The following is a 193,549-nucleotide window of genomic DNA, read 5'->3' as shown; positions in this document are numbered from 1 at the left end:
TTTCATCGTCCCTTCCGGCCCGACATCGGGCCACAGGACTCTAAAACTGGTTGGACTCAATCACCGGGAACACGCCACTTCGAGTACGACTTTCGGATCGGCGCTCAGGCCGACACGAACTGCGTAATGGCGTCGGCTTCTCGGCGCGATGATTGCTTGTGGGCACTCGCCGACTGGTTGGCACGCTGACCGGTAAGGGCGGCAAGGCGCTCGCAAGGGCCCGAGCGCCGCTCGATTGTCCGGCTGAAGTAGGTCACGGCGTAATTGCGCAAAATGCGCTGAGACGCGCTCGGCTTGAGCCAGTGGTCGGCCACGTCGTCGAACGTCTTGTGACCATACTTTCGACGGGCTTCCGCCACCTGCCCTTCCCAGGGGCGGTGCCATTGATCGTCCGCGATGGTTGATGGTGTTTAATTTGTTGAGGTGTGGGGCTCGCTCGCAGTTATAAATTCCCCATTGTTGAGAATGACCAGGCTAGGATCCAAAGCTCTGAGGGTTGCGACGATCTTCTGAGTGAGCGGGCTGCCGGCCGGGAATCGATTGTGCAAAACTTTTAGCGCCCGCACAAAATGGGGCTTTGCCTCTAATGCGTGGCCTTGCTCAAGAAGCGTAGTGGCCAAGTTATCCAACTCGATGGCTAACGCCGGATCGTTCTCGCTCAGGTACTTCTCCGCAAGCCTCAGCGACAGCTCGAAATGCGACCGAGCTTGAGCCAACCTTCCCGACCGTGCGTAGGCCACACCTATGTTACTTATAACAATTCGTAACTTAGGATGATCGGCGCCGAACCGCCTCTCGAAAATCCGAAGCGCCTGATGGAAGATTTCGAGCGCTTTATTGTAGTCACCAAGGGCGCTATAGGCCCCAGCGAGGTTCGATAGTGCGTCTGCCACTAGGGTGGACTCCTCTCCGAGCCGCCTCCGGATTCGCAACGCACGCTGCAAATGTTCCAGCGCGAGATCAGGCCTACCCTTCCGCTTCCATACGGCACCCAGACCGAGCAGTGAGTTAGTCACGTCGACGTGGTCGGGCCCCAGAACTGCCTCCATGCCGGTCAGCGCGTGTTCATATAAGAGCTGAGCTTCATCGATGCTGCCGAGTTCAAGATGTATGTTCGCCAGATTGCATCGAACGGCAGCAACCTCATAAGAATCGGGTCCATGAGCACTTTCAAGCATTTGAAGCGCCGCCTCGCAGCACTTGCGAGCATTCTGGGCATCACCCAACGCAGCGTGGAGGTTGCCTAGGTCCACGAGAACAGTCGCGGCCGCAACCCCGGATCCCTCCACTGCCTCCACGATCGCAAGCGCTCTCCCCAGCAAGGCAGCAGCAGGCACATGCTGGCCCAATCCGAGATACGCTGCCCCCAGACTGTCGAGGACAGGAACTAGGGCTGGGTCATCTGAAGCAAGCCTGGATTCCCGAATTGCCAAGGCGTCCTCGAGGAACGAAATCGATTCTTCCAACCTATCCATATCTCGTAGCACGATTCCCAGAGCCAAAAAGCGAGCAGATGCCTCCAGCGATGTGGACCCATAATCCGCCTTTGCAAGCTCCAGTAGTCGCATCGCTGGACTTAAGGTGCCGGCTAGGTCGCGATGGTTCAAGCTGAATTCATACGCCAGCTCCAACCATCTTGCGGCAGGCTCGTCGAGGTTTCCGATCGCTGACCACACTCTCGTCGCAATCTCGCTTCTGCCGCTTGTGTGCGCCCGAAAACCTATTTGGCCGAGCGCATCCGAGTCGTTGGCCCTCAGGGCAGCATCCAATGCAGCCGACCACACCAGGGTGGACGGTCCCTCGGACTCCGGCGCAATGACGTCGGCGACCTCCTGATTCGCGACAACTGCTTGCTCGCCTTCATGCGGAGTGACGATCAGGAGCGCGGCGCCCTCATTCAACGGGGTGGCGGCCCAATCAATAGCGTCGGATATATGGGCCCGGTCGGGCGAGGAGGTTTGGTTTAATCGTTGCTGGACGAGTTCTGACAATGTTGTGATCGACAATGATCGCGTTATGCCCGTTCGACGCCACTCCATTGCGATATCGACGACGGCGCGGGCTACCGCACAGTCGTCCGGGCACGATGAATGGGGACACTCAAAATTACCGGTCGTCTTTCGTTCTAGTAGCGCCGCAACAACAGTGAACGCAGCGGCAATCCCTTCGCTGAAATCGATGCCATGGTAAATTTCAGCGGCCCGGTCGCGCTCCGAGATCGACGGAATGCGCTCCAATAGCACTGGTTGACCAAATTCGGTGGCCACGTCCGCACAAACAGCGGTCCACGCCGCGTATCGCGGCCCTGACCGTATCGTCGCGATGATGCGAATGCCCGCAGATTTCGACCGGCATTCCCTGAGCATTGCTGTAGTCACACCCTCGCCGCCGAACCGGTCAATCTGATCAAGCCACAAGACCGCCTGCGTAGAGGCTGGGATATCCGCGAACACGTCGCTGTCTAGGCCAATTCTAAGACCATGCGGTGTCGAGGGCGCCAGGACGCGGGCTTTCGGGGCAGCGGCACGTGCCAGTTCGTAAGCAGTCCTCGTAACACCGCTGGCCGGAACACCTACGAGCAAAAGGAGTCCTGAAGCTCGCAGGCGTGCGGCGGCACGTCGATCGACATCGCGCATGACGTAGGGGGCGATGATGCCGCCTGGTTCTCGATATGTGTCCGCTAGTGAGGATCGCTTCACCCCGAGGTCGTGCGGGTCAACCTCTGCAATAGTCGGCGCCGGCCACAGCCGCAGATTCTGACGAATAATGCGCTCCCGGGTGGCGGCGATCTTCGCCTGCTCCTCTTGAAGCCTTCTTAGCGCCTCAGCCTTCTCTTGGTTCCGAGTGTGCAAGTCGTACAACGCTTGTCCTGTCGCAACCACCGAGATGGCGAGTGCAACGGATAGTCGCGCCCACATGGGCGCCTCCAGCATGGCCATCGCGCCCTGGGCGAGCGCCAGAACTGAGGCATAGATTGCAAGCTTTGTCTTGGTCGGGACCGCTCGATATGCGGCGGGCAGACTCGATGTCAAAGGGTTACGCAAGAGTTCGACCTCCCCGCTTTGTGGTCCGGAACTAAAGGGCCACTACCCGATGTGAGGAGTCGCTGAAAGCTCGGTTCTATATCAACAAGCTGGCCAACTTGACGAGCAGGTGACGATTTCCGATGCGCAGTCCAGCGGGTTGACGTGTTCATGGTTGTGGCGTTCACCCCATGATTGAGTCGCCACCCGATGGCAGTCCACTAGTTCCTTCAAACCCCTCGCACAGGAAGTCCCGCGACATTTCGATTGCGTCAAGGACTGCAGGCTTCACCTGTTCAAAGGTATCGGCACGGTGACGACACGTCTCCGAAACCAACTCAAGTGACTCGCGGGGGCTCCTAAAGAACTTGGCCTACGCCGTTTCAGTGAACGCCATCGCTACTGCCAACCATACTTGCTAGGAGAGCGGAGCGGACCAATGGGGACTTGCCAACAGCCTTGCCGAACGCTCAGCGGCATCGGCGCAATCGTCGGCGGTGTCCTCAACAGCGCCATCCAGGTTGGGTCATCAACCGCCAATTTTTCTCCCCTGCCTCTGCCGCTCGGAACATACCCGCCGGTCCGCGTCGAGTTAGCGCGGCGGTAAGCGCCTTTCTAGATGCTTGTTATTCCTAGGTCGGGAAGATGCCCAAAATGTCCCACTGCTCGTTCCACTGCTCGACGCGCTTGACCGGGATCGCGTGGTGCTTGCTCTGGTCGTTCTGTGCCCGATGGCCAGCGTGCTCATCTAGGTATCGCTGGTGATTGGTGTAGATGTCGTTTTCCATCCACCACGCAGGCACGATATAGAACTCAGCCTCACTGGGGCCAAGGTCTACAAGCACCCAGAACTGATCTAGGTTCTCCGGTCCTTTCATTGGCCGTCCGTCGTCGATGCTCGTCTGCCATGTGCCTCTCGTCTTCGTCTTGACCCGAATCTCGATCGTGTGGCCGTGCTCGGCATCGCTGGCGCGCAGATAGTTGCCTTTGGTTGGGGTCGCGTGGCCACCTCGGCGTTCGATCTCTGCAGCGACGCTTTGCACACCGGCTTTGGCGACTTGATACGTGGTCCGCTTTTGCTTTGTCGTTTCAGTCACACATCCACCGTAAGTGGTCCCGTCGATACCCACCTTGGTGGCGGCGCCGATAACCGGCTGGACAGACTGCCTGCTGCGGCCGACCAACTCTTCTGTGCAATACACGACGTGTAGTGATTTCCTCTCAGGCGCGCCAGTCACCGATCGGCTGCTCTGGCTCACTCAGCGCCGCCTACGAGCACTGTTCGTTGTGCATGCAACGAACCATGCAACCGCCGACGTTGCCCAAGGTTTCTTCGACCCTTCGTTAGGGTGTGTCCGTCAGGTTGCACGCCCACATCAACTTCGGGGGACCGGCGTGTTCCGACTGCGTGGACTCGCATCTTGGCTACCGTCAAGGGGCGCATAGACCGTGCTGGGCGACGGGAGACCGAGATGGCGGGCAAGTTCGAAATCCTGAAAGACAAGGCCGGCAAGTACCGGTTCCATCTCAAGGCCGGTAACGGCGAAATCATCGCGGTGAGCCAGGCGTATGACACCAAGGCCAGCGCCAAGAACGGCATCGCCTCGGTGCAGAAGAACGCGCCCGACGCGACGGTCGCTGACCTGACCGAGTAGCGACTGGGTAGCGGAGGCATCTTGATCCCCGAGATCGACTTCACCCCGGCCAATCCAGGGGATGTACCCACCGACGCCAACTGACTTCACCGCGAGGGGTGGCGTCGGGTCTATCCCCGTCCGACCCGGCGACTCATCTGACGCGGGTTCGTTCGCCGAAACGTTGGCGCCGAACCTGCCACAGATCGGTATTCGGGCAGCTCAAAACGAATATTTTCGCTAGTTAGCCAAGGGTTTCTGGTCTTATGGACGCGGGGCCATCAGATGGACTGGGCCTCGACTGCCGGAATTCCGGCCGATTCTGATGAGGACAAGAATGACCGTGGATGAATCTGTCGCCGACGATGTCGGTGGCACCATCGGCATTGCGCTCGAAGCGGTCCGGTTGGGCGGCAATTGCGAAGTGGAACTGATCTCGGCGGCTGCCGACATAGCCAACACGTTCCTGGATGCCATGCCCAGCTTCGATGTGCGCCGGTTTCTTTACGAGCTGTGCCAGCTACGTGCGCACGAGGTCGAGGCGGCCATGAAGTACATCGACTGGGTACGCGACGACGGGCCGAAGGACCCGGTATGGGACTGGTCTGACGCGCTGGCCGGGTAAGCGATCCCTGCGCGTGCCGCGTGCGCCGGTGTGATGAGACGGCGGCGTATGGCGGAAAGCGGCGACCTGGCGAACAGGCGTTCGGCGTGACTACATGGTGACTACATTCTCGATTCATCGCCGCTAACCGGGATTGAACTCGGTTGAGGCCAAACCCGCAGGCATACCACCTATACGGGACATTGACCGCGGTCGTGGCGACACGGGTTTAGAGTTCGAGTCTCACCGAGGGCACCGAGAATCAGCAGGTCGAGCCCGTTCGGCGTTACGCTCTAGTCGTGGAGATGAGGCTGCGGCCGGTCTGCGTGCCCGACGTGGCGCTGGAGAACCGGACGCCCGCCCGGGTTCGGCACCACGCGGAAAGGTCCGTGCGACGCCGCCGGGTCCTCGATGTCACCGCAATGATCAGCGCGGCGATCAGCGCCTTCTTCGGTTTTCAGGGTCTGCTCGTCGGTGTCGAGGTGTGGTGGATCCCGGTCCTCAGCCTCGTCAGCGCCGTGGCGTTCGCGACGATTCCACTGCTGTGCCGGTTCGGCGAACTTGTCGCACCCCTGGTGTTCTTCGCCGTCGCGTACGTGACCATCGCGATCCAGTGCATACAGTTGGGCACCGGGTCGGGGCTGCAGTTCTACTTCGTCGCCGCGGCCGCGATCGTGGTGGTCATTCTCGGCATCGACCACATCGTGCTGGCTTGCGTGCTGGCGGCGTTGGGCGCGGCGACGGTGGTGGCGCTGGAGTACCTCGTCCCCGAAGACACCGGCATTCAACCGGATTGGGCCCGCACCACCTCGTTCATCCTCACCGTGGCCACCGCGTGGATCCTCGTCGTTGCCACGCTGTGGTTCGCGCTCCGGGAGCTGCGCCGGGCGCGGTTGGCGATGGAAGCCGAATACGAACGCTCCGAACGTCTGCTGGCGAACATCCTGCCCTCGACCATCGCCGAGCGGCTCAAGGACCCGACCCGCACGGTCATCGCCGACAGGTACGACGACGCATCGATCCTGTTCGCCGACATCGCCGGGTACACCGAGCGGGCCAGCGACACCAATCCCTGCGATCTGGTGCGCTTCCTCGACCGGCTATACACGGATCTGGACGCGCTCGTCGACCGTCACGGGTTGGAGAAGGTCAAGACCAGCGGCGACTCGTACATGGTCGTCAGCGGTGTGCCGCATCCCCGGCCGGATCACCTCGAAGCGCTGGCGTGCCTGGCGCTCGACATGGCCGACGCCGTCGCCGACCTGCGTGACCCGCGCGGACGCAAGGTGCCGTTGCGGATCGGTCTGGCCACGGGACCGGTCGTAGCCGGGGTCGTCGGGGCCCGCAAGTTCTTCTACGACGTATGGGGCGATGCGGTCAACGTGGCATCCCGAATGGAGACCACCGACGTCGAGGGACGCATTCAGGTGCCCCAGGACGTGTACGAACGCCTGCGCAGCACCTTCGTGCTGGAGCCTCGTGGCGAAGTCGAAGTCAAAGGCAAGGGCGTCATGACGACGTGGTACCTCGTCGGACGCCGCGACGACGCAGCCGTGCGCGACGCGGTGGAACTCGAACCGCTCAGTCGTCGACCTCAGTCGGTTTGAGCCGCTCGGCCAGCGAGGCCAGCCGCCACAAGGTCTCCCGGTTGCGGGGGTAGACGGCGATGTCGGACAGCTTGCTGGGCATAACCGCCGCCGGACCGCTCACCGGGACTTCCGTCATCTCCACCCGGCATCCGTCGGGAATGTCGTACAGCCGCAGAGTGATTCGCGCGCCCCCGAAAGGCCGGCCCTTGGCGTGCAGGACCAACTCCTCGGGCGGCACGCTCTTCTCCACTACGGTGACGTCATTGAGCAACAACGGCCAGACGCCTATCGAATGGCGGATCTCGGACCCGGGCGCCGGCCAGTTCGGGTCGACTGCACGCATCCGGCTGTTGCCGACCACCCATTGTGAGTACGTCCACCCGTCGGCCATGACGTCCCAGACCTGTTGACGGGAAGCGTGAATATCGCGTGTCACAGTCACGGCGGAAGATATACCCCGATCGCGGAAAACGACTCACCTTCGCGACTGTGCCGTTGCATACGCAAAACGCCGCGACCGGCGTCGTGAAACGCACAGTCGCGGCGTCGGCAGTCCCTTAGACCTTGCGGTTCTCGGACTTGATCAGCCAGGCCAGCTTCTCGAGACCCTCGATCAGCTGGTGGAGGATGTCGGCGGTGGTCGGGTCCTCGGCGTCCACCGCGTCGTGAACCTGACGCATGGTGTCGACCGCGGCGTATACCCGACCCGTGATCAGGTCGACCGCGTCCTGCGTGCTCACCGCGTAGGCGGGGAACTGCGGCAGTGTGGTGCCGGCGGTGACCGTATCCGACCGGCCATCGGGCCAGGCCTCCATCGCACGCATCCGCTCGGCGACGGTGTCGCTGCCCTCACGGGCGAAGTCGACGAGTTCGTCGAGTTGTAGATGAAGGTCGCGGAAGTTGGTGCCGACGATGTTCCAGTGCGCCTGCTTACCCTGAAGCTGCAGCTCGATCAGATCGACCAGAACCCGCTGCAGGCTGTCGCTGAGTTCCGGCGAGGCCTCGAAGGCCTGGATGTCTGCTTCTGAACGACGTGTTGTTGTGGTCATGATCGCTACAACGCCTCCTTTTCTGGACTGATTCCAGTTTAGCACATTTCCTGGTCAGAGGCCATTTTGTTGGTCTTGCCTGTCCAGGAGGCGGGCATATCCGGCGCCCATGCCCAACAGCACCAGGCCGACGACGATGAACACCACCACCCGGAAGATGCCGTCGAGCGTGCCCAGGTCGAACAGGAACAGCTTCGCCACCGCCGCGGCCACCAGCGCCAGGCCCCCGGCGATCGGAACCGAGCGGTCGGCTCGGGGCGACCGCGCCGCGTAGCCGAACAACGCCGCGGCCAGACCGATCCAGCAGATGGTCGCAGCCATGTGACCGGCGTAGAAGCCGCTGTCGGTACCGCCGACCAGCACGCCGGTCGTGACGGCCAACGTGGTGACCGCGTATCCGGCCACCGCGGCCGCGACCGCCCACCAGGCCGAGTTCCTGCGGTCGAACGCCCACACGATCGTCACCGACCACGCGATCAGCAGGACACTGGCTATCAGCGTCGACGCCGCGACCCCGCCGCTGGTCGCCGTCCCCCACATCAGCGTGTCCGGCGGCGCCCAGTTCAGGTAGTAGACGGCACCTACGACCGCGAAGCCGATCGAGATCGCCTTGGCCATGACGAGCTGCCGTCCTGCCGTCGCGACCACCAGCGCCATCGCCAACAGGACGGGCCCCGCGATAGGGCCGTCGAACGCCACCACCACCGCGATCATCGCCGACAGTGCGGAGAGCACCGTCCAGATGCGCCGCACCGCGCCGTCCACACCCGGCAATCGGTCGCTGATGAGCACGATGGCAAGCAGTGCTGCCGCCAGTGTGGCCGCCATCAGCGCCGCGACGATGCGGTCGACGGCCAGCGCGACCGACAGCACCGGCAGCAGACCTGCCCCCGTCAGCACGGCCATCGCCGACTTGTTGGCCGTCCCCGGCAGCAGGATCAGCGCGCCGGCGATCGCGAGCAGCGCCGCGATGGCGCACGCGCCGACCAGCCGCGGATCGCGGCCGTCGTCGAAATACACGCCGATGAGCGCCACCAGCAGCGGCAGCGTGCCGGCCGCGATGCGGGCGGCGTGCAGCCAGAGCCAGTCCTTACCGATCTGCACGGGCAGCGAGGCCGCGGACAGCGCGAGCATGAACGCCACGAGCAGCAACGTCACACCACCGACCACGATCGGCGCCAGCACCAACAACGGCACCAGGACGAGCAGCCCCAGCTGCTCGCAGTTCCAGCGCCGGGCCAGCGTGAGCCCGCCACCGCCGATCAACGCGGCGAGTACCAGCCCGGCGGGCGCGGCCACCCAGTCGTAGATCGTGGTCAATGCGATGACGTCCATGTACGCCGCGGCGATACCGGTCGCCGCCAAGGCGACGGCCCCGGTGCGGCCGCCGGGCCTGCGATGCAGCCACCAGCCTGCGCCCACAAGTCCACCGGCCAGTACCGCCCCGGCCGCGACGCGGATCTCGGGCCTCAACAGGCCCGCCTGCGCGGCCAGCACGAGGAGGAACACCACCCCGATCAACGTCACCGCGACACCGGCGACCGCCAGCAGCTTGCCGATCCAGCCTTCGTCCCGGGATGGAGGCGGAGCCGGTGGAGGTGAAGCCGCAACGGGTGCACCGTGATGCGGCGGATGCTGCGGCGGCGCTGGGTAGGCATGCGGCTGGTATATCGGCTCGTGTTGCGGTGATGACGTCAGCTGCCGGTCGAGTTCGGTCAGGTCCGACGACACCCGCGCCAGGTACGCGGAGATCGCGGCGACATCAGCGGACAGGCGGGCGACGACGGCACGCTGCGGTTCGGTCATGCAGCCATCGTCACAGCGCGACGGGCCTCACGGGATGAGTAGGACTACTCGTCCAACCCGTGTTCGATCGCATATCGCGCCAGCTCGACGCGATTAGCGACCTGCAGCTTGCGGAACGTGGCCTGCACGTGGTTCTCGACGGTGCGGTGGCTCAGCGACAACCGCGCCGCGATCTGTTTGGCGGTCAGCCCTTTGGCGACGTAGCGAAGGATCTCGGTTTCCCGCTCGGTCAGGCTCGGCGTCTCGGGCCCGCCGCGATTCTGGGCGATCCGCCGGTACTCGCCGAGCACCAGGCCCGCCAGGCCGGGGGTGAACACGGCCCTGCCCTCGGCGGTGGCGCGCACCGCATCGCCGAGTTCCTGCTTCGACGCGCTCTTCACCAGGTATCCGGTCGCCCCGGCCTTCACCGCCTCGAGCACGTCCTCCCGTTCGTCAGATGCCGACAGCACAAGGATTTTCGAGGACGGCGACACGGCGAGCACTTCCGCGGTCGCCTGCGCGCCGTCGCCGTCGGCGAGCCGCATGTCCATCACCACCACATCGGGCTGAACCGCCGCGGCGCGGCGGCGCGCAGCGCCGACGCCGTCGGCCGTGGCGACCACGGTGAAACCGTCCTCTTCGAGGTCGCGGGCCACCGCGTCGCGCCAGATGGGATGGTCGTCAACGACCATCACCGTCGGGGTAGCGTCAGTTCCCATTCCGTCCCGCTCTCCGGCGCGGTGGTCAGCTTGGCGCTGCCACCGAGCCAGTCCATCCGTCCGACAATCGATTTCGAGACACCGATGCGGCCCTCGCGCACCGCCTCCTCGAGCCGCCCTTCGGGAATCCCGGTGCCGTCGTCACGGATGCTCACCGTGATCGTGTCGCCGAGGTCTTCGAGCAGCACATAGGCATGGGCGTCCGGCCCGGCGTGCGCGACCACATTGTCGAGCGCGTTGACGACCGCGGCGGACAACTCGGTGGCCACGACGGCGTCGAGCAGTACGGGTTCGGCGGGCAGGCTGACCGATACGCGGTCGGACGCTCGCTGCCGCAACAATGCGCCGACGTCTCTCATCGCTCCGACGCGCGGTTCGGCGTCACCGGAGCTGACCAACCGCCTCAGCGCACGCTCCTGCTCGCCCGCGAGTTCAGCGAGTTCGGCTGTGGCTCCCCCGATTTCGCGGCCGCGACGCGAGACCAGCGCGAGCACCTGGATGGCGCCGTCGTGCACCTCCCGAGACAACCTCTCCCGCTCCTGGTGCGCCGCGGCCAGCCGGGTCGCCTGCTCCAGCTCGGAATGGGCCCGTCGGGCAGTCTGCGCGGCCATGCCCACCGCCAGGCCGACCGCGAGCTCGATGACAATCGTCGCGTTGCGGCCGAGGTCGTAGTTGATGAAGCCCTTGACGACGGTGCTGGCCACCATCACGAGCACGCCGGTGAACATGCCCGCGATCGGCCCAGCCACGATCGCCGCCGAGATGGTCGCGTTGGTCGCCCACAACGTCGTCGGCCACGACTGGTTGTCGAACGCCCACTGTGACGAGGCGACCACCTCCGTCGACAGGATCAACGCCACGACCACCGCGATCTCGACCAGCACGAACGCCGGACGTCGGCCGAACCCCTGCAGATAGGCGACGGCGCACAGCGCACTGGACCCCAGCAACACCGCGAACAGCGCCCACGCCATACCCGGGCGGTCCAGGTCCGGATTCACCGAAACCTGGAATCCGAGCGCATAGAGACAACTCAGCAATCGGAACACCTGGGCCGCCCGCCACAGCGGGGTGGCCGGATCCGGGGCGTTGGCCGACATCTGTCTACAACACCTTGGACAGAAACGCCTTCGTGCGTTCGTGCTTCGGGTTGGCCAGCACGTCGCGCGGCGGTCCGCTCTCCACGACCACGCCGCCGTCCATGAAGACCAGATGGTTGGCCACCTCGCGGGCGAACCCCATTTCGTGTGTCACCACCACCATCGTCATCCCCTCGGCGGCAAGTTTTTTCATCACTTCGAGCACCTCACCCACGAGCTCGGGGTCCAGCGCCGACGTGGGCTCGTCGAACAGCATCAGTTTGGGGCTCATCGCCAGAGCGCGGGCGATCGCGACGCGCTGCTGCTGCCCTCCGGACAGCTGGGCGGGATAGGCGTCGGCCTTGGCGGTCAGCCCCACCTGGTCGAGCAGGTCTCGCGCACGCGCCACCGCCTCGTCCTTCTTGACGCGCTTGACGTGAATGGGCGCCTCGATGATGTTCTCTAACACGGTGCGGTGCGGAAACAGGTTGAAGTGCTGGAACACCATGCCGATGTCGCGGCGCTGCCGGGCCGCTTCGCGCGGAGGCATCTCGTGAATCTTGTTGCCCCGCTGCCGGTATCCGATCAGCTCTCCGTCCACGTACAGGCGCCCGGCGTTGACCTGTTCGAGGTGGTTGATGCACCGCAGGAACGTGGACTTGCCCGAACCGGACGGCCCCACCATGCACAGCACTTCGCCGCGCCCGATCTCGAGTGTGACCCCTTTGAGAACCTGCAACGCACCGAAGTTCTTACAAACGGCCTCGGCTTTGACCATCGGTGTCACGGGTGCGCCTCCCCCAAGGTCTGCGCCTTGGCCAGCGCCTCGAGTTGTTTGGTGGTCAGCTTGCGCGACGCACCACGCGAGTAGTAACGCTCCAGGTAGTACTGGCCGACCATCAGCACGCTGGTGATCGCCAGGTACCACGTCGCGGCGACCAGCAGAAGCGGAACGGGTTCGAAGATGCGCGCGGCGATCTCCCGCGACGTGATGCCGTACAGGTCCAGCGTGAACGGCACCGCGGTCACCAGCGACGTGGTCTTCAGCATGCTGATCACCTCGTTGCCGGTCGGTGGGATGATCACCCGCATCGCCTGCGGAAGCACGGTGCGCCGCATCGTCATCCCCCACGACATGCCCAGCGCCGTCGAGGCTTCGGTCTGCCCTTCGGGCACGGAACTGATTCCGGCGCGGATGATCTCGGCCATGTACGCGGCCTCATTCAGTGCCAGCCCGAGGATCGCCAGCAGGAAGGGGATCGACAGCGACTGCAGGTCGACCTCAAGCAGCGAAGGCCCGAACGGCACCCCGAGCCGAAGGTTCTGGTAGATCGTGGGTAGCAACCCCCAGAACACCAGCTGCACATACACCGGGGTGCCGCGGAAGATCCACAGATACACCCAGGCAACGGCTTTCAGCACCGGGTTGGGCGACAGCCGCATCACCGCGAGCAGCACACCCAACACGATCGCGAGCACCATCGAATAGACAGTGAGCTGCAACGTGTTGAGCACCCCGACCGTCAGCACCCGTTCGTTGAACAGGTACTTCCAGTACGTCGACCAGCGGTAGGAGTCGTTGGTCGCCGCGCCGTAGAGGAACAGGGCGACGAGTACGGCGATGACGACCGCCGCCACCCAGCGCCACGGATGGCGCAGCGGCACCGCATCGATGGCGGCAGGGGCCTCGGGTGACGACGTGTCGACATCGCTCATGGAAACGTCCTTTACGAGACGGCGCCGTTGATGACCGGCTTGTCGATCATCCCGCTCTCGACGCCCCAGTTGGCGGCGATCTCTTTGTAGGTGCCGGTTTCGATCAGATGCTCGAGTGCCTTCTGCAGCGACTGCGCGAGGGCCGATCCCTTCTGCACGGGCCAGCCGTACGGCGCCGAATCAAAGATCTCACCGGCGGCTTCGAGCTTGCCGTTGGTCTCCTTGATCGCGTACGAGGTCACCGGTGAGTCGGCCGACATCGCGTCGGCCTGGCCGAGCACCACCGCGTTGGTGGCGGCGTCCTGCCCGTCGAATCTGACGATCTCGATCGGTGGCTTGCCCGCATCGGTGCACGCCCTGCTCTTCGCAGGCAGCTCGTCGGTGTCTTGATAGGTGGTGGCCTGAACCGCCACCTTCTTGCCGCATGCATTGTTGGGGTCGATCGGCGCCTCCGGTCGCTGAGCCCACAGAGTCCCGGCGTTGAAGTAGGTCACGAAGTCGACTGACTTCTCGCGTTCCTTGGTGTCGGTGAACGACGACATCCCCACATCGAAGGTGCCTCCCTGGATCGACGGGATGATCCTGGCGAAGTCCGCCTCGCGGTATTCGGGCGTCAATCCGAGCGTGGCCGCGATCGCGTTCATCAGGTCGACGTCGAAGCCCACGATCTTGCCGCTGGGATCCTTGAACTCGTTGGGTTTGTAGGGGATGTTGACCCCGACGATCAGCTCTCCGCTCGACTTGATGTCCTCTGGAACGGTATTGGCGATCTCGTTGACCTTCGCCGCCGGCGCCGTCGGGGATGCACTGGTGGCATCCCCACCGCCGCCTCCCCCGCCGCTGGCGCAACCGGACATCGCCAGGGCGCCGGCCGCGGCGAATACGACTGCGAAACGCCAGAATCCACTTCGACGGTTGTGACACTCACCTAACACGGATGCCTACTTTCTGCGTCGTGGGATCGGTGCGCAGCACCGGTAACGGAACAGTAGTGGAGACGCCACGCTGCGGCAGGGGAACCCAACGGCACATACGCCCGCGACCTCACCACTGATAGTCGAACCGATATCGAAATGCGACGATCATTGACGTTTCGCTATGCCACACTGCGGCCATGACTAGCACCGCGCCGCCCGACCTGCTGCGGCACCTGTGGAAAACGACCCTGGTCTCCGGACTTCTCGCGCTGATCCTCGGCGTGCTCATCTGGGTGTGGCCGGGCAAGACGATCGTGGTCGCTGCGATCTTCTTCGGGGCATACCTACTGATCGCCGGCATCGCCCAAGTGATCTTCGCTTTCAGCCTGCACGTCTCCGCCGGCAGCAGGGTGTTGCTGTTCATCTCCGGCGCCGCGGCGCTGATCCTTGCGGTGTTGTGCTTCCGTAGCCTGCAGGAGTCGATTCTGCTGCTGGCGATCTGGATCGGCATCGGCTTCATCTTCCGCGGCGTGGCGACCGCGGTCTCGGCGATCAGCGACCCGACGCTTCCCGGGCGGGCGTGGGAGATCTTCGTCGGCGTGATCAGCCTGATCGCGGGCGTGGTGATGCTCGCTCTGCCGTTCGAGTCGCTCGCGATTCTGACGGTTGTCGCCGGCATCTCGCTGGTCGTGATCGGCATCTTCGAGATCGTGGCGGCGTTCGGGATCCGCAAGGCGTTCAAGCACCGTGACAACGCCGGATCGGCCGCCCCACCTGCGTCGGAAGAGCCGGTGAGCTAACCCACACTGACGTCTACTACGCCCTGTCGTAGGCTGGTGCCACAGCCACGGAAGAGGGTGAGATGGACGCGCTCGATGTGTCGCGGTGGCAGTTCGGTATCACGACTGTCTACCACTTCATCTTCGTCCCGCTGACCATCGGGCTGGCGCCGTTGATCGCTGCCATGCAGACCGCGTGGCTGATCACCGGGAACGCATCGTGGTACCGCCTCACCCGCTTCTTCGGCAAGCTGTTCCTGATCAACTTCGCCCTGGGCGTGGCCACCGGCATCGTTCAGGAATTCCAGTTCGGCATGAACTGGAGCGAGTACTCGCGGTTCGTCGGCGACGTTTTCGGCGCACCGCTGGCGATGGAGGGGCTGGCCGCCTTCTTCTTCGAGTCGACGTTCCTGGGCCTGTGGATCTTCGGGCGGACCCGGCTTCCCCGCCTCGTGCACCTGGCCTGCATCTGGGTGGTGGCCATCGCGGTGAACCTGTCGGCGTTCTTCATCATCGCCGCGAACTCATGGATGCAACATCCCGTCGGCGCTCGACTGAACCCGGACACCGGTCGCGCGGAGTTGACCAGCATCGTCGCGCTGTTCACCAACAACACCGCGATCGCCGCGTTCGCGCATGCGGTGTTCGGGGCGTTCCTGACCGCCGGGATGTTCGTCGCAGGCGTGTGCGTGTGGTGGATGATCCGCGCGCGAGACGACAAGTGTTCCGAGGCGCAGACGATGTACCGGCCGGCGGCGCTCATGGGCTGCCTGGTCGTCCTCGCGTCGACGCTCGGCCTCGTCGTCACCGGCGATGTCCAGGGCAAGTTGATGTTCGAACAACAGCCGATGAAGATGGCGTCGGCAGAATCGTTGTGCCACACCGCAACCGATCCCGACTTCTCCATTCTGACCGTCGGCACCCACAACAACTGTGACAGCGTCACGCACCTCATCGAGGTGCCGTACGTGCTGTCGTTTCTGGCCAAAGGCGAATTCGAGGGCGTCCACCTCGAAGGCGTCAAGGACCTTCAGGACCAGTACGTCGAGAAGTTCGGACCGGGCGACTACCGGCCCAACCTGTTCGTCACGTACTGGTCGTTCCGCGCCATGATCGGATTCCTCGCCGTCCCAGTGCTGTTCGCTTTGACCGTGCTGTGGCTGACACGTCGTCGCCGGATTCCGCAGTCGCGCCGGCTGTCCCGCTTCGCCCTGGTGGCGCTACCCGCGCCGTTTCTGGCCAACAGCGCCGGATGGATCTTCACCGAGATGGGCCGTCAACCGTGGGTGGTCGTGCCCAATCCGACCGGGGATCCGATGATTCGGCTGACCGTCGCCGACGGGGTCTCCGGGCATCCGGTCGGCATGGTGGTGCTCTCGCTCGTGGCCTTCACGCTGGTGTACGCGGCGCTGGCGGTCATCTGGTTCTGGCTCATCCGCCGCTACGCGATCGAAGGTCCGCAGGAACACGACTCCGAGCCCGCCGCGCCGCTGCCACCCGGTAGCGACGAGGTCGCGCCGTTGTCGTTTGCGTACTAGGAGGAGTGGTGGCAATGGCGCTTGGCGAACTGTGGTTCGTGGTGATGGGCGGTCTGTTCCTCGGTTTCTTCGTCCTGGAGGGCTTCGATTTCGGCGTCGGCATGCTGATGGGCATGTTCGGCCGCAAGGGCGACGATGACCCCGAACGGTCACGTCGCGCGGTGCTCAACACCATCGGACCCGTCTGGGACGGCAACGAGGTCTGGCTGATCACCGCCGGCGGCGCAATGTTCGCCGCCTTCCCCGACTGGTACGCGACGATGTTCTCAGGTCTGTACCTACCGCTGCTGGCGATCCTGCTGTCGATGATCCTGCGCGTCGTGGCGATCGAATGGCGCGGCAAGATCGACGATCCCGGCTGGCGGCGGTGGGCCGACATCGGGATCGCCGTCGGATCGTGGGTGCCCGCCGTGCTGTGGGGTGTCGCGTTCGCGGCACTGGTGCGCGGGCTTCCCGTCGACGCCGACAAGCAGCTGCGCACCTCGATCGGCGACCTCGTGAACGGCTACACGCTGCTCGGCGGCCTGACCACCGCCGGACTGTTCCTGTTCCACGGCGCGGTGTTCGTGGCGTTGAAAACCGATGGCGCCGTGCGCGAAAACGCACTGCGATTCGCCGGCCGGCTGGCACTGCCGGTGACGGCGGTACTGGCGTCGTTCGGGCTGTGGACGCAGCTGGAGTACGGCAAGAACTGGACATGGCTCGTGCTGGTCGTCGCGGGTATGGCACAGCTGGCGGCGACCCTTCGGGTGTGGCGCGGTACCGAAGAAGGCTGGGCTTTCGCGTACACCACTCTGACTGTCGCAGCGGTCGTGGTCTTGCTGTTCGGCGTGCTCTACCCGAACCTGATGCCGTCGACGATCGATCCCGCCTACAGCCTGACGATCGACAACGCGGCCTCCAGCCCGTACACGTTGACGATCATGAGCTGGGCGGCGCTGATCTTCGCACCGCTTGTCCTGGTGTATCAGGGATGGACGTATTGGGTCTTCCGGCAACGCATCTCGGCCGAGCGGATTCCCGATCCCGCGGGTTTGACGCGGCGGCGGACATGAACCTGTGGCGGACCTCGCCTGCGATGCGTCGCTACCTGGTCGCATCGGTGCTGTGCGGGGTGCTCATCACCGGCGCGACCATTGGTGCGGCCGTCGTGCTCGCCGATGTCGTGGCAGGCGTGATCACCGACCCCACCACGCGCCACCTCCGCCACTGGGCCGGCCCCCTCGCACTTCTGGTGGCGCTGTGGGTGATCCGCACCGTCGCACACTGGCTTCAGAGCAGGCTGGCCTCGGCGGGCGCGACGCAGGTGATCGCCGATCTGTCCGCTCAGGTGCTCCGCGCGGTCACCGCGCTGCCACCGCGACTTCTCGCCGCCGAACGCGACACCGCAGCCGCATTGATCACTCGCGGCCTCGACGGTCTACGACCGTTTCTCACGGCGTACCTGCCGGCGGTGTTCCTCGCTGGGATCCTCACCCCGGCCACGGTGCTGGTGATCGCCGTGGTCGACTGGCGCTCGGCACTCATCGTCCTGATTGCGCTGCCGCTCATTCCGATATTCATGGTGTTGATCGGGCTGCTGACCAAGGAACGCTCGGTGGCCGCATTGTCGGCGATGAGCACCCTGCAGTCGCGGATGCTCGACCTGGTGGCGGGCATACCGACGTTGCGGGCGTTGGGGCGACTCGAAGGCTCTGTCGGGCGCATCACCGAACTGGCTGCAGCGCATCGCCGTTCGACGATGTCCACCCTGCGGATGGCGTTTCTGTCGGCGTTGGTCCTCGAACTGCTGGCCACTTTGGGCGTCGCGCTCGTCGCCGTCGGCATCGGGTTGCGGCTGGTGTTCGGCGAGATGACACTGACCGCGGGCCTCACCGCGCTGCTACTTGCACCGGAGGTGTTCTGGCCGCTTCGGCGCGTCGGCGTGGAGTTTCACGCCGCCCAGGACGGCAAGACAGCGGCCGACGCCGCACTCCGGCTCCTCGACAAGCTGCCGCGCCGATCGGCGGGGACCCGCACCGTCCCGGCGGCCGGGGCCACCATCCACCTCGGAGCCCTGGACGAGGATGTGGAGCCGGGCCGGGTGACGGTGCTGACCGGTCCCAACGGTGTCGGTAAGTCGACGCTGCTTCACACGATCCTCGGCCTGCATCCTGGCGAGGTTTCGATCAGCGGTATCGATGTCGGCGACCTCGACCTGCCGTCATGGTGGCACCAGGTCTCCTGGTTACCGCATCGTCCGGTGCTGGTGCCGGGCAGCGTCCGCGACAACCTCGAGCTGTTCGGGCCCATCGCGAGACTCGAAGAAGCTTGCCGCTCAGCGGGTTTCGACGAAGTTCTCGCAACGCTCCCCCAGGGCCTGGAGACCGTGCTCGGTCGCGACGGTACGGGCCTGTCACTCGGTCAGCGCCAGCGGCTGGGGCTGGCCCGGGCGCTGGGCTCGACCGCGCCGGTGCTGTTGCTCGACGAGCCGACGTCGCATCTCGATGCGGCGATGGAGGCCCGTGCGCTCGACGCGATCGTCGCGCGGGCCCGCGCCGGCGCCACGGTGCTGGTCGTCGGTCACCGGGATGCGGTGCGCGCGATCGGCGACCGGGTGCTCGTCATGAGGGAGTTCGTCGATGCGTGAACTGTTGAGGGCTCGGCTGGGGCGACTGTCGCTCGCGGTGGTGCTCGGTGTCCTGTCGCTCGGCAGCGCGCTGGCGCTGGCCGCAATTTCGGCCTGGTTGATCACGAGGGCGTGGCAGATGCCGCCGGTGCTGCACCTGACGGTCGCCGTCGTCGCGGTGCGCGCGCTCGGCATCTCCCGCGGTGTGCTGGGGTACTGCCAGCGGCTGGCGTCGCACGACACCGCGCTGCGCTGTGCGGCGGACACCCGCGAGGCCCTGTACCGCTGCCTGGCCGAAGCGCCTGCCGACACCGCGATGCGAATGCCCAGCGGTGAACTGGTGGCCCGGATCGGCGCGTCGGTCGACGACCTCGCCGACGTCGTGGTGCGGGCGGTGCTGCCGATCGCGGTGGCCGCCGTACTCGGGCTGGCCGCCGTCGTCGGTATCGGCCTCATCTCCCTCGAGGCGGCCGTCGTCCTGGCGCTGTGTCTCCTGATCGCGGGCGTCGTCGCACCCGCGATGGCCGCCCGCGCCGCCGAGGCGACGGAAGATGCGGCCACGCAGCATCATTCGAGACGTGATGTGGCGGTGATGCACGCCCTCGACCATGCTCTGGAGCTTCGGGTCTGCGGACGCCTCGAGGCGGTCCTCGCCGAAGCCGAGCGTCGCCACCGTAACTGGGGACGAGCCACGGACATGGCGGCGGCACCCGCCGCGGTGGCGGCCGCGGCCTCGACCGCGGCGATCGGCGCCAGCGTATTCGGCGCCGTGATCGCCGCGATCGCGATCGCCGACTCGGTCGCACCGACGACGCTCGCGATCCTGATGCTGTTACCGCTGTCGGCGTTCGAGGCGAGCGCCGCATTGCCCGCGGCCGCCGTGCAGTTGACCAGATCGCGTATCGCGGCGCGCCGCCTCGCCGAGATCACCGAACCGATCGACTCGGCGCGCGAGCGGCCGACCGTTCCCGAGGTCTCTGTGGGGCCCGGCGACCGCCTCGCGATCGTGGGCCCGAGCGGATCGGGCAAGACCACGCTGTTGCTGTCCATGGCCGAGCGCGACCCGGCCGCAGTCTTTCTCGCCGAAGACGCCCACCTGTTCGCCACCACAGTGCGGGACAACATGTTGGTGGCGCGCGGTGATGCCAGCGACGACGAGATTCGAGCCGCGTTGCAGCGGGTGGGTCTGCGCGACTGGCTCGACGCGTTGCCGGACGGGCTGTCCACGGTGCTGATCGGCGGGGCGGCCGCCGTATCCGCCGGGCAGCGTCGGCGGCTGTTGTTGGCGCGCGCTCTTCTCACCACGGCCCCGACGGTGTTGCTCGACGAACCCACCGAGCATCTCGACGCCGCCGCTGCCCACCGGATTCTGGTCGACCTGCTGACTCCGGGTGCGCTGTTTGCTGCCGACCGCGCGGTCGTCGTGGCCACACATCATCTACCCGAGCACCTCGAGTGTCCTACCGTCATCCTCGCTGGTCGCGGAGTAACCTCCTCGGCATGAGCGAGCCGGAAAACCCCGAGACGCCACCGCAAACGCCGCCCCAAACACCACCGCCGCCGTCGCAGTCGCCGCCACCGCCGCCTCCGTCGCAGCCACCTCCGTCACAGCCGCAGTACGGCGCCTATCCGGGCGGTTATCCCCCGCCTCCGCCGCAGGGTTACGGCTATCCACCACCGGCGAGCGCCCCCAAGAACGGCATCGGCATCGCGGCCCTGGTCGTCGCGATCATCGCGCTGCTGTCGGTCTTCGGCGGGATCGTCCTCGGCGTCGTCGCCGTGATTCTCGGCTTCATCGGCTGGGGCCGGGCCAAGCGCGGTGAGGCCACCAACGGCGGTATCGCCATCGCCGGCATCGTGCTCGGGTTCTTGAGCATCATCGAAGCCATCGTCGTCATCTGGCTGGCCGTCTGGGGTTTCAACGAGGTGGGCGGCAGCGACTACATCGACTGCATATCGCGCGCGGGCAACGACCAGGATGCGGTGCAGCAGTGTGCCGAGGAGTTCCAACACCGGGTTGAGGACCAGTTCGACGTGACGATCACGCCGACGCCGTAGTCAGCGGGGCGGGAAATACTTGACGATCCCCTCCTGCACCACGGTGGCGACCGGCTGACCGGACCGATCGAAGAAGTGGCCGGTTCCCAGGCCTCGGGAATCGGCGGCCACGGGTGAGGCCGTCGAGTACAGCAACCATTGGTCGAAGTGCACGGGCCGGTGAAACCACACCGAGTGGTTGGTGGTGACCGCGAAGATCCGGTCGTAACCCCATGACAAGCCGTGCGTGGTGATGATCGAGTCCAGCACGGTGGTGTCCGACGAGTAGACGAGCGCGGCGGCGTGCAGCACCGGATCGTCGGGCATCTGGCCGAGAGCCCTCATCCACACCCGGTTGTGCGCCAGCTTCTCGCCCTTGTCGCGCATCACCCAACTCGGATCGTTGGTGTAGCGCCAGTCGATGGGCCGCAACGCGTTGACGAAATGCGGGACGATCTCCTCGTAGCCGCGCAGCAGGTCGTCCACCGGCGGCACCGACTCCGGGTCGGGCAGGTCAGGAGGCGTGATCGCGTGCTCCAGGCTGCGACCGCCGGCAAGGAAGGACACCATCGCCGTCGTCAGTAGTTGGCCGTCCTGCATGACGTCGACGCGGCGGTTGGCGAAGCGGCGTTCGTCACGGAGCCGCACGACGTGGAACTCGAGATCCTTCTCCGGGTCCCCGCCCGCGATGAAGTGGGCCGACAACGCGCTGGGCGGCGTCGGGTGCGTCAAGCTGCGGCCGGCCGCCACGAACGACTGGGCCATCATCTGCCCGCCGAAGGTCCGCACTGGGTTCTTGCTGGGATGCGAGCCGATGTAGATGTCGTCGGCGATCTGGCGGAGGTCGAGTACCTCGAGCAGTTCGTCGAAATCCGCTGTCACACGTCATCCTCGCCGATTCTGTGCACATGGATCAGGTTGGTGGAGCCTACTGTGCCGGGTGGGATGCCGGCGATGACGACCACCAGGTCCCCTCGCTTGTAGCGACCGAGTTCGAGCAGCGACTTGTCGACCTGGCGGATCATTCCATCGGTGGTCTGGATGTGCGGCACGATGAACGTCTCGGTGCCCCAACTCAGCGCGAGCTGGCTGCGCACCTCCGGCAGCGACGTGAATGCCAGCAGCGGCAACGGCGTGTGCAGCCGTGCGAGCCTGCGCACCGTGTCACCCGACTGCGTGTAGGCGACCAGCGCCTTCGCGTCGAGGCGCTCGCCGATATCGCGAGCGGCATACGAGATGACGCCGCGCTTTGTCCGGGGCACGTGCGTAAGCGGCGGTGCGGCCACGGAGTTCTCCTCGACCGCCTTGATGATGCGCGCCATCGTCTTGACCGTTTCGAGCGGGTACTTACCCACGGAGGTCTCACCGGAAAGCATCACCGCGTCGGTGCCGTCGAGGATCGCGTTCGCGACATCGGACGCCTCGGCTCGGGTGGGCCGCGAGTTCTCGATCATCGACTCCAGCATCTGAGTCGCGACGATGACGGGTTTCGCGTTCTCCCTTGCCATTTGGATTGCGCGCTTCTGCACCAGCGGCACTTCCTCGAGCGGCAACTCCACGCCGAGGTCACCGCGGGCGACCATGATCGCGTCGAATGCCAGTACCACGGCCTCGAGATTGTCGATGGCTTCTGGCTTCTCGAGCTTGGCGATGACGGGCACTCGGCGACCGACCCGGTCCATCACCTCGTGCACGAGTTCGATGTCGGCAGGCGAACGGACGAAGGACAACGCGACGAAGTCGACGCCGAGGCGCAGGGCGAACTCGAGGTCGTCGATGTCCTTTTCCGACAGCGCCGGCGCCGAGACGTTCATCCCGGGTAGCGACATGCCCTTGTTGTTGCTGACCGGACCGCCCTCGGTGACGGTGCAGACGAGGTCGTTGCCCTCGATGCTCTCGACGACGAGGCCGACGTTGCCGTCGTCGACCAGGACCCGGTCACCCGGTGTGGCGTCCTCGGCCAGGCGCTTGTAGGTGGTCGACACGCGGTCGGACGTTCCCTCGACGTCGTCGACGGTGATGCGCACCGTCTCGCCGGCGGCCCAGAAGGTGGGGCCGTCCTTGAATCGGCCGAGCCGGATCTTGGGGCCCTGCAGGTCGGCGAGAATGCCGACCGCGCGGCCGGTGGCGTCGGATGCGGACCGGACCCGCTTGTAGTTGGCTTCGTGGTCGGGATAGTCGCCGTGGCTGAAGTTGAGCCGCGCGACGTCCATTCCCGCTGTGACCAGGGCACGGACGGCGTCATCGGTCGCGGTGGCCGGACCGAGGGTGCAGACGATCTTTCCGCGTCTATTCACGACACTCGAGCATAGTCGTTATCGATTCAGACGACGGCCAGCGGAAGAGAGCCTGGGATCACCGGGGCAGGCAGATCCGACTCCCCCATCAGGAACGTGTCGACCGCGTGCGCGGCGCTGCGGCCCTCGGCGATCGCCCAGACGATCAGCGAGGCGCCGCGGTGGGCGTCGCCGCAGACGAACACGCCGGCTGCGTCGGTCTGCCAGTCCGATCCGCACGGCAGCGCGCCGCGCCGATTCGGTGTCAGGCCCAGTTCGTCGAGGAGCGGCATGTGTTCGACGCCGTCGAAACCGATCGCCAACAACGCCAGCTCGCAGGGGATTTCCATCGGTTCGCCGACCGGGGTGATGACGCGACGGCCGTCTGGGTCACGTTCGACCTTGACCTCGGCGATCTCCAGTGCGCGGAGGTTCCCGCTGTCGTCGCCGACGAATCGCTGGACGGCGACCTCGTAGCGCCGGTGGCCACCCTCGGCGTGGGCCGGTGAGAGCCGGGTCCGCAATACGAGCGGCCAGGTGGGCCATGGTGTGCGCGAGTCGTCGCGGGTTTCGGGCGGTTCGGGGTTGTAGTCGAGCTGGGTCACCGACAGCGCGCCCTGCCGATGCGCGGTGCCGAGGCAGTCGGCGCCGGTATCACCGCCTCCGATGATCACGACGTGCTTGCCGTTGGCGCTGATCGTGCTGGGCCCGTCGCCCTCGCATTCTTTGTTCGCGGGCACGAGGTGCTCCATCGCCAGGTGGACACCTTTGAGATCGCGCCCCTCGACCACGTAGTCACGCGCACGCAGTGCACCGACGGCGAGCACGACGGCGTCGTACTGCGCGCGGAGCTGCTCGACGGAGACGTCCACGCCGACCTCGGTCTCGGTGACGAATCGCGTTCCCTCCGCCCGCATCTGAGCCAGTCGCTGATCCAGCGTCGCCTTTTGGAGCTTGTATTCGGGGATGCCGTAGCGCATCAGCCCACCGATGCGGTCGTCCCGTTCGTAGACCGTCACCTCGTGGCCGGCACGGGTGAGCTGTTGTGCCGCAGCCAGTCCCGCCGGACCGGAGCCGACGATCGCGACGCGCTTACCGGAGGCGATCGCGGCCGGTTGCGGTTGCACCGCGCCCGAGTGCCATGCGCGGTCGGCGATGGTCTGCTCGATGCGCTTGATCGTGACGCTGCCGCCGGTCTGCTCCTCAGAGATCGACAGCACGCACGCCGCCTCGCACGGTGCCGGGCACAACCGGCCGGTGAACTCAGGGAAGTTGTTGGTGGCGTGCAGGCGGTCACTGGCCGCGTCCCATCTGCCGCGGCGCACAAGATCGTTCCACTCCGGGATCAGGTTGCCCAGTGGACATCCCGCGGTTCCGGAGTGGCAGAACGGAATTCCGCAGTCCATACACCGTCGGGCCTGCTGGGACACCTCGGCGGCGCGCCGGTTCGGGTCCTGCTGCTCGTAGACCTCGCGCCAGTCCCCGACGCGTTCATCGACAGGGCGTTTGGCCGCCTCGACCTTCGGAATCTTGAGAAATCCGGTGGGATCAGCCACGGCTGGCCTCCATGATCGCGGTGTCGACGTCGCGCCCCTCGCGTTTGGCGGTGAGAGTGGCCTGCAGGACGCGCTGGTAGTCGCGGGGCATGATTTTGGTGAACTGGCTACTGCGCCTTGGCCAGTCCGACAGCAGCGAGGCCGCCAGGCTGCTGCCCGTGTACTGGGCGTGCCGGGAGATCACCTCCCGCAGCCAGGCGAGATCTTCCGGGTCGAGGCACTGCAGCTCCACCATCTCCGTGTTGACCCGCCTCGGGTCCAGGCCGAGGACGAAGGCGATGCCACCGGACATGCCCGCGGCCATGTTCCGGCCGGTCTTGCCGAGCACCACGACCCGGCCGCCGGTCATGTACTCGCACGCGTGGTCGCCGACGCCTTCGACGACCGTCAGCGCACCCGAGTTTCGGGCCGCGAAGCGTTCGCCGGCGCGGCCGCGCAGGTACACCTCTCCCGACGTCGCGCCGAACAGCAGCGTGTTGCCGGCGATCACGTTGTCCTCGGCCAGGAACAGCACGTCCTCGGGCGGCCGCACCACGATCCGGCCGCCGGACAGGCCTTTTCCGACGTAGTCGTTGGCGTCGCCGACGAGTTCCAGGGTGATGCCGGGCGGCAGGAACGCACCGAGCGACTGGCCCGCCGAGCCGGTCAGGGTGATGTGAATGGTGCCGTCGGGCAGGCCCTGCGCGCCAAAGCGCCGGGTCACCTCGGAGCCCAGCAGCGTGCCGACGGTGCGGTTGACGTTGCGGATGGGCAGTTCGAGCCGGACGGTATGGGCGTCCTCGAGCGCGCCCTCGGCGAGCTGGATCAGCGTCTGATCGAGCGCCTGGTCCAGTGCGTGGTATTGGTCGCGGACCTTGCGGCGAGGCGCGGGTTGGCCCGTGTGCCCGTCGGCGGGCGCGGCGAAGATCGGTGACAGGTCCAGGCCCTGGGTCTTCCAATGCTGGACGCCCTCGTCGGTGTCGAGCAGCTCCGCGTGTCCGATCGCCTCGTCGAGGGTCCGGAAACCCAGCTCCGCCAGATACTTACGGATGTCTTCGGCGATGAAGCGGAAGAAGTTCTCGACGAACTCGGGCTTGCCGGTGAACCGGGCGCGCAGTTCGGGATTCTGTGTGGCGACGCCGACCGGGCAGGTGTCGAGGTGGCAGACCCGCATCATGATGCAACCCGACACGATGAGCGGGGCGGTGGCGAAGCCGTACTCCTCGGCGCCGAGCAGCGCGGCGACGATGACATCGCGCGCAGTGCGCATTCCCCCGTCGCACTGAACGGTGATCCGGTCGCGTAACCCGTTGAGCATCAACGTCTGCTGAGTCTCGGCGAGCCCGATCTCCCACGGCACGCCGGCGTGCTTGAGGCTCGTCAGGGGCGCGGCTCCGGTGCCGCCGTCGTAACCCGAGATCAGCACGACGTCGGCGTGGGCCTTGGACACGCCTGCGGCGACGGTTCCGACGCCGACGCTGCTGACGAGCTTGACGTGGATGCGCGCCTGGTCGTTCGCGTTCTTGAGGTCGTGGATCAGCTGCGCGAGATCCTCGATGGAGTAGATGTCGTGATGCGGCGGCGGCGAGATGAGGCCGACCCCTGGGGTGGAGTGTCGCGTCTTGGCGATGTTGGGATAGACCTTGAAGCCCGGGAGTTGACCCCCTTCACCGGGTTTCGCCCCTTGGGCCATCTTGATCTGGATGTCCGTCGCGTTCACCAGGTAGTCGCTGGTGACGCCGAAGCGGCCGGAGGCGACCTGCTTGACGGCGCTGCGGCGCTGGGGGTCGTAGAGCCGATCGGTGTCCTCGCCGCCCTCACCGGAGTTCGAACGGCCGCCGAGGTTGTTCATCGCGATCGCCATCGTTTCGTGGGCCTCGGCCGAGATGGACCCGTAGCTCATGGCGCCGGTGTTGAACCGCTTGACGATCTCCTCGACGGGTTCCACCTCGTCGAGCGGCACCGGCGGCCTGACCCTCTTGAACTCGAAAAGGCCCCGCAGTGTTCCGCCTTCGCGGCTGAGGCGGTTCACCTCGTCGGAATACTGCTGGAAGATGTCGTGGCGCCCGGTGCGCGTCGAATGCTGCAGCAGGAAAACGACTTCGGGGGTGAACAGGTGCAGTTCGCCTTCTCGGCGGAACGCGTAGTCGCCGCCGACCTCGAGGCGTCGGTGGACACGCTCGGTCGGGTTCTCCGGGTAGGCCCGGCGGTGGCGTTGTTTGACTTCTTCGGCGATCACGTCGAGGCCGACACCGCCGAGCTGGCTTGGGGTGCCGGTGAAGTACTCGTCGATGACGTCCTTGTCGATGCCGACCGCCTCGAAGGCCTGCGCGGCCGTGTAGGAGGCGACGGTCGAGATGCCCATCTTGCTCATCACCTTCATGACACCTTTGCCGAGGGCCTTGCAGTAGTTGCGTACTGCGGCGGCGGGTTCGATGCCGGTCAGTTCCCCTTCGCGGACGAGGTCTTCGATCGACTCGAAGGCAAGGTACGGGTTGACCGCTGCGGCACCGAAGCCGATGAGCATCGCGATGTGGTGCACCTCGCGGGCGTCACCGCTCTCGACCACCAGCGCGACGGTGGTGCGCTCCTTGGTACGCACGAGGTGGTGGTGCACGGCCGAGACGGCCAGCAGCGACGGAATCGGCGCGCGGGTGTGGTCGGAGTCCCGATCGGAGATAACAAGCGTCCGTGCACCTTTGGCGATCGCCTCGCAGGCCTTCGCGCGGAGGTCTTCGAGAGCGTCGGCAAGCCCTTCCCCGCCGCGCTCGACGTCGTAGAGGGCCTTCAGCACGGTGGTGCGCAGGCCGGGGTGTTCACCGTCGTCGTTGATGTGCACGATCTTGTTGAGCTCGTCGTTGTCGAGAACCGGCCAGCGCAGCACGATCTGGCGACATGAGGCGGCGGACGGTTCGAGCAGGTTCTGCTCGGGACCCATGATGCGGGCCATTGATGTGACGATCTCTTCGCGGATGGCGTCCAGCGGCGGGTTGGTGACCTGTGCGAAGAGTTCGACGAAATAGTCGTAGAGCAGTCGGGATCGTTGTGAGAGCACTGCGGTTGGAGTGTCGGTGCCCATGGAGCCGAGCGGCTCCGCCCCGGAGGCGGCCATGGGTGTGAGCAGGACGCGCAGGTCCTCTTCTGTGTAGCCGAAGGCGATCTGGCGCTTGACGACGTTGTCGTGGTTGGGCTGAACGCGGGTGCGGTCGGGCAGGGTGGCGATGTCGAGAAGGCCGGCGTGCAACCACTCGCCGTAAGACTCCTGCGCCGACAGGTCCGCCTTGATCTCGTCGTCGGTGACGATGCGCCCAGCGGCGGTGTCGATCAGGAACATCTTGCCCGGTTGCAGGCGACCCTTGGCGACGATCTGCGCTGACGGCACGTCGAGCACGCCGCTCTCGCTGGCGAGGATGACGCGGTCATCGATCGTGCGCCACCACCGGCCGGGGCGTAATCCGTTGCGGTCCAGCACCGCACCGACGAGTGTGCCGTCGGTGAAGGTGACACAGGCGGGACCGTCCCAGGGCTCCATCAAGGATGCGTGGAACTGCCAGAAGGCGCGTTCGGCGTCGTCCATGGTGGTGCTGTTCTCCCAGGCCTCCGGGATCATCATCAGCACGGCGTGGTGCAGGTTGCGGCCACCGAGGTGCAGCAGTTCGAGCACTTCGTCGAAGGAAGCCGAGTCGGAAGCCTCCGGCGTGCAGATCGGGAACAGGCGGGACAGATCGCCGGGGATGTTGGCGCTGGCGAGCATCGCTTCCCGTGCGCGCATGCGGTTGCGGTTGCCGCGGACGGTGTTGATCTCACCGTTGTGGGCGACGTAGCGGAAGGGGTGAGCCAAGGGCCACGACGGGAACGTGTTCGTCGAGAACCGGCTGTGCACGATCGCGATGGCACTGCGGCAACGCTCGTCGTGCAGATCCGAGAAATATTGTGGCAGCTGCTTTGTGGTGAGCATACCCTTGTACGCCATGGTGCGGCTGGACAGCGACGGGAAGTAAACGCCTTCGCGCTCGGCCCGTTTGCGGAGCGGATAGACGCGTCGGTCGAGTTCGACGCCGCCGACCTCGGTGGTCGAGGCGACGAACAGTTGCTCCATGTGCGGCATGCAACCTAGCGCGGTGGCGCCGAGGTTCGCACCGAGGGGGTCAATCGGCAAGAGGCGCCAGCCGAGCACCTTCAGCCCTTCGTCGTCGGCGATGGCTTCGACGCTTTCGCGGGCGGCGGCGCGGGCCGCGGGTTCTTGTGGCATGAAACAGATGCCTGCGGCGAAGGTGTTGCTCCCGTCGAGCGCGGGGGCCGGAAGGTCGAAGTCGACGACCTCGCGCAGCAGCTCGACGGGCAGTTGGATCAGGATGCCCGCACCGTCACCGCTGTTGGACTCGGCGCCGGCGGCGCCGCGGTGGTCGAGATGCTCTAGGGCGGTCAGCCCGTCGGCGACGATGGAGTGCGAGCGTCGGCCCTGGATGTCGACGACCATGGCGACACCGCAGGAATCCGCTTCATTGGCCGGGTCGTAGAGACCTTGAGGTTCGGGAAATGCCGAAAAGAGCATCGAGGGGGCACCTTCGCGGTCCGGAAGTATTCATGTCCGGGACTGCACCGGCCCGCAGCCAATTGTAACAGCGCGGCTATGAGCTCACCCGTCGAGAACCGTGGGGACCAGCGGGAATCCGGAAAGATTGCGTACCACTGTCCAGGTCAGGGCTGAGACGACAATCACGACGATCATCGGGGTGTTCATCAACGGTTTGCTCTGACGCCATCGGACCAGCAGCCACGTCAGCAAAAGGGGAAGGCCGACGAGCAGATAGAGGTTGTCCACCACGGCCGCAGCGAGATCGCCGTGCAGCAGATCGTGCGTCATGCGCAGACCACCACAGGCGGGACAGTCCAGACCGGTGAGTGTCTTGAACGGGCAGGCCGGAAAGATGAAACCCGGGCGATGCGGATCGGCGATGCCGATGTAGGCCAGGGCGCCGGTCAGGACGGCGCCTGCACCGAGTGCGCCGTACAGCCGCTTGCGGCTCGTGCCGACGCTAGGTGCCATCGCGCAGCGGGCGCCCCTGAGGATCGCGGACTTTGTCGGTGAGCAGCATGATGGCGTCGATGATGCCCCAGATAATGGCGCCGATACCGCATGTGATCAGGCCGACGACCAACTGCGCTACACCCAGCCCGGTGTAGCCGAGGTAGATGCGGCCGATGCCGACCAGGCCGAAGAGGCCAAGCAGCTGAAGCAGACCCGCGATGAGTTTGGACTTGTCGGAATAGGGTTCGCCCGTAATAGGGTGACGGCCGTAGGGCGCCAATGGATCGCCGTATGCCGCTGGGTAACCCCCCGGCGGCGGCCCGTACTCGCTGCCTGGCGGGGGCGGATATTGCGGCTGGTAATTCGGCTCTTGCGGGGGCGTGCTGCCATGCTCACTACCACCGAACTGCGGCTCCGTCATGGCACCCAGCATGCCAGACAGGGGTGGTGCCAGTCAGCAAGAATTCCGTGCGCACTGGCCTCACGGCATTGCCCCGACGTTTGCGGACGCTCGACGAAGCCCGCGGTCGTAGCTGACAAGGGTCAAGAGATTGTCGCTCAATCTGATTCGCTGGAGCGACCGCGTAAGGACTTCGCGGGTGCCGATGCCGCGCGTGTCAGAACGGTGGCGGTTGGTAGTTGGCGGCCAGCCAGGCTTGCCGCTGCCGTTCTTCTTCGGCAATCAGCTCGGCGCGCTGGCGACGTTCGGCTTTTATGCGATCGCGACGGTCGTCTTCGCGTGCCTGTTTGCGTCGGGGCATCATCAAGGTTCGAACGGCCGTGTCGGGCGCGGCATCGGCGGGAATCTCAAGCTCGCCCGTCGACTGCCCGAGCGCCGGAAACATGCTTGCGCCATGGGGTTCGCTGCGCCACACGTGTCCCGTGGGCCCGATCAATTCGATTGTGCCGTCGGGGAGTTGTCGATCGGTCCAGCCACCTGGCCCACAGAAGAACGTCTTGATCAGATGGTGAGTTCGGCAGTAGTGCTTGGTGTTCGACGGATGCGTCGGACCCTGGGGCCAAGGAGTGGTGTGGTCGGCGTCGGACTGGTGCACCGGTTTGTCGCAGCCCGGCCATCGGCAGGTCAGATCTCGCCACTGCAGGAAGTCGCGCAGCGCCACGTTGGGCCGGTACCCGCTATCGGCATTGGTGGGCACGGTCAACGGCTTCAATTGCGCGGTCTTGGCCGTCTTACGAATCGACTCGGCGGGCAGCACCCCGAAGCCCTTCAGGTAACCGGGCTTGTCACTGCCTCCCTCGAGGGTGGCCTGCTCGGCAAGCAAGTGGATGATGGCCGTCGTTGCGGCCGCGCGTTCTGTGGCCGCGGGGCAGTCGTCGAGCCCACATTCACAGGGCAGTGTGGATTCCCCGCGAGCCAGCGGTCCACATGCATCGGCGCGGCGCTGCTGCTGGGTTCGGGGATCGTTTTCGCACACCGTGGCGGCCAGGGCATTCAGTCGGTTGTCCAGTGCCGCACCATCGGTCGCCCGCAGATTGCCCCCGATCCAAGCCATCCCCGGACATCCCGGCTCGACGTTGATGTGGCGATTGTCCTCGGCTCGGCGCGGGACCCGCACTGCTTCCGGATCGAAGCGTGCTACGAACATATCCACGCGGTCAATCAGTTTGGGACCAGACAGTTTCATCCACTTCTCGGCCCTGGCAGCCAACGCCTCATCGAGTGCGGGCATGATGTCGGGCTCGACGTTCTCGGTGCGAGACATGATGGTGGCCACCACCCGGTAATCGATCCACCCGCGTCGAAACACTTCTGCTACCCGGGGAAGCCGTTCGCGCAACGTGTTCGCCGCATGTACTTGGCTGAGCGCGCGGGCATGACTGATGTTCTGAACCGGCGATATCTCTGCCGCTACGACGACAGCGACATCGGTTAAGAACATCTTGGCTTCGATATGCTCGGTTACGCGCCGCGCGTAGAGTTCGGCGACGAGTGCCAGTCGGCGCCCCATCGCCGCAGCCTCCTCGCGAGCCTCCTCACCCATAAGGGTGATTAGATCGCCGCTGGAAGCGTCCTCGAACATGAGTTCGACACTACTCGGACCCACCGACAGGACAACACATTCGACGGTCGGGCTGGGAAAACCCTGGGAAAGGTCTAACTTCTCCGGCGGCGGCGCAGCCACTTACGCACTCGTCCGCCGTCCGAGTCCTCGGATTTGCTTGCGAGCTCTTCGGCTGCGGTTTTACCCTCGACGGCGGCCTCGTGCGCCTCAGGAGCGTCGACGAGCGCGTCGCTGGCCTCCTCGCCTTCGACCGCGCCCACACTACTGACGTCATCAGCATTGTTGTCGGGTGATTCTTCGTTTACCGCAACATCTTCCGTCGCTTCCGTGTCGGCCGACTCTTTGGCGTCGGGTTCACCGGTTGCGTCGGTCTCGTCAGCTTCAGCCTCGGCCGCGTCTGCCAACTCGCCCAAAACAGTCTCGGCCTCGACGGCCGACTCGTGTGCCTCAGGAGCGTCTGCGAGTGCGTCGCCGGCTTCCTCACCTTCGACCGCACCGACGCCACTGGTGTCAGCGGGTTCACCGGCATCAGTCGCAGACTCGGCTTCGGCCTCGTCCGCCCCTTCGTCGACTTCGTCGGCGTCAGCCCGGTTTGATGCCTGGTCTTCGGTCTCGTCGACCTCAGCTGCGTCCTCGTCGGCTTCAGCCTTAGCCTCAGCCTCGTCCGCCAGCTCTTCGGCGACTGCCTCACCCTCGACCGCGGACTCCTGCGCCTCGGCGGCGTCTGCGAGCGCGTCGCTTGCCTCCTCGCCCTCAACCGCACCGACACCACCGGCATCGGCGGGTTCACCAGCAACGACGGCTGCGTCGGCGTCAGCCTCGTCGGTCTCGGCTTCGGCCTCGTCCGTCCCTTCGTCGGCTTCGTCAGCTTCAACCTTGTCAGCCGCTTCAGCCTCGGCCTCGTCCGCCAACTCTTCGGCGGCTACCTCACCCTCGACCGCCGACTCGTGGACCTCCGCGGCGTCGACCAGCGCGTCGCTGGCCTCCTCACCCTCGACCGCGCCCACGCCACCGGCGTCACCGGCTTCACCGGCCTCGGCGAACTCCTCCGCCTCGAGAATCTCCTCCGCCGGCGCCTGGTCCACATCCTCAGCCAGCGCCTCGGCCTCAGCGACGGATTCCGCATCGGCGGGCGCATCCGCTACCGCCGCACTGCTTACGTCGGCAGGTCGACTGGACTCCTCCGCGACGTCCTTCCGCCCGCGCTTCGACCAGAACCGCAGCCTGCGCCGCGTTTTCGCCGGTGGCACCACAGTCGTCTGTGCCGCCGCCTCGTCTGCCAGTTCCTCGGCCGCTGCCTCGCCCTCGACCGCAGATTCGTGGACCTCGGCGGCGTCGACCAGCGCGTCGCTGGCCTCCTCACCCTCGACCGCACCGACACCGCCGGTGTCGGTCGCTTCACCGGCCTCGGCGAACTCCTCCGCAGGCGTCTCGTCCACTTCTTCAGCGAGAGCTTCGGCTTCTGCGACCGCCTCGATCTCAGTCTCGGGCTCTTCTGCCGATTCCTCGTCGCCCTCTGCTGCGAACTCCTCGGCCTCTTCCACGTCGTCCGCCGGCACACCTGCCACGTCCGCGCCGAGCTCCTCGGCCGACACGTCCTCGGCCGGGATCTCCTCGCCCTCCGGAACATCTGCAGTGAGCGATTCGGCCTTCACCGCTTCCGAGGTTGCTTTCGATGTCTCGTCTTCGTCGGCGGCCGCAGCCTTGGCAGCTGCCACCACCCCGGTCCGCGAGGCCACAGCGGCCAGTTCCTCGGTCAGCTCCTCGACGGTCGTGCGTTCCGGCTGTGGCTCGCCCCGCAGGCTTGCGGGATCTTCGCGGCCCTTCGGCGCGGCCATGATGTAGACGACTGCACCGATGAACACGAAAGTCGCCGTGAAGGAGTTGATCCGGACGCCCTCGATCAGCGTCGCATCGTCGACCCTCAACAGCTCGATCCAGAAGCGGCCCACGCAATAGCAAGCGACATACAACGCGAACAGGCGGCCGTGCCCGAACTTGAAACGGCGGTCGACGTATATGAGAACCGCGAAAACCAGCAGATTCCAAAGCAGTTCGTAGAGAAAAGTGGGGTGGACGAGGTGGACCACTTCACCGGTCGACACGCCGTTGAGATTGTCGATCATGCCGGATGAATCTCGGCGCTCGTAGATCTTCAACGCCCAGGGCAGCGTCGTTTCGGCGCCCCAGAGCTCCTGGTTGAAGTAGTTGCCGAGGCGGCCGATCCCTTGCGCCAGGATGACTCCCGGCGCAACCGCATCGGCGAACGCCGGCAGCGGAATGCCTCTGCGCCGGCAGGCGATCCACGCGCCGACGGCGCCGAACGCGACAGCTCCCCAGATTCCGAGACCGCCGTCCCAGATTCGGAATACGCCGGCCAGCCCGGCACCGTTGTCCCCGAAGTAGCGCCACCAGTCGGTCGCCACGTGGTAGAGCCGACCGCCGATCAGCCCGAACGGTACGGCCCACAAAGCGATGTCGTAGATGACACCACGCTCCCCGCCGCGTGCTTCCCAGCGCCGGTCACCGATGATCAGCGCCGCCACGATGCCGACGATGATGCAGACCGCGTACGCCCGGATCGGCACGGGGCCGAGCTGCCAGACGCCCTGAGCCGGGCTGGGGATGGCGGCCAAGACAGTCGTCGTCACGCAGTAACCCTTCGCCTGACGCCGTCGGCGAGTTCGGCTGTCAGCGTTCCCACCGCCTCGACGCCGTTCTGCAACGCCGACACCAACGCCGATCCCACGATCACTCCGTCGGCGTAGGCGCCGATCTCGGCTGCCTGGGCCCCCGACCGGACCCCGAGGCCCACGCCCACAGGGATATCCGAGACGGCCTTCACTCGGCGAACCAGTTCGGGCGCGGCCGTCGACACTGCGTCACGCGCACCGGTCACTCCCATCGTCGATGCGGCGTAGACGAATCCGCGTGATGCCTGCACCGTCATCGTCAGCCGTTCTGGTGTGGACGACGGCGCCACCAAGAAGATCCGGTCCAAATCGTAGGTCTCCGAGGCCGCGAGCCATTCGTCGGCTTCGTCGGGAATCAGGTCGGGGGTGATCATTCCGAGTCCGCCTGCCGACGCGAGATCTCGAGCGAATGCATCGATGCCCCACCGCAGCACGAGGTTCCAGTACGTCATCACCACGGCCCTGCCGCCGGCATTGGTGATCGCCTCGACCGCGGCCAGCGAGTCTCGCACCCGCACTCCCCCGCGCAGCGCTGCCTCGGTGGCGGCCGCGATCGTCGGGCCATCCATACCGGGATCGGAGTACGCGATGCCGACCTCCACGAGGTCGCACCCGTTTTCGACCAGTGCCGTCATCGCCGAGATCGAGCCGGGCACATCGGGAAATCCGGTCGGCAGGTAACCGATCAGCGCGCTGCGCGCCTCATTTCGGCACGTGTCGAACAACGGTGCCAGCCGACTCACGGCGCACCGTCCAGCAAGCCGAACCACTTCGCCGCAGTCTCGACGTCCTTGTCGCCACGTCCGGACAGATTCACCAGCACGATTGTTCCGGGCCCGAGCTCTTGCCCCAACTGCAAAGCACCCGCGAGTCCGTGCGCCGACTCGATCGCAGGAATGATCCCCTCCGTGCGGCACAGCAACGAGAACGCGTCCATTGCCTCGGTGTCGGTGATCGGCCGATACTCTGCGCGGCCGATGTCCTTGAGGAAGGCGTGCTCCGGCCCAACCCCTGGATAGTCCAAACCCGCTGAAATGGAATGTGATTCGATGGTCTGACCGTCCTCGTCCTGCAGCAGGTACGAGAACGAGCCTTGGAACGCGCCCGGTGATCCCCCGGTGAAAGTCGCTGCGTGCCGTCCGGTTTCGACGCCGTCACCGGCGGCTTCATAACCCACCAGCCGCACGTTGGGGTCGTCGATGAACGCGTGGAAGATCCCGATCGCGTTCGATCCGCCGCCGACACACGCCGTCACCGCATCGGGCAGCCGGCCCGCCTGAGCCTGGATCTGGGCGCGCGCCTCGAGCCCGATCACCCGCTGAAAGTCGCGCACCATCGTAGGGAACGGATGCGGTCCGGCGGCTGTGCCGAAGCAGTAATAGGTGTTGTCGGCGTTGGTCACCCAGTCGCGGAACGCTTCGTTGATCGCGTCCTTCAGCGTCTTCGAGCCCGCCTCGACCGACACCACCGTCGCACCCAGAAGACGCATCCGCGCGACGTTCAACGCCTGGCGCGCAGTGTCGACGGCACCCATGTAGATGACGCACTCCAGACCGAGCAGCGCGCACGCCGTCGCCGTCGCCACGCCGTGCTGCCCAGCGCCGGTTTCGGCGATCACCCGGTTCTTGCCCATCTGCCTGGCCAACAGGGCCTGGCCGAGGACATTGTTGATTTTGTGGGATCCGGTGTGGTTGAGGTCTTCTCGCTTCAGAAAGATCCGCGCACCGCCGGCGTGCTCGGACAACCGTTCGGCTTCGTACAACGGCGAGGGACGTCCGCTGTAGTGCCGCTGCAGCCGATCCAACTCGTCGAGGAAGGTCTGGTCTCCACGCGCCTTCTCGTAAGCCGTGGTGACCTCTTCGATGACGGCCATCAGCGCCTCGGCGACGAATCTTCCGCCGTAGACGCCGAAGTGGCCACGCTCGTCGGGGTCGTGAGCGGTTGGCTCGGCTACGGCCGCGCTGGAACGGGGCAGCTCAGGCCCGGCGAGATCGGCCACTTCTCAACGCGCTGGTTTCGGGCACGACGGATGGGTGCCTGCGGTGACCAGATCGGCGACGGCGCTGCGGGGGTCACCACTGGTGACCAGGCCCTCGCCGACGAGCACAGCGTCAGCGCCCGCACCGGCGTACGCCAGCAGATCAGCGGTGCCGCGGACCCCGGACTCCGCGACGCGGATGACGTCGGTCGGCAATCCCGGAGCGATCCGCGCGAAGCAATCCCGGTCGACCTTCAACGTCTTGAGATCGCGTGCGTTGACGCCGATTACCGCGGCGCCGGCCGACAGCGCGCGGTCGGCCTCCTCCTCGGTGTGCACCTCGACCAGAGCGGTCATGCCCAGCGATTCCGTGCGCTCCAGCAACGACTCCAGCACCGGCTGCTCCAACGCCGCGACGATGAGCAACAGCATGTCCGCGCCGTGGGCGCGCGCCTCGTGGATCTGGTAGGGCCGAACGATGAAATCCTTGCGCAACACCGGGATTGATACCGCGGCGCGCACCGCGTCCAGGTCCTCGAGCGATCCGTTGAAGCGACGCTGTTCGGTGAGCACGCTGATGATGCGCGCACCACCGCTTTCGTAGGCACTCGCGAGTTCGGCCGGATCCCCGATGGGGGCCAGCTCGCCGCGCGAGGGGCTCGCGCGCTTCACCTCGGCGATCACCGCGATCCCCGGGGCGCGCAGCGCGGCCATCACGTCCAGCGGGGGCGGCGCGTCCTTGGCCTTGGCTTTGATGTCGGCGAGCGGGATGAGCGCCTCGCGGGCGGCGACGTCGGCTCGGACTCCCTCGATGATCGAGTCGAGTACCGTCGCCGAACTCATGAGTGCCGCTTCCCTTCCCCCGGAAACACCGAACGATCTTCAACCACGAAGGGTAGCCGCCACCACAACACCGCCGATCACCGGCCCTTGTTGTCCGGATTCGTCGCATCCCGCGTCGGATCGGAACCCGCATCGAGGGCGTCCCAGATCGCGCGCTCGGACATCTCGCCTGCGGGTTCATCGGGTTGCGGGGCGCGTCGCGAGTACCGGGCCGCGCCGGAGCGCTCACTTGCCGCAGACCGCATCAGCAGCACCGCGCAGGCCAGCGCAACCACCGCGGCGACCACAGTGATCACTGCTCCCGCGTAGTGCCGCTGGGTACCGACCAGGTCCGCAACCGGAGCCTCCGCGATGTGCGAGGCGCGTACCGCTACATCCCGAATGACCCACAGGCTGATGGCCAGATACGCGGTCCCGGCGCTGGCCGCGGCAACGAGCAGAGCCAGCAGCCGCAGCGGCCATCCCCGCACCGCCAAGGCGGCGACCGCGGCGGCCAGCAGGAGCACCGCCAGCGGGATCAGGGCGGTCGACCAGGTGCTGCCGGACAGGGCGACCGTCTTCGGCTCGCCGAGGCCGTCGAACGAGGTCACCTCGACCCAGGTCATCCGCGACGCCACCCACAGCCCTGCCGCCGCGAGCACGAGACCGAGTTGGGCGACCCTGATCATGGCTCGGTCAGCGTCTCAGCGGCGGCGATGGCATTGAGCACAGCGCGGGCCTTGTTCGCCGCCTCGGTGTACTCGTAGGGACCGTTGGAATCCGCGACGACTCCACCGCCCGCCTGCACGTACGCGGTGCCGTCGCGCATCAGGGCGGTGCGGATGGCGATCGCGAAGTCGGCGTTGCCCGCGAAGTCGAGATATCCCAGCACCCCGCCGTACAGGCCACGACGCGTCTTCTCGACCTCCTCGATCAGCTCCATCGCCCGGACCTTCGGAGCGCCCGAAAGCGTGCCTGCCGGGAAACAGGCGGTCACCGCGTCCAGTGCGGTCTTGCCGTCGGCCAGCAAGCCCGTCACCGTCGACACCAGGTGCATGACGTGGCTGTAGCGCTCGATGTGGCTGTAGTCCTCGACGCGTACGGTGCCGGGCCGGCAGACCCGGCCCAGATCGTTGCGGCCCAGATCGACGAGCATCAGATGCTCGGCGCGTTCCTTCTCGTCGGCCTGCAGCTCTTTCTCGAGCAACAGGTCCTCCTCTTCGGTCGCGCCGCGCCAGCGCGTACCAGCGATCGGATGTGTGGTCGCCCGCCCGTCCTTGACCGTCACCAACGCCTCCGGGCTGGAGCCGACGACCGAGAAGTCCGGTCCACCAGTGGCATTCGGCACGTTGAGCAGATACATGTACGGGCTGGGGTTGGTCACCCGCAGCATCCGGTACACGTCAAGCGGATCGGCCTCGGTTTCCATCTCGAACCGTTGCGACGGCACGACCTGAAACGCCTCGCCGGCCTCGATGTCGCGCACCAGCTTCTCGACGATGGCCTCGTACTCCTCGAGCGTGCGCTGAGCGCGGTGCAACGGCTCGGGGCGGCTGAACGTCGCGACCGCCGACGGCAGGTGCTCACCGAGCGCGGCGGTCATCACGTCGAGGCGGGCCACCGCGTCGTCGTAGGCCCAGTCCACCCGCTCGTCTGTGCCGTTCCAGTTGACCGCGTTGGCGATCAGCGTGATCGTGCCCTCGTGGTGGTCGACCGCCGCGATGTCGGTGGCCAACAGCAGCAGCATGTCCGGAAGGCCGAGATCGTCGACGGCCAGCGAGGGAAGCTTCTCCAGGCGCCGGACCATGTCGTAGGCGAAGAAGCCGACGAGCCCGCTCGACAGCGGCGGCAAGCCCGGCACCGGCTCGGTCTTGAGGAGCTCCAGCGTCGCGCGCAGCGCCTGCAGCGGGTCACCGCCCTGCGGCGCGTCCTGTGGCGTCGCGCCCAACCACACGGCCTCACCGTCACGAACGGTGAGCGCCGACGGCGCACCGGCCCCGATGAACGACCAGCGCGACCACGAACGGCCGTTCTCCGCCGATTCCAGCAGGAACGTTCCCGGCCGGTTGGCGGCCAGTTTGCGGTACGCCGACAGCGGGGTCTCGCTGTCGGCGAGGACCTTGCGGGTCACCGGCACCACGCGATGCTCAGCGGCCAGCGCGCGGAAGTCCTCCCGCGAGGTGGTGATCGCGAGGTCGGCCGTGGTCTGCACGGGTCAAGTGTCCCAGACGCACCCCAGTACCGACGACGACGCGGGCGTGAGCGGGCGGGTCAGCATGATCGGCGACTGCGCCATGAACCGCGGTGTCTTGCCGCGATGCTCGTCGGCGGCGTGCACGGTGAACGGGTGCAGCACGTACATGTCGCCGGGCTCACCTGTGGCGTACGCCACGGGACGGGCTGTGCTCGCGTCGTCGACGAGCCGGCCCATCTCGGCGAGTGCGACGGGTTCGGCACCGAGCACCTGGGCCACGTCGCGGTGCGAGCCCGCCCTGATCCGCGTCGGAGCGTCATCCGGGCCCACATCAGACAGCACGGTGAGCAACAGCACGGTATGCGGTCGTCCCGTGACCACCCATGCCCCGTCGGCCTGCGGCGTGTTCGCGTCGATGTGCCATCCGCGGTCGTCGTCGGCCGGAGATACCGGGAAACGCACGGGGATGTTGCCCAGCGCGCCGCGCGGCGACCAACCCCCGGGACCGCAGATGCGGTCCAACGCCGCAGCCAGTTTCGGGCTTCGCACCAGTTCGCCGAACGGACCCGCGCCCGTCATGTCGCTGGCCCAGTAGACGGGCTTGAGCCATTTCTCGGGCTCGTCCGGCGACAAACCGAGTTGCTGCCACAGCGCCGTTCGCGCCGCATCGGCGACGCCGCGCGGAGCGGCCCTGTCGATCTTCAGATAGCCGTCGGTACAGAAGGCGTCGAGATCCACCATCGAGGTGAGGTTCTCACGGTTTCCGCGCCCCGCACCAACGATTTTCGGTGGCCGAAACAGACGCAATGGTCGATCCGACTGCCCGAAACCAGCCAAAACGTCGGTCTGGTGGTCGCGCGGCGCGGTCGCGCGATCACTCGCGGCGTAGCGTGACCACCATGAAAAAGGGTGACCGAGTTGCCGAGTTCGAATTGCCGGACCAGACGGGCACAGTGCGAAGCCTCAGCGAGTTGCTCGCCGACGGCCCGATCGTGTTGTTCTTCTATCCCGCCGCGATGACTCCGGGATGCACCAAGGAGGCCTGCCACTTCCGCGATCTGGCCGCGGAGTTCGCCGCCGTCGGTGCCAAGCGCGTCGGAATCAGCACCGACGCGGTCGACAAGCAGGCGAGGTTCGCCGACAAGGAGCGGTTCGACTACCCGCTGCTGTCGGATGCCGACGGCGCCGTCGCAACGCAATTCGGCGTGAAGCGGGGTCTGCTCGGCAAGTTCATGCCTGTCAAGCGGACCACCTTCGTGATCGACACCGACCGCACGACCCTGGCCGTGATCGCATCGGAGATCAGCATGGACAGCCACGCCGACAAGGCTCTCGAGGTGCTGCGCCAGCGCCAGTCGGCATGACACCGGTGGTCGAACTCGTCAGCCGTTCTCCGGTGTGAGCAACACATCCGCGTCGAAGCAGGTGTGATCGCCCGTGTGACAGGCGCCGCCGACCTGATCGACCTCCAGCAGCACCGTGTCGCCGTCGCAGTCGAGCCGCACCGAGTGGACGTATTGGGTGTGGCCCGACGTCTCGCCCTTGACCCAGTGCTGTTGCCGAGAGCGCGAATAGTAAGTCCCGCGGCGGGTTTCCAGTGTGCGGGCCAGCGCGAGATCGTCCATCCAGGCCACCATCAGCACCTGCCCGGTACCGCGCTCCTGGACGACGGCGGTGATCAATCCGTTGGCGTCGCGCTTGAGTCGCGACGCGATGTCTGCATCGAGCGTCATCGCACGGTTATCCCTTCGGCCGCCATCGCCGCTTTCACCTGCGCGATGGTGAGCTCTCGGAAGTGGAACACGCTGGCGGCCAGCACCGCATCCGCCCCCGAGGCGATGGCGGGTGCGAAATGTTCGGGTGCCCCCGCGCCGCCGCTGGCGATCACCGGCACGTTGACGGCTCCGCGAACCGCCTCGATCATCGGCAGATCGAAACCGGCCTTGGTGCCGTCGAAGTCCATCGAGTTCAGCAGGATCTCGCCGACGCCGAGTTCGGCCCCCCGCGTTGCCCATTCGACAGCGTCGAAGCCGGTCCCCCGGCGCCCGCCGTGGGTGGTGACCTCCCACCCCGACGGCGTCGGCTCTTGATTTTGCGGCACCGTGCGGGCGTCGACCGACAGCACGATGCACTGCGACCCGAACTGCCGCGACAGTTCGGCAAGGAGCTCGGGGCGGGCGATCGCCGCGGTGTTGACCGCGACCTTGTCCGCCCCCGCGCGCAGCAGCACATCCACATCGGCCACCGAGCGCACCCCGCCGCCGACCGTCAACGGGATGAACACCTGCTCGGCGGTGCGTTTGACCACCTCGAGCATCGTCGCCCGCCCTGAGGAAGACGCCGTCACGTCGAGGAAGGTCAGTTCGTCGGCGCCCTCGACGTCGTAGGCCGCCGCCAACTCGACGGGATCGCCTGCGTCACGCAGGTTTGCGAAGTTGACACCTTTCACCACACGGCCGTCGTCGACATCCAGGCACGGGATGACCCGCACGGCCAGCTCCTTGCCGTCCATCAGAAGTCCTTGGGATCGCCGACCGAACGAAGCAGATCGAGCAGTTCTTCGTGCACACCGGGGCCGCCGGCGAGCGCCGACGGGCAGTCCACCGTCCACTCGTTGCCCGCGAGGTCGGTCACGACACCACCCACCGCGCGGATCAACGCCACTCCCGCAGCGTGGTCCCACACGTGGCCACCGAAACTGATTGCGCCGCCGAGGATTGCGGCTGCCGTATAAGCCAGGTCGATGCCGGTGGCCCCGTGCATGCGCATGCGTGAGCACTTGCGGCTGAGGCTCTGGATGACGGCGAGTCGGTAGCGTCCCGGCACCTTGCCGCGGGAGTCGACGCTGAACGTGCTCACCCCGACCATCGAGTCGGACAGCGCTGCCCGGTTCAGCGTCGGCAACTCGACGCCGTTGCTGCGCAAAGGCCCTCCGACCACGGCGGTGAACCGCTCCTTGGTGAAGGGCACCCACGTGAGTCCGGCCACCGGCTCGCCGTCACGCACCAGACCCAACAGGATCGCCGCCATCGGCGAACCGGCGGCGTAGTTGAAGGTGCCGTCGATCGGATCGAGCACCCACACCAGCGGCGACTTGAGATCTGCCCCGCCGAATTCCTCGCCGTGCACCTCGATCCCGGTTCTGGCGGTCAACGCCTCGACGACCTGTCGTTCGATGGCCAGGTCCACCTCGGTGGCGAAGTCGTCGCCCTTCTTCTGCACCGCGGAATCTGCGCGGTGGCCGTCGATGAACGGGACGGCTGCATCGTCAAGGATCTGCGCGGCCTCGGCGACCAGAGCGTCGAGGTCGGCCGCATCCAGGGCCATTACCGCTCCACCGCGGCCAGGGCCTCAGGCAGGGTGAATCGACGGGCGTACAACGCTTTTCCGACGATCGCCCCTTCGACTCCTCGGTCGGTCAGCGTGGCGATCGCCTGCAGGTCGTCGAGGCTCGACACGCCCCCGGACGCGATCACCGGCGCGTCGGTGCGGTCGGTAACCTGCGACAGCAGTTCGAGGTTGGGCCCCTTGAGCGTGCCGTCCTTGGTGACGTCGGTGACGACGAAGCGCGAACACCCTTCTCGGTCAAGCCGTTCCAGGACCTCCCAGAGGTCTCCGCCGTCGGTCTCCCATCCGCGCCCGCGGAGGCGGTGGTCTCCGTTGACGATCTTCACGTCCAGACCGACCGCGACCTTCTCGCCGTGTTCGGCGACGACCTTCGCGCACCACTGCGGGTTCTCCAGCGCCGCGGTGCCGAGGTTCACCCGCGCACAGCCGGTGGCGAGCGCCGCCGACAGTGACTCGTCGTCGCGGATGCCACCGGACAACTCGACCGCCACGTCGAGCTTGCCGACCACCTCGGCCAACAGTTCTCGGTTGCTGCCCCGGCCGAACGCGGCGTCGAGATCGACGAGGTGAATCCACTCCGCGCCGTCACGCTGCCACGTCAGCGCGGCCTCCAGCGCGGAGCCGTATTCGGTCTCACTGCCGGCCTGGCCCTGCACCAGACGCACAGCGCGGCCCGCGACCACATCGACGGCGGGCAGAAGAATCAAACGTTTCGGCACCGTGGTGGTCTCCTCTTCGCGCGAGCGCTCATCGGTGGTCAACCTAATGCCTTCACCCAGTTGGCGAGTAACGCGGCACCGGCGTCGCCGCTCTTCTCCGGGTGGAACTGCGTGGCCGACAGTGGCCCGTCCTCGACGGCGGCCAGGAACGGCACGTGGTGCGTGGCCCATGTCAGTTTCGCGGCCGGGTCGCCCTCCCACTGCTGGGCGGCGTACGAGTGCACGAAATAGAAGCGGGTGTCCGCCTCCATTCCGGCGAACAATGTGCTGGCTGCGGGCGCGTCGACCACGTTCCAGCCCATGTGCGGGATCACCGGCGCGTCGAGCCGCACCACCGCACCGGGCCATTGGCCGCAGCCGGTGGTCTCGACCCCGAACTCCACGCCGCGGGAGAACAAAATCTGCATACCGACACAGACGCCGAGCACGGGGCGCCCGGCCGCCACCCGGTCGGCGATCAGCTTCGGACCGTCGATCTTGCGCAGGCCGGCCATGCACGCCTCGAAGGCGCCGACGCCGGGCACCACGAGGCCGTCGGCGTTCATCGCGGCGTCGGCGTCGGATGTCACCGTGACGTCAGCACCGACGCGCTCCAAAGCGCGTTGAGCGGACCGAAGGTTGCCCGAACCGTAGTCCAGGATGGCGACTTTGATTGTCACAGAGTGCCTTTCGTTGACGGCACACCGGTCACCCGCGGGTCGTACTCGACAGCCTGGCGCAGCGCGCGTGCGACGGCCTTATACTGCGCCTCGGTGATGTGGTGGGGGTCGCGTCCGTAGATCGTGCGTACGTGCAGCGCGATGCGGGCGTTCATCGCCAACGACTCGAACACGTGCCGGTTGACCACTGTGTGGTACGGCGCCGATGAACCGGCGATCGTGAAGTGCAGCATGTGATCCGGTTCGCCGGTGTGCACGCAGTACGCGCGACCCGACACATCGACGGCGGCGTGCGCGAGCGTCTCGTCCATCGGGATCCACGCGTCACCAAAGCGGCGGATGCCCTTCTTGTCGCCGAGCGCCTGACCGAGTGCCTGCCCCAACACGATCGCGGTGTCCTCAATGGTGTGGTGGCCTTCGATCTCGACGTCGCCCTTGGCCCGCACGGTCAGGTCGAAACTCGCGTGACTGCCGAGCGCGGTCAGCATGTGGTCGAAGAACGGCACACCGGTGTCGACGTGCACCTGCCCGGTGCCGTCCAGGTTCAGTTCGACGACGATGTCGGACTCTTTGGTCTTACGCTCGATCGTCGCGCGGCGGGGTTCGTTCACGGTGCTCCTACTGGGGGGGATAGTTCGGTCTCGGCCAGGCGCGCGCTGGCGGCCAGCAGAGCGTCGTTCTCCTCGGCCAGACCGGTGGTGGCGCGCAGATAGCCGGGGATGCCGACATCGCGGACGAGAATGCCCGCGTCCAGGTAGCGCTGCCAGGTGGCGGGGGCGTCGGCGAACTCGCCGAACAGCACGAAGTTGGCATCGCTGTCGATCACTCGGAAACCCATCTCCGACAGGGCTTCTGTGACGCGGTTGCGTTCGGCGATGAGAGTGGCGACGCTGCCGAGGGTGTCGTCGGCGTGGCGCAGCGCGGCGCGGGCGGCGGCCTGCGTCACCGACGACAGGTGGTATGGCAGGCGGACGAGCAGCATCGCGTCGATCACCGCGGGTGCGGCGATCAGATACCCGAGTCGACCGCCGGCGAACGCGAACGCCTTGCTCATCGTGCGGGTGACCACGAGCCGGGCGGGATACTCGTCGATCAGACGCACCGCGCTGGGCTGTGACGAGAACTCGCCGTACGCTTCGTCGACGATCATCATGCCGGTGCTCATCGCGTCGAGCAGCCGGCGGAGATCGTCAAGCGGAACGCTTTGTCCCGAAGGATTATTCGGGCTCGCAATGAACACGATGTCGGGGGTGTGCCGCTTGATCGCGTGCACCGCCACGTCGATGTCGAGGCTGAAGTCATCGGCCCGGTTGGCCACCAGCCACTGGGTCTGCGTGCCGTCGGAGATGATCGGGTGCATCGAGTAGGAGGGCACGAATCCGATCGCGCTGCGGCCCGGCCCGCCGAAGGCCTGCAAGAGTTGCTGCAGGATTTCGTTGGAACCGTTTGCTGCCCAGAGGTTTTCAACGGTCAGCGGAGTTCGCGTCTGCGCCGAGAGGTAAGCAGCCAGATCGGTGCGCAGCGCCACCGCATCGCGGTCCGGGTACCGATGCAGCTCCCCCGCGACCGCGGCGACGGACGCCGTCACATCGTCGATCAGGGCCTGGGTCGGCGGATGCGGGTTCTCATTGGTGTTCAACCGCACCGGAACGTCCAATTGGGGTGCGCCGTACGGCGATTTACCGCGCAGATCGGCCCGCAGCGGCAGATCGTCGAGCGTCGACTTCTCTCCGAGCGTCACCTTTCAAACCTCCGCCGCACCGCTTCGCCGTGCGCGGGCAGGTTCTCGGCTTGGGCGAGCGTGATCACGTAGCCGGAAACGTCTTTCAGCGCGGCCTCGTCGTAATCGACGACGTGGATGCCGCGCAGGAACGTCTGCACGGACAGCCCGCTGGAGTGACGAGCACAGCCCGCGGTGGGCAGCACGTGGTTGGACCCCGCGCAATAGTCACCTAAGCTCACCGGCGCATACGGACCGACGAAAATCGCGCCCGCGGAACGGATTCGGCCGGCCACCTCGCGCGCGTCGAGGGTCTGGATCTCGAGGTGTTCGGCAGCGTATGCGTTCACGGTTCGGATGCCGGCCTCGAGATCGTCGACGAGCACGGTGGCGGACTGCCTGCCGCCCAGCGCGGCGGTCACGCGCTCGCGGTGCACCGTCGTCTGTAGCTGGTTGGCCAACTCGCGGTCGGTCGCGTCGGCCAACTCGATGCTCGGGGTGACCAGCACGCTGGCCGCCATCTCGTCGTGTTCGGCCTGGCTGATCAAGTCCGCGGCAACGTGGACGGGGTCGGCGGTGTGGTCGGCCAGGATCGCGATCTCGGTGGGTCCGGCTTCGGCGTCGATGCCGACCTGTGAGCGGCAGATGCGCTTGGCGGCGGTGACGTAGATGTTGCCCGGGCCGGTGATCATGTCGACGGGCGCAAGTTCGGCGCCGTCGGTGTCGGCGCCGCCGTAGGCCAGCAGCGCGATCGACTGCGCTCCGCCGACCGCCCATACTTCGTCGACGCCGAGTAGCGCGGCGGCGGCCAGGATGGTCGGGTGCGGCAGACCGCCGGACTGCGCCTGCGGCGGACTGGCGATAACCAGGGAGTCGACTCCGGCGGTCTGCGCGGGCACGACATTCATCACGACGCTGGAGGGGTAGACGGCGTTGCCGCCGGGGACGTACAGCCCGACGCGCTCAACCGGTACCCAACGCTCGGTGACCGTGGCGCCCGGGGCGAGCGTCGTCGTCGTATCGGTACGGCGCTGGTCGGCGTGGACCGCGCGGGCGCGTTCGATGGCGACCTCGAGCGCGGCGCGGACATCTGCGGGGAGTTCAGCCAGGGCGCTCTGTAACTGCGCCGTCGGAACCCGGACCTGCGCGGGTCGCACCCGGTCGAACGATTCGCCATACTCGAGCGCCGCCTCGGCGCCGCGTGCCGCGACCGCGTCGACGATCGGCCGGACCTTCGGCACCACCGTGTCGACGTCCACGCCGCCGCGCGGCAGAGCGGACCGCAGCTGCGCAGCGGACAGCTGCGCGCCCCGCAGATCAATGCGGGCGATGAGGGATGACGGTGGGGTCACACAGCCATTGTCCCAGAACAGGCCAAATCGATATCACCGCGGCGAGCGGCCGCGCTTCGGGTTAGGTGAGGCGGCCGCTCACTTGCACAGATTGGCGATCTCGCCGTTGGAGGTGTCAGCCGCTTTCAGCCGCTCGGCCTGGTCGGGATCGGAGTTCGGGATCCCCGCGATCGAATGCGCGCCGATATCCATGAGCTGGTTGGCGAACTTGCGCACGGCGTCGGCCAACTCCGGTGGCGTATCGGGCTGGAGACGGGCCAGCAGGTAGTGGCCGCCCTCCGAGAGGGACAAACGAGCATTCGCCGCCACCGCGAGTGTGCCGGTGATGTCACTCGGCCCACCAGGCGCCTGCAGGTTGGTGTTGCCTTGGATGCCTCGCCGAACGAGATTGAACGCCCCGCAGATACTGCCTTTGGGGTCGTCGGTGGTCGTGCCGGTGAAGACCGAAGCCGGCTGGGCCGATTCGGACTCCGATGACGGGCTCTTCATCAGCGCCCAGGCGGCGACACCCAGTGCGACGAGCGCGACGACCAGCGCCAGGACGGAAACTATGGACCCCCGTGAAGACTGCGATGTCTCAGACATGCGGCCGATCGTAACGGCGAGCGTAGCGATCTAGACAGCAAACTTCGAAATCAGTCGCCAACCGGCATGTCAAAAACAAGATCAATTTACTGGTGGTTGCCGATAAAACTGTTGCTCACGCAAGTAGCTGATCATAGACGTTAGCTAGAGGCCTCCAAGATCGATCTTGAATTCGCACGGCCCGACGCCGCGAGAAATAATATAACCCGCCTAATAGACGGGCGGTTTGCACGATCATCAAGGATGCCGGTCCGGTACTCAAAGTGTTAGCTAACCGTACCAGATCGGACCTGCTCAGCTGCGCTTTTAGTGTAGAAACACTACCGCAGAATCAACACATACGTCAGTTTTAAGATTGCTGGTCGGCTCATGCATCAGGTGGGTGTCGTTGCAGTCACAAATACCTGCCAGGCCCGAATTTGATCGCGTCCCCGAATTAACGATCGGGTCGATTCGAATGATTTTCGACGATTTTGAGAAGTTGCTAGGCAAACTCGGATCGAGGTGTCACTATGTCTGTGATCGACATCATCGATTAGCTGACGACGAGAGCGAACACGTGGTCTAGCCACTCGGCCACCTGCTTCGCGAACGGATGTCAGAGGCGTTGGGGTAACTGGGTCGCCGATCCAGGTTCGACAGAAGGGGTACGTATGTCCAGGAAATCAGCTGCCGGTAAGCACCGCGCAGCCTCAACACGAGGTACGGTCGCGCATCGCGCTGTCGGCGGCGCAATGCTCGGAGGGGCCATGACCGCGGCGTTCATAGGCTTCGGCTCGGTCGGTACGGCACAGGCGCAGACGGGTCCCGAATGCGTGATTGGCGGCGGCTGCCTCGGGATATCGCCGCTCGCTCTCCTCGACGGGAGCGATAGCCAGGATGTCACTGGACTGCTCTCGCAGTCCGCCTTCTTCAACCCCGGCTCTGCAGTTACCGCATTCGATCCTATCCTCGACAACCCGCTCACGATGCTCTTCACCTTCGGGGCTATCGGCAATGGCGCCGATGGCACCGCGCTTTCGCCTAACGGCCAAAACGGGGGGTGGCTGTTCGGTAGCGGTGGTGACGGCTACAGCCCGATTGTGGTAGCGGGTGTCCCCCTCGGAACGCCCGGCAACGGCGGCAACGCCGGGTTATTCGGCGGCAACGGCGGCAACGGCGGCAACGGAGCCGATGAAGGCGTCGGCGGGCTCCTCGAGGCACAGCGCGGCGGCAACGGCGGCAACGCCGGCTGGTTCGGCAACGGCGGCCGGGGCGGCAACGGTGGCGACGATCCAAGCGGTGCGGATCCGGGACAGGGTGCTGACGGCGGCGACGGAGGCACGGGTGGATTCGTCGGCGTCGGTGGCGCCGGCGGTGACGGCGGCGACGCAGCGACTACTGGCGACGACGTCAATGCGACCGCCGGCAACGGTGGCGCTGGCGCCAACGGTGGCACCGGTGGCGGGGCCGGCGGTAACGGTGGCGTTGCCAACGCAACGACGGGTGACGCCGAGGGTGGCGATGGCGGCGACGCCGGAGACGCCGACTATGTCGGCGACGGTGGAGCCGGCGGCAACGCAGGTAACGGCACCACCACTACCGGGACAGCCACCGGCGGTGACGGCGGCGACGCCGGAAGCGGCGGCGTCGTCTTCGGCAACGGGCGCAACGGTGGCACCGGCGGCAATGGCACAACCGACACGGGCGAAGCCGTCGGCGGCAGCGGCGGCGCAGGCGGGGACGGCGGACCCGTCTTCGGCAACGGACGCAACGGCGGCGCCGGCGGCCACGGGATTGGCGACGACGGCAGCACTACCTCCGGCGGAAACGGCGGTAATGGCGGCAACGGCGGGGCGATCGTCTCCAACGGCGGCGACGGCGGCGACGGCGGCAACGCCGTCGGCGGCACCGGCAGCGGCGGCGACGGCGGCGACGGCGGCGCCGGTGGGTTCGGCGGCGACGACGGCAGCGACGGCGACGACGGCGACGACAGCCCGTAGTCACCGAAACGGCTGATACCGCATCACAAATGGCGATGCCCGTCCCCTATCTGGGGGCGGGCATCGTCACGTAATGTCCGGAAACATGTCCGCCAAGGATCATCATCCCAACAACGCGCCGGGCGTGCCCATGGTGTATCCGCCCGCGGTCGAGCGCCTGCAGATCAAGTACATGAACCCGATGGTCAAGCGGGTCTCGCGGTTCATTCCCGGTCTCGCGAAGATCCGGCACCGCGGTCGGAAATCCGGCAAGACCTACGAAACCGTCATCACCCCGTTCCGCAAGGGCAATAGGCTCGCGGTCGCGCTGGGCCACGGCAAGACCGACTGGGTGAAGAACGTGCTCGCCGCCGGCGAGGCCGACGTCGCCTTCGGCTCGCGCACGGTCCACATCGTCAATCCGCGGATCGTGCCGGTCGGCGGTGACGCGGAAGGACTTCCGTTTATGGCGCGCGTCCAAGCCAGGAAAATGGGCGTCTTCGTCGCCGACATCGCCTGAGTTACAACCGGCTGAACACCGTCTTGCCCGTCATCTTCGGCCACGCCTCCGGCGCCTCCTCCCACGGCACCACACGTTCGACGGTAGGCGAAAGGTCCTGTCCGGCAAGCAGATCCAACACCTCCGGCAGTACCGCGCGGGCATTGACCCGCCCGGTGACGAAGCGCACGCCGCGGGTGTACATCGACAGCAGCGGCATCTCCACCGCGCCCTGGTAGTAGATGCCCGTGTCCGTGCACACTCCGCCCGGCCAGGTCGCCCGCAGAGTCGCCGCCAACAGCGCCGGGTCCGCTGACGTATGCACCGTCACTGGATACGGTTCAGCGGTCTTGTCGGGCTTCTCGCGGTCGTGCACGGTCGCGCCCAGCTTCTCGGCCACCGCGAGCCTTTGCGGGTCGGTGTCGACGTAGTCGACGTGCACACCCGCCGCGGCTGCCGTCGCCGCCGCGTACAAGCCGATCGACAGCTGCCCGACGACCAGCACCCTGCGGTCGGCCGGTGTAAGCAGAGCAAGCTCCTCGCGATACGGCCCCACGCCGCGCCAACCATCGGGGATGTTGTCCGACATCGAAGCGACGGCCACGGGATCGGCGCCATCGGGCAACGGCACCAGCATCGCGTCGGCATAGGGCACCAGCACCAGGTCCGCCATGAAACCCCCGCCGTCGAGACCCGACAGCGGCGCCATCCCATATGTCGCCATCAGCGGCAAGGATGCACACGATCCGGTCGCGCCGCGCCGACACGCGCTGCATTCACCGCAACTGATCTGGAACGGCACGATCACCCGAGCACCGACCGCGACGCTGCGAACGTCGTCCCCGATCGCGACCACCTCGGCCACCCCCTCGTGGCCGACCGCATGGCCGGGCGGCATCGGCAGCCGACCCTGCACCACCGCCACGTCGAGGTCGCAGCACGCCACGGCAATGGGTCTGACGAGTGCCTGCCCCGGGCCGGCGAGTTGGGGATCGGGCGTCTCCCGCCACGCGTACTTACCCGCGTCTTCAAGCATCAGCTGCTGCATGGTCAGCCCCTTCTTTAGTGATCGCTCAACTATTCTTGAGCGATCTTTCTAGTAAAGTCAAGGCATGCCTCGCCCGGACCGCAGCCGCACCGCCCTGATCGACACCGCGGCACTGCTGTTCCGCAGGCAGGGCTACGCCGCCACCGGCGTCAACCAGATCCTCGAGCTCGCCGATGTCAAAGCGGGCTCGCTATACCACCACTTCCCCGAGGGCAAACAGCAGTTGGCGGCCGCCGTGGTTGAGCGCGTCGGCGCGGACATCGAGCGGCGACTACGAGATCTGCTGGCCGCCGGCTCCCCCGTACCCGACCTCATCGACGGCTGGATCGACTTGATGGCCTTGGGGCTGACCTCCGATCCACGTGACGGCTGCCCGATCGAACCGATCGCCACCGAGTCGGTCGACGCCAGCGCACTGGTTCGGCAGGCATCGGCAACAACATTCGCCGGCTGGCGCCGGGTCATCGCGGACCGGCTGCACGCCGACGGGTGGGCACAGGACGACGCCGAGCAGACCGCGCTGGCGTTGATAGCACTCATCGAGGGTGCCCTGATACTCGCCCGGATCGCGGGCGACACCGCCGCGCTCGACTCCGCAAAAGTCGCCGCCAGGACGCTGTTGAGCCGGTGAACTACTTGCAGAGCTCGGTGATGCTCTTGTTCTGCGCGTCGGCGTCGGACAGCCGCTTCGCTTGCGCTGGATCATCATTGGGCACTCCTGCCGTAGCATTGGCACCGATGTCCATCAGACTGTTCGCGAACTGTTCGACCTTCTCCGCGAGCACCACCGGGGTCGCCGGATCGAGCCGGTCCATCAGGTACTGACCCCCGTCGTACAACGAGATCCGCGCATTGGCAGCCACCGCCTGCGCCCCGGTGACGTCCTGCGGACCACCTTCGGGCTGCATGTTCGTGTTGAGCGTGATCCCTTTGCGCACGACGTCGGCGGCGCTGCAGATCTTGGTCTTGGCGTCGGCGACCTGAGTCGAATCGTATTCAGGCTCAGACGGGCTGGTCTTGTACAGCGTCCATCCGGCGAGTGCCAAAGCGGCGACGGCTACAACCAAGCTGACGACGACCAGCAACGTGAGACGCCGCGACGAATCCTCATCCACGCGACCGATGCTATCGGCCGGATCAGATATCGAGCCCGATATCGAGCACCCGCACCGAGTGCGTCAGCGCGCCGACCGCGAGATAGTCGACGCCCGTTCCCGCGTAATCCGCGGCGGTCTCCAGCGACAGTCCACCCGACGATTCCAGTTTGGTCGCAGGCGAGCGAGAGTCGCGGCGCTGCACCGCGATCTGCGTCTGCCACACCGGGAAGTTGTCCAACAGCACGAGTTCGACGTTCTCGGCCAGCACTTCGTCGAGTTGCTCGAGGGAGTCGACCTCGACCTCACATTCGAGCTCCGGCGCGGACGCGCGCACGGCCCGCAGCGCCGCCACCACCGACCCCGCCGCCGCAACGTGGTTGTCCTTGATCAGCGCCGCATCCCCGAGCCCCATGCGGTGGTTGACCCCTCCGCCGACGCGCACCGCGTACTTCTGCAGTGCGCGCAAGCCCGGCAACGTCTTACGGGTGTCGCGGATCTTCGCCGCACTCCCGGAGACGGCCTCGACCCACGCCGCGGTCGCGGTCGCGATGCCCGACAGGTGACAAACCAGGTTCAGCGTGGTGCGCTCAGCGGTCAACAATCCCCGGGTGGGGGCTTCGACGGTGAGCACGACGCCGCCCGGTTCGAGCCGGGCACCGTCTGCGACGCGATGTTTGACCAGGTAGTTGTCAGGACCGATCACCTCGTCGAACGCGAGAAGTGCGATGTCCACACCCGCGATCACACCGGCCTCGCGGACCACCATGGACGCCGTGGTCCTGGCGTCGGCGGGCACCGTTGCCAACGTGGTGACATCGGGCCCGTACCGCAGATCCTCTTCGAGCGCACGAGCGATGACGCTGCGAGCCTCGGTGAGCTCGTCGGCGGTCAGCTCCATCAGCAGCACGCTCCTGCTGGAACCAGCGTGCGTGCCTGGACGGGGTCGGTGCCGGGGTGGTCGCGGCGATGATGGCAGCCCCGAGATTCAGTCCGGGCCAACGCACCCGCGGCGACCGCCACCGCAGCAGTAGTCAGCGCGGCGTCCTCGAAGTCGGCGCGCGAGCCGATCACCCGGGGTGGCGCGGTATCGAGTTCCTTGGCCAGGATGCGCAGGCCATCGGCGTCGCGGACCACCCCGGCATTCTTGGTCATCGCCCGCTGCAGATCGGCACGGGGCAGCGCACGCCGCACGACCGCCTCCGGAGGCCTCGCCGTCACAGGCCCGGCGGCCAACGCATATGCGGCGGCAGACTTTCCGGCCCGACCACCGATGACCAGCCCCTCGAGCAGGCTGTTCGACGCCAGCCTGTTGGCACCGTGCATCCCCGTGCGCGCCACCTCGCCGGCTGCGAACAACCCCGCAAGCTCGGTGCGTCCGTGCACATCGGTGGCCACACCACCACAGCTGTAGTGGGCGCCGGGCAGCACGGGAATCGCCTCGAGCGTCGGATCGATGCCCGCCGCGCGGCACGCCGCGGTCACCGTCGGGAATCGTTTCTCGAAGTTGTCGATCCGTCGGGCATCCAGGAATACGCACGGTGCGCCCGTCTGTTCCATGCGGGCGTTGATCGCCGCGGCCACCACGTCTCGTGGCGCCAGGTCGCCCATCGGGTGCACCCCTTCGGTCACCGAACAACCTTGTGAGTCAACGAGTATCGCGCCCTCACCGCGAACGGCCTCGGTGATCAGCGGACGCCTGCCCGCGTTGTGGCCGTCGAACAGCATGGTGGGGTGGAACTGGATGAACTCGATGTCGCTGACCGGAACTCCTGCCCATATGGCCAGCGCGACACCGTCTGCCGTCGACCCATCGGGATTGGTTGTCGCCGAGTACAGGTGGCCCAGTCCCCCGGTCGCGAGGATCACCGACGGTGCGTGCACCACGCCAAACCCGTCGTCGTTGAGCACCAGCACACCGGTGACGGCACCGGCGTCGTGCAGGATTTCCACCGCGACGTGGTTGGGTCGGACGTCCAGTGTCGCCGCGGCAACGTTGAGGGTTCGCTGCACCTCGGCGCCGGTCGCGTCGCCGCCGGCGTGGATGATCCGGCGTCGGGAATGCCCACCCTCACGGGTCAGTGACCATGTCCCCGGCGTCGACTCATCGAATTGTGCACCGTGTTCGACCAATTCGGCGACCGCGCGGTACCCGTCGGCCACGATCGAGCGCACGGCGTCGGGATCACACAGTCCCGCGCCCGCAGCAAGCGTGTCGGCGATGTGCGCCTCGATCGAGTCGCCGTCCTCGCGCAGAGCGTCGGGCAGCACAACGGCGATCCCGCCCTGGGCGTAGAACGTCGCGGTGTCCCCGGTCTTGCTGAGCACCACGACTTTTCGGCCAGCGCGCTGTGCGGCGAGGGCAGCCACCAGGCCGGCCACACCGGTCCCGATGACCACGACGTCGGCGCGCTGCTGCCAATGGCCGGCCCACCTGCCGGCGCCGCAAGCCGCCGGGCGCGTCATTCTCCGCCGCCGGGCTGGCCGATCGCGATCATGCGTTGCACGCTGGCCCGGGCCAGCCGTGCGGTCTCGGGATCGACGTGCACCTCGTCCTTGCCCTCCACCAGGCAGCGCAGCAGCGCCGCGGGGGTGATCATCTTCATGAACCGGCAGGACGCTCGGTCGTTAACGGCCATGAAGTCCACACCCGGTGCGGCGCGGCGCAACTGGTGCAGCATCCCCACCTCCGTGGCGACCAGCACCTGCTGTGCGCCGGTCTCGCGCGCGGCGTCCAGCATGCCGCCCGTCGACAGGATCTTGACGCGGTCCTCCGGAAAGGCGCCCTCGCCGGCGAGGTACAGAGCCGATGTCGCGCAACCGCATTCGGGATGCACGAACAGCTCGGCGTCCGGGTGAGAGCGGGCCTGGTCGGCGAGGTCGTCGCCGTTGATCCCGGCGTGCACATGACACTCGCCCGCCCACACGTGCAGGTTCTTACGCCCCGTGACGCGACGGACATGCGCACCGAGGAACTGGTCCGGGCAGAACAGCACCTCGCGGTCTTCGGGAATCGACGCCACCACCTCGACGGCATTCGACGACGTGCAGCAGATGTCGGTCTCGGCCTTCACCGCCGCGGTGGTGTTGACGTAGGACACCACGACCGCGCCGGGATGCTCGGCCTTCCACGCGCGCAGTTCGTCGGCGGTGATGGAATCGGCGAGCGAACAGCCGGCTCGCTGGTCCGGGATGAGCACCGTTTTGTCCGGCGACAGGATCTTGGCCGTCTCGGCCATGAAGTGCACGCCGCAGAACACGATGGTGTCCTCGGGCACCTCGGCGGCGATCCGAGACAGCGCCAGCGAGTCACCGACGTGATCGGCGACGTCCTGGATGGCGGGCAACTGATAGTTGTGCGCCAACAACGTCGCGCCCCGCAGATCGGCAAGGCGACGAACCTCGGCGGCCCATTCCTCGTCGCCGTCGACCCCGGAGAAACCGGTGGGACCGTCGACGATGCGGCTCGAGAGGTTGTCTGCGGGCATCCGGTCCAGCACCGTCATGGCCGCCTCCTTCGTCCAAATCGAGTTTTCGACTTATAATCGAAAACATGGCACATAGTAGCACCGCCCACGAGGTGCTCGCCGCCGTGTTCCAGGTTCGGGAACTCACTCACGGGGACACCGACCGGAAACCAGCACTTCACGTGCTGTTATGGCAGCGCGCACTCGATCCGCAACGCGGAAAATGGTCCCTTCCCGGCGGGCGTCTCGGCGACGACGAGGACCTGACCAGCTCGGTGCGCCGTCAATTGGCCGAGAAAGTTGACCTACGTGAGCTTGCCCACCTCGAGCAGCTCGCGGTGTTCTCCGACCCCCGTCGAGTCCCCGGCGATCGGACGATCGCGTCGACCTTCCTCGGGCTGGTGCCCTCCCCCGCCGTTCCGGAATTGCCGCCGGACACGCGCTGGCATCCGGTCAACGATCTGCCGCCGATGGCGTTCGACCACGGCACCATGGTCGAACACGCGCGCACCAGGCTCGTCGCCAAACTCTCCTACACCAACATCGGATTCGCCCTGGCACCAACGGAATTCGCGATATCGGCATTGAGGGATATCTACAGCGCCGCTCTCGGCCACCACGTCGACGCCACCAATCTGCAACGCGTGCTCGAACGCCGCAAAGTCATCACCCGCACAGGCACGACGGCGCGGTCCGGTCGCAGCGGTGGCCGCCCGGCGGCGCTGTACCGGTTCACTGAGTCGCGCTACCGCGTGACCGACGAGTTCGCCGCACTGCGCCCGCCCGGGTGAGTCGACTGGATTCTTAACGGTTCCTTAAGTAAGAATGGCCGAATGTCTCTGGGCAATGCCGCGCCAGCATCAGGTGCCGAGTGGATCGGGCACGTACCCCACGAGGACCTGGCGCGCGGCTCCCGGCCGCTGCGTCCCGACGAGGACCCGTTCTATGAACCGCCGAGCGGCTTTCAGCACGCCGAACCGGGCACGGTGCTGCGCAGCCGTGATGTCGAGCTGGCCTTTTTCGGCCTGATTCCGCAGAAGTTCACCGCGACGCAGCTGCTGTACCGCACCACCGACATGAATGGTGCGGCGGAAGCCACCGTGACCACGGTGATCGTGCCCGCCGAGCGGACGAACCGCGACGTCATACCCGTGATCTCCTACCAGTGCGCGATCGACGCGGTGTCCTCGCGCTGCTTCCCGTCCTACGCGCTGCGCCGCAAGGCGCTGGCTCCCGGGGCGCTCGCGCAGCTGGAGTTCCTGCTGATCGCCGCCGCGCTCGCCGAAGGGTGGGCCGTTTCGGTGCCCGACCACGAGGGCGCGCACGGACTGTGGGGAACGCCGTACGAGCCGGGATACCGCATTCTCGACGGCCTACGTGCGGCTGTGAGCTGCGAACGGCTCGGGCTCGACGAATCGGCGCCGATCGGGCTGTGGGGTTACTCAGGCGGCGGGCTGGCGTCGGCATGGGCGGCCGAAATGCACAGCCAGTACGCCCCTGAGCTCAATATCGTCGGCGCCGTGCTCGGCTCGCCCGTCGGGGACCTCGGACACGCCTACCGGCGGCTCAACGGCAGCCTGTACTCGGGGCTGCCCGCGATGGTGGTGGCCGCGCTGAGCCACGTCTATCCGGACTTGGACCGGGTCATCCAGGAGCACGCCACCGACGCCGGCAAGGCGATGTTGATGCGCATCCAGGACATGACCACCGCCCAGGCTGTGCTGCGGTTCGCGGGCATGGACATGGGCAAGCTGGTCGACCGGCCGCTGAACGAGATCCTCGATATGCCCGAGGTCAAGCACGTCTTCGACAGCATCAAGCTGGGCACCGCGGTGCCCACCCCGCCCGTGCTGATCGTGCAGGCCGTCCACGACAAGATCGTCTCGGTCGACGACATCGACGAGCTCACCGAGATCTACCGCAGTGGCGGTGCATCGGTGACCTATCACCGCGACATGTTCAGCGAACACATGTTGCTGCACCCGATGTCGTCGCCGATGGCGCTGCGCTGGCTGATCGACCGGTTCGACGGTAAGCCGTTGTCGGAGCATCTGGTCCGCACGACGTGGCCGACGCTGCTGAACCCGATGACCTATGTCGGAATGACGCGGCTGGTCCGCATCGCGGTCAAGGTGATGACGGGCCGGAAGGTGGAGCGCTCTCCGCTGTGACGTCCGCCGCGGTCGGCGGAGGCACGAACGCAGGCACCTCGACAGGCGGCCAGGCACCCAGATCGTCGCGCGCGGTGGACACCGCGGCCAGCGAGTAGACGAGCGCGGCCACCGCGGCGGGAAAAAGTATGGTTAGCACCGCCTGTATCGGGGAGGGCCCGAAGAAGACCGGCGGCGCCTCCACGACGTAGTGCACGCGGTTCTCGGGTGTCACCGGTGCGGCGGCCATGTCGATAGTCCCGTAGCGCAGGCGCACCAGGAGCGCCCCCACACCGGCGGCCACAACCGCGGCCAGCATGCATCCCGCCGCCAGTGCCGCGGTCATCACCGGTCCCCGGTGCGCGCGCCACTGCCACACGGCCGCCGCGGCGACGGCCCCCACGACGCAGAGCAAGCCGACCAGCAGGAAGGCCGCGACGAAGAAGTGGTCGCTTTCGTTGCCCAGGTGTGCGCGGACGCGATCACCGTCGCGTGTCAGCGCTACGACACCGTGGACAGGCGGCGCCAGAAACGCCCACAGCGCGCCGACCAGGGCACCGGCCGCCGCCAGTGCCACGACGACCATCAGCGCCGCACGGGTACGTGAGAACCGCGGCGGGGCACCGTCGTTCATCGCTGCTCCAGATCTTTGGAATCGGTCAGCCCGTGTCGTGAGCACTTAGCCGACCAGCCGTCGGGGCGCACCTGGACGATCATCCGCCTGCCGCATTCGGCGCAGAACCGGGGCGGCTCCAGACCCAACTGGGCCGCGGTCGGCACAGCGGTGCCGTCGGGCTCGCCGGTATAGACGTTGAACGCCATACTTCTACGTTCTACCGGCCGGCCTCAGAGGCTGGCATTTAGCGCCTTGATCGGCATCTGCAGATCGTCGAGCAGTTCGAGGTCGGACTCGGCGGGCCGGCCCAGCGTGGTCAGGTAGTTGCCCACGATGACGGCGTTGATCCCGCCGAGGATGCCCTTCTTGGCGCCGAGGTCGCCGAGGGTGATCTCCCGGCCGCCTGCGAAGCGCAGCATGGTGCGGGGCAGCGCAAGGCGGAAGGCCGCCACGGCCCGCAGCGCATCGGCGGCAGGTAGCACGTCGAGGTCGCCAAACGGGGTGCCCGGCCGGGGGTTGAGGAAGTTCAGCGGCACCTCGTGCGGATCGAGTTCGGCCAGGTTGGCGGCGAATTCGGCGCGCTGTTCGAGGGTTTCGCCCATGCCGAGAATTCCACCACAGCACACCTCCATGCCGGCCTCGCGAACCATCTGCAGCGTGTCCCAGCGCTCTTCCCAGGTGTGCGTGGTGACGACGTTGGTGAAGAACGACCGCGCGGTCTCCAGGTTGTGGTTGTAGCGGTGCACGCCCATCTCGGAGAGCCGCTCGACCTGCTCCTTGGTCAACATGCCCAGCGAGCAGGCGATCTGGATGTCGACCTCGTTGCGGATCGCCTCGATACCCGCGGCGACCTGTGCCAGCAGCCGCTCGTCGGGCCCGCGCACCGCGGCCACGATGCAGAACTCCGTCGCCCCGGTCTTCGCGGTCTGCTTGGCCGCCTCCACGAGGCTCGGCACATCCAGCCATGCGCTGCGGACCGGTGAGGCGAAAAGCCCTGACTGCGAACAGAAGTGGCAGTCCTCGGGGCAGCCGCCAGTCTTGAGGCTGATGATGCCCTCGACCTCCACATCGGGGCCGCACCAGGCCATGCGCACCTCGTGTGCCAACGCGAGCAGGTCGTCGAGGCGATCATCGGGCAACTGCAGCACTTGCAGCGTCTGATCCTGGTTCAGGCCTTCACCGCGCTCGAGCACCTGCTCACGTGCCACTGCCAGAATGTCGCTCACCAATCCACCTCTCGCCACTTGAACGGTGTTCAGGTTAGGGTACGGCCGTGCAGCTTCACAAACGCGACGTGGTGGCCGCGGCGGCGGCGCTGTTGGACAGCTACGGTCTGGCCGACCTGACCATGCGGCGGCTCGCGCGCGAGCTCGAGGTCTCCCCCGGCGCGCTGTACTGGCACTTCACCAGCAAGCAGGAGCTGCTGGGTGCGGTTGCCGACCGAATCCTCGAGCCCGTCAACGACGCCGCGGGAGGCTGGCGCGACCGGGTGTCGAGTATCTGCGTGGTGCTGCGCGATGCCCTGTTGTCGCATACCGACGGCGCCGAGTTGGTGTCGGCCAGCTTCTCGGCCGGGCAGTCGACCGCGATGGCGCGGATCGTCGACCGGCTCACCGAGGCCGCCTGCGACGCCGGGGTGCCTGTCGGCCATGCGGAGTTGGCCGCCCGCACCGTCGTGTACTACGTGCTGGGTTTCACCGTCGACGAGCAGTCGCGGCTGCAGTGGGACGCCGCCGGCGCCGACCTGCCCGGCGACCAGTCGGTGCTCACCGAGGATGCGTCCGCCCGGTTCCGCTTCGGGGTGGGTCTGCTCATCAGCGGTATCCGCGGCAGACAAGAGCAACCGGCCTAGAAGCCGCGGTAATTCTCGATGTCGTTCATCCACCGAGGATCTCCGGCGTCGATGGATGCGGTGAGGGCCCACATTTGCACCCCCTGGTCGTGCCCACTGACCATCGCGAAGCCGAGCTGGCGGTGTGTCTCGCTGGGCCCGGGCCGAATGATCACCTCGACGATCTTGTTCGGGCGACCCTCGGCCGTCACACCGGCGAATTCACCTTGTTCGTAGAGCGGGCTCTCATGTACGACGACGTTGTCGGCTTTGGGTGCTTCATTACCGCTTCCGACAAGGGATTCCACATCCGGATAAGTGTTGGCCGGATCCATTTTGAGAACCGGGGCGTACACGCACGAGAGCAGATTTTCGCCTTCGTCGGTCGGCGCCGACTTCTCGGCGTGGTCGACCACGGTCAGATAGGTGTTGACGATCGCCTGACCCGTGGCGTTCGCGTCGTCGAGAACCGCAAACGGTACGGGCGCTTTCTGACGGGAGGTGCCGGAGTCGTCGAGCGCGGCGCGCCACTTGTCGCGCCAGGCGTCGGCATGCTCGGAGATGTAGGGCACGCACCGATCGATCCGGTCGGAGTAACTCAACTTCATGAACTCCGAATGGGCCGACTCGATCGTGGTCGGAGGCGGACTGGGCTGGTAGAAGAAATTCATGATCAGCGAGGTGCCACCGACGATGGCGCCGATGATCGCGATCGCCGTCGTCGTCCACCAATGCTGCCGTCCCGGACTCCAGCCCGACATCCCGGCATCCTGCTCCGATTGCTTGGCCACCGAGGCGTAAGTTACCGGACCGATCGTCGCGAAATGGCAGATCAGCAGCGATCTCATAGCACTCGACTAGCGTTGCGTACGTGATCACCGTCGACGCTGTGCGACGTATCACCGCGACCTTGCCGCGGTCGTACGAGGCCGTGGTCCGCGACAGCATCAGGTTCCGGGTGGGGCGCCTCGTCTACGTCGCGTTTTCGCGCGACGAGACGGTGATGGGCGTCGCCTTTCTTAAGGAGGAGCGGGCCGCGATGGTGGCCGCCGAGCCCGAGAAGTTCGGGCTGCCGCGCAAGTCGGAGATGCGGTTCAACTGGATACTGGTCAAGCTCGACGCGATCGACCACGGTGAACTACGCGAACTGGTGATCGACGGTTGGCGGATGTGTGTGCCGAAAAGCGTTGGCGCAACGGTCAGTTGATCGGATACTCGATCCGCTTGTCACCGTCCCAGTGACGCAGCCCGGTCAGCGTGCCCCGCAGGTCGCGCCCCACCGACTTGATCGTCAGCGCGGCGGGCACCTTGTCGGGTGCGACGCGACGCGCCAACGTCACATGCGGTGTCCACTGCCCCGGATCCGCATGGCCCAGTACGCCGTTGGGCATGTGCGGCAGGCACAGCGCATGCACTCGGCGATGCAACGCCAGCAGTTCTTCGGAGGGCACCACCAGCCGCACCAGCGTGAAGACACGACCGCCGAACAGCATCGGCGCCCCGATGGTGCAGTCCAGCGGCAGTCGCTCCAGCACCGGACGGAGCGCGGTGTTGGCCACCTCGTCGAGGCTCTCGGCGACGGTCACCGTGACATGTGGCCGATTGCTCGGCGACATGTTGTTCGCCTGACTGCGGATCCCGGCGCGTGTCAGGTCATCCCAGACACCGCGGATCTTCGCGTCCGTGTCCGGGTCGAAGACCAGCTCGACCGAATGCACCATGTCTAGACCAAACTCTTGACCCACGCGGAGTCGAAGGTATCGGCGCTCATGCGCTCGAACTGCGACGCGGTCAGCGCGCCGGAACCCGCAGGCAGGATCCCCCGCACGGGAGCCAGTTCTGCCAGCGCGGCGCGGTTGCCCTGCTCGGCGACTCCCGGCGACGACGGCCACGCGCCGATCACCAGGCCGGCACACGGAACACCCTCGTGTGCAAGCGCTTCCAGTGTCAGCGCGGTGTGGTTGAGCGTGCCGAGCCCGGCCCCGACGACCACCAATACCGGTGCACCCAGGTCGGCCGCGAGGTCGCGCAGCGTGGTCCCCGCTCCGATCTCGACAAGCAGCCCGCCGGCCCCCTCCACCAGCGTCAGCGACGCGGCCGCGGCCCGCACCGACTCGACCAGTTCGGGGCGGGTCGGCAGCGTCATACCCGCTCGGCGCGCGGCAGCGGCGGGCGCGAGCGGTTCCGGGTATCGCCATCCGCCATGCAGCCGGGTCACACCCGAGAGCCGCCCGACGTCGGCGAGGTCGTCGTCGTGGGGGCTGCCGGTCTGTACGGGTTTGCACACCGCGACGTCGATGCCCGCGAACCGGGCGTGGCATGCCAGAGCTGCGGTGGCGATCGTCTTTCCGACGCCGGTGTCGGTGCCCGTGACGAGGAGCGTGCTCACCGGCGCGCGGTCCCCAGCACGTCGGCGAGCACCTCGGCCGCCAACCGCATCTCGTCGTCGGTCAGCGACGCCCGCGCGGTCAGTCGCAGCCGCGACGTGCCTGCCGGCACCGTCGGCGGCCGGAAGCACCCCACGCGCACACCGTGGTCCAGGCATGCCACCGCGGCGCCGAAGGCTACGTCTGCGTCGCCGAGAACCACTGATACGACAGCCGATTCGGGAAGGTCCGACACCGAGCAGATCGACGCGAGCTCCGCGGCGCGGTCGATCACGGCCCGTGCGCGCCACGGCTCGGCGACCAGGATGTCGAGCGCAGCCCAGGCCGTACCGACGGCGGCCGGCGCCAGCCCGGTGTCGAAGATGAAGGGCCGCGCCGCGTCGATCAGGTGGTCACGCACAGCCGTCGGACCCAGCACCACACCGCCTTGGCTGCCCAGCGCCTTGGACAGCGTCGTCGTCATCACGATGTCGGGCGCACCGGCCAGGCCGACTTCGTGCAACAGGCCGCGTCCGCCCGTGCCGCGGACGCCGAGACCGTGCGCCTCGTCAACGATCAGCAGTGCGCCGTGGCGACGGCAGACGTCGTGCAGGGCGCGCAACGGTGCGAGGTCCCCGTCGGCGGAGAAGACGGAATCCGTCAGTACCACCGCGCGCTCCTCGCGGCGCGCCGCCACCGCCGCCTCCACCGCGGCGACGTCGCGGTGTGGCGTGACGACGACCCGCGCCCGCGACAACCGGCACGCGTCGACCAACGAGGCGTGTGTCAACGCGTCGGACACCAGCAGCGACCCCGCACCCGACAATGCGACGACCGCGCCGAGGTTGGCGGTGTAGCCCGACGAGAACACCAGCGCAGCCTCGGCACCGACGAATCCGGCCAGCGCCTTTTCGAAACCTTCGTGCAGTTCGGTGTTTCCGGTGACAAGGCGCGATCCGGTGGAACCCGCGCCCCAGGTCCGCAATGCGGCCACCCCGCCGTCGATCACCGCGGGATGCTGCGACAGGCCCAGATAGTCGTTGGAGGCGAGGTCGAGCTCGGTGCTGACGGGTGGTCGCGCACGCAGGGATCGCCGCAGCCCCGCGGCGCGCCGCTGCCTTTCGACATCGTCGAGCCACGCCAGCGGTGAGAGACCTGCGCGCGTCACCGTGCTCCTCGCATAGGACTTGAACAGCGTTCAGGTTAGGGCACCCGCGTGTGGCTCCACAAATGCGGGTCCTGCGCTGATGCCTTTAACGGGTTACCTGCACTCACCGGGTGCGTGCGATCAACCGCTTAGCGCCCGGGCAACCGCAGCCATCCCCGCGGTGATCTGCCCGATCTCCTCGGACGTGCAGATGTAGGGCGGCATCGCATAGATGAGGTTGCGGAACGGGCGCAGCCACAGGCCGTGCTCCAGCGCCGCGGGCGTCGCCACCGTCAGGTCGACGGGACGGTCCATCTCGATGACGCCGATCGCGCCGAGCACCCGCACATCGGCCACAGCGGGCAGCGATGACGCGGGCGCCAGCCCCGAGCGCAGTCCCGCCTCGATGTCGCTGACCCGTGTGCGCCAGTCCTGGTCGAGTAGCAGCTCGACCGCGGCGACCGCGACCGCGCATGCCAGCGCGTTGGCCATGAACGTGGGCCCGTGCATCAGGGCGCCCGGCTCGTTGGAGCTGATCGTGTGGGCGACCTCCCGTGTGCAGAGCGTCGCCGCCAGTGTGATGTAGCCGCCGGTGAGGGCCTTGCCGACGCACATGATGTCGGGGCTCACGCCCGCATGGTCGGCCGCGAACAGTTCACCGGTGCGGCCGAAGCCGGTCGCGATCTCGTCGAAGATCAGCAGCACCTCGTGCCGGGAGCAGATGTCGCGCAGCTCGGCGAGGTAGCGGGGGTCGTGGAATCGCATCCCGCCCGCGCCCTGCACGACGGGTTCGACGATCACCGCGGCCAATTCGTCGGCGTGTTCGACCAACTGCTTCTCGAACGCCTGGACGTAGCCGGCGTCGTAATCGCGCGGCACCGCCGGTGCGAACTCCTGGGCGACCAACACGTCCGTCCACAGCTGGTGCATCCCGCCGTCCGGGTCGCACACGCTCATCGGGGTGAAGGTGTCGCCGTGGTACCCGCCGCGCCACGTCATCAGGCGATGCTTGGCACCTCTACCCCGGCTGCGCCAGTACTGCAGCGCCATCTTCACGGCCACCTCGACCGACACCGACCCCGAGTCGCTGAAGAACACGGTGTCCAGGCCGTCGGGAGTGATTTCCACCAGTAACTGCGCGAGCCGTGCGGCCGGTTCGTGCGTGAGCCCGCCGAACATGACGTGATTCATGGTGGCGAGTTGCTCGGTGATCGCCGCGTCGAGCACCGGATGACCATGGCCGTGGATCGCGGTCCACCACGACGCCATCGCGTCGAGAACCCGCACCTCGCGCCCGTCGTGATGGAGGCTGAGCCAAGCGCCGCGCGCACCGACCGCGACGACGGGAGCCAAGGCTTCCGCGCCGATCGTGCTGTAGGGATGCCAGACGTGGGCGGCGTCGATCGCACCGATCTCGGCGGGCGTCATGGCTGGCACCTTCGGTAGATTATCGGTCGACCATGATGACCCTCGCCCCTCCCCGGTCGGCGCCCGTCAGCTATCCGGGACGTCCGTTGCGCGCCGCGAAAGCCTCGACCGGCAGCCGCTCCTCAGCGGCCTACCGGCATGACCTCGACGGTTTGCGCGGTATCGCGATCGCGCTCGTCGCGGTGTTCCACGTGTGGTTCGGCCGGGTGTCCGGCGGTGTGGACGTGTTTCTGGCGCTGTCCGGCTTCTTCTTCGGCGGCCGGTTGCTGCGTTCGGCGATGACGCCGGGCGTGTCGCTGCGGCCGCGTCCGGAGGTGACACGGCTGATCCGGCGGCTGCTGCCCGCCCTGGTCGTCGTGCTCGCGGCGTCGGCCGTGCTGACCGTCCTGATCCAGCCGCAGACGCGATGGGAGACCTTCGCCGACCAGAGCCTGGCGAGCCTCGGCTACTTCCAGAACTGGGAACTGGCCAACTCCGCGTCGAACTACCTGCGCGCGGGCGAGGCGGTCAGCCCGCTGCAGCACATCTGGTCGATGTCGGTGCAGGGCCAGTTCTACATCGCGTTCCTGGCCATAATCTTCCTGTCCGCCTTGCTGTTTCGCCGGGTCTTCGGCCGATACACCCGGGTGGCGTTCGTCGTGCTGCTCAGCGCGCTGACCATCGCGTCGTTCATCTACGCCGTCCACGCCCACAACGCCGACCAAGCCACCGCGTACTACAACAGCTTCGCCAGGGCGTGGGAGCTGCTGCTCGGTGCGCTGGTCGGTGCGCTCGTAACGCATCTGCGGATGCCGATGTGGCTGCGGACGACGGCCGCGGTGGTGGCGCTGGCGGCGATCCTGTCGTGCGGCGCACTGATCGACGGCGTCAAGGAGTTCCCCGGGCCGTGGGCGCTGGTCCCCGTCGGCGCCACCGTCCTGTTCATCCTGTCCGCGGCGAACCGGGTGGCCGACCCGCACACCGCAGGACGGATGCCGCTGCCCAACCGGCTGCTGGCCACGGCGCCCTTCGTATCGCTGGGCGCGATGGCCTACTCGCTGTATCTCTGGCACTGGCCGCTGCTGATCTTCTGGCTGTCCTACACCGGGCACAGTCGCGCCACCTTCCTCGAAGGGGCGGTGGTCCTGCTGTTGTCCGGGGTGCTGGCGTGGCTGACCACCAAGTACGTCGAGAACCCGCTGCGCTACCGAAGTTCCTCGGCCCAGCGCACCGCCGCGCCGAAGAAGGCCCGCCGGCGCAGGCCGCCGGTGGTGCTGGGGTCCGTGGTCGCCCTGCTCGGTGTGGCGTTGACCGTCACCTCGTTCACGTGGCGTGAGCATGTGCTCGTCCAACGCACCAACGGCGCGGAGCTCGTGTCGCTTTCGACACAGGACTACCCCGGCGCCGCTGCTCTGCTGAGCAATGCCAGGGTGCCCAAGCTGCCGATGCGCCCGAGCGTGCTGGAGGCCAAGAACGACTTGCCGGAGACCACTGAGGACGGGTGCATCAGCGACTTCGAGACCGTCGACGTGATCAATTGCGCGTACGGTGACAAGAACGCCAAACGCACCATCGCGCTTGCCGGCGGATCCCATGCCGAACACTGGATCACCGCGCTCGACCTGCTCGGCAAACGGCACCACTTCAAGGTGGTCACCTACCTGAAGATGGGCTGCCCGTTGACCACCGAGGAGGTGCCGCTGGTGATGGGCGACAACCGCCCGTACCCGAAGTGCCACGAGTGGAACAAGCGGGTGATGGCCCAGATCGTGGCCGACCGGCCCGACTACGTCTTCACCACCTCCACGCGGCCATGGAACATCAGGGCCGGCGATGTGATGCCCTCGACGTATGTCGGCATCTGGCAGGAACTGTCCGCCAACAAGATCCCGATCTTGGCCATGCGGGACACGCCGTGGTTGGTCCGGAACGGTGAACCGTTCTTCGCCGCTGACTGCCTCGCCGACGGCGGTGACGCTATCTCCTGTGGAACACGGCGATCCGACGTACTCTCGGAGCGCAACCCGACACTCGATTTCGTCAAGCGGTTCCCGCTGATGAAGCCGCTCGACATGAGTGATGCGGTGTGCCGCAAGGACATTTGCCGAGCTGTGGAGGGGAACGTGTTGCTCTACCACGACGCTCATCACATCTCGAAGACGTATATGCGCACGATGGCGCCCGAACTCGGGCGTCAGATCGCCGCCGCCACCGGTTGGTGGGTTGGCTGATGCCTTCCGGCGAACCGGCGGCGGTACCCACCGTCTGGCCGGGGGTGGCCTATCCCCTCGGGGCAACCTACGACGGCGCGGGCACCAACTTCTCGGTGTTCTCCGAGGTGGCCGATCGAGTCGAACTCTGCCTGATCGGCAAGGACGGCGGCGAGGAGCGCATCAACCTCGAGGAGGTCGACGGCTACGTCTGGCACTGCTACCTGCCGACGGTCACCCCGGGACAGCGCTACGGCTTTCGCGTGCACGGCCCGTGGGACCCCGCGGCCGGCCACCGGTGCGACCCGAGCAAGCTGCTGCTCGACCCGTACGGCAAGTCGTTCCACGGTGACTTCGAGTTCTCCCAGGCGCTGTTCTCCTACGACTTGAACGCCGAGGATCTCGCCTCCGGCGGTACCCCACCCCGCATCGACTCCCTCGGGCACACCATGACCAGCGTCGTGATCAACCCGTACTTCGACTGGGTTTCCGACCGCGCACCGCGCACGCCCTACCACGAGACGGTGATCTACGAGGCCCACGTCAAGGGCATGACGCAGCGACATCCTGGCATCCCCGACGGGCTCCGGGGCACCTACGCCGGCCTGCACCATCCGGTGATCATCGACCACCTGAAGTCGCTGAACGTGACCGCCATCGAGTTGATGCCGGTGCACCAGTTCCTCCACGACCACCGGCTCATCGACCTCGGGCTGCGAAACTACTGGGGCTACAACACTTTCGGGTTCTTCGCACCACATCACGAGTACGCGGCCAACAAACACGCCGGCGGCGCGGTCGCCGAGTTCAAGACCATGGTGCGCGCGTTCCACGAGGCCGGGATCGAGGTCATCCTCGACGTGGTCTACAACCACACCGCCGAGGGCAACCACCTCGGTCCGACACTGAACTTCCGGGGCATCGACAACGCCGCCTACTACCGGCTACTCGACGGCGATCTGCGCCTGTACAAGGACTTCACCGGCACCGGCAACAGCCTCAACGCCCGCCATCCCCACACCCTCCAGCTGATCATGGACTCGCTGCGCTACTGGGTGATGGAGATGCACGTCGACGGGTTCCGCTTCGACCTGGCCGCCACCCTGGCCCGGGAGTTCTACGACGTCGACCGGTTGAGCGCGTTTTTCGACCTGGTGCAACAGGATCCGGTGGTCAGTCAGGTCAAGCTGATCGCCGAACCGTGGGACGTCGGCGAAGGCGGCTATCAGGTCGGCAACTTCCCAGGTTTGTGGACCGAGTGGAACGGGAAGTATCGCGACACTGTGCGTGATTACTGGCGGGGCGAGCCCGCAACCCTCGGCGAGTTCGCATCGCGGCTGACCGGTTCGTCCGACCTCTACGAGGCGACCGGCCGGCGCCCTAGTGCGAGCATCAACTTCGTCACCTGCCACGACGGCTTCACGTTGAACGACCTGGTGTCCTACAACGAGAAACACAACGAGGCCAACGGCGAGGACAACCGCGACGGCGAGAGCCACAACCGGTCGTGGAACTGCGGTGTCGAGGGTCTGACCGACGATCCGGACATTCTGGCGCTACGCGGTAAGCAGATGCGCAACATCATGGGCACGTTGATGGTTTCGCAGGGCACGCCGATGATCTCGCACGGCGACGAGATCGGCCGCACCCAGCGGGGCAACAACAACGTCTACTGCCAGGACTCCGAGCTCTCCTGGATGGACTGGTCGTTGTGCGAGAAGAACGCCGACCTGCTCGAGTTCACCCGTAAGGTCACCCAGCTGCGCAAGGACCACCCGGTGTTCCGCAGGCGCAGGTTCTTTGAGGGCAAGCCGATCCGCAGCGGCGATCAGGTGCGCGACATCGCGTGGTTGACCCCCGCCGGTGAGGAGATGACCCTCGAGGACTGGGGCACCGGGTTGGGCAAATGTGTTGCGGTGTTCCTCAACGGTGACGCCATCTCGGCGCCGAACGAACGCGGAGAGCGGGTCGTCGACGACTCGTTCCTGTTGTGTTTCAACGCCCATGACCGTCCACAGCACTTCGTCACCCCCTCGGGTTACTACGCGAAGGAGTGGACCGCGGCGCTCGACACCGCAGACGCCACCGGGTCCACCGAGCTGGTGGCCAAGGCCGGGGAGAAGATCTTGCTGCCTGCGCGCTCCCTGCTGGTGATGCGTAAGACGGCCTGATGGCGCGACACATGCCCGTCCGATCCACGTACCGTCTCCAAATGCGCGGCGACGCTTTCACTTTCGCCGACGCCGAGAACCTGCTCGACTATTACGCGGCGCTCGGCGTTTCCCACCTGTACCTGTCGCCGATCCTGACCGCGGCCGAAGGCTCCACCCACGGTTACGACGTCACCGATCCCACGACGGTGTCCGCCGAACTCGGTGGACCCGAGGGGTTCGCGCGCCTGTCGCGCGCGGCCCGCGACAAGGGCATCGGCTTGATCGTTGATATCGTGCCCAATCACGTCGGTGTGGAGAAACCGCGGCATAACGCGTGGTGGTGGGACGTGCTCAAGCACGGGCGCGAGTCGGCCTACGCGTCCTATTTCGACATCGACTGGGACCTCGACGGCGGGCGCGTCGTAGTGCCGGTGCTCGGATCCAACGACGACGCCGACAATCTCGAGGTCGACGCCAGCGGCGCTGAGCCCGTGCTACGCCTCGGCGACCTCGTGTACCCGATCGCACCCGGCACCGAGGACGGGACCGGTCCGCAGGTGCACGATCGGCAGCACTATCACCTGATCGGCTGGAAGGCCGGGGCGAGCGAAGCGACGGGCGAAATGTCCGGTATCTGCGGCTATCGCCGGTTCTTCTCGATCACCTCGCTGGCCGGATTGCGCCAAGAGGACCGCGCCGTTTTCGATGCCACCCACGCCGAGGTGAAACGGTGGTTCGACGAGGAATTGGTCGACGGCATCCGCATCGACCACCCGGACGGGCTGTCGGATCCGGCTGGCTATCTGACCTGGCTGCGCGAACTCACCGGACCCGATGCCTGGATCGTGATCGAGAAGATCCTGGCCGCCGACGAGCCGCTGGAACCGACGCTGCCGGTCGCCGGCACCACCGGTTATGACGCGATGCGAGAAATCGGCGGCGTATTCATCGACCCGTCGGGCGAGGAACCGCTGACCGACCTGTTCGACTCCACCGGGTTGGCCTACAGCTCGATGCCGGATCTGGCGCGCACGCTCAAGGCGAATGCCGTCACGGTCACCCTGGGCAGCGAGCTGGCCCGGTTGCGCCGCACCATCGTCGGCGCCATCGGTACCGACCATGACGACCTGCCCGCGGCGATCGCGGCTCTGCTCAGCCACATCGACGTCTACCGCTGCGACTACCGCTCGCTGTCGGGTGTCCTGCCCAGCGCGCTGGCCGAAACAGCCAGTGCAGAGCCTGAATTGGCCGAGCCCCTGGCCTTGATCACGACCGCGCTGGCGGTCAACAACGAGGCCGAGGTCCGGTTGCAGCAACTGTGCGGTGCGGCGACGGCGAAGTCAATGGAGGACTGCCTGTTCTATCGCGACGCGCGGCTGGTCTCCCTCAACGAGGTCGGTTCCGAACCGCACCATTTCGGGGTCAGCGTCGCCGAATTCCACCAGCGGGCTGCGGTGCGCGCGCGGATGTGGCCTGATGCGATGGTCGCGACGACCACCCACGACACCAAACGCGGTGAGGACGTGCGCGCGCGCATCGGGGTGCTGTCGCAGGTTCCGTCGCTGTGGGCGCAGTACGTCACCGCGTGGGAGGAACGCACTCCATCTCCCGACCGCGCCACCGTATTCTTTCTGTTGCAGAACGTGTTCGGGGTCTGGCCTGCGGACGGAACGGTCACCGAGGAGCTGCGCGAGCGACTGCACGCCTACGCGGAGAAGGCCATCCGCGAAGCCGCGGTGCACACCACCTGGAACGATCCGGACGAAGGTTTCGAAACCCGGCTTCACACCTGGATCGACGCCGTGATCGACGGCCCGGTGGCCACCGAGTTGACCGGTTTGGTCGCACGGCTCGACCTGCATGCCCGCAGCGACGCGCTGGGCCAGAAACTGTTGGCGCTCACCGTGCCCGGGGTCCCCGACGTCTACCAGGGCACCGAACTGTGGGAGGACAGCCTGGTCGACCCGGACAACCGCAGACCCGTCGACTACGCGGCTCGCCGCAAGGCGTTGGAGGCGATGCGCCATCCGAAGCTGCGGGTGGTCACCTCCGCGCTGGCGGTCCGGCGGGAGCGGCCCACGACGTTTTCGACGGGCGGTTACACCCCCGTGCTGGCCGACGGGCCGGCGGCGCAACACCTCGTGGCGTTCCAGCGCGGTGACGACGTGCTGACCGCCGTCACCCGGCACTCCGTACGGCTCTCCGAAACCGGCTGGGGAGAAACAGGTCTCACTCTGCCCGCAGGCACCTGGGCGGACCGCATCGGCGGGCGCCGGCACACCGGGCGGGTGCTGGCCGCCGAACTCTTCACCGAACTGCCGGTCGTACTGTTGGAGCGGGTCGATGGCTGAATTCAGCGTGTGGGCGCCGCGACCGCACCGGGTCAAGCTCGACGTCGACGGTGAACTGTACGACATGACCCGCTCCGACGACGGGTGGTGGCGCGCCGACGTCGAGGCCCGTCCCGACGCGCGCTACGGTTTCGTCCTCGACGACGACCCCAAGGTGCTCCCCGACCCCCGCTCCCCCCGTCAGCCCGACGGTGTGCACGAGAGGTCGCAGCTGTGGCAACCGGATCCGTCGGCATGGACGGACGGCGACTGGTCCGGGCGCTCGATCGAGGGTGCGGTGATCTACGAATTGCACGTCGGAACCTTCACTTTCGAAGGCACTTTCGACGCGGTGATCGAGAAGCTGGACTACCTCGTCGACCTCGGCGTCGACCTCATTGAGCTGATGCCGGTCAACGCCTTCGGTGGCACCCACGGGTGGGGTTACGACGGTGTGCTGTGGTACGCCGTCCACGAACCCTACGGCGGGCCCGACGCGCTCGTGCGCCTGATCAACGCCTGCCACGAACGTGGACTCGGGGTGCTGATCGACGCCGTGTTCAACCACCTGGGCCCCTCGGGTAACTACCTGCCCATGTTCGGTCCGTACCTGTCGACGGGCAGCAATCCGTGGGGCGAGTCGATCAACATCGCCGACGCCGACGCCGACGAGGTGCGGCGCTACATCATCGACTGCGCCCTGCGTTGGATGCGCGACTTCCACGCCGACGGGCTGCGTCTGGATGCGGTGCACGCCCTCGTCGACACGACGGCGATCCACATCCTCGAAGAGCTATCAGCCGAAACCGATGCGCTGGCAGCAGAGTTGGGCCGGCCACTGTCGTTGATCGCCGAGAGCGACCTCAACGATCCGCGGCTCATCACCCCCCGCGACCAGGGCGGCTTGGGGATGACCGCGCAGTGGGACGACGACATCCACCACGCGATCCACTCCGCAGTGTCCGGCGAACAGCAGGGCTACTACAACGATTTCGGAACCGTCGAGGCGCTGGCCACCACGTTGAAGAACGGTTACTACCACGCCGGCACGTACTCGTCGTTTCGGCACCGCAGGCACGGGCGACCGTTGGACACCGCCACGATTCCGGGCACCCGCCTACTGGCGTATACATTGACCCACGATCAGGTGGGCAACCGCGCCGTCGGAGACCGGCCGTCGCAGAACCTGACGTTCGGTCAACTCGCCGTCAAAGCCGCCTTAGCGCTCGGAAGCCCTTATACGGCCATGCTTTTCATGGGCGAGGAATGGGGGTCGTCGTCGCCGTTCCAGTTTTTCAGCTCGCATCCGGAGCCCGAACTGGCGCGGGCCACGGCGGAGGGCCGCAAGCGCGAGTTCGCCGAACATGGCTGGGACGCCGACGAGATCCCCGATCCGCAAGACCCCGAGACATTCGAGCGCTCGAAGCTGAACTGGGATGAGATCGACGAGGGCGACCACGGCCGACTGCGGCGGGTATACCGCGAGCTGATCGCGTTGCGGCACAACGAGCCCGATATGGCCGACCCGTGGCTGGACAACCTCGGGATCGACTACGACGAAGACCGGCGCTGGATCGTGATGCACCGCGGGTCGCTGTCGATCGCATGCAATCTGGGCACCGACGCGGTCGACGTCCCGGTCACCGGCGAGGTGGTGCTGGCTTGGGGCGAGCCCGAGGTCGCCGAGGACACCACCCGCATCGAGGGGCATTCCTTTACCGTCATCCGCCGAACGTGAAGTCGTGCGCCGATTGCCTCAGAGCAGGTAGCGGTACGCCGGTGAGTCCGGTTCGAGCGCCTCGACGTGGATGTCCGAGGCGCGCATGCGCTCGAGCAGGCCCTCGAAGTCGGTCGCCGAACCCAACTCGATCCCGACCAGCGCCTCACCGGTCTCGCGGTTGTTGCGCTTGACGTACTCGAACAAGGTGATGTCGTCGTTGGGGCCGAGGATCTGGTCGAGGAACCGGCGCAGCGCGCCCGGTTCCTGCGGGAAGTCGACCAGGAAGTAGTGCTTGAGGCCGAGATGCACCAGCGAACGCTCCAGCACCTCGCCGTAGCGCGACACGTCGTTGTTGCCGCCCGAGATCACGCACACCACAGTCGATCCCGGCTCAATGTCGGCCTCCATCAACGCGGCCACCGACAGCGCTCCCGCCGGCTCGGCGATGATGCCCTCGTTCTGGTATAGGTCGAGCATCGCGGTGCATACGGCGCCCTCGTCGACGGTCGTCATCGATACCATGTCGCCGGCCGCCGCCAGCACCTCGTACGGCAGCGTTCCCGCACGCTTCACCGCCGCACCGTCGACGAACTGGTCCACGTCGTCGATCGTCACCGGCTCACCGGCCGCCAGCGCCGCGATCATCGCGGGCGCCCCCGCCGGCTCGACGCCCAACACGGAGGTGCCGCTGGTTCGTTCGACCAGATAGGTGGTGATGCCGGCGATGCATCCGCCGCCCCCGACCGGGACGACGACCAGGTCGGGTTCGGTGTCGAGCTGATCGATGACCTCGGCGGCGATCGTGCCCTGTCCGGCCATCGTGCGCAGATCGTCGTAAGGCGGCACCAACGTCGCACCCGTGCGGGCGATGTCTTCGGCCGCGGCGGCCGCGGCGTCGTCGTAGGTCCGGCCGCCGACGATCAACTCGATGAACTCGCGGCCGTGGTATCGGATCCGGTCGCGCTTCTGCTTCGGCGTCTTGCCCGGCACGTAGACCCGGCCGCGCACGCCCATCGAGCGGCATGCCATCGCGAAGCCCTGCGCGTGATTGCCCGCCGACGAGCACACCACGCCTGCGGCCAACTCGTCGGGGGACAACTGCATCAGCAGGTTGTGCGCGCCGCGCAACTTGTAGGACCGCACCGGCTGCAGATCCTCGCGCTTCAGATACACCGCAGCGCCGGTGGCATCCGAGAGCCTCTCGCTGAGTTCCAGCGGGCTGCGCAGGACGACGTCCGCAATGCGCTGAGCGGCCTCATCGATATCCGCCGCACGAAGTGGCGACGTCCTCGGGCTTTGCCTCAGTTCAGCGGACACCGGTCAATGGTGCCACCAACCAGCGGTTTTCAAGAAATCGGGGTCAGCACGAACACCGGGATCTGGCGGTCGGTCTTCCTCTGATACTCGGCGTAGTCGGGCCACGCGGACACGGCGCGCTCCCACCAGACGGCCTTCTCCTCGCCGGTGACCTCCCGAGCCTCATATTCCCTGGTCACCGCGCCGTCCTGCAGTTCCACCCGCGGATGGGCCTTGATGTTGTGGTACCAGACCGGATGCTTGGGGGCGCCGCCCAACGAGGCCACCACCGCATACTGGCCGTCGTGTTCCACCCGCATCAGCGGGGTCTTGCGGATCTTGCCCGTCTTCGCGCCGACGGTCGTCAGCAGGATGAGCGGCTTGCCCTTCATCTCCACACCCGCGGTGGTGCCGGATTCGGTGATTCGGTCGGCGTGCTCCCTCACCCAGTCCCACGGGCTGGGCTCATACTCTCCGGAAAGTGGCATCCCATCAGCGTAGACGCACTGAAGATCCGCCGGCCTGATCCGGTGTTCGGGTGGCCGAAAAATAGGTTACGAGCTATCGTGGGTGTTATGACCACCGCAGGTAACTTCCGCACCGCAGCCGCACGCGTGACGTGCGACGTGTCGGTGGCGGGGGTGCCGTGGCCGGCATACAAGCTGATCGCTCTGGTGCTCGGCGCGCTGGTGGCGCTGGTCGTCGGGATCGCCACCGCGACGACGGCCACCGCGGTGCTGACCGGTGCCGCGGTCGGAACCGTCACATGGCTGGCGTTCAGCGCGCTCTGCTCGCCGCGCACTTAGTCCTCGATCAGCCTCTTGAGCGTCGCCAGGTCGGCCGCCACCGCTTCGGTGTCGGCATCGAACTCCTCGTCGGTCATCGCCGGCCGTCGGCGCACGCTGAACACCACCTCGCACCGCGGCTCGCCAGCGTCGGTCGGCACACTCCAGGGCTGCACCCGCATCGGGTTGTAGACCGCTTCCCCGGTAGGCAGACGCACGACGTGGTCGAGCACGCCGAGATCGTTGCGCGGCGAGAACTCGACGGTCACCTCGCCCATCGGTGAATCGGCCACCCAACCGCTCGGAGTCTGGCGGAGGCCGCCCTGTGCGAGACCCGCCGCCCACCGAGGCCACGTCTGCGGGTCCGCGGCGAACTCGTAGACGGCCTCGGGCGGCGCGGCGATCCAGGTGCTGACGTGTCGTGACTCCATCCAACCATCCTGGCGCATCACAATGACGGAATGGAGTCACCGCCGGAACAGCACCGCGCGCCGGCCTGGTTGCGGCGCGGCGATCCGGAGAGCACGATGCCCGTGCTGATCGCGGTGGTGGCGGTCATGGCGTTGCAGCTCGCGATCCCGAAGGACTACACGCTGGTCCCCCGTTGGCCGCTGGTGGTGTTGGAGGGGCTTCTGCTGCTGGCGCTGCTGGCCATCAACCCGCGTGTCATGACCCGGCGCACGCGGTTCGGCCGGTACACCACATGGGTTCTGCTGGCGGCGATCACCCTCGACAACACGCTTTCGGCGGTCGTGCTGGCCTTCGGCATCCTCAGCGGCGACGAAAGCAACGACGCGGCGGTGCTGCTGGGCAGCGGCGCCTCGATCATCGTGACGAATGTGATCGTGTTCGGTATCTGGTACTGGGAGTTGGACCGGGGCGGGCCGTTCGCGCGGCGTGCAGGAGAACGACCCTATCCCGATTTCCTGTTCCCGCAGATGACGACTCCGCATGTGGCCGAACCGGATTGGCGACCCACGTTCATCGACTACCTCTACGTCAGCGTGACCAACGTGATGGCGTTCTCTCCGACCGACACCATGCCGCTGGCCCGGTGGGCCAAGATGATGATGACGGTGCAGGCGATCGTCGCGCTGGGCACCGCCGGGCTCGTCATCGCGCGGGCGGTCAATGTTCTGAACTGACCGTCAGCCGCCCAGGCAGCCCGGCCCGAGCAGAGCCTTGAGGTCGCCCATCAGGGCCGACGACGGTGTGACGCGCAGCGACGTGTCCAGTTCCAGCGTGGTGATCCGCTCCCCGCTGATCAATCGCAGATGCACCTGCGACGTACCGGGGTGGCGGGCCAGCACCTGCTTGAGCGCGGTCACCTTGTCGACGGTGCACTGCCGCGTCGGCAGACTCACCGCAAGCGGGCGATCCAGCTGCGCATTCGAGAAGTCGGGCACCACAAGGTCATTGGCGATCAACGAGATCCGATCGTCGCGGATGGCCACCTTCGCGCCGACCAGCACGACGGCGTCGTCGGCGATCTCGGCACCGAACGTCGAGTAGGTCTGTGGGAAGAACAGCACCTCGATGCCGCCGGTCAGATCCTCCAATTGCGCCGAGGCCCACGGCAACCCGTTCTTGTTGACCCTGCGGTTGACCGAGGCAAGAATGCCGCCGACGCGCACCTGGGTGTCGTTGGGGAGGTCGCCGTCGAGGATGGCCGGAATCGCGGTGTCAACCTGGGCGGCCAGCAGGTGGGCGATGCCGTTGAGCGGATGACCCGACACGTAGAGGCCGAGCATCTCGCGTTCCAACGCGAGTTTGTGCTTGTCCTCCCACTCCTCGTCGGGCACCTTGATGGTGAACACCGCGTCGGTGGCCGTGTCGGCGCCGCCGAACAGGTCGAACTGACCCATCGCCTCGGCCTTTTTCGTGCCGAGCACGGAATCGACGGCGTCGGTGTGGATCAGGAACAACCCCTTGCGCGGATGCCCCAGCGAGTCGAACGCGCCGGCCTTGATCAGCGACTCGGTGACCTTCTTGTTGCAGGCATTGATCTCGATCTTGTTCAGGTAATCGGAGAAGTCGATGTACTTCCCCTTCTCGGTGCGCGTGTTGATCAGCGAGGCAACGACATTGGCGCCGACGTTGCGCACCGCCCCCAGGCCGTAGCGGATGTCCTCGCCCACCGAGGCGAAGTTCAGCCCCGACTCGTTGACATCGGGCGGGAGCACCGTGATGCCCAGTTTCCGGCAGTCGGCCAGGTACACCGCGGCCTTGTCCTTGTCGTCGCCGACCGACGTGAGCAGCCCGGCCATGTATTCGGCCGGATAGTTGGCCTTCAGGTAGGCCGTCCAGTACGAGACGAGGCCATACCCGGCGGCGTGCGACTTGTTGAACGCATAGTCGGCGAACGGCAGCACGGTGTCCCACAGCGCCTTGATGGCGGCCGCGGAGAAGCCGTTGGACTTCATACCCTCGGAGAAGCCCTCGAACTCCTTTTCCAGGACCTCGCGCTTCTTCTTGCCCATGGCCTTTCGGAGAATGTCGGCTCGGGCCAGCGAGTACCCGGCCACCTTCTGCGCGATCCGCATGATCTGCTCTTGGTAGACGATCAGGCCGTAGGTCTCGGCAAGAATCTCGCGCAGCGGCTCTTCGAGTTCGGGGTGGATCGGCTTGATCGCCTGGCGGCCGTTCTTGCGGTCGGCGTAGTCGTTGTGGGCGTTCATGCCCATCGGGCCGGGGCGGTACAGCGCGATCACCGCGACAACGTCCTCGAAGCCGGTCGGCTGCATGCGCCGCAGCAGGTCGCGCATCGGCCCGCCGTCGAGCTGGAACACGCCGAGCGTGTCGCCGCGGCCCAACAGCTCGTAGGTCGCCTTGTCGTCGAGCGAGACGGCTTCGAGGTCGAGCTCGATCCCTCGGTTGGCCCGGATGTTGTCCAGCGCGTCACCGATGATCGTCAGGTTGCGCAGCCCGAGGAAGTCCATCTTCAGCAGGCCGATGGCCTCGCACGACGGGTAGTCCCAGCCCGTGATCACAGCACCGTCTTGCGGGCGTCTCCACAGCGGGATCGCATCGATCAGCGGCTCGGAGCTCATGATCACCGCGCAGGCGTGCACACCGGCATTGCGCACCAGACCCTCGAGTCCGCGCGCGGTCTCGTAGATGGTGCGGACGTCGGGGTCGGTGTCGATCAGGCCTCGGACCTCGGCGGCCTCCTTGTACCGCTCATGGTTGGGGTCGATGATCCCCGACAGCGGGATGTCTTTGGCCATGATCGGCGGAGGCAGCGCCTTGGTGATCCGGTCGGCGATCGCGAAGCCGGGCTGGCCGTAGTGCACACGCGCCGAATCCTTCAGCGCAGCTTTGGTTTTGATGGTGCCGAAGGTGATTACCTGGGCCACGCGGTCGCTGCCCCACTTGTTGGCGGCGTAGCGCAGCATCTCGCCGCGTCGGCGGTCGTCGAAGTCGATGTCGATGTCGGGCATCGACACCCGCTCGGGGTTGAGGAACCGCTCGAACAGCAGCCCGTACGGGATCGGGTCGATGTTGGTGATGCCCAGCGCGTAGGCGACCAGCGACCCGGCGGCCGACCCGCGGCCGGGCCCGACCCGGATATCGACCGACCGCGCGTAGTTGATGAGGTCGGCCACGATCAGGAAGTAGGACGGGTAACCCTTGTCGCAGATGACCTTGATCTCGTAGTCGGCGCGATCGGTGTACTCCTGCGGTACCTCACTGGAGGGGAAGCGACGTTCGAGCCCCGCGCGGACCTCGTGGCGCAGCCACGACTCCTGGGTGTGGCCCTCGGGCACGGGAAAGACCGGCATCCGGTCCCGCACGGTCCACACGTCCTCGTAGGAGGACACCCGCTCGGCGATCAGCAGCGTGGAGTCGCACGCCCCGGGCACCTGGTCGTCCCACAGCGCGCGCATCTCGGCGGCCGTCTTGAGGAAGTAGCCGTCACCGTCGAACTTGAACCGGTTCGGATCCGACAGCGTCTTGCCGGTCTGGATGCAGAGCAGCGCCTCGTGATTCTGGGCGGCGTCGCGGGTGACGTAGTGGCAGTCGTTGGTGGCCAACGGCGGGATGTCGAGCTTGCGCCCGATGTCGAGCAACCCCTCGCGCACCCGGCGTTCGATGTCGAGGCCGTGGTCCATCAACTCGAGGAAGAAGTTGTCGGGTCCGAAGATGTCCCGCCACTTGGCCGCCGCTGCCACGGCCTCGTCATAGTGGCCGAGCCGCAGCCGGGTCTGCACCTCGCCCGACGGACAGCCGGTGGTGGCGATGATGCCCTCGGCGTGTTCGGCGATCAGCTCGGCGTCCATGCGTGACCACTTGCCGAGTTGACCCTCGAACGAGGCGAGCGAGGACAATTTGAACAGGTTGCGCAACCCGGTGGCGTTCTCGGCCACCATCGTCATGTGGGTGTAGGACCCGCTGCCGGATACGTCGTCACCCTTCTGGCCGGGATCGCCCCACAGGATGCGCTTGGTTTCGAAGCGCGAACCCGGGGCGATGTAGGCCTCGACACCGATGATCGGCTTGATCCCGGCGTCGGTGGCGGCGTTGTAGAACTCGCTGGCGCCGAACATGTTTCCGTGATCGGTCATCCCGATCGCGGGCATCTCCAGGCGCTGAGCCTCGGCGAGCATCGGCTTGACCTTCGCGGCACCGTCCAGCATCGAGTACTCGGTGTGGTTATGCAGGTGCACGAACGACCGCGAATCCGAAGGGCTCATAGGAGGGCCAGTCTATGACCGCCTTCCGACAGTTCTCGGCGTGTCGGAAATGCGTGTCTTCGCGCCGCGCGCAGAATTCCGGCTTCTCGCTAAACCGCGAGGCTCGTCGGCGACGGGAGCAATCCCCGGCGCAACATCCGGTTCAGTTGCTTGGCAACTGCAATCGCCGGTTCGGATCCGTGGACGAACCGTCCGAAGAAGCCCATTCCCCAGAACATCGCCGAGAGCATGTTGACCACCGCTCCGGTGTCCACGTCCTCGGGGATCTCGCCGCGGCGGATCGCCTCGTCGACCATCCAGATGTAGAAGTCCGCCACCGCCTCGGCAACTGGTGTGACGCTGCCGCGCAGCCCGGGATGGCGGTGCTGCTCGAGTCGAGACGCGATCACGAACCGCATCATCGAACCATCCGAGAGATCTCGCTCACCGGCCGCGCTGATGAATGCGGTCAGCTGTTCCAACAGCGTATTCTTCTGTTTCGCGGCCGCGATGGATGCCGAGACCGCCGCGTACGCCTCCCGCTGGAGACAGTCGTAGAGGTCTTCCTTGGTGGCGAAGTAATAGTGCATGGTGGGCCGGCTGATCCCCGCGCGCACCGCGATGGCTTTGAACGTCGCCGCCTCGTATCCGCGTTCGTTGATCACCGCCCGCGCGGCCCGCAGAATGTTGGCCCGTGTCTCGGCCGAGTCGGAGCCCACGGGACGCCCCCGCCCCCGCGGGCCGAGAGCCGGCGCGGTCTCGTCAGCCACGAGCAAACGCTATGACATTGCTAGTGTTAGGTCAACCGGCAGTTTCGCAAAGTTCCCGATCGGCCCGCGACCGTCCCATGGCGTCGGCACTGAAGACCAGCAGCGCCAACCAGATCAACGCGAAACCCAACCAGCGGGCCGGCGGCATCGGCTCCTGGCCGACGAACACGCCCCACGTCAGCTGCATCACCGGCGTCAGGTAGAACAGCAGGCCCATCGTCACCAGCGGCAACCGCTGCGCGGCCGCGGCGAACAGCAGCAGCGGCACCGCCGTCAGGACGCCGGACAGCACCATCAGCGCGATATGGTCACCGCCGTACTCGGTGAACGTTGCGTGCCCGGTGCTCTGCAGCACGACGATGTACGCGGCCGCGAACGGCGTGGCGATGCCGGCCTCCACCCCGACGCTCACCCGCGGGTCGGTCGTCACGACCTTCTTCACCGCGCCGTAAAGGCCGAACGAAAGCGCCAGGCCCAGACCGATGTAGGGCGGCGCGCCGACTTCGACCGTCAACACCAGCACGCCGGCCACCGCGACCGCCAACGCCACGAACTGCGCGCGGTTGAGCCGCTCCCGGAAGACGATCAGCCCCAGCGCCACAACCACCAGCGGGTTGATGAAGTAGCCGAGAGCCGCGTCCACCACGTGCCCGTTGTTGACGGCGTAGACGTAGATCCCCCAGTTGATCGAGATCAACGCCGACGCGGCGGCCAGCAGCAGCCAGGTGCGGCCGCTGATCCGCTTCAGGTCGCCGAGCCTGCGCACGACCGCGACCACGACAACCATCAGCAGGAAGTTCCACACGATGCGGTGCGCGAGCACCTCGAGGGCTGAGGCGGGTTTCAACAGCGGAAAGAACGCGGGAAACGTTCCCCAGCACACGTAGGCGCCGACGCCGAACAGCAAGCCGGGTCTTCGGGTCTCGCTCACAGTTCGTGATTGCGCAGTGCGTCGAGGGCGTCCTGCAGGTCGGCCGGATACGGGCTGGTGATCTCGACGCGGCGCCCGTCGGCGGGATGCGCGAAAGCCAGCGATCGAGCGTGCAGCCACTGCCGGTCCAGCTTGAGCCGCTTGGCCAGGGTGGGATCGGCGCCGTAGGTGAGATCACCCACGCATGGATGGTGCAGCGCGGCGAAATGCACCCGGATCTGGTGTGTGCGACCGGTTTCCAGTTCGATGTCGAGCAGGCTCGCGGCGCGGTGCGCCTCGAGGGTGTCGTAGTGGGTGACGCTGTGCCTGCCGTTCTCGGTGACCGCGAACTTCCAGTCGTGTCCGCGGTGACGGCCGATCGGCGCGTCGATCGTGCCGCTCGACGGGTCGGGATGCCCCTGCACCAGCGCGTGATAGCGCTTTTCGACGGTGCGCTGTTTGAATGCCCGCTTGAGCACCGTGTACGCGCGTTCGGAAAGCGCGACGACCATGACCCCCGAGGTCCCGACGTCGAGGCGGTGCACGATGCCTTGGCGCTCGTGGATCCCCGATGTGCTGATCCGGAAGCCCGCCGCGGCCAGGCCGCCCAGCACGGTCGGACCCGACCAGCCCACGGTCGCGTGCGCGGCGACCCCCGGCGGCTTGTCCACCGCAACGATGTCCTCGTCGGAGTACAGGATCGCCATCCCGTCGATCTCGACCGGCGTGTTCTCCACCGGCGCAGGTGCTTCGGGCAACCGCACGTCCAGCCAGGCGCCGGCGGTCAGCTTGTCCGATTTGCCCGCAGGCGCGCCGTCGATCTCGACACCGCCGCCTTCGGCCAGCGCCGCGGCGGCCGTGCGTGACAGGCCGAGCAGCCGGGCGAGGCCCGCGTCGACCCGCATGCCCGCCAGGCCCTCCGGGACTGGAAGCGACCGATCGGCCATCTATTCGTCCTCGGCGGCTTTCCGCCGCCCGACGGTATCGAAGTCGAACCCGAACAGCGACAGCCCCACCAGCAGGATCGCCCCGCCGACCACGCACGGGTCGGCCACGTTGAAGACCGGCCACCACCCGATGGACAGGAAGTCCACGACGTGTCCCTGCAGCGGGCCGGGTGAACGGAAGAACCGGTCGATGAGGTTGCCGAGGGCCCCGCCGAGAATCATGCCCAGCCCGACCGCCCACCACGGATTGACCAGCCGTCGGCCCATCCAGATGATCCCGATCACCACGCCGGTGGCGATCAGCGTGAGCACCCACGTGTAGCCGGTGGCCATCGAGAACGCCGCACCCGAATTGCGCACCAGCGTCCAGGTCACCGTGTCGCCGATGATCGACACGGGCTGGCCCGGGGTGAGGAGCTTGACCGCGAGCACCTTGGTGACGACGTCGGTGACCAGCACCACGCCGGCGATGCCGAGCAGCAGGCCCAGCCGTCGCTTCGGCGGCGCCGCCTCTTGGGACGTCTCGTCGGCCACTTCTGGGTCGTCAGTCACGACAACCATCATCCCAAAACGTCGATGCGGAAGAATCCCGCACCATGGGTCGCGTCGTCGTCATCACCACCGGCGGCACAATCGCCAGCGCCACGGGTGAGGACGGCGTCAAGCGTCCGGCTCGAACCGGGGCCGAACTGACGTCGGGACTCGGCGGCGTTCTCGACGTCGAGGTGGTCGACGTGATGGCGGTCGACAGCTCGCAGCTGACTCCTGCCGACTGGGATCGCATCGGGACGGCGGTCGCCGCGGCGGCGGACGCCGACGGCATCGTCGTCACCCATGGCACCGACACCATCGAGGAGACGGCGCTGTGGCTCGAACTGACCTATCGCGGCACCGCGCCGGTGGTGCTGACCGGGGCGCAACGCAGCGCCGACGCCCCCGACGCCGACGGCCCGGCCAATCTTCGTGACGCGCTGACCATTACCGGCAGCCCGCACGCGCGAGACCTCGGTGTCGTCGTCACCTTCTCCGGTTCGGTGTGGCAGCCGTTGGGGTTGCACAAGGCGGCGACGGGCGACCTGCGTGGTTTCCTCGGCGCGGTGGTAGGCGTTGTGTCGCGGAGCGGCTTCGAGCGGCATACGAACAAGGAGCGACCGTATCTCGGTGCGCTGTCGGCGGCCGGGGCGCCGAGGGTGGACATCGTCGCCGCCTATCCGGGTGCGGATGCCGTGGCGATGGACGCCTGCGCGGCCGCGGGTGCGCGCGGGATCGTCCTGGAGACGCTGGGGGCAGGCAATGCCGGCGCGGCGGTGATCGACGGGGTGCGGCGACTCCGCGACGGGGGCGTCGCGGTCGCGGTCACCACGCGTGTGCCGGGAGCGCGGGTGAGGCCCGCATATGGACCGGGGCACGACCTGCTCGCCGCAGGCGCGGTGCCGGCGCGTCGGCTGCGCTCCCCGCAGGCGCGGGTGCTGCTGATGGCGGCGCTGGCGAGCGGTGTTCCCGTCGACGAAGCCGTCGGTCGTTGGGGTTGACGCGCATGACACCGTGGATGCGTGCCCTTCGAGAACATGATTCGCCGAGGCGCCACGCTGATTGCCGTCCTGGCGCTGGCCCTGGCCGCGGGCGCGGTGGCGCGTGCCGAAGCGCCCCCGGGGGCCGACGCGATCGACGACTACCCCGTCGCGCAAGGCTTCTACCGACCCGGTCCGCCGCCCAACTACCACGTGTTCTTCAAGACACCCGACGGCCTGTCGTGTGGCATCGGCCCCAACGGCGGCCCCATCGGCTGTGACGGGGTCCCGCTGGGCGCCCCGCCCGGAACCAACCAGACGTTCTTGATCAGCGGCGGCCCCGCGGAGTACCGGCACTCCCCCACGCCGACGTTCACCCGCGAGGGTGTCGACGTCCTGCCGGCGGGGTACCGACTCGAAAACTGGGGCGCCAGTTGCGGTGTCGGATATCAGGGCACCGTGACCTGTAAGACGTACGGCGATCACGGCTTCACGATCTCGAGCGTTTACGGGGTGCTCTGGTAGCGCGCCAGTTCGGCGAGATAATCGGGCCAGTCGAGGGAATCGACGGGGTTGGCGCGCTCGATTCCGGGCGTGTCGATCGGAAACGTGCGGGCCTGGCCCGGTCCGCTGGTCCTGGTCTCGAACCGGACCGTCATCACGCCGTGCCCGGCCCCCTGGATCCAACCGTGCCCGAAGTCGGGATGAGTGACGTCGTCGCCGATGCGCCAGGCGGGTGCGGTCGCGGCGAGGTCTGAGACGGTGGGTGGCACCCCGGTGTGCGTGACGTCGTCGTCGGAGGCCATCAGCTCCAAGTCCGGGAACAACGATTCCTGGCGAACGTCGGTAAGACCCGAAAAGCCAACGCCCAGAAGGCGAATCGGCCCGACGTCGACGGGGTCGAGCAGCAGCCGGCGCGCGGTGGCGATCAACGTGGCCGCGTCGGTGGTGGCGTACGGAAGGGTCGCCGAGCGGGTGAGCGTGCTCATATCGGACTTCTTCAGCTTCACGGTGACCGTGCGCGCGCCGCGGCCGTCCTTTTCCAGGCGGCGGTGGGCGTGCTCACCGATCGGGCCCATCGCTTCACGGAGCTGATCGAGGGTGGTCAGGTCTTCGGGAAACGTGGACTCCGCGCTGATCTGCTTGGCGGGCGCGTTTTCGGCGACCGGCCGGTCGTCGATGCCGCGGGCGAGCCGGTGCAGCGCCGGGCCCACGGTGCCGCCGAGGATGTCTGCGGCCTCGGCCTCGCTGAGCGCGGCGAACGCGCCGATCGTCTCGATGCCGAGCCGGTGCAGCTTCTCCCCGGCGACGGGTCCGATCCCCCACAACCGTCGCACCGGCAGGCCGTCGAGCAGCGCACGCTCCTCATCGCGGCGGACCACCCGCATACCGTCGGGTTTGGCCAGCCCGGATGCGATCTTCGCGAGTTGTTTGCCCGAGCCCGCCCCGATGGACGCGACGAGCCCGGTGACCTCGAGCACCCGCGCGCGCAGGGTCCGGCAGAAGTCCTCGACCTCATGTGCCGACGCGCCCGCGAGCTCGACGGGCTCACCGAAAGCCTCGTCGTACGACAGCTGTTCGAGAACCGGCACCGTTGTGCGAACGGTCTCGAACACCCGGCGGCTGGCCACGCCGTAGACGACGCCGCGCGGCGGAAGGACGACCGCAGCGGCGCCGACCAGCCGCCGCGCCTGGTGCATCGGCATCGCCGACTTGGCGCCGTACACCCGGGACTCGTAGCTCGCCCCGGCGACCACACCGCGCCCACCGAGCCCGCCGACCAGCACCGGACGCCCCCGCAGCGTGGGACGGGTCAGCTGCTCGACGGACGCGAAGAACGCGTCCATGTCGAGGTGCAGCACCCAGCGACCGTCCACACCTGCAGATGCTAAGGCGCTAGCCTGACGGCATGACGCAGCCGCTCGACGTCGCGATCCGCGACGGCGCGATCCGGTTGGGTCAGTTCCTCAAGCTCGCCGGGCTCATCGACTCGGGCGCCGACGCCAAGACCGTGATCGCCGACGGGCAGGTCAGCGTCAACGGCGCTGTCGAACACCGGCGTGGCAGACAACTGCACAACGGCGACGTCGTCGACTTCGCCGGGCGCAGCGCCCGCGTCGTCGTCGACTAGCGGTTGGGCGTTGCCGAGTGTGGGGTTGTGTCACGCTGACTCGCGAAATGCGTTCATCGACCACACACTCGCGGGCGGGCGCGATCGCTAGATTCTTATTCTCTTGAGCCTGAACGGGTACCCGCCACCGACAGTCCCCGTCTTCCATTCGCCATCCTCGAGATTCAGGGCACCGCCCACCATGTCGAGTCCCGAATCGTCGCGCGCAGAAAGCTTCAGGTTCGGGTCAGGCCTAATCGTGAAGCTGGGCGCCAACAACTCCTTGGCGATGAGATCGGCCAGCTCATCGCGCCAACCGGCGGGGAACTCTCGGATGGTCAACTCCAGTTCGATTCGGTCGCCGATGTCGAGACCGAAGCGCCGTCGGGCTTCCTGGAACTCACGCACCATGTCGCGGGCCCACCCCTCGGCCTCCAGTTCCTCGGTGACCGTGCCGTCGAGCACCACCAACCCGGCCCCGTCGGAGAGCGCCGCGGTGTACTCCGGATCGGCGGCCACCAGCCGCGAGCTGTACTCGTCGGGGTGCAACACCGCCGGTCCGGCGGTCAGCGTGCCGTCGGCATTGACCACAGCATCGCCCGCCTTAACGGCCTTGATCGCGGCCTGCACGTCCTTGCCAAGGCGCGGACCAGCGACGCGCGCGTTGACCGTCAGTTCGAAGCGGCCGTAGGTGTCGATGTCGTCGGTGAGCTCGACGGCCTTGACGTTGAGCTCGTCGGCGATCAGGTCGGCAAACGGCTCGAGCCGCTGCGGGTTATCCACGGCGACAGTGAGTTTCGGCAGCGGTAGGCGCACCCGCAGCTTCTTGGCCTTGCGCAGCGACGACGCCGCCGATGCCACTTCGCGCACCAGGTCCATGGTCTCGACCAACTCGGGGTCGGCGGGCAGCAGATTCTCCTCGGGCCAGTCGGTCAGGTGCACCGACCGCTCGCCGGTCAGGTCGCGCCAGATGCGCTCGGTGATCAACGGCAGCAACGGGGCGGCCAGCCGGGCGGTCACCTCCAGCACGGTGTGCAGGGTGTCGATCGCGTCGGGATCCTCCTCCCAGAACCGCGAACGAGACCGTCGTACATACCAATTCGTCAGCGCCTCGGTGAACTGCCGCAACTCGTCGCATGCTCCGGAGATGTCACAGACATCCAGCGACGCGGTGAGGTCGTCGCGCAGCACCGCGAGCTTGGCCAGGATGTAGCGGTCAAGCACGTGCTTCGAGTCGGTGCGCCAAGAGCCCGTCTTCGGTGCGTACAACGCGAGGAAGGTGTAGGCGTTCCACAGCGGCAGCAGAACCTGCCGGACGCCTTCGCGGATGCCCTGTTCGGTGACGATCAGGTTGCCGCCGCGCAGGATCGGCGAGGCCATCAGGAACCACCGCATGGCGTCGGAGCCGTCGCGGTCGAACACCTCCGTCACATCCGGATAGTTGCGTAGCGACTTGCTCATCTTCTGGCCGTCGTTGCCGAGCACGATCCCGTGCGCCACACAGGTTTTGAATGCCGGCTTGTCGAAGAGCGCGGTGGCCAGGATGTGCAGCGTGTAGAACCACCCCCGGGTCTGCCCGATGTACTCGACGATGAAGTCGCCCGGGAAGTGCCCGTCGACCTGCTTGTCAGGGTCGGCGGAATCAACCCCAGCGAACCAGTCCTGGTTCTCGAACGGGTAATGGACCTGCGCATACGGCATGGAGCCCGAGTCGAACCAGACGTCGAAGACGTCCTCGATGCGCCGCATCGTCGAGCGGCCCGTCGGATCGTCGGGATTGGGCCGGGTGAGCTCGTCGATGTAGGGCCGGTGCAGATCGGTGGGCCGCACCCCGAAGTCACGTTCGAGCTCGTCGAGGCTGCCGTAGACGTCGATGCGCGGATACGCCGGATCGTCGGACCTCCACACCGGGATCGGGGTGCCCCAGTAGCGATTTCGCGAAATCGACCAGTCGCGGGCACCGGCCAGCCACTTGCCGAACTGCCCGTCCTTGACATGTTCGGGATACCAGGTGATCTCCTGGTTGAGCTCCACCATGCGGTCGCGGAACTCGGTGACCTTGATGAACCAGGACGACACCGCCCGGTAGATCAGCGGATTGCGGCACCGCCAGCAGTGTGGATAGGAGTGCTCGTAGGTCTCGTGACGCAACAGCACCGCACCGTGCGCAGCCGCGGGCCCGCTCTGGTTCTTCAGGTCGCGGATGATCTGCGGGTTGGCGTCGAAGACGTGCTGTCCGGCGTAGTCGGGGACGGTGGCGTCGAACCGTCCCTTGGAATCGACCGGTGTGACGGCCTCGATGCCCGCGGCCTGCGCGGTGAGCATGTCGTCTTCGCCATAGGCGGGCGACATGTGCACGATGCCGGTGCCGTCCTCGGTGCTGACGAAGTCCGCGGGCAGCACGCGGAACGAGCGGGGCGCATCGGCGAAGTACGCAAACGGCGGCAGGTAGCGGGTCTCGAGCAGCTCGCGACCCGAGTACGCGCCGAGAATCTCCGGCTCTTCGCCCAACTCGCGCGCATAGGCGCCGACCCGCGCCTCGGCCAACACGAGACGCCGCCCGTCGGGCCCCTGCACCTGCACGTAGGTGACGTCGGGGTGAACCGCGACCGCCTGGTTGGACGGCAGCGTCCACGGCGTCGTGGTCCAGACCAACAGGTAGGCGCCGGCCAGATCCCCCTCGGCGATCCGGAAGCCCACGGTGATCGCGGGGTCCTGGCGACTCTGGTAGACGTCGTCGTCCATGCGCAGTTCGTGGCTGGACAACGGTGTCTCGTCGTTCCAGCAATACGGCAGCACACGGTTGCCCTCATAGGCAAGGCCCTTGTCCCACAACTGTTTGAAGGCCCAGATCACCGACTCCATGAACTCGGGTTCGAGGGTCTTGTAGTCGTTGTCGAAGTCCACCCAGCGGGCCTGCCGGGTGACGTAGGCGCGCCATTCGTTGGTGTACTTGAGGACCGAGGCTCGGCAGGCGTCGTTGAACTTCTCGATGCCCATCTCTTCGATCTGCGTCTTGTCGGTGATGCCGAGTTGGCGCTGCACCTCGAGTTCGGCGGGCAGGCCGTGGGTGTCCCAGCCGAAGCGACGCTCCACCTTGTAGCCGCGCATGGTGCGGTACCGCGGCACGATGTCCTTGACGTACCCGGTGAGCAGGTGCCCGTAGTGCGGCAACCCGTTGGCGAACGGCGGGCCGTCGTAGAAGACGTACTCGGGGGCGTCGTCGCGGCGAGCGATGCTGGCGCGGAAGGTGTCGTCGCGGTCCCAGTACTCGAGGACCTCGGTCTCCAGCGCGGGGAATTTCGGCGCCCCAGCCGCCGGCTTCGGGTAGGCGGTCATAGCTCCTGTGCCTCGTTCGGCTTCCGGAGGAAACCTCACATGTTCGTTCAAGGCACGGGGACGACGTCGCGCCGGTGCGCGAGCGCCGCGGTACCACCCCGCTTGCGCACACTAAGAGGTGCGCGCCGCTCAGTTAGGGCGTTGACGGGCCCACCCGTTCGGTTCTACTGGGCTCGAACGCCCCAGAGGGTGGTGACGCCGAACTGTTCTTCCGAAGGCTCCCCGGTGATGGCCGGATCCAAGCCGATGGCGTCGATCTTACCGCCGAACCGCGTGTGCTCAGTTCGGGGGCAACGCGTCCGACGTGATCTCGACGAGCGCGAGCGGGAACTGTTCGGACAGTTCCTCGACCGTGTACTGCTCGAAGCGGCTGGTGTCGTACCACCAGTCGACACGCACGTCGCCACCGGCGCGATAGACACGCACCTCCAGTGCGTGGCCGAGGCCAGGCGGAGTCTCCTGCACCGGCACAGTGTCCGATGGCGTTTCGCCGATGTAGTTGAAGTACACCTCCGGTGAAGCGGCCACCTCGCGCTCCGAAGCGGCGGCCAGGGTCTGGTGCACGGAGGCCAGCACCTCGGTCGGGCTCGCGTGCTGCCCCGCCACACACACCAGGGGAACGGCGTCGAGCAGAGAACCGCGCTCGCTGGCGATGTCGACTCGGACCAGGCCTTCACCGAGTGTGCGGGCGATGGTTCTGCTCAGTGCGGCGACCAGGATCTCGTCGGCCGGCAGACCGAGCCATTCGGTGGCCCCGTCGAGTTCAGCCGTCAGCTCGTCGCTTGCGGGGGTCGAAACTTTGACCATGCTGGCGGAAACACCGGCGTCCGCAGCGTCGTAGTCCGTGGCGCGGACCGTTGCCGTAGCAAACTCGCCGAGCGGGCGCAGAACCTCTGTCGGCGAAGCCAGGTAGGGAGCAACCATGCGACCAAAGATAGCTCACGTGTCCCAAAAATGGGAGACACCTCCCAAAACTGTGACGCCAGTGTCAATATAGGCAAACTCCTCCAGTTTGCGGACCGCACTGCCCAAACGCGGGACGTTGGTTTAGAGTGGACAAGTGCCTCGGACAGACGAGAACGGCCGACAACTCAAAGCGCTGCTCGACTACCTGCTCGACGGTGACATCGAGGCCAAAGACATCTACGACGCACTGGGCACATCCAGCAGCACGTACTACCGCCGAATCAAAGAGCCGGACTATCCAGACGCCGAGGAGCTGCGGCGGGTCGCGGACCGGTTCGGCCTGAACTATCCCGACCTGCAGATCAGGTTCGGCCTGATGACCAGGCAAGAAGTGCTCAGTTACGTCGAATACCTCGAACGCACAGGCGGTTCCGGCCAGACGGCCGTGCGGGAGACAACGAAGTCGCGAACCCGTATTCCTCGACTCTCCGAGCTGCGACCGCGGAGTGACGCCCCGCCCCTTTAGCCGTACACTTTGCTGAGTACTACGGCAGCTCCGAAGGCAACCCTATGGCTTTGGCGACACTGATCGCGATCACGCTTTGCTGTATCGCGTGGAGCCTGTGGATTCGCCGGGTCACCTGGTCCTCCCGTTGGGAGGTGGCCGCCACCCTCAACATCGCCCTGCAGGGCATGGCGGTGTTGTTGATGTCCCCGTGGGCCTCGGAAACGCTGGGGGTCGCGCTGCACGCGCTGACCGGCAAATGGAACCTCGAAGACTTCATCGGCCACGACTGCTACATCGTCGCCGCGTCGGCCGTCGTCTACAACGCCCTCGGTCGCCTGCAGGACGACCACCTGCTGCAGAGGTCGTTCAAGCAGTACGTCGAAATCCCGGCCACGCTGTGCATCCCGCTGCTGCTGGTCACCTTCTCCCTCGGCAACGGTGCGCGCATCTACAAGCCGGACTTCTTCCAGGTGCCCACCGACTTCTGGCTGAACACCTACTGGCTGATCCTGTGCGGCATCCTGATCTACCTGCTGGGGTACGGCAGCCGGGCCCTGCTGGTGCTGCGCAGGGATCCGCGGTCGCGCAAGATCGCCAACGTCTATCTGATCTCGTCCGCCGCGGGCATCGCCGCGTGCATCGTGCGCCTGCTGACGGCCTACATCCCCGCGCTGCAACAGCACGACGGCGGCGCGACCCTGGTGTGGGTCTTCGCCTGTATGTGCGGTGCCGGCTTCGCGCTGACCTCGGCTGAGTCCTGGCGGCAGAAGACGAAGTGGTTCAGCAGCGCTTCTCAATGACTGCGCGCTACCCCGCAACCTCGCGCGACACGCTGTAGAACGGCGCACCCAGATCGGGCACCGTCTGATAGCCACGCCGGCGCGCCCGCGCCGCGTCGCGCCGGATCAACACGCCCAGCCCGGCGAACGTCGCCTGGTCGAGCACCATCCGCGTGAGCAGCCGGTTGTGCACGAAGCCGAACGCCAGCCCGGTGCTCGGATCGGCCCACCCGACCGAGCCGGCCAGCCCGGCATGACCGAACCCGGGCATCACACCCGGGGGCACCGGAAGCGAGTGGTAGCCCAGGTTGAAGCTCAACGGCACGAAGATGTTGCGGTCAGGCCAGTAGCTCGCCCGGCCGGTCAGCGCCGCGACCCGCTCCGCGGACAGGAACTGTTTGCCCTCGATGCGGCCACCGTTGGCGATCGCGCCGTACATCTTGGCCAGGCTCCTGGCGGTGGCCACACCGTTGGCGGCCGGGATTTCGGCGTCCAGGAACGGCGTGTCGCCCTGGACCACCGACTTCATGCCGGGGAAGTACATCGAACCGAACATCCCCGACACCCCGAGCGCCGCGACGCGCGGGGCGACGAAGTTGAAGACCGGGTTGGCGAGGGCGCCCTGCGGGGCGAGGATCTGCGCGGCGCGGGTCGGCGCGCCGGCAGGCGGGCGTCCCAGGTGCAACCCGTCTGTGTCCAGCGGCTCGGCCAGCTCATCGCGGATCAGATCGCGCATGCCCTCGCCGGTGACGGCTCGGCCCAGGCCGGACATCAGCCAGCCGTAGGTCAGCGCGTGATAGGCCTGATGGCCGAACAGCAGCTTGTTGACCGGCGCGGCCGCCACCCGCTCTTCCATCACCTGATGGTCGAGCAGCTGGGCCTTGGTGCACCCGTTGAGGTGCGACAGCCCGGCCCGGTGCTGCATCAGCTCGCGTACCGTGATCGCGGCCTTGCCCTTGACGCCGAACTCGGGCCAGTACTCGGCCACCGGGGTGTCGTAATCGATCAGGCCGCGGTCGGCGAGTCGGTGGATGACCGTGGACGCCATGCCCTTGGTGACCGAGAAGACCATCGCGCCGGTGTCAGCGCTCCAGTACTGCGTACCGCTGCGGTCCGAGTAACCGGTCCACACGTCGACGACGGGCTCACCGTGCAAGTAGATCGACAGGGCGCCGCCGCCGTAGCGACGACCAGGGAACAGTCGCGAGAAACCACGCAGGGTGCAGGCGAAGTTGGAATCCGCAGCGCCCTGGACACCGTGCGGAAGCGCGACGCTGCGCTCCCGTTTGTTGACACCCGTCACAATTTATTTAATTTACTCGCAGCCCCGGCAAATAAACCTACCGTTACCTATTTGTTAGGTTCGCGCATGTCAGAGGCGTCGAGCAGGTGCTGCGCAGCAAGCGCGGGGGTCAGCTCCCCGTCGCGGACCTGACGTTCGATCTCGGCGCGCATCCGCTTCACGTTCGGGTTCGACAGCACCCGGTCAAGGACCGAATCCCGCACCATCGACCAGGTCCACTCGACTTGCTGAGCGCGCCTGCGGCTTTCGAACTCCCCCGCCTGGGTGAGCACGTCGCGGTGCTTGAGCACCGTCGCCCACAGCTCCTCGAGGCCCGCCCCCTCTAGTGCGCTCATCGTCAGAACCGGTGGGCGCCACAGTGTTTCGCGGGGATAAATGAGCCGAATGGCACCGGTGAGCTCACGGGCGGCCCGTTTGGCCTCGATCGCGTGCTCGCCGTCGGCCTTGTTCACCACGACGATGTCGGCGAGTTCGAGCACGCCCTTCTTGATGCCCTGCAGCTGATCGCCGGTGCGCGCGAGCGTGAGGAACACGAAGGTGTCGACCATGTTGGCGACGGTCACCTCGGACTGCCCAACGCCGACGGTCTCGACCAGGACCACGTCGAAACCGGCCGCCTCCAACAGCACGATCGTCTCGCGGGTCGCCTTGGCGACGCCGCCGAGTGTGCCCGAGGTGGGCGATGGGCGGATGTAGGCGTCGGGATGCACGGCCAACTGCGCCATGCGGGTCTTGTCGCCGAGGATCGAGCCCCTGGTCCTGGTCGACGAGGGATCGACGGCCAGCACAGCGACGCGGTGCCCCTGGTTGATCAGGTACATGCCGAGCGCCTCGATCGTCGTCGACTTGCCGACGCCGGGCACCCCGGTGATCCCGACGTGCAGCGAGTTGCCCGCGTGCTCGGTCAGCTTCAGCAGCAGTTCCTGAGCTTGCTCGCGGTGGTCGACGCGCGTCGATTCCACCAGCGTGATGGCTCTTGCCAGGGCGGCACGGTCGCCGTCCGCCACGGCGGCCGCAAGGTCGTCGGTCGGATCGGCCATCTAGTCGAGGCGGTAGCCCAGCCGATCGGCCAGCTTGTGCAGGAGGCCGACCGCCGCGTCTGCGATCACGGTGCCGGGCGGGAAGATCGCGGTGGCTCCGGCGGCGTAGAGCTCATCGAAGTCGCCGGGCGGGATGACGCCGCCGACCACGATCATGATGTCGGGCCGACCCACCTCGGCCAGCGCTTCGCGCAGCGCGGGCACCAGGGTCAGGTGCCCGGCCGCGAGCGACGAGACGCCGACGACGTGCACGTCGTTGTCGGCGGCCTGCCGTGCGACCTCCTCGGGGGTGGAGAACAGCGAGCCGACGTCGACGTCGAAGCCGATGTCGGCGAACGCGGTCGCGATCACCTTCTGCCCGCGATCGTGCCCGTCCTGGCCCATCTTCGCGATCAGGATGCGCGGCTGGCGACCGTCGGCCTCGGCGAACTTCTGCACGAGGTCGGTGGCTTTAGTGATGTTGCTGACCCCTGCACCCCCCATCTCATCGCGGTAGACGCCGGCGATCGTACGGATCTCGGCGACGTGGCGCCCGTAGACCCGCTCGAGCGCATCGGAGATCTCGCCGACGGTGGCCTTGGCCCGCGCGGCGTTGATGGCCAGGGCGAGCAGGTTGTTGCCCAGCCCGTCCTCACCCGCCGGTCCGCGGGCACCGGCCGCCCGGCTCAGCTCGGCCAGCGCGGCGTCCACCTCGGCCTGATCGCGTTCGGCGCGCAGCCGCTCGAGTTTGGCGAGCTGCTCGGCCCGTACCCGGCTGTTCTCGACCTTGAGGACCTCGACCTCGTGGTCCTCGTCGACCTGGTACTTGTTGACGCCGATCACCGTCTGCTGGCCGGAGTCGATGCGCGCCTGGGTGCGCGCGGCGGCCTCCTCGATGCGCAGTTTCGGGATGCCGTCGGAGATCGCCTGCGCCATTCCGCCGTGCTCGACGACCTCGCCGATGTGCATCCGCGCCGCGGTGGCCAGCTGGTGGGTCAGCCACTCGACGTAGTACGAGCCGCCCCACGGATCGATCGGCCGCGTGGTGCCCGACTCCTGCTGCAGCACCAACTGGGTGTTGCGCGCGATGCGGGCCGAGAAGTCAGTCGGCAATGCCAGCGCCTCGTCGAGCGCGTTGGTGTGCAACGACTGGGTGTGCCCCTGCGTCGCGGCCATCGCCTCGATGCAGGTGCGCGCAACGTTGTTGAACGGGTCCTGAGCGGTCAACGACCATCCCGACGTCTGCGAATGGGTGCGCAATGACCTGGATTTGGGGCTTTCGGGTCCAAATTCCGCGACCAGCTCGCTCCAGAGCAGCCGGCCGGCCCGCAGCTTGGCGACCTCCATGAAGAAGTTCATCCCGATGCCCCAGAAGAACGAAAGGCGCGGCGCGAACTTGTCCACGTCGAGGCCGGCATCGAGGCCGGCCTTGATGTACTCGACACCGTCGGCCAGCGTGTAGGCCAGCTCGAGATCGGCTGTGGCACCGGCTTCCTGGATGTGGTAGCCCGAGATCGAGATCGAGTTGAACTTCGGCATCTTCGTGCTGGTGTAGCCGAAGATGTCGGAGATGATCCGCATCGACTCCTTCGGCGGATAGATGTAGGTGTTGCGGACCATGAACTCTTTGAGGATGTCGTTCTGAATGGTCCCGGCCAACTTCTCCGGCGGCACGCCCTGCTCCTCCGCGGCGACGACGTACAGCGCGAGGATCGGCAGCACCGCGCCGTTCATCGTCATCGACACCGACACGGTCGACAGGTCGATGCCGTCGAACAGCTGGCGCATGTCGAGGATGGAATCGATTGCCACGCCTGCCATTCCGACGTCACCCTGCACCCGCGGATGGTCCGAGTCGTAACCGCGATGGGTGGCCAGGTCGAACGCCACCGAGAGGCCCTTCTGCCCCGCGGCCAGGTTGCGCCGGTAGAACGCGTTGGACTCCGCGGCGGTGGAGAAACCCGCGTACTGCCGGATGGTCCACGGCTGGTTGACGTACATGGTGGGGTACGGGCCCCGCACGAAGGGCGGTTGGCCCGGGAAGGTGTCGAGCGGATATCCGGCGGCGACGGCGGCGTCGCGGTCGGCCCCGATGTAGACGGGCTTGACGTCGATACCCTCCGGCGTCACCCAGTCCACTTGGTCGGCGCTGTATCCGTGCGTCGTGGCGGCCGCCTCGACATGGGCGGTGACGGCGGCCTCGGTCGGCGCTTCGGCACGCTTGTCGCCGCGCAGCGGGACGCCGACGAAACTCCCGATGGTCTTTCCGATCCCGGCTGTGGCAGTCACCTCAGGCCCCCAATCTGGTGAGCAGGTCCGACAGGGTGGCGACCGCGTCGATCTTCGCGGTCAGGTAGCCGTCCGGTTTGGAATCGGCTTCGGCGACGGCCTTTTCCGGCCCGGCGAGCAGCACATGCGATACGCCCGTCTTGCGTGCCGAGTCGACCGCGGCCGAGGCTTCCTCGCCGTAGCGGGCGTCGGTGCCGCAGATCACGGCGATCGGCGGTGTCTGCTCCGCCTCGGTCACCGCTTCGATACCGCCCGACGCGAGCAGGTTCGTGGCGAAGGTGGTGCGCACGTTGTGTTCGGCGAGCGGACCGAGCGGCAGCAGCAACACCTTCGGTCTGGCCCCGGTCTTCTCGAGGAAAGCGTCGGAGCGGTCCCGCAGCTCCTCGAAGCCCGCCGCATAACGGGCCACCCCGGGCAGCGAATCACCTTGCGGCAGAGCCGGATCGACGATATTGGGAAACTCATTGACACCGGTCAGCGCGGTTCGCCGGTGTGCGATGTCCTCGGCGCGCTGCTGGGCGACCTCGGCGATCTGGGCCGAAATGTGATCGCGGGCCTGTTCGAAGCCGCCGCGGGATTCGATGTCCTGGAAGTGCTTCCACGCCTGCTCGGCGAGCTCCTCGGTGAGGTCCTCCACATGCCAGGAACCCGCCGCCGGGTCGAGCACACGGCCCAGATGTGACTCCTCGAGCAACAGGAGCTGGGTGTTGCGGGCCATCCGGCGCGCGAAGCTCGGCGCCGTGCCCGGGAAGCCGCCGGGGATCGCGACGTCGAACGGGTGGACCTGGATGGTGTCGGCCCCGCCGACACCCGCCGAGAAGGCGGCCACCGTGGTGCGCAACATATTCACCCACGGATCGCGCTTGGACATCATCGGCAGCGACGTCATGGTGTGCAGGGTGACCGCTCCGTGCTCCGGCGCTCCGACGACCTCGGCGATCCTGGCCCACAACAGGCGCGCGGCCCGCAGTTTGGCGATCGTCATGAACTGGTCGTCGTCGGCGGCGATGCGGAAACTGATCTGCCGCAACCCATCCGGGACACCGATACCGCCCTCTTCCAGCTGCCGCAGGTAGCTCACGCCCGCCGACACCAGGCCGGCCAGCTCCCACGATGCGTTGGCGCCGAGGTTGTGGAACGCGGGTCCGTCGACGGCAACGGCGCGAACGCCGCCGCTGTAGTCGCCGAGCTTGGCCGCGGTGGCCACGACGTCGGCGATCTCGGGAGCCGCGCGCCCGCTCAACGGTGCGGTCAACGGGTCCGCGCCGAGGTCCACCGACAGCCGGGAGCGTTGGTCGGCGTCGAGGTCGCTCAGCAGTCCGAGCATCGCGTCGGCGGCCGAAACGTAATCGGGCCCGGCGATCTCGAACAGCACCGGGACGAGGTCGAGGAAAACGCCGTCGAACAGCCGGTCCAACTCCGAAGCCGCGACGCCTGCAGGCGCGCCGACGCGGATGACGAGCGCGCTGACCCCCTCGGTGAGGCTGACCAAAACGGCGCCGTTGGATTCGGCCACGTTGCCGGACCCGTTCGTCGGGAACGCCTCGGCGACTTTCCAGCCGGCCTTCACGTCACGGAGCGCGTCACCGCCGCGCACGAACGGCCACTGCCCGGGCAGCGGAGGTTCGGGAAGCGCATCGGCGCTGGTGTACAGCGGGCGGATCGCGAAGCCGTCGTAGGTGGGCGAATCCAGCAGTCGCTCGGGCTCGGCGGGCAGATCGGCGGGATCGCGCCGGGTGCTCTTTGCCAGTACCGCGGCAACCGCTGAGCGCCAGCGCTCGCGATCGGCCTCGACCACAGTGGGTTTCTGCACGATCATCAGGCTAAATGATCGCAGTCACAGCGGTGTCTGCCGGTCGGTCGACTCGCGGGCCCGCGAACAGGTGACTTCGGCCGCGGTTCCGTAGTCTTGGTAGGCGTGAACTCCGTCGTCAGCACCCTGCGCGCGGTCCGAGGGGCGGTGATCGCGACGTTTTCGAGCGTCTCGCGGGTGCGTCTGGTCGGGTCGCTGGCGGCGATTGTGATTCTCGTCGCAGTTGCGTTGCTGGTCCCGGTGCCGACCGCGGTGCAGTTGCGCGATTGGGCCACCTCGGTCGGGCCGTGGTTTCCGCTGGCGTTTCTGGCCGCCCACATCGTGGTGACAGTGTTCCCGTTCCCCCGCACGGCATTCACGCTCGGCGCAGGCCTGCTCTTCGGCCCGGTGCTGGGGATCCCCCTGGCGGTGACGGCGGCGACGATCAGCGCGGTCATCGCGGTGCTGCTCGTGCGCGCCGTGGGCCTTCGACTGGACCGAACGGTGCGCCATCCGCGGATCGAGTCCCTCAACGCGCGGTTGCGCGAACGCGGTTGGCCGACGGTGTTGTCGATGCGGCTCATTCCCGCCGTGCCGTTCGCGGTGCTCAACTACGCCGCGGGCGTGTCGTCGGTGCGCGTGCTCCCCTACGCGCTGGCCACCTTGGCGGGACTGGTGCCGGGCACTGCGGCGGTGGTGATCCTCGGCGACGCGCTGACCGGCAATGTCAGCCCCCTGCTCGTGTTGATCTCGTTCTGCACCGCCAGCCTGGGCGTGGCGGGCCTGGTCTACGAGGTCCGCGTGCACCGGCGCCACCATCGCGAGCGCACGGTCGAAGCCGAGATCGATGAACCGCTGCGCCTGACGCGATGAAGTCGGCCGTCGTCTGCCCTTGATGGGAAGGGTTGGAGCTTTCTACGCTGGTTCGCACACATGAGTGTCGACGTACGGACGAGGGTCGACGGCGACCCCGCAGTTGTTGAGCCCGCCGAGTTCTTCGAGGCCGCGCTCCCGCACTTGTTCGCCGACTCGAACGAGCGGCTCACGCCATCGCTTCAGCAGCGCCCGCCGCGACCGCTGACCGTTTCGGTGGACGATCAGCGCTGGACCCTCGGCGTCGACGGCGACCGCATGACATGCGGGAGAGGGCCGGCGACCGGCACCGTACTGCGAATCGACGCAGAGCAGCTGGCGGCGCTGATCGCCGACCAGGTCACCCCGATGGGGTGGCTGGCCACCGGCGCGCTGGAGGTGCACGGGGAACTGTCTGACGTTTTGGACTGGTGGCTCCTCCTGCGAGCCGCGATCGACGGCACGACCCCTCATGTCAACGGGGCTGTCGTCTTCCTGGATCGCCACGGCGAGCCACTGAACCTGCAAAGCTCTTTCGCCCCAGACGATCCAGCCGAGGAGATGGCCTGGTTCCTCGAACAAGCCGGCTACCTGCACATCAAGGGCGTGTTCAGCCAAGCGGAGATGTCGGCCGTCTCGACGGAAATGGACCTCGCCGCGCCGCGCTACTTCGAGGGCGACGGGCGCTCATGGTGGGCCACCCTGAAAGACGGGACCCACGCGCTGGTGCGGATGCAGGAATTCGATGCAGAGTCTCGGACAGCCGCTGAGCTCGTCGCTGACGAACGTCTTGCCAGAATCGGCAGGTTGACGGGCGACGCACACGTCCCAAGCGGATGGGATGGGAAACGCGTTGAGGCTCTTTTCAAGCCGCTCGGCGTCACAAGGGGCATCTCAGATGTCCCCTGGCACAAAGACTGTGCCCTCGGTCGACACAGTTACGACTGCTGTGGCCTCACGGTCGGCATCTCAGTAACCGCCGGCGGTGCCACGTCGGGTCAGCTGCGAGTGGTCGCCGGTTCGCATCGAGCCCTCGTGTGGCCCGCACCAAGCCTGCAACCCGGTCTCGACCTTCCAGTCGTCGATCTCGCCACCGAGACCGGTGACGTCACCGTCCACCTCTCGTGCACGTTGCACATGGCTCAGCCGCCGGTGGATCGCGACCGACGGGTGATGTACACCAGTTTCAGCCTTCCGACGATCGACGACGGCGCCCAGACCGGCCGTCAGCAGTTGAGGCGCATGGCCGACGCGGCGCCGCTGAACACGAGCCAGTGACCGCCCGGCTGCCACGTCTCAACGGGAGTGCGCCCCGCCGCCGGGCTCGCGTTCCTGCCCCGCAGGGTTGGTCTGCTGGCCGATCCCCGGGAACGACGGCGGCGCGTTGATGGGCGCGGGGCCGTCCACCGACGTGCGCGCCTCGGCTTCGGCCTTGGCCACGGCGCGGGCGATCTCGGGATCGGTCTCGGTGTTGAACCAGTCGGCGACCTCATCGTCGTCGTCGGTCTTGACCGGCGTGTCGTCGACCGGCGACGGGGTGTAGCGAAACACGCCGTCCTCCCCCGGCGCGCCGAGCAGCTTGGTGAAACCCTGTAGCGCCGAACCGAAGTCGCTGGGCACCAGCCACACCTTGTTCGCCTCGCCCTTGGCCATCTGGGGCAGGGTCTGCAGGTACTGATACGCCAGCATCTCCGGCGTTGGCCGGCCCGCCTTGATGGCCGCGAACGTCTTCTCGATGGCCTTCGCCTGGCCCTGGGCCTGCAGGTAGGCCGCCGCGCGCTCGCCTTGGGCGCGCAACATGCGCGACTGGCGATCTGCCTCCGCGGCCAGGATCGCGGCCTGTTTGGCACCCTCGGCGGCCAGGATCTGTGCCTGCTTCTGGCCCTCGGCCTGTTTGATGGCCGATTCCCGGTTGCCTTCCGCGGTCAGGATCATCGCGCGCTTCTCGCGGTCGGCGCGCATCTGCTTTTCCATCGAATCCTGGATCGACGGTGGCGGGTCGATGCTGCGCAACTCGACACGGGCGACCCGCAGCCCCCAGCGGTTGGTGGCCTCGTCGAGCACGCCGCGCAACGCCGTGTTGATCTGGTCGCGTGAGGTAAGCGTCTGCTCCAGCGTCATACCGCCGACGAGGTTGCGCAGCGTGGTCGTGGTCAGCTGCTCGACACCGACGATGTAGTTGCTGATCTGGTAGACCGCGGCCTGCGGGTTGGTCACCTGAAAGTAGACCACCGTGTCGATCTGCACGGTCAGGTTGTCCTCGGTGATCACCGGCTGCGGCGGGAAGGACACCACCCGCTCGCGCAGGTCGACGCGGGCACGGATCCGGTCGACGAACGGCAGCAGCAGTGTCAGCTGACCGGACACGGTCTTGCTGTAGCGGCCGAGCCGTTCGATGACCGCGGCCTCGGCCTGCGGTATCAGCGCGATCGACTTCGCGACGATGATGGCGGCGAACACCACCAGCACGCCGACGAGCACCAGGCCGGCGACGGCTCCATCCATGACGATTCCTTCCCTCGTACCCAGCCTGTTCTAGGCGAGCTTCTGGACGACGGCGGTGGCACCGTCGATCTGCACGACGGTCACCTGGTCCCCTGGTTCGTACACGTCGTTCTCGTTGAGCGGCCGCGCCGTCCAGACTTCACCGTCGAGCTTCACCTGTCCCTCATGCTGGGCCACCCGGTCGAGCACCAGCGCGCTTTTGCCTTCGAGCGCCTTGGCCGGGTCGGGCAGACCGGTACCGGCCTGGAAGTGCCTGCGCAGCGCGGGCCGCACCAGCACAAGCAACAGGATCGACGCGACGGCGAACACCGCGCCGTGGACCCACAGGTCGTCGAAGATCAGGCTGGAACCGGCCGCGGCCAGCGCCCCGCCGCCGAGCATGAGGAGGAACAGGTCGCCGGTCAGTGCTTCGGCACCGGCGAGCGCCAGCGCGGCAATTAACCAGATCAGCGCAGCGGGCATGACACCACCCTATCGTCGCGCCCGAACACCTGCGGGCGTAACAACTACACTTCGAACATCATGTGGTGTCCCAGTGTTTCGCTGTCGGTGTGGGCCAATGCCTGGTTAGCGGGCGTTGCCGCGCCCGACGATGTCCTCGATGCGCTATCACATTGGGCGCCAAAGCATTCCGTAACCGCCTACGATTCCGTGGCGGCCGGCGCGACTGGTTTGCCCTGGCCCGATCTGGTGGATACGGGTGCGGTGTCTCTGCTGCAGACGCTGCGCACGGCCGCCGGCCCCGGCGTGACGGAACCGCCGATCGGCCTGGCCCTTCCGGTGCCCGGCGACGTCCGGGGGCTGCCAGCAGGCACCCAGTTCCAGCGCGACGCGGTGACCGCGGGCGAGGCCCTCGTCGTCTCCGGTGCGGGATCGATCGGCCTGGTGCCGGATTTCGAGTACGACGAATTCGAGGATTCCGACGAGTTCGACCGTGACCCGTGCGGGCTGTCGTGGACGGTGTACTCGATACCCGAAGGATCCCCGCCCGTGGGATACGTAAATCTCGCCGAGGCCGAGTACGCGCTGCGGTCGGCGGTCCGCTCGGCGGCGGACGCGCTCGGGGCACTGCGCGCAGGCGCGGCCGAGATCGACGTGGAGGATCCCCGCGGGCTCGTCGAGCAGGTGCTGGAATCCACCCGCATGCATCGCCTTCCCGACCACGCGCCAGACCGGGCGGCGCGCGTGCTGGAGAACGCCGCGCACGTCGACGCGATCATCTCGGTCAGCGCCGGGCTGATACCGATCGGGCTGCACAGCTCCGCTGAGGTGCAGATCGCCAACGACGCGCTGCGTCCGCTGTCGACCGTGGTGCGCTCGGCGCGACTGGCCGCGGTCGACGCGGTCCTGCACTCAGCCTGGCGAGGCTAGCCGCAGGCCGGCGTGCACAGCACGCCGTCGACCGAATACCCCTGCAGCGGCGGCGGATTCGGTCCTGGCACCCGTTCAGGGTCCCGGCCGTCGCGCAACTCGGCGAGCAGGTCGGCGGCGACACGTGCGAGATCGGCGTTCGGCGTCGCCGCCCTGGTGAACGCCATTCCGGCTTCTTCGGCCTGTTCGCGCAGTTCGGTGTCGAGGTCCCACACCACCTCGATGTGGTCGGCGACGAAACCGATCGGACACACGATCACGGCCGTGGTGCCGTTCTCGACCAGCGACGAAAGATGGTCGCCCACATCGGGTTCCAGCCACGGAACCTGCGGCGGGCCGGATCGGGACTGCCACACCTGGTCGTAGTCGTCATACCCGGCCGCGGCCGCCACCAGCCCGGAGGTATACGCTACCTGGCGCTCGTAAAGCTCTGCGCCACAGCGCGACCGCGCGGCCAGCGGAATCGAGTGAGCGGTGAACACCAGGCGCGCGTCGTGCGGCACCGCCCTCGCTGCGTCGGTGATCGCGTCGGCGAACATCTGCACGAACAGCGGATGGTCGAAGTACTGGCGCAGTTTGATCAGTTGCGGGGCCGCGTCGCCCGCCGCCTGCCGCCCCCTGGCGATGTCCTCGACGTACTGCGTGCAGCTCGAGTAGCCGCCCCACGCGGACGTGGTGAACACCGCCGCACGGCGCACCCCGTCGTCGCGCATGGCGGTCACGGCCTCCTCGACGTAGGGCTCCCAGTTGCGGTTGCCGAAATACACCGGAACGTCGACGTAGGTGCGCAGCCGCTCGATCACCGCCCGGTTGATGCCGTTGATCGGCGAGACGCCGCCGAAATGCAGGTAGTGCTCGGCGACCGACGCCAACCGCTCCCGCGGAATGCCCCGCCCGCGAGTCACGTTCTCCAGGAACGGCATCACGTCTTCGGGGCGCTCCGGCCCGCCGAACGAGAGCAGCAGGACGGCGTCGAAGTCAATGCTCTTCGCGCAAGCGCTCATCGATGTCCATTTACCTGCGGTCCGTCACAGCAACTGCGTACTTGCGCCGCCGTCGGCGTAGATCACGGTGCCGGTGGTGGCAGGCAGCCAGTCCGACAGCAGTGCGCACACCGTCTTGGCCACCGGGGTCGGGTCCTTCATGTCCCAGCCGACCGGCGCGCGCTGATCCCAGCCCTCCTCGAGCAACCGCATCTGCTCACCGGCCTCGGCGCCCAGTGCGCCGCCGACGATCGCGCTCATCGCGAGCGTGCGGATCGGGCCCGCCGCGACGAGGTTGGAACGCACACCGTACGGCCCGGCCTCGCGGGCGACGAAGCGGTTCACCGACTCGAGCGCACTCTTGGCCACGGTCATCCAGTTGTAGGCGGGCATCGCGCGGGTCGGATCGAAGTCCATGCCGACGATGCTGCCGCCGCGGTTCATGATCGGCAGCGTCGCCTTCGCCAACGAGGCATACGAAAAGGCCGAGATGTGAATGCCTTTGGAGACGTCCTCGTAGGGCGCGTCGAAGAACGGGTTGATGCCCATGCCGGACTGCGGCATGAACCCGATCGAGTGCACCACGCCGTCGATCTTGTTGCCTTCGCCGATCACCTCGGTGATGCGCTCGGACAGCGTGTCGAGGTGCTTCTCGTTCTGCACGTCGAGCTCCAACAGCGGCGCCGGATTGGGCAGCCGGTCGGCGATCCGCTGGATCAGCTTCAGCCGGTCGAACCCGGTCAACACCAACTCCGCACCCGACTCCTGGGCGACCTTGGCGATGTGGAACGCGATCGACGAGTCGGTGATGATCCCCGTGACGAGGATGCGCTTGCCGTCGAGCAAACCGGTCATGTGAAAGTCCCTCTCTCTTGCGAAAAGATCTAGTGGCCCATACCCATGCCGCCGTCGACGGGGATCACCGCGCCGGCGATATAGCTGGCATCCTCGGACGCCAGGAAGCTGACCGCGCCGGCCACCTCCTCTGCGGTGCCCACCCGCTTGGCGGGTATGAAATCCAGTGCGCCGGCCTGGATCCGCTCGTCGAGGGCCCGGGTCATCTCGGTGTCGATGTAGCCGGGCGCGACGACGTTGGCGGTGACGTTGGCCTTGGACAGCTCACGCGAGATCGAGCGGGCCATGCCGATCAGCCCCGCCTTGGCGGCCGCGTAGTTGGCCTGGTTGCCGATGCCCCACATGCCCGACACCGAGCCGATGAAGATGATCCGGCCGAACCGCTTGCGCTGCATCGTGCGTGAGGCCCGCTGCGCCACCCGGAACGCGCCGGTGAGGTTGGCGTTGATGACCTCTTCGAAGCGCTCCTCGGTCATCCGCATCAGGAACGCGTCCTTGGAGATGCCGGCGTTGGACACCAGGACCTCCACCGGTCCCTGATGCTCCTCGACCTCTTTGAACGCGCGGTCGACGGCGGCGTTGTCGGTGACGTCGCAGACCACGCCGAACAGCCCCTCGGGGGCCCCCGAACCGCGGTGGGTGACGGCGACCTTGTGACCGTCGGCGGCGAGGCGCTTCGCGATGGCAAGGCCGATGCCACGGTTACCGCCGGTCACCAGCACCGAGCGGGAGACGAAAGGCGGACGACCACCGGCCGATTCGGATTCGGCGGTCGCTCCGGTGTCATTGCTCGTCGCGTGCGCAGTCATGCCCGCCAACCTATCGCCTGCCCGCCATTCTTAAGAAATCGCCTTAGTGAAGTGCCGCGCTCACAGCGGTAGCCGTCGGTTGATCAGCAGGCTGGCCACCGCCGCCACGGCCGCGAACAGGGCGCCGAGCCGGAGCCAGCCGGTGGTCGCCTCACCGCGCACGGTCTCGTACCCGATCTGGTCCTGCAGGGTGTCGTAGACCTTGTTGAGTTCGTCGAGGTTGGACGCGGTGTAGGCCTCGCCGCCGGCGAGCTCTGCGATCTTCTCCATGCCCTCGTCGTCGACGGGCACCGGGACCCGCTCGTTGTTCACCTCGACCGACCCGTTCGGCGTGCCGAACGAGATCGTCGAGATCGGCACGCCCTGATCCTTGGCGGCCCGTGCCGCGGTGAACGCACCCTTGGGGTTGTCGGGGTTGTTCGGCACCGTCTCCTTGCCGTCGGAGAACAGCACGATGTGCGCGGGCGGTGGCGTATCGCCGCCACCGATGACGGCGCCGACGGTGGAGATCGACGACAGTGCGGTGAAGATGGCCTCGCCGGTCGCGGTCTTGTCGGCCACCTGAAGATTCTCGATCGCGCGCCGGCTCGCGTCGCGGTTGGTGGTCGGCGAGACCAGGACGTTGGCGGTCCCGGCATAGGCGATGACGCCGAGGTTGATGCCCGGCGTGAGCTCGTCGACGAACTTCTTCGAGGCCTCCTGGGCCGCGGCCAGGCGGCTCGGGTCGACGTCGGTGGCGCGCATCGACTGGGAGACGTCGATGGCCAGCACCACCACCGCGCGGTTGCGGGGAAGGCGTTGATCATGGGTGGGCCCGGCCAGCGCGATGGTGCACAACAGCAGCGAAATCGCCAGCAGCGCCGCGGGAACGTGACGCATCGGGCTGGGCCGCTTTGGCGCCACGCTGTCGAGCAGCTCGGTGTTGGCGAAGCGCTGCAACCGCCGTCGCCGGGCGATCTGGGCCGCGGCGTACAACCCGGCCAGTGCCACCAGAACCACCACGAACAGGAGGAACCACCAGATGTGCTGAAATCCCGTGAGCGATAGCGGTCCCAGCAGTGGAACTGTCATCTCAGATCGTCATCCCTTGCAAATCAATTCGGCAGACGACGGTTGATGAAAAGGGCCGCAAGCGTCGCCATCGCCAGGGCCAGCGTTCCCAGCCGCAGCCACCCCACGCTCGCATCGCCGCGGATCGTCTCGTAGCCGATCTGCTGCTGCAGGTTGGCGTAGACCTCTCGCAGCTGTTGAAGGCTCGACGCGGTGAACGCCTCGCCGCCGGACAGATCGGCGATCTTCTTGAGCATCTCGTCGTCGACCGGTACGGGTTGGCGCTGGTCGTTGATCTCGACGTAGCCGTACGGCGTGCCGAACGAGATCGTCGAGATCGGCACCCCCTGGTCCTTTGCGGTGCGGGCCGCGGTGTAGGCGCCCTTGGGGTTGTCCGGGTTAGACGGCACCGTCTCCTTGCCGTCGGAGAACAACACGATGCGCGCAGGCGGGGGTTCGTCGCCGCCGCCGATCACCGCCCCCACGGTGGCGATCGCCTGCAGAGCCGTGAAGATGCCCTCACCGGTCGCCGTGCGGTCTGCAAACTCCAGTTTGTCGATTGCGGCCTTGGTGGCCTCCCGTCCCGTGGTCGGCGACACCAGCACCGTCGCCGTGCCGGCGTAGGAGATCAAGCCCAGGTTGATTCCCGGGGTGAGTTCGTCGGCGAACTGTTTGGACGCCTCCTGGGCGGCGGCCATCCGGTTGGGGGCGACGTCGGTGGCGCGCATGGACTGCGAGACGTCCATCACGAGCATCACCACCGCGCGGTTGCGCGGAATGCGGACGTCGTGCGTGGGCGCGGCCATCGCGACCGTCAGAAACACCAGACCGATGACGAGCAGGATCGCGGGAAGATGCCGCCAGCGCGAAGGTCGTTGGGGTGCAACGCTTTCCAACAACTCCATGTTGGCGAACCGCAGCATCCGCCGATGCCGGGCCAGCTGGACGGCCATGTAGAGCCCGACGATTCCGAGCACCGCGAGCAGAAACAGGAAGAACCAGGCGTTTTCGAAACCCGACAGCGTCATGGGTCCGAGCAACGGCAATGTCATGTGCGCCTAATCATCTCGATATCAGGCGTGGCCCGCCAGCGCGCCACGCCTGCGGTTGGCGACGAACCGGACGACGTCGGCGATCCAGTCGCGATCGGTGCGCAGCGTCAGCAGCGGCGCATCACATCGCCGCAACGTCCTGGCCACGTCCGCGCGGTGTGCCGCGGCCGCCCGCTCGAAGTCGTCGCGCAACTGCTCGTCGATGGTGAACTCACGGGTCACTCCGGTCTCGGCGTCCTGCAGCACCACCTCGCCGACCGCGGGCAGTTCGACGTCGCGCGGGTCGAGCACTTCGATTCCGAGCACCTCGTGGCGCCCCGCGATCGCCCGCAGCGGGCGCATCCAGTTGATCGGGCCGAGGAAGTCGCTGATGATCACCGCCATGCCGCGGCGCCGCTCGGGCCTGCGCAGCGCGTCGATCGCGGCGGCCAGATCCCCGCGGACGCCGGCAGGCGCCTTGGGCATCGTCGCGATCGCGCGCAGCATCTCCTGCTCGTGCATCCGGCCCGACAGCGCGGGCACCCGCCGCACGGTGTCGCCGTTGGCGATGATCGCGCCGATCCGGTTGCCGCCCCCGCTGTTGAGGAATGTGATCGCCGCCGCGGCGGCCACCGCGAGATCGCGCTTCTCGCAACCGGTTGTGCCGAAGTCGAGGCTGGCCGACATGTCGATCACGAGCCAGGTCTCGAGTTCGCGGTCGGCGATCATCTGCCGCACGTGCGGATGCGTGGTGCGCGCCGTGACCGACCAGTCCATCCGGCGCACGTCGTCGCCGGGCTGGTAGAGCCGTGACTCCCCCGGTTCCGAACCCGGGCCGGGCAGCAGGCCGAGGTGGTCGCCGTGCAGCACGCCGTCGAGCTTGCGCCGCACCGTCAACTCGAGCTTGCGCAGCGCCGCGCTCAGCGCGGGGTCACGGATCTCGCCGCGCTTCAGCGACGGCAGATCGACTTGGCGCGTCGGGCGGCCTGGTGTTTGAGTCACCGATTGCTGGCCGCACCAGCGGCGGCGGGCACGACGGGCGGCACCGAATGACCTTGCTGCGGAATGGCGTTCACCTGCGGCAGGGCCACGGTCTGCAAGATGCGGTTGATCACCGTCTCGGCCGAGATCTCGTCGGCCAACGCGTCGTAGGTCAACACCAACCGATGCCGCAGCACATCGGGGATGACCTCGACGACGTCCTGCGGGATCACGTAGTCGCGTCCGCGCACGAGCGCCAGCGCGCGCGACGCCGCGATGATGCCCAGCGATGCGCGCGGTGAGGCGCCGTAGGCGATCCACGCCTTCGCGTCGGGCATCCCGAACTTCTCGGGCTGACGCGTCGCGGTCACCACGCGGACGACGTAGTCGACCAGCGCGTGGTGCACGAAGTTGTTGGCCGCCACGTCCTGCAGACGCAGCAGGTCGCCGGGCGCGAGGATCTGCTTGGGCTCCGGCGGCTTGACGCCCATCCGGTAGATGATCTCCCGCTCTTCCTCGGGCGACGGGTAGTCGATGTTCAGCTTGAACAGGAAGCGGTCCCGCTGAGCCTCGGGCAGGGCATACACGCCCTCCTGCTCGATCGGGTTCTGGGTGGCCATCACCAGGAACGGCTGGGGCAACGGGAACGTCTTACCGCCGATGGAGATCTTGCGCTCGGCCATGACCTCGAGCAGCGCGGACTGCACCTTGGCAGGGGCGCGGTTGATCTCGTCGGCGAGCAGGAAGTTGACCACGACGGGCCCGAGCTCGATGTCGAACTCCTCCTTGCCCACCCGGTAGATGCGGGTACCGACGATGTCGGTCGGCACCAGGTCAGGGGTGAACTGGATGCGGGCGAAGGTGCCGCCCACCACCTTGGCGAAGGTCTCGACGGCCAGCGTCTTGGCCACGCCGGGCACACCCTCGAGCAGTACGTGGCCCTTGGCGAGCAGACCGACCAGCATGCGCTCGACCAGCTGGTCCTGGCCGACGATGATGCGCTTCACCTCGAAGACGGCCCGCTCGAGCGTGTGGACCTCCTGCTGCAGACCGCCGTTCTGGGAAGCCGGGCTCGACGGTGCGGCGTGTGAGCCCTGGTATCCCTGTGCCGGTGCCTGGCCGGGGTAGCCTCCAGGCCCCTGCGACGGCCCACTCGGTGAGGTCATCAACGTTCCTTCCACAAAACTCGCTGGTCAGTGCCGCACAGCCCGGTCGCGGCCGCACGCTCGCCGTCAACTATTCCAGGCACGGCAGAATCCGTCGACGCCGCCCGAAACGTTCAGCTTCGGCTCAGGCTCCGCTCAGGATTCGATGATGCGCGCCACATACGGCTGAAGGCCGGAGTGACGCACCGGGCCCACCGTCACCTTGCCCGCGCTGCCCGAGGACTCGAGCATCTGTCCGCCGCCCAGGTAGATGGCGACGTGCTGGCTGCCGCCGGGACCCCAGAACAGCAGGTCGCCGCGCTTGGCCTGCGACGTCGGCACCTTGCGGCCGGTGTCGTACTGGTCGCCGGAGTACTTCGGGATCAGGACCCCGACCCCGGCGAACGAGAACTGGGTGAAACCCGAGCAGTCGAACCCGACGGTGTTGGCCCCCGAGTCGATGCCCCGGCTCGGGCCGTTCGGCTTGCCGCCGCCCCACGAGTACGGCACGCCCATCTGCGAGGCGCCGCGACGGATGACGTACTCGATCGCCTGCGGTCCGCGCACCCGGCCCGGCGCGACGCTGGCCGCCGCGGCCTCCGGTGGCGCAAGACCCAGGGTGGACAGGAACTTGCGGCCCAGGCTCATCGTGACTTCGGTGGCCTGGGCGGTCGCCGCGAGCGACGCGTTGGCGATCGCGAGGGGATCGCCAGGGGCACCGGCGCTGATCAGTTTGGGCAGCGTCGGATCCCACTGGCCGTCCTCGGGTGCGGACGTCGCCGGCGTCGCCAGCCCGACGGTGAGCGCGACGGTCGCCACCAGCAGCGCACAACCGCCCAAGAACCGAATCAGCTTGAAACGCAAAGTCTTCCTAACGTCTTTCGCTTCTGACCGCTCACCATTCGATGAGACGCGTCGCGTACGGGGTCATGCCGCTGGTACGCACGGGCGAGATCTTCACCACCGAACCCGTATAGGGCGCTTCGATCATTTGTCCGTCGCCGAGGTACAGCGCCACGTGCTGGCTGGCGTTGGGGCCCCAGAACAACATGTCGCCACGGCGCATCTGCGACGTCGGGACCTTGCGCCCGGCGTTGTACTGGGAACCCGAATAGTGGTCGAGCTTGATGCCGACGCCTGCGAACGCGTAGAGCATCAGGCCCGAGCAGTCGAAACCGACTGTGCCGGCGCCGGAGTCGATGCCGCGGCTCGGTCCGGCAGCGTTGCCACCGCCCCACGAGTACGGCACGCCCATCTGCGACATGGCGCGCTTGATCACGAACTCGGTCGCCTGCCTGCCGTAGACGCGCGGAATCGCGCCGTTGTTGAAGGCCGGCGCGGCGGCCGGTTGCGGAAGGATTCCCAGCGACTGCAGGAACTTGCGACCGAGGTCCTGGGTCACCTGCGCCGAGGTCGACGCGATGCCGAGAACCGCGTTGATGATCGCGATCGGATCGCCGCTGACGAAGGCGCTGGGGATCGCTGGCAACGTCGGGTCCCAGGGCGTGGCCCAGTTACCGGTGCCGGGGTCGACACCCTCCGGGGCGCGGTCCCAGTCGGGGCTTTTCGGCGTCGCGGCGGCCGCCGGTTGCGCGGCGGCGCCCGCCGGTTGCGCCGGAGCGGCCTGGGTACGCGCCTCGGCGAGCTTGGTCTGCGCGGCCTTGCGTTCGGCGGCCAGCTTGTCGAGCTGGGCCTGCTGGGACTTGAACGTCTCCTGCGCGTTGGTCAGGGCCGAAACCGCGGACTGCTGGCTGGCTTCGGCGTCGGCGACCGCCTTGTCCGCGTTCTGCTTGGCCAGCCGCGCCGCGGACTCGCGGTTGACCTGCTCGGTGCGGGCCCGCTGTAGATCGGCGATCACCTGCTGCGAGCTGATCGCCAGCGTCTGGCCCGCCGCGGCCGTCTTGATGACCTCGGCGGGATCGCCCGCGGTCAGGTACGAATCCGAGGGGCCGTTGACGTACGTCGCGGCGGCGAAGGAGTTGAACCGCTTCTGCGCCTGCTCGATCGCGATGTTGGCGTGCTCGACGCGCTGCCGGCTCGCGTCGACCTCACGCTGCGCGGCGTCGGCGTTGTCCCGGGCGGTCTGCACGTCGAGGATCGCCTTGTTGACGCTTTCCTGCTGCTGCTGAATCTCGGCGCCGAGATCCTGCAGCTTCTGATCGGCATCGGCGACGGCGGCGACCAGCGCGGCAAGGCTGTCGGGGCTGTCGGGTTGCGCGAGGGCCAGGCCGGGGGTGGTGGACAACATGGCTGCCACGATCAGGGCCGCGCAGAACCGTCCACACGGCCGCGTAGCGGATGCGCCAGGTGTGCGTCTCATCCGACTCAGTTCTCCTATGGCTTCAGGCGAACGTGCGGACACATTCGTCACGGTGACTGTGCTCATTTGTCACAGGATGCACATCTACAACACAGTTACCGATTGCACCGTACGTCACATCTGACGCCAAAGAAACTTAAGTCGCGAATTACAAGTTTGTAATTGAAAGAAGTGTTATCGGGTCGTGACTTCGCGAATACCGGGGCATTCTGCAGTCACTCCAAAACCGTTGGCGCAGTGGGGATTCAGGCGTTTCTATGCGACGCGAGACGCCTGGCGCGAACCTGCAAAAGTCGCGTACCGATAACGGCGGCAACCACTCCCAGAACCACCACAATCGTCAATGCAGTCCACGGAAAGTGTGTTGCCGTCAGCTCACTGAGGAAATTCTTCGAACCCTGCACCGGACCGCGCCCTTCGGCCACGTCCTGACCCGCCTCAAGCGTCATGCGGTCGAACGTCGTACTGAAGGTGCCCGAATCCGTCGGGCTGAGCACGAGCACCGTCGACCCCGGAAACGCCTCGCCCACCTCGGTCGCGATATCGCGCAGCGGCGTGTCGATCGGCGGGTTCTGGTCCACGACGACGATCTTCAGGTCGACGCCCTTCTGCTGGGCCTCGGTGACCACCTCGGGCAGGCCCTCGTTCTCGGGTGTGGGCGACGCGCTCACCCCGTCGTCACGGACGTCCTCGATGACCAGGTTCAAGCACGTGTCGACCGGCGTGGTCGCGGGGTCCATGCCCACGGGCCCGCAGACGTCGGGCGGGATGTAGGCCGGCAGAAAGGGAATCACATGCGGTCCGAACACAGAAGAACCGTACGTGATGGGTACTCAGCTGAGTGACAGCACGCGCTGTGGGTACGAGACTGAGAACCGACCCTGACCGTCTTGCAGGACAAGCGTACTGTTAGGGTTGTAACGCGGCCGTCACAGCCCGTCGGCTGCGAGAACTAGCCGGGAGTTGATGTGAGCAAAGGTAATACGGAAAATTCTTCCCCCAATTCTTTTGACGCCCGCGACACCCTGAAGGTCGGAGACAAGAGCTACGAGATCTACCGCCTCGACGCGGTGCCGGGTACCGACAAGCTGCCCTACAGCCTGAAGGTCCTTGCCGAGAACCTGCTGCGCAACGAGGACGGCGCCAACATCACCAAGGACCACATCGAGGCCATCGCCAACTGGGATCCCGACGCCGATCCCAGCGTGGAGATCCAGTTCACCCCCGCGCGCGTGGTGATGCAGGACTTCACCGGTGTGCCGTGCATCGTCGACCTGGCCACCATGCGCGAAGCGATCGCCGACCTCGGCGGTGACCCCGAGAAGGTCAACCCGCTGGCCCCCGCCGACCTGGTGATCGACCACTCGGTGATCGCTGACCTGTTCGGCCGCGAAGACGCGTTCGAACGCAACGTCGAGATCGAGTACGAACGCAACGGCGAGCGTTATCAGTTCCTGCGTTGGGGCCAGGGCGCCTTCGACGACTTCAAGGTGGTTCCGCCGGGCACCGGCATCGTCCACCAGGTCAACATCGAATACCTGGCCAGCGTCGTAATGGACCGCGACGGGGTGGCGTACCCGGACACCTGTGTGGGCACCGACAGCCACACCACCATGGTCAACGGTCTCGGCGTGCTGGGCTGGGGCGTCGGCGGTATCGAGGCTGAGGCCGCGATGTTGGGCCAGCCCGTGTCGATGCTCATCCCCCGGGTCGTCGGGTTCAAGCTGACCGGTGAGCGGCAGCCGGGCGTGACGGCCACCGACGTCGTGCTCACGGTCACCGAGATGCTGCGCGAGCACGGCGTGGTCGGCAAGTTCGTCGAGTTCTACGGCGACGGTGTGGCCGAGGTGCCGCTGGCCAACCGGGCCACGCTGGGCAACATGAGCCCCGAGTTCGGTTCCACCGCGGCGATCTTCCCCATCGACGAGGAGACCATCAGCTATCTGCGCTTCACCGGGCGCAGCGAGGAGCAGTTGGCGCTCGTCGAGGCGTACGCCAAGGAACAGGGCATCTGGCACGACCCCAAGCGGGAGCCCAAGTTCTCCGAATACATCGAGTTGGACCTGTCTGACGTGGTGCCGTCGATCGCCGGACCGAAGCGTCCACAGGACCGCATCGCGCTCAACGAGGCCAAGGGGGCCTTCCGTCAGGACATCACCGACTACGTCGAAGACGGCGAATTCAACGGCGAGTACTCCCAACTCGACGAGGCGATCGACGAGACGTTCCCGGCCAGCGATCCGGTGCGCAACACGTCGTTCCTCAACAACAAGAAGCCGCCCGCCCATGTCGAGAGCGCGGCGGTCGAACCCAATGGCCGGCCGAGTAAGCCGGTAACCGTGAGTTCGGACGAACTGGGTGAGTTCGTGCTCGACCACGGCGCGGTCGTCATCGCAGCGATCACGTCGTGCACCAACACCTCCAATCCCGAGGTCATGCTCGGCGCGGCGCTGCTGGCCAAGAACGCGGTCGAGAAGGGTCTGGCCACCAAGCCGTGGGTGAAGACGACGATGGCTCCGGGCTCGCAGGTGGTCACCGACTACTACGAGAAGGCCGGGCTGTGGCCGTATCTGGAGAAGTTGGGCTTCTTCCTCGTCGGCTACGGCTGCACGACCTGCATCGGCAACAGCGGGCCGCTGCCCGAGGAGATCAGCGAGGCCGTCAACGACAACGATCTCGCCGTGGCGGCGGTGCTGTCGGGCAACCGCAACTTCGAGGGCCGGATCAACCCCGACACCAAGATGAACTACCTGGCGTCCCCTCCGCTGGTGATCGCCTATGCACTCGCCGGTACGATGGACTTCGACTTCGACAAGATGCCGTTAGGCCAGGACAAGGACGGTAACGACGTCTACCTGCGCGACATCTGGCCGTCGCAGTCCGACATCAACGACACGATCGCCGAGGCGATCAGCCAGGAGATGTTCACCAAGAACTACGCCGACGTCTTCAAGGGTGACGAGCGCTGGCGCAACCTGCCCACGCCGGAGGGCAACACCTTCGAATGGGCCGAGGATTCGACCTACGTGCGCAAACCCCCGTACTTCGACGGGATGTCGGCCGAGCCGGAACCGGTGACCGACATCAAGGGTGCGAGAGTGCTGGCGCTGCTGGGTGATTCGGTGACCACCGACCACATCTCCCCGGCCGGTGCCATCAAGCCGGGCACGCCCGCTGCGCAGTATCTCGACGAGCACGGCGTCGAGCGTGCGGACTACAACTCGTTCGGTTCCCGGCGAGGCAACCACGAGGTGATGATCCGTGGCACGTTCGCCAACATCCGGCTGCGCAACCAGTTGCTCGACGACGTCTCGGGTGGCTACACCCGCGACTTCACCAAGGACGGCGAGCAGGCGTTCATCTACGATGCCGCGCAAAACTATGCGGCGCAGGATATCCCGCTCGTCGTGCTCGGCGGCAAGGAGTACGGCTCGGGTTCGTCGCGTGACTGGGCGGCCAAGGGCACGCGGCTGCTTGGTGTGCGCGCGGTGATCACCGAGTCGTTTGAGCGGATCCACCGGTCGAACCTGATCGGCATGGGCGTGATTCCACTGCAGTTCCCCGAGGGTGAGACCGCGGAGTCGCTGGGCCTCGACGGCACAGAGACATTCGACATCACCGGCATCGAGGAGCTCAACGAGGACAAGACGCCGAAGACGGTGCACGTCACCGCCGCGAAAAACGATGGAGCGGACGGCTCCAACGTCGAGTTCGATGCGGTGGTGCGTATCGACACCCCGGGTGAGGCGGACTACTACCGCAACGGCGGCATCCTGCAGTACGTGCTGCGCAACATGCTCGAGTCGCAGTAACGCGGAAGGGACAACCGCGTTGCCCCGGGTCACCGACGACCACCTGGCGGCGCGTCGTCGGCAGATTCTCGACGGCGCCCGCCGGTGTTTCGCGGAGTACGGCTACGACAAGGCGACCGTGCGACGGCTCGAGCAGACGATCGGGCTGTCGCGCGGCGCCATCTTCCACCACTTCCGGGACAAGGACACGCTGTTCTTCGAACTGGCCCGCGAGGACGCCGAGCGCATGGCCGATGTCGCTGCGCGCGAGGGACTGGTCCAGGTCATGCGCGACATGCTGGCCGCGCCCGATCAGTTCGACTGGCTGGCCACCAGGCTCGAGATCGCGCGAAAGCTGCGCAACGATCCGGAGTTCCACCGCGGTTGGGCAGAACGGTCCGCCGAACTGTCGGTGGCCACGACCCAGCGGCTACGCATGCAGAAGCAGGCAGGCCGGCTGCGCGACGACGTTCCCAGCACCGTGCTGCAGACCTATCTCGATCTCGTCCTCGACGGCCTGGTCGCACGTTTGGCGTCTGGGGACGATCCCGAAAAGCTCAGTGCCGTACTGGACCTGGTCGAGGCGTCACTGCGGCAGCGACGCGACCAAGAGACCGTGCGGCAGGCCGACTAGCGGCGCCTGCTGCGGTGGTTCGGACCCCCACGGCTGCGCATCGTCGTACCCGACTCACGCAGCATGCTGTGGATCGAACCATACGAGCGTCCCGTGGACGCGACCAGAGTACGGATACTTGCCCCACCCTCGTAAGCACTCCGTAGCTCGTTCAGCAACTGGTCTCTCGACTTGTCCAGCTTTTTCATCAGCACCTCCCCGCTTCGATGCCCCGACGGATACCCAGCGTAGGAAGCGGTTACACACAGCGTTTGAAAATGACCAAACGCTTCGCGTAATGGCCAGAGCTGTTCAAGCCAACTCGATCAGGTCGCGATAATCCTCGGACCAGTAGTCCTCGGTGCCATCAGGGAGCAGGACCACGCGTTGCGGTTCGAGCGCCTCGGCGGCGCCGGGATCGTGGGTCACCAACACCACCGCGCCGAGGTAGCTGCGCAGCGCATCGAGCACCTGCTCGCGCGACGCGGGATCGAGGTTGTTCGTCGGCTCGTCGAGCAGCAGCACGTTCGCGGTCGATGCGACAAGACCGGCCAACGCCAGCCTGGTTTTCTCGCCGCCGGACAGTGTGCCCGCCGGCTGATCCAGCTGCGGTCCGCTGAACATGAAGGCGCCCAACAGCCCGCGCAGGTCCTGCTCGCCGGTGTCGGGTGCCGCGTGGCGGATGTTCTCCCACACCGTCGCGTTGTTGTCGAGGGTGTCGTGTTCCTGGGCGAAGTAGCCGAGCTTGAGGCCGTGACCGGGTTCGAGTCGACCGGCGTCGGGCGTCTCGGCCCCCGCCAGCAGGCGCAACAGGGTGGTCTTGCCTGCGCCGTTGAGCCCCAGCACCACCACCCGCGAACCCCGGTCGATCGCCAGGTCGACGCCGGTGAAGACCTCGAGTGAGCCGTAGTTCTTGGTCAGCCCCTTGGCGACGAGCGGGGTCCGCCCACACGGCGCGGGGGTCGGGAACTTGATGCGCGCCACCTTGTCGGCGACGCGTTCCTCGTCGAGTGCGGCCATCATCCGGTCGGCGCGACGCAGCATATTCTGCGCGGCAACGGCTTTGGTGGCCTTGGCCCCCATCTTGGCCGCCTGGGTGCGTAGCGCGGACGCCTTGCGTTCGGCGTTGGCGCGTTCGCGGCGGCGCCGGGCTTCGTCGGTTGCGCGGGCGTCGAGGTATTTCTGCCAGCCCATGTTGTAGACGTCGACCTCGCTGCGGACGGCGTCGAGGAACCACACCCGGTTCACCACATCGGCGAGCAGATCGACGTTGTGGCTGATGACCACCAGGCCACCGGGATGGTTCTGCAGAAAGTCGCGCAGCCAGCCGATGGAGTCGGCGTCGAGGTGGTTGGTCGGTTCGTCGAGCAGCAGCGTCGTGCTCGAGCCCGCGCCGCTGTCGGAGGCGGCGAACAGGATCCGGGCCAGCTCGACGCGTCGGCGCTGCCCGCCGGAGAGTGTGCGCAGCGGTTGGGTGAGGACCCGCTCCGGTAGCCCGAGGCTCGCGCAGATCCGGCCCGCCTCGCTCTCGGCGGCGTAACCACCCAGCGCCGCGAACCGTTCCTCGAGCTGGCCGTACTTTCGCACGGCCTTGTCGCGGGCGGCATCGTCGGCGACTTCGGCCATCAGCAGCTGCTGCTTCTCGAGGTCGGCAAGCAGGGTGTCCAGGCCGCGCGCCGACAGAACCCGGTCCCTGGCGAGCACGTCCAGGTCGCCTTCCCTGGGATCCTGTGGCAGATAACCGATCTCGCCGTTGCGGATGATGTCGCCCGCATACGGCTCGCCCTCGCCGGCGAGGATGCGCATCGTGGTGGTCTTACCCGCGCCGTTGCGGCCGACCAGTCCGATCCGGTCGCCAGGCTGTACGCGAAGCGCGGTCCCGTCGGTGGACAGCAATGTGCGCGCCCCAGCGCGGACCTCGAGGTCCGTTGCGGTGATCACGCTGTGCCGTCCTTACTTGTCGTCGGTGAATGCGGGGGCCCGCTTTTCGGCGCGCGCCGCCACCGCTTCTTCGAAGTTGGCGGTGAGCAAACGGACGAACAGTTGTCCGAGACCCTCGGCTTGCATATGCCCTTCCAGGCTACCGGCGTCCAGTCCACTCCAAAGTGTGCGCTTGGTCAACTCGATTCCGGGCCGGGAGAACGCCGCGATGCGCTCCCCCATCTGGTAGCAAACCTCGAGCAGGTCCTCGCCGGGCACCGCGCGCGACACCAGGCCGATGCGTTCGGCCTCCGCGGCGTCGACGTCACGTCCGGTCAGCATCAGCTCGAACGCCCGCGACGTACCGATGGCGCGCGGAAGTAGATAGGACAGCCCAAGCTCGCTGGCGGTCAGGCCGTTGTTGATCCCGGCCGCGCGGAAGTAGGCGCCGTCGGCCGCCACGCGGATGTCGCAGGCCAGCGCCAGGCACAAGCCCCCGCCGATCGCGGCGCCGTTGACGGCCGCGATGACCGGTTGGTGCATCTTGCGCAAGGACAGGATGACGTCGTCGAGCACCTCCATCGAGCGCAGCGCGAACGTCGGCCGGGTCAGCCCGTCGATGTGTGGCACGGAACCGGCCGACTTGTGATCCGCCCCCGAGGAAAACCCGCGGCCGGCGCCGGTGAGCACGACCGCCCGCACGGAGTTGTCGTAGGTCAGCTCGTCGAGCACCTTCTTGAGCGGAACCATGACGTCGAACGCCATGGAGTTCATCCGCTCGGGACGGTTCAGCGTGACCAGCGCGACGCCGGGGCGCGGTCTGTCGACCAGGACGAAGTCGCCGTCGTGATCGTCGGTGTTGTTGTCTGCGTGCTCGCTCACGCATGCACGCTATCGCGTGCAGACGTTCACTCCGGCTGACCGTTGTCCTGCGCGGCGATCGCCGCGTCGATGTCGAACTCCTTGACGCGCTGAACCAGTTCCTCGAGCGCGGCCGGCGGCAACGCGCCTGCCTGGTTGAACACCAGCTTGCCCTTCTTGAACGCCATCAGCGTGGGGATGGACCGGATGTCGGCCGCGGCGGCCAGCTCCTGCTCGGCCTCGGTGTCGACTTTGGCGTACACCACGTCGGGGTGTTGTTCGGAGGACGCCGCGAACGTGGGCGCGAACGCCTTGCACGGGCCACACCACGACGCCCAGAAGTCCACCAGCACGATCTCGTTGTCGTTGATGGTGTTGTTGAATTGTTCGGCAGTGATGTCTTGGGTAGCCACGTTGATTCCTAACGCTGATGGTCAGCTGTCTGTTCCCAGCCTACGGACGGATACCCAGTTCAGTGCGGCCACGCTCGAAGAACTCGGTGATCCGGGCGGCCAACGTGTCGACGTCATGTGTGGCGTCGAGTGGGTAGAGGGCCCCGAACGGCGCGTTCCAGAACGGACCCGTCCGCTGTTGCCACGGGCCGACGTATGCGTACGGCGTCGGATGGGTTTCGTCACCGGCCGAGACCCCGTAGTTCACCTCGTCTTCGACGGCGGCGACGTCGAAGTGTTCCGGCCACAGCGTCGGATGTTGCTCGGGCAGAACATGTTTCAACGCATATCCGCCGGCGTAGTGCGAACGCTGAAGCCACGCCGCGGCATCGGGATCGAGCTCGAGATCGGCGTCGGTGGGCAACGGGTCGACGATCTGGTAGACGCCGTCGGGAGGACCGGGCATCACACCGGCCGCCTCCGCGATGGCTTGGACGCGGCCGGCCAGCGGAACACTGCCGTCCGGAAACACCAGGTCGGTGCCGTGCACCGACAGGGGTAGGGCGACCGCGGCAAACCCGTCGGGTCGCACAGCGAGCCTGATCGTGCCCGCGGACCGGTACTGCGGGCCGGCGATCAGGCTTTCGGCCACCCCGCGCAGTTGACGGCGAGTGGCGACGTAAGGCTGGCTCATGTCGCATCGAGCGTACGGACGCAGCGCGCCGAACCCGACGCCGCCTGTGCTAGACCGTGAAACCGAGCGCGCGCAGCTGCTCGCGGCCGTCCTCGGTGATCTTGTCCGGGCCCCACGGCGGGTTCCAGACCCAGTTGATCTTCAACTCGTTGACCAGCCCCGCCCCGACCAGCGCTGTGCGCGACTGGTCCTCGATCACATCGGTGAGCGGACAGGCGGCCGAGGTCAGCGTCATGTCGATCAACGCGACCTTGCCCTGCTCCCCCTGCTCGACGTTGATTCCGTAGACCAGGCCCAGATCGACGACGTTGATACCGAGCTCGGGGTCGACGACGTCGCGCATCGCCTCCTCGAGGTCGAACAACAGTTCCTCGTTGGGTACTGCGGTGTCACTCATCCTGCCTCCTGAAATCCTTCCGATGCCTGTGACAGTGCATCTTTGAAAGCCATCCACCCCAGCAACGCGCACTTGACCCGCGCCGGATACTTCGCGACACCGGCGAACGCGATGCCGTCCCCGATAACGTCCTCGTCGCCCTCGACGGTCCCGCGCGAGGAGATCATCTCGCTGAACGCGGCGACGGTCTTGAGTGCGTCGCCGACGCTCTGGCCGATCACCTGATCGGTCAGCACCGACGTCGAGGCCTGGCTGATCGAACAGCCCTGTCCGTCATAGGAGATGTCGACCACCTGCTCACCGTCGTCGGACAACGCCACCCGCAGGGTCACCTCGTCACCACACGTCGGGTTGACGTGGTGAACCTGCGCGCCGTAGGGCTCGCGCAATCCGCGGTTGTGCGGGTGTTTGTAGTGATCGAGGATCACTTCCTGATAGATCTGATCCAGCCGCACGTCAGTCCCTGCTGAAGAATTCGACGGCGCGGCGCACACCGGCTACCAACCGATCGACCTCGTCGAAGGTGTTGTACACCGCGAACGACGCCCGTGCGGTCGCGGCGATCCCGAACCGCCGATGCAGCGGCCACGCGCAATGATGACCGACACGCACCGCCACGCCCTCGTCGTCGAGCACCTGCCCCACGTCGTGCGCATGCACTCCGTCGACGACGAAACTGACCGGCGAGCCCCGATTCTCCAGCGACGTCGGCCCGATGATGCGCACGCCGTCGATCGCGGTCAGTCCCTCCAACGCGGCCGCCACGAGCTCGGATTCGTGCGCCTCGACGGCGCCCATCCCGATCTCGCGCAAGTAGCGCGCGGCGGCAGCCAACCCGACCACTTGCGACGTCACCGGCGTTCCGGCCTCGAAGCGCTGCGGCGCAGGCGCGTACGTCGTCTCTTCCATCGTCACGGTCTCGATCATCGAACCGCCCGTCAGAAACGGTGGCATCGCGTTCATCAGCGCAGACCGCCCGTACAGCACGCCGATCCCGGTCGGTCCCAGCATCTTGTGCCCGGAGAAAGCCGCGTAGTCCACGTCGAGCGCATGCAGGTCGACGGGCTGGTGCGGCACCGACTGGCAGGCGTCGAGCAGGGTCAGCGCGCCGACGGCCTTGGCACGCGCAACCAGCTCGCCGACCGGCGCCAGGGCGCCGGTGACATTCGAATGATGGCTGAATGCAACGAGTTTCACGCGCTCATCGAGCCGCAGCGAATCCAGGTCGATGCGTCCGTCATCGGTGACTCCGTACCACTTGAGCGTGGCGCCCGTCCGGCGCGCCAACTCCTGCCACGGAACCAGGTTGGCGTGGTGTTCGAGTTCGGTCGTCACGATCACATCGCCGGGCCCGACGGCGTGATCGAACCGCGAGTCCCCCACCGCATACGAGACCAGGTTGATCGCCTCGGTCGCGTTCTTGGTGAACACCAACTCGTCGGGATCGGCACCGACGAACGCCGCGATGTCGGCGCGGCCGTCCTCGTAGGCGTCGGTCGCCTCCTCCATCAACTGGTGCGCGCCGCGGTGCACTGCGCCGTTGGAGGTCACCAAGAACTCGCGTTCGGCGTCGAGGACCTGCACCGGCCGTTGCGAAGTAGCTCCGGAATCCAGATACGCCAACGTGTTTCCGCCGCGCATCTGCTTCTTCAGGATCGGGAAGTCCGCGCGGATGGCGGTCAGATCCAGCGGGCGAACGGTGGCGGTCATGGCTAGGCCTCCGCGGCCGCCGTCTGCGTGAAGCGGACGTAGCCCTTCTCCTCGAGCTCGTCGGCGAGCTCGGGACCACCGGAGGTCACGATGCGTCCGTCGACGAACACGTGTACGAACTGCGGCTGGATGTAGCGCAGGATGCGGGTGTAGTGGGTGATCAACAGCACGCCACCGTTCTCGGTCTCGGCGTAGCGGTTGACGCCCTCGCTGACCACCCGCAGCGCGTCGACGTCCAAGCCGGAGTCGGTCTCGTCGAGGATCGCGATCTTCGGCTTGAGCAGGGCCAGCTGCAGGATCTCGTGGCGCTTCTTCTCACCACCGGAGAACCCCTCGTTGACACTGCGTTCGGAGAACGACTGGTCGATGTCGAGGTCGCTCATCGCCGACTTGACCTCTTTGACCCAGTGCCGCAACTTCGGCGCCTCACCGCGTACGGCTGTGGCGGCCGTGCGCAGGAAGTTCGACATCGACACCCCCGGCACCTCGACCGGGTACTGCATCGCCAGGAACAGGCCGGCGCGGGCGCGCTCGTCGATGCTCATCTCCAACACGTCCTGGCCGTCCAGCGTGATCGAACCGGACGTCACCGTGTACTTGGGATGACCGGCGATCGCGTAGGAGAGCGTAGACTTGCCTGAGCCGTTCGGCCCCATCACGGCGTGGGTCTCCCCCGACTTCACGGTCAGGTCGACGCCCTTGAGGATCGGGATCTCGGTCTGCTCAGGGGTGTGCACCGAGACGTGCAGGTCTTTGATTTCGAGTGTGGTCATTGGGCTGTTCTCGATTCCGTGATCGCTAGTTCTCGTTCGATTGCTTCGGTGAGGCGTTCGCGCACCGCGGGCACGGCGATCTTCGCGATGATCTCGTTGAAGAAGCCGCGCACCACCAAACGTCGCGCCTGATCCTCCGGGATGCCGCGGGCCCGCAGATAGAACAACTGCTCGTCGTCGAAACGTCCGGTGGCACTGGCGTGGCCGGCGCCGATGATCTCGCCCGTCTCGATCTCGAGGTTGGGCACCGAGTCGGCGCGAGCGCCGTCGGTGAGCAGCAGGTTGCGGTTCACCTCGAAGGTGTCGGTGCCGGTGGCCTCCGCGCGGATCAACACGTCACCGACCCACACGGTGTGCGCATCGGGCAGGTTGGATGTCGGATCACCCTGCAGCGCACCCTTGTACAGCACATCGGACTTGCAGTTCGGGTAGGCATGGTCGACAAGCAGCCGCGACTCGAAGTGCTGGCCGTCGTCGGCGAAGTACGTGCCGAGCATCTTGGCGTCGCCGCCGGGCGCGGTGAAACGCACGTTCGCCGTCGTCCGCACCACGTCCCCGCCGAGCGTCACGTTGACGTGGCCGAGCACGGCGTCCTTGCCGAGGCGCGCGTGATGTGCGCTGACGTGGACGGTGTCGTCGGCCCAGTCGGCGATCCAGATCACCCCGAGGCGTGCCGAATCGCCGACGATGATCTCGACGTTGTCGGCGTAGGTCCCGCTGCCGCGCAGGTCCACCACGACGATCGCGCGGGAGAGTTCTTCGACGCGGATCTGCAGATGCCCGTAGGCGACCGCACCCTCGCCGGGCCCGTGGATGTCGATCTCGATCGGTTCGGCGACCTCGGTGTCACGGCCCACCGTGACGATCGTCGCGCTGTCGAACGACGAGTACGCCTGTGCCGCAACGCGGTCGGCGGGCACGCCGCCCTGGCCGAGCCGCTCGTCGTCGCGACCGACCGTCTCGATGGCGATGCCGGGGCGCTCGCTCACGGTGATGCCGGCGCTACCGGAAGCGACCGCGGATCCGTCGTGCAGACCGCGCAGGCGCTTCAACGGCGTGAACCGCCAGATCTCGTCGCGGCCGCCGGGCACTTCGAAGGCGTTCACGTCGAACGACGTGAAGATCTCGCCCTTGTTGAGTGCCGAGCCCGCCGATGTCCCCTCCGCCGCCGCAGTCAGATTCTGTGCCGTCACTATCCGACCGCGCCTTCCATCTGCAGCTCGATCAGCCGGTTGAGCTCCAACGCGTACTCCATCGGAAGCTCCTTGGCGATCGGCTCGACGAAGCCGCGCACCACCATCGCCATCGCCTCGTCCTCGGTCAGGCCGCGGCTCATCAGGTAGAACAGCTGATCCTCGCTGACCTTCGACACCGTGGCCTCGTGGCCCATCGTGACATCGTCCTCGCGGATGTCGACGTACGGGTAGGTGTCGGAGCGGCTGATCGTGTCGACAAGCAGCGCATCGCATTTCACGCTCGACCGCGATCCGTGGGCGCCCTTGTTGACTTGGACCAGGCCGCGGTAAGAGGCCCGGCCACCGGCGCGCGCGACGGACTTGGACACGATGTTGCTCGACGTGTTGGGCGCCAGGTGCAGCATCTTGGCACCGGTGTCCTGGTGCTGCCCCTCGCCGGCGAACGCCACCGAGAGCACCTCACCGCGGGCGTGCTCACCGGTCATCCACACCGCGGGGTACTTCATGGTGACCTTCGAGCCGATGTTGCCGTCGACCCACTCCATCGTCGCGCCCGCCTCCGCCCTGGCCCGCTTGGTGACCAGGTTGTAGACGTTGTTCGACCAGTTCTGGATGGTCGTGTAGCGGCAGCGGCCGCCGGACTTGACGATGATCTCGACGACCGCGGAATGCAACGAGTCGCTCTTGTAGATGGGCGCGGTGCACCCCTCGACGTAATGCACGTAGGCACCCTCGTCGACGATGATCAGCGTGCGCTCGAACTGGCCCATGTTCTCGGTGTTGATCCGGAAGTAGGCCTGCAGCGGGATGTCGACGTGCACACCGGGCGGGACGTAGATGAACGAACCACCCGACCACACCGCGGTGTTCAGCGCGGAGAACTTGTTGTCGCCGGCCGGGATCACCGTGCCGAAGTACTGCTTGAAGATCTCCGGGTGTTCACGCAGCGCGGTGTCCGTGTCGAGGAAGATGACGCCCTGCGCCTCCAGGTCCTCGCGGATCTGGTGGTAGACCACCTCGGACTCGTACTGGGCCGCGACACCGGAGACCAGGCGCTGCTTCTCCGCCTCCGGGATGCCGAGCTTGTCGTAGGTGTTGCGGATGTCCTCGGGCAGGTCATCCCACGTGGCGGCCTGCTTCTCCGTGGACCGCACGAAGTACTTGATGTTGTCGAAGTCGATGCCCTCGAGATTGGAACCCCAGGTCGGCATCGGCTTCTTCTCGAAGGTGCGCAGCGCCTTCAGCCGGATGTCGAGCATCCACTGCGGCTCGTCCTTCTTGCCGGAGATGTCGCGAACCACCGCCTCGGACAACCCGCGCTGCGCGCTGGCGCCCGCGACGTCGGAGTCCACCCAGCCGTAGCCGTACCGGCTCAGCGAGGCGATCGCCTCGTCCTGGCTGAGCGGTTCGCCTACCTTGTGGACCTCAGGTGTCGTCGTCATCTCGACGCTCCTTGCTTGTTAGTGGGGGCTGTTGGGGCTGAAGCACTGGTCTTTTCGACCAGGGGTACGTGCGTGGTGCACGCAAAGTCGCCGTTGACGATGGTGGCGAGCCTCTGCACGTGGGTTCCCAGAATCTCCGCGAACGCCTCGCGCTCGGTTTCGCACAGCTCGGGGAACTCCTCTGCGACGTGTGAGACCGGACAGTGATGCTGACACAGCTGGATTCCGTGGATCGATCCAGGCGCCGGTGTCACCGAAGTCACACTGGTCGCGTAGCCGGCCTTGGTCAGCGCGTCGGCCACCCGGTCGGCTTTGGATACAACGTCATCGGGCCCCTCGGTTACTCCCGCGAGGATCCCGTCGATACGGCGCCGCGCGAAGGTCCGCACGGCGTCGTCGCCGCCGATCTCGCGCAGCTGACGAATGGCCGCTGCGGCCAGGTCGTCGTAGGCGTGGCCGAGCTTGGCGCGACCCGCCGCAGTGAGCCGATACCGCTTCGCGGGCCTGCCGCGTCCGGAGTGCTGCCAGGTCGCTGCGGCGCTGGCCTGCGCGTCGCCGGCCTCGATCAAGGCGTCGAGGTGGCGACGCACACCTGCGGCCGAGATTCCGAGCTGTTCGCCGATCTCACCGGCGGTGATCGGCCCGGATTCAAGCAGCAATTGCACGATCGCCCCACGCGTGTGGCGATCGGCTCCTGCCTCCGGACCGAATTTCACAACACTATTGTGACGGAATTCGGAAACCCCTGTAAAGCAAGGGCACCCTTAGCGTGACTTGAGCCGTAACGCCGACGGTTACGCTGCTGAGGTGGCAGCCCGCCTCCCGTCGTTCAGCTCGTCGATCGCCCGTTGGCACGCCGACGAACCCCCGGTGGGATCGCCCCTCAACGACGCCGAGGTCATCGCGCTGCGCCGGACCCGGCTGTTCGGAGCGGCCGGCACCGTCCTGATGGCGATCGGCGCGCTGGGCGTCGGGGCCAGACCGGTGGTGCAGGACCCGACGTTCGGCGTGCGACTGCTCAACCTACCCTCGCGCCTCCAGACCGTGAGCTTGACCATGACCACCACCGGGGCGGTCATGATGGCGCTGGGCTGGCTGATGCTCGGGCGTTTCACCCTGGGTGACCGGCGGATGTCGCGCAGCCAGCTCGACCGGCTGTTGTGGCTGTGGGTGCTGCCTCTGCTGATCGCGCCGCCGATGTACAGCCGCGACGTCTACTCCTATCTGGCGCAGAGCGAGATCGGCGTCAAAGGCCTCGACCCATACCGGGTCGGCCCGGCCACCGGCCTGGGTTTGGACCACGTGTTCACGCTCTCGGTGCCGAACATGTGGCGCGAGACACCCGCGCCGTACGGGCCGCTGTTCCTGTGGATCGGTCAGGGTATCTCGGCGTTGACCGGCGAGAACATCGTCGCCGCGGTGCTGTGCCACCGGTTGGTCGTGCTGTTCGGCGTGGGCCTGATCGTCTGGGCGACCCCGCGCCTCGCGCGGCGCTGCGGCGTCGCCGAGGTGAGCGCGCTGTGGCTCGGCGCCGCCAATCCGCTGCTGATCATGCATCTGGTCGGGGGCATCCACAACGAAGCGCTGATGCTCGGCCTGATGCTCGCAGGTACCGAGTTCGCGCTGCGCGGGGTCGACGCCGCCGCGCCGCTGCTTCCCAGGCCGTGGTCCTGGCCGGACCGCCGCGAGCAGTGGGCACGATGGTGGCCGCTGACGATGCTGTTGGTCGGCGTGGTGCTGATCACGCTGTCGTCACAGGTCAAACTGCCGTCGCTGCTGGCGCTCGGCTTCGTGGCGATGGCGCTGGCCTGCCGCTGGGGCGGGACGGTCAAGGCGTTCTTCCTGGCCGGCGGGTCGTTGACGGCGGTGTCGGTGGTGGTGATGGCGCTGATCGGGTGGGCGAGTGGCCTCGGGTTCGGCTGGCTCAACACGCTGGGCACGGCGAACGTCGTGCGTAGTTGGATGTCGCTGCCCACCCTGTTGGCCCTGGGCACCGGTCAGGTCGGCATCCTGCTGGGCCTCGGCGATCACACCACGGCGGTGCTGGGCCTCACCCGTGCGATCGGCGTGTTCATCATCGCGATCCTGGTGACCTGGCTGTTGCTGCTGGTGCTGCGGGGACGCCTGCATCCGGTGGGCGGGCTCGGCGTCGCGTTGGGTGTGACGGTGCTGCTGTTCCCGGTCGTCCAGCCCTGGTACGTGCTGTGGGCGGTCCTGCCCCTCGCGGCCTGGGCGACCCGGCCGGCGTTCCGCAGCACGACGATCGTGGTGACGCTGGCCGTAGGCATCTTCGGCCCGACCGCCAACGGCGACCGCTTCACGGTGTTCCAGATCCTGCTCGCGACCGCGGCGAGCACGGTGATCGTCGTCGCGCTGTTTCTGCTCACCTACAATCGGTTGCCCTGGCGCAGCGTGGCGAGCCCGCCGCATGAACGACCGCCGCCACCGCAGCCACAGCCCGCGCGGCCCGACGCATACGCTGAGTCCCCGTGACCCACTCTGGATCCGGGGCGTCGTCCCCCGCCCCCGTACGCCTGCGCGGGGTCACCAAGCGCTACGGGTCGACGGTCGCGGTGTCCGAACTCGACCTGGAGGTGGGGGCCGCCGAGGTGTTCGCGCTGCTCGGGCCGAACGGCGCAGGCAAGACCACGACCGTGGAGATGTGCGAGGGCTTCATCAGGCCCGACTCCGGCACGATCGAGATCCTCGGCCTGGATCCGTTCGGCGACAACGCCCGGTTGCGCGAGCGCATCGGTGTGATGCTGCAGGGCGGCGGCGGCTACCCGGCGGCCCGCGCAGGCGAGATGCTCAACCTGGTGGCGTCCTACGCGGCCAACCCGCTCGATCCGGCATGGCTGATGAATACCCTCGGTCTGACCGAGGCGGCACGCACGACCTACCGGCGGCTGTCCGGTGGTCAGCAGCAGCGGTTGGCGCTCGCCTGTGCGGTGGTCGGCCGCCCGGAGCTGGTGTTCCTCGACGAGCCGACCGCAGGTATGGACGCGCATGCCCGAATCGTGGTGTGGGACTTGATCGATGCGCTGCGTCGCGACGGCGTGACCGTGGTGCTGACGACCCATCAGCTCACCGAGGCCGAGGAGCTGGCCGATCGCATCATGATCATCGACCACGGCGTTCCGGTGGCCACCGGTTCGCCCGAGGAGCTGATGCGCAGCGGCGCCGAGAACCAGTTGCGATTCCGCGCGCCGCGCATGCTCGACCTGTCCCTGCTGGTTTCCGCACTGCCCGAGACTTACAAGGCAACCGAGACCGCCCCTGGCGAATACCTGGTGGAGGGCGCGATCAACCCGCAGGTGCTGGCGACGGTGACGGCGTGGTGCGCACGTCTTGACGTACTGGCCACCGATATGCGCGTCGAACAGCGAAGCCTCGAGGATGTGTTCCTCGACCTGACCGGGCGGGAGTTGCGGCCGTGATGACGAATCGCTTTGCGCCGGGCACCTTCACACCCGATCCGGGACCGGCGACCGTGCAGAAGATGCTCGCCGCGCAGTTCGGCCTGGAGCTGCGGCTGCTGCTGCGCAACGGCGAACAGCTGCTGTTGACGATGTTCATCCCCATCACCTTGTTGGTGGGCTTGACGCTGCTGCCGCTGGGGTCGTTCGGGCCGAACCGAGCGGCGACGTTCGTGCCCGCGATCATGGCGCTGGCCGTGATCTCCACCGCGTTCACCGGGCAGGCGATCGCCGTGGCATTCGATCGCCGCTACGGGGCCCTCAAACGCCTTGGCGCCACGGCGCTTCCGGTGTGGGGCATCATCGCGGGCAAGTCGCTGGCGGTGGTGGCGGTCGTGTTCCTGCAGGCGATCGTGTTGGGCACCATCGGGGTGGCGCTCGGCTGGCGACCGCACCTGGCGGGGCTTGCGCTCGGCGCAGCGGTGATCGCTTTGGGCACAGCGGTTTTCGCAGCGCTGGGCCTGTTGCTCGGCGGCACTCTGCGCGCCGAGATCGTGCTGGCCTTGGCGAACCTGCTGTGGTTCGTCTTCGCTGGGCTCGGCGCGCTGACGCTCGAGGGCGGCATGGTGCCGTCCGCCGCGCAGTGGGTGGCCCGGTTGACGCCGTCCGGCGCCCTCACCGAAGCGCTGACCCAGGCGATGACGTTGTCAGTGGACTGGTTCGGCCTTCTGGTGCTCGCGGTCTGGGGCGCCGTCGCCGCGCTGTGCGCGCTGCGCTGGTTCCGCTTCACCTGAAGCCAACAGCGGCAGCAGGTATTCGAGCTGTCCGACCTCTTCGATGTTGTGCTTCACCCACGCGTGCATCTTGTCCGCCGGGAACCGTCGGCGTACGACCCTGTTGACGACAGAGAGCAGCGGCGAGCGCGCGCCGAGATCCATCACCGTCACGTAATGGGCACCGTCGGCGCCCGCGGACCAGGTGTGCTCGAGCTGGAAGATCGCAATCCCCGCGAGGCGTTTGACCAGTCGGATACCGGTCTCGTCGAGCTTCTCGACCCGCGCGATTTCGTCGATCCTGTACTCGGGCCGTCCGCCGAACGCCTCGACCATGCGGAAACGCGCACCGTCGGCCGCTCCCCCTCCCGGCGCCGGACGCGCCAGCGCCCAGTGGATGTGATCGATCGGATGCCAGGCGAGATAGCGGTCGATGACCTGTCCCCCGTACACCATCGTTTCGCCCAGTTGCGTGAACCAGTCCAGCAGCATCGCCGGGGTGACGCCCGCCAGCGGCCGGTGGTCGATCGTGATACGGCGCCTGCCGTGGCGATGGTCGAGATACTGCACCGTCGCGGTGTCGACGGAGCGCAATGGATAGAGCAGGGGACGCGCCATGCGATCCTCCTAAGATACGGAAGCGTTTCTTAAGACATGACGCTAAGCTCTCGCGATAAGATACGCAAGCGTTTCTTCTAAGGAGTGTCGGATGCCGCGTCGCCGCGGACAAGAACTCGACGCCGCGATCCGTGACGCCGTGCTCGATCTGCTCGCCCGGCACGGTCCGGTCGGCGTCACGATGGAGGCCGTCGCCGCGGCAGCCGCGACGAGCAAAACCGTGCTGTACCGGCGCTGGCCGGACGCCACCGTACTGCTCCGCGACACCCTGCTCGGCATCGCCACCGACGCGATTCCGCACGAGGACACGGGCAGTTACCGCGGCGACATGCTCGCCGTGTTGCGTGGGTGGGCCGCGTTGTTCACCGGTCCTCGGGCACCGGTGATTCGGGCCGCGATTGCGGCCGGCGCCCGCGACCCGGACCTCACCGAGGCCTTCCGCAACGGCGTCATCGGCTGGCGAAAGCAGGAAATGGCCGCACTGCTGGCGCGCGGTATCACCCGCGGCGACGTTCGCGCCGATGTTCCCGTCGAGCTCGCCCGCGAATTGGGGCAGAGCGTGCTGTGGCATCGGCTGCTGATCACCGGCGACCGCATCGACGACGACCTGGTCGTGCAACTGGTCGATGAGGTGCTGGTGCCGTTCGTGGCGCCGCGGTAGCCGCTCACCCGCTACTACGGCTTGTAGTTGCGCTGCTCTACCATCGAATCGTGCGACGCGCCTTTTTGCGGCTGGTCGATCTGCTGCCGCTGCCCAGCCTGCGGGCCCAGCGCGTCATCGCCTTCCTCGTCATCCTGACCCAGGGCGGGATCTCGGTGACGGGTGCCATCGTCCGCGTCACCGCGTCGGGGCTGGGCTGCCCTACCTGGCCGCAGTGCTTCCCGGGCAGTTTCACACCGGTGCCGGTCGCCGAGGTGCCGGTGGTGCATCAGGCGGTCGAGTTCGGCAATCGGATGGTCACCTTCCTCGTCGTGCTCACCGCGGCGGCGGCTGTGCTGGCCGTGACGCGGGCCCGTCGCCGCCGCGAGGTGCTCGTCTACGCGTGGCTGATGCCGGTGTCGACCGTGGTCCAGGCGGTGATCGGCGGCATCACGGTGTTGACCGGACTGCTGTGGTGGACGGTCGCGATTCACCTGCTGGCGTCGATGACCATGGTCTGGTTGTCGGTGCTGCTGTTCGTCAAGATCGGCGAGCCCGACGACGGTGTCCTCGTCCGGCGGGCACCCAAGGCGTTGCGACAGCTGGCTCTGCTCAGCGCCGCGGCCCTGGCCGCCGTGCTGGTGACGGGCACCCTGGTGACCGGCGCGGGGCCCCACGCCGGAGACAAGAGTGTTGACCGCACGATTCCCCGGCTGGAGGTCGAGATCACCACGCTGGTGCACGCGCACTCAGCGCTGATGGTGGCCTACCTGTCGCTGCTGATCGGCCTCGGCTTCGGCCTGTTGGCGGTGCGCGCACCCCGTCCGGTCCTGCTGCGGCTGGTTGTCCTTCTCGTGCTGGTGGTGTGTCAGGGTCTGGTCGGCACGGTGCAGTTCTTCACCGGCGTACCCGCCGCGTTGGTGGCGGTGCACGTCGCGGGTGCCGCGCTCTGCACCGCGGCGACCGCCGCGCTATGGGCGTCGATGCGAGAGCGGGCCAAGCCCGAACCGGTCGAGCGCTGATTCGACGGCGACGACGAACTCGCGGTGCTGCCGGCCCCTTGTCGTTTCGTCCAGCTGCATCCAGCCCAGCGACGGTTCGATGAGTTCGACTTCGAGCACGCGCGGGTCCGCGTGCCCGCCGATGACGTCGACGCGCGCGTAGAGCAACTCCTCCGGGGACAGGTCCAGGTGTGCGGCCGCCGCCGCAAGTGCCTGGTGCCCGACGTCCCAGACCTCGAAATCGGGATCGGCGGGGCACTTCGCGAAGGCATGCGACTGCGCACCGCCGATGAACACCAGAGCGGTCTCGCCGTCTTCGATGCGCTCATCGTAGGGCTGGATCAATACGGTCCGACCGGCGGCCAGCAGCCGATCGGCGTGTCGTCGCGCCTCGTCGCGATCCGAAAAGCGAAGGCCCTCAACCGATCCCACGCCGACCGCAGGCTTGACCACGACTTCGTCGCTGTTCGGCAGCCGTACTGCGTCGCCAGGGTCGACGAATCGGGTGGGGACCGTCGGCACACCTGCTGCCGCCAGGTCGGCCAGGTAGCGCTTGTCGCTGTTCCAGGGCACCACCCTGGCCGGGTTGAGCAGATGGCGAACCCGTCGCGTCCAGGACAGGAACTCATCGAGCCGGTCGATGTAGTCCCACGTCGCCCGCAGGATCACCAAATCCGCCTCCAAGGTCGCCGGGTCATCCCAGGACATCCAGCGCGCGTGGAGTCCGTGCTTTCCCAGGGCCGCGACCAGGCCGGCGTCGTCGCCGTCCCCCTCCGGCAGGGCGGGGCATCCGGCCAACACGATCCGCGGATGGAACACGTCAGGCCGCGCGAGCTTCATAGTTGGCACGATAGAACCATGCATGCCATCGAAGTCGCCCAGACCGGCGGACCCGAAGTCCTCACCTACGTCGAGAAGCCACAGCCCACGCCGGGCCCCGGGGAGGTGCTCATCAAGGCCGAGTCCATCGGCGTGAACTTCCTCGACACCTACTTCCGGTCCGGCCAGTACCCGCGGGAGACGCCGTTCATCGTCGGCAACGAGGTGTGCGGCACCGTGGCGGCGATCGGCGAAGACGTCGCCGCGCTGAAGGTCGGCGATCGCGTCGTCACCGCTCAAGCCAACGGGGCCTATGCCGAATACAGTGTCGCCCCAGCCGATTTCGTGGCCTACGTGCCCGAAGGCGTGGCTCCCGACGCGGCCTCCGCATCCCTGCTCAAGGGTATGACGGCGCACTACTTGATCAAGTCGCTGTATCCGGTACAGCAGGGCGACTCGGTTCTGGTGCACGCGGGCGCCGGCGGCGTCGGGCTCATTCTCACCCAATGGGCGACCAGCATGGCGGTACGCGTGATCACCACCGTCTCGACGCCGGAGAAGGCGGAGCTGTCGCGTCAGGCGGGTGCGGTGCAAGTGCTCGACTATCCCGACGATCCGGCCGCGTTCGGCGCCGAGATCAAGGACATGACCGACGGTGGCGTCGCGGCCGTGTACGACGGGGTGGGGGCGGCCACGTTCGAAGCCAGCCTGGCCAGTCTCAGGGTGCGGGGCACGTTGGCGTTGTTCGGCGCTTCGAGCGGGCCGGTGCCGCCGTTCGACCCGCAGCTGCTCAACGCCGCGGGCTCGCTGTTCCTGACCCGTCCGACACTCGTGCACTACACCCGCACGGCCGACGAATTCGCCTGGCGTGCGGGCGAACTTCTCGATGCGATCGCCTCGGGCACGCTGACGATCACGGTCAGCGAGCGCTACCGGCTCGCCGATGCCGAGCAAGCGCACCGCGACCTGCAGGGTCGCAAGACGGTCGGTTCGGTGGTGCTGGTGCCGTAGGGGCTAGAACACGGTGGGCAGCGCCAGGACGGAGTCGACCGCGAGCGCCAGGAACACCACGGCGAGGTAGTTGTTCGACTGCAGGAACAGCCGCAGCGGCTTGACCGCCTCGCCGCGACGCACGCCGTTGTAGAGCTGGTGCGCCATCACCAGGAACCACCCGCCCGCCAGCAGCGCCACCGCCCCGTACAGCCAGCCGGTGACGGGCGTCAGCGCGAGCGTCGCGGCCACCGTCAAATACGTGTAGATCAGGATCTGCTTGGTGACCTGACGTTCGGTGGCGACCGCGGGAAGCATCGGGACGCCCGCGGCGCGGTAGTCCTCCTTATAGCGCATCGCCAGCGCCCAGGTGTGCGGCGGAGTCCAGAAGAAGATGATCGCGAACATGACCAGCGCGGGCCAGGCGATCGTCCCGGTGACCGCAGACCAGCCGATCATCACCGGCATGCAGCCGGCCGCGCCGCCCCACACCACGTTCTGCGAGGTGCGGCGCTTGAGCAACAGCGTGTAGACGAGCACGTAGAACGCGATTGTCGCGCCGGCGAGATGGGCCGACAGCATGTTCGTCGTCCACCACAGCCAGAAGAAGGACGCGACGGACAGGGCCAGCCCGAAGATCAGCGCGTGACTGCGCGGAACCGTGGCACGCGCCAGCGGCCTGCGCTCGGTGCGCTTCATGACCTTGTCGATGTCGGCGTCGGCAACGCAGTTCAATGCGTTGGCGCCCGCCGCGGCCAGCAGCCCGCCGAACAGGGTGTTCAGGATCAGCAGCGGATCGACCGTGCCCCGGCTCGCCAGCAGCATGGCCGGGATCGTGGTGACCAGAAGCAGTTCGATGACCCGCGGCTTGGTCAGCGAGACGTAGCCGAGGAATTTGTCGCGAATCCGAATCTGCGCCCCGTCGACGAGGTGAACGTCGCGAACTCTCACGCAGTTACTCCTGTCGAAATGGTCCCAGCGCGCGGGCATCTACTACAGACGATGGTAGACCGCACGACAACACCGTCCTAATCCTGCCCGGCGTCTCGCCCCAGCAGCCTGCATTGGACGACCATCCCGCACTAGGGTGGTTGGACGTGCAGCTGAGAAATGCTCTATGCCGACCAGGAGTGCGCCTGTGACCACACTCGAAGAAATCTCCGCGCTGACCCGCCCGAATCACCCCGAGGACTGGACCGAGGTGGACTCGGCGGCGGTTGACACCGTCCGGGTGCTGGCGGCCGACGCGGTGCAGAAGGTCGGCAACGGCCACCCCGGAACCGCGATGAGCCTGGCGCCGCTGGCCTACACGCTCTTCCAGCGCCAGATGCGCCACGACCCCAGCGACGTGCACTGGCTCGGCCGCGACCGGTTCGTGCTGTCGGCAGGCCATTCCAGCCTGACCCTCTACATCCAGCTCTATCTCGGCGGATTCGGGCTCGAGCTGGACGACATCGAAGCCTTGCGGACGTTCAAGTCCAAGACCCCCGGCCATCCGGAGTTCCGCCACACCGACGGCGTGGAGATCACCACCGGCCCGCTCGGGCAGGGTCTGGCATCAGCGGTCGGCATGGCGATGGCTTCGCGCTACGAGCGCGGGCTGTTCGATCCCGACGTGCCGTGGGGTGAGAGCCCGTTCGACCACTACATCTATGTGATCGCCTCCGACGGCGACATCGAAGAGGGCATCACCAGCGAGGCGTCGTCGCTGGCGGGCACCCAGCAGCTCGGCAACCTGATCGTGTTCTACGACAAGAACCAGATCTCGATCGAACACGACACCAACATCGCGCTGTCCGAAGACGTCGCGGCCCGCTACCGCGCCTACGGCTGGCACGTCCAGGAGGTGGAGGGCGGCGAGAACGTCGTCGGCATCGAACAGGCCATCGCCGAGGCCAAGAAGGTCACCGACAAACCGTCGTTCATCGCGCTGCGCACGATCATCGGCTACCCGGCGCCCAACAAGATGAACACCGGCGACGCGCACGGTTCGGCGCTCGGCGAGGACGAGGTCGCGGCCACCAAGAAGATTCTCGGCTTCGACCCCGACAAGACCTTCGAGGTGCGGCCCGAGGTCATCGAGCACACCCGCAAGCTCGTGAATCGCGGCAAAGAGGCACACGCCAAGTGGGAGACCGACTTCGACGCATGGGCCGAGCGTGAGCCCGAGCGCAAGGACCTCCTGGACCGGCTGCTGGCTCAGAAACTGCCCGACGGCTGGGATTCGGACCTGACCTACTGGGAGCCGGGCTCCAAGCCGTTGGCCACCCGCGCCGCGTTCGGCCAGGTGCTCAATGACGTCGCGCCGAAGCTGCCCGAGTTGTGGGGCGGTTCGGCGGACCTCGCGGGCAGCAACAACACCACGATCAAGGGCGTGAACTCGTTTGGCCCGCCGTCCATCTCGACCGACGACTTCACGGCGGACTGGTACGGCCGCGTGCTGCACTTCGGCGTCCGCGAACACGCTATGGGCGCGATCCTGTCCGGCATCGTGCTGCACGGCCCCACTCGCGCGTTCGGTGGCACGTTCCTGCAGTTCTCCGACTACATGCGGCCCGCCGTGCGACTCGCATCGCTGATGGACATCGATACCATCTACATCTGGACCCACGACTCGATCGGTCTAGGCGAGGACGGCCCGACGCACCAGCCGATCGAACACCTGGCGGCGCTGCGCGCGATCCCGAACCTGTCCGTAGTCCGACCGGGTGACCCCAACGAAACGGCATACGCCTGGCGCAGCATCATCGCCCGCGGCAACGGCAGCGGTCCGGTCGGTTTCATCCTGACCCGTCAGGGCATCCCAGTGCTGGAGGGCACCGACGCCGACGGGGTGGCCCGCGGCGGCTACGTCCTCGGCGGCGGAAATCCCGCCGACGACGCGGACGTGATCATCATCGCGACGGGCTCGGAATTGCAGCTGGCGGTGGAGGCGCAAAAGCAGTTGGCGGAAAAGGACATCACGGCCTACGTGGTGTCGATGCCATGTGTGGAATGGTTCGAGTCGCAACCGCGGGAATACCGCGATTCGGTTCTGCCGCCCAGTGTTTCGGCGCGCGTGGCGGTCGAGGCGGCCGTCGCGCAGAGCTGGTACAAGCTCGTCGGCGACACCGGGGAGATCATCTCGATCGAGCACTACGGCGAGTCCGCCGACTACAAGACGTTGTTCCGCGAGTTCGGGTTCACTCCCGAGGCTGTGGTGGCCGCCGCGGAGCGATCGATAGACAACTGAGGTCTAGGAAAGGCACAGCTATGGCTCAGAATCCGAATCTTGCGGCATTATCCGAGGCAGGCGTGTCGGTGTGGCTCGACGATCTGTCGCGCGACCGACTGCAGACGGGAAACCTGCAGGAACTCATCGACACCAAGAGCGTTGTCGGAGTGACCACCAACCCGTCGATCTTCCAGGCTGCGCTGTCCAAAGGACACGCCTACGACGATCAGGTCAACGAACTGGCCGAGCGGGGCGCGGACGTGGACGCCACGATTCGCACCGTCACCACCGACGATGTCCGCAACGCCTGTGATGTATTGGCCAAGCAGTACGAGCTTTCCGACGGCGTCGACGGCCGGGTGTCGATCGAGGTGGACCCGCGGGTCGCGCACGACACCGACAAGACCATCCTGCAGGCGATCGATCTGTGGAAGACCGTCGACCGGCCGAATCTGCTGATCAAGATCCCCGCCACCATGGCGGGCCTTCCCGCGATCACCGCCGTGATCGCCGAAGGCATCTCGGTCAACGTCACGCTGATCTTCTCCGTGGAACGCCACCGGCTCGTGATGGACGCCTACCTCGAAGGCCTGGAGAAGGCCAAGGAGGCCGGCCACGACCTGTCCAAGATCCATTCGGTCGCTTCGTTCTTCGTGTCGCGGGTCGACACCGAAATCGACAAGCGCCTTGAGAAGATCGGATCGCAGGAGGCGCTGGATCTGCGGGGTAAGGCCGGCGTCGCCAACGCGCGCCTCGCCTACGCCGCATACGAAGAAGTGTTCGTCGGCGGCAAACGATACGAAGCGCTCAAGGGTGATGGTGCCCGTGTGCAGCGTCCGCTGTGGGCCTCCACGGGCGTGAAGAACCCCGAGTACTCGGACACCTTGTACGTCACGGAGTTGGTCGCCCCGAACACGGTCAACACGATGCCGGAGAAGACGATCGACGCGGTCGCCGAGCACGGCGTGATCACCGGCGACACCGTGACTGGCACGGCCGACGAATCACAGGCGCTGTTCGACAAGCTGGCCGCCGTCGGTATCGACCTGCCCGACGTCTTCCGACTCCTCGAGGACGAGGGTGTGGAGAAATTCGAGAAGTCGTGGCTCGAATTGCTCGAGGCGACGCAGGAACAGCTCAACATGAGCAAGCCCCCAGCCAAAAAATGACGGACTGGGTGAATCCGCTTCGCGACAAGCGCGACAAGCGGATGCCCCGGATCGCGGGGCCCTGCGGGATCGTCATCTTCGGCGTCACCGGTGACCTGTCGCGCAAGAAGTTGATGCCGGCGATCTACGACTTGGCCAACCGCGGCCTGCTGCCTCCGTCCTTTTCGCTGATCGGATTCGCCCGAAGAGACTGGGCCGACGAGGATTTCGGTCAAGTGGTCTACGAGGCGGTCAAAAAGCACGCCCGCACGCCGTTCCGTCAGGAGGTGTGGGACCGCCTGTCCGAAGGATTCCGGTTCGTCCAGGGCACCTTTGACGACGATGCGGCATTCGGCCGGCTTGCCGAGACGCTCGAAAAACTCGATGCGGAACGGGGAACGGGTGGCAATCACGTTTTCTACCTGTCCATTCCGCCGAATGCGTTCCAGCAGGTGTGTGAGCAGCTGCAGAAGTCCGGGCTGGCCAACCCGCAGGAGGGTCGCTGGAGCCGGGTGGTGATCGAGAAGCCGTTCGGTCACGACCTGCAGAGTGCGCAGGAACTCAACGAGGTCGTCAACAGCGTGTTCCCCGAGGAGTCGGTGTTCCGCATCGACCACTACCTCGGCAAGGAGACGGTGCAGAACATCCTCGCACTGCGGTTCGCCAACGAACTGTACGAGCCGATCTGGAACAACAACTACGTCGACAGCGTGCAGATCACGATGGCCGAAGACATCGGGCTGGGCGGACGCGGAGGGTACTACGACGGAGTCGGCGCCGCGCGCGACGTCATCCAGAACCACCTTCTGCAACTGCTGGCCCTGACCGCGATGGAGGAGCCGGTCAGCTTCGGTCCGAAGGAACTGCAGATCGAGAAGATCAAGGTGTTCTCGGCCACGCGGCCGATGCAGCCGCTGAACGAGACCACCGCGCGCGGGCAGTACGCGTCGGGTTGGCAGGGTAGCGAGAAAGTGGTGGGCCTGCTCGAAGAGGAAGGCTTCTCGAAGGATTCGAAAACCGAGACCTACGCGGCCATCGCGCTCGAGGTCGACACCCGGCGGTGGGCCGGTGTGCCGTTCTTCCTGCGCACCGGAAAACGATTGGGGCGCAGGGTCACCGAGATCGCGCTGATCTTCAAGCGGGCGCCGCACCTGCCCTTCGACAAGACCATGACCGAGGAACTCGGCCAGAACGCCTTGGTGATCAGGGTGCAGCCCGACGAGGGCATCACGACCCGCTTCGGCTCCAAGGTGCCCGGCAGCGCCATGGAGGTCCGCGACGTCAATATGGACTTCTCCTACGGGTCGGCGTTCGCCGAGGACTCCCCCGAAGCCTATGAGCGGCTGATCCTCGACGTGCTGCTCGGTGAACCGTCGCTGTTCCCGGTGAACCGGGAGGTCGAATTGTCCTGGGAGATCCTCGATCCGGTGCTGGACTACTGGGCCGCGCACGGTAAGCCCGAGGCCTACGAATCGGGAACCTGGGGCCCAGCCTCGGCCGACGAGATGTTGCATCGCATGGGCCGGGAATGGAGGCGACCGTGACGAGCTCTAGCGCGAGGAGCCGACAGCAATGATTGTCGACCTTCCGAACACAACCACGAACGACATCAACAAGAAGATCACCGGGCTGCGCGAGGAGGGCGGCGCGATCACGCTGAGCCGCGTGCTCACCCTGGTGATCTCGCTCGACTCCGACGAGCTGCTGGAAGAATCCATCGAAGCCGCCAACTTCGCCAGCCGTGAACACCCCTGCCGGGTGATCCTCGTGGTGCCCGGGGACCGCAACGCCGGCGACGCGCGGTTGGACGCGCAACTACGCGTCGGCGGGGACGCCGGCGCCGGGGAGATCGTCGGGTTGCGCCTGCACGGCGAACTCGCCGACCACGCGAGCGCCGTGGTGCTGCCCTTCCTGTTGCCGGATACGCCGGTGGTGGCGTGGTGGCCGGCTGGCGGGCCTGCGGTACCCGCCAAGGATCCGTTGGGGCGATTGGCGATTCGGCGGATCACCAACGCGACGCAGTGCTCCGATCCGTTGTCCGCGATCAAAGGCCGACTGGCCGGCTATACCGCCGGGGATACCGACCTCTGCTGGGCGCGGATCACGTACTGGCGGGCCCTGCTGGCCGCGGCCGTCGACCAGGAACCGCACGCGCCGATCGCTTCTGCGGTGGTGTCGGGTCTACGGGACGAGCCGTCGCTCGATGTGCTCGCGGGTTGGCTCGCCGCTCGAATCGACGGTCCGGTGCACCGCGAGGTGGGCGAGCTGAAAGTAGAGCTGCTGCGCGACGGTGAGACGATCACTCTGCGTCGGCCGCAGACCGGCGTCACCGCGACACTGAGCCGAACCAGCCGGCCCGAGGCGCGAATCCCGTTAGCGCGCAGGGAAACCAGAGAGTGCCTGGCCGAGGATTTGCGCAGGCTCGACCCCGATGAGATCTACCACGAAGCCCTGCAGGGAATCGACAAGGTGCAATACGCATGACCGCGACCATCGAGCGTTATCCCGACACCGCGACACTGGTGGCGGCCGCAGGTGATCGGCTTGTCGCAGCCATCATCGCGGCCCTCGACAAGCGGGGCTCAGCGCACATTGTGCTGACGGGCGGGGGCACCGGTACCAAGCTGCTCAAGCGCGTGGCGGAGAAGGGCACCGAGATCGACTGGGCGGAGGTGCATCTCTACTGGGGTGACGATCGCTTCGTGCCGGTAGACGATGACGAGCGCAACTACAAGCAGGCCCGTGAGGCGCTGTTGGATCGTGTGAGCATCCCGGCCGGCAACGTGCACCCGATGGCCGCCAGCGGTGCGGAGTTCGGCGACGACCTCGACGCTGCCGCGGCCGCATACGAGCAGGTGCTGGCCGCCAACGCCCAGAACGGCGAGCCCGCCCCGGACTTCGACGTACATCTTCTCGGAATGGGCGGCGAGGGCCATATCAACTCGCTGTTCCCCCGTACCCTCGCGGTGCGTGAGACCGAGCGCCTGGTGGTCGGTGTCGAGGACTCCCCCAAGCCGCCGCCGCGGCGAATCACGTTGACGCTGCCCGCGGTTCGCCGGTCGCGGGAGGTGTGGCTGGTGGTCTCCGGTGACGGAAAGGCCGACGCGGTCGCGGCGGCGATCGGCGGCGCTGACGCCGACGACGTGCCCGCGGCGGGCGCGGTGGGCCGTGAGGCGACCGTGTGGTTGCTCGACGAGGCCGCGGCGAGCAAGCTTGGCTGATTGAGGCGATAGAGCTGTATCTACCTCCGCTGATCCTGTTGACCAACTGATCGAGGCGGTGTGCCGTCGGACGAAAGCTCTCACGGCCCGCCTTCGTTCCGGTAACGAGGTGCATTACCCCCGATGGAACGGACGTGCGTCATCGAAGGAGCGGACGCGCGACCTGTCGGTGGCGGCGAGTAGTATCGCACACATGTTCGAAGCACTCGACGACGCGGCGGTGGTTGAGTCCATCACCGCGTCTTCGCGCGAGCAGAGCGCGGCCAGCGGCCGTGAACTCATGGCGATCGGTGAGCTCTACGCCCGCCGCGCCCCCGAGGACGACGACGAACGAGCGAATTGGGCGATCGACGGCCACGCCAATGTGGTCGCCGAGGTCGCGGCGGCGCTCAACATCAGCCGCGGGCGAGCCGCCAGTCGCCTGCACTACGCCATCGACCTGCACGAGCGCTTGCCCAAGGTCGCCGAGGTCTTCGCGCGTGGGCAGATCGACTTTCGGATGATGACCGCTCTGGTCAACCGCAGCTCCAACGTCAAGGACGACGATCGCCTCGCCCGGCTCGATGCGGCCTTCGCGAAATGGTCGCCGAAATGGATGAAGCTGTCCGGGCCGAAACTGCACGAACGCATCGATATGTGGGTGGAGAAGTTCGACCCGGACGGGGTTCGGGAACCGAAACCGCCCAACGACGACCGCTACGTCGAGGTCGGTCCGATCGGTCCTGGCATGGTCGGGGTCTGGGCCAAACTCGCCTTCGCCGACGGCGTGGCGTTCGACACGCGACTCGATGAGATCGCCGCAACCGTATGCCGCGACGATCCGCGCACCGTTTCGCAGCGCCGCGCGGACGCGATGACGGGGATGAGCGCGGGGCAGATGCGGCTCGAGTGCGGCTGCGGGGCCGAGGATTGCCAGAACAGGTCCCCCGGCGGGCCTACGAGTCAGGTCGTAATCAATGTCATCGCCGAGCAGGCCACGATCGAGGGCCGGTCGGACAATCCGGGGTACCTGCCAGGCTTCGGCGCGGTGCCCGCCTCGATGTTGCGCGAGATGATCGCGACCGCGCAGGTGCGCCCGGTTCCGCTACCCGAACCCTGCGCCGAGGAGGGCTACCGGCCGTCTGCGGCGTTGGCTCGTTTCATCCGATGGCGCGACCTGGCCTGCCGCTTTCCGGGCTGCGGTGTGCCCGCATCCGCGTGCCAGATCGACCATACGGTCCCGTACCCAATGGGGCCCACTCATCCGTCGAACTTGAAGCTGCTCTGCGGCTTTCACCATCTGCTGAAGACTTTCTGGTGCGGCTCCGACGGGTGGTCAGACCGACAATTCGCGGACGGCACTGTCATATGGACGGCGCCCAACGGGCAGACGTACACCACCACCCCCGGCGGTGCCGAGTTCTTCGAACAGCTGGGTCGGCCCACGGGCGACATCACGGTGGCATCGCACCCGAGCGGACCAGACGACCTTCATCGCGGCGCGAAGATGCCAACCCGCAGGCGGACCCGCGCAGAGGACAAGGCGTATCGGATCGCGCTGGAACGTCAGCACAACGCCGCGCGCAAGCGCCGCATTCAGTTCTTGCTAGCCGAACGGCTCGCCAGGGACGACGAACCACCGCCGTTCTGACCAGCCTTCAGCCCGAGAGGGCCGAGAGATCATCGTCGTGTCCGTCGCGAAAGCCTGCGTCGTAGTCGGCCCTTGCGGTCCTGGTATCCGATCCGGCCATGACCATTCGCGGATCCACGGGGCACTGCCGGGACGCGGTTTCGTCTTGGTTCACATCTGTTCAGACGCCGGGTTACGGCCAGCGGTTCCCCGGCTGCGGTCATAATGACGGTCATGGCAGACAAGGGCGGTAAGCCGGTGCGCACCGGACCCGAACGCATCAGGAAGCTCGCCCAGGCGGCGCTGAACGCCGACGTCACCGTCGAGCAGGTCGACACCATCCTGGAGGGGCTGAGCGAGACGCTCGAGGACCTCAACAGCTCCACCGCCAACCTCGACGCTACCTTGGAGCGGTTCAACGAGACGATCAACCAGATCAATCAGCTCGCGCCGCGTCTGAACGCCGTCGTGGACCGCATGGAGGGCATCGTCGGGCGGGTGGAACGCATCGTCGGCCTCGGTGAGTCGGTGATCTCGCCGCTCGCCGCGACGGAGCAGGTGGTGCGGGGCGCCGTTAACAAGGTGCGCCGCTCCGCCGGCCTCTAGTGGCGGCGAGGCTCAGACGAAATCGGAGCCGCCGTCCACATTGACGGTGGCTCCGGTGACGTAGCCGTTGCGCCTCGACGCCAGATAGACGGTGATCGACGCGATCTCCTCGGGCAGGCCGGCCCGGCCGAGATCGCATGGCTGATGGAAGTTGTTGTCGATCCAGGTCATCACGTCAGTGGGATCGGTGGCGTCGAGCCCGTCGGCGGCCAGAATATCCTTGAGTACCTCGGTGAAGCTTGCCGTCACGATCGTGCCGGGACAGATGCAGTTGACCAGGATTCCGTCCTTGGCAAGGCTTTTCGACAGATTCTTGGTGACGCTGCTGAGCGCCGCCTTCGACGCGGTGTACGCGACGATCCGCGGGTTCTGGCGCTGGATCGAGTGGGCCGAGAGCGTCACGATCCTGCCCCACTCCGCGGCCCGCAGCATCGGCAACGCGGCCCGGATCGCCCCGACACCCGCCATCGTGCCCAGCGTGAAAGCCTGTTCCCAGTGTGCATCGTCGAGATCTTCGAAGTATCCGTCTCCCGGCCCGACCGTATGAATCAGGCTGTTGATCTCCCCCCATCGCTGGGCGACGGTGTCGAAGCCGGCGGTAATGGACTCGGGGTCGGCCATGTCGACGCTGATTCCGACGGCGTCGGGCGCACCCGCCTCGCGGAGCGTCACCGTGGCCGCGTCGAGGGCTTCGACGCCCCGGGCCATCACCGCGACCCGGGCCCCCTCCTGCGCTAGCGTGGTCGCTATCGCCAGGCCCATACCCTTGCTGCCGCCCGTCACGACGGCAGCCGATCCTGCTAGACCCAAGTCCATAGATTCACCTTCGCGTGGGTTCTGCTACGCCGAGTCCGCGCATGCAGAAGCGGATGACGTGTTCGCGCACCGCGTGTTGATCGCCAAAGCCGGTCGTCCATTGGCGTTCGACGCTCGCCCAGATCGCGCCGTGGATCGACAATGCGTCGGCCACCGGATCGATACCCGGGAAAAGCCCGGCGGCCCTTCCCTTCTCGAGCTGCTCGACGAGGGGCTTGAGGATCTCACCGTAGGCATCGCCGACCAACTCTGGCGCCGAGGACATCTGCGTCTGCGCCTCGAGCGACATTCGCCGCAAGTCTGATCGGATCTCCTTATTGAAGGCCAGATCCAGGCGCCCGTCGATCCATGCCGCTACCGCTTCGACCGGGTCGGCCGCCGCGGCCATTTTCCGCGTGAGCCTGCGCATCTCGGTGCGCGCCAATTGCAGGAACACCGCAGACACCAGTTCGTCTTTGGAACCGAAATGCCGGTAGAAGGCACGTGTGCTCAACGCGGCCCGCTCGAGTACCCGGGCCACGTTGACCGACGCGATCCCCTCCTCGCGAAGAATCTCGGTGGCCGCGTGGACCAGAGCGTTGCGCACGCCCGGATCGGGGTCCATCTTCTTGCGTCTCCGCCGGGCTACCGTTTCCATCACGCGGTGGCGTCGTAACTCGCGAGGTAGTCGGCGAAGGCTTCGTGCACCTGCTCGGGAGTCAAGCCGTAGTCGGTGAGCTCGTATGTGTGCTCGCCGCGCGCACCGGGACGGTGGCCGTCCGCCCACTCCTGCACAAGCCTGCGCGCTTCGTCGGTGAATGTCAGATCCAGCCGGTCGTAACTGTTCTCGAGGGCGCCGATCGGGTCGGTGTTCAAGTCGGCGAACGACACGTCGGTGAACCGGTCATCTCCGAAGCGCTTCCGGAAGTTCATTGCGCGCCTTACGGCTTCCACCCAGCACTGGAGTTGCTCGGCGCCCAGTTCATGCGGGTCGTCGCGATCGCTGCTCCAACTGCGGACGTACCGGATCAAGCTGCACACCGAGCCCAGCACCTTCGCCGGATCGCGGTGGCACCACAAGAACTTCGCCTCCGGATAGGCCTCGACAAGAGCACCGAGCGAGAACATGTGCACCGGCGTCTTCAGGTGCCATAACGTCGGCGGGCAATGCCACTGCAGGAGTTTGAGCACCTGGCGGTGGAAAGCGTATGTCTCGCGCATATCGCACTGCATCAGCCAGGCGAGGTACCCGGGCGCCCGCACCACCCCGTCGAAGTGGAAGGTGCGAAAGCTCATGCCCATCAGGTCCTGGCATTCGGTGGGAGCCTCCGGCTCCGAATTCATCATGGTCCGCATGCGCGGAAACATGCTGTCCATCATGGCGATCGACTCGGCCGCCTGGGCGATCCGCGGATCGTCGTGCTGAGACGACGCTTCCGGTGGCGGAGTGCACGCCTGGGACTCCCACATCCGCAGCGAGCGGAACTGCGGATCACTGGCGACCAGTTGGCTCAGCGCCGTCGTTCCGGTTCGCGGTAACCCGATGACGAACACCGGGCCACCGACGACCTCGTCGTCGATCTCGGGATGCTGCCGATAGGTTTCGACAATCCGCAACCGTTGTATGAGTGCGTTGCTGATGGTCGCGTGCTGAATGACGGTTCCCATCTCGCTGAGGTCCGCTTCATTGTTCAGGGCGTCGACGGTGCGCTCCAAACCCTCGCGATAGTAGGGCGAACCGAAGTCGTCGAGGCCCGTGGCCACCCGTGCGCCTTCCTCTAGTTCATCCACGATGAAGGTCATGCGGAGAACCTTTCGTGGACCGCACGCCGCCGCGCCGCGATGACGGCCGCACGCTGCTCGGGACTGACGGTCGCGGTGTCGGCAGGCAGTTCGGAGCTGACATCGGCGAACTTGACCACTCGTACATCCGGGGTCGGTGCGGTCTCCGTGCGCACACACCGCAAGATCATCGCCCCGTTGCTGTGCCCCGCCGTGTCAAGCCAATTGGCGACGCCGGGATCGCGCGGGCTGACGACCACTCGCAGAATCCCGTCGGCGTCGATCGTCGCCTGGTGGGCGTTGAGGCTGGACTGATGCCGACCGTAATGGATGGTCTCCCACCACGGGTTGCCCAGCGAGTAACTCCAGTACACGCCGCGCGGTGGTTCGACCTCCATGATCAATGCCTCGTCGGGATCGAGTTCGTAGCGACCGATGACGGGGCGGTTCTCCGCTGCCGCACCGATATCGGAGCGGTCGATCGGCGGCATGAAACCGTTGGCCGGCGGGCCCGCGTTGAAGTCGAGAAAGAATTTGAGGTTGTCGTGGACGAAGTCCCCCAGCGCGTGGATCTGGCGTGCGACGGCCACGCCGGTCGCTTCGTGCCGGTCCCTCGGTTCGACCTCATCGCCGATGCGCTCGATCTGCAGCGATGAGGGCTTCTCCGTTTCCCAGTCGTAGAAGAAGTGCCGCACCACCAGAGTGGGATGGTCGCCGTCCAGTCGGATCCAATTGCCCGGTTGTTCATCGGCCGAGAGCACCACTTCGAAATTTCCGTCGGCGTCCGGTTCGAGCTCATCGACCAGGCAATTGGAAGTGGACGCGATCCCGTCCATGGTCTGCAGGCCGACATACCGTGCCGTGCCCCGATTTCCGAACAGTCGGTATGTCTCGCCGTTGCGCAGCGTGGCTCGCAGGTAGAGACAGTCCGGGCACTCCATTCCCCACGTCAGCACGTCATCGGTGCTTGTGCGGGTCACCGCCAACACCGGATCACGATCGGCCCGCAGCGCCTCGTCGATGCCGACGGCCAACAGCACCAACAAGTGGCGCATTCCGGATGCGTAGTCGACGTTGTTTCGGTTGACGTCGGTGGACGAGACGATCGAGCCGGCGGTCCTCAAGCGATCCAACAGATGCCCCCACGCCGGGGCCAGCTCACCCACGTCGCTACCCGGGCCGGTCAGCCCAGACTGGGCAACGGAGAACGGCAGCCACGCCATCGGGTTCGCGTCGCCCACGAGTCTCTCCAACCGTCGCGCATGCTTAAACGAAAACCATGTTTTCACTTAAGACGCTTCGACTGTGACACCTCACGGCAGGAGTGTCAACGCTTGACCCGTGTCAGCCGCTGTTGCGCAGGGCGCTTGCCAACCCGCTCATCGTCAGCAGGATCCCGCGCTGGACCAGTTCGTCGTCGTCCCCGGACCGGTAGCGCCGCAGCAACTCGACCTGGAGATGGTTCAGCGGTTCCAGGTACGGGAAGCGGTTGAACACCGAACGGGCCAGCGCCGGATTGTCGGCCAACAGATCGTCCTGATCGGTGATGAGCTTGTGCATCCGGATGGTGCGCTCGTGCTCGGCGGCGATCTTGTCGAACACCCGCCGCCGCAACTCCTCGTCGTCGACCAGCTCGGAGTAGCGGGCCGCCAACCCCAGGTCCGATTTGGCCATGACCTGCGCCATGTTCGACAGCACGGTACGGAAGAACGGCCACCGCCGGTACAGGTCCCGCAACACCTCGACGCGGTCCTCCTCCGACTGCGGCCCCTCGGCGATCCACTCCTCGAAAGCCGTGCCCGTGCCATACCAGCCGGGCAGCATCACCCGCGACTGGCTCCACGCCAGCACCCACGGGATCGCCCGCAAGTCCGCTATCGACGTCGTCGGCTTGCGCGACGACGGCCGGCTACCGATGTTGAGCGCGCCGATCTCGCTCACCGGCGTCGACGCCTTGAAGTAGTCCACGAATCCCGGTGTCTCGTGCACCAATTCGGCGTAAGCGCGCTGAGCGCGTGCGGCCAGGTCGTCGAGCACTTCGTAGGCTGGGCCGGCCTCATCACCGAGACCTTCCACATCGAGCAGCGTGGCCTCCAACGTGGCGGCCAGAAGGGTCTCGAGATTGCGGTACGCGGCCTGCGGTTCGGCATACTTCGCCGCGATCACCTCACCCTGCTCCGTGAGGCGCAGCGATCCGTTCACTGCGCCAGGAGGCTGGGCCAAGATGGCGTCATAGCTCGGCCCACCGCCTCGACCCACGGTGCCACCGCGACCGTGAAAGAGGCGCAACCGAATTCCGGTCTTGCGCGCCGACTCCACCAGGTCGAGCTCCGCTCGGTACAGCGCCCAGTTGGCCGCGAGATAACCGCCGTCCTTGTTGGAGTCCGAGTAGCCGAGCATCACCTCCTGGCTCTCGTTGCGCGCCGACACGATCGACCGGTACACCGGAAGATCCAGCGCCGCTTCGAGAATCGACGAGCCACGCTGCAGGTCGTCGATGGTCTCGAACAACGGCACCACGCCGACGGGGGCATACGGCCTCTCCCCCGAGACGTCGAGCAGCCCGACCTCTTTGAGCAGGATCGCCGCCTCCAACATGTCCGACACGGACTCGCACATCGAGATGATGTAGTTCGGAATCGCCCGAGACCCGAAGACCCGCACCGCCCGCGCGGCCGCCGCGACGATGTCGAGTTCTTTGCGGGCCAGTTCGGACAGTTCCGCGCCGGCTTTGACCAGCGGCCGACGGGTCGACAGCTCACCCGCGAGCAGCTCTACCCGGTCCTCCTCGCTCAGCGAGCCGTAGTCCTGGTGCACACCCGCCCACGCCAACAGCTCGGCGACGACCTCCTCGTGCACATCGGAGTTCTGCCGCATGTCGAGGCCGCAGAGGTGAAACCCGAACGTGCGCACCGCCTCCCGCAATCTGGCTAGTCGGTCGTCGGCCAAGACCGCGCTACCGTTGCTCCGCAGCGAGTTATCGACCACATCCAAGTCCGCGAGCAACTCGGCGGGCGACTCGTAGCGCTCGAGCCCCAGATCGAGTTCGTGCTCGGGCTGCTCGTCGAGAATCTCCTTCGCCGTCGACGTCAGCCGGGAGTGGATCACGCGCAACGCTCGCCGGTAAGGCTCGTCGGCCCGCGCGGGTTCCTCGCATCGGGCGGCCAGCGCTTCGAGCCCGTCGCTGATTCGCACCAGCCGCGCGGACATCGACAGCTCCTCTTCCAGCGCGGTGATCTCGGTGAAGTAGTGGTCCAGTGCCGTGTAGGCGGCTCTGCCGGTCGCGCGCCGGACGACGTCGGCGGTGACGTTCGGGTTGCCGTCCCGGTCCCCGCCGATCCACGACCCGGGCCGCACGATCGGCTCGTCGAGCAGCCCGGTATCGGGCCAACGGGCCTGCAGTTCAGTGCGGACGTCGGCGTTCACCTGCGGTATGACTTCGAAGAATGCGGCCGGGTAGTACCGCAGACCTGTCTCGATCTCGTCCTGAATCTTCAAGCGCGACAACCGAACCAGCGCGGTCTGCCACAAAGTCAGGATGTGGCGACGCAGTTCGACCTCGATGTCGCGACCGTCGGCATCGCTGCGCCCGTGCAGGCGTGAGCGCATCAGCTCGGTGATGCGATGTTGGGTGTCGAAGACCGTGCGGCGCCTCGTCTCGGTCGGATGCGCAGTGATCACTGGCGAAACCATCGCGCCCGCGAGGGCTTCGGCGACGGTGCCAGAATCGAGGTCGACGGCGTCGAGTTTGGCGTAGGTGGCGGCAAGGCTGCTGTTCTGCGGCGGCTCGCCCGCCTCGACGTGGATCGCCCGACGACGTTCTCGGTGAATGTCCTCGGCGACGTTGGCCAATAGGGCGAAGTGGGTGAAAGCACGTATCACCGGGATCGCCTGACGGATGTCGATGCCGTCGAACATCCCCGCCAGTTCCGCACGGTCGATCTCGGAGCGGCGCACCCGGAACGACTCGACGCGGGCGCGCTCGACGAGGTCGAAAACCTCGTCGCCGTTCTGCTCGCGCACGGTGTCGCCGAGTATCGCGCCGAGAAGGCGGATGTCCTCGCGCATCGGCTCGGTGGCGTCACGCCCCACCTTGGTCCGCCTGACCGCGCCTATCGGTTCGAGCCCGGCGATCTCAGACATGACTCAAGTATCGACGGGCCGCAGTCGGCCCGCACGGCGAGGTGCTGGGAATCAGCTGTACTTGATCAGCAGCCCGACGCCGACGATCGAGACAAGCCAGATGCCGGTGACGAACAACGTCAGCCGGTCCAGGTTCTTCTCGACCACCGTCGACCCCGACAGGCTGGACTGGACGCCGCCGCCGAAGAGCGTGGACAGACCGCCGCCCTTGGCGCGATGCAGCAGCACCAGGAGCACGACCAGGAGGCTGGTCACGACCAGGGTGATCTGCAGGGCCAATTCCATGGGCGCAAGACTACCTAATCGACGGCGATGCTCACCAATCGGACGGTCAGGGCAATGGACCGCCGGCCGCGATGGCCGACAGCGTCGCGAACTGCTCGCCGTCGAGCGAGGCGCCACCGACCAGAGCGCCGTCGATGTCCTCCTGCGCGACGATGTCGCCGACGTTCTTGGCGTTGACCGACCCGCCGTAGAGCACGCGAACACCGGCGGCCACCTGCGGCGTCGCCAGCTTGCCCAGCTCGTCGCGGATCGCCTTGCAGACCTCCTGGGCATCGGCGGCGCTGGCCACCCGTCCGGTGCCGATGGCCCACACCGGCTCGTAGGCGATCACGGCCTGGCCGATCTGTTCGTTCGAAAGGCCCGCCAGCGACCCGCGCAGCGACTCGACGTTGTGCTCGACGTGGTTGCCCACCTCGCGCACTTCGAGTTGCTCGCCGATGCAGATGATGGGCACCAGCCCGTGCCGGAAGGCGGCCGCCGCCTTGGCCGCCACCACGGCGTCGTCCTCGTGGTGGTAGGTGCGCCGCTCGGAGTGTCCGACGACGACGAAGGTGCATCCCAGCTTGGCCAGGAACGCGCCGCTGATGTCGCCGGTGTAGGCGCCGGAATCGTGCTCGGAGAGATCCTGCGCGCCGTAGGTGAGCAGTAGCTTGTCGCCGTCGACCAGGGTCTGCACGCTGCGCAGGTCGGTGAATGGTGGGATCACCGTCACGTCGACCTTGTCGAAGTACTTCGCAGGCAATGCGAACGCGATCTTCTGCACCAGCGCGATCGCTTCGAAGTGGTTGAGGTTCATCTTCCAGTTGCCGGCGATCAGCGGCTTGCGGCTCACGATTCCAGGACCTCTCACTCTTCTTCTAAAACAGCGATGCCGGGCAGTTTCTTGCCTTCAAGGTATTCCAGCGAGGCCCCGCCCCCGGTGGAAATGTGCGAGAAGCCCTCTTCGTCCAGGCCGAGCTGACGGACCGCGGCAGCCGAATCGCCGCCGCCGACCACGCTGAAGCCGCCCTTCCCGGTCGCCGCGATGATCGCTTCGGCGACACCCTTGGTGCCCGCCGCGAAGGCCGGGAACTCGAATACGCCCATCGGCCCATTCCAGAACACGGTCTTGGCGTTCGACAGCAGCGTGGTGAACCGTTCGACCGAGCCGGGACCGATGTCCAGGCCCATCTTGTCGGCCGGAATCTTGTCCGCGGCGACGATCTCGGCCGTCGCATCGGCTGCGAACTTGTCGGCCACCACGATGTCGACCGGCACGTGGATCACGTCGGCGTAGGTGTCGAGCAGCTTGCGGCACGTGTCGATCATGCCTTCCTCCAGCAGCGAGGTGCCTACCGAAACACCTTGTGAGGCAAGGAAGGTGAAACACATACCGCCGCCGATGATCAGGCTGTCGGCCTTCTCCGCGAGCGACTCGATGACCGCCAGTTTGTCCGACACCTTGGACCCGCCGAGCACGACGGCGTAGGGCCGGTCGGTGGAGGTGGTGAGCTGCTCGAGCACCTTGACCTCCGCGGCCACCAGGGTGCCCGCATAGTGCGGCAGCAGGGTCGCGACGTCGTACACCGACGCCTGCTTGCGGTGCACCACCCCGAAACCGTCGGAGACGAAAGCCCCCGGCGAACCGTCTGCGCCGCTGACGAGTTCGGCGAGTTGCCGGGCCAACGCCATCCGTTCGCCATCGTCCTTGCTGGTCTCGCGGGGGTCGAAGCGGATGTTCTCCAGCAGCAGGATGTCGCCGTCGGTCAACCCTTCGGCACGGGCCAGTGCGTCGGTACCCACGACGTCACCGGCCAGTTGCACGTGGCGGCCGAGTTGCTCGCCCAACGCCTTGGCGACCGGAGCCAGTGACAGCTTCGGGTCGGGTCCGCCCTTGGGTCGACCGAGATGCGCGGTGACGATCACCTTGGCGCCGGCATCGGAGAGCGCCTTCAGCGTGGGCACCGACGCGGTGATGCGACCCGGGTCGGTGATGTTGCCGTCATCGTCGAGCGGAACGTTGAGGTCCGAGCGGACGAGCACTCCCCGATCCGAAACACCTTCACCGAGAAGGTCTTCCAGAGTCTTGATGGAAGACGAGGCCACGGCGTTACAGCGACTTGCCGACAAGTGCGACGAGGTCCACGCACCGGTTGGCGTAGCCCCACTCGTTGTCGTACCAGGACACCACCTTGGCCTGGTTGTCGATCACCTTGGTCAGCCCGGAGTCGAACAGCGAGCTGTGCGGGTCGGTGACGATGTCGCTGGACACAATCGGGGCGTCGTAGTACTTGAGGATGCCCTTGAGCGGTCCGTCGGCGGCGGCCTTGAACGCGGCGTTGATCTCGTCGACGGTGGCCGACTTGCTCAGCTCCGCGGTCAGGTCGGTGACCGAACCGGTAGGGATCGGCACCCGCAGCGCGTACCCGTCGAGCTTGCCCTTCAGTTCCGGCAGCACCAGACCGATGGCCTTGGCGGCGCCGGTGGAGGTCGGCACGATGTTGACCGCGGCGGCGCGGGCACGACGCAGATCCTTGTGCGGACCGTCCTGCAGGTTCTGGTCCTGGGTGTAGGCGTGAATGGTCGTCATCAGGCCCTTGACGATGCCGAATTCGTCGTTGAGGACCTTGGCCAGCGGGCCCAGGCAGTTCGTGGTGCACGAGGCGTTGGAGATGATGTTCTGGCTGCCGTCGTACTTGTCGTCGTTGACGCCGAGCACGACCGTCAGGTCCTCGCCCTTGGCCGGTGCGGAGATGATGACCTTCTTGGCGCCGGCGTCCAGGTGGCCCTTGGCCTTTGCAGCGTCGGTGAAGATACCGGTGGACTCGACCACCACGTCGACCCCGAGATCGCCCCACGGGAGGGCCGACGGGCCCTCCTTGATCGACAGTCCCTTCAGCTTGTGCCCGCCGATGATGATGTCCTCGCCGTCGACCTCTACGTCTTCGGGCAGCCGGCCCAGGATCGAATCGAACTTCAGCAGGTGCGCGAGGGTCTCGTTGTCGGTGAGGTCGTTGACAGCGACGATCTCGATGTCGGAGTTCCTGCCTTCGTGCTTCTGCGCGTCCAGCGCGCGGAAGAAGTTGCGTCCGATGCGGCCGAAGCCGTTCACGCCTACCCGGATGGTCACTGTTTCTCCCTTGATCGCCTCAACGTGTAGTGCTCGGCCGCCAGCCTAGTCGTGTGATAGCGGCCACGCGTCACCTGGTCAGTGCGCGGTCAGGCGCTGGTCGGCATAGGGGTTGCCGAGCCATTTACGGCGGATCCGTTGCAGCGTGCCGTCGGCCTCCAACTCGGCTTGCGCGACTGTTAGCCGACCGAGAAGCACCTGGTCACTGCGCGGAACGGCAATCGCAATGTCCTCGACCGTGATGCCGCGCTGGACGACCTCGACGCCAGGGACCGGCTTGACCAGTTCGGTCAGCACCGGCGCAAGCTTCATCACGGCATCACAGCCACCCGTCGAGAGGTCGCTCAACGCGTCGCGAATCGCGGTGTACTCATAGACGCGGACGGCACCGGCCTTGCCATCGGCGACGAGTCGCTCGGCGATCGGCCGGCTGGTGTTGCCCCGCTGGACGCCGATGGTCAGGCCTTCGAGATCGTCGACGGACGTGACACGCGGCAGCCGGCGAGTGTCGACGGCCAGCGCCTGACCGGAGATCACGTAGGGCGGGAGGAACGTCGCCTTCTTCTCGCGCTGGGGCGTGACGGTCGTTCCGGCAGCGACGCAGTCGTAGCTCGGGCCGAGGCCGTCGAAGATGCCGTCGAAGTCAGCGCCGTCGTAGGGTACGAATTCGACTGTCGCGCCGATCTTCTCGCTGAGCGCGCACATCAGGTCGATGTCGAGTCCACCGTCGTCGGGCATCCCGTTGAAGGGTGGGTCGGGCATCGCCACGCCGACCCTCAGTGTCTCCATGGGTTCACCGTAGTTGTTGCGGTTGCACCGCGTACGGAATGCGCGCAGTCGGCAGTCAGGATCCAACTACCGCACAGGCGCTTTCAGATCGAAGCCGTCGGCTGGCTAAGCGTCTTCGAGCAAGTCCGGGGTGACGGCCGACTCGGTGTCGGGAATACCGTCCTGCTTTGCCTTACGATCGGCCATGGACAGCAACCGCCGAATGCGGCCTGCCACAGCGTCTTTCGTCATCGGAGGATCGGCGAGCCGGCCCAACTCCTCCAGCGACGCCTGCCGATGTTCCACCCGAAGCTTGCCCGCCGCGGCGAGATGGTCGGGCACCGTATCGCCGAGGATCTCCAGCGCCCGTTCCACGCGGGCGGCCGCGGCGACCGCCGCCCGTGCCGAGCGCCGCAGGTTGGCGTCGTCGAAGTTGGCCAACCGGTTGGCCGTCGCCCGCACCTCGCGCCGCATCCTGCGCTCTTCCCATGTCAGCCGGGTGTCCTGCGCACCCATGCGCGTCAACAGCGCGCCGATCGCCTCGCCGTCGCGCACCACCACCCGGTCGGTGCCGCGAACCTCGCGTGCTTTCGCGCTCACCCCCAACCTGCGGGCGGCGCCGACAAGTGCCAGCGCCGCCTCAGGACCCGGGCAGCTGACTTCCAACGCCGACGAGCGTCCCGGTTCGGTGAGCGATCCGTGTGCCAAAAATGCTCCGCGCCAGGCTGCTTCGGCATCGGCCACGCTGCCGCCGACCACTTGGGCCGGCAGACCGCGCACGGGGCGGCCCCGCAGGTCGAGCAGACCGGTCTGCCTGGCCAACGCCTCGCCGTCCTTGGCCACCCGGACCACGTACCGGGTGCTCTTGCGGATGCCGCTGGCCGATACGACGTGCACCGTGGCGTTGTAGCCGTACAGGTCGTAAATGTCCTTGCGCAGCCGCCGGGCGATGATGCCGAGATCGACCTCCGCCTCGACGACCACGCGCCCCGAAACGATGTGCAATCCGCCGGCGAACCGCAGCAGGGAGGCCACCTCGGCGCGCCGAGCACTGACCGAATTGACGATCAGCCGACTCAACTCATCCTTGACCTCGGCTGTCATCGCCACGGGTCGTCACCTCTCGGTCCATTCGCTGTCGACGTGGGCACTGCCGGCGCCGGAGCGGCGGCGCCGCGCAGACGCACACTCTCCAATGCCGCGGCCAAGCGCGCCGGGTCATGTAAAGGTGTACCAGGTCTGGACACCTCAGCAAACTGAACTTGAGCACGAAGAATGTTCGCGGTCCGACGCAGTTGCTCGCGCTCGCGTTCACTGGGCACCCTGCTGGCGTCGACGATGATGTCGTGCACGGTGAAATCGGGCGCATGCTGCGACAGCACGTGGATATGTCGCTCGACCGAGAAGCCGGCCGTCTCCCCCGGTTCGGCCACCAGGTTGAGTACCAGCGCCCTGCGAGCCGCGGTCGCTTGCAGCGCGGCCGCGAGCTCCGGAACCAGCACATGCGGGATGACGCTGGTGAACCAGGAGCCGGGGCCCAGCACCACCAGGTCCGCCGCCATGATCGCGTCCACGGCCTGTCGGGTGGCGGGCGGATCCCCGGGCAGCAGCCGTACGCGACGGACTTTGCCGACAGTGGTGGCGATCGCCACCTGTCCGCGAATGACCCGGCTCATCCGCGGGTCGGATTCCAGACCGGCCACGTCGGCCTCGATGCCGAGTCCCATCGGGCACATCGGAAGCACGCGCCCCTTCACGCCGAGGATGCGGCCCAGTTCGTCGAGTGCGGCGATCGGGTCGGCCAACACCTCGCTGAGCCCCGCGAGCAGCAGGTTGCCGATCGGATGTCCGGCCAGCGCCCCGCTGCCACCGAACCGGTGCTGAATGATCGTCGCCCACAGTCGGCCGTGCGGGCTGTCAGATGCCAAAGCGGCCAAGGCCATTCGAAGATCACCCGGCGGCACGACATCCAGCTCGTTGCGCAGTCGCCCCGACGAGCCGCCGTCGTCGGCGACCGTGACGATGGCCGTCACGTGCGGCGTCAGCCTGCGCGCCGCCGACAGGGTCGCATAGAGCCCGTGCCCACCACCGAGCGCAACGATCCGCGCCGCGGCGAGCCGCGAATCAGATGAAGTCATTCGCGCCCCAGATCCCGGTGCAACACCCGCACCGTCAGGTCATCACCGCCCTGCAGCCGCGCCGCCAGTGCCTCGGCGATCGCCACGCTCCGATGTTTGCCGCCGGTGCATCCGATGGCGACGGTCATATATCGCTTCCCCTCGCGACGGTATCCGTCGATGACTACGTCGAGCAGCCGATGATAGGTCTCCAGGAAGTCGCCTGCACCCGGTTGCCCGAGAACATAGTCGCGGACCGCGGGATGCTGGCCGCTGTGCGGGCGCAGGTCGTCCACCCAGTGCGGGTTCGGCAGGAACCGGACGTCCATCACGGTGTCGGCATCCATCGGCAACCCGTACTTGTAGCCGAAGGACTCGACCGTGACGTTCGTGTGGGCGATGGTTTCGCCGCCGAAGGCGCGCTCGATGCTCTCGCGCAGCGCGGGCACCGAAAGCGTCGAGGTGTCGATCACCAGATCGGCCGACGCGCGGACGGGGGCCAACAGCGCGCGCTCGGCCGCAATGCCTTCTGCCAGAGTCTGATTGCCCTGCAATGGGTGACTTCGGCGGTTCTGTTCGTAGCGGCGCACCAGGCTCTCGTCCGAAGCGTCCAGGAACAACACCCGCGGCGCGATGTTGCGGGTCGCGAGCTCGTTGCGCACCCAGTCCAGGTCTCCGGTGAACCCGCGTGAGCGCACGTCCATCACCACCGCCAGCTGGGTGATGCGTGAGCCGGCCGCCAGCCCCAACTCGACCATCTGCGCGATCAGCTCCGGCGGAAGGTTGTCGGCGACGTACCACCCCAGGTCCTCGAGCACCTTGGCCGCGGTACCCCTACCCGCACCCGAGAGGCCGGTGACCAGAACCACGTCGATGCCGGAGTCGGCGCTGGCCTCGTCGCGAAGATCCTCGTGCATTCCCTGGTCCGTCATCCCGATACCTTGCTCTGATCATCGTCGACCGCCGACTCGGGCGCGTCGCTTTCGGGCGGTACGCCAAGCGCGTCGAGCACGGCACGGGCGGTGGCGACGCCGATGCCGGGTACCGCGGTGATCTCCTCGATCGACGCCTCCTTCAGTCGGGCCACCGATCCGAAGTGGGTGACCAGTGCTTTCCGGCGATGCTCACCGAGTCCTCGAACCGAGTCAAGCGCCGACGCGGTCATCCGCTTGGAACGCTTGCTGCGGTGATAGGCGATCGCGAACCGGTGCGCCTCGTCGCGTACACGCTGCAGCAGGTACAGTCCTTCACTGTTGCGCGGCATGATCAGCGGATCGGGCTCCGACGGAACCCACACCTCCTCCAGACGCTTGGCCAAGCCGATCACCGCGACGTCGGTGATACCCAGCTCGTCGAGCACCGCTTGTGCGGCGTTGACCTGTGGCGCACCGCCATCGACGACGAACAGGTTGGGTGGGTAGGCGAACCTGCGTGACTTTCCTTCCGGCGCAAGCTCTGTCGGATGCTGGGTGTCGTGCAGGTGACGGTAGAACCGGCGCCTTGTCACCTCGGCGATGGAGGCGACATCGTCGGCACGGCCGTCGCCCGCGGCCTCTCGGATTGCATAGTGCCGGTAATCGGACTTGCGCGGTAAGCCGTCCTCGAAGACCACCAGCGAGGCCACCACATCGGTGCCCTGCACGTGGCTGATGTCGACGCACTCGATGCGCAACGGCGCCTCGGCCAGCCCCAACGCGTCCTGAATACTCTGCAGCGCAGCGGTTCTCGCGGTGAAGTCACCGGCACGCCTGAGCTTGTGCTGGGCGAGCGCATCCTGCGCATTGCGGCGGACCGTCTCGGCGAGGGCGCGCTTGTCGCCCCGCTGCGGCACGCGCAACGACACCCGAGAGCCCCGCAACTGGCTGAGCCAAGCGGCCAATTCGTCGGAGTTGCTCGGCAGGCACGGAACCAGCACCTGACGCGGCACGGGATTGGTCGCCTCGTCCCCGCCGCTGTCACTGGCGCCGCCCAATTCGGCCTGATCGCCGTAGAACTGGGTCAGGAACTGCTCCACCAAACGTTCCTGGCTCGATTCTCCCGGCTCACCGGACTTTTCCACGATCCAACCGCGCTGGCCGCGCACCCGGCCCCCGCGGACGTGGAAAACCTGCACGGCCGCTTCGAGTTCGTCGTCGGCGAATGCCACCACGTCGGCATCGGTGCCGTCGCCGAACACCACCGCCTGTTTCTCCAGCGCCCGTTTCAAAGCGCCGATGTCGTCGCGCAGGCGTGCGGCCCTCTCGAAATCCAGTTCCTCGGCGGCCTCGTTCATCTGGTGTTCGAGCTCGCGGACCAACCGATCGGTCTTACCGGCGAGGAAGTCGCAGAAATCGAGAACGATCTGGCGGTGCTCTTCGGCGCTCACCCGACCGATGCAGGGGGCCGAACACTTGTCGATATAGCCGAGCAGGCAGGGCCGATCGATTTGCCTGTGGCGCTTGAACACTCCGTTAGAGCATGTGCGCGCCGGAAACACCCGCGTCAGCAGGTCGAGGGTTTCGCGGATCGCCCACGCATGCGAATAGGGTCCGAAGTACCGGACGCCCTTGCGCCGGGCCCCGCGGTACACCATCAGCCGCGGATACTCCTCGTTGAGTGTGACCGCGAGCACCGGGTACGACTTGTCGTCTCGATACCTGATGTTGAACCGCGGATCGAACTCCTTGATCCAGTTGTATTCGAGCTGCAGCGCCTCGACTTCGGTGTTGACCACCGTCCACTCGACGCTGCCCGCAGCCATCACCATCTGACGTGTGCGTGGCGCCAGGCTCGCGACGTCGGCGAAGTAGGAGTTCAGTCGGCTGCGCAGGCTCTTCGCCTTGCCGACGTAGATCACCCTGCCGTGTGGGTCGCGGAATCGGTAGACGCCCGGTTCGACGGGAATCGACCCTGGGGCGGGTCGGTACGTCGAAGGATCAGGCACGCAATCCAGGTTACTGCCGCGTTCCGACCGCCCCGATCCACTACCGTCGGGTGATGCGGATCTCCTCGCTGACCAAGGTGATGGCCCCGCTGACCGGGTTGGTGCTGGTGCTCGCCGGCTGCTCGAGCGACGACAGCAGCACCGAGTCTGAGGCCGCCGGACCGTGCGCGATCGTCGAGAACGGCACCCCGGTGGTCAAGACCACCGCCGGACCCTCTCCCGGGCCGCCGACGTCCCGCGACATCTCCACCAATCCCGAGGTGGCCACGGGTTACCGCACCGACATGACGCCGGTGCGAACCAGCAGCTTCTCGGTGGTCACCGCTAATCCGCTGGCCACGCAGGCCGCGTGCGAGGTGCTCCGCGACGGCGGCACCGCGGCGGACGCACTCGTCACCGCGCAGGCCGTGCTCGGCCTCGTCGAGCCGCAGGCGTCGGGCCTCGGCGGCGGCGGCTTCCTGCTCTATTTCGATGCGGCCGCCGGTGAGGTCCAGGCCTACGACGGCCGCGAAACCGCGCCCGCTGCGGCCACGGAGAACTATCTGCGCTGGGTTTCCGAAACCGACCGGACGGAGCCCAAACCGGACGCCAGGGCCTCGGGGCGTTCGATCGGTGTGCCCGGCATCGTGCGGATGCTCACCGAGGTGCACGCCGATCACGGCAAGACGGGCTGGCGCGACCTGTTCGCTCCCGCAGTCCGGATGGCCGACGACGGCTTCGACATCAGCCCGAGGCTGGCCGCGGCCATCGATGACGCGGCCCCCGAGCTCAAGCTCGACCGCCAAGCGGCCGAATACTTCCTCAACGGCGACGGCAGCCCCAAGACGGAGGGCACCCGGCTGACCAACCCGGCGTACTCGAAGACGTTGGGCGTCATCGCCACCGACCCTCAGGCGTTCTACACCGGCGCCATCGCCCGCGACATCGTCGCCGCAGCGGCCGACGCCTCCGGGGGCCGGACGCCGAGCCTGATGACCGTCGAAGACCTCGCCAACTACTCGGTCAAGGAACGCGAACCGCTGTGCAGGCCGTACCGCGGACGGGAGATCTGCGGGATGCCACCGCCGTCGTCAGGCGGCATCGCCGTGCTGGCGACTCTCGGCATTCTCGAACACTTCCCGATGGCCGATCACAAGCCCAGCGACGTCGACCTCAACGGCGGCCGACCGTCGGTCATGGGCGTACACCTGATATCCGAGGCGGAACGACTGGCGTACGCCGACCGCGACAAGTACGTCGCCGACACCGATTTCGTGCCGCTGCCGGGCGGCTCACCCGACACGCTGCTCGGCAGTGACTACCTCGCCGGTCGGGCCGCGCTGATCTCCGAGCAGCACAGCATGGGCACCGCGAAACCCGGCGAGTTCGGACCGCCTACCAGCCCCGGCCCGCCCGTCCCCGAGCACGGCACCAGCCAGGTCAGCATCGTCGACCCGCAGGGCAACGCCGCGTCGTTGACCACCACGGTCGAGTCGGCGTTCGGCTCGTTCCACATGGTCGACGGGTTCCTCCTCAACAACCAGCTCACGGACTTCTCGGCCGAGCCGGCCGGCCCCGACGGGGCGCCCGTGGCGAACCGGGTCCAGCCCGGCAAGCGACCGCGCAGCACGATGGCGCCGACCCTGATCTTCGACCAGGCACAGGGCCGGGCCGGCGAGCGCGGACGCCTCTATGCGGTCCTGGGTTCGCCCGGCGGTGCGGTGATCATCCAGTTTGTGGCGAAAACCATTGTGGGAATGTTGGATTGGGGGCTCGACCCGCAGCAGGCGGTGTCGATGGTCGACTTCGGCGCGGCGAACACCCCGAAGACCAATGTCGGCGGTGAGCATCCGATCATCGACACCTCCGATAACGGCGGTCACGACCCGCTCGTGCAGGGGTTGCGGGCACTCGGCCATCAGGTGGATCTGGCCGACCAGTCGAGCGGCCTGTCGGCGATCACCCGAGACAGCACAGGCCTCATCGGCGGGGCGGATCCGCGCCGGGAAGGGTTGGTCATGGGCGACACCCGATGACCGAATGTGTGGCCCGGATCGGCGAAATCGACTGGCAGACATTCGCTGCCATCCGGTTGAGGGCGCTGGCCGACTCGCTGGGTGAGAAGGATCCAAGCTACCGGGACGAGGCGGCCTTCACCGCAGCGCAGTGGTGGCGGCGGCTGCGCGACCATGCGCAGTTCGTCGCGCTCGACGGTGACCGTCCCGTCGGAATGATCGGGGCGCAGCAGGAGAACAACGAGACCGTGTATCTGTACTCGCTGTGGCTGGAACCCGCGGCACGGGGTCGGGGCCTGGCGCGGCAACTGGTCGCCGCGGCTCTCGACTGGGCGCGCACCAGCAACGTGCACACGGTCCGCTTACGGGTGGCGATCGACAACGCGGCGGCGCGTCAGGTGTACGAGAGCATCGGGTTCACCGTCGCCGAGGACCAAACCACCTCCGAGCGCGACGAACTCGCGATGTCGCTCAGCGTGAGTTGAGGCCCTTGTAACGCTCGAGGACGTCGCGGACGCGGTCCATCGCGTCGATGGCGCGTCCCTTGTCGACGGCCTGGATCGCCATGATCGGAATGTACTCGTCGTCGGGCAGGTCCACGCGCGCCCACCGCGCGCCCCTCGGGAAAGAGATGTCGACCACGTCGGACCACGGAATCGTCTTGTCGTTGACGAGGTTCCGCACGCTCACACCGGCTGCGCCGACTCGAAGCCGGGGCCGGGCGAACATCAAGACCACCCCGGCAATGACGACGCCGAGCAGCGCGATCGCCACCTGGTCGGCGGTCCGAAAGATCACCCCGGTCGAGCTGATCTTCAACAATGCGCCGACCGTCACATGCGCGGCGAGGATCAGCGCTGCGGCTCCGTAAGCGAAATACGGTGCCAGGTGCGGGCGTATCTCGACATCCCAGCCGGTCATGAGCGCGAACGAATGTCGCGCAACGTCAGCGCGGTCGACAACGCGGCCGCCGCCGCCTGCGCGCCTTTGTCCTCAGACGACGACGGGAGCCCGGCCCGGTCGAGGGCCTGCTGCTCGCTGTTGGTCGTCAGCACGCCGTTGGCCACCGGTGTCGACGCATCCAGCGACACCCGGGTCAGGCCCTGCGTCACCGCGTCACACACATAGTCGAAATGCGGTGTCTCCCCGCGGATCACCACGCCCAGCGCCACGACCGCGTCATGGTCGGCCGCCAGCGCCTGTGCCACAACGGGAATCTCAATGGCGCCCAGTACCCGCACCACCGTGGGATTGTCGATCCCCGCGCCGGCAGCCACTTTGAGTGCCCCGTCGAGCAGTGCGTCGCAGATGGTCTCGTGCCAGGTGCTCGCCACGACGGCTAGCTTGAGCCCCGATCCGTCGATGTCTGGAAGATCGGGTACGCCTGTACCACTCACAGGGCTCCACCGAGATCGGTCGGCCGGCGGTCACCGAGCAGGTATACGCCCTCGTCGTAGTCGGCCATGGTGGTGGCCTCGTGATAGGCGTCCAGACCGCTCAGGTCGTGGCCCATCCGGTCCCGCTTGGTCATCAGGTAGCGAATGTTCTCCTTGTTCGCCCGCACCGGCAGCGGCACGCGTTCGATGATGTGCAGCCCGTAACCGTCGAGCCCGACCCGCTTGGCCGGGTTGTTGGTGAGCAGCCGCATCGATCGCACGCCCAGGTCGACGAGGATCTGCGCTCCGATGCCGTAGTCGCGGGCGTCGGCGGGCAGGCCGAGCTTGAGATTGGCGTCGACCGTGTCGTCACCGGCGTCTTGCAGTTGGTAGGCCTGCAACTTGTGCATCAGGCCGATACCGCGGCCTTCGTGGCCGCGCATGTACAGCACGATGCCGCGGCCTTCGCGGGCGACCATCGCCATGGCCGCGTCGAGTTGGGGTCCGCAGTCGCAGCGTCGAGAGCCGAACACGTCACCGGTGAGGCATTCGGAGTGCACCCGCACCAACACGTCGTGGCCGTCGCTGGTCGGGCCTGCGATATCACCCTTGACCAGCGCGACATGCTCGACGTCGTCGTAGATGCTGGTGTAACCGACGGCGCGGAATTCGCCGTGGCGGGTTGGTATCCGGGCCTCGGCGATGCGCTCGATGTGCTTCTCGTGCTTGCGCCGCCACTCGATCAGGTCGGCGATCGAGATCAGCGCGAGGTCATGTTCGTCGGCGAAGATGCGCAGCTCGTCGGTCTGCGCCATCGAGCCTTCGTCCTTCTGGCTGACGATCTCGCAGATCGCGCCGGCCGGCTGCAACCCGGCGAGGCGGGCCAGGTCGACGGCGGCCTCGGTGTGGCCGGGGCGGCGCAGCACGCCTCCGTCCTTCGCCCGCAGTGGCACGACGTGGCCCGGCTTCGTGAAATCGTCTGCGATGCTTGACGGATCCGCGAGCAACCGCATCGTCGTTGCCCGGTCGGCAGCCGAGATACCCGTTCCCACACCGTTCTTCGCATCCACCGTGACGGTGTAGGCGGTGCCGTGCTTGTCCTGGTTCACCGCATACATCGGCAGCAGACCCAGCTTGTCGCAGATCGCGCCGTCCAGCGGGACGCAGAGGTAGCCCGAGGTGTAGCGAACCATGAACGCAACAAGCTCCGGCGTCGCCTTTTCGGCGGCGAAGATGAGATCGCCCTCGTTCTCGCGATCCTCATCGTCGATCACGACGACGGCCTTGCCCGCGGCGATATCTGCCACCGCGCGCTCAACAGTGTCAAGCCTCGTCACCACATCAGTATGAACCACCGGGGTTCAAAACTTATTGCCAGGCCGCTGAGCTGGGCATTTACTCCTGCTTTCGCCGTCGGCGGCGCTCTGTGGAACCTCTGTGTATTTTCGGGATTGCTCCTTGGCCGAGTCGCCGGATGTCTACGCTACGTTTCCTGGTCACGCTCAAAGGGACTCATATGAATGCGTCACGTTTCACCGCTGGAAGGCTGCTCTTCGCCGCGTGCGCTGTGGCCGCCTCCGGTCTGTTCCTTGCCGTCGCACCGTCGGCGGCCGCCCAGCCGAGCGACATTGCTCCTCCGGGACCCGGCCCCACCGCGTCCGACGTCATCCCGGCAGTGGGAGTGCTCGAAGGAATGTGGCAGCAGTACGTGCCCCGAAACGTGGCCCCGCCCGACCAGATGGGCGCGGTCGACCGGTTCTTCAACGATTTCGTTCCGACCGCGACTCAGGTTAGCGACTTCTTCACCATCATCCAGCAGTTCCGTGGGCCACTCGGCTACTAGACGTTGACCACCGCTGCTCCAAAGTGGCGGCGGCTCAATCGCTTTGGGGAGCGAGTAGCCGCTCGACATACTTGGCGATCACGTCCACCTCGAGATTGACCAGCGTACCGACCTCGGCGCGGCCGAGCGTCGTGAGATCGAGCGTCGTGGGAATCAGCGACACCTCGAACCAGTCGTGTCCGAGCCCGGACACCGTCAGCGAGACACCGTCGACGGTGATGGAGCCCTTCTCCACCACATACCGCGACAGCGCGGTCGGAAGCGCGATGCGCACCACGACCCAGCGTTCCGACGGGGTGCGCGCGATCACGTGGCCGGTGCCGTCGACGTGGCCCTGCACGATGTGCCCGCCGAGGCGGCTGTTCACCGCCGCCGCACGCTCGAGGTTGACCCGGCCGCCCACCGCGAGGCGGCCCAGGCTCGACCGGTTCAGCGTCTCCCCGATCACGTCGGTGGTGAACGTCGCATCCGGGCGCACCTCGACCACGGTGAGGCAGACGCCGTTCACCGCGATCGAGTCCCCGTGGCGGGCGTCCGATGTGACGAGGGGCCCGCGGATGGCGAGCCGCGCGAAATCGCCGAGATCCTCCTTGGCGACGACCTCGCCGACCTCTTCGACGATTCCGGTGAACACCTCGCCAGACTATCGAGATCGCCGCCTCCTCCGGCGTGGACCTGTTCGCCCTGGCAGCGCCCGCGCGCCGAGTCGGTGCGCTCGGACCCTTTACGATGCACTCATGCCCACGCGCCTCCTGACGATCTTTGCCGCCCTCGTTGCCGTCATCGCCCTTCTGGCCGGTTGCTCCTCCACATCGGAGGAGTCCACGAAAGACCTCCCCGACGGCGCGACCCTGCTGCAGCAGTCCAGCGAAACGACCGAGAAGCAGACCAGCGTGCACCTGAAGCTGCAGGTGCAGGGCACGATCGAGAAGTTGCCGATCGAGCAGCTCGAGGCCGACCTCACCAACGCTCCCGCGGTCGCCGCGCAGGGCAAGGCCAACCTCATGTTCATGGGCCAGCGCCTCGAGGGTGTGGAGTTCGTGGTCGCCGACGGCAACCTGTATGCCGCGATGAGCGCAGGCAGCGGGTTCCAGGACTTCGGCCCGGCCGCTGAAATCTTCGACGCCTCGGCCGTGCTCAACCCCGAAACCGGCCTGGCCAACGCGTTGCGCAATTACGCCGACCCCAAGGCCGAGAGCCGCGAGACGATCAACGGAGTCGAGTCGGTCCGCGTCAACGGAAACGTCAGCGCCGACGCGGTGAACAAGATCGCTCCGCAGATCGAGGCCACCGGCCCGGTGCCCGGTTCGGCTTGGATCGAGGAGGGCGGCGATCACAAGCTCCAGCAGGTCAGCCTGCAGATCGACGCCGACACCAGCCTCACGATGACCCTGTCGGAATGGGGTAAGCCGGTGACGGTCACCAAGCCGGCGGCCTGATGGCGGTTCCAGCGCAGGCCACCAGCCACGAAGCGGCTCTGGCGGCGACGACGCCGAACCGCCGCCGGATCGCGATCAGCGCGGGCAGCCTCGCGGTACTGCTCGGTGCGCTCGACACCTATGTCGTGGTCGCGATCATCACCGACATCATCATCGATCTCGGCATCCCGATAAACCAGCTGCAGCGGGTGACCCCGATCATCACCTGCTACCTGCTCGGTTACATCGCCGCGATGCCGCTGCTGGGCCGCGCCTCGGACCGGTTCGGCCGCAAATTCATCCTTCAGGTGAGCCTGGCCGGCTTCGCGGTCGGATCAGTCGTCACCGCTATGTCGAACGACCTGGTTCCCATGGTGATCGGTCGCACGATCCAGGGTGTCGCCAGCGGTGCGCTTCTGCCGGTCACGCTGGCGCTGGCCGCCGACCTGTGGGCCAGCCGCAACCGCGCCACGGTGCTCGGCGGGATCGGCGCCGCGCAGGAGTTGGGCAGTGTGCTGGGGCCGCTGTACGGCATCGCCGTGGTGGCGGTGCTGAACACCTGGCGCGACGTCTTCTGGATCAACCTGCCGCTGGCCGCCGTCGCCATGGTGCTGATTCACTTCAGCCTGCCCTCGCGCCTCAAACCCGAGAACCCTGAACGGGTGGACGTCGTCGGCGGAGTCCTGCTGGCCGTCGCGCTCGGCCTGGCGGTGATCGGGCTCTACAACCCGGCACCGGACGGCCGCAAGATCCTGCCCAGTTACGGGCTTCCGGTGCTTTTGGCCGCACTGGTGGCCGTCGTGGCCTTCTTCGTCTGGGAGAGGTACTCCCGCACACGCCTGATCGAACCCGCCGGCGTGCATTTCCGGCCGTTCCTCGCTGCGCTGGGCGCGTCCCTGTGCGCGGGCGCGGCGCTGATGGTGACGCTGGTCAACGTGGAACTGTTCGGGCAGGGCGTGCTCGGCAAGAACCAGACCGACGCCGTCCTTCTGCTGCTGCGCTTCCTGATTGCGCTACCCATCGGCGCCGTGATCGGCGGGTGGGTCGCGACCCGCATCGGCGACCGACTGGTGGCCTTCGTCGGCCTGATGATCGCCGGAGGCGGTTATTACCTGATCTCGATGTGGGGCACCGACGTGCTGAGCACCCACCACGACCTCGGGTTCATCACCCTGCCGGTGCTCGACACTGACCTCGCGATCGCCGGTCTCGGCCTTGGCTTGGTGATCGGGCCGTTGACGTCGGCGACGCTACGCGTGGTTCCCGCCGCCCAGCACGGCATCGCGTCGGCGGCCGTGGTGGTGGCCCGGATGATCGGCATGCTGATCGGCCTGGCCGCGCTAACCGCGTGGGGCCTCTACCGGCTCAACCAGCACCTGCAGACGCTGCCGTTCCCGGCCGGGGCCGACACCCTCGCCGAACGACTGGCCGCCGAAGCGACCCGCTACCGCGAGGCCTACGTGCTGCAGTACGGCGACATCTTCCTCGTCACGGTCGTGGTCTGCGTCGTCGGCGCCCTTTTGGGCCTGCTCATCGGCGGCAAGCAGGAGCACGCCGACGAACCGGCGGAATTGGTCGGGGAAACGCCCGTCGATCGCGGCGACGGCGCCTAGCAGCGCTCGAGGCCGGGGCGCAGCAGCATCGGCTCGGCCGGCTTGACCGGTGCGGCCTCCTCTGCGACAGCCTGGTCGGGCTGAGCCCGGAAGGTGCCGCAGATCAACGCCTTGAGGGTTCGGGGGTGCATCGGGCGATAGCTGAGCCAGTCCTGCAGTGCAGTCATGGGTCGTCGTCCTTTGTTCGTGCTCACCAGCGCGCAAATCGTCGGTGAAAGCGCGATTACGGCGGGCCGTACGCGGCCCACTCTGGTACGAGTGTACCGACGTGAACGTGCTGATTGACTCCTCGACGCGCGGGGTATGCGGGGCATCACACCTAACGTCAACGGAGAAAGCTCATGGCAAGTTCACTGAATGGCAAGAAGATTGCGTTCCTGGTTGCGACCGAAGGTGTCGAGCAGGTCGAGCTGACCGAGCCGTGGAAGGCCGTCGAGCAGGCCGGGGGCACCCCTGAACTGGTGTCGACGGAGGTCGGCAAGATCCAGGCGTTCAACCACCTGACCCCCGCCGACACGTTCGACGCCGAGAAGTCCGCCGATTCGGTGTCGGCGTCCGACTACGCGGCGTTGGTGCTGCCCGGCGGCGTGGCCAACCCGGACAACCTGCGCATGAACGCCGACGCGGTCGCGCTCACAAAGAGTTTCTTCGATGAGGGAAAACCGGTCGCGGTCATCTGCCACGGACCGTGGACCCTCGTCGAGGCGGACGTCGTGCGCGGACGCACCATGACGTCGTGGCCCAGCGTGAAGACCGACCTGGTCAATGCCGGGGCCAACTGGGTGGATGACGAGGTCGTCGAATGCTCGCGTGGGCCAAACACTTTGGTGTCCAGCCGCAAACCCGATGACCTGCCGGCCTTCTGCAACACGTTGGTCAGCGCTTTCGCGAAGTAGCCGAAACCCCACGCGCCGAGGACCACAGCCGGGGTAACGTCGCCGACATGCTCATCGCCGCGCTGCGCGACATGCAGTGGCGAAGGCGACGTTTCGCCATCGCGGTGTTGTCCACCGCGATCATTTTCGGGATGACGCTGGTGCTCACAGGTTTGGCCAACGGTTTCCAGACCGAGGCCGAAAGAACCGTCGACAGCCTCGGTGTCGACCAGTTCATCGTGAAGGCCGGCGCGTCGGGTCCGTTCGTGGGTGCCACACCGTTCGCCCCCGTGGAATTACGCCGTATCGCTGCCGCTCCCGGCGTCGATGCCGCCGCTCCCCTGGCCTATGCCGGCGGCACGGCCACTCTCGACGGGGCGACGCGCAACGTCGACATCTTCGGCGCGCCCGAACGCGGACCGGGTATGCCGGCCGTCATCGAAGGGCGCGCGGCCACGACCCCCGACGAAGTCGCGGTGTCCACCACATTGGGTCGTGGCGTCGGCGATGAGGTCGAGATCGCCTCGCAGACGCTGCGTATCGTCGGCCTGGTGGAGAACTCGACCGCATTGGCGAACCTGCCCAATGTGTTTCTCACCACAGAGGGCGCACAGCAGTTGGTGTACGGCGGCGAGCGACTGGTTGCCTCCATCGGCGTCCGCGGTTCCCTTGAGCAGGTGCCCAACGGCTATCGAGCGGTCGACCGCGCCGGAGCGATCGAGGATCTGCTGCGGCCGTTGAAGGTGGCCGTCAACTCCATCACCATCGTCGCGGTCCTGCTGTGGATCGTCGCCGCGCTGATCGTGGGTTCGGTCGTCTACCTGTCCGCGCTGGAACGGCTGCGGGACTTCGCCGTCTTCAAAGCGATTGGGGTGCCTACCCGTTCGGTGATGGCCGGACTCGCCCTGCAGGCGGTGATCGTGGCGCTGTTGGCCGCGTTGGTCGGCGCCGGGCTGTCGCTGTTGCTTGGACCGCTGTTCCCCATGCAGGTGATCGTGCCCACAGAGGCCTTCGTCGCGCTGCCGGTGGTCGCGGTGGTGATCGGCCTCATCGCCAGCGCGGCGGGGTTACGTCGTGCGGTGTCAGTCGATCCCGCCCTGGCGTTCGGGGGGCCGTGAGCCCATGGGCGATCTGTCGATCCAGAATCTCGTCGTCGAGTACAGCAGCGGCGGGCACGCCGTACGCCCGATCGACGGCTTGAACCTCGACGTCGCGGCCGGCTCGCTGGTGATCCTGATGGGCCCCAGCGGATGTGGGAAGACAACGCTGTTGTCGTGCCTCGGCGGGATCCTGCAACCCACTTCGGGTGCGATCAAATTCGGCGACGTCGAGGTGACCTCGCTCGACGCCAACGAGCTCGCGACATACCGCCGCGAGACGGTGGGATTCGTGTTCCAGGCCTTCAACCTGGTGCCCAGCCTGACCGCGGTCGAGAACGTGATGGTGCCGCTTCGCGCAAACGGCATGTCGCGCCGGGCTTCCCGGAAGCGGGCCGAACAGCTGCTGGCACGGGTGGGGCTGCAGGACCGTCTCGACCACCGGCCAGGTGACCTCAGCGGCGGACAGCAGCAGCGGGTGGCGGTGGCCCGGGCGATCGCGCTCGATCCCCCGCTGATTTTGGCCGACGAGCCCACGGCGCATCTGGATTTCATCCAGGTCGAAGAGGTGCTGAAGCTGATCCGCGAGCTGGCGTCCGATAATCGGATGGTGGTCGTGGCGACACATGACAGCCGGATCCTGCCGCTGGCCGATCGGGTCGTCGAGATGGTGCCGAACTTCGCCTCCACCGACCGCCCACCGGAGACCGTAAAGCTGGAAGCCGGTCAGGTGCTGTTCGAGCAGGGCACCATGGGCGACCAGATCTATATCGTCGATGACGGCGAGATCGAAATCATGCGTGAACTGGCCGGCGGCGGTGAGGAATCGCTGAAGGTGGCGACCGAAGGCGACTACTTCGGCGAGATCGGGCCGCTGTTCCATCTGCCTCGGTCCGCGACGGCCAAGGCGCGAACCGAGGCGACCGTGGTGGGCTACACCGTGCAGGCTTTCCGAAAACGGTTGGGGATGACCGGAGTTCGCGACCTCATCGAGCACCGACCGCTGAGCGGCGAATTAGACGGGAGCCCGCTGAGCGGCGAATTGGACGGGAGCCCGCTGAGCGGCGAATTCGACGAGGGCCCGCTGAGCGAGAAGGACGATAGCGCGCCGGACGCCGAGGACGCGGCTACCCCGGAATGAGGCTCAGCAGCACGTCGGGGCCGATGGGGTCGATCTGATCGAAGCGCCACCGCTGGGCGTGCGCGATGCTCAGCACACCGACATCGTCGACCGCGGTAATCGGGCCACCGAGAAGGATCGGTGCGACGTAGGCCAGGATCCGGTTGATGACGCCGGCGCGTAGGAATGCGCCTGCCAACGTCGGACCGCCTTCGAGCAGCACATCGGTGCGATCGGACAGCGCCTTGATCACTTCGTGGGGATCGCGGGTGCGGATCACCATGGTGCGTGAGTCGTCGTTGAGAACCCTTGCCTCTTGCGAGATCTCACGCTCTCCGACGACGACCCGCAGCGGTTGACGATCGGCGAGGGCGCCGTCGGGGAGTCGCGCCGTCAGTGCCGGATCGTCGACGAACACGGTGCCGGTTCCGACCACGATCGCATCGGCGACGGCGCGCCTGCGGTGCACATCCGCGCGGGCGGCTTCGCTGGTGATCCATTGGCTGCTGCCGTCGGCCGCCGCGCTGCGACCGTCAACGCTGGTCGCGAATTTCCATGTCACATGCGGCGACCCGGTGCGTTGTTTGTGCAGCCACTCGCGCAGCGGGCCGCCCGCCACCGCGTCGGAGAGCACACCCGCGGTCACGGCCACCCCCTCCTCGGCGAGCCGCGCTGCCCCACCCGCCGCGATCGGGTTCGGGTCGGCGACCGCATACGCGACCGCCGAAACTCCGGCGGCGACAAGCGCATCCACGCAGGGCGGGGTGCGGCCGTAGTGATTGCACGGTTCGAGCGCCACGACGGCGGTGCCTCCGGCGGCGCGCTCACCCGCCCTACGCAAGGCGACCACCTCGGCGTGCGACCCACCGGGAGGCTCCGTGGCCCCCACACCGGCCACCTCGCCGTCGCGGTCCAGAATGACCGCTCCGACCGGCGGATTGGGATAGGTCGTGCCCTTGACCTTCTCCGCCTGTTGGACCGCCAGCCGCATCGCGGCTTCGAGATTCATGCCCGCAGATGCTTGGAGGCGGCGGCGGCCTGCCTGCGCAACGACTCCACCGCCGCGGCGGGGTCCTCTGCGCTGTATACGGCCGAGCCCGCGACAAAGCAGTCCACCCCCGCCTCGGCCGCCTGCTCGATGGTGTCGGCGTTGATGCCGCCGTCGATCTCGACGACGATCGTCAACTCGCCCGCGTCCACGAGGCGCCGGGCCGTACCCACTTTCACCAGCACTTCCGGGATGAACTTCTGCCCGCCGAATCCCGGCTCCACCGACATGATCAGCAGCGTGTCGAACTCGGGCAGGATCTCCAGGTACGGCTCCAGCGGGGTGCCCGGCTTGACCGACAGCCCCGCCTTGGCGCCCGCGGCGCGGATGTCGCGGGCGACGCCGACCGGGTTGTCGGTGGCCTCGGCGTGGAACGTGACGTTGTAGGCGCCCGCTTCGGCGTAGGGCGGCGCCCACCGCTCGGGGTTCTCGATCATCAGGTGGCAGTCCATCGGGATGTCGGTCACCTTCAGCAGCGATTCGACGACGGGCTGACCGATGGTCAGGTTCGGCACGAAGTGGTTGTCCATCACGTCGACGTGCAGCCAGTCCGCACCGCGCACGGCCTCGGCTTCGTCGGCGAGCCTGGCGAAGTCGGCCGCCAGGATCGACGGCGCGATCAGGGGTCCTGCCATGGGCCTACCCTACTTTGAGCGCGGCGGCGAACATCGCATCGGTGCCGTGGCGGTGCGGCCACAACTGGACATAGGGCCCAGCTCCGAGATTGTCCGCGGGCGCGAACAGCGGCCGGGTGTCCAGCGCTGTCACGGGGTGTCGGCGCAGCGCGTCAGCGACGACGCCCACGGTCTCGGCCAGGTGCGGCGAACATGTGGCGTAGAGCACCACGCCGCCCGGCCGCGTCAGCCGGATCGCCGACGCCAAGAGTTCACGTTGCAGTTTCGCGAGCGGCGGCACATCCCCGGGCCTGCGCCGCCACCGTGCCTCGGGCCTGCGCCGCAGCGCACCGAGGCCCGTGCAGGGGGCGTCCACGAGCACCCGGTCGAAGCCGGGTTCCACGCCGGGCTCGCGACCGTCGACGCGAAGCACGTCGACGGGGAGGCCGCGGGTGTTCTGTTCGACGAGATCGGCGCGCGCGGGCGCGGGTTCCACCGCGGTGACCCGTGCGCCGTCGGGCGCCAACGCGGCCAGCATGGCCGTCTTCCCGCCGGGGCCCGAGCACAGATCCAGCCAGCGTCCGCCGTCGGCGCCGTCGATTCCGGCCAGGGTCAGCGCCTGCGCGACGAGTTGGCTGCCCTCGTCTTGCACCAGCGCATTGCCGTCGCGCACCGCCTGCAACCGGCCCGGGTCACCGCCGGTGAGGTACACCGCGTAGGGCGAATACCGGCCGACCGTGCCGTCGACCTGCGTGGCCAGTTCCTGCGCGGTCAACGCCCCTGGGCGCACGGCGAGGTGCACGGCGGGCCGAGCGTCGTCGGCGGCGAGCAGCGCATCGAGTTCACCGGCGTCGACGCCCAGCGCATCGGCGAACGATTGCGCGACCCACCGGGGGTGCGCATGCACGAACGCCGAATGACCGATGGGGTCGGTCGCCGCGTCGGGCGCCAGTTCCGCGACCCAGGACTGTTCGTCGCGCGAGGCGATGGTGCGCAACACGCCGTTGACGAAACCGGCACGGGCCGAATCGAACTCGATACCGGCCTGCTCCACGGTGGTGGACACCGCGGCGTGTTGCTCGACCCGCGTGCGCAGCAGCTGATAGGCACCGAGGCGCAGGAGGTCCAGGAGAACGGGGTCGATCCTGTCGGTGGCGCGGCCCGCGGCGTGACTGATGACCGCGTCCAACAGTCCTTTGGTTCGGCAGGCGCCGTACGCGAGTTCGGTGGCGAAGGCCGCGTCACGGCCGCTGATGCCGCGTTCCCGCAACAACGCCGGCAGGGCGAGGTTGGCGTAGGCGTCCTTTTCCGAGACGGCGCGCAACACGTCAAACGCGACCCGGCGGGCCGGGTCCAGAGGCTTGCGCCGTTGCGGACGGTTGCTGCGCGGCTTGATCATTCGGCGGTCATTCGGCTCGTGCCGAATCATCGAGGCGGGCGCCGCGGGCCCAGTCGGCCGCGTCCATGAGCTTCTTGCCCGGTGGTTGAATCTGTCCGAGCAGCGCAGGCTGCGACGCGGTGCCGACGCGCACGCCGTCGCGGCTGACGCGGATCGCGCCGGGCGCCATGGCCTGCGAGTCCTCGTCGACGGTGACGGGACCGACTTTGACGCGGAGGTCGCCGATCATCGTCCAGGCACCGGGATTCGGTGTGACGGCGCGGATCCGCCGCTCGACGACATGGGCGGGCAGATCCCACCGCACGCGCGCCTCGTCGACGGTGATCTTGGGAGCGATCGTCACTCCCTCCGAGGGCTGCGGTACCGCCGTCAGCGTGCCGTCGGCAATTCCGTCGAGCGTGCGATCGAGCAGCTCCGCACCTGAAATCGACAGTCGCTCAAGGAGATCACCTGCCGTGTCCGTCGGTCGGATGGTTTCGGTGACGACACCGTAGACGGGACCGGAGTCGAGGGCGGGTTCGATGAGGAACGTGGTCGCGCCGGTCACGGTGTCCCCCGCCGCGATCGCCGCTTGCACCGGCGCGGCTCCGCGCCACGCCGGCAGCACCGAGAAGTGCAGGTTCACCCAGCCGTGTTCGGGCACGGCGAGCAGTCGCTCGCTGAGCAAAGCGCCGTAGGCGACCACCGCGCAGCATTCCGGCGCCAGTTCGGTCAGTTCGGCGATGAACTCGTCGGAGTTCGGCTTCGACGGCCGCAGCAGCGGGATGTCGTGCTCGAGCGCCAGCCTCGCGACCGGCGACGGTGAAGGCTTGCCGCGCCGACCCGATGCCGCATCGGGGCGGGTCAGCACCGCGACAACATCGTGACGTGGCGATTCGATCAGACGGCGCAGCGCAGGCAGGGCGGGTTCCGGGGTGCCGGCGAAGACGATGCGCACCGCGCCAGTCTAGAGACGGCGGCGGTGACGACGTCCGGGTGCTCAGCGCGGGGTCTGGTAGTACTCGCGTTCGGACACGCCGGTCATGGGTGCGACGAACATCCACGGGATCGTGGTGATCAATCGGTTCAGTGTGGCGACCGAGTCGTTGTAGTACTGGCGCGCGAACGCCAGTTTGTTCTCGCTGTCGGTGAGATTTTCCTGCAGGTTGAGAAAATTGTTCGACGAGTTCAGCTGCGGGTAGTCCTGGCCGAGCGCCAACAGCGGGGCCAGCGCGGTGTCGAGTTGCTTCTCGGCGGCGCTTCGTTGGGCCACCGATGTGCCGGTGGTGGCCGAGGTCAGGGCGGCGCGCGCGTTGGTGACGTGGTCGAGGATGCCCTTCTCGTGCGCGGCGAAGGTCTGCACGGTGTGCACGAGGCTCGGGATCAGCGACGCGCGACGCGTGAGCTCGACGTCGATTCCGCTCAGCGCCTCGGCGACACGTACGTCGGCCGAGCGCAGTTTGTTGTAGCCGAGGACGAAGACGATGAACGCCAGCACCGCCAGCACCAGTGCGATCGTCAGTAGCAGCGTCACCATGAGCCGCCGCCCCCGCTGGACGACTGTGATGCGGTGTACGCGCCGATCGACGACGACAACGCGGACTCGAAGCTGTCGAAGTTCGCTCCGCCGGAGCCGCCGACAAATCCCGTACCGCCGTGTGTGGTCGAGTTGTACCAATCCGGCTGTGGCGCAGCCGCTCCCATCGTCGTTTCGTACTTCTTTGCCCACAGTGCCGCGGCGCCCGCAGCGACCGCGAACGGAACGTAGGCCGAGTAGAGGTCTTTGCGCGCCCCGAAGTCGAATCGCGCCTCGGCCGAATCGGTGGTCAACATGCGGTGGAAACCACCTGCGCGCGACCAGAGATCGCGGCCGGCCTCGGTGCGCCTGGTCCCTACGCCCGCGGCCCACGAACCGATCGACAGCAGGAAGAACGCCGCGAACGGCAACGCCCACATCGTGGTCGGAAAGAGCCAGCGGAAGACGGCGCACAGCATGAGCACGAACGCGATGGCGTTCGCGGTGCGGAGCCAGAGTTCGTTGCGCCGTTTGACGAGAAGCTTGTTGTCGAAGGCCCAGTTCTGGACGGCCTTGGCCAGATCGGTCTTGGCCTTGTTGAGCTTCTGGCCCGACTTGACGGTCTTCTTCGCTTCAAACTCGCCGCCCGGATGCAGAACCTTCAACACCGACCCGACGGTCACACTGACCGGGTCCACGTCGACCCAGGCGCCGTGCTCGGCGATGCCGCGGATCCGCCAATGCTTCTCGCTGACCTGGCGCAGTTCGATCAAGCCCCGCTCGGCGAGGTAGAACAGCGTCGCGGTCAGGGCTTGTTTGGGAACTGTCTCGGTCCGGATGTACTCCGTCTGCACCGGGCCGAGGCCCTCCGGTGGCGCGTACTGCAGTGGGAAACCCGGCGACGGTTCGACGGTGGTGCGGTACCACAGCAGACCGGCCAAGCCGGCCGCCACAGTCAGCGCCGCCACCCATAGCGCTCCGGCCAGCGACTGGCCCAGCACGCGGTCCCATTCATAGGTCCAGGGCAGCTCGGTCCGCGGCGGCGTCGGCACGTCCACACTTGCCCGCACTGTCACCGGCGTGCGCGGCGGGAGGTTTCGGGCCGAGAATTCCACCCTGTTCCCCGTGGTCGTCAGGTCCAGGCACTGCCCGCCGACGCCGTATCCGACCGAACACTGCACGCGGGGAACGTCTGCGGGCAGCCCGATCGAGATGTCGGCGCGCTGGATCCGGTTGTTCCAGGCCGGCGCGATCACGTTCCAGAAGAACACCGATTCGGTCGCGGCGGGCTCACCCGACGATGTCGCGAATCTCCGGTCCGCACCGGTGGTTCCGGGATCGAGGACACCGTCGATGGAGTAGCGGATCTCGTATACGTGCTCGCCGTAGCTCAGGTAGCTGTCGGGATCGCCGATCTTGGCGACCAGGAACCGCTCACCGTCTTCCCACAGCAGCTCGTAGGGCGCCGGGTCGCCGTCGAGAAGGATGGAGTCGATCTCCGGCACCTGGCGCACGTGAGGACTGTTGGGGTTGGTCACATCCCAGTACCGGAAGATGCCGTGCCTGCCGCTGGGAAAATCCGCGGTGATGGTCTCCACGGCGTCGAGCCGCCCGTCTTCGTCGACGAGGAGGTCCACGTCGTAGTCCGTGATGACGACGGGGTCGTCGGCGGGTGCGGCCTCCGAACCACCACCACCGCTGAACACCACTGGCCAGAGCACCGCAAATGCCAGCACCAGCAACGTGATCGACCACGCGAACAGCCGGCGCATGCGGTCCTCCTGTTGCGTGCGACGCCAGGTTTCCGGTTCACCCTAAGTGCAGCGGGCCGATTTCGGCGCGAACTGGCCATCGGGTCACCCGATGTGCAGCGGGTCGATCTGAACGCGAACCGGCTGTTGGTCGTGACGGGCGCTGAGCACGGCGGTGGCCCGGCGCAGGGTCGAGGAAAGGGCCAGTCCGGTGTCGCGGGGAACCCGCAACAGCATCCGGATCACCGTCGTGTCGGACGCCAGTCCCGGCGGTCGGCGCGCGCCGACCGGCAGGTCGACCGGGCCGAGTTGTTCGGTGCCCTCGGGCGTATCGGCGATGTCGAGCAAGCTGTGCACCGCCTCGGGCGGTCCGTCCACCGCGGCCATGTGCACGTCGGGCGGCAGGCCGACTTCAGCGCGCGCGTTCAACTCGGCGTCGGCGTGACCGACGGGGTCCCAGCGGATCAGCGCCTGCACGGTCGGTATCGCGGACTCGGCCACCACCGCGATCACCCCGCCGTCGCCGCGGTTGCGTACCAGGGCGCCCGCGGCCATCCACCGCCGCAAGGTGTCCTCGGCCGCCCGCAGGTCCTGGCGACCGAGCAGCGCCCAGCTGTCCAATAGCAGCGCGGCACCGTAGCCGCCCGCGACCACCGGTTCGGCGCCGGGCGTGGCGACGACAACCGCGGGCTGCGGCGCAACCTCGGCGACCATCGCGTCACCGCCGGAGGTGATGACCGTCGTGCCCGGAAACGCCCTGCCGAGTTCCTCGGCGGTGCGCCTGGCCCCGACGACGACCGCGCGCACCGCCTCCGAGCCGCACCGCACGCAGCGCAGCGACGGGTGGGCGCGCCCGCACCACCGGCACACCGCGCCTGCGGCATCGCGGTCGGGCAGCGACAAGGGCCCCGTGCAGTTGCGGCACCGGGCGATGGCCCGGCAGCGCCCGCACGCGAGGGCGGGTAGGTATCCGCGGCGGGGCACCTGCACCAGCACCGGGGCGCCGGATTCCAGCGCCTTGCGCGCCGCCTGCAGCGCCATCGACGGGAGCCTGGCCGACCGCGCGGCGGGGTCGCGTTCCTGTTCGAATCCGCTGTCGTCGAGGGCGATGACGCGCGGCGAGGCCGCCCGCACCGTCGGCCGCAGCGCGACCAGGTCGTGCGCCCAGCCGCTGCGCACCAGGGCCTGGGCTTCCGCGGTTCTCGCGAATCCGCCGATCAGTGCGGCGCAGCGCAGCTGATGTGCCCGCAACATCGCCACCTCGCGGGCATGCGGATACGGCGCACGGGGTTCGGCGAGCGTGTCGTCGCCGTCGTCCCACACCATCACCAGACCGAGGTCGGCCACAGGTGCGAACACCGCGCTGCGGGTGCCGATGACGAGCCGGGCCCTGCCGCGCAGCACCGACAACCAACGCCGATAGCGTTGCGCGGGGCCGAGTCCCGCCGACAAGGCCACCACCAGATTCTCGTCGAGGAGGCCGAGCGCGGCGGCGTGCACCGCGTCGATGTCGCGCTGATCCGGCACGATCACCAGCACACCGCGGCCCGAGTTCACCATCACCGCCGCGGCCTCGGCCAGCCGGTCGGGCCACGCCTCCCCGGGCAGCGCCTGCCAGACCGCTCGGGCGGCCCGTCCGCCCGCCAACGCCGCGAGGAACTGCTCACCTCTGCCGTAGGCGTTCCAGGAGTCGGTTGCGACGGGCTGCGGGTCGATCGGCGCCGTCGGCGGCGGCTCCTGTTTTTCGACCCGGGCATGCCGCGGCGGGATGGCCAGCCTCAGAACGTCCGCGCGGGTGCCGGCGTAACGGGCCGCCACGGCGTCGGCGAGTCGACGGATCTCGGGCGTCAGCACCGGCTCGGGCGAGACCACTCGATCGAGCCAGCCGAGCTTGCCCACGTGGTCGGTGTCGGACCGCCTCTCCAGGATGAACGCGTCGACCAGCCTGCCGTGGAACCGCACCCGGACGCGGACTCCGGGCTGCGCGTCGTCCGACTGCTCGGCGGAGACCAGGTAGTCGAACTCGCGGTCGAGGTGCGGGACGGTCAGCATCGGCAGCACACGCGCGACCGGCTCGTGCTCGGCAGGCTGTCTGGTGGCGCCCGGGCGGGCCGGGCTGTCGGACCGCGTCACGCAGGATTGGTAGCAGACGGCACCGACGTCCTGCCGAAGAAGAACCCGGCGGTGATGAGCACAAGCGAGGCCGCATACACCCACCAGATCGGCACCGCCAGGGCCTCGGACCCCAGCACGAACTTGCCGATCCCGATCATCGCGTCCGACACCGCGAAACACACCGCACCCAGCGCCGTCCACGGCGTGGGCAACCGGGCCATCAGCGCGGCGCACACCATCGCGCCGAGCACCGCGATGTACAGCGTGACCGGTACGGCCATGCCCTCGGCGATGAGCCGCGGCCAGAACCACACCAGCAGGGCCAGGCAGGCCGCGACCGTGACCGCGGCGGCGGCCAGCCTCGGACTGGAGCGGGCGACCAACGGCCACAGCGCGCCCAGGAAGCTCAGGTGGGCGACGAGGAACGCGGCCAGCCCGAGCACGAACGACGGCTCCCACCACGGCAGCGCCAACAGGAAATCGCCGGCCGCCGAGAACAGCAGCGCAGCCACCAACCAGCGTCGTTCCCGCGCGACCGGATGTGTCACCGCAGCCGCGGCGAGCAGCACCGCCGCAGCGGCCTTGACCGCGGGCTGCAGCACGAACTGCCCGGTGAGCTCGGCACCGGCAGGCAGTCGCAATGCGGTCGCGATCAGGAACAGCCCGTACCCGGCGGCCACGACGGTGGCGGCCACCCACAGAAGTCGGGTCCGCCGGTGAACGTACGGTGTCCCCATGTCAGTCCCTGAGGTGGGGCCAACCAGCCCGGAACCCATAGACGCCATTCTGCTGAAGGTACTGCAGGCAGTTCCGTTCCAGTTGACAACCGACGGGGGCGTGCAGGCCGCACGTGAGCGGTTCAACGCGCTGCCGCGAGTCGAGATCCTCCCCGAGGTGGAGGCACAGGACCGCACGGTCGACGGGCCCGGTGGCCCGATCCCCGTCCGGGTGTACCGGCCGCCGACCGCGTCCGATGCGCCCGCCCCCGCGGTGGTGTTCTTTCACGGCGGCGGCTGGTGTGTCGGTGACCTCGACAGCTACGACGGCACCGCGCGTCGACATGCGGCCGACGCCGAGGCCGTGGTGGTGGCCGTCGACTACCGGCTGGCTCCCGAGCACCCCTTCCCCGCCGCTGTCGACGATGTGTGGGCGGTGACGCGGTGGGTCGCCGCGAGCGCGGACGAGCTGGGCGTCGACGCGGGTCGGCTCGCGGTGGCCGGCGACTCGGCGGGCGGCAATCTCGCCGCGGTGGTGGCGCAGTTGGCGCGCGACGCGCGCGGGCCGCAGATCTGTTTCCAGCTGCTGTGGTATCCGGCCACGACGTGGGACACCACGTTGCCGTCGTTCGCCGAGAACGCCGACGCGCCGATCCTCGATTTCGCTGCGGTGGGCGGCTTTTCGCGGTGGTACGTCGGCGACATGGATCTGTCGGACATGCCGGCGACGCTGGCGCCGGCGCGCGCCGCGGACCTGACCGGGCTGCCGCCGGCCTACATCGCCGTCGCGGGCCATGACCCGTTGCGTGATGACGGGGCCCGATATGCGGAATTGTTGTCCGCCGCCGGGGTTTGCGTCGAACTGCACAACGCCGGAACACTCGTGCACGGCTACCTCGGCTATGCCGGGGTGGTGCCCGCGGCGACTGAGGCCACCGAACGGGGATTGAGGGCGCTGCGCGGCGCGTTACACGCTGTGTGAGCACAACAAAATCCATAGACACCGTGCACGCGTTCTGGGATGAGGTCTGGAACGCCCATGATCCGGCGGCGGTGGACCGCTTCGTGGTCGACGACTTCGTGATCATCACCGGCGGCGAGACGGTGCGTGGCCGCGAGAATTTCAAGGCCTGGATCGCCGGATTCCTGAACAAGGTCGACGACTTACATCTCGAGGTCGTCGAGTCGTTCGAGAGCGCCGACGGCAGGCGCGTCGCGTCGCGGTGGCTACTGACGGGGAAGAACAACGGCTACCTCGGAAGCTCGCCCGACGGCAGCGAAATTGCGATGACCGGTACCGCGGTCTGGGCTGTCGGCGAGGACGGCAAGCTGCTCACCAACTGGGTCGAACGCAGCGCTTGGGAGCTGTCGCAACGGCTGAACAACGGGGGTACCGTGATCGGGACGTGAGCGACACGGGGAGGCTCTATGACAGTGCCCGATCACGACACCATCATCGTCGGCGCCGGCTTCTCCGGCATCGGGGCGGGGATCAGCCTCGACAAGGCCGGGCTGGGTGACTATCTGATCATCGAAGCCGGCGAGGGACCGGGTGGGACGTGGTACTGGAACACGTATCCCGGTATCGCCGTTGATATTCCGTCGTTCTCCTACCAGTTCTCGTTCGAGCAGAGCCCGGAATGGACCCGCACGTACGCACCGGGGAGCGAGTTACGCGCCTACGCCGAGCACTGCGTCGACAAGTACCGTCTGCGGCCCAAGATCCGGTTCAATACCAAGGTGCTGGGCGCCGTCTACGACGACGAGCAGAACCTGTGGCGGATCGAACTCGACTCCGGCGACGTCCTGACATCACGGTTTTTGATCAATGCGTGCGGCGCACTGGTCACGCCGAACCTGCCCGACATCGACGGCGTCGACTCGTTCGCCGGCGTGACCATGCACACCGCGCGCTGGGACCACTCGCAGGACCTCTCGGGCAAGCGCGTCGCGGTCATCGGCACCGGAGCGTCAGCGGTGCAGGTGATCCCCGAGATCGCGCCGATCGTCAAGCAGCTCACCGTCTTTCAGCGCACACCGATCTGGTGTTTCCCCAAGTTCGACGTGCCGCTGTCGCCGACGGTGCGGCGGATGATGCGGCTGCCCGGCGGCCATGTGGTGCAGCGGATGCTCAGCCAGGCGTTCGTCGAGCTCACCTTCACGCTGCCCGCACAGTACTTCTCCATCAACCCGATGGCCAAGAACATGTCGAAGGTCGGCGAATCGTATCTGCGTAAAGAGGTGCACGATCCGGAGGTCCGGGAAAAGCTCACGCCCGACTACGCCGTCGGCTGCAAGCGGCCCGGCTTCCACAACACCTATCTGTCGACCTACAACCGCGACAACGTTGAGTTGGTCACCGAGCCGATCGACAAGATCACCGGTTCGGGTGTGGCCACCGTCGACGGCGCCACCCGCGAGGCCGACGTGCTGATCCTGGCCACCGGGTTCAAGGTGATGGACACCGACGAGATGCCGACCTTCTCGGTGACCGGGGCCGGCGGCCGGTCCTGGAGCCGGCATTGGCAGGAAAACCGGCTGCAGGCCTACGAAGGAGTGAGTGTGCCGGGTTTCCCGAACTTCTTCACGGTGTTCGGGCCGTACGGCTACGTCGGTTCGTCATATTTCGCGCTCATCGAGACGCAGACGCATCACATCGTCCGCTGCCTCAAGCACGCCCGACGCGAGGGCGCCCGCCGCGTGGAGGTCACGCAGGAGGCCAACGACCGCTACTTCGCCGAGATGATGCGCAAACGGCACCGCCAGATCTTCTGGCAGGAAAGCTGCCAGCGGGCCAACAGCTACTACTTCGACAAGAACGGCGACGCCCCGCTGCGGCCGACCACCACGCTCGAGGCGTACTGGCGCAGCCGCCGCTTCCCGCTTCGGGATTACGCGTTCAGTTCGTAGGCCACCATCGCGCCGAGGCCGACGAAATGGCTGGAATCAGGTGTCTACGGCGACCATTTCGTCAGTTTCGGCGCTGGGATTAGGACTAGACGGACCTATCTCGTCCGACTCCTCAACGCGGCTCGTACCTCGCCGCTTGATCGTCGTCAGACGGAAGCCTTGAGCTCGTCGACCTTGTTCAACTGCTCCCACGGCAGCTCGACGTCGGTGCGGCCGAAGTGGCCGTACGCGGCGGTCTGCGCGTAGATCGGGCGCAGCAGGTCCAGGTCGCGCACGATCGCGCCGGGGCGCAGGTCGAATACCGAGGTGATGGCCTTCTCGATGCGGCCCGGGTCGACGGACTCGCTGCCGAAGGTCTCCACGAACAGGCCGACCGGAGCGGCCTTGCCGATCGCGTAAGCGACCTGGACCTCAACGCGCTCGGCCAGACCCGCCGCGACCACGTTCTTCGCCACCCAGCGCATCGCGTAGGCCGCCGAGCGGTCCACCTTTGACGGGTCCTTGCCCGAGAACGCGCCGCCGCCGTGACGGGCCCATCCTCCGTAGGTGTCGACGATGATCTTGCGGCCCGTCAGCCCCGCGTCACCCATGGGGCCGCCGAGCACGAACTTGCCGGTCGGGTTCACCAGCAGGCGGAAGTCGGAGATGTCCATCGAGTCGTGGCCCAGGTCGGCAAGGACGGTGTTGACGACCTTCTCGCGGATGTCCGGCGTCAGCGTCCCTTCGAGGTCGATGCCCGCCGCGTGCTGCGTCGACAGCACAACCGTGTCGAGGCGCACCGGGGTGGTGCCGTCGTACTGCACGGTGACCTGGGTCTTGCCGTCGGGGCGCAGGTAGTCGAGCACACCGCTCTTGCGGACCTCGGTCAGCCGGCGCGACAGCCGGTGTGCGAGCGCGATCGGCAGCGGCATCAGCTCGGGCGTGTCCTTGATCGCGTAGCCGAACATCAGGCCCTGGTCGCCCGCGCCCTGCAGATCGAGCGGGTCGCCCGCGCCCTCGACGCGGGTCTCGTGCGCGGTGTCGACGCCCATCGCGATATCGGGCGACTGACGACCGATGCCGATGTTGACGCCGCAGGTCTCACCGTCGAAGCCCTTCTCCGACGAGTCGTAACCGATCTCCAGGATGCGCTCGCGCACCGTGGTGGCGATGTCGGCGAAGGCCTCCTTGGCCGCCGTCGTCACCTCGCCGACGACGTGCACCTGCCCGGTGGTGACCAGTGTCTCCACGGCAACTCGCGACTTGGGATCGCCCGCGAGCAAAGCGTCGAGCACCGAGTCGCTGATCGCGTCGCAGATCTTGTCGGGGTGGCCCTCGGTTACCGACTCACTGGTGAACAGCCGAGCTTCACTCACGGTGTGATCCTTCCGCTCAAGTCATCTTGAGGTAGTTAGTCCATCAAATTGTAGGAGTGCCCTGTTGCACCCAAGCCTGTGCTTGCCTCGCGCGCAAGCATTTCACGCAGCCGGATGCGTGATCCGCGCTACCCGCTGCCGCTGTGCAGGAAGGCCACGATCGCGTCCACGATACGGCTGGCCATCAGCGTCTTCGAACCGTGCTCCAGAGCGGACTCCGCGCCGTCGGCCGCGAGCAGCCAACCGTCGTTGTTGTCCACTTCGAACGCCCGATTCTCGCCCACCGCATTGACCACGAGCAAATCGCATCCCTTGCGCTGCAGCTTCGCGCGAGCGTGGTGAAGCACGTCGCCGTTGGCATCGCCGGTCTCGGCAGCGAACCCCACGATGGCCCGCATATTCGGCAGCTGCCCGTCGGCGCGGGCCCGCACGGCACCGGCGAGCACATCCTCGGTGCGAGTCAATTCGATCACCGGCGCGGCGGCGTCCGGATCGGCCGACTTCTTGATCTTGCTGGTCTGCACCTGCATGGGCCGGAAATCGGCCACCGCGGCCGCCATCACCAGCACATGCGCGTCGGGTGCATGCTTGGACACGGCGTCCTTGAGCTGGGCGGCCGAGACGATGTGCACGACCTCGACGCCCGCCGGGTCGACGAGCCCGGCGGTGTTGCCGGCGATGAGCGTGACGTCGGCACCGCGCTGGGCCATCACCCGCGCCATCGCATAGCCCTGCTTGCCCGAACTGCGGTTGCCGATGAACCGCACGGGATCGATCGGCTCGCGCGTCCCGCCCGCGGAGACCAGCACCTTGACGCCCGCCAGGTCGTAGGGCAGGGCGTCGGGTCGCGTCAGCAAAAGCTGCGCCAGCGTGCTGATCTCCTCGGCCTCGGGCAGTCGGCCCGCGCCGCTGTCGGCTCCGGTCAACCGGCCCGACGCGGGTTCGAGGACGACGGCACCGCGGCGGCGTAGCGTGGCGACGTTCTCCACCGTCGCGGGGTGCAACCACATCTCGGTGTGCATGGCCGGGGCGAACAGCACCGGACATCGCGCGGTCAGCAGGGTCGCGGTCAGCAGGTCGTCCGCCCGGCCCGCGACGGCCCGCGCCAGAAGATCCGCGGTGGCGGGAGCGACGACGACCAGGTCGGCCTCCTGGCCGAAGCGGACGTGCGGCACCTCGTGGACGTCGTCCCAGACGCCGGTGTGCACGGAATGACCCGAGAGGGCCTCGAAGGTGGCGGCACCGACGAACCGCAGCGCGGACTCGGTGGGCACGACGCGGACGTCGTGTCCGGCCTCGGTGAGCTGTCTGACCACCGTGGCCGCCTTGTAGGCGGCGATACCACCGGCGACGCCGACGATGATCCGCTTGGGCTCCATGGCGGCCGCTCCCCTATGCCTCGCGGTGTTGCTATTCGCCTTCGGTGTGCTCGAGCAGGTCGGCGTGGATCTCGCGCAGCGCGATCGACAGCGGCTTCTCCTGCAGGCCCGGCTCGACCAGCGGGCCGACGTACTCGAGGATGCCGTCGCCGAGCTGGTTGTAGTAGTCGTTGATCTGGCGAGCGCGCTTGGCGGCATAGATCACCAGCGCATACTTGCTCGACGCGCGATCCAGCAGCTCGTCGATGGGCGGGTTGGTGATGCCCAACGGCGTGTCGTAGGCGCTGGCTGCGGACGTGTCGAAGTCGTCCACAGCTGCCAGCTGCGTGTCGGCGTGCGGGGTGCTCACGAAAAATTCTCCTGGCGGTTTTAGCTGAATGCGAGATAGCTGTCGGGCCTGCGGCGCCGTCTCCGGCGCATACTTATCGGTGGCCCACCAGCAAGGATACCAATTCGGCGCAGGCAGACTCCAATTGACTGTTCACGACCACGGTGTCGAAGTCGTCCTGTGCGGCGAGTTCGGCTCGGGCGGTGGCCAGCCGGCGCTCGATCGCCTCGGGTGTCTCGGTTCCGCGTCCGGTCAGCCGGTTCTTCAGCTCCTCCCAGCTCGGCGGGGCCAGGAAGACGGTCAGTGCCTCGGGCATGGCGGCCTTGACGGCCCGCGCGCCCGCGAGATCCACCTCGATCAGAACGGGCCTGTCGGCGGAGATCGCCTCGCGAACGGGCCGCGCTGGTGTTCCGGAGCGGTGCAATCCGCCGTGGATCTCCGCCCATTCGAGCAGGGCGCCATCGGCGATCAGTTCATCGAATTCGTCGGAGGTCACGAACGAGTAATCAACGCCGTCGACTTCACCCGGCCGCGGGGCCCTGGTGGTGACGGACACGCTGAAATGCAGGTCGGGAACGCGTTCGCGCAGACAGCGAACGACGGTCGACTTCCCGACGGCAGAGGGGCCGGACAGCACGACTACCCGGCCGGCCCCTCGGCCGGCGCTCAACTTATGCGCCTAGGACTGGTCGAACTTTTCCAGCAGCGCCTTGCGCTGACGATCGCCGAGGCCGCGCAACCGGCGGGTCGGGGCGATCTCGAGCTCGGTCATGATCTCCTGCGCCTTGACCTTGCCGACCTTGGGCAACGCCTCCAGAAGCGCCGAAACCTTCATCTTGCCCAAGACCTCATCGGTCTCGGCATCCTTGAGCACCTGCTTGAGGTTGGTGCCGCCGCGCTTGAGCCGATCCTTCAATTCGGCTCGGGCTCGACGTGCGGCGGCAGCCTTCTCCAACGCGGCCGCGCGCTGTTCGTCGGTCAACTGGGGAAGGGCCACGGGTTCCTCCGTCTCATCACCATCAATTTCCACTGCCTCGGCTGATAGGGAAAACCCAGAAACAGCCAGCGACGACGACCGTACCCACGCAGGCTGACGAATGCGAACCCCACCCCCTGGTTACGGCGTCAAAAGCCCAGCGTGTCGGGCGGTCGCGCCGCGCACGCGCCAACGGCGCCTCGCGGCCAGGACCGGCGAAATCTCATTTTGCCCCGCCGGAACCGCCTGCATATCAAGGCATTTCGGATCGTGCGGGAGTGCTGATCGGGCGCTCAGCGCGTGACCTGGGCCACACTTCGATTGGTCGGCGCCGCGAAAAAAGAAAATTTTCGCTGGTCATCAGCTTTCGGGCGTGTCGCGAGCAGCCGGTTTGTGACTTCTGTGACAGCTGAGCCTGGCGGTGCATGTGTTGTGTTGCCGGCCGGTGTGTCATGCCAGGTGGGCGACCGCATCGCGCATTTTCTCGGCCGCGGAGCGCACCGCTGCCACGTCCGGTCCGGCGCGCAGCACCTCGCGGGAGACCGCGGGCAGCAACTGGCCGCGTTGGGCCCCTCCGAGCCCGCTCAGCGCGTCCGGGCGCCCGCCCTGGGCGCCGACACCGGGGACCAGTACCGGTCCGGCGAGCGCGCTGACGTCGGGCGGTTCGGCCAGGGTGGCGCCGACGACGACGCCGATCGGGCCGGGTTGTGCGGGCACGGTGTGGTTGACCGCCGCGGCGGCGTCGACGATCGACTGCGCGACGGTGCGCCCGCCGGCATCGGCGCGCTGTACGGACGCGCCCTCGGGATTCGAGGTGGCCGCGAGCACGAACACGCCGCGGTCATTGGCCAACGCGGTCTCGATCAGCGGTTGCAGCGAGCCGAAGCCCAGGTAGGGCGATGCGGTCACCGCGTCGGCGGCCAGCGGCGAATCACCCGCCCACGCGGCGGCGTAGGCGGCCATCGTCGAACCGATATCGCCACGTTTGGCGTCGGCGAGCACCAGCACGCCGGCCTCGCGGAGCGCGGCGATGGTGTGCTCGAGCACCATGAACCCGGCGGCGCCGTACGCCTCGAAGAACGCGACCTGCGGTTTGACGACGGCGAAGTCGGCGAACGCCGTCACACACACAGAGCAGAACCGGCGCAACCCGTCGGCGTCAGCGGTGAGTCCCCACGCGCGCATCAACTCCGGGTGCGGATCGATGCCCAGGCACAGCGGTCCACGCCGGGCCACCGCGTCGGCCAACCGCAGGCCGAAACCCGTCACGGCCCCAGCACGCTGTGCAGTTCCTGCAGCGACATCACGCCGATGTCGCCGCGGATGCCGGCCTCGATGCCCTGTACCGCCGCGGACGCGCCCTGCACCGTCGTCACACACGGGATGCTGTTCGCCACTGCCGCGGAACGGATCTCGTATCCGTCGACACGAGGACCGGAGTTGCCGTACGGGGTGTTGATCACCATGTCCACCTCCCCGGCCTTGATGAGGTCGACGGCCGACGATGCGGGCCTGTCCTCGCTGGGCTCCTGGAAGTGCTTGCGCACCTCTTCGCACGGAATCCCGTTGCGCCGCAACATCTCCGCGGTGCCTTCGGTGGCCAGAACCCGGAACCCGAGATCGGCGAGCCGTTTGACGGGGAACACCAGCGATCGCTTGTCGCGGTTGGCCACCGACACGAACACGGTGCCCTCCAGCGGCAGGGACCCGTAGGCGGCGGTCTGGCTCTTGGCGAAGGCGCTTCCGAAGTCGTGGTCGATGCCCATGACCTCACCCGTCGACTTCATCTCCGGGCCCAGCAGCGAGTCGATCTGCGTGCCATCGTGTTTGCGGAACCGGTTGAACGGCAGGACGGCTTCCTTGACCGCGACCGGAGCGTTGCGTGCGGTGCTCGCGCCGTCCCCGGTGCGCGCCAGCACGCCTTTCTCGCGCAGTTCGGCGATGGTCGCGCCGAGCATGATCCGCGCACACGCCTTGGCCAGGGGCACCGCGGTCGCCTTCGAGACGAACGGCACGGTGCGGCTGGCACGCGGGTTGGCCTCCAGCACGTAGAGCACATCGTCCTTGAGCGCGTACTGCACATTGAGCAGGCCCACCACGCCGATGCCGTGGGCGATCGCTTCGGTGGCACGTCGCACGGCCTCGATGTCGCTGCGGCCCAACGTCACCGGCGGCAGCGCGCACGCGGAGTCACCGGAGTGGATGCCGGCCTCCTCGATGTGCTCCATGATGCCGCCGATGTAGACCTCGGTCCCGTCGCACAGCGCATCGACGTCGATCTCGATGGCGTCCTCGAGGAACCTGTCCACCAGCACCGGATGTTCGGGCGAGAGTTCGGTGGCCCTGGTGATGTAGCCGTGCAGCGTCTCGTCGTCGTAGACGATCTCCATGCCGCGACCGCCGAGGACGTAGGAGGGCCGCACCAGCACGGGGTAGCCGATGTCGGCGGCGATGCGCCGCGCCTGGTCGAAGCTGGTGGCCAGGCCGAACTTCGGGGCGGGTAGGCCTGCATTGGTCAGCACCTCGCCGAATGCGCCGCGATCCTCGGCCAGGTCGATCGCCTTGGGACTCGTACCGACGATCGGCACGCCCGCGTTCTGCAGGCGTTCGGCCAGTCCGAGCGGTGTCTGGCCGCCGAGCTGCACGATGACGCCGACGACACCGGGACCGCCTGCGCCGGAGACGGATTCGGCGTAGTACACCTCGAGCACGTCCTCGAAGGTGAGCGGTTCGAAGTAGAGCCGGTCGGCGGTGTCGTAGTCGGTGGACACCGTCTCGGGGTTGCAGTTGACCATGACCGTCTCGAAGCCGGCCTGGCTCAGGGTCGTTGCGGCGTGCACGCAGCTGTAATCGAACTCGATGCCCTGCCCGATGCGGTTGGGGCCCGATCCGAGGATCAGCACCTTGGGCCGCTCGGTCTGCGGGGCCACCTCCGTCTCGGCGGCGGGGTCGAGCTCGTAGCTGCTGTAGTGGTACGGGGTCTTGGCCTCGAACTCGGCGGCACACGTGTCGACGGTCTTGAACACCGGGTGGATGCCGAGTCGCTGGCGCAGTGCCCGGACGCCGACCTCACCGGCGAGTTCGGGCCGCAGCGCGGCGATCTGGCGGTCGGACAGCCCGTGGTACTTGGCGCGCCGCAACAGGTCGGCATCGAGCACCGGCGCATCGACGATCTCGGCGCGCAGCGCGACCAGCCCGGCGATCTGCTCGACGAACCACGGGTCGACTCCGGAGGCCTGAGACACCTGCTCGACGGTCGCGCCCTTGCGCAGCACCAGCTCCAGGTCGTACAGGCGCCCGTCCGACGGTGTACTCAGCCGCTCCAGCAACTCGTCGACGGTGACTGTGTCCTCGTCGGGGTCGGCTTTGGTCCAGAACCCGGCGCGGCCGGACTCCAGCGAGCGCATCACCTTGCCGAGCGCCTCGATGAAGTTGCGCCCCAACGACATTGCCTCGCCGACCGACTTCATGGTGGTGGTCAGCGTGCCGTCGGCGCCGGGGAACTTCTCGAATGCGAAGCGCGGGGCCTTGACGACGACGTAGTCGAGCGTCGGCTCGAAACAGGCCGGGGTCTCCTTGGTGATGTCGTTGACGATTTCGTCGAGCGTGTAGCCGATGGCCAGCTTCGCCGCGATCTTGGCGATCGGGAACCCGGTGGCCTTGGACGCCAGCGCGCTGGACCGCGACACCCGCGGGTTCATCTCGATCACGATCAGGCGCCCGTCGGCGGGGTTGACGGCGAACTGGATGTTGCAGCCGCCGGTGTCGACGCCGACCTCGCGCAGGATCGCGATGCCCAGATCGCGCATCGTCTGGTACTCGCGGTCGGTGAGCGTCATGGCCGGCGCGACGGTGACCGAGTCGCCGGTGTGCACACCCATCGGGTCGAAGTTCTCGATCGAGCACACCACCACCACGTTGTCGCGGCCGTCGCGCATCAACTCGAGTTCGTATTCCTTCCAGCCGAAGATCGACTCCTCGATGAGCACGTTGGCGCTCGGCGAGGCGGCGAGCCCGTCACCGGCCATCCGGTCGACGTCCTCGGCGGAGTACGCCATCCCCGAGCCCAGCCCGCCCATCGTGAAGGACGGGCGCACCACCACCGGCAAGCCGAGGTCCTCGACCGTTTCGCGCACCTCGTCCATCGTGAAACACACTCGCGAGCGCGCGGATTCGCCGCCGACCTTGGCGACGATGTCCTTGAACCGCTGCCGGTCCTCGCCGCGCTGGATGGCCTCGAAGTCCGCGCCGATCAGCTCCACGCCGTGCTTGGCCAGCGCCCCCGACTCCGACAGCGCGACCGCGGTGTTCAGCGCCGTCTGGCCGCCCAGTGTGGCCAGCAGGCCGTCGATCTTGTTGCCGCGCTCGGCCTGCTGCACGATCACCCGCTCGACGAACGCCGGCGTGATCGGCTCCACGTAAGTGTGGTCGGCGTACTCGGGGTCGGTCATGATCGTCGCCGGGTTCGAGTTGATCAGGCTGACCTGCAACCCCTCGGCGCGCAACACCCGGCACGCCTGGGTGCCGGAGTAGTCGAACTCAGCGGCCTGACCGATCACGATCGGCCCGGAGCCGATCACCAGGACGTGGTTCAGGTCGCTCCGCTTGGGCATTAGCTGGCCTCATTCCGCGAAACTGCATTCCCGCAGCGAAAGTGCGAGTAATGGCCTGCTGGAATGCAATTTCGGCGCAAATCAGGCACCCTTCTCCCCTGCCATCAGGTCGACAAACTGGTCGAACAGATAGTTCGCATCGTGAGGTCCCGCGGCGGCCTCCGGGTGGTACTGCACCGAAAAAGCCAGCCCACTGACGAGCTTGATGCCCTCCACGACACCGTCGTTGGCGCAGGTGTGGCTGACGATCGCCTCGCCGAACGGGGTATCGAAAACCTCGCCGCGCTCTCCTTCTAACGCGAAACCATGGTTCTGCGCGGTGATCGCGACGGCGCCGGTCTGGTGGTCGATCACCGGCACATTGATCCCACGGTGGCCGAACACCATCTTGTACGTCGAGCGTCCCAGCGCACGGCCCAGGATCTGATTGCCGAAACAGATGCCGAACAGCGGAATGCCCGCGCCGAGCACCTCCCGGGTGACGGCCACGATGTGATCGGCGGTGGCGGGGTCGCCCGGGCCGTTGGACAGGAACACACCGTCGGGTTTCAGGTCGGCGATCTGCTCATAGGTCGTCGACGCCGGCAACACGTGGCTGCGGATACCGCGCCTGGCGAAATTGCGGGGGGTGTTCGTCTTGATGCCGAGGTCGATCGCGGCCACCGTGAACCGTTGCGGTCCTTGAGGTTCCACCACATAGGTGGCGTCGGTGCTGACCTCTCCGGCCAGGTTCGCGCCGAGCATGCCGGGCTGGCTGCGCACCCGCTCGAGCAGTTCGTCGGGGTCGGCCAGCGCCGGACCGGAGAACAACCCGGCCCGCATCGAGCCCCGACTGCGCAAGTGGCGCACGACCGCGCGAGTGTCGATGCCCGCGATGCCGACGATGCCCTGGCGTT

Annotated in this window: 180 protein-coding genes and 1 pseudogene (1 of these 181 running past the window's edge); 57 read left to right on the top strand and 124 right to left on the bottom strand. The window is 67.0% G+C overall.

Annotated elements, in window-relative coordinates:
* Positions 1–104: 104 nt before the first annotated feature.
* From AU192_RS09970 to AU192_RS09960, 3 genes are all read right to left on the bottom strand, one after another.
* Positions 105–359 (bottom strand): hypothetical protein, encoded by a 255-nt coding sequence (locus tag AU192_RS09970; RefSeq protein WP_133148021.1) that lies wholly within the window; start codon positions 357–359, stop codon positions 105–107.
* A 51-nt stretch (positions 360–410) separates the two neighbouring features.
* On the bottom strand, positions 411–2,939 hold the full coding sequence (locus tag AU192_RS09965) for a tetratricopeptide repeat protein (protein WP_064395595.1): 2,529 nt from the start codon (positions 2,937–2,939) through the stop codon (positions 411–413).
* A gap of 716 nt (positions 2,940–3,655) precedes the next feature.
* A complete protein-coding gene (locus tag AU192_RS09960) occupies positions 3,656–4,120 on the bottom strand; it encodes a hypothetical protein (RefSeq protein WP_133148020.1) in 465 nt (154 codons plus the stop codon).
* A gap of 375 nt (positions 4,121–4,495) precedes the next feature.
* Here AU192_RS09960 and AU192_RS09955 point away from each other — a divergent pair, with 375 nt between their 5' ends.
* From AU192_RS09955 to AU192_RS09945, 3 genes are all read left to right on the top strand, one after another.
* Positions 4,496–4,678 (top strand): YegP family protein, encoded by a 183-nt coding sequence (locus AU192_RS09955; RefSeq protein WP_064395593.1) that lies wholly within the window; start codon positions 4,496–4,498, stop codon positions 4,676–4,678.
* Between the two features lie 322 nt (positions 4,679–5,000).
* Positions 5,001–5,282, top strand: coding sequence for a hypothetical protein (locus AU192_RS09950; RefSeq protein WP_133148019.1), 282 nt, complete (start codon positions 5,001–5,003; stop codon positions 5,280–5,282).
* Between the two features lie 284 nt (positions 5,283–5,566).
* Positions 5,567–6,868: an adenylate/guanylate cyclase domain-containing protein gene (locus AU192_RS09945; RefSeq protein ID WP_082694001.1), complete on the top strand. Its 1,302-nt coding sequence runs from the start codon at positions 5,567–5,569 to the stop codon at positions 6,866–6,868.
* Here AU192_RS09945 and AU192_RS09940 read toward each other — a convergent pair.
* The 8 genes from AU192_RS09940 to AU192_RS09905 form a co-directional block, all read right to left on the bottom strand.
* Positions 6,843–7,292, bottom strand: a complete 450-nt coding sequence (locus tag AU192_RS09940) for an SRPBCC family protein (protein ID WP_064395591.1) — start codon at positions 7,290–7,292, stop codon at positions 6,843–6,845. The genes AU192_RS09945 and AU192_RS09940 overlap by 26 nt on opposite strands.
* A gap of 115 nt (positions 7,293–7,407) precedes the next feature.
* Positions 7,408–7,899 (bottom strand): Dps family protein, encoded by a 492-nt coding sequence (locus tag AU192_RS09935; protein WP_064395590.1) that lies wholly within the window; start codon positions 7,897–7,899, stop codon positions 7,408–7,410.
* A 54-nt stretch (positions 7,900–7,953) separates the two neighbouring features.
* On the bottom strand, positions 7,954–9,705 hold the full coding sequence (locus AU192_RS09930) for a DUF2339 domain-containing protein (RefSeq protein WP_064395589.1): 1,752 nt from the start codon (positions 9,703–9,705) through the stop codon (positions 7,954–7,956).
* Between the two features lie 44 nt (positions 9,706–9,749).
* Positions 9,750–10,403, bottom strand: coding sequence for a response regulator (locus AU192_RS09925; protein ID WP_064395588.1), 654 nt, complete (start codon positions 10,401–10,403; stop codon positions 9,750–9,752).
* A complete protein-coding gene (gene macS / locus AU192_RS09920) occupies positions 10,376–11,503 on the bottom strand; it encodes a MacS family sensor histidine kinase (protein WP_207544920.1) in 1,128 nt (375 codons plus the stop codon). Before macS ends, AU192_RS09925 begins: the two co-directional genes overlap by 28 nt.
* Positions 11,504–11,507: 4 nt before the next feature.
* The gene (locus AU192_RS09915; RefSeq protein WP_064395649.1) at positions 11,508–12,260 is read right to left on the bottom strand and encodes an amino acid ABC transporter ATP-binding protein; all 753 of its coding nucleotides are present in this window, start codon (positions 12,258–12,260) and stop codon (positions 11,508–11,510) included.
* 5 nt (positions 12,261–12,265) lie between these two features.
* Positions 12,266–13,198, bottom strand: a complete 933-nt coding sequence (locus AU192_RS09910) for an amino acid ABC transporter permease (RefSeq protein WP_064395587.1) — start codon at positions 13,196–13,198, stop codon at positions 12,266–12,268.
* Positions 13,199–13,209: 11 nt separating this feature from the next.
* The gene (locus AU192_RS09905) at positions 13,210–14,055 is read right to left on the bottom strand and encodes an ABC transporter substrate-binding protein (protein WP_082694956.1); all 846 of its coding nucleotides are present in this window, start codon (positions 14,053–14,055) and stop codon (positions 13,210–13,212) included.
* Between the two features lie 257 nt (positions 14,056–14,312).
* Between AU192_RS09905 and AU192_RS09900 the strand changes: the two genes are divergently transcribed.
* The 6 genes from AU192_RS09900 (at position 14,313) to AU192_RS09875 (ending at position 21,098) form a co-directional block, all read left to right on the top strand.
* Entirely contained in the window at positions 14,313–14,915 is a 603-nt protein-coding gene (locus tag AU192_RS09900; RefSeq protein WP_064395585.1) for an HdeD family acid-resistance protein, read from the top strand.
* A 62-nt stretch (positions 14,916–14,977) separates the two neighbouring features.
* Positions 14,978–16,432: a cytochrome ubiquinol oxidase subunit I gene (locus AU192_RS09895; RefSeq protein WP_064395584.1), complete on the top strand. Its 1,455-nt coding sequence runs from the start codon at positions 14,978–14,980 to the stop codon at positions 16,430–16,432.
* Between the two features lie 14 nt (positions 16,433–16,446).
* The gene (gene cydB, locus AU192_RS09890) at positions 16,447–17,487 is read left to right on the top strand and encodes a cytochrome d ubiquinol oxidase subunit II (protein ID WP_064395583.1); all 1,041 of its coding nucleotides are present in this window, start codon (positions 16,447–16,449) and stop codon (positions 17,485–17,487) included.
* A 23-nt stretch (positions 17,488–17,510) separates the two neighbouring features.
* A complete protein-coding gene (cydD, locus tag AU192_RS09885; RefSeq protein WP_207544922.1) occupies positions 17,511–19,061 on the top strand; it encodes a thiol reductant ABC exporter subunit CydD in 1,551 nt (516 codons plus the stop codon).
* Positions 19,054–20,544, top strand: a complete 1,491-nt coding sequence (locus tag AU192_RS09880) for an ATP-binding cassette domain-containing protein (RefSeq protein ID WP_064395581.1) — start codon at positions 19,054–19,056, stop codon at positions 20,542–20,544. The genes cydD and AU192_RS09880 overlap by 8 nt, the downstream gene beginning before the upstream one ends.
* Positions 20,541–21,098, top strand: a complete 558-nt coding sequence (locus AU192_RS09875; RefSeq protein ID WP_064395580.1) for a DUF4190 domain-containing protein — start codon at positions 20,541–20,543, stop codon at positions 21,096–21,098. The genes AU192_RS09880 and AU192_RS09875 overlap by 4 nt, the downstream gene beginning before the upstream one ends.
* Here AU192_RS09875 and AU192_RS09870 read toward each other — a convergent pair whose 3' ends face one another.
* From AU192_RS09870 to AU192_RS09805, 14 genes are all read right to left on the bottom strand, one after another.
* Positions 21,099–21,959 (bottom strand): acyl-CoA thioesterase II, encoded by an 861-nt coding sequence (locus AU192_RS09870; RefSeq protein ID WP_064395579.1) that lies wholly within the window; start codon positions 21,957–21,959, stop codon positions 21,099–21,101.
* On the bottom strand, positions 21,956–23,374 hold the full coding sequence (gene pyk / locus AU192_RS09865; protein ID WP_064395578.1) for a pyruvate kinase: 1,419 nt from the start codon (positions 23,372–23,374) through the stop codon (positions 21,956–21,958). The genes AU192_RS09870 and pyk overlap by 4 nt, the downstream gene beginning before the upstream one ends.
* A 26-nt stretch (positions 23,375–23,400) precedes the next feature.
* Positions 23,401–24,909, bottom strand: a complete 1,509-nt coding sequence (locus AU192_RS09860) for a glutamate synthase subunit beta (protein ID WP_064395577.1) — start codon at positions 24,907–24,909, stop codon at positions 23,401–23,403.
* Positions 24,902–29,443 (bottom strand): glutamate synthase large subunit, encoded by a 4,542-nt coding sequence (gltB, locus tag AU192_RS09855; protein ID WP_064395576.1) that lies wholly within the window; start codon positions 29,441–29,443, stop codon positions 24,902–24,904. Before gltB ends, AU192_RS09860 begins: the two co-directional genes overlap by 8 nt.
* An 84-nt stretch (positions 29,444–29,527) precedes the next feature.
* Complete coding sequence (locus AU192_RS09850) at positions 29,528–29,938, bottom strand: DUF2752 domain-containing protein (RefSeq protein WP_064395575.1); 411 nt, start codon at positions 29,936–29,938, stop codon at positions 29,528–29,530.
* Positions 29,928–30,341, bottom strand: coding sequence for an NINE protein (locus AU192_RS09845; protein WP_064395648.1), 414 nt, complete (start codon positions 30,339–30,341; stop codon positions 29,928–29,930). Before AU192_RS09845 ends, AU192_RS09850 begins: the two co-directional genes overlap by 11 nt.
* A 196-nt stretch (positions 30,342–30,537) precedes the next feature.
* Positions 30,538–31,962, bottom strand: a complete 1,425-nt coding sequence (locus AU192_RS09840; RefSeq protein ID WP_064395574.1) for an HNH endonuclease signature motif containing protein — start codon at positions 31,960–31,962, stop codon at positions 30,538–30,540.
* Between the two features lie 74 nt (positions 31,963–32,036).
* Positions 32,037–34,595, bottom strand: coding sequence for a prolipoprotein diacylglyceryl transferase (gene lgt, locus AU192_RS09835; RefSeq protein ID WP_064395573.1), 2,559 nt, complete (start codon positions 34,593–34,595; stop codon positions 32,037–32,039).
* Positions 34,592–35,380, bottom strand: a complete 789-nt coding sequence (gene trpA, locus AU192_RS09830) for a tryptophan synthase subunit alpha (protein ID WP_064395572.1) — start codon at positions 35,378–35,380, stop codon at positions 34,592–34,594. The genes lgt and trpA overlap by 4 nt, the downstream gene beginning before the upstream one ends.
* On the bottom strand, positions 35,377–36,636 hold the full coding sequence (gene trpB / locus AU192_RS09825; RefSeq protein WP_064395571.1) for a tryptophan synthase subunit beta: 1,260 nt from the start codon (positions 36,634–36,636) through the stop codon (positions 35,377–35,379). Before trpB ends, trpA begins: the two co-directional genes overlap by 4 nt.
* Positions 36,637–36,639: 3 nt before the next feature.
* Positions 36,640–37,458 carry an indole-3-glycerol phosphate synthase TrpC gene (trpC, locus tag AU192_RS09820; protein ID WP_064395570.1) on the bottom strand — a complete coding sequence of 273 codons (819 nt, stop codon included), beginning with the start codon at positions 37,456–37,458 and terminating at the stop codon, positions 36,640–36,642.
* A gap of 77 nt (positions 37,459–37,535) precedes the next feature.
* Complete coding sequence (locus tag AU192_RS09815) at positions 37,536–38,126, bottom strand: TIGR02234 family membrane protein (RefSeq protein WP_064395569.1); 591 nt, start codon at positions 38,124–38,126, stop codon at positions 37,536–37,538.
* Positions 38,123–39,649: an anthranilate synthase component I gene (locus AU192_RS09810; RefSeq protein ID WP_064395568.1), complete on the bottom strand. Its 1,527-nt coding sequence runs from the start codon at positions 39,647–39,649 to the stop codon at positions 38,123–38,125. Before AU192_RS09810 ends, AU192_RS09815 begins: the two co-directional genes overlap by 4 nt.
* Before the next feature lie 3 nt (positions 39,650–39,652).
* Complete coding sequence (locus tag AU192_RS09805; protein WP_064395567.1) at positions 39,653–40,372, bottom strand: phytanoyl-CoA dioxygenase family protein; 720 nt, start codon at positions 40,370–40,372, stop codon at positions 39,653–39,655.
* 158 nt (positions 40,373–40,530) lie between these two features.
* On the opposite strand from AU192_RS09805, the gene AU192_RS09800 reads away from it, so the two are divergent.
* Positions 40,531–40,995 carry a peroxiredoxin gene (locus AU192_RS09800; protein WP_064395647.1) on the top strand — a complete coding sequence of 155 codons (465 nt, stop codon included), beginning with the start codon at positions 40,531–40,533 and terminating at the stop codon, positions 40,993–40,995.
* A gap of 18 nt (positions 40,996–41,013) precedes the next feature.
* On the opposite strand, the gene hisI is transcribed toward AU192_RS09800, so the two are convergent.
* From hisI to AU192_RS09755, 9 genes are all read right to left on the bottom strand, one after another.
* Positions 41,014–41,364: a phosphoribosyl-AMP cyclohydrolase gene (gene hisI, locus AU192_RS09795; protein WP_064395566.1), complete on the bottom strand. Its 351-nt coding sequence runs from the start codon at positions 41,362–41,364 to the stop codon at positions 41,014–41,016.
* Positions 41,361–42,143, bottom strand: coding sequence for an imidazole glycerol phosphate synthase subunit HisF (gene hisF / locus AU192_RS09790; RefSeq protein ID WP_064395565.1), 783 nt, complete (start codon positions 42,141–42,143; stop codon positions 41,361–41,363). The genes hisI and hisF overlap by 4 nt, the downstream gene beginning before the upstream one ends.
* Positions 42,143–42,958 (bottom strand): inositol monophosphatase family protein, encoded by an 816-nt coding sequence (locus tag AU192_RS09785; protein ID WP_064395564.1) that lies wholly within the window; start codon positions 42,956–42,958, stop codon positions 42,143–42,145. The genes hisF and AU192_RS09785 overlap by 1 nt, the downstream gene beginning before the upstream one ends.
* Positions 42,958–43,686: a bifunctional 1-(5-phosphoribosyl)-5-((5-phosphoribosylamino)methylideneamino)imidazole-4-carboxamide isomerase/phosphoribosylanthranilate isomerase PriA gene (priA, locus tag AU192_RS09780; protein ID WP_165593286.1), complete on the bottom strand. Its 729-nt coding sequence runs from the start codon at positions 43,684–43,686 to the stop codon at positions 42,958–42,960. Before priA ends, AU192_RS09785 begins: the two co-directional genes overlap by 1 nt.
* Positions 43,687–43,736: 50 nt before the next feature.
* Positions 43,737–44,357 (bottom strand): imidazole glycerol phosphate synthase subunit HisH, encoded by a 621-nt coding sequence (gene hisH / locus AU192_RS09775; RefSeq protein ID WP_064395563.1) that lies wholly within the window; start codon positions 44,355–44,357, stop codon positions 43,737–43,739.
* Complete coding sequence (hisB, locus tag AU192_RS09770) at positions 44,354–44,989, bottom strand: imidazoleglycerol-phosphate dehydratase HisB (protein ID WP_423202682.1); 636 nt, start codon at positions 44,987–44,989, stop codon at positions 44,354–44,356. Before hisB ends, hisH begins: the two co-directional genes overlap by 4 nt.
* A complete protein-coding gene (locus AU192_RS09765; RefSeq protein ID WP_064395561.1) occupies positions 44,965–46,098 on the bottom strand; it encodes a histidinol-phosphate transaminase in 1,134 nt (377 codons plus the stop codon). Before AU192_RS09765 ends, hisB begins: the two co-directional genes overlap by 25 nt.
* Positions 46,095–47,429, bottom strand: coding sequence for a histidinol dehydrogenase (hisD, locus tag AU192_RS09760; protein WP_082694955.1), 1,335 nt, complete (start codon positions 47,427–47,429; stop codon positions 46,095–46,097). The genes AU192_RS09765 and hisD overlap by 4 nt, the downstream gene beginning before the upstream one ends.
* Before the next feature lie 78 nt (positions 47,430–47,507).
* Positions 47,508–48,014, bottom strand: coding sequence for a hypothetical protein (locus AU192_RS09755; RefSeq protein WP_064395560.1), 507 nt, complete (start codon positions 48,012–48,014; stop codon positions 47,508–47,510).
* 749 nt (positions 48,015–48,763) lie between these two features.
* Between AU192_RS09755 and AU192_RS26115 the strand changes: the two genes are divergently transcribed.
* Positions 48,764–49,996 (top strand): PGRS repeat-containing protein, encoded by a 1,233-nt coding sequence (locus tag AU192_RS26115; RefSeq protein WP_278183956.1) that lies wholly within the window; start codon positions 48,764–48,766, stop codon positions 49,994–49,996.
* An 85-nt stretch (positions 49,997–50,081) separates the two neighbouring features.
* Entirely contained in the window at positions 50,082–50,495 is a 414-nt protein-coding gene (locus AU192_RS09745; protein ID WP_064395558.1) for a nitroreductase family deazaflavin-dependent oxidoreductase, read from the top strand.
* Position 50,496: 1 nt separating this feature from the next.
* Here AU192_RS09745 and AU192_RS09740 read toward each other — a convergent pair whose 3' ends face one another.
* Positions 50,497–51,522 (bottom strand): zinc-dependent alcohol dehydrogenase, encoded by a 1,026-nt coding sequence (locus AU192_RS09740; RefSeq protein ID WP_064395557.1) that lies wholly within the window; start codon positions 51,520–51,522, stop codon positions 50,497–50,499.
* Between the two features lie 64 nt (positions 51,523–51,586).
* On the opposite strand from AU192_RS09740, the gene AU192_RS09735 reads away from it, so the two are divergent.
* Entirely contained in the window at positions 51,587–52,153 is a 567-nt protein-coding gene (locus AU192_RS09735) for a TetR/AcrR family transcriptional regulator (protein ID WP_064395556.1), read from the top strand.
* 1 nt (position 52,154) lies between these two features.
* Here AU192_RS09735 and AU192_RS09730 read toward each other — a convergent pair whose 3' ends face one another.
* From AU192_RS09730 to nadA, 4 genes are read right to left on the bottom strand one after another with little or no spacing between them, the layout of a single operon-like run.
* Positions 52,155–52,604: a hypothetical protein gene (locus AU192_RS09730; RefSeq protein WP_082694962.1), complete on the bottom strand. Its 450-nt coding sequence runs from the start codon at positions 52,602–52,604 to the stop codon at positions 52,155–52,157.
* Between the two features lie 55 nt (positions 52,605–52,659).
* A complete protein-coding gene (gene nadC / locus AU192_RS09725) occupies positions 52,660–53,517 on the bottom strand; it encodes a carboxylating nicotinate-nucleotide diphosphorylase (RefSeq protein ID WP_064395644.1) in 858 nt (285 codons plus the stop codon).
* Entirely contained in the window at positions 53,517–55,082 is a 1,566-nt protein-coding gene (locus AU192_RS09720; protein ID WP_064395554.1) for an L-aspartate oxidase, read from the bottom strand. Before AU192_RS09720 ends, nadC begins: the two co-directional genes overlap by 1 nt.
* Positions 55,079–56,122 (bottom strand): quinolinate synthase NadA, encoded by a 1,044-nt coding sequence (gene nadA, locus AU192_RS09715; protein WP_064395553.1) that lies wholly within the window; start codon positions 56,120–56,122, stop codon positions 55,079–55,081. The genes AU192_RS09720 and nadA overlap by 4 nt, the downstream gene beginning before the upstream one ends.
* A gap of 47 nt (positions 56,123–56,169) precedes the next feature.
* Between nadA and AU192_RS09710 the strand changes: the two genes are divergently transcribed.
* Positions 56,170–56,874, top strand: a complete 705-nt coding sequence (locus AU192_RS09710) for an NUDIX hydrolase (protein ID WP_064395552.1) — start codon at positions 56,170–56,172, stop codon at positions 56,872–56,874.
* A 42-nt stretch (positions 56,875–56,916) separates the two neighbouring features.
* Complete coding sequence (locus AU192_RS09705) at positions 56,917–58,254, top strand: lipase family protein (RefSeq protein WP_064395551.1); 1,338 nt, start codon at positions 56,917–56,919, stop codon at positions 58,252–58,254.
* Here the strand turns inward: AU192_RS09705 and AU192_RS09700 are convergent.
* From AU192_RS09700 to bioB, 3 genes are read right to left on the bottom strand one after another with little or no spacing between them, the layout of a single operon-like run.
* Positions 58,211–58,867 carry a DUF2567 domain-containing protein gene (locus AU192_RS09700; RefSeq protein WP_064395550.1) on the bottom strand — a complete coding sequence of 219 codons (657 nt, stop codon included), beginning with the start codon at positions 58,865–58,867 and terminating at the stop codon, positions 58,211–58,213. The genes AU192_RS09705 and AU192_RS09700 overlap by 44 nt on opposite strands.
* On the bottom strand, positions 58,864–59,055 hold the full coding sequence (gene bsaP / locus AU192_RS09695; protein ID WP_064395549.1) for a biotin synthase auxiliary protein BsaP: 192 nt from the start codon (positions 59,053–59,055) through the stop codon (positions 58,864–58,866). Before bsaP ends, AU192_RS09700 begins: the two co-directional genes overlap by 4 nt.
* Positions 59,056–59,079: 24 nt before the next feature.
* Positions 59,080–60,075, bottom strand: a complete 996-nt coding sequence (bioB, locus tag AU192_RS09690) for a biotin synthase BioB (protein ID WP_064395548.1) — start codon at positions 60,073–60,075, stop codon at positions 59,080–59,082.
* 47 nt (positions 60,076–60,122) lie between these two features.
* Between bioB and AU192_RS09685 the strand changes: the two genes are divergently transcribed.
* Positions 60,123–60,701, top strand: coding sequence for a TetR family transcriptional regulator (locus AU192_RS09685; RefSeq protein ID WP_064395547.1), 579 nt, complete (start codon positions 60,123–60,125; stop codon positions 60,699–60,701).
* Here the strand turns inward: AU192_RS09685 and AU192_RS09680 are convergent.
* Positions 60,698–61,528, bottom strand: a complete 831-nt coding sequence (locus tag AU192_RS09680; RefSeq protein ID WP_064395546.1) for a hypothetical protein — start codon at positions 61,526–61,528, stop codon at positions 60,698–60,700. The two genes, AU192_RS09685 and AU192_RS09680, sit on opposite strands and share 4 nt — an antisense overlap.
* A gap of 23 nt (positions 61,529–61,551) precedes the next feature.
* Between AU192_RS09680 and AU192_RS09675 the strand changes: the two genes are divergently transcribed.
* Complete coding sequence (locus AU192_RS09675) at positions 61,552–61,887, top strand: MmcQ/YjbR family DNA-binding protein (protein ID WP_064395545.1); 336 nt, start codon at positions 61,552–61,554, stop codon at positions 61,885–61,887.
* Here the strand turns inward: AU192_RS09675 and AU192_RS09670 are convergent.
* From AU192_RS09670 to AU192_RS09655, 4 genes are all read right to left on the bottom strand, one after another.
* Positions 61,880–62,401, bottom strand: a complete 522-nt coding sequence (locus AU192_RS09670; protein ID WP_064395544.1) for a 2'-5' RNA ligase family protein — start codon at positions 62,399–62,401, stop codon at positions 61,880–61,882. The two genes, AU192_RS09675 and AU192_RS09670, sit on opposite strands and share 8 nt — an antisense overlap.
* Before the next feature lie 2 nt (positions 62,402–62,403).
* Positions 62,404–63,069: a dethiobiotin synthase gene (gene bioD, locus AU192_RS09665; protein WP_064395543.1), complete on the bottom strand. Its 666-nt coding sequence runs from the start codon at positions 63,067–63,069 to the stop codon at positions 62,404–62,406.
* Positions 63,066–64,214 carry an 8-amino-7-oxononanoate synthase gene (locus AU192_RS09660; protein ID WP_064395542.1) on the bottom strand — a complete coding sequence of 383 codons (1,149 nt, stop codon included), beginning with the start codon at positions 64,212–64,214 and terminating at the stop codon, positions 63,066–63,068. Before AU192_RS09660 ends, bioD begins: the two co-directional genes overlap by 4 nt.
* 120 nt (positions 64,215–64,334) lie before the next feature.
* On the bottom strand, positions 64,335–65,621 hold the full coding sequence (locus tag AU192_RS09655; RefSeq protein ID WP_064395541.1) for an adenosylmethionine--8-amino-7-oxononanoate transaminase: 1,287 nt from the start codon (positions 65,619–65,621) through the stop codon (positions 64,335–64,337).
* 32 nt (positions 65,622–65,653) lie between these two features.
* On the opposite strand from AU192_RS09655, the gene AU192_RS09650 reads away from it, so the two are divergent.
* From AU192_RS09650 to treZ, 4 genes are read left to right on the top strand one after another with little or no spacing between them, the layout of a single operon-like run.
* Positions 65,654–67,831 carry an acyltransferase family protein gene (locus AU192_RS09650; RefSeq protein ID WP_064395540.1) on the top strand — a complete coding sequence of 726 codons (2,178 nt, stop codon included), beginning with the start codon at positions 65,654–65,656 and terminating at the stop codon, positions 67,829–67,831.
* Complete coding sequence (gene glgX / locus AU192_RS09645) at positions 67,831–69,981, top strand: glycogen debranching protein GlgX (RefSeq protein ID WP_064395643.1); 2,151 nt, start codon at positions 67,831–67,833, stop codon at positions 69,979–69,981. Before AU192_RS09650 ends, glgX begins: the two co-directional genes overlap by 1 nt.
* A gap of 11 nt (positions 69,982–69,992) precedes the next feature.
* A complete protein-coding gene (treY, locus tag AU192_RS09640; protein WP_064395642.1) occupies positions 69,993–72,314 on the top strand; it encodes a malto-oligosyltrehalose synthase in 2,322 nt (773 codons plus the stop codon).
* Entirely contained in the window at positions 72,307–74,031 is a 1,725-nt protein-coding gene (gene treZ / locus AU192_RS09635; protein ID WP_064395539.1) for a malto-oligosyltrehalose trehalohydrolase, read from the top strand. Before treY ends, treZ begins: the two co-directional genes overlap by 8 nt.
* Before the next feature lie 18 nt (positions 74,032–74,049).
* Here the strand turns inward: treZ and ilvA are convergent, their stop codons facing one another.
* On the bottom strand, positions 74,050–75,330 hold the full coding sequence (gene ilvA, locus AU192_RS09630) for a threonine ammonia-lyase IlvA (RefSeq protein WP_064395538.1): 1,281 nt from the start codon (positions 75,328–75,330) through the stop codon (positions 74,050–74,052).
* A 29-nt stretch (positions 75,331–75,359) separates the two neighbouring features.
* Positions 75,360–75,797, bottom strand: coding sequence for a nitroreductase family deazaflavin-dependent oxidoreductase (locus AU192_RS09625; RefSeq protein ID WP_064395537.1), 438 nt, complete (start codon positions 75,795–75,797; stop codon positions 75,360–75,362).
* Between the two features lie 87 nt (positions 75,798–75,884).
* Here AU192_RS09625 and AU192_RS09620 point away from each other — a divergent pair, with 87 nt between their 5' ends.
* A complete protein-coding gene (locus AU192_RS09620) occupies positions 75,885–76,115 on the top strand; it encodes a hypothetical protein (protein ID WP_064395536.1) in 231 nt (76 codons plus the stop codon).
* Here AU192_RS09620 and AU192_RS09615 read toward each other — a convergent pair.
* Complete coding sequence (locus AU192_RS09615; RefSeq protein WP_064395535.1) at positions 76,112–76,525, bottom strand: SRPBCC family protein; 414 nt, start codon at positions 76,523–76,525, stop codon at positions 76,112–76,114. The genes AU192_RS09620 and AU192_RS09615 overlap by 4 nt on opposite strands.
* A gap of 30 nt (positions 76,526–76,555) precedes the next feature.
* Between AU192_RS09615 and AU192_RS09610 the strand changes: the two genes are divergently transcribed.
* Positions 76,556–77,239, top strand: a complete 684-nt coding sequence (locus tag AU192_RS09610) for a hypothetical protein (RefSeq protein WP_064395534.1) — start codon at positions 76,556–76,558, stop codon at positions 77,237–77,239.
* Positions 77,240–77,242: 3 nt separating this feature from the next.
* Here the strand turns inward: AU192_RS09610 and dnaE are convergent, their stop codons facing one another.
* From dnaE to lspA, 5 genes are all read right to left on the bottom strand, one after another.
* Complete coding sequence (gene dnaE, locus AU192_RS09605) at positions 77,243–80,788, bottom strand: DNA polymerase III subunit alpha (RefSeq protein ID WP_064395533.1); 3,546 nt, start codon at positions 80,786–80,788, stop codon at positions 77,243–77,245.
* A gap of 89 nt (positions 80,789–80,877) precedes the next feature.
* Positions 80,878–81,537: a TetR/AcrR family transcriptional regulator gene (locus AU192_RS09600; protein ID WP_165593282.1), complete on the bottom strand. Its 660-nt coding sequence runs from the start codon at positions 81,535–81,537 to the stop codon at positions 80,878–80,880.
* Positions 81,538–81,568: 31 nt separating this feature from the next.
* On the bottom strand, positions 81,569–82,468 hold the full coding sequence (gene rarD / locus AU192_RS09595) for an EamA family transporter RarD (RefSeq protein WP_064395531.1): 900 nt from the start codon (positions 82,466–82,468) through the stop codon (positions 81,569–81,571).
* On the bottom strand, positions 82,465–83,394 hold the full coding sequence (locus AU192_RS09590) for an RluA family pseudouridine synthase (protein WP_064395530.1): 930 nt from the start codon (positions 83,392–83,394) through the stop codon (positions 82,465–82,467). Before AU192_RS09590 ends, rarD begins: the two co-directional genes overlap by 4 nt.
* Entirely contained in the window at positions 83,395–83,958 is a 564-nt protein-coding gene (gene lspA, locus AU192_RS09585; RefSeq protein ID WP_082693991.1) for a signal peptidase II, read from the bottom strand.
* A gap of 32 nt (positions 83,959–83,990) precedes the next feature.
* Here lspA and AU192_RS09580 point away from each other — a divergent pair, with 32 nt between their 5' ends.
* Both AU192_RS09580 and AU192_RS09575 read left to right on the top strand, forming a co-directional pair.
* Positions 83,991–84,926 carry an asparaginase gene (locus AU192_RS09580; RefSeq protein ID WP_064395529.1) on the top strand — a complete coding sequence of 312 codons (936 nt, stop codon included), beginning with the start codon at positions 83,991–83,993 and terminating at the stop codon, positions 84,924–84,926.
* Positions 84,927–84,962: 36 nt separating this feature from the next.
* On the top strand, positions 84,963–85,430 hold the full coding sequence (locus AU192_RS09575) for a hypothetical protein (protein ID WP_064395640.1): 468 nt from the start codon (positions 84,963–84,965) through the stop codon (positions 85,428–85,430).
* Here the strand turns inward: AU192_RS09575 and AU192_RS09570 are convergent.
* Positions 85,412–86,782: a DNA polymerase IV gene (locus AU192_RS09570; protein WP_082694954.1), complete on the bottom strand. Its 1,371-nt coding sequence runs from the start codon at positions 86,780–86,782 to the stop codon at positions 85,412–85,414. The two genes, AU192_RS09575 and AU192_RS09570, sit on opposite strands and share 19 nt — an antisense overlap.
* 32 nt (positions 86,783–86,814) lie before the next feature.
* On the opposite strand from AU192_RS09570, the gene AU192_RS09565 reads away from it, so the two are divergent.
* Positions 86,815–87,036, top strand: a complete 222-nt coding sequence (locus tag AU192_RS09565) for an RNA-binding S4 domain-containing protein (protein WP_064395528.1) — start codon at positions 86,815–86,817, stop codon at positions 87,034–87,036.
* A gap of 87 nt (positions 87,037–87,123) precedes the next feature.
* On the opposite strand, the gene ileS is transcribed toward AU192_RS09565, so the two are convergent.
* Both ileS and AU192_RS09555 read right to left on the bottom strand, forming a co-directional pair.
* Positions 87,124–90,354 (bottom strand): isoleucine--tRNA ligase, encoded by a 3,231-nt coding sequence (gene ileS / locus AU192_RS09560; protein ID WP_064395527.1) that lies wholly within the window; start codon positions 90,352–90,354, stop codon positions 87,124–87,126.
* A gap of 279 nt (positions 90,355–90,633) precedes the next feature.
* The gene (locus tag AU192_RS09555) at positions 90,634–91,278 is read right to left on the bottom strand and encodes a hypothetical protein (protein ID WP_064395526.1); all 645 of its coding nucleotides are present in this window, start codon (positions 91,276–91,278) and stop codon (positions 90,634–90,636) included.
* Positions 91,279–91,414: 136 nt separating this feature from the next.
* On the opposite strand from AU192_RS09555, the gene AU192_RS09550 reads away from it, so the two are divergent.
* Entirely contained in the window at positions 91,415–91,786 is a 372-nt protein-coding gene (locus AU192_RS09550; RefSeq protein WP_064395525.1) for a hypothetical protein, read from the top strand.
* 44 nt (positions 91,787–91,830) lie between these two features.
* Positions 91,831–92,568 carry a hypothetical protein gene (locus AU192_RS09545; RefSeq protein ID WP_064395524.1) on the top strand — a complete coding sequence of 246 codons (738 nt, stop codon included), beginning with the start codon at positions 91,831–91,833 and terminating at the stop codon, positions 92,566–92,568.
* Between the two features lie 7 nt (positions 92,569–92,575).
* Here AU192_RS09545 and lipL read toward each other — a convergent pair whose 3' ends face one another.
* Genes lipL through mutA form a run of 4 tightly spaced genes read right to left on the bottom strand, consistent with a single transcriptional unit; the run spans position 92,576 to position 98,977 of the window.
* Entirely contained in the window at positions 92,576–93,850 is a 1,275-nt protein-coding gene (gene lipL / locus AU192_RS09540; RefSeq protein WP_064395523.1) for an esterase/beta-lactamase LipL, read from the bottom strand.
* A gap of 47 nt (positions 93,851–93,897) precedes the next feature.
* Complete coding sequence (gene meaB, locus AU192_RS09535; RefSeq protein ID WP_064395522.1) at positions 93,898–94,890, bottom strand: methylmalonyl Co-A mutase-associated GTPase MeaB; 993 nt, start codon at positions 94,888–94,890, stop codon at positions 93,898–93,900.
* Positions 94,891–97,140: a methylmalonyl-CoA mutase gene (gene scpA, locus AU192_RS09530; protein ID WP_120275542.1), complete on the bottom strand. Its 2,250-nt coding sequence runs from the start codon at positions 97,138–97,140 to the stop codon at positions 94,891–94,893. It lies immediately after the preceding gene.
* A gap of 19 nt (positions 97,141–97,159) precedes the next feature.
* Positions 97,160–98,977, bottom strand: a complete 1,818-nt coding sequence (mutA, locus tag AU192_RS09525; RefSeq protein ID WP_064395520.1) for a methylmalonyl-CoA mutase small subunit — start codon at positions 98,975–98,977, stop codon at positions 97,160–97,162.
* Positions 98,978–99,076: 99 nt separating this feature from the next.
* On the opposite strand from mutA, the gene AU192_RS09520 reads away from it, so the two are divergent.
* Positions 99,077–99,823 carry a TVP38/TMEM64 family protein gene (locus AU192_RS09520; RefSeq protein WP_064395519.1) on the top strand — a complete coding sequence of 249 codons (747 nt, stop codon included), beginning with the start codon at positions 99,077–99,079 and terminating at the stop codon, positions 99,821–99,823.
* 60 nt (positions 99,824–99,883) lie between these two features.
* Positions 99,884–101,080 (top strand): phytanoyl-CoA dioxygenase family protein, encoded by a 1,197-nt coding sequence (locus AU192_RS09515; RefSeq protein ID WP_064395518.1) that lies wholly within the window; start codon positions 99,884–99,886, stop codon positions 101,078–101,080.
* Positions 101,081–101,098: 18 nt separating this feature from the next.
* Here AU192_RS09515 and AU192_RS09510 read toward each other — a convergent pair whose 3' ends face one another.
* A complete protein-coding gene (locus tag AU192_RS09510; RefSeq protein ID WP_064395517.1) occupies positions 101,099–102,307 on the bottom strand; it encodes an SPFH domain-containing protein in 1,209 nt (402 codons plus the stop codon).
* Positions 102,308–102,337: 30 nt separating this feature from the next.
* Complete coding sequence (locus tag AU192_RS09505; protein ID WP_064395516.1) at positions 102,338–102,769, bottom strand: NfeD family protein; 432 nt, start codon at positions 102,767–102,769, stop codon at positions 102,338–102,340.
* Between the two features lie 60 nt (positions 102,770–102,829).
* On the opposite strand from AU192_RS09505, the gene AU192_RS09500 reads away from it, so the two are divergent.
* On the top strand, positions 102,830–103,678 hold the full coding sequence (locus tag AU192_RS09500; RefSeq protein ID WP_064395515.1) for a hypothetical protein: 849 nt from the start codon (positions 102,830–102,832) through the stop codon (positions 103,676–103,678).
* Here AU192_RS09500 and AU192_RS09495 read toward each other — a convergent pair.
* The 10 genes from AU192_RS09495 to AU192_RS09450 form a co-directional block, all read right to left on the bottom strand.
* On the bottom strand, positions 103,675–104,661 hold the full coding sequence (locus AU192_RS09495; protein WP_064395638.1) for a ferrochelatase: 987 nt from the start codon (positions 104,659–104,661) through the stop codon (positions 103,675–103,677). The genes AU192_RS09500 and AU192_RS09495 overlap by 4 nt on opposite strands.
* Before the next feature lie 45 nt (positions 104,662–104,706).
* On the bottom strand, positions 104,707–105,516 hold the full coding sequence (gene inhA / locus AU192_RS09490; RefSeq protein WP_064395514.1) for an NADH-dependent enoyl-ACP reductase InhA: 810 nt from the start codon (positions 105,514–105,516) through the stop codon (positions 104,707–104,709).
* Between the two features lie 29 nt (positions 105,517–105,545).
* On the bottom strand, positions 105,546–106,325 hold the full coding sequence (fabG1, locus tag AU192_RS09485; protein ID WP_064395513.1) for a 3-oxoacyl-ACP reductase FabG1: 780 nt from the start codon (positions 106,323–106,325) through the stop codon (positions 105,546–105,548).
* 60 nt (positions 106,326–106,385) lie between these two features.
* Positions 106,386–107,396, bottom strand: a complete 1,011-nt coding sequence (locus AU192_RS09480; protein WP_064395512.1) for a VWA domain-containing protein — start codon at positions 107,394–107,396, stop codon at positions 106,386–106,388.
* Positions 107,397–107,419: 23 nt separating this feature from the next.
* Complete coding sequence (locus AU192_RS09475) at positions 107,420–108,427, bottom strand: VWA domain-containing protein (protein ID WP_064395511.1); 1,008 nt, start codon at positions 108,425–108,427, stop codon at positions 107,420–107,422.
* Positions 108,428–108,448: 21 nt separating this feature from the next.
* Positions 108,449–109,408 carry a DUF58 domain-containing protein gene (locus tag AU192_RS09470; protein ID WP_064395510.1) on the bottom strand — a complete coding sequence of 320 codons (960 nt, stop codon included), beginning with the start codon at positions 109,406–109,408 and terminating at the stop codon, positions 108,449–108,451.
* Positions 109,405–110,553 carry a chaperone MoxR1 gene (moxR1, locus tag AU192_RS09465; RefSeq protein WP_064348434.1) on the bottom strand — a complete coding sequence of 383 codons (1,149 nt, stop codon included), beginning with the start codon at positions 110,551–110,553 and terminating at the stop codon, positions 109,405–109,407. The genes AU192_RS09470 and moxR1 overlap by 4 nt, the downstream gene beginning before the upstream one ends.
* A gap of 135 nt (positions 110,554–110,688) precedes the next feature.
* The gene (gene ripB / locus AU192_RS09460) at positions 110,689–111,396 is read right to left on the bottom strand and encodes an NlpC/P60 family peptidoglycan endopeptidase RipB (protein WP_064395509.1); all 708 of its coding nucleotides are present in this window, start codon (positions 111,394–111,396) and stop codon (positions 110,689–110,691) included.
* A gap of 31 nt (positions 111,397–111,427) precedes the next feature.
* Positions 111,428–112,852, bottom strand: coding sequence for an NlpC/P60 family peptidoglycan endopeptidase RipA (gene ripA, locus AU192_RS09455; protein ID WP_064395508.1), 1,425 nt, complete (start codon positions 112,850–112,852; stop codon positions 111,428–111,430).
* Between the two features lie 245 nt (positions 112,853–113,097).
* On the bottom strand, positions 113,098–113,661 hold the full coding sequence (locus AU192_RS09450; protein WP_064395507.1) for an Rv1476 family membrane protein: 564 nt from the start codon (positions 113,659–113,661) through the stop codon (positions 113,098–113,100).
* A 159-nt stretch (positions 113,662–113,820) separates the two neighbouring features.
* Between AU192_RS09450 and AU192_RS09445 the strand changes: the two genes are divergently transcribed.
* Together AU192_RS09445 and AU192_RS09440 are read left to right on the top strand one after the other, a co-directional pair.
* Positions 113,821–116,664 (top strand): aconitate hydratase, encoded by a 2,844-nt coding sequence (locus tag AU192_RS09445; protein ID WP_064395506.1) that lies wholly within the window; start codon positions 113,821–113,823, stop codon positions 116,662–116,664.
* 19 nt (positions 116,665–116,683) lie between these two features.
* On the top strand, positions 116,684–117,277 hold the full coding sequence (locus AU192_RS09440; RefSeq protein ID WP_064395505.1) for a TetR/AcrR family transcriptional regulator: 594 nt from the start codon (positions 116,684–116,686) through the stop codon (positions 117,275–117,277).
* Here the strand turns inward: AU192_RS09440 and AU192_RS25040 are convergent.
* The 12 genes from AU192_RS25040 to AU192_RS09385 form a co-directional block, all read right to left on the bottom strand.
* Entirely contained in the window at positions 117,274–117,465 is a 192-nt protein-coding gene (locus tag AU192_RS25040; protein ID WP_064348432.1) for a helix-turn-helix domain-containing protein, read from the bottom strand. The genes AU192_RS09440 and AU192_RS25040 overlap by 4 nt on opposite strands.
* Before the next feature lie 103 nt (positions 117,466–117,568).
* On the bottom strand, positions 117,569–119,197 hold the full coding sequence (locus tag AU192_RS09435) for an ABC-F family ATP-binding cassette domain-containing protein (RefSeq protein WP_064395504.1): 1,629 nt from the start codon (positions 119,195–119,197) through the stop codon (positions 117,569–117,571).
* 12 nt (positions 119,198–119,209) lie between these two features.
* The gene (locus AU192_RS09430) at positions 119,210–120,058 is read right to left on the bottom strand and encodes an enoyl-CoA hydratase (protein ID WP_064395503.1); all 849 of its coding nucleotides are present in this window, start codon (positions 120,056–120,058) and stop codon (positions 119,210–119,212) included.
* 26 nt (positions 120,059–120,084) lie between these two features.
* The gene (trxA, locus tag AU192_RS09425; protein WP_064395502.1) at positions 120,085–120,450 is read right to left on the bottom strand and encodes a thioredoxin; all 366 of its coding nucleotides are present in this window, start codon (positions 120,448–120,450) and stop codon (positions 120,085–120,087) included.
* A 40-nt stretch (positions 120,451–120,490) separates the two neighbouring features.
* Positions 120,491–121,123: a hypothetical protein gene (locus AU192_RS09420; RefSeq protein WP_064395501.1), complete on the bottom strand. Its 633-nt coding sequence runs from the start codon at positions 121,121–121,123 to the stop codon at positions 120,491–120,493.
* A 49-nt stretch (positions 121,124–121,172) separates the two neighbouring features.
* Positions 121,173–121,520 carry a metal-sulfur cluster assembly factor gene (locus AU192_RS09415; RefSeq protein ID WP_064395500.1) on the bottom strand — a complete coding sequence of 116 codons (348 nt, stop codon included), beginning with the start codon at positions 121,518–121,520 and terminating at the stop codon, positions 121,173–121,175.
* Entirely contained in the window at positions 121,517–121,975 is a 459-nt protein-coding gene (gene sufU / locus AU192_RS09410; RefSeq protein ID WP_064395499.1) for a Fe-S cluster assembly sulfur transfer protein SufU, read from the bottom strand. Before sufU ends, AU192_RS09415 begins: the two co-directional genes overlap by 4 nt.
* Position 121,976: 1 nt before the next feature.
* Positions 121,977–123,230, bottom strand: a complete 1,254-nt coding sequence (locus tag AU192_RS09405) for a cysteine desulfurase (protein ID WP_064395498.1) — start codon at positions 123,228–123,230, stop codon at positions 121,977–121,979.
* A gap of 2 nt (positions 123,231–123,232) precedes the next feature.
* Positions 123,233–124,003: a Fe-S cluster assembly ATPase SufC gene (gene sufC, locus AU192_RS09400; protein WP_064395497.1), complete on the bottom strand. Its 771-nt coding sequence runs from the start codon at positions 124,001–124,003 to the stop codon at positions 123,233–123,235.
* Entirely contained in the window at positions 124,000–125,196 is a 1,197-nt protein-coding gene (gene sufD / locus AU192_RS09395) for a Fe-S cluster assembly protein SufD (RefSeq protein WP_064395496.1), read from the bottom strand. The genes sufC and sufD overlap by 4 nt, the downstream gene beginning before the upstream one ends.
* Positions 125,196–126,641 carry a Fe-S cluster assembly protein SufB gene (sufB, locus tag AU192_RS09390; protein ID WP_064395495.1) on the bottom strand — a complete coding sequence of 482 codons (1,446 nt, stop codon included), beginning with the start codon at positions 126,639–126,641 and terminating at the stop codon, positions 125,196–125,198. Before sufB ends, sufD begins: the two co-directional genes overlap by 1 nt.
* A complete protein-coding gene (locus tag AU192_RS09385) occupies positions 126,638–127,357 on the bottom strand; it encodes a helix-turn-helix transcriptional regulator (protein WP_064395494.1) in 720 nt (239 codons plus the stop codon). The genes sufB and AU192_RS09385 overlap by 4 nt, the downstream gene beginning before the upstream one ends.
* A 91-nt stretch (positions 127,358–127,448) precedes the next feature.
* On the opposite strand from AU192_RS09385, the gene mptB reads away from it, so the two are divergent.
* Genes mptB through AU192_RS09370 form a run of 3 tightly spaced genes read left to right on the top strand, consistent with a single transcriptional unit; the run spans position 127,449 to position 130,851 of the window.
* Positions 127,449–129,134, top strand: a complete 1,686-nt coding sequence (gene mptB / locus AU192_RS09380; RefSeq protein WP_064395493.1) for a polyprenol phosphomannose-dependent alpha 1,6 mannosyltransferase MptB — start codon at positions 127,449–127,451, stop codon at positions 129,132–129,134.
* A complete protein-coding gene (locus AU192_RS09375) occupies positions 129,131–130,078 on the top strand; it encodes an ABC transporter ATP-binding protein (protein ID WP_064395492.1) in 948 nt (315 codons plus the stop codon). The genes mptB and AU192_RS09375 overlap by 4 nt, the downstream gene beginning before the upstream one ends.
* Positions 130,078–130,851, top strand: a complete 774-nt coding sequence (locus AU192_RS09370) for an ABC transporter permease (RefSeq protein ID WP_064395491.1) — start codon at positions 130,078–130,080, stop codon at positions 130,849–130,851. The genes AU192_RS09375 and AU192_RS09370 overlap by 1 nt, the downstream gene beginning before the upstream one ends.
* Here AU192_RS09370 and AU192_RS09365 read toward each other — a convergent pair.
* Positions 130,765–131,448 (bottom strand): hypothetical protein, encoded by a 684-nt coding sequence (locus tag AU192_RS09365; RefSeq protein WP_064395490.1) that lies wholly within the window; start codon positions 131,446–131,448, stop codon positions 130,765–130,767. The genes AU192_RS09370 and AU192_RS09365 overlap by 87 nt on opposite strands.
* A 91-nt stretch (positions 131,449–131,539) precedes the next feature.
* On the opposite strand from AU192_RS09365, the gene AU192_RS09360 reads away from it, so the two are divergent.
* Entirely contained in the window at positions 131,540–132,109 is a 570-nt protein-coding gene (locus AU192_RS09360; protein WP_064395489.1) for a TetR-like C-terminal domain-containing protein, read from the top strand.
* A 71-nt stretch (positions 132,110–132,180) separates the two neighbouring features.
* Complete coding sequence (locus AU192_RS09355) at positions 132,181–133,110, top strand: COX15/CtaA family protein (protein WP_198957182.1); 930 nt, start codon at positions 132,181–132,183, stop codon at positions 133,108–133,110.
* Here the strand turns inward: AU192_RS09355 and AU192_RS09350 are convergent.
* Positions 133,060–133,929 carry an ATP-grasp domain-containing protein gene (locus AU192_RS09350; protein ID WP_064395487.1) on the bottom strand — a complete coding sequence of 290 codons (870 nt, stop codon included), beginning with the start codon at positions 133,927–133,929 and terminating at the stop codon, positions 133,060–133,062. The genes AU192_RS09355 and AU192_RS09350 overlap by 51 nt on opposite strands.
* 18 nt (positions 133,930–133,947) lie before the next feature.
* Between AU192_RS09350 and AU192_RS09345 the strand changes: the two genes are divergently transcribed.
* A complete protein-coding gene (locus AU192_RS09345) occupies positions 133,948–134,919 on the top strand; it encodes a quinone oxidoreductase family protein (RefSeq protein ID WP_064395486.1) in 972 nt (323 codons plus the stop codon).
* A 3-nt stretch (positions 134,920–134,922) separates the two neighbouring features.
* On the opposite strand, the gene AU192_RS09340 is transcribed toward AU192_RS09345, so the two are convergent.
* Positions 134,923–135,849 (bottom strand): heme o synthase, encoded by a 927-nt coding sequence (locus tag AU192_RS09340; RefSeq protein WP_064395485.1) that lies wholly within the window; start codon positions 135,847–135,849, stop codon positions 134,923–134,925.
* 187 nt (positions 135,850–136,036) lie between these two features.
* Between AU192_RS09340 and tkt the strand changes: the two genes are divergently transcribed.
* The 7 genes from tkt (at position 136,037) to AU192_RS09305 (ending at position 144,696) form a co-directional block, all read left to right on the top strand.
* Positions 136,037–138,130 carry a transketolase gene (gene tkt / locus AU192_RS09335; RefSeq protein WP_064395484.1) on the top strand — a complete coding sequence of 698 codons (2,094 nt, stop codon included), beginning with the start codon at positions 136,037–136,039 and terminating at the stop codon, positions 138,128–138,130.
* Positions 138,131–138,150: 20 nt separating this feature from the next.
* Positions 138,151–139,281 (top strand): transaldolase, encoded by a 1,131-nt coding sequence (tal, locus tag AU192_RS09330; protein WP_064395483.1) that lies wholly within the window; start codon positions 138,151–138,153, stop codon positions 139,279–139,281.
* Complete coding sequence (gene zwf / locus AU192_RS09325; protein WP_064395482.1) at positions 139,278–140,804, top strand: glucose-6-phosphate dehydrogenase; 1,527 nt, start codon at positions 139,278–139,280, stop codon at positions 140,802–140,804. Before tal ends, zwf begins: the two co-directional genes overlap by 4 nt.
* 28 nt (positions 140,805–140,832) lie before the next feature.
* Entirely contained in the window at positions 140,833–141,744 is a 912-nt protein-coding gene (opcA, locus tag AU192_RS09320; RefSeq protein ID WP_064395481.1) for a glucose-6-phosphate dehydrogenase assembly protein OpcA, read from the top strand.
* Complete coding sequence (pgl, locus tag AU192_RS09315; RefSeq protein WP_064395480.1) at positions 141,741–142,481, top strand: 6-phosphogluconolactonase; 741 nt, start codon at positions 141,741–141,743, stop codon at positions 142,479–142,481. Before opcA ends, pgl begins: the two co-directional genes overlap by 4 nt.
* Positions 142,482–142,674: 193 nt before the next feature.
* Positions 142,675–144,111, top strand: coding sequence for an HNH endonuclease signature motif containing protein (locus AU192_RS09310; RefSeq protein WP_064395479.1), 1,437 nt, complete (start codon positions 142,675–142,677; stop codon positions 144,109–144,111).
* Between the two features lie 213 nt (positions 144,112–144,324).
* Complete coding sequence (locus AU192_RS09305) at positions 144,325–144,696, top strand: hypothetical protein (protein ID WP_064395637.1); 372 nt, start codon at positions 144,325–144,327, stop codon at positions 144,694–144,696.
* Between the two features lie 12 nt (positions 144,697–144,708).
* Here AU192_RS09305 and AU192_RS09300 read toward each other — a convergent pair whose 3' ends face one another.
* The 14 genes from AU192_RS09300 to uvrC form a co-directional block, all read right to left on the bottom strand.
* The gene (locus AU192_RS09300) at positions 144,709–145,512 is read right to left on the bottom strand and encodes an SDR family NAD(P)-dependent oxidoreductase (RefSeq protein ID WP_064395478.1); all 804 of its coding nucleotides are present in this window, start codon (positions 145,510–145,512) and stop codon (positions 144,709–144,711) included.
* Between the two features lie 4 nt (positions 145,513–145,516).
* Positions 145,517–146,149: a TetR/AcrR family transcriptional regulator gene (locus AU192_RS09295; RefSeq protein WP_064395477.1), complete on the bottom strand. Its 633-nt coding sequence runs from the start codon at positions 146,147–146,149 to the stop codon at positions 145,517–145,519.
* Positions 146,149–147,294, bottom strand: a complete 1,146-nt coding sequence (locus AU192_RS09290) for a sulfotransferase family protein (protein ID WP_064395476.1) — start codon at positions 147,292–147,294, stop codon at positions 146,149–146,151. Before AU192_RS09290 ends, AU192_RS09295 begins: the two co-directional genes overlap by 1 nt.
* Positions 147,291–148,514, bottom strand: coding sequence for a DUF1214 domain-containing protein (locus AU192_RS09285; RefSeq protein WP_423202679.1), 1,224 nt, complete (start codon positions 148,512–148,514; stop codon positions 147,291–147,293). The genes AU192_RS09290 and AU192_RS09285 overlap by 4 nt, the downstream gene beginning before the upstream one ends.
* A 103-nt stretch (positions 148,515–148,617) precedes the next feature.
* Entirely contained in the window at positions 148,618–151,416 is a 2,799-nt protein-coding gene (gene ppc / locus AU192_RS09280; protein ID WP_064395475.1) for a phosphoenolpyruvate carboxylase, read from the bottom strand.
* Between the two features lie 51 nt (positions 151,417–151,467).
* Positions 151,468–151,701, bottom strand: a complete 234-nt coding sequence (gene secG, locus AU192_RS09275) for a preprotein translocase subunit SecG (protein WP_064395474.1) — start codon at positions 151,699–151,701, stop codon at positions 151,468–151,470.
* Between the two features lie 46 nt (positions 151,702–151,747).
* Positions 151,748–152,533, bottom strand: coding sequence for a triose-phosphate isomerase (gene tpiA / locus AU192_RS09270; RefSeq protein WP_064395473.1), 786 nt, complete (start codon positions 152,531–152,533; stop codon positions 151,748–151,750).
* A 14-nt stretch (positions 152,534–152,547) separates the two neighbouring features.
* Complete coding sequence (locus tag AU192_RS09265; protein ID WP_064395472.1) at positions 152,548–153,786, bottom strand: phosphoglycerate kinase; 1,239 nt, start codon at positions 153,784–153,786, stop codon at positions 152,548–152,550.
* A gap of 4 nt (positions 153,787–153,790) precedes the next feature.
* Positions 153,791–154,810, bottom strand: a complete 1,020-nt coding sequence (gap, locus tag AU192_RS09260) for a type I glyceraldehyde-3-phosphate dehydrogenase (RefSeq protein WP_064395471.1) — start codon at positions 154,808–154,810, stop codon at positions 153,791–153,793.
* Between the two features lie 78 nt (positions 154,811–154,888).
* Positions 154,889–155,599, bottom strand: coding sequence for an ABC transporter substrate-binding protein (locus AU192_RS09255; protein ID WP_064395635.1), 711 nt, complete (start codon positions 155,597–155,599; stop codon positions 154,889–154,891).
* Positions 155,600–155,704: 105 nt separating this feature from the next.
* Positions 155,705–156,682, bottom strand: a complete 978-nt coding sequence (whiA, locus tag AU192_RS09250; RefSeq protein ID WP_094286752.1) for a DNA-binding protein WhiA — start codon at positions 156,680–156,682, stop codon at positions 155,705–155,707.
* Positions 156,679–157,716 carry a uridine diphosphate-N-acetylglucosamine-binding protein YvcK gene (yvcK, locus tag AU192_RS09245; RefSeq protein WP_064395469.1) on the bottom strand — a complete coding sequence of 346 codons (1,038 nt, stop codon included), beginning with the start codon at positions 157,714–157,716 and terminating at the stop codon, positions 156,679–156,681. The genes whiA and yvcK overlap by 4 nt, the downstream gene beginning before the upstream one ends.
* Positions 157,713–158,612 carry an RNase adapter RapZ gene (gene rapZ, locus AU192_RS09240; RefSeq protein WP_198957181.1) on the bottom strand — a complete coding sequence of 300 codons (900 nt, stop codon included), beginning with the start codon at positions 158,610–158,612 and terminating at the stop codon, positions 157,713–157,715. Before rapZ ends, yvcK begins: the two co-directional genes overlap by 4 nt.
* Before the next feature lie 11 nt (positions 158,613–158,623).
* On the bottom strand, positions 158,624–160,618 hold the full coding sequence (gene uvrC, locus AU192_RS09235) for an excinuclease ABC subunit UvrC (protein ID WP_064395467.1): 1,995 nt from the start codon (positions 160,616–160,618) through the stop codon (positions 158,624–158,626).
* A gap of 53 nt (positions 160,619–160,671) precedes the next feature.
* On the opposite strand from uvrC, the gene AU192_RS09230 reads away from it, so the two are divergent.
* Positions 160,672–162,633 carry a gamma-glutamyltransferase family protein gene (locus tag AU192_RS09230; RefSeq protein WP_174523674.1) on the top strand — a complete coding sequence of 654 codons (1,962 nt, stop codon included), beginning with the start codon at positions 160,672–160,674 and terminating at the stop codon, positions 162,631–162,633.
* Entirely contained in the window at positions 162,630–163,097 is a 468-nt protein-coding gene (locus tag AU192_RS09225) for a GNAT family N-acetyltransferase (protein ID WP_064395466.1), read from the top strand. Before AU192_RS09230 ends, AU192_RS09225 begins: the two co-directional genes overlap by 4 nt.
* On the opposite strand, the gene AU192_RS09220 is transcribed toward AU192_RS09225, so the two are convergent.
* Genes AU192_RS09220 through AU192_RS09210 form a run of 3 tightly spaced genes read right to left on the bottom strand, consistent with a single transcriptional unit; the run spans position 163,084 to position 165,325 of the window.
* Positions 163,084–163,533: a PH domain-containing protein gene (locus AU192_RS09220; protein ID WP_064395465.1), complete on the bottom strand. Its 450-nt coding sequence runs from the start codon at positions 163,531–163,533 to the stop codon at positions 163,084–163,086. The two genes, AU192_RS09225 and AU192_RS09220, sit on opposite strands and share 14 nt — an antisense overlap.
* Complete coding sequence (gene ribH / locus AU192_RS09215; RefSeq protein ID WP_064395464.1) at positions 163,530–164,009, bottom strand: 6,7-dimethyl-8-ribityllumazine synthase; 480 nt, start codon at positions 164,007–164,009, stop codon at positions 163,530–163,532. The genes AU192_RS09220 and ribH overlap by 4 nt, the downstream gene beginning before the upstream one ends.
* Positions 164,006–165,325 carry a bifunctional 3,4-dihydroxy-2-butanone-4-phosphate synthase/GTP cyclohydrolase II gene (locus AU192_RS09210; RefSeq protein ID WP_064395633.1) on the bottom strand — a complete coding sequence of 440 codons (1,320 nt, stop codon included), beginning with the start codon at positions 165,323–165,325 and terminating at the stop codon, positions 164,006–164,008. Before AU192_RS09210 ends, ribH begins: the two co-directional genes overlap by 4 nt.
* A 179-nt stretch (positions 165,326–165,504) precedes the next feature.
* On the opposite strand from AU192_RS09210, the gene AU192_RS09205 reads away from it, so the two are divergent.
* Positions 165,505–165,831 (top strand): hypothetical protein, encoded by a 327-nt coding sequence (locus AU192_RS09205; RefSeq protein WP_133148017.1) that lies wholly within the window; start codon positions 165,505–165,507, stop codon positions 165,829–165,831.
* Between the two features lie 34 nt (positions 165,832–165,865).
* Here the strand turns inward: AU192_RS09205 and AU192_RS09200 are convergent, their stop codons facing one another.
* On the bottom strand, positions 165,866–166,465 hold the full coding sequence (locus AU192_RS09200) for a riboflavin synthase (protein ID WP_064395462.1): 600 nt from the start codon (positions 166,463–166,465) through the stop codon (positions 165,866–165,868).
* Positions 166,466–166,568: 103 nt separating this feature from the next.
* On the opposite strand from AU192_RS09200, the gene AU192_RS09195 reads away from it, so the two are divergent.
* Positions 166,569–167,270 (top strand): LppX_LprAFG lipoprotein, encoded by a 702-nt coding sequence (locus tag AU192_RS09195; RefSeq protein ID WP_064395461.1) that lies wholly within the window; start codon positions 166,569–166,571, stop codon positions 167,268–167,270.
* The gene (locus AU192_RS09190; RefSeq protein ID WP_242656921.1) at positions 167,270–168,862 is read left to right on the top strand and encodes an MFS transporter; all 1,593 of its coding nucleotides are present in this window, start codon (positions 167,270–167,272) and stop codon (positions 168,860–168,862) included. The genes AU192_RS09195 and AU192_RS09190 overlap by 1 nt, the downstream gene beginning before the upstream one ends.
* Here AU192_RS09190 and AU192_RS25665 read toward each other — a convergent pair.
* Complete coding sequence (locus AU192_RS25665; RefSeq protein ID WP_164673994.1) at positions 168,859–169,029, bottom strand: hypothetical protein; 171 nt, start codon at positions 169,027–169,029, stop codon at positions 168,859–168,861. The two genes, AU192_RS09190 and AU192_RS25665, sit on opposite strands and share 4 nt — an antisense overlap.
* Before the next feature lie 174 nt (positions 169,030–169,203).
* Here AU192_RS25665 and AU192_RS09185 point away from each other — a divergent pair, with 174 nt between their 5' ends.
* The 3 genes and pseudogenes from AU192_RS09185 to AU192_RS09175 all read left to right on the top strand — a co-directional run.
* Positions 169,204–169,758 carry a type 1 glutamine amidotransferase domain-containing protein gene (locus tag AU192_RS09185; RefSeq protein ID WP_207544919.1) on the top strand — a complete coding sequence of 185 codons (555 nt, stop codon included), beginning with the start codon at positions 169,204–169,206 and terminating at the stop codon, positions 169,756–169,758.
* 47 nt (positions 169,759–169,805) lie between these two features.
* Complete coding sequence (locus AU192_RS09180; RefSeq protein WP_064395460.1) at positions 169,806–170,855, top strand: ABC transporter permease; 1,050 nt, start codon at positions 169,806–169,808, stop codon at positions 170,853–170,855.
* Between the two features lie 4 nt (positions 170,856–170,859).
* Positions 170,860–171,849: pseudogene (locus AU192_RS09175) on the top strand (ABC transporter ATP-binding protein); the annotation flags it as partial.
* 112 nt (positions 171,850–171,961) lie between these two features.
* Here the strand turns inward: AU192_RS09175 and ribD are convergent.
* The 8 genes from ribD to AU192_RS09135 form a co-directional block, all read right to left on the bottom strand.
* Positions 171,962–172,963: a bifunctional diaminohydroxyphosphoribosylaminopyrimidine deaminase/5-amino-6-(5-phosphoribosylamino)uracil reductase RibD gene (gene ribD, locus AU192_RS09170; protein ID WP_064395459.1), complete on the bottom strand. Its 1,002-nt coding sequence runs from the start codon at positions 172,961–172,963 to the stop codon at positions 171,962–171,964.
* Positions 172,960–173,637, bottom strand: coding sequence for a ribulose-phosphate 3-epimerase (gene rpe, locus AU192_RS09165; protein ID WP_064395458.1), 678 nt, complete (start codon positions 173,635–173,637; stop codon positions 172,960–172,962). Before rpe ends, ribD begins: the two co-directional genes overlap by 4 nt.
* 4 nt (positions 173,638–173,641) lie before the next feature.
* On the bottom strand, positions 173,642–175,012 hold the full coding sequence (locus tag AU192_RS09160; RefSeq protein ID WP_165593284.1) for an RsmB/NOP family class I SAM-dependent RNA methyltransferase: 1,371 nt from the start codon (positions 175,010–175,012) through the stop codon (positions 173,642–173,644).
* 10 nt (positions 175,013–175,022) lie between these two features.
* Positions 175,023–175,952, bottom strand: a complete 930-nt coding sequence (gene fmt, locus AU192_RS09155; protein ID WP_064395456.1) for a methionyl-tRNA formyltransferase — start codon at positions 175,950–175,952, stop codon at positions 175,023–175,025.
* 42 nt (positions 175,953–175,994) lie between these two features.
* Positions 175,995–176,531 carry a LemA family protein gene (locus tag AU192_RS09150; RefSeq protein ID WP_064395455.1) on the bottom strand — a complete coding sequence of 179 codons (537 nt, stop codon included), beginning with the start codon at positions 176,529–176,531 and terminating at the stop codon, positions 175,995–175,997.
* On the bottom strand, positions 176,525–178,282 hold the full coding sequence (locus tag AU192_RS09145; RefSeq protein ID WP_064395454.1) for a DUF2207 domain-containing protein: 1,758 nt from the start codon (positions 178,280–178,282) through the stop codon (positions 176,525–176,527). Before AU192_RS09145 ends, AU192_RS09150 begins: the two co-directional genes overlap by 7 nt.
* An 84-nt stretch (positions 178,283–178,366) precedes the next feature.
* Entirely contained in the window at positions 178,367–180,313 is a 1,947-nt protein-coding gene (locus AU192_RS09140) for a primosomal protein N' (RefSeq protein ID WP_165593283.1), read from the bottom strand.
* A gap of 77 nt (positions 180,314–180,390) precedes the next feature.
* Entirely contained in the window at positions 180,391–181,113 is a 723-nt protein-coding gene (locus AU192_RS09135; RefSeq protein ID WP_064395452.1) for a lysoplasmalogenase, read from the bottom strand.
* Between AU192_RS09135 and AU192_RS09130 the strand changes: the two genes are divergently transcribed.
* The 3 genes from AU192_RS09130 to AU192_RS09120 are packed head-to-tail and all read left to right on the top strand — an operon-like array spanning position 181,112 to position 184,002.
* A complete protein-coding gene (locus AU192_RS09130; RefSeq protein ID WP_207544918.1) occupies positions 181,112–182,074 on the top strand; it encodes an alpha/beta hydrolase in 963 nt (320 codons plus the stop codon). The two genes, AU192_RS09135 and AU192_RS09130, sit on opposite strands and share 2 nt — an antisense overlap.
* Positions 182,071–182,502 carry an ester cyclase gene (locus AU192_RS09125; RefSeq protein WP_064395451.1) on the top strand — a complete coding sequence of 144 codons (432 nt, stop codon included), beginning with the start codon at positions 182,071–182,073 and terminating at the stop codon, positions 182,500–182,502. Before AU192_RS09130 ends, AU192_RS09125 begins: the two co-directional genes overlap by 4 nt.
* A gap of 18 nt (positions 182,503–182,520) precedes the next feature.
* Positions 182,521–184,002: a flavin-containing monooxygenase gene (locus AU192_RS09120; RefSeq protein ID WP_064395450.1), complete on the top strand. Its 1,482-nt coding sequence runs from the start codon at positions 182,521–182,523 to the stop codon at positions 184,000–184,002.
* Between the two features lie 146 nt (positions 184,003–184,148).
* On the opposite strand, the gene metK is transcribed toward AU192_RS09120, so the two are convergent.
* The 8 genes from metK to carA form a co-directional block, all read right to left on the bottom strand.
* Positions 184,149–185,357 (bottom strand): methionine adenosyltransferase, encoded by a 1,209-nt coding sequence (gene metK / locus AU192_RS09115; protein ID WP_064395449.1) that lies wholly within the window; start codon positions 185,355–185,357, stop codon positions 184,149–184,151.
* A 128-nt stretch (positions 185,358–185,485) separates the two neighbouring features.
* Positions 185,486–186,736, bottom strand: coding sequence for a bifunctional phosphopantothenoylcysteine decarboxylase/phosphopantothenate--cysteine ligase CoaBC (gene coaBC / locus AU192_RS09110; protein ID WP_064395448.1), 1,251 nt, complete (start codon positions 186,734–186,736; stop codon positions 185,486–185,488).
* A 31-nt stretch (positions 186,737–186,767) separates the two neighbouring features.
* A complete protein-coding gene (gene rpoZ / locus AU192_RS09105; protein ID WP_064395447.1) occupies positions 186,768–187,085 on the bottom strand; it encodes a DNA-directed RNA polymerase subunit omega in 318 nt (105 codons plus the stop codon).
* Positions 187,086–187,158: 73 nt separating this feature from the next.
* The gene (gene gmk / locus AU192_RS09100) at positions 187,159–187,734 is read right to left on the bottom strand and encodes a guanylate kinase (protein WP_064395446.1); all 576 of its coding nucleotides are present in this window, start codon (positions 187,732–187,734) and stop codon (positions 187,159–187,161) included.
* A 9-nt stretch (positions 187,735–187,743) separates the two neighbouring features.
* A complete protein-coding gene (gene mihF, locus AU192_RS09095; protein ID WP_003889986.1) occupies positions 187,744–188,061 on the bottom strand; it encodes an integration host factor, actinobacterial type in 318 nt (105 codons plus the stop codon).
* 429 nt (positions 188,062–188,490) lie between these two features.
* Positions 188,491–189,309: an orotidine-5'-phosphate decarboxylase gene (gene pyrF / locus AU192_RS09090; protein ID WP_064395445.1), complete on the bottom strand. Its 819-nt coding sequence runs from the start codon at positions 189,307–189,309 to the stop codon at positions 188,491–188,493.
* On the bottom strand, positions 189,306–192,653 hold the full coding sequence (gene carB, locus AU192_RS09085; protein ID WP_064395444.1) for a carbamoyl-phosphate synthase large subunit: 3,348 nt from the start codon (positions 192,651–192,653) through the stop codon (positions 189,306–189,308). The genes pyrF and carB overlap by 4 nt, the downstream gene beginning before the upstream one ends.
* Positions 192,654–192,734: 81 nt before the next feature.
* On the bottom strand, positions 192,735–193,549 hold the 3' portion of the coding sequence (carA, locus tag AU192_RS09080; protein ID WP_064395443.1) for a glutamine-hydrolyzing carbamoyl-phosphate synthase small subunit. 328 nt of this gene lie beyond the right edge of the window; 815 of the gene's 1,143 nt are visible here — the last part of the coding sequence; its start codon lies off the right edge, out of view; its stop codon occupies positions 192,735–192,737.

The organism is Mycobacterium lehmannii (assembly GCF_001499925.1).
GTDB classification, from domain to species: domain Bacteria; phylum Actinomycetota; class Actinomycetes; order Mycobacteriales; family Mycobacteriaceae; genus Mycobacterium; species Mycobacterium lehmannii.
Note: the sequence above shows the minus strand (reverse complement) of the source record. Positions and strands in the feature narration are given on the sequence as shown.

What these genes read in the sequence shown, in the direction of transcription:
- meaB (WP_064395522.1), bottom strand. Translation starts at nt 94,890, where the DNA reads ATGGCCGATCCGACCGACGACCTTGCGGCCGCCGTGGCGGACGGCGAC.
- AU192_RS09480 (WP_064395512.1), bottom strand. Translation starts at nt 107,396, where the DNA reads ATGACAGTTCCACTGCTGGGACCGCTATCGCTCACGGGATTTCAGCAC.
- bsaP (WP_064395549.1), bottom strand. Translation starts at nt 59,055, where the DNA reads ATGGCGTTCAACGTCTATACCGGCGAGCCCGACGGCACCGCTGTGCCG.
- AU192_RS09185 (WP_207544919.1), top strand. Translation starts at nt 169,204, where the DNA reads ATGGCAAGTTCACTGAATGGCAAGAAGATTGCGTTCCTGGTTGCGACC.
- yvcK (WP_064395469.1), bottom strand. Translation starts at nt 157,716, where the DNA reads ATGACTTCATCTGATTCGCGGCTCGCCGCGGCGCGGATCGTTGCGCTC.
- AU192_RS09615 (WP_064395535.1), bottom strand. Translation starts at nt 76,525, where the DNA reads ATGGAGTCACGACACGTCAGCACCTGGATCGCCGCGCCGCCCGAGGCC.
- AU192_RS09150 (WP_064395455.1), bottom strand. Translation starts at nt 176,531, where the DNA reads ATGGTGACGCTGCTACTGACGATCGCACTGGTGCTGGCGGTGCTGGCG.
- AU192_RS09735 (WP_064395556.1), top strand. Translation starts at nt 51,587, where the DNA reads ATGCCTCGCCCGGACCGCAGCCGCACCGCCCTGATCGACACCGCGGCA.
- coaBC (WP_064395448.1), bottom strand. Translation starts at nt 186,736, where the DNA reads ATGGAGCCCAAGCGGATCATCGTCGGCGTCGCCGGTGGTATCGCCGCC.
- lspA (WP_082693991.1), bottom strand. Translation starts at nt 83,958, where the DNA reads ATGATGGTTGTCGTGACTGACGACCCAGAAGTGGCCGACGAGACGTCC.
- sufC (WP_064395497.1), bottom strand. Translation starts at nt 124,003, where the DNA reads ATGACCACACTCGAAATCAAAGACCTGCACGTCTCGGTGCACACCCCT.
- AU192_RS09650 (WP_064395540.1), top strand. Translation starts at nt 65,654, where the DNA reads ATGATGACCCTCGCCCCTCCCCGGTCGGCGCCCGTCAGCTATCCGGGA.
- AU192_RS09915 (WP_064395649.1), bottom strand. Translation starts at nt 12,260, where the DNA reads ATGGTCAAAGCCGAGGCCGTTTGTAAGAACTTCGGTGCGTTGCAGGTT.
- AU192_RS09910 (WP_064395587.1), bottom strand. Translation starts at nt 13,198, where the DNA reads ATGAGCGATGTCGACACGTCGTCACCCGAGGCCCCTGCCGCCATCGAT.
- AU192_RS09610 (WP_064395534.1), top strand. Translation starts at nt 76,556, where the DNA reads ATGGAGTCACCGCCGGAACAGCACCGCGCGCCGGCCTGGTTGCGGCGC.
- AU192_RS09800 (WP_064395647.1), top strand. Translation starts at nt 40,531, where the DNA reads ATGAAAAAGGGTGACCGAGTTGCCGAGTTCGAATTGCCGGACCAGACG.
- fabG1 (WP_064395513.1), bottom strand. Translation starts at nt 106,325, where the DNA reads ATGACTGCGCACGCGACGAGCAATGACACCGGAGCGACCGCCGAATCC.
- AU192_RS09220 (WP_064395465.1), bottom strand. Translation starts at nt 163,533, where the DNA reads ATGACCGGCTGGGATGTCGAGATACGCCCGCACCTGGCACCGTATTTC.
- inhA (WP_064395514.1), bottom strand. Translation starts at nt 105,516, where the DNA reads ATGACCGGTTTGCTCGACGGCAAGCGCATCCTCGTCACGGGGATCATC.
- AU192_RS09785 (WP_064395564.1), bottom strand. Translation starts at nt 42,958, where the DNA reads ATGGCCCTGGATGCGGCCGACCTCGACGCTCTGGTCGCCGAGGCCGCG.
- AU192_RS09360 (WP_064395489.1), top strand. Translation starts at nt 131,540, where the DNA reads ATGCCGCGTCGCCGCGGACAAGAACTCGACGCCGCGATCCGTGACGCC.
- hisF (WP_064395565.1), bottom strand. Translation starts at nt 42,143, where the DNA reads ATGGACGGCAAGGAGCTGGCCGTGCGGGTCATCCCGTGCCTGGATGTC.
- AU192_RS09195 (WP_064395461.1), top strand. Translation starts at nt 166,569, where the DNA reads ATGCCCACGCGCCTCCTGACGATCTTTGCCGCCCTCGTTGCCGTCATC.
- AU192_RS09230 (WP_174523674.1), top strand. Translation starts at nt 160,672, where the DNA reads ATGCGGATCTCCTCGCTGACCAAGGTGATGGCCCCGCTGACCGGGTTG.
- whiA (WP_094286752.1), bottom strand. Translation starts at nt 156,682, where the DNA reads ATGACAGCCGAGGTCAAGGATGAGTTGAGTCGGCTGATCGTCAATTCG.
- AU192_RS25040 (WP_064348432.1), bottom strand. Translation starts at nt 117,465, where the DNA reads ATGAAAAAGCTGGACAAGTCGAGAGACCAGTTGCTGAACGAGCTACGG.
- AU192_RS09130 (WP_207544918.1), top strand. Translation starts at nt 181,112, where the DNA reads ATGTCAGTCCCTGAGGTGGGGCCAACCAGCCCGGAACCCATAGACGCC.
- dnaE (WP_064395533.1), bottom strand. Translation starts at nt 80,788, where the DNA reads ATGAGCCCTTCGGATTCGCGGTCGTTCGTGCACCTGCATAACCACACC.
- ribD (WP_064395459.1), bottom strand. Translation starts at nt 172,963, where the DNA reads ATGAATCTCGAAGCCGCGATGCGGCTGGCGGTCCAACAGGCGGAGAAG.
- glgX (WP_064395643.1), top strand. Translation starts at nt 67,831, where the DNA reads ATGCCTTCCGGCGAACCGGCGGCGGTACCCACCGTCTGGCCGGGGGTG.
- pgl (WP_064395480.1), top strand. Translation starts at nt 141,741, where the DNA reads ATGACCGCGACCATCGAGCGTTATCCCGACACCGCGACACTGGTGGCG.
- AU192_RS09300 (WP_064395478.1), bottom strand. Translation starts at nt 145,512, where the DNA reads ATGGACTTGGGTCTAGCAGGATCGGCTGCCGTCGTGACGGGCGGCAGC.
- AU192_RS09475 (WP_064395511.1), bottom strand. Translation starts at nt 108,427, where the DNA reads ATGACATTGCCGTTGCTCGGACCCATGACGCTGTCGGGTTTCGAAAAC.
- AU192_RS09720 (WP_064395554.1), bottom strand. Translation starts at nt 55,082, where the DNA reads ATGACGCGCCCGGCGGCTTGCGGCGCCGGCAGGTGGGCCGGCCATTGG.
- opcA (WP_064395481.1), top strand. Translation starts at nt 140,833, where the DNA reads ATGATTGTCGACCTTCCGAACACAACCACGAACGACATCAACAAGAAG.
- hisI (WP_064395566.1), bottom strand. Translation starts at nt 41,364, where the DNA reads ATGACGCTCGATGCAGACATCGCGTCGCGACTCAAGCGCGACGCCAAC.
- secG (WP_064395474.1), bottom strand. Translation starts at nt 151,701, where the DNA reads ATGGAATTGGCCCTGCAGATCACCCTGGTCGTGACCAGCCTCCTGGTC.
- ripA (WP_064395508.1), bottom strand. Translation starts at nt 112,852, where the DNA reads ATGAGACGCACACCTGGCGCATCCGCTACGCGGCCGTGTGGACGGTTC.
- AU192_RS09850 (WP_064395575.1), bottom strand. Translation starts at nt 29,938, where the DNA reads ATGGCACCTAGCGTCGGCACGAGCCGCAAGCGGCTGTACGGCGCACTC.
- AU192_RS09935 (WP_064395590.1), bottom strand. Translation starts at nt 7,899, where the DNA reads ATGACCACAACAACACGTCGTTCAGAAGCAGACATCCAGGCCTTCGAG.
- AU192_RS09420 (WP_064395501.1), bottom strand. Translation starts at nt 121,123, where the DNA reads ATGAGCCAGCCTTACGTCGCCACTCGCCGTCAACTGCGCGGGGTGGCC.
- AU192_RS09120 (WP_064395450.1), top strand. Translation starts at nt 182,521, where the DNA reads ATGACAGTGCCCGATCACGACACCATCATCGTCGGCGCCGGCTTCTCC.
- AU192_RS09205 (WP_133148017.1), top strand. Translation starts at nt 165,505, where the DNA reads ATGAATGCGTCACGTTTCACCGCTGGAAGGCTGCTCTTCGCCGCGTGC.
- AU192_RS09875 (WP_064395580.1), top strand. Translation starts at nt 20,541, where the DNA reads ATGAGCGAGCCGGAAAACCCCGAGACGCCACCGCAAACGCCGCCCCAA.
- AU192_RS09680 (WP_064395546.1), bottom strand. Translation starts at nt 61,528, where the DNA reads ATGAGATCGCTGCTGATCTGCCATTTCGCGACGATCGGTCCGGTAACT.
- AU192_RS09700 (WP_064395550.1), bottom strand. Translation starts at nt 58,867, where the DNA reads ATGAACGACGGTGCCCCGCCGCGGTTCTCACGTACCCGTGCGGCGCTG.
- AU192_RS09955 (WP_064395593.1), top strand. Translation starts at nt 4,496, where the DNA reads ATGGCGGGCAAGTTCGAAATCCTGAAAGACAAGGCCGGCAAGTACCGG.
- cydB (WP_064395583.1), top strand. Translation starts at nt 16,447, where the DNA reads ATGGCGCTTGGCGAACTGTGGTTCGTGGTGATGGGCGGTCTGTTCCTC.
- AU192_RS09145 (WP_064395454.1), bottom strand. Translation starts at nt 178,282, where the DNA reads ATGCGCCGGCTGTTCGCGTGGTCGATCACGTTGCTGGTGCTGGCATTT.
- AU192_RS09620 (WP_064395536.1), top strand. Translation starts at nt 75,885, where the DNA reads ATGACCACCGCAGGTAACTTCCGCACCGCAGCCGCACGCGTGACGTGC.
- zwf (WP_064395482.1), top strand. Translation starts at nt 139,278, where the DNA reads ATGACGGACTGGGTGAATCCGCTTCGCGACAAGCGCGACAAGCGGATG.
- sufB (WP_064395495.1), bottom strand. Translation starts at nt 126,641, where the DNA reads ATGACGACGACACCTGAGGTCCACAAGGTAGGCGAACCGCTCAGCCAG.
- AU192_RS09255 (WP_064395635.1), bottom strand. Translation starts at nt 155,599, where the DNA reads ATGGAGACACTGAGGGTCGGCGTGGCGATGCCCGACCCACCCTTCAAC.
- AU192_RS09370 (WP_064395491.1), top strand. Translation starts at nt 130,078, where the DNA reads ATGACGAATCGCTTTGCGCCGGGCACCTTCACACCCGATCCGGGACCG.
- moxR1 (WP_064348434.1), bottom strand. Translation starts at nt 110,553, where the DNA reads ATGACCTCACCGAGTGGGCCGTCGCAGGGGCCTGGAGGCTACCCCGGC.
- AU192_RS09805 (WP_064395567.1), bottom strand. Translation starts at nt 40,372, where the DNA reads ATGGTGGATCTCGACGCCTTCTGTACCGACGGCTATCTGAAGATCGAC.
- AU192_RS09365 (WP_064395490.1), bottom strand. Translation starts at nt 131,448, where the DNA reads ATGGCGCGTCCCCTGCTCTATCCATTGCGCTCCGTCGACACCGCGACG.
- AU192_RS09180 (WP_064395460.1), top strand. Translation starts at nt 169,806, where the DNA reads ATGCTCATCGCCGCGCTGCGCGACATGCAGTGGCGAAGGCGACGTTTC.
- AU192_RS09900 (WP_064395585.1), top strand. Translation starts at nt 14,313, where the DNA reads ATGACTAGCACCGCGCCGCCCGACCTGCTGCGGCACCTGTGGAAAACG.
- AU192_RS09545 (WP_064395524.1), top strand. Translation starts at nt 91,831, where the DNA reads ATGGCTTTGGCGACACTGATCGCGATCACGCTTTGCTGTATCGCGTGG.
- AU192_RS09510 (WP_064395517.1), bottom strand. Translation starts at nt 102,307, where the DNA reads ATGGATGGAGCCGTCGCCGGCCTGGTGCTCGTCGGCGTGCTGGTGGTG.
- AU192_RS09930 (WP_064395589.1), bottom strand. Translation starts at nt 9,705, where the DNA reads ATGACCGAACCGCAGCGTGCCGTCGTCGCCCGCCTGTCCGCTGATGTC.
- tal (WP_064395483.1), top strand. Translation starts at nt 138,151, where the DNA reads ATGGCTCAGAATCCGAATCTTGCGGCATTATCCGAGGCAGGCGTGTCG.
- AU192_RS09845 (WP_064395648.1), bottom strand. Translation starts at nt 30,341, where the DNA reads ATGACGGAGCCGCAGTTCGGTGGTAGTGAGCATGGCAGCACGCCCCCG.
- AU192_RS09515 (WP_064395518.1), top strand. Translation starts at nt 99,884, where the DNA reads ATGAGTGTCGACGTACGGACGAGGGTCGACGGCGACCCCGCAGTTGTT.
- AU192_RS09140 (WP_165593283.1), bottom strand. Translation starts at nt 180,313, where the DNA reads ATGCTGACCGTCCCGCACCTCGACCGCGAGTTCGACTACCTGGTCTCC.
- treZ (WP_064395539.1), top strand. Translation starts at nt 72,307, where the DNA reads ATGGCTGAATTCAGCGTGTGGGCGCCGCGACCGCACCGGGTCAAGCTC.
- AU192_RS09905 (WP_082694956.1), bottom strand. Translation starts at nt 14,055, where the DNA reads ATGTCCGGTTGCGCCAGCGGCGGGGGAGGCGGCGGTGGGGATGCCACC.
- AU192_RS09705 (WP_064395551.1), top strand. Translation starts at nt 56,917, where the DNA reads ATGTCTCTGGGCAATGCCGCGCCAGCATCAGGTGCCGAGTGGATCGGG.
- AU192_RS25665 (WP_164673994.1), bottom strand. Translation starts at nt 169,029, where the DNA reads ATGACTGCACTGCAGGACTGGCTCAGCTATCGCCCGATGCACCCCCGA.
- AU192_RS09755 (WP_064395560.1), bottom strand. Translation starts at nt 48,014, where the DNA reads ATGTCTGAGACATCGCAGTCTTCACGGGGGTCCATAGTTTCCGTCCTG.
- AU192_RS09190 (WP_242656921.1), top strand. Translation starts at nt 167,270, where the DNA reads ATGGCGGTTCCAGCGCAGGCCACCAGCCACGAAGCGGCTCTGGCGGCG.
- AU192_RS09655 (WP_064395541.1), bottom strand. Translation starts at nt 65,621, where the DNA reads ATGACGCCCGCCGAGATCGGTGCGATCGACGCCGCCCACGTCTGGCAT.
- AU192_RS09575 (WP_064395640.1), top strand. Translation starts at nt 84,963, where the DNA reads ATGATTCGCCGAGGCGCCACGCTGATTGCCGTCCTGGCGCTGGCCCTG.
- cydD (WP_207544922.1), top strand. Translation starts at nt 17,511, where the DNA reads ATGCGTCGCTACCTGGTCGCATCGGTGCTGTGCGGGGTGCTCATCACC.
- AU192_RS09295 (WP_064395477.1), bottom strand. Translation starts at nt 146,149, where the DNA reads ATGGAAACGGTAGCCCGGCGGAGACGCAAGAAGATGGACCCCGATCCG.
- AU192_RS09135 (WP_064395452.1), bottom strand. Translation starts at nt 181,113, where the DNA reads ATGGGGACACCGTACGTTCACCGGCGGACCCGACTTCTGTGGGTGGCC.
- nadA (WP_064395553.1), bottom strand. Translation starts at nt 56,122, where the DNA reads ATGACGGTGCTGGACCGGATGCCCGCAGACAACCTCTCGAGCCGCATC.
- AU192_RS09405 (WP_064395498.1), bottom strand. Translation starts at nt 123,230, where the DNA reads ATGACCGCCACCGTTCGCCCGCTGGATCTGACCGCCATCCGCGCGGAC.
- AU192_RS09740 (WP_064395557.1), bottom strand. Translation starts at nt 51,522, where the DNA reads ATGCAGCAGCTGATGCTTGAAGACGCGGGTAAGTACGCGTGGCGGGAG.
- AU192_RS09305 (WP_064395637.1), top strand. Translation starts at nt 144,325, where the DNA reads ATGGCAGACAAGGGCGGTAAGCCGGTGCGCACCGGACCCGAACGCATC.
- AU192_RS09745 (WP_064395558.1), top strand. Translation starts at nt 50,082, where the DNA reads ATGTCCGCCAAGGATCATCATCCCAACAACGCGCCGGGCGTGCCCATG.
- macS (WP_207544920.1), bottom strand. Translation starts at nt 11,503, where the DNA reads ATGTCGGCCAACGCCCCGGATCCGGCCACCCCGCTGTGGCGGGCGGCC.
- AU192_RS09290 (WP_064395476.1), bottom strand. Translation starts at nt 147,294, where the DNA reads ATGACCTTCATCGTGGATGAACTAGAGGAAGGCGCACGGGTGGCCACG.
- gltB (WP_064395576.1), bottom strand. Translation starts at nt 29,443, where the DNA reads ATGCTCTTTTCGGCATTTCCCGAACCTCAAGGTCTCTACGACCCGGCC.
- AU192_RS09710 (WP_064395552.1), top strand. Translation starts at nt 56,170, where the DNA reads ATGGCACATAGTAGCACCGCCCACGAGGTGCTCGCCGCCGTGTTCCAG.
- AU192_RS09590 (WP_064395530.1), bottom strand. Translation starts at nt 83,394, where the DNA reads ATGGCCGATCGGTCGCTTCCAGTCCCGGAGGGCCTGGCGGGCATGCGG.
- mutA (WP_064395520.1), bottom strand. Translation starts at nt 98,977, where the DNA reads ATGATCGTGCAGAAACCCACTGTGGTCGAGGCCGATCGCGAGCGCTGG.
- AU192_RS26115 (WP_278183956.1), top strand. Translation starts at nt 48,764, where the DNA reads ATGACCGCGGCGTTCATAGGCTTCGGCTCGGTCGGTACGGCACAGGCG.
- AU192_RS09310 (WP_064395479.1), top strand. Translation starts at nt 142,675, where the DNA reads ATGTTCGAAGCACTCGACGACGCGGCGGTGGTTGAGTCCATCACCGCG.
- carB (WP_064395444.1), bottom strand. Translation starts at nt 192,653, where the DNA reads ATGCCCAAGCGGAGCGACCTGAACCACGTCCTGGTGATCGGCTCCGGG.
- nadC (WP_064395644.1), bottom strand. Translation starts at nt 53,517, where the DNA reads ATGGAGCTGACCGCCGACGAGCTCACCGAGGCTCGCAGCGTCATCGCT.
- AU192_RS09225 (WP_064395466.1), top strand. Translation starts at nt 162,630, where the DNA reads ATGACCGAATGTGTGGCCCGGATCGGCGAAATCGACTGGCAGACATTC.
- AU192_RS09895 (WP_064395584.1), top strand. Translation starts at nt 14,978, where the DNA reads ATGGACGCGCTCGATGTGTCGCGGTGGCAGTTCGGTATCACGACTGTC.
- AU192_RS09350 (WP_064395487.1), bottom strand. Translation starts at nt 133,929, where the DNA reads ATGAAGCTCGCGCGGCCTGACGTGTTCCATCCGCGGATCGTGTTGGCC.
- AU192_RS09345 (WP_064395486.1), top strand. Translation starts at nt 133,948, where the DNA reads ATGCATGCCATCGAAGTCGCCCAGACCGGCGGACCCGAAGTCCTCACC.
- ileS (WP_064395527.1), bottom strand. Translation starts at nt 90,354, where the DNA reads ATGACCGCCTACCCGAAGCCGGCGGCTGGGGCGCCGAAATTCCCCGCG.
- rpe (WP_064395458.1), bottom strand. Translation starts at nt 173,637, where the DNA reads ATGGCAGGACCCCTGATCGCGCCGTCGATCCTGGCGGCCGACTTCGCC.
- AU192_RS09555 (WP_064395526.1), bottom strand. Translation starts at nt 91,278, where the DNA reads ATGGTTGCTCCCTACCTGGCTTCGCCGACAGAGGTTCTGCGCCCGCTC.
- AU192_RS09965 (WP_064395595.1), bottom strand. Translation starts at nt 2,939, where the DNA reads ATGGCCATGCTGGAGGCGCCCATGTGGGCGCGACTATCCGTTGCACTC.
- AU192_RS09670 (WP_064395544.1), bottom strand. Translation starts at nt 62,401, where the DNA reads ATGGTGCATTCGGTCGAGCTGGTCTTCGACCCGGACACGGACGCGAAG.
- AU192_RS09505 (WP_064395516.1), bottom strand. Translation starts at nt 102,769, where the DNA reads ATGCCCGCTGCGCTGATCTGGTTAATTGCCGCGCTGGCGCTCGCCGGT.
- ppc (WP_064395475.1), bottom strand. Translation starts at nt 151,416, where the DNA reads ATGTCTGAGATCGCCGGGCTCGAACCGATAGGCGCGGTCAGGCGGACC.
- AU192_RS09500 (WP_064395515.1), top strand. Translation starts at nt 102,830, where the DNA reads ATGTGGTGTCCCAGTGTTTCGCTGTCGGTGTGGGCCAATGCCTGGTTA.
- AU192_RS09565 (WP_064395528.1), top strand. Translation starts at nt 86,815, where the DNA reads ATGACGCAGCCGCTCGACGTCGCGATCCGCGACGGCGCGATCCGGTTG.
- AU192_RS09815 (WP_064395569.1), bottom strand. Translation starts at nt 38,126, where the DNA reads ATGATCAGGGTCGCCCAACTCGGTCTCGTGCTCGCGGCGGCAGGGCTG.
- treY (WP_064395642.1), top strand. Translation starts at nt 69,993, where the DNA reads ATGCCCGTCCGATCCACGTACCGTCTCCAAATGCGCGGCGACGCTTTC.
- trpC (WP_064395570.1), bottom strand. Translation starts at nt 37,458, where the DNA reads ATGAGTTCGGCGACGGTACTCGACTCGATCATCGAGGGAGTCCGAGCC.
- AU192_RS09415 (WP_064395500.1), bottom strand. Translation starts at nt 121,520, where the DNA reads ATGAGTGACACCGCAGTACCCAACGAGGAACTGTTGTTCGACCTCGAG.
- AU192_RS09945 (WP_082694001.1), top strand. Translation starts at nt 5,567, where the DNA reads ATGAGGCTGCGGCCGGTCTGCGTGCCCGACGTGGCGCTGGAGAACCGG.
- AU192_RS09840 (WP_064395574.1), bottom strand. Translation starts at nt 31,962, where the DNA reads ATGTTCGAGGACGCTTCCAGCGGCGATCTAATCACCCTTATGGGTGAG.
- AU192_RS09925 (WP_064395588.1), bottom strand. Translation starts at nt 10,403, where the DNA reads ATGGGAACTGACGCTACCCCGACGGTGATGGTCGTTGACGACCATCCC.
- AU192_RS09580 (WP_064395529.1), top strand. Translation starts at nt 83,991, where the DNA reads ATGGGTCGCGTCGTCGTCATCACCACCGGCGGCACAATCGCCAGCGCC.
- AU192_RS09880 (WP_064395581.1), top strand. Translation starts at nt 19,054, where the DNA reads ATGCGTGAACTGTTGAGGGCTCGGCTGGGGCGACTGTCGCTCGCGGTG.
- rapZ (WP_198957181.1), bottom strand. Translation starts at nt 158,612, where the DNA reads ATGCACGAGGATCTTCGCGACGAGGCCAGCGCCGACTCCGGCATCGAC.
- AU192_RS09625 (WP_064395537.1), bottom strand. Translation starts at nt 75,797, where the DNA reads ATGCCACTTTCCGGAGAGTATGAGCCCAGCCCGTGGGACTGGGTGAGG.